Below are 211471 nucleotides of genomic sequence, written 5' to 3' on the forward strand. Positions count from 1 at the left end.
AACGTTCTGGGCTCGCTGACGAACTACCTGCTGGGCTATTGGGCGAGCACCGCCCTGGTAAAGAAGTGGTTGCGAATGTCGGAAGCAGAGTTCATTAAAGCCGAGCAACGCTTTGCTAAGTACGGTATGTTTTCGCTATGCTTTGCCTGGGTGCCGGTTATTGGTGACCCTTTAACGGTCATCGCGGGTGTGCTGCGGCTTCGCCTACACTGGTTTCTGCTGTTGGTTACTGCAGGCAAATTGATGCGCTATGTTGCTGTGAGTTATGTGGTGCTTAACGCTCATTGATTGAATCAAAGGTTCTGGTTTTTTGATAAACAGGGCGGTTAATTGAAACTCAATCTAACATCAGCAATGGTGATAAAAAGTTTATTTTCAGCATTCTGAAACGCCTGAAAGCCATAGCGTTCATAGAAGTGCTTTGCGCCGTCTTTTGCGTCAACAATAATAACGGGAAATGCCACGCTGTTACTGGCTGCTAATAGTCTTTGGAGTGCATCCATGAGTAACCATTCACCAAAGCTGTTCCCTTTGTATCTGCTGTCTACAGCTAAGCGAGCAATGAGGCCACCAGCGGTTGATGATTGATGTTTTTTCTGGAGTTTATCGGGTAGCGCTTTTAGGTCGATGGGTGTCATTGTGAGCGTATAAAAGCCGATAATTTTCGAGCAATCGTTCTCATCCTCCAAAACAAAAGTTCTGGTGTTGTCTTTCTTCGCCTGCTGACTGGCTATCGCTTTAAGGTAATTGTTGAGGGCTTCAACGCCACAGTTAAATTGGCTTCTATCGTGTTTAGTTTTATCCAGCAGCTCTGTTTTCATTGATGTGCATGGCTCTGGTAGCGTTTAGCCGCTGCTTTGAGTTTTGCATTGGGTGTAGGCGGCTTGTCGAGCGCTTCCATTAACAGTATGGCGTCGGCTTGACTAAGTTTAAGAGTTTCTTCACGTTCAATCACTTGCTTCGCCTTTTCAATTGCGGCGCTGAGTACAAACGAATTAATACTCGATACTCCGCTAATGGCAGCCGCTTTAGCCAGTAAATCTTGTGTGTCGGCATCTACCCTGGCGGTGATGCGGGGTAAGGTTGTTGCCATTATGCGCTCTCCTAATGTGTCAAAATGTCACACGGGTAGTATGGTCAAAAAATGTGCAGTAAGCAATATTGGTGCTGCTACAGAAAGGGCTTTTACACAGTCCCTAATAGAATAGAGGGCGCCAAGTTTGTGAGCCGGGTGAAAAGGGATGGATTGTGAGCGATGCCTAAAAGCGCTATTAATAATTTTTGTACAGTGTTTAATGGGTTTGCTCAAATGTCTTTTAGACTTTTGGCTGCCTATGTTAAATATTTACTATCGTTTAAGTCGTTTAAGTCGTTTAAGGATAAACAGTGAACATACCAATGTGGATATTTTTGTACGCAGCCACAACGCTCTGGTGGAAGTGGATTATTAGCTGGGGCGGTGCCAAGTGGCTAGAGGGTTGGAAATCCTTTTTTCTGGTTGAATGGTTCGCATGGGGCTGGCGTGCGGAGCAAATTCGTTTTCATGCGGTTGTTATTTGGGTACTTTCTACCCTCTGGTTTCTGGTTGGGCTATTTATTCCGGATGTTCGGGGCATTGGGTTGCTGCTGTAATGTCGTTTAATAAACAGCCAGCGTTTAAGGGGCTTAATCACGTTAAGCAAATTTATGCGCTATGTTGCTGTGAGTTATGTGGTACTTAATGCTCATTGATTGAGCAGGCCTGTGCGCCACCTGTAATTGAAAGAGGGAATATCGATGACGGATTACTTTGGTTCCTGTTTATGCGGTACCGCGAAATTTCAGATAACCGGCGAGTTCGAAAGCTTTTACCTGTGTCATTGCAAACATTGCCAAAAAGATACTGGCTCGGCGCATGCGGCCAATCTGTTTTCTGTGTCGGCGCAGCTCACCTGGCTTTCCGGTGCCGATGCGGTGACCAGCTTTACGCTGCCCGGTACCCGGCACAGTAAGAGCTTTTGTCAGTGGTGTGGTTCTGCACTGCCAAATACTCAGGCAAAGGGGCTGCTCGTTGTGCCGGCTGGCTGCCTGGATACGCAAGTTTCGATGGCTCCGGTGGCACACCTCTTTACCGCCAGTAAAGCGGACTGGGATGAAGGCTTGCATCAGCTGCCATCCTATAAGTGCTTGCCGGAATAGAGTTCTTGCCCGAGCACTGCGCGCAGCGTCATTTGTGTTTCACTCAAGTATTACAAGGGGTATGTTTTGTTCCTGACCGGATTCCATCATGTGGCCATTATCTGTTCCGATTACGGCCGCTCTAAGGCGTTCTATACCGAAATTCTCGGTTTACCGATTGTTGCTGAAACTTATCGGCAGCAGCGGGGCTCTTACAAGCTCGATCTGGCGCTGCCGAATGGCGGTCAAATAGAGCTGTTTTCGTTCCCCTGCCCGCCACCCAGGGTGAGTAACCCTGAAGCTCAGGGGCTGCGCCATCTGGCTTTTTCAGTGGGTTCGCTCGATGAGATGGTGGCCTATTTACAGGCCGCAGGTGTAACGGTAGAAGCCATTCGCACAGACGAATTAACCGGCAAGAGGTTTACCTTTTTTCAAGACCCGGATGGCTTGCCGCTGGAGCTTTACGAGTCATAAACCCGGTGAGTCATGAATCCGGTTAGTAAAGTACCGGTTAAACAATACCGCTCGCGGCGTTGAGTCGTTTTCAGTTTTTCACAGGAGGTTACTTTGAAACATACCGTCATTTTGTTCGATATTAATGAAACGGTTTTAAACCTTTCGGCCTTATGGCCAAAGTTCGAGTCGGCCTTCGGGAGCCAAAGCTTTACCGATACCTGGTTTGCGATGTTACTTCACAGCTCTACGGTTTCTATGATCACCGGGGTGAAAACCGATTTTGCAACGCTTTCCAAAATTGCACTGGAAACATTGGCAGCAAAGCAGGGCGTTCCGTTATCCGCAGAAACCAGCGCCGATATTCTTGGTGGCTTTGCTAACCTCCCTGCGCACGCAGATATCAAACCGGCGCTGGCAAAGCTACGCTCAGCGGGCTTTCAAACCGTTGCCTTTTCTAATTCATCGCTGGGTTTAGTTTCAAAGCAGATCAGCAATGCCGGCCTGAATGATTATTTCGATGAAGTCATTTCTGTGGAAGAGGCCGAAACCTTTAAACCAAACCCGCAAGCCTACAACTATGTCGCTGAAAAACTCGGCCGAGATGTCACTCAGCTGCGGCTGGTCGCTACCCATGATTGGGATACGCATGGTGCAATGTCTGCCGGGTTGAAAGCGGCTTATATTAATCGCGCCGGTGCTCTATATAACCCGCTCTACAAACAAACGGATATCTCGGAGGCAACCATGATGGATGTAGCCGAGCAGATTATTGCCACCGATTTATAGGTACACTAACCACATTAATCCCCCATGGCGCGACACCTAGGGTCCGTCGTTAGGTGGTATCACAACCCTGTTGAGAATGCAGGCAGCCTAAGCAACGCACCTGACTTAGCCTTTTTTCTGCTGATTAATAAACCCCGGAGTGAACAGCATTGCACACCACCAAATTACATAAACAAAACCTGATCGGCAGCCTTTGGATGATCGCAGCCATGGGTGGCTTCGCCCTCGAAGATTCCTTCGTGAAGGTGACCACTAAAACGCTGCCCATTGGCGAGGTGCTGGTGCTTTTCGGTTTGGGTGGTGCGCTCATTTATGCGGCGATTCTGCTGCTGCATCGCAGGCCGCTTTATATTCCCGATGTTCTCTCCAGGCCGATGCTGCTGCGCATGGGCTTTGAAGTTACCGGCCGCCTGTTTTACGTGCTGGCCATTGCGCTCATCCCGTTATCGGTTACCACGGTCATTTTGCAGGCCACCCCTTTGGTGGTGGTGGCCGGCGCGGTTGTGGTGTTTGGTGAACGGGTGGGCTGGCGCAGGTGGGTCGCTATTGTGGTCGGGCTGATTGGCGTGATGGTTATCCTGCAGCCGGGCGCTGAAGGCTTTAGCTGGCTGTCTCTGTTCGCCATTGTGGGCATGCTCGGCTTTGCCGGTCGTGATCTTGCGAGCAGGGTCGCACCAGCAACTGTGGGCACATACCTGTTGGGGTTTTATGGCTTCCTGTCGATTGTGGTTGCCGGCCTTATCCATTCTGTCTGGGCTGCCACGCCACCTGTTCTACCAAATGCGGAGGCATCGCTGGCGCTGCTTTGTGGCATCCTGTTCGGTGTGCTGGCGTATTCATGTTTGATGAAGGCGATGAAAACCGGAGAGGTCTCTGCGGTTACTCCGTTCCGCTATGTTCGCTTGCTGTTTGGCATGGCGCTCGGCGTACTGGTATTTGGCGAGGCTATTAGCCTGAATATGCTAGTTGGCTCGGCACTGATATTAACCTCCGGGCTTTTTATTATGTGGCGCAAAGGCAACACTGTTACCGCAAGGTGATTATGGCAAAGCACCTGTGAACAGGCCGCCACAGGCTGTTCTGAGTCGCGTATCCTGAATCCGGCGACTATGCTTTAGAGGGCTTTGATTAAGCGCCGTAAACGCTTGTTGTGTTCGTTGTTTAAGAACCCCGTGGGCTGTCGCACTTCAATGCGATGAACATCTTTAATGTAACGAGTGAGCTTAATGACTCATGACGATAAAAACAGACCGTCACCGCCCTGAAGACCCCCGTGCCTTTGAAGAAATGCTGCTTCGTTCTGAAGCGAAATTCTCGACCCTGTTCAACGCGTCTCCGTTGGGTATGACGGTTGTTGATGCTGAAACAGGGCGATTCCTTAACGTGAATAAAGCGGTATTAAACGCAACGGGTTATACCGAGGATGAATTCCTCAGTTTTAGCTACTGGGATATCACGCCGGAAAAATACAGGGATCAGGAGCTTCAACAACTGATCGACCTTAAAGAGAAAGGCAGGTTTAGCCCTAACCGGAAAGAATATATCTGTAAGGATGGCTCACTGTTCCCTATCTCTATCAGCGGGGTGGCACTGGTCGATACCGACGGAAAAGAGATTGTGTTAGGTCTCATTGAAGATATCAGCGAACGCCTGGCCCACGAAAAAGAATTAGAGCGGCTGGCCCTGTACGACACCCTCACCAACCTGCCAAACCGCCGGCTAATTACGGAACGTATTGGTCAGGCCATTGCTAAATCTCAGCGAGACAGGAGCATTTTTGCCATTTTCGTTTTGGATCTGGATAACTTTAAGCCGGTTAACGATAACCTGGGGCATTATGGTGGTGACGAGCTGTTAAAGGAAACCGCGCTGCGCATTAAAAGCCTGCTTCGTCGCGGTACGGATAGTGTCTCCCGGCACGGTGGCGATGAATTTTTACTGTTACTTACCGATATAAAAACGCAGGACGAGGCAAGACGCATTGCAAAAAGTATCTGCAAGGCACTCGCTAAACCCTTCCAGATAGAAGATGAGGTGGTGACGGTTTCTGCCAGTATCGGCATTGCTGTTTATCCGGATCACGGCACCGACCAAATCACGCTGTTCAGAAATGCAGATAAAGCTCTGAGTCGGGTAAAAGAAGAACACGGCAATGGTTGCAAAGTTTTTGGCTCTTATTACTGAGCGATCTTAACGGCTGATGGTCTCCGCGAAGGCCAGGCCGTCAGTCACGTGTGCTTGAAGCTGGCCATCGATTCTTGCTGGCATCAGAGCATCAGTCTTAATACAAAACCATCCGCCAGCAGCGCCACAAACAAATACAGCAGGTATTTGATCGAAAACTTAAAGGTGCCCCAGGCGGCGGTTTTATCTTCGGTGTACTTCAGCCGGTAGCTCCAATGCAAAAACTGCACGCCCAGCACAAAGGCGGCGATGCCATACAGATAGCCGGCTTCACCCAGACATACCGGCAGCAGCGAGACCGGCAACAGCAGCCAGCAATACAGCCACACCAGGTGGCGGGTGAGTTCGGTGCCGTGGGTGACCGGCATCATCGGCACCTTGGCGCGGGCGTAATCGTCTTTGCGGTGGATGGCCAGCGCCCAGAAGTGCGGTGGCGTCCAGGTGTAGATGATCAGCACCAGCAACAGTGGCATACCGCCGATGTAGCCGGTTACGGCTGTCCAGCCGAGCAGCGGCGGCATCGCCCCGGCCAGGCCACCAATCACGATGTTCTGCGGCGTAGATCGCTTCAGATAGGCGGTATAAACCAGCGCATAACCGACCATCGAGGCCAGCGTTAGCAGGGCGGTGAGGGTGTTTGTCCACAGCATGAGAATGACGAAGCCAAGCACGGTCAGTGCGCTGGCAAAGCTGAGCCCCAGTTGTGTGCTGACCCGGCCGGCAGCAACCGGGCGCTGATGGGTGCGCGCCATCTTCTGGTCGATCTGTTCATCCACAACATGATTAAAGGCGGCACCGGCGGCGGCCAGCAGCGCAATACCGAGCGTGCCGGCGATGGCTTCTAGCCAGGGAAAATCGCCCAGCGGTGCCAGCGCCATGCCCACCCAGGCGGTGATCAGCATCAGCAGTACCACCTTGGGCTTGGTCATGTCGTATAAATCGTTGGCAAGTAGCTTCCAGTGGCGTGCTGAGGCTGAAGCACTGATGGAATTATTCATAATGAAGCTCCCGTGAATGCAGCCGCAGGGTGAGTGCGACCAGTGCAAATAGCAGAACCGCACCACCAAGGTTGTGCAGTACGGCAATCAATATGGGAAGGCTGAGCAAAACATTGCTGATGCCCAGCGAAACCTGCAGCGCCAGTAGCGCGGCAATTAACAGCGCCCAGTGTCTTAAACCGCTGCGCAGCAACAGCACTGCCAGTGTTAGCACCACAACGGTTACCGTGATCGCGCCAATGCGATGTGCCATGTGGATGGCGGTGCGCTCCGGTGCGTTCATCAGCCCGCCGAGGTAGTTCGGCCCAACCGGCTGAGCCAGGTTAAAGCCCTGTTTAAAGTCGGTTTCCGGCCACCAGGCGGTTTGGCATTTGGGAAAGTCCGGGCAGGCCAGCGCCGCGTAGTTCGCGCTTGTCCAACCGCCCAGCAATATCTGAATAACCACACAGGCCACCGCCACCGGTGCCAGCCTTCGACACTGCGTTATGGCTTCGCCCATGTTTGGCCTGCGCAGGCGAATGCCGGAAAGCTTCAGGGTGAGCAAACCCAGCAGAATAAAGGTGCTGAAGCCGCCAGCGAGGTGTGCGGTGACCACCTGCGGCAACAGCTTCAGGGTGACGGTGAGCGCGCCAAAGATGCCCTGCACAATCACCAGCGCCAATATAAAAACGCTGAGCTTAACCGGCGTGCGCGCATCGCTGCGGTTCTTCAGGGCAATAACGGTCAGCGCAATTGCCAGCAGGCCAAGCGTGCTGGCGGCGTAGCGGTGTACCATTTCCGGCCAGGTTTTATCGTGATTGACCGGTATGTGCGGGTAGGCGGTGTTGGCGGCGTGTATTTCTTCGGCGGTTTGCGGTGCCCACAGGTGACCGTAGCAGGTTGGCCAATCCGGGCAGCCAAGCCCGGCATCCACCAGACGGGTGTAAGCGCCCAGCGTGACTACGACAACGGCCAGCAGGGTGGCGATAAGCGCGAGTTTAAAACCGGTAAGAGGCTGGTTCATAGGCGGTTACCCAATGGTTGAAAGCTTGAGCAGTTTTTTAAGGTCGCTCATCTGCGCGCGGTAGTCGTGGTCCGGCAGAAAATACATCACCAGGTTACCGAACGGGTCGATAACAAAAACCGGGTGACGGTTTAAATCTTCCGCCGGAACCTGGTCTGTCAGCGCGGCAGAAAGTACCGGCTGGTTGCGCTGAATGATGTTTAAGTTCGGCAGTTCACCGGTGTCTACTTCTGTTTGGCTGGTCGTTATCAGCACACGGTCAATGCGCGGTGCCAGCTTGCCCATGGCCTTGTGAATTTGCCGTTGCTCAATTAACCGGTCGTAGCAGTTCTGTTCACAGCGCGGTGAAAACTGCACCAGCTGCCATTGCCGGTTTTCGGAAATCGTTACTTCGGGCAGGGTCAAATCGGTCGCCGAAAGCACCGGCTGCAGCAGCGTGCCGTGGTTGCTCTGCTCGTTTGGCCGGTAAGCGCCGGAGGCATACAGCCAGGTTGCCGAGGCCATAACCAACAGTGGTGTAAACAGCACGACAAACAGCGGCCATTTTCTGAAAAGTGAGTTCGGGGCCTGGTTAGTCTGAATCATGTCCGCTCCTTTTGCTGAACTTCACGCCGGCAAAAATAAACATGGCGGCGAGCGCAGCGGCCATGGCAAACCATTGAATGGCGTACGCTAAATGTTTTTCCGGGGTGATGGTGCTTGGCTGCCAAATGTTTATTGCAGACGGCAGGTTGTTCAGCTGCACGAAGGCCACGACAGGCTCGCCGGTAAATGGCTGCAGCCAATCGCTGGAAAGTGCCTGCACGATCCAGATATTGCTTTGGCTGCTGTGCAGGCTGTTGGCCTGTTCACTGAACAACGGGTTTTGCGGCGGCGTGCGCAGGGTGGCCGGTTGATTGTTCAGCGCCAGCTTACAATTCACCTGCGGTAACTGGCTTCGGTCGGCAAAGCCCGCCACCCAGCCCAGTGAGCCGGCAACAACACCGCGCCCGGTGTTGAACAGGCACCAGTGTTCGTAACCAACCTGGCCGTTGTGGGTTTTGTTATCGAGCAAAAAAACGGTTTCTGACATGGGCTGCGCACTCAGCAGCGTATTTTTATAAAGGCTTTGCTCGTTAAAAATCATTTCGTTGAATGAAACCGGCGCGCGGTTTAACTCTGCAAACCACTGGGCTTTTTGTTCCGCCCTGCTAAGCTGCCAGAAACCCAGCACAATAAACAACGGCAGAAAGAAGCCGGTAAAAAGTGATAACCACAGGCCGGGCGCAAAGCGTTTTTGCTCGGGTCTTGAAGGGTGCCTGAAAATGTTAAAACTGATACTCGCCATATTGATGTTGCTCATGCTTGTTTCGTTAGCCGCGGCGCTGGTGAATCTGTTTCGCCGTGGCGATGAAAAAACGGATCGAACCTTTCACTGGTTGGTGGTTCGCATTGCATTGGCCATTGCCATCGCGGTTGTTATTGCCATTGGTTTGTATAGCGGGCAGCTGGGTAATTCCGCACCGTGGCGTTACTGATTTCAAAGCAGATACACAAACACGAACAGACAAATCCAAACCACATCGACAAAGTGCCAGTACCAGGCCGATGCCTCGAAGCCAAAATGATCGTGCTCGGTAAAATGCCCCTGCTGACAGCGCAGCAGTTGAACAATCAGCATCAACGTGCCAATGGTGACGTGCGCGCCGTGAAAGCCGGTGAGCATGAAAAAGGTGGAGCCGTAAATGCCGCTGGCCAGGGTGAGCCCTAAGTGGTTGTAGGCCTCGTAGTATTCGGTGATCTGCAACATTAAAAATACGATGCCCAGTGCAACGGTGAGCAGCATCCAGCGTACCAGCTGTGGCCGTTCGTTCAGCCGCAGGGAGAAATGCGCCATGGTCAGGGTAAAGCTGGAGGCAATGAGTATCAGCGTGTTTAATGCCGGCAAGCCCATGCCATGAATGACGCCCTGCGGCGGTGTAAATTGACTGTTATCGGGGTTGGAGAGCATGGGCCAGCTGTACTTAAAACCTTCGTACAGCATGTTGGTGGCACCCTTGGCTCCTTCGCCGCCAATCCACGGCCCGGCAAAGGTGCGCACATAAAACAGCGCGCCAAAGAAGGCGGCAAAAAACATCACCTCAGAAAAAATAAACCAGCCCATTCCCCAAACGTAAGAGCGGTTCAGTTGCGGCCCGGCAAGCCCGGCCTGATTCTCTTTAATGATGTGGGCAAACCAGACGTACAGTACCCAGGCCAGCATTAAAAAACCGGCCAGCAGAATCCATTCGCCAATGGAATTTTTATTCTGGCTCATATCCACAAACAGGCGTGCGCTGCCAAACACCAGCACAAACATGGCGAAGGCAGTTAGGATGGGCAGGCGGCTTTTCGCCGGCACAAAGTAATGTTCGTGCGGGTGTGTGTGATGCTCTTGCGTGGCCGACATACCAACCTCCGGGCAATCTATAAGTTGTGAAGTGCAAGCCTGTTGAAGGACGCGGCAGTGGCGCCTGCACTATCAGTAATATCAAACAGGGTGTAAGTAAGGCTGAGTGTTTTTACCCAGGCGGGTAAGTCCGGGTCGATCTGAAACACCAGCCCCATGCGTACCGATTCGCCCGCCGCCAGCGGCTGGCTGTTAAAGCAAAAGCACTCGGTTTTTATAAAATAATTGGTCGCTTCAAAGGGCGATAAACTCGGTACCGCCTGCGCCACCATATCGTTGGTGGTATTGTTTTTGGCGTAGAAATAAACCTGTTTTACCTCGCCGGGTTTTACCGTCAGCTGGCTTTGTTCCGGCTGAAACTGCCACGGCATGGTGGCGTTGTTCATGGCTAAAAACTGCACCTTCACCGCGCGGTTTTCATCGATGGCCAGGTTTTTGGTTTCGCTGGCTTCAAACTGGCTGCCGGTAATGCCGGTCCATTCGCAGATCAGGTAGTACATGGGCCGCAGCACAAAAAATACAAACAGCAGCATAAAAACCACGGTGCCGATGCCATACAGCACCACGTTTCTGTTTTTCTGTCGGGTTTGTTCTGCGCTCATGCTACGGCACCTATTTCACATCCGGTGGTGTTTCAAAGGTGTGGTGCGGCGCCGGTGATGGCACGGTCCACTCTAAACCTTCGGCACCTTCCCACGGTTTGGCTTCGGCTTTTTTGCCGGCCACTATGGTGTGAATAATGATGAACAAAAACAGCAACTGGCTGCTGCCAAAGAAGAACGCACCGATGCTGGAGACCATATTGAAATCGGCAAACTGCACGGCGTAATCGGGTATGCGCCTGGGCATACCGGCCAGGCCGATAAAGTGCTGCGGAAAGAAGGTCACGTTCACGCCAATAAAGCTGAGCCAGAAGTGCGTTTTGCCGAGCGTTTCGTTGTACATGCGGCCACACCATTTCGGTAGCCAGTAGTAGGTGGCGGCAATAATCGAGAACACCGCGCCGGGCACCAGCACATAATGGAAGTGCGCGACCACAAAGTAGGTATCGTGATACTGAAAATCGGCCGGAGCCACCGCCAGCATCAGGCCGGAAAACCCGCCAATGGTAAACAGCACAACAAAGGCAATGGCGAACAGCATTGGCGTTTCAAAGGTCATAGAGCCATGAAACATCGTTGCCACCCAGTTAAATACCTTCACACCGGTGGGGACGGCAATGAGCATGGTCGAGGCCATAAAGAACAGCTCACCGGCAAAGGGAATGCCGACGGTAAACATATGGTGCGCCCAAACAATAAAGCTGAGCACGGCAATGGAGGCGGTGGCCCACACCATAGAGTGGTAGCCGAATAATTTTTTACGCGCAAAGGCGGGGATGATCGCCGAAACCACACCAAAGGCCGGCAGGATCATGATGTACACCTCGGGGTGGCCGAAGAACCAGAACAGGTGCTGGAACAGCAGTGGCGAGCCGCCGCCGGCGGCACTGAAGAACGAGGTGCCGAAGTGAATGTCCATCAGCATCATGGTGACCACACCGGCCAGCACCGGCATGACCGCGATCAGCAGGAAGGCGGTGATCAGCCAGGTCCAGACAAACAGCGGCATCTTCATCCAGGTCATACCCGGAGCGCGCATGTTCAGAATGGTGGCGATCACGTTGATGGCGCCCATGATCGAACTCGCCCCCATGATGTGTACGGCGAAGATGAAGAAGGTAACGCTCGGTGGCGCATAAGTGGTGGAAAGCGGGGCGTAGAAGGTCCAGCCGAAGTCGGGCGCGCCGCCTTCCATAAACAGCGTGCTAACCAGCATGGCGAAGGCAAAGGGCAGAATCCAGAAGCTCAGGTTGTTCATGCGTGGCAGCGCCATATCCGGTGCGCCGATCATCAGCGGGATCATCCAGTTGGCCAAACCGACGAACGCCGGCATGACCGCGCCGAAGACCATAATCAGGCCGTGCATGGTGGTCATCTGGTTGAAGAATTCCGGCTGTACCAGTTGCAAGCCGGGCTGAAACAGCTCGGCCCGTATCACCATGGCAAACAGCCCGCCCAGGAAGAACATGCTCAGGCTGAACCACAAATAGAGTGTGCCGATGTCTTTGTGGTTGGTCGAAAACAGCCAGCGCGATAAACCTTTAGCGGGGCCGTGATCGGAATGATCGTGGTCGAGAGTCGTCATGCATTCGCTCCTATTGGCTGCTGCCAAAGTTGCTGACATCCTGCGGGGTTACCATGTCGCCGGTGTTGTTGCCCCAGGCGTTACGTTCGTAAGTGATAATGGCGGCAATCTCGGCAGCAGAGAGCTGCGCGCCAAAAGCGGCCATGGCCGGGTTAACCCGCGAGCCGTTGATGACGATATCCAGGTGTGCCTCCACCGGGCCGAGTGCAATGGCGCTGTTCTTCAGCGCCGGGAAGGCCGGTGGCAGGCCCTCGCCGTTGGCCTGGTGGCAGGCCGCGCAATAGGTGTTGTAGGCGCGCTCGCCGGTTTCCATCAGCTCGCCCATGGTCCAGGTTTTAACGTTCAGCGAGGCCTTCTGGCGGGCTTCGTCCTGCTTGCCCAGCATCCATTGGTCAAATTCGGTCTGGCTTACCGCCTGCACCACAACCGGCATAAAGCCATGGCCTTTGCCACACAGCTCGGTGCACTGGCCACGGTAGGTGCCGGGCTTTTCGATCAGCGTCCAGGCTTCGTTGACGATGCCGGGAATGGCATCTTTCTTAACGCTCAGCTGCGGCACCCACCAACTGTGAATGACATCCGCCGAGGTTAAAATGAAGCGCACCTTACTGCCTACGGGCAGCACCAGCGGCTCGTCCACTTCCAATAAATAGTGTTCGCCCTTGGCTTCGGTATTGTTGATCTGGCTTTCCGGTGTGATCAAATTAGAAAAGAAACTGACCGGGAACTGAGTGCCTTGCGCTGAGTCTTCTTTGGCGGCGTCGTCCATTAAATAGCTGTAGCGCCACTTCCACTGATAACCGACGATCTCTACCGTCAGCGCTGAGTCATCGTAGTCGTACATTTTTTCCAGCGTGAAAAAGGCACGGTAGCCCAGTGCAAAAACAATGAGGGCCGGAATCGCCGTCCACAGAATTTCAACCTTTAAACTTTCGTGAAAGTTTTTAGCGACCGCACCTTTCGATTTTCGGTGTTTGATAATGGCGTAAAACATTAAACCGAAAACAATAATGGCGATGACCACGCAAACCCAGAAGACCAGCATGTGCAACGAGTATACTTCTTCGCTGATGCGGGTAACGCCTTCAGGCATATTGACGCGGAATTCGGCAAACAGATTGGGTGCACATAAATAAGTTGCGAGCACTGCTAAAGCACTTTTTTGCATCCTGGCTGACATTAAAGTACCTCTGCCATTTTTTATTTTTATAGCAGGATCAAAAGACCAAGTGAGCCCTGGCTCGCTTTTGCTCCTGATGCTTGCGATTAATGTTTAGCAGTAAAAAAATGAAACTACAAACACTGTAAAACAGGTAAAATTTATATATACGAAGGTGAAAAAATAAAACCTCATAAAAACAATAAGATGCAGTAAGAAAGGTTTTTCTAACAAAATTTCAACGCGCGTTGGAAATCATTAGTCAGCATTTTAAAAATTTATTCAGAATAATTATTTATAAAATTTAATTGATGCTGCGGTGATTAGGGTTTGTTAACTATCAATGCATATAAAGTTTTTTTTAATAACTGAATGCTATTTTTGCCGAGTTTTGGTTATTTAATTTTTATTTCTTTTCTTCGGTTAACCTGCTGAAAAATAAATAAATTGTGCGGTCTTGTTTGTTACTGATTTTATTTTCAACCGCTGCACGAGGTTAAATAAGCATTAAAACTACCCAAAAGCGTTGGCTTGCGGCGTTTTAAAATACGCGCCTATACTGCTGAAAAATAATTAATGCGGGCAATTTATGCGCGGTAAAAAACAGTTTTCTGGTGCTTCCTGGCCATTAGTGAAAATGGAAAAACGGAGAGAGCGAAATGATACTGAACCATGTAGTTGGCATTTTTACCCACCCGGATGATGAATGGGATTCAATACGAAAAGAACCTAACACACTGGGTAAGCACTTCCTTCCTCACACCCTGTTGCTGGCGTTAATTCCTGCCGTATGCGGCTTTCTGGGCTCTACTCAGATTGGCTGGAGTATTGGCAGTGGTGAGGCGGTTTATAAGCTAACCACCGAAAGCGCGCTGTACCTTTGCATCCTGTTTTACGGTGCGATGATTGTCGGCGTTGTGGTGCTGGGAAAGTTTATTGATTTTCTGAGCATTACCTACCAGGAAGCCGACCACACTCCGCGCGGGATCGCGCTGGCCACCTATACCACAACGCCCTTATTTATTAGCGGCGTGTTTGCGCTGTACCCGGTGCTTTGGGTGGATATTATCGTTGGCCTGGTCGCGTGCGCCTATGCGGTTTACCTGCTGTATGAAGGTGTGCCTATTCTGATGAGCATCCCCAAAGAGAAGGGCTTTGTTTTTGCCAGTGCTATCGTCACCGTTGGTTTGGTGATGTTCGTTTCACTGTTGGCGATTACCGTCATTCTGTGGACGATTGGTGCAGGCCCAGTTTATGTTACTGGCTAGTGATACCAACGCTCCTGTGGGTTAGTCGTGAGCCAATCTGTGTGCTGGGGGCGCGAGCGTCGTCAGCCTTGTTTCTGTGCTTTCCCGGCTTATTTCTTCTTAATCACCTTGTATGGGCAATTTGCCCGATTTATTAGATGCCGCTTGGGTAGGCCCGCCAGCGGCTTTAGCTCGTTGGCGTTTAGCTGAGTTTGAAGGCGCCATGAGTCAGTCTAATTTTGCCATGTGCGACATATTCGTCATTAGCGTAATTTCGCAGCATATTTTTAACACTTTTTTGCTGTTTTTTAGGGTATCGGACGGGGTTTGAAGTCTTTTATTCATATTGCTGTGTTACCATATTTGCCATCCAGTTGATTGATCTGGAGCAGTTTTGCACGAACTTGGTACATTGCTGATGGCCAATGCGCAAAGCTGAAGCAGTAAGGATTGGCTACTCATAGCAAAGGCATTGAATTTAAATGCTTTTTAAAAAGTGGATTAATTTTTGCTGAGCAATCTATGCAGTGAATCTGCTTAAAAAAACCAAGATGAAAATTGAGCTCCCACTGAAGAGGTGCAACTTTATGAACTTTAACTTAAAAGTCTAAAGCACCATTGCCACTTTAGGTATTGGTTCGCTTTAGAAACCAACCTGAGGACTTTGATATGAAAAATATTAAGAAAATGGCAAAAAAACAAAAAAACGAAAACAAGCCTGAGAATAAGCCGATCATCATGCAGCCAATCACTTGGTCTGTAATCGGTATTATCAAGTAATATCTTTTCTAAGAATACTTACAGATCGGCTGAGACATCAGCCGATCTATGTCATATTTTTTAGCATCTAGCATCTAGCATCTAGCATCTCACATCTCACATCTCACATCTCACATCTAACATCTCACATCTCACATCTCACATCTCACATCTCACGTCTCTCCCCCCAACGCTTCCCCAATCTATCCAGCGATAAACTGCCTGCTCCGCGTGCAACGATCATCAGCAGGGTAACTGCCCACCAGGATGCCGGGTTCACCCAGTGATCCCAGCTTGGGAATACGGCAAACTGAATAAAGAGTGTCATGGCCAGCAGCCCAAGTGCGGCATAACGGCTGAACAGGCCAGCAATGAGCAGGAGTGGCAGAACAACTTCCATGATTCCGGCGGCCAGTGCCATTAACTCGACCAGGCGGATCATCAGGTCGCTGTCGTAATCCAGTGTTTCCGGGTTACAGAGCAGCAGCGCGCCTTCGCGAACCGGGTCGGGGCAGAAAAATTCGTAGAGGAATAAATCGTAGCTGGTGCTATCAAACTTTCCAAAGCTCTGCCATTTTGCTAAGCCGGATGTCAGAAAAACATGAGCAACGGTTAGCCGCATCAGCAGCAGTGCTATCGGTTCCAGATAGCGGTTCAGTAAACCGGCAACTGAGTTATGTGCGCGGGTGATTGTTGTTAGCAGCGCCATGGTCGGCTCTCCGTTCAGTGAGTTTGGCTGAGTAGGCCGTTCTGCAGGCAGGCCGCAAAGCAGGCTTCAACATCGAAGTCGGGGAAGCGCGTTGTGGTGGTTGCAATCACCTCTCCGAGGGTTTTTTGTTTCTGTACCTGGCTGAAAAAACAATAGTCCGCCGGGTTGAGTTCCCGTACCTGTACCCGGCCGGCTGCGCGCCAGATTAATAGCTGGGTCTGCTGCGGCAGGTTCGTTGCTTCATGGTTTTGGCCTGGGTGCTGGCTGCTGTACCAGAAGTTAAAGGCCTGTGGTTCCATGCTGTGCATGAATACATTGGCGGCGAGTTTAACGCGGATGTTTTCGATATCCTGGCCCTGCGCTGCGTGGTGCTGAATCTGTTCGACACTCAGGCGGTGATCGTCGTCGGCGCCGTTCAGGCAACTCAGCCAGGTTCGGTCGAGCAGGGCGATATCAACATAGGCCTGTGGCAGGTCTTCATTTTGTTCGGCGAAGAACGCTTTTATGGTTTCAATGAAGCTGTCGCCGTAGCCGACCAGTGTGCCCTGTTGTGGCGGATGTAAATCAACATGGCGCTGCGCTAAAAAATTAAAGCGTGGCTCACCAAATAAAATTTTTGTGACCGGGTAATTAGCGGCTAATGCGGCTACGCAGGCTTTATAGAAGCCGTTGCGATAAACGGCGAGAATATTGGCATTGTAATCGCCGTCGATATAATTCTGTAATTGTTGAGGCTTGCCGGTGCGCAGGTATTCAGCAAAATCGCTTTGAAAACTCATCACGCGATCCTTCTATTCAGCTGTTCCGGTTGCGTGGCCTGCAGCAGTTGGTGCGCCCGGTTTCGTTCCTGAAGCAGTTCAATCAGGGGCGGAATGTTGCCATCGCGCTCGAGTAAAACCGGTGTCTGACCAAAGCGATTGAGGGTGGCTTCCAGCAGGTTCCAGACATCATTGGAGACTTTTTCATCGTGGCTGTCGATCAGTAATTGTTTACCGAGTGACGGGTCGAGGCTGAAGCCGGCAATGTGAATTTCACCGATTAAATCTTTTGGAATTCGGTTGATATAATCGATGGCATCAATGCCACAATTCTGGCTGGTTAAATAAAGATTGTTTACATCTAACAAAATTTCGGCGCCGGTTTTTAGTGCGGCTTCAACCAAAAATTCCGGCTCATCCATATCGCTTTTAAATTCCAGATAGTTGGTTGGGTTTTCGATTAAAATCGTTCGGCCAATGCCGCTCTGGTAGGCATCGATGCCGTTAATAAGCTGCGTTAAGTATTGCTGGGTTCTTGGCAGTGGTAACAGATCGGCGAAATAATGATTACCTGCCTGCGACCATACTGCATGCTCTGAAACAAGGGTGGGTTCAAATCTTTTTACCAAGTCGCGAACCTGTTTCAGGTGCTCTTTGTTCGGCAATGCTTCACCACCAAGCGATGCACCGACGCCGTGAAAAGTAATGGGCGCAAGCTCGCGAAATGCTTGTAAATAATCGAGCCGCGGCCCACCGCTGACAAAATAATTTTCTGTATGTACTTCAAACCATAAGCCTTCGGGCTGAGTATTTTCAGCATACAGTCGGAGCACATCTTCATAGTGTCCGGATTTCAAGCCAATGCCACCGGTCATGTCGGCAGCAACAAACTGGGGGTGGGCCGTGCTGTGCATATTAGCCTTCCATTGTTGTTAACGAGCCGTTGCCGTGCGGTGTTACGATAAATTCGCAAGAGCCTTTCGGTGCGTAAGTCCAGGCATTTTTCTGGAAGTCGGATGTTGAGGTGCCCTGACAGCTGGTGCCTGCACCGGCTTTACAATCGTTCTCTCCGGCCAGTGCGATGCCGTAACATTTATCTTTGCGGCCACGCAAGGTATCGCCGGCAAACCAACTTTCTAACGCTGCTTTTGTTTCGGCCGGTGCCATTTCAGAAACCGACAACTGACTGTTCGGCTTTGCCACGGAAGTTGTTGCAATGGCTGCCAGTGCGGCACCGGCTAAAAGAGATTTAGTTATTTTTGATTGGGTAGACATATGAACTTTTCCTTCCAGTCTTTAAAGTTATGTTGTGTTGCAAGTTTAAGACTGGAAGGATTTTGAAAAGTTCAGCGGGCGTGTTTTTAATTTTTTCAGCGCTGTTCGAAGACTAACTCGGCGAAGGTTGCCAGAACACCCGCGGCCGTGGGTGTCGGTTGAATGTTTTCCAGCAGTTGGTGGGTATTCAAACCGGATTGCTCCAGAGTTTCTTTCAGGTTCTGAACGTTCATGCGCATAATGTCGTCATTGAACTCCGGGTGAAACTGCACGCCCCAGGCGCAACGGCCAATACGAAACGAATGGTTGGCCTCAAAGCTGTTTTCAGCCAGGCGAACAGCATTGGGCGGCAGCCTCTGCACGCTCTGATAATGAATTGCGTGCGCGCTGAATGTTTGCGGCAGACGGGCGAGCAGTTTGTCACTTTCGGCCAGTTTGGTTTTGTTGATTTGCACAGTGCCAATCTCGACACCGTTGGGGTGAAAGCCCACGTCACCACCGGTTGCCTTGGCAATCAGCTGATGGCCGTAGCAAATACCCAGCAGTGGAATTTCCCGGCTAATGGCTTGGCGTACCCAGTCTTCCAGTTGCAGGCTCCAGTCGAGGTTTTCGGTAACCATATGATACGAACCGCTAATAACTGCGCCGGCGCATTCGCTCAGTTCGGGCAGGGCGTCGCCCATCAGTACATTGCGGATTTCTACCTGTTCACTGTTCAGACCCTGGTAAATCCACTGGTCCATATCGCCATGCTTTTCAGTGATGTTTGGCCGTGCGGCGCCGGTTTTAAGAATAAAGATTTTTGACATTTCAGGTGCGTCCCCAAAGGTGTTTCACATCATCGGTGTTGGGTATCTGTTATGGCTGCGAGCATAAGCGCTATCCCTGAAGCTGTCTGCGTTTTCAATGTAAAGGCTCTGCTGTTAAGCACTCAAAACATTGAGTAACATGTCCAGCCAACGAATTACGAGGTGGAAGTATGTCGAAGTTAATATTGGTTGCTATAGTAGTTGTTGTTGCCCTGTTTCTGGTGAAGCGGGGTGGCGGCAGTGGCAAGGCAATGCAGGTTAATCTGGAAGAAGGTGCTAAGTATCTGGAGCAGAACAAGCAGGTGGTCGGGGTCACTACAACGGCGTCCGGCCTGCAGTATGAAGTTCTGAAACAGGGAAACAGCGAGGTTCATCCCAGTGCGGATGATACGGTCACCGTTCATTACGAGGGCCAACTGATTGATGGAACTGTGTTTGATTCTTCAGTTGCGCGTGGTGAGCCGATTAGCTTCTCTTTAAAACAGGTTATTCCAGGCTGGACCGAAGGTTTACAGCTCATGGTTGTCGGTGAAAAGGCTCGCTTTGTGATCCCTAACGAACTGGCTTATGGCCGCCGTTCTGCCGGGAAAATCCCACCGGGTGCGGTCTTAGTGTTTGAAGTTGAGCTTCTGGGCATAGACAGCCAGTAGTCGGCGGCCTCAGTCTTTAGCAGTAACGCGGCATAAAACCGCTGTATTGTAATGTCAGTATTTTGTAATATAAGAATGCTTTAAAGGTGAGATCAGTTTTTCTTATACCCAGTCGGGTAAGCATTTAAGTCAAATGATCACTGTAAATTCAAAAACGCAAGGAATGAAAAATGGAAGCTGGTTTTTTTGAAGGTTTAGTGGATGTTGCAGTCTCCTGGTTGCAGGCAAACATCGTTTCTTTTGTGATGGCTATTGTCATATTTATTGTTGGTCGCTGGATCGCCAACGCATTAGCCAAACTTGTTAATAAAATGCTGATTAAAGCCAAGGTTGATGAAATTTTGGCGAACTTCCTGACGGGTATCGTGAAGGCAATTCTGATCATCTTCGTGATCATTGCGGCGTTAAGCCAGTTGGGTATCGATACTACCTCGCTCAGTGTTGTTATTGGTGCTGCCGGTTTAGCCATCGGTATGGCGTTGAAAGACTCGCTGAATAACTTCGCTTCTGGTGTGATGCTGATCTTGTTCCGTCCGTTCAAGGCTGGCGATTTTGTTGAAGCAGGCGGCGTTGCCGGTATTGTTGAGACCATTACTGTGTTCTCAACCACTATGCGCACCGGTGACAACAAAGAAGTGATCGTTCCTAACGGCGGCATTTACGGTGGCACCATCACTAACTACTCAGCGCGTGATACCCGCCGCATTGATATGGTGTTCGGTATTGGCTACGACAGCGACCTGCTGAAAGCGAAATCTATTCTGATGGAAATGGTTGCGGCCGATGAGCGTATTCTGAAAGACCCGGCACCGGTTGTTGCGGTAAGCGAATTGGCCGACAGCTCGGTGAACTTTGTTGTTCGCCCTTGGGTGAAGTCTGGCGATTACTGGGCAGTGCTGTGGGATATGCAGGAAAAAGTGAAACTGCGCTTCGACAAAGAAGGTATTTCTATTCCGTTCCCACAAATGGATGTGCATGTTAATCAGGTTAAATAACACCTGTAATCAGTGAGCTAACTGAGTGTATTTAAGAACGGCGATGGGGTGACCTTTCGCCGTTTTTTTGTTCTGGTTTCTTTGGATATACACGTAAAGCAGACCAGGGGTTCGCAAAATCCGGGACGCAGTGAACCCATCCGTGGGGCTCAATTGAAACATCCATGTTTCAAATGCCCGTATTTTGCGAACCCCTGATCTGCCTTACTCCTTCCGAGGGGGGCAAAGTAGCTTGCAAGAACCAAAAACATCAACCAAACTGCTCACGTTTCCAGCCGATAACTAAGAGGATCTTTCATGATTGTATTCACTCAACTGGCGCCGGCTGGCCGTGTTTAGCAATTTTGGTTTTAATGACTAACTCAACGCTTTAATTCCTCAAATTCGCCGCACACGCCGCCCGGCTTACCTGCCATAAGGTAATTTCCGGGTCATGTTATTACGTCTGTTAATCACATAACCCTCTGTCATTTTTTGAATGAAGGGTTTCTACCATTGAATAATTTTACTTTTACTCTGGCCGAACTTGGCTGGCGCCCGGTATGGCTGCAACAACTCAGCTTTGAAGAGCTGGAACAATGCTTTCCGGCTCGCGTAAGCGCGGTTTACCGCGACCGTATCCATGTGCTCAGTGAACAGGGCGAGCTGGATATACCGGTCACCGGTATTCTGGACGCCGACGAACCGGAACAGCGGGCCACCGTGGGCGATTGGCTGCTGCTGGCGATGGAAACGCACAGGCCGGTAAAGCTGTTGGCGCGGCAAAACCTGCTGCAGCGCATCGCCGCCGGAACCGAGCCGAAAGCGCAGTTGATTGCGGCCAATATCGATACGCTGTTTCTGGTGTCGTCCTGCAATCAGGATTTCAACCTGTCCCGGTTGGAGCGCTACCTGAGCCTGGCTATGTCGGCGCATATCCCGGCGGTGATTGTACTGACGAAGGCAGACCTTGCTGAGGATGCCGAAGGCTATCGCGAGCAGGCACAGTCTATTCATTCCAACGTGCCGGTGGTGGTGCTTAATGCGCTGGATGCAAAGGCTGCAGATCAGCTCGGCAGCTGGCTTGGTAAGGGCCAAACCATTGCGTTTGTCGGTTCTTCCGGGGTAGGTAAGTCCACACTCACTAACGCGTTGTTGGGTACAGCGGCGCAGCACACGCAGGATATTCGTGAAGATGACGCCAAGGGCCGTCACACCACAACCGGGCGGCAGATGTTTGCACTGCCCGGCGGTGGCTGGGTGCTCGATACCCCCGGCATGCGCGAACTGAGGCTGGGAGAAGACGCCGAAGGCATTGCCGAGCTGTTCGACGATATTGAGCAGCTGATGGGGCAGTGCCGGTTCAGCAATTGTCATCATCAGGGAGACAAGGGCTGCGCGATTGAGGCCGCCATTGCCAGTGGCGAGCTCGACCTGCGCCGCTGGCAAAACTACAGCAAGCTTTCGGCTGAGGCCGCACTGGCCAGCAAAAGCCGGGAAGAGCGTAAAAAGGCCAAGCAGCAGTGGGGTAAGGAGGTCAGCAAGTTTGCCCGTCAGCACAAGAAGATGAAGGACGATTGGCGCTGACACAGCCTTTGCCAGCGTAAAACAGCCATGATTCACATGGAAGTGCTATTTGCGGTCTGTTTTAATTTAGGGGTGCCCTTAAGGCCTAAACAGGCTGTGCCTGATAAAACCAAATGGAGAGTTCAGTATGAATATTAATCTGTCTCAGCTCGATAAAGCCCGAACCTACAAGCTGTTTACCCACGCCATTGTGCCGCGCCCGATCGCCTGGGTGCTGACTGAAAATGAAAACGGCAGCTATAACGTGGCGCCTTTTTCCTACTTTAATGTAGTGTGCTCGGAGCCGCCGCTGATGATGTTTTCGGCGGGGAAAAAACGCGATGGCTCGAAGAAGGATACCTGGGCAAATATTGAACGCACCGGTCAGTGCGTGATTCATATCGTGGGTGATGTGCTGGCCGGGCCATTGAATGAATCGGCACGCACACTGGCTGCGGGTGAGTCGGAAGTGGAGCACATCGATCAGGATCTGATCACCGATGCCGGCTTCGAACTTCCGCGCCTGGATGCCGCCCCGATCGCCTTCGACTGCAAACTCTACGATATCCATGAGTTGGGTGACGGCCCGCAGGCCATTATTTATTGTCAGGCGACAGCGGCCTATCTGGACGACGCTATTTTGGATGCGGATACAAAGCTGGTCGACCCATTGAAGCTTCGCCCATTGGCGCGTCTGGGGGGCGAAAGCTATGCCCGGCAGGGTGAAGTCTTTGATCTGAAAAGGCCTTCCTGATGGCGGTCGTTATTCGTGAAATGACGATCGAAGACTATGACGATGTCATTGCGCTGTGGTCAGAAACCGAAAACATGAGCCTGCGCGATGCCGACTCCAAACAGAGCATCGGCCACTATCTGGAGCGTAATCCGGGCCTGAGTTTTGTGGTTCAGGACGGTGAAGGCCGCCGTATAGTCGGCGCTGTTCTGGCCGGCACCGACGGCCGCCGGGGTTACCTTCAGCATTTGTCGGTGAGTACTGACTATCGCGGTCACGGCCTTGGTAAGCAGTTGGTGAATGCCGCTGTTCAGGCTCTGAACGCCTTGGGCATTGCCAAGACTCATCTGTTTGTCTTGAACGAAAACAGCAACGCGCAGCAGTTTTATCAGGCCAACGGCTGGTTTGCGCGCGATGAAGTGCGTATGTTTTCATTCAACTCTTCCACTAACAAAGACGTATAAGAAAGCCACGACATGACGAAACAAAAAGCCGTATTTTTTGAAAAGGACAGCCTGCATCCAAGCGATCTCGATTTCTCTTATATTGAGCAGGTGGCGGACTGGCAGTTTTACAACTCGGTCAGCGCCGATGACGTGATTGAGTGCATTAAAGATGCGAGCGTTGTCTCTGCCAACAAGCTACAGATGACGCGCGAGGTCATTGAAAGCTCGCCCAAGCTGAAGCAGATCGTGGTGGCTGCAACCGGGGTGAACAATGTCGATCTGGACGCCTGCCGCGAACACGGCATCGCCGTATACAACTGCCAGAGTTACGGCAACGATTCTGTTGTACAACACGCCTTCGCCATGATGTTTGCGCTGGCGAACAAGCTGGCTGCGAACAACGTTGCTGCCCACGAAAGCTGGCAAAGCTCGAAACAGTTCTGTGTGCTTTCGCACCTGCCAATGGAGCTGGCCGGCAAGACCTTTGGCATTGTCGGCTACGGCGCCTTGGGGCAAAAGGCCGAGCAGATCGCTCAGGCTTTGGGTATGAACGTGCTGGTAGCTGCGCGCAAAGGTCAGCCGGCAGCGGGCAACCGGGTCGCGTTTGAGCAGGTACTGGAACAGGCCGATGTGATCAGCCTGCATTGCCCGCTGAATGCCGAAACGGAAAACCTCTTCACCCTGAGTGAACTGAGCAGGATGAAGCCGACAGCCTTGCTGATCAGCACCGCGCGCGGCGGCATTATCAATGAGGCCGATCTGGTCAGCGCGCTGGAACAGGGGCTGATTGCCGGTGCCGGGCTCGATGTGCTGACTGAAGAACCGCCGAAAAACGGCAATGTGCTGCTCGATTATGCCGGCCATAATCTAATTGTTACGCCACACATTGCCTGGGCCAGTCAGGAAGCGCGGCAAACGCTGCTGAATCAGGTGGCCGACAATGTTACTGCGTTTGCCGAAGGCCGTGATTTGCGGCGGATTTGCTGAGCCGGATAAGGCTGGGCTGAGCCACTGCCGATTTTATGCGGGCGAGACGCCCGCGTTCCCAGTGCCACCCGGACCGCGGCCGTCTCGCCCGCACTTCAATTCGGTTACTTCAAACGCATGGTTTGCGCGTTCTACGTAAATGACTATGATGCTTTTAGAACAGGTCCGCATTAAGCGTTATATCTGACGAGTACACATTATTGCCGCAGGTCGAAGAGGGTTTGCTTATGAGTTCGGTAACGAAAAGAATTGGTGTTCTGACTGCAGGCGGTGATGCGCCGGGGCTTAACGCTGCGTTAAGAGGGCTGGCCAAGGCGGCTCAGGATAACTACGGCATCGAAATTGTCGGCTTCTACGATGGCTACAAAGGCCTGGTGGAAAACAACGCCCGGCTGATGGACCGCTCCGATTTTTCCGGCATTCTGCATGAGGGTGGTTCGTTTCTGCGCAACTCCCGAGAGCGTCCGTTCAAAGACGAAGAGAAAGTCAAAAAGATGGTCGAAAACTACCACGCCTGGAACCTCGATTGCCTGGTGGTGCTCGGCGGTGGCGGCACCAATAAGCGCGGCTACTGGCTTACCGAATACGGCCTGAACGTGATTGGCCTGCCGAAAACCATCGACAACGACATTTACGGCACCGATATCACCTTTGGTTTCCACTCTGCACTGGAGTTCTGCACCGATGCTGTGGACCGCATTCACACCACGGCCGCCTCGCACCAGCGTGTGATTCTGGCCGAGATTATGGGTAACTCCGCCGGCTGGCTGGCGCTGTATGCCGGAATTGCCGGCGGTGCCGATGCCATCATCCTGCCGGAAATTCCGTACGATATTCACAAGCTGAAAGATCATGTGGATAAACGCATGAAGGGCTCCGATTCCAAATTCTGCGTCATCGTCGTCGCCGAAGGGGCCCGCACCATGGAAGAAGCCGACCTGACCAAAAAACAATTCAAGAAAAAGCGCGCCAAAGAAGGCATCAGCGCCGCACACCGGGTGTCTGAGCAACTGAATGCCATTTCTGACTATGAATCCCGCGTCTCCGTACTCGGTTATTTGCAGCGTGGTGGCAGCCCAACCGGCTACGACCGCGTGCTGGCCACTCAGTTTGGCGTGAAAGCCGCCGAGTTGCTCTACAAAGGTGAATACAACCAGCTGGTGGCGGCGCATGGCCTGGATGTTATCGCCGTGCCGCTGGCCGATGTTGCCGGTAAGACCAAGTTTGTACCGAAGGATCATCTGGCCGTGGTTTCGGCCAAACAGACCGGTATTTGCTTTGCGGACTAACGCAAAATTTGCGCTATTGGAGTGCGCGGCAGGTTGCTTGCTGTGCTTCAATGGTGCTTAAATTTAACCGTCGTTGAATTTTTCTGCTTGGTCAGGTTTTAAAATTGACGGCGTTAAAACAACCGCTTAGCGATTTTTTGCATTGACTGGCACACTGGTTGCTAAATGCTGATTGTCGCTCGAGAGTAATCTCCGCAGCCGCTCAGGTTGCGATGACCACAATTTATTAAATAGACATCTAGGGTTCCGGCTGCAGGTTTGCAGTGACTGGTCCGAGAGTTGTCAACCTCACTTCGAGGTCACACGGAGGGATAAAAGCCCGGGAGACTAGACCATGTTGGTCAGATCTCTCGCGCTGAAGACCGAATGTGAACTCAAACCCAAAAGGTGAGGTTAACCATGAAAAAACTGCTACGCCCTCTTAGTAAGAAAATCATCACCGGCACACTGGCTGCCGTTACGACCTTCGGCGCATCTTTTCCTGCTGCTGCTCAAGACCACTTTCAACTGGCCTGGACCATCTACGTTGGCTGGATGCCCTGGGATTACGCAGCCGCTGAAGGCATTGTGGATAAGTGGGCCGATAAATACGACATCAGCATCGATGTGGTGCAGATCAACGATTACGTTGAATCGATTAACCAGTACACCGCCGGCCAGTTTGACGCCACCGTGATGACCAATATGGATGCTCTGACCATTCCTGCTGCCAGCGGTGTGGATTCTACTGCGTTGATTGTCGGTGACTTCTCCAACGGTAACGACGGCATTGTGCTCAAGGGCAATAAAACCCTGAGCGATATTAAAGGCCAGCAGGTCAACCTGGTGGAGCTGAGTGTTTCTCACTACCTCCTGGCACGCGGGCTGGAATCGGTTGGTATGGCCGAGCGCGATGTCAAAGTCGTGAATACTTCCGATGCCGATCTGGTCGCGGCGTTCAGCAGTAAAGATGTCACCGCAGTCACCACCTGGAACCCGTTGCTGAGTGAAATTACCGCGATGCCAAATACCAGCAAGGTCTTTGACTCTTCGCAAATCCCGGGTGAAATCATCGACCTTTTGGTGGTGAATACCGACACGCTGGCTGAAAACCCGGCGCTGGGTAAAGCACTGACCGGCGCCTGGTATGAAATTATGGCCATCATGTCTGCCGGTGATGCCGCCGCGGATGCTGCGAAAACCTTTATGGCGGAGGCTTCGGGTACCGACCTGGCCGGTTATAACGCCCAGCTGGCGTCCACGAAGATGTTCTTCAGCGCAGCCGATGCCGTTGCCTTCACCAACAGTGACAGCCTGAAAAGCACCATGCAGAAAGTCGCTGAATTCTCTTTCGATCACGGCATTCTCGGTGACGGTGCACCGGACGCTGGCTTTATCGGCATTGAAACGCCCGCTGGTGTTTATGGTGACAGCGGCAATATTCAGCTGCGATTTAATCCTGAGTACATGGAAATGGCTGCTAAAGGCGAGCTGTAAGCCTCAGTCTGACGTATTCAATTAAACTGCATCTGGAGACACTATGACTCGGATTATTAATGCGCAGCCAAACCGCTACGGAAGGCTGTTACTGGGGCTGCTGCCGTTTATCATCCTGCTGGTAATATACATAGCTGCCTCTGATGCACGCCTGGCAGAAAACCCGAGTGACAAGCTGTTGCCGTCACTCAGCTCCTTTGCCGATGCCATCACCCGCATGGCGTTTGAGCCAAGCAAGCGCACCGGTGAGTACCTGTTCTGGGCCGATACGCTGGCAAGTGCGGTGCGCCTGGCGATGGGGGTCGGCATCAGCGCATTGCTGGGGCTGGTCATTGGTATCGCCAATGGCATGGTGCCTTATGTCCGTTCGCCTTTGTCGCCGCTGGTGACTGCTATTTCACTGATCCCGCCGATGGCGATTCTGCCCATCCTGTTCATTGTGTTTGGTTTGGGCGAGGTCTCCAAAGTTGTACTGATCGTCATCGGTATTTCTCCGGTGATTATCCGTGACATGCAATTACGCACCGACGCCTTACCCGCCGAGCAGCTGATTAAAGCCCAAACACTGGGGGGAAACAGCTGGCAGATTATTTTGCGGGTTGTGTTACCGCAAATACTGCCGCGGCTGATTGAGGCGGTGCGGCTCACACTGGGCAGTGCCTGGTTGTTCCTGATCGCTGCCGAGGCCATTGCGGCCACCGAAGGTCTGGGTTACCGGATCTTTCTGGTGCGCCGCTACCTGTCTATGGATGTCATTCTGCCCTATGTGGCGTGGATTACGCTGCTGGCGTTCATGATGGATTATGCCTTGAAGCGCCTGTCGCTGTGGGCATTCCCGTGGTACCAGAAAGCCCAGGGAGGCCGCAATGACTGAGCACCAGCCCATTATCGAAATCAAAAATCTGTGGAAAGAATACGGTGCCAATGTGGTGCTGGAAAAACTAAACCTCAGGGTCATGGCCGGTGAGTTTGTCAGCATTGTCGGTGCCTCCGGCTGCGGAAAAACCACCTTTCTGAACCTGCTGCTGGGCACCGAACAGGCCAGTCGCGGCGATATTCTGCTGGACGGTCAGCCGTTCGACCCGGAGCCGAGCGTAGAGCGTGGCATCGTGTTTCAGAAGTATTCGGTGTTTCCGCATCTGACGGCGATACAGAACGTCATGCTCGGTGAAGAGTTTGGCCACAGTGGCTTGGGCAGTCTGCTGACCGGGCGACTGACCGGTTCAGCAAAGCGGGATGCCCGCGACCGGGCCATGGCCATGCTGGAAAAGGTCGGCTTGGTTCAGGCCGCGAACCGCTATCCCAGTGAACTCTCCGGCGGTATGCAGCAGCGTTTGGCCATTGCTCAGGCACTGCTGAAACAGCCGCGTATTCTGTTGCTCGATGAGCCTTTCGGCGCGCTCGACCCGGGCATCCGCAAAGATATGCACAGCCTGATCCGTGAGCTGTGGCAAGAGCAGCAGTTGACGGTGTTTATGATCACGCACGATCTGAGCGAAGGCTTTGAGCTGGGTTCGCGGTTGTGGGTGTTTGACAAACCGCGCATCGACCCACAAGCCCCTGAGCGCTTTGGTGCTCAGGTCACTTTTGATATTCCCTTAAACAAGCCGGGAGAAAAACAGCGGCAGTTCGATCTGGTGCGCCAGTCGGCGACGCTGGCTTCCGGTGCTTCTTCGGAGGTTCAACCATGAGTTCAGAAATTTATACCGAACAATTCCCCGGGGCCAGTCACTGGTCACTGGTGGTCGGCGCAGGCCAAACGTTGCGCTTCACCGATGTAGAGGGCGGCGCCAACCTCAGCCTGCTGTTCTACAATCCGCGCAACCTGCTGGAGCGCTATAACGCGCCCGATACTCTGAAGTGTCAGCACACCTTTAAGCTTTCAACCGGCAACTGCCTGTATTCGGATATGGGCCGCATTTTCTGTTCTATTACCCGTGACGATACCGGCTGGATCGACACCGTTGGCGGTCTGGCTAATAAGGCGAAGGTCGCCGCCAAATGGGGCGAGCGTGACTACCAGAGCGCGCACAACCAGTGGAAACAAAACGGCCACGACAGCCTGCTGGTGGAAGTGGCGAAGTATGGTTTAGGTAAGCGTGATCTGGCGGCTAACTTGAATCTGTTCAGCAAGGTTGCGACCGATGACGAGGGCAATCTTGTTTTCGCCGAAGGGCATTCCAAAGCCGGCGACAGCATCGAATTGCGCTTCGAAATGGAAACGCTGGTAGTGCTGACAACCTGTCCGCACCCGATGAATCCGGCCACTGAGTATCCGTTCCGGCCGGTGGCTATGGCGTTACTTAATGCCGACCCGGTCAGCGCCGATGATGCCTGCCTGAACCACCGCCCGGAAAACGGCCGTGGTTTTGAAAATAACCGTCGCTACAACGCGGCCGTTCAGCACAGCCACTGCTAAGGAGCCGAGAATGATTCAGGAAAGTTCACTTAACCCGCAAAATGCCGTCATGCGTGATGTTGTTCCAGCCGGTGACTACTACATGAAGGTGGTCAAGGCCGGGCAAACGCTGCGCATTCTGGATATGGAAGGCAACCAGGCTGCAGACACCCTTTTTTACAACGCCAATGACCCGGCCGAAAGCTACAGCGCGATCGATACCATTCGCGAGCAGGGCAACGTGTACCTGACCGCGGGCAGCCAAATTTTATCGAATGAAGGCAACCTGATGCTGACCATCGTGGCCGATACCTGTGGCCGTCACGATACGCTCGGCGGCGCCTGCGCAACGGAAAGCAACACTGTGCGTTATGCCATCGACAAAAAACACATGCACGCCTGCCGTGACAGCTGGCTGCTGGCCATTGCCGAGAACGAGCAGTTTGGTATGACCAAGCGCGACATCGTGCATAACATCAATTTCTTTATGAATGTACCGATCACCCCCGAAGGCGGATTGACCTTTGAAGACGGCATCAGCGCACCGGGTAAGTATGTTGAGCTGAAGGCCGAAATGGATGTCATCGTGCTGTTGTCCAACTGTCCGCAGCTGAACAATCCCTGCAATGCTTACAACCCGACACCGGTTGAAATGATCGTCTGGGATTAGTTGTTTAACAGATTCTGAGTTGGGTAGGGGACGACCCCTTAAACACCCAAACATTCCGCTGGGACGACCCGGCTATTCAGGTAACCAATTCATGTTTGCAAAAGTTCTGATTGCCAATCGTGGTGCGATTGCGCGCCGGGTGATCCGCACCCTGCGGCAAATGAATGTCAAAAGTGTCGCTGTTTACAGCGAAGCTGATGCCGACAGCCTGCATGTCATCGAGGCGGACGAAGCCTATTCGCTGGGCGAAGGTGCGGCCGCACAAACCTATCTTGATCAGCAGAAATTAATCGATATTGCCGTACGCTGCGGCGCGCAGGCGATTCACCCGGGTTACGGTTTTCTCAGTGAAAACCCCGGCTTTGTGCAGCTCTGCGAAGAAAACAGCATCTCCTTTATTGGCCCAACACCGGATCAGATGAATGATTTTGGTCTTAAGCATCGCGCCCGCGAGCTGGCCGAAAAAGCACAGGTCCCGCTGTTGCCGGGCTCCGCATTACTGACCGATTTAGCGCAGGCGCAACTCGAGGCGACACGCATTGGCTATCCGGTGATGCTGAAGAGCACCGCCGGTGGTGGCGGTATTGGGATGCAGCGTTGCAACAGCGAGGCTGAACTGAACGATGCGTTCGATTCCGTCCGTCGGCTGAGTGAAAACAACTTCAGCAATGGCGGCATCTTTCTGGAAAAATTCATCGAGCAGGCGCGCCATATTGAGGTGCAGATTTTCGGCGATGGCAACGGCCAGGTCTTAACCCTGGGTGAGCGTGACTGTTCCGCTCAGCGACGCAACCAGAAGGTGATTGAAGAAACCCCGGCGCCGAACCTGAGCGATGAAACCCGCGCCGCGCTTGCCGATACCGCCCGTCGTCTGGGTGCCAGCGTAGAATACCGAAATGCCGGCACCGTTGAGTTTGTGTTAGACCAGCAAACCGAGCAATTTTATTTTCTGGAGGTGAACACCCGCCTGCAGGTAGAGCATGGTGTAACCGAGGAAATCTTCGGTGTTGATTTGGTTCAGTGGATGCTTGAACTGGCCGCCGGCGACCTGCCGCCACTGGATCAGCTGGCTGCCCGTCTGCAGCCAAAGGGCCACGCCATTCAGGTGCGTCTGTACGCCGAAGATGCCAATAAAAACTTCCAGCCCTGTGCTGGTTTGCTCAGTCACGTCAGCTGGCCGCAAATGGCGGGCTTGCGTATAGAGCACTGGATTGAAGCCGGGGTAGAAGTGTCACCGTTTTTTGACCCGATGCTGGCAAAGGTGATCTTTTATGCCGAATCGCGCGAGGCGGCGCTGGCCGGGTTATCCGCAGCGCTGACGCAATCGGAGGTCTATGGCATTGAACACAACCTGGGCTACCTGCATCAGCTGCTGAACAGCGAAATTGTGCGCAGCGGCAAGGTGCTGACCCGCAGTTTGAACGACTTTGTTTATCAGCCCGCTACCTTCGATGTGATTGCCAGTGGCACACAAACCACGCTTCAGGATTACCCCGGCCGCAGCGGCTACTGGGATATCGGCGTGCCGCCCTCCGGGCCAATGGATTCGCTGAGCTTCCGCCTGCTCAACCAGCTGCTGGGTAACGGCGAGCGTGCAGCCGGTTTGGAAATGGTGATCAGCGGACCAACACTGAAATTCAACCGCGCTACCGAGATTGCCTTTGGTGGTGCCGCGATAGACGCCACGCTCGACGGCAACGCCGTCGCCCCGTGGACCGTGCTGACCATTGCGCCCGGCCAGACCTTGAAGCTGGGCCGCATCAGTGGTGCCGGTGCCCGTTGTTATCTGGCCGTTGCCGGTGGCGTTCAGTGTCCGGATTATCTGGGCAGTAAATCAACCTTCACCCTGGGGCAGTTTGGCGGTCATGCCGGCCGAGCGTTGCGTGCGGGTGATGTTTTGCATCTGAATGCCAGCGCAGCGCTGTCCGGGCACGGCGGTACGGCTTTGGAAAGCCCGCCGGCGATGCAATCCGACTGGCGTATCCGGGTCATTTACGGCCCGCATGGCGCACCGGATTTCTTCACCGACGCCGATATCGAAGCCTTCTTCGATGCCGAATGGCAGGTGCACTTTAATTCCAGTCGTACCGGTGTGCGGCTGATTGGTCCAAAACCGGAATGGGCCCGCAGCGATGGCGGTGAAGCCGGACTGCACCCGTCGAACATTCACGACAACGCCTACGCCGTGGGGACCATCGATTTCACCGGTGACATGCCGGTCATTCTGGGGCCGGACGGCCCAAGCCTGGGAGGCTTTGTTTGCCCGGCGACCATCATCAAGGCCGATCTGTGGAAGATGGGCCAGCTCAAGGCCGGCGACAAGGTACGCTTCGTGCCGGTGGCGCTGGCCGATGCTGAACAGGCCGAGCGTGAGCAATTAGCGCAAATCTCTGCATTAAACATTTCCGAAATGCCGATTCAGCCGGCGGCGATTACCACACCGGTACTGAAAACCCTGCCAGCCGAGCGTTATGGCGAAGAAGTGGTGTACCGGCCGAGTGGTGAAGATTTTCTGCTGGTCGAATATGGCCCGCAGCTGCTGGATATTAAGCTGCGCTTCCGCGTACATGCCCTGATGCTGCATCTGCAGGAGCTGAATTTGGCGGGTGTGCAGGAACTGACGCCGGGCATTCGCTCGCTGCAGATTCACTACAACAACCTGCAGTTACCGCAGGCGAAACTGCTCGACATTCTCGAACAGGCAGAAGCCGCACTGGGCGATATTGAGCAGCTCAGCGTGCCGGCGCGGGTGGTTCATCTGCCGCTCTCCTGGGATGACGAAGCGACCCGCCTGGCGATTAAAAAGTACGACGAAGTGGTGCGCAAAGACGCGCCCTGGTGCCCGGACAACATTGAATTTATTCGTCGTATCAATGGCCTGAATTCCGTTGACGAGGTGAAGCAGATTGTTTTCGACGCCAGCTATCTGGTGATGGGGCTGGGCGATGTTTATTTGGGTGCGCCGGTGGCCACACCGATGAATCCGTGTCATCGACTGGTGACCACCAAATACAACCCGGCACGCACCTGGACACCGGAAAACGCCGTCGGCATCGGCGGGGCTTATCTCTGCGTGTATGGCATGGAAGGGCCGGGCGGCTATCAGTTTGTCGGTCGTACGCTGCAAATGTGGAACCGCTACCGTCGCACCGAAGCCTTTACCAAACCCTGGTTGCTGCGCTTCTTTGACCAGATTCGTTTTTATGAAGTGAGTGCCGACGAGCTGCTGGAGATCCGTCAGCAGCATCCGCGTGGTCAGTACCCGGTGCGTGTTGAGCAAACTGAGTTTTCCTTTGCGGAGTATCAGGCGCAACTGGAAGCACAAAAGGATGCGATCACCACCTTTAAAACCTGCCAGCAGCAGGCCTTTGAACAAGAACGCCAGCGCTGGGCCGAGAGCGGTCAGGCCAACTTTAAGGCCGACGCCCTGACCATTACCGAAGAAGCCGGCGAGCAACTGGGTGAAAGTGAAGTGGCGGTTGAAAGCCATGTCGCCGGCAACATCTGGCAGGTGCTGGTGAAACCCGGCCAGCAGGTGAAGGCCGGAGAAGTGGTGATGATTCTGGAAGCCATGAAGATGGAGCTGGAAGTCACCGCCACCGAGAGCGGTACGATAACCGCCATCAGTCAGCAGGCCGGTGCGCAGGTGCATGCCGGTCAGCGCCTGATGGTCATTAACACGACGATGCAACAAGCGAAGGAGGTCAGTGCATGAGCACAGCCGTAACCGTTGCAGCAACGATTGCTGCATACCGAAGTGGGCAACTGACGCCTGCACAACACCTGAAAGCCAAACTGGCCGCCGCGCGTGCAGACAGCACCAACAGCTGGATTGCGCTGATCAGCGATAGCCAGCTGGAGAGCTATCTCGCTGCGCTGGCAGATCATTCTGCGGAATCCCTGCCGCTTTATGGCGTGCCGTTTGCCATTAAAGATAATGTCGATCTGGCTGGCTTACCGACCACCGCCGGTTGTAAAGACTATGCCTACCAGCCGGAAAGCACCGCCTTTGCTGTCGAAAAACTGATTCAGGCAGGCGCGGTGCCGCTGGGCAAAACCAACCTCGATCAATTCGCGACCGGTTTGGTGGGTACGCGCAGCCCATGGGGGGCTACTCACAACAGCTTTAACCCAGAGTACATTTCCGGTGGCTCCAGCGCCGGTAGCGCAGTCACGGTGGCAACCGGGCAGGTGTGTTTCTCGCTGGGTACCGATACAGCCGGTTCCGGCCGGGTGCCTGCTGCCTTCAATAATATTCTCGGCTTAAAGGCCAGCAAGGGTCGCATCAGCTGCAGTGGCGTGGTTCCGGCCTGTAAAAGCCTGGATTGCCTGACGTTGTTTGCACACACCGCCGAAGATTTAAGCCTGCTGCTGGCCGTAGCCGGTGAATACGATGTCAACGACTGTTACGCAAGGCCGGCAATGCCTGCGCCGACAGCGTTGAGCTCGCTTGCCGGTGCCAAAATTGGTGTGCCGCAGGCAAAGCAACTGGCGTTTTTTGGTAACCACAGCAACGAGCAATTGTTTGGCAAGGCTCTGCAGAGCCTGAAGGTGCTGGGAGCCGAGCTGGTTGAGATCGATTTTCAGCCGTTTTTGGATGCCGCCAAACTGCTCTATGAAGGCCCCTGGGTTGCCGAGCGTTATGCCGCCATTCAGGAATTTTTTGAGCAAGATGCCAGTCGATGCCTGCCGGTGATTCAAACCATTATTGGGGGCGCGCAGGGAAAAACCGCCGTCGATGCCTTTAACGCAGCTTATAAACTGCAGCAATACAAGGTAATTTGTGACCAGCTGTTAAGCCAGGTGGATGTTATGGTGACCCCAACTGCCGGCTCGATATACACCATCGACGCTGTCAACGCCGACCCGATTACCCTGAACTCGGAAAACGGCTACTACACCAACTTTATGAACCTGCTCGATTACGCCGCCGTTGCCGTGCCGGCGGGCTTTAACGACAGTAAATTGCCGTTCGGTATCACCCTGTTTGGCCCGGCCGGTTGCGATGACGCGCTGTTAAAGCTGGCCGGCCAATGGCAGCAGAGCCAGCAGTTACCGTTGGGTGCGACCGGTGAAGCGTTGCCGGCTGCGGCAGCGATAGCCGACGGTGCGGCGCTGGTCGAAGTGGCTGTTTGTGGCGCTCATCTGCAGGGCTTACCGCTCAATTCTCAGTTGCTGGAGCGTGGTGCAAAACTGAAGCAAGCCACCACAACCTCCGCTAATTATCGGCTGTTTGCGCTGGCGGGGGGCCCGCCGTTTCGCCCCGGTTTAATTCGTGATGAAACTGCTGGCCGGGCGATTGAGGTTGAGGTCTGGCAACTGCCGGTGGCGAGTCTGGGCAGCTTTTTAGCGGGTATTCCGCAGCCGTTAGGGTTGGGCAAGCTTGAGCTTGAGAGTGGAGCCTGGGTGACCGGTTTTATCTGTGAAGGCTATGCCATTGCGGATGCCCGTGAAATCACTGAATTTGGCGGTTGGCGGGGGTATCTGGCCAGCCAGTAGCCGCGCAAAAAAAAGGCCGCATCAAGCGGCCTGTCAAAGTTATCGCACTTCTTTAAATGGCTGCGCGGGCACCCCGAATGCATAGGGTGCTCGTGCGCAGCGGTTATTTCCCCCCAAGGAAATTCTGTTCAGGCGCTGGGTTCAGCCCCCGGTAAACCTAAGATAAATTTTCTGACCTCTACCAACACATCGATGACCGAGTAAACCAGCATAATGAATGCGGAAACCGGCATGCAGGAGTAGAGAATCCACTGCTTAATCTGGAACACGGTGGTGACCTGATGCGTTCTCAGGGTCAGCTTCAGCGCAAACCAGAAGAAGATCGCCATGAAGGTGGCGGAAATCATCAGGATCAAAATGCGGTACAGGTGCTTAAGGCGGTCGTGCTTTAAGCGTGGGCTGATCCAGTCACCGACAGAAAAATGCAGCTTGGCGCACCACAGGGCCGCTGCGCCGTAGAAAACCAGCGCCGCAAAGGTGAGCTCGACCACTTCGTCGAACCAGTGAAACGAATTGATGGTCACAAAGCTGTTGATAAAGCCTGCAGCGCCCGCCAGTCCCTTCGCTTCGAGAAAGCTCACCAGATCATTAATCAGCCGCAGGCTGACATTGGCGACCAGCAACAGCCCTAAAATGCTGAACATGGTCATGGAAATAAAACGCAGAATGCGTTGCACCCAGCCGTCTATTTTTTTCGCTAAGGCAATCATTACATCGGTCCCATCAGCAGGTTAGGCAGGAACAGGGCAATGCCCGGTACAAAGGCGATCAGCAGTGTAATCAGGAAGATCATCAGCAGGTACGGCCACACCCTTCGTGCCAGCGCCGGCATGCCGACCTTGGCGAAGCTGTCCACCGCGAACAGGCACATCCCCACCGGTGGCGTCAGGTTGCCGATCATGATCAGCAGCGTCATCACCACGCCGAAGTTAACCAGATCGATCTGGAACATCGTGGCGATCGGCATAAACAGCGGCAGGGTGATCAGGAAGATGGCGTTGCCCTCCAGAAACAGCCCCATGGTGAGCACGATGCCAATGATGATCCACATGACAATGGATTGCGTTGCGCCAAAGCTGACCAGTGTGGAGATCACCGCATCGGGAATTTTCTGATGAATGATCAGCCAGCCAAAGAAGTTGGCGGCGGCAATAATGAACAGCAGGCTGACCGATTGGGAAATGGATTTATAAACGATATCCGGGATGGCTTTCAGCTTTAAATCTTTGTAATAGAAGCCGAGCAGCGCGGCGTACACACACACCACCACTGAAGCTTCGGTCGGCGTGAAGAAGCCGGTCATGATGCCGCCGACAATAATCACCGGTGCCATCAGTGGCCAGAACGCGCCGTTGAAGGCCGAAAAGCGTTCACGAATAGTGGCCTTGTGTTCATCACGCGGGTAGTTGCGTCGTTTTGCCAGAATGCCGAGCGCCACCATCATGCCGATGCTCATTAAAATGCCGGGAATAAAGCCGGCCAGGAATAATCGCGCGACCGAAACGCTGGTGATCGAGCCATACAAAACAAACGGAATGCTCGGCGGAATCACCGGGCCAATCACCGAAGAGGCGGCGACCAGTGTGGCCGAATCGGCAGGGTCATAACCCTGATCAACCATGGCCTTGTGTTCAATCTGGCCAAGACCGGCAGCATCGGCCACGGCCGAGCCGGACATGCCGGAAAAGATCACACTGGCAACAATATTCACCTGGCCGATGCCACCGGAAATGTGCCCGACCATGGCGCGGGCAAAGCGGAAGATACGGTCAGTAATACCGCCGGTGTTCATCAGGTTGCCGGCGAGAATGAAAAACGGGATGGCCAGCAGCGTAAAGCCGGTGGTGCCGTAGTACATGCGGTGCGGCAGCATGGCTAGCAGGCGCGCATCGCCCAAGCCGATAAAAAAGATGACCGAGGTTAAGCCAATGGCGACCACCACCGGAACGTTAATCAGCAGAAAAAAGATAAGAACGCCGAAAATATAAAGGGTCAACATCCTGAACGTACCTTTAAATTTATGAAGCGGGTTCCGCCGATACTCGGGCGAAACCCATGGGCTTTAATTAACCGGTATTACTTCACCGATTGGGTCATTTCCATCCACTTATCGAAGTTAGCTGCCCCCACTTTCTTTTTGATCTGATCGTAGGCCGGGCCCATCATGGCCTGGAACGGGGCTAAATCGGGTTCATCTATCTGAATGCCGTTGGCGCGCATATCGGCAATCTGCTTCTGCTCTTCGGCGCGCAGTAATTCGCGCATCAGCAGACGTGCGGCATCGGACTCCTCCTGAACAATGACCTGTTGAGCCGGCGTCAGGCGGTTCCATGCATCCGCGGAAACCACATGCACCATAGAACTGTACAGGTAGTTGATGATGGAAATGTACTTCTGGCTTTCATACAGCTTCAGGTTGTAGATCACGCCGATCGGGTTTTCCTGACCGTCGACCACGCCCTGACGCATAGCCATGACCAGTTCGCTGAAGGAGATGGTTTGCACGTTTGCACCAATCGCCTGCATCGCTGCCTGATAGGTCATCGCTGGCGGCGTGCGGATTTTCAGGCCCTTAACGTCATCCGGCGATAGGATCGGCTTAACGGAGTTGGTGAGTTGGCGGAAGCCCCAATCCCAGCTGGAAAGGTAAACCAAACCAATCTTTTCCAGCTCGGGTGCGGCCCAGGCTTTAAACGGGCCATCGAGCACACGGTCGGCGTGTGCGGCGTTTTCCAGTGAGAACGGAATGGAGACGGTATCGAACAACGGCACATGTTTCGCCAGCTGATCCTGACCGGACAGGCTCATATCAATAACACCAAAGATAACCTGCTCCAGTACTTCTGGCGGGCTGCCCAAGGCGTTGTTCGGGTACAGTTCTACCTTCACATCACCGTTGGTGCGGGCTTCAACGTTTTTGGCGAACTGCATGGCGGCAATGTGGGAAGGGTGTTCTTCTGACCCGAAGTGACCCAGCTTCAATTCAACAGCCGAGAAGGCTGAAGATGCCCAGGCAAAACAGAGTGCAGAGACCAGCCCCTTCTTAAGCTTTGCGTGCATAGTTAACTCCTTAGTGATTGTTTTTGTTGTTGTCTAAGCTGCGGATACCCGGTTGCTGGGGGTATCCGCATCCGCATTTATTAACTCAAGGAAATCAATAAAGGCGTTCTGTGCAGCAGGCCACAGGCGATAGAGCCGATGTGCCACGGGCTACGCTGCGAATTCAATGTTGTGTTAACTAACAGATAACCTGACCACTTTTTTATTGTTGTTCAGTAGGCCAATGCACCGCGACTGGCAATATTGGTTGACCAATATGGTGCGTAAATAAGTTTTAGTGACTATATCAGAGTTAAATTGGTTGTCCAATATTAATGTTTGCCGCTATTCAGCGTCCGTTGATGGCCGGATAGCGCGTTTACCTTTGTTCTAATTACCGGGAAACTGTGCCCTTGTTTGAACCAAATGGCGCTGTTGCTGTCAGTGTTTGATTGGCCCCCAAATACCTCTGATTAACGAGACCATTCTTTGACTAAACATTCTCTTAGTTCTGCGACACTGCTGTTCGCCGCTGTCGCCCTGATTTTCTTTGCCGCCAACTCGGTGCTGGCCCGTATGGCTCTGATACCGCAGGCTGCGCAGATGGACGCTGGCAGTTTTGTGTTACTGCGCCTGTTCAGTGCCGTGGTTATGCTCTGGTTGTTGCTGGCACTGAGCCACCGCACCGCGCGCCCGGCATCGGCAAGAGGCAGCTGGCGCTCTGCCGCCTGGCTGTTCCTGTATGCGCTCAGCTTTGCTTATGCCTACCGCTCTGTGGATGCTGGCTCCGGTGCCTTGGTGCTGTTCGGCAGTGTGCAGCTGGTGATGTTCTTTATCGCCCGGCTCAAAGGTGCTCATACCAGCCTGCTGGCGGTGACTGGCGTGGTTATCGCAATGGCGGGTCTGGGCTATCTGATGTGGCCGTTGATCAGCACTCCGTCGCTGATTGGTGTGCTGTTGATGGCCGTCAGTGGTGCGGCCTGGGCGTTTTATACGATCGCCGGTCAGGGCTCACAAGACCCGCTGCAGGATACCGCCTACAACTTTTTGCGAACGCTGCCCTTTTGCCTTGCTCTGTTGCTGGTGTTGCTGGCCTTTGGCGCTGTTTGGAGCAGCTGGCAGGGTGTGCTACTGGCGGTGCTTTCCGGGGCTCTGGCCTCTGGTATCGGCTATGCCGTTTGGTACAGCGCGCTGCGCGGGCTGAGCGGTATTCAGGCCGGCAGCCTACAGTTGTTGGTGCCGGCCATTGCCTCGGCCGGTGGTATTCCGTTTGCCGGCGATCTGTTCAGTTGGCGGTTGGTCATCTCCACCCTGATTACGCTGGCCGGCATCTTTCTGGTGATGCGTAATTCACAACGTTAATTTAGCGGATGGCAAATCCTGTTCTCCGTGAAAACGGGCGACGGGGAATAAGAGGCCTACCGCAGGGCGTCGAAGCTGCCTTTGTGGCGAAATCGGCGCTATTTACAGCGCGGAAGGTTGCCTGCCGCAGAAATACCGTCATTCTTATCGCTGTTGCCGCCGGCGCTAAGCCGTTGATCTGAAAGGCATCTTCTGCCAGGAAAATTCAGCGCGCCGCTGAACATTGAAATTTGCGATCGGGTAGACCGTAAAAACCGTGATTCACTGGCGTTTCCCGCTATTATTGCTCAGGTATTAATCAACTCTGCGGGCTGTTATTGCGTAGCGCCGCAGAGCGCTTCACGAAAAAGGATGACAAATGAATTTTCTGAACCTGAGTGATTTCACAGCCGCGCAACTGCAGGAAGTCTTTGCCCTGGCTGAACAGAATGCAGCGAATCCAAAGCCGCTGGCCGGTAAAACCGCCGTTCTGTTCTTTCCTGAATCCAGCATTCGCACCCGTATCACCTTTGAGAAGGCGGTGGTTGAGCTGGGCGGCCAGCCGATACTGTTCCCGCCGGAATCACTGGATAAACCGGAAGCCCTGCACGATGTTGCCGGCTACATACAAAACTGGGCAAGCCTGGTGATCGTTCGTCACAACAGCCATTCGCGCATCAGCCAGCTGGCGGCCCATTCTTCAATTCCGGTCATTAATGCGATGAGTTCGCACAACCACCCCTGTGAAATAGTTTCCGACCTGTTCGCGATAAGAAAACTGAACCCGGGTTTCGACAAGCTGCGTTACACCTTTGTGGGTGCCTGCGGCAACATTCTGCAAAGCTGGCTGAATGCCGCCACGGTGTTTGGTTTCCCGTTGACTCACGTTGCCCCGGCCAGTGAGAAGCTCGACACCGAAGCGGCCAATTACCACTTTACCGAACAGCTGGAGCCGGCGCTTGCCAATACCGATGTGTTGCTTACCGACCCGCTGCCTGCGCGCCTGAAGGGCGATCTTTACTACAGTCGCTACCAGATCACCCAGCGGCGTATAGAGATGCTGCCGGCCAATGCACTGTTTAACCCGTGCCCGCCGTTCTACCGTGGTGAAGAGGTATCGGAAGAGGCGATTAAATCGCCGGTGTTTGTCGGTTACAACTTCAAAGCCAGCCTGCTGCCGGTGCAAAAAGCCGTTATCCAGTATTGCCTGGAACATTACTGAAAGCTGATCTGGCACTGGAAATTCCAGAAAAATCAGACTTATCTAAATATTACAATAACAATACGGCTTTGAAAGATTAGCCGGTAAGTCGTGAAACAGGAGCGTGCGATGTGGCTTGTCGTGGTGGTTATCATCATGTTTGTTGTGCTGGATATCTTCATCATTTTCTACCTCGGCTTACGCCGCTGGCAGAAAGAAATTTCTGTGCTGACCGGCCAGCTTTACCGGGCCAGAAAAGAATTTAAATCCGGAAAGTATTCACAGGCAGATATCGAAGGCCTGCCAGAACCCGTACAGCGTTATTTCAAAGCTGTTCTCAAAGACGGCCAGCCGCTGATCTCCTTTGCTGAAATTGAGCATACCGGCATGTTTAACATGAGCGAGTTTGAAGAAGCCTGGAAGCCGTTTAAATCGAACCAGAAGGTGACCGTTGATCGGCCCGGTTTTATCTGGAACGCCAGGGTGCAGATGGTGCCGTGGGTGAATGTGCATATCTACGATGCTTACATCGCCGGTGTTGGCTATCTGACAGCCGAGTTGATTGGCTTGTTTAACATGATGACACAGCCTCATACCGCTCAGCTCGATGAAGGTGAGCTGGTGCGCTATCTGGCCGAGGCGGTCTGGTACCCGACAGCATTATTGCCCAGTCAGGGCGTCGATTGGCTGCCAGTGGATGAAAACAGCGCTCGCGCTATGCTCAGCGATGGTGACGTCACCATTAATTTGATTTTTACGTTCGATGAGCATGGGCTGGTCGAAACCGTTTATTCGGACGGCCGCTACAAAGATGTGATGGGTAAGATGATACTGACCCCCTGGGAAGCGAAGGTGTGGCAATATGAAGAACTCGATAATATAAAAGTACCGGTTTATGGCGAGGTTGCCTGGGCGAAACCTCACGGCCGTAAAGAGTATTTTCATGGCCGCCTGAAGCGAATCCGCTATGAATTCTGAAGAGGCGTTTTACCCATGGATAGAGTTCAGATCGTAGAGTTCCCGGAAACCAAAATAGCCGTTATTGAGCATCGTGGCTCACCGGCGCTGGAGCATCAGTCGGTGTTAAAGCTGGTGCAGTGGCGCAAGGCCAACCAGATGCCGCCTTCTGCTGTTCACCGCAGCTACGGCATTCACTATAACGACCCCTTCCATGTTGCGCCTCAGGCTTACCGCGTAGACCTCGCGGTTTCGGTGCAGCAGGATGTGCCGGAAAATGATTTTGGCGTGATCAATAAGGTGATACCGGCGCTGCGCTGTGCCATGGCGCGGCACCTGGGTTCGCGCACCAATGTATCAACCGCTAAGTTCTTGATGGAAAAATGGTTGCCGCAAAGCGGTGAAACGCTGGCGGATTTCCCGGTGTTTTTTCACTATGTGAATGTCGGCCCCGATATCAAAGAAGACGACATGATCACCGATGTCTACCTGCCAATTCAGCCTTAGTGACCGAATTTTCCGCATGAACCACTCGCTTTGCAAACACATGCCGGCGGGTTTGACCCGGCCGGCATTTTTTGTGGGCGCTACTTACGTGCGTAGTGGGTCGATTTAACTCTGTTACCGTTTTTATCCTTCACGATTGAAACCCAGTTGGCAGCGAAGCTTTCGCCATCAAACTGAATGTTGCCCTCGCGTGAATAAATAAAGGTTTCAGTGAAATCTTTCGAGCAGATTTCGGCGCCAATGCAGCCGTCGATATCAATCGCGTTGACGCTGATATCGGCCGTGGCTGTGCTACCGATGGCATCCTTCGGTTGCAACACGTTCAGGAAGCAGATGTTCTGCGCTGGCGTCGCGTTTTCAACCAACAGGGTTTTCAGGCTGATGCGACGAATATCATCTGGCCGTTGCGGTGTCATGATCTCTTCCACCAGTGTTTCTTCAATCTTCGAGCTTCGCGCCGCCGGCGATACCGGGAAGATATTCAATGCACCGTTACCGTTGACGATTTCAAACTGGTTCTCACTCACTTCGTTGGCGAATTTTTCTGAATGAATGCGCCAGGTGTAGGTGTGCTCCAGCGTACTTTCCAGCTCATCGAGCACGATAAAGTAACCGCATTCGCTGCTGATGATATGACGGGCAGCACGGTTGAGCTGCATTTCCGGATAGTACATCTTGCTGGCTTCACCCACGGCGTAGGTGTAGCCGCCGTCATTGACGTAGGCTTCAATCTCGGCTGTGGCTTCTTCCGGCACATCCCGCCAGACATTGAAAATACCCTTGCAGTTCAGGTCGAACAGTTCCGGGTCCGCCAGGCTGTGGGTCTCCCAGATTTTTTCACCGACACAACCGGTACCGTCGACGGTAACCACGTTGTGAATCTCGGCTTTGGAGGTTCGGTTGTAGCCTTCATCAATGGCCAGATAAGCGCCATTGTGCACCAGGACAAAGCTGTTGAAGTCGACATGGTAGTGGGTCAGGCTGCGGGTGAACCAGCCGTTCTTTTTATCCAGCGCCCAGCTGTGCTGCCACTGCTTATGGCCGCCCGGCGGGCTGGTTTTAAACGACAGGTGCGTAGCGCCGGTATCCCAGCCGGAACGCATGACCACCAGGCCTAAGTCTTCAAAGTAGGCGTTGAGTGGCAGAGCTTCCGGAGATTTCTGTTCAACCGCCGGGTTGTACCAGATCAGCTCCAGGAAGGCCTCGGGCAGAATGCCGGGGAAAATCTTGCTCTGATACTGCTCGCGGAATAGAAACTCGGTACGTACCTTTTCGGCCAGCCACTGGGCGCAGCCATCGTTGTATTCCGTGGCGATCTTGTAATAGGCGGCAATGGAATGCGAGCTGCGCTTATCGTGAGCGTCGGCGAAGTTGATGTTTTCTTCCCAGTTGGGCGCGCACTGGTACAGGCGGTAGGCGAAGGTGTTCTTTAAAAACGGCGATTCAAAGTGATTGCTGCCGCCGTCTTTGCGGATTAAATCGGCCGCCGTCAGGAACGAGTTCATGGCGTAGCGCCAGTACACGGTGCCTTCGTAGTTGGAGCCGTCTTCGGGCATGTAATCAAACACTTTATCGAAGTTGTCTTTGATTTCGGCAATCCAGGTTTCTGCACCCGGGTATTCGCTGCGGATGGCGCAGGCGGTCGTGAGCAGGCCGGCGTAGTTGATCCAGTTGTGGTTCTGCCAGTAGTTGGTTGACCAGCAGTGGCCCAGGTTTTCCTGGCCGTAGTTGAAAATTTTGTTGCCCTGCAGCGCCAGTTTATCCAAAAACAGTTTGCGTTCTTCTTCGCTCAGGAAGTCTTTGATCCAGTCGTATGAAAGCCCTAAACCGTACAGTAGCCACGAGGCACTGAGGTCAACATCGACCAGAAAGCCATAGCCCCAAACGTCGTAACCGACCGCGGTGAAGATCCAGCGTTTGGCTTCTTCCAGGTAGTGCGGTTGCTCGGTGAGCAGGTAAGCCAGGCTTAAATTGGCCGCCGCCATGCCCATGTAGGTAATGCTGGTAGGCGGGTGCTCTTTGGAAAGTTTTTCGCCTTCGTACAGCCGGCATTGTTCAATCAGCCGGATGAAGTGTTCTTTGCGCGTTGTTGTCAGTTCTGCTTTTAATGCTTCGAGTTGATCATCGATAAGCAAGTAATTCATTGTGAACTCCCACGAGGAATCGCCTGTAGGACGGAGTCAGGTGATTTCGTTGCTTGAATGTAAACAGGCAAACAATTGCCATCGGTTGAAGCGGGCTGTGCCGGCTTCTGTCGAGCTGAGAGTAAAGCGAGTTCTGGAATCCATTCCTAAAGCCGGGTGCATTATTTTTAGTTATGTCTGGTGACCGGCTTGGTTTTTATGGCGCCTAATTCTGGAGGAATTTGAACGCTTGTCAAATGCCACAGGCCGGCGAAGCTGCTTTTAGCGGCCTGCCTGCTGCGGAAACAAAAACTGAATAACCCGTTCGGCGACTTCACCGGCATCGTTCAGCGGCCATTGTTCGCGCGGGCAGCGTTGCAGCGGTTCATCACAGGCGACGGCGATGATGTTTTCATCCGTTTCACACAACAGCGGCTTGCCGGTGGCGGGGCGATGGATTTCCAGTTTAGGTATTGCGCTGTGACGGTAGCCTTCTACCAGAACGCAATCGAGGTTGGCCCAGTCGAGCAGGCGCAGCTGGGCGCTGAGATTGTCGCTGTCTGGCTGCGGTAAGAACAACGCCACCTGATTGGGCGAGGCCAGCAGCATCTGGCTGGCGCCGCTTTCGCGCAGGCGATGACTGTCCTTTCCGGGCTTATCGAGTTCCATGGTGTGGTGGCTGTGTTTAACCACGGCGACCCGAATGCCGCGCTCGGTCAACAGCGGTATCAGCTTGCACAGCAGGGTGGTTTTGCCGCTGCCGCTAAAGCCGGCCATGCCCAGTATCGGGGCTGGCCAGGGTTGAGGGTTCTGGTCATTCATCGTGTTAACAGGCCCTGGGGTGTGCCGCCGGGGGCGTGCGGTTTGTTTCAGTGTTCTTTTTTGTCCTGGAGGTTTTTCCGCGCCTGTGCCCAGGGGTCGAAGCTGTCTTCGCTGCTGCTTGACTCACGCGCGGGCTTGCGTGCCGGGCGCTCTCGGGTATTGGCGGAGTGGCTCGGGCGGTCATTGCCGCGTCGGTGCGCGGGTTTGTTGTGCGGGCGATCCGCGGCCTGCTTGCGCTTGCGTTCGTTGGCTTCTTTCAGCTCTTCCAGTGTGAAGGTAACCGGTTCACGCGGCTTCTGATGCTCCGGGATAATTCGGTCACGCGGTGGCAGGGCATATTGGGTGTTATCCGGACGCGGCAGGTTTTTGAACTTGTACAGGTAAAAAGCTTCGATCTTCTCGCGCGCCCACTCGGTCTTTTTCAGGAACTTCATGCTGCCCTTAATGGAAGGGTTCAGCTGAAAGCATTTGAAGTTCAGTGCTTCGCCCAGAATTTCGTAGCCGTAAAAGTCGACCAGCTCGGTGATCAGGGTTTCCAGCTTAAGGCCGTGGAGTGGGTTGTTTTCGTACTGTTCTGTCATGGGGGGTCACTGGTGGTATTTTGTGGCAAGCATTCTAGCAGGTTGTTGATAAACTATCTGCGTTATCATAGCGCCATCTAACGCATGAAGGATGAAGTATGAACCCCTATCAACCGATGATGGATCTGGCGCTGCTGCTTGGCCAGCAGGCCGGGCAGGAGATTTCCGGTTTACGTTCGAAACTGAAGATCGATTTCAAGCATGACGATACCGAGCTGGTCACCCAGGCGGATGTCGCCGCCGATAAGCTCATCAGCAGCGGTATTCAGAAGGCGTTTCCGCAGCACGATATTCTCTCCGAAGAGCTGGCTCCCGAGGCCAGTACCGATTGCGAGCACCTGTGGATCATCGATCCGATCGATGGCACGGTCAACTACGCACACGGTCATGCTCAGGTTGCGGTGTCGATTGCCTATTTCTACAAAGGCGACTGCAAGGTGGCGGTGGTGCATAACCCCTTCGCGCAGGAAACCTTTACCGCCATGGCCGGCCGCGGTGCTTTTCTGAACGGCGACAAGATTGGCGTTTCCGGTAAGCAGGTGCTGAGACGGGCACTGGTCGCCACCGGTTTTCCGTATCAAAAAGAAACCATTGATCAGCTGATGAAACGCGCCACCGCGGTGCTGAAGAACTGCGCGGATATCCGCCGCATTGGCTCTGCCGCGCTGGATATCTGCTGGGTGGCCTGTGGCCGGTTGGATGCCTATTACGAAAGCGTACAGCCGTGGGATGCTGCCGCCGCCAGTTTGATTGCCCGCGAAGCCGGTGCCAGCTTCGGGCATCTTTACCCGGTACCGCCTGCGGAAAACCCGCAGATATACAGTGCCGATATTGTCGTGGCCACGCCTGCGGTATTCGATGGTTTAAAGGCGCTGCTGCTGGCTGCTGACAATTCCTAACAGAAGCGAGGCCGGGGCGAACTATAATTACTGGTAACCTGTTTGACCGGAGTCCACCCTATGAAAGGCTTTATCGCGACAGCGGCTTGTATCGTCGCCCTGAGCGCCTGTAATACCGATGATTCGTCACAGACTGAAACCGGCTATCTGTCACTGCAGATGACCGATGGCGCGGTCACCAATGCCGTTGCCGTTTACCTCACGGCCTCGGCCATTACCCTGAAAGGGCCCGACGGTCAGCTGACCTACACCTTTACCGACGAGTTTGGTGAACCCATGCCAAAGCAGATCGACCTGCTGACGCTGACTGGAGACAGTGCCGAAGCCTTTATTGAAGACTGGGAGGTGACCGCCGGTGAGTACCAGTGGCTGCGTCTGCATTCGGTGACCGAGGGTACTATGGATACCTATGTTGAACTGGACGATGGTTCGGTGCATGAGCTGACCATTCCTTCGGGCGATTTAAAGCTGGTCTCCGGCTTTACCGTGCCGGCTAATGGCAGTGCTGACTTCACCGTAGATATCGACCTCAACAAGGCGCTGGTGCACAGTGCATCCGGCTATAAGCTGAAGCCTGCCATGCGGCTGGTGGATAACGCGGAAGCAGGTCACATCGCCGGTAGCGTGGATGGCAACATCTATAGCGCCAATGAATGCACGCAGATTGCGGTCTATGCCTTTGCCGGCAGCGACACCGAAGCGGATGATATCTTTGCTGAAGAAACCGACCCGGAACTGATCGCCTGGGCGGTTAATGAAACCGGTGACTACGACTACCAGCTGGGGTTCCTGAGTGCCGGTGCTTACACCCTGCATTTGGCCTGCGACCCGGAGGATGACCCGGAAGCCGATGATGAGCTGAACTTTATTGAAGGGCAGTCGGCAAATGTGACGGTGATTAACGGCGAAACGGTGTTGGCCGATTTTAATCTCTAAGCCAGTGAAGTGAAAAAGGGCGCCTGAGTTCTGCTCAGACGCCCTTTTTTTGTTGCGCGTAAGCGATCAGGCAGCGCTGACTTCCTGCTGCGCCGGAGTCGCTTCAGCGTTGCGGGCGCTCAGCGACGGGGCAGTTTTGGCATGCGTCAGGTACAGCGGCAGGGTCGTTAAGAACAGGCCGCCGACGATGTTGCCAAGAATGGTTGGGATCAGGTTGTAGTTCAGCCAGGTTGCAATACCGAAGTCTGCGCCCAGCATGATGCCCAGCGGGAACAGGAACATGTTGACCACGGTGTGCTCAAACACCAGCGCAAAGAAGATAAATATTGGCAGCCACATGGCCAGAATTTTACCGGCGACGGTGCGTGCGGTCATGTTGCCGACTACGCCCAGGCACACCATCAGGTTACAGAAGACGGCACGCACAAAGCAGGTCATCCAGCCATCAAAGCCCATGGCTTCAAAGCCGGCTGAGCGGCCGGTGGAAACGGCAATGATTTTTGCTGCCACGGCGTTTGGCTCGATGGTGAAGTTGTTGCTCAGCGATAGTGCCACCAGGAAGGCGACAACCAGTGAGCCGATCAGGTTACCCAAACCGACCAAGCCCCAGCAGCGCAGAACGCGGCCCCAGGTAACACCCGGACGGTTTTCAAATTTGGCCAGTGGTGCCATGCCAAACACACCGGTCACCAGGTCGTAGCCCATCAGGCTTAAAATACAAAAGCCCACCGGGAACACCAGCGCGCCGACGACGCCCATGCCGGTTTGCACGATGGTGGTGATGGCAACCACCACCGCGAGTGAAAGAATAACGCCCGCCATGGTGCCGCGCAGCAGCAAATCGCGGCTGCTGGTATTCACCTTGGTTTCGCCCACATCAATCATGGTTTGTACAAACTCAGCTGGTTTTGGATCCGACATTGTTATGTCCTCATTTCAAAGTTAAAAAGTTTTTAAGCGTAAAGGGATACTGCAGCAGCCCCGTTCAGGGCTGCCGAAAATTTTTATAATTAGTTTTGGGATTTGCGTCGTGCTGTTAGGCCTGAAGCTCTACCTGTCCATCACTGACGCGCGCTGCATAGGCGCGAACAGAAAAGGCTTCGTCTTCCATACAGCGACCATCGCGCAGGTTAAAGCGCTGCTTCTTCAGCGGGCTGGCCACCCAAAGTTCATCCTTGTGCTCGGCAATCAGGCCGCGCGAGAGCACGTTGGATTTGGCAAAAGGGTCGCAGTTGCTGATGGCAAACACTTCAGCGTTGGCACGCGGGCGGAACACCGCCACCTGTTCACCGTTGAGCAGCGCACAAACGCCGGTACCGGGAACGATGTCTTCCAGGGCACAGATTTTTATCCAGGTGCTCATACGGTTTCCTCCGCGGTGGTACAGATGATGTCGCCGGCCAGCTCCGGGTATTTTTCAGAAAACGTTGCCGGGCGAACCTGATCGCGTTCGGTTACGAACACCACATTGCTGTCGCGCTCATCGGAGTTGATGAAGTGTTTGAAGCGTTTCAGCTGGGCTTCATCGTTGAGGGTTTCCTGCCATTCACAGCGGTAAGCATCGATCAGCTTTTGCACATCGGCTTCCAGTTGATCGTTGATGCCCAGTTTATCGTTGACCACAACCTCGCGCAGGTAATCGATACCGCCTTCCAGGTTTTCCAGCCACACCGAGGTGCGCTGAAGTTTATCGGCGGTACGGATGTAGAACATCATGAACCGGTCGATGTATTTAATCAGAGTGTCGTAATCCAGATCGGATGCCAGCAGATCGGCATGGCGCGGCTTCATGCCGCCGTTACCGCAGACATACATGTTCCAGCCGGCGTCGGTGGCGATGATGCCCAGGTCTTTGCCCTGCGCTTCGGCGCATTCACGGGTACAACCGGAAACCCCGAACTTCATCTTGTGGGGTGTACGAATGCCTTTGTAGCGGTTTTCAATATCCACGCCCAGGCCGACACTGTCTTGCACGCCATAACGGCACCAGGTTTTACCGACACAGGTTTTCGCCATGCGCAGCGCTTTGGCATAAGCCTGACCGGTTTCGAAGCCGGCGGAGATCAGCTTGCGCCAGATGTCCGGTAAATCGTCTTTTTGTGCGCCAAACAGGCCAATGCGCTGTGCGCCGGTGACCTTGGTATAGAGGCCATACTCTTCAGCCACGCCCGCCAATGCGGCCAGTGCCTGAGGTGTGACTTCACCGCCGGCCATACGCGGAATCACCGAGTAGGTACCGTCCTTCTGCATATTGCCGAGGAAGTTATCGTTGGTGTCGTGCAGGCTGACCAGTGAAGGTTTCAGAATGTGATCCCCCCAGCACGAAGCCAGAATAGAGCCGACTGCCGGCTTACAGACTTCACAGCCGTAACCCTTGCCGTATTTTTCGATCAGCGCGTCAAAACTCTGAATGCCTTCAATGCGGATCAGGTGGAACAGCTCCTGACGCGAATACTCGAAGTGTTCGCACAGGTGGTTGTTCACTTCCACCCCGGCCTTGGCCAGTTCGGCTTTCAGAACATCGGTCACCAGCGGGATGCAACCACCGCAACCGGTACCGGCGTTGGTCGCTGCTTTGACATCGGCAAGGGTGTGATTGCCAGCGGCCACGGCCTGAGCAATCTTGCCTTTGGTGACATCGAAGCAGGAACAGATGACGGCACTTTCCGGCAGCGCATCGGCACCGAGCGCCGGTTTTTCAGCACCGGCATGTGCGGGCAGAATTAGTGTGTCGGGTTTTTCCGGCAGATCGATGTCGTTCAGTTTTAATTGCAGCAGGTTGCCGTAGTCAGAGGTGTCGCCCACCAGGACCGCGCCCAATAATTTTTTTCCGTCTTTGGAGACGATTAAGCGCTTGTAAACCTCTTCGTCTTCGTTCAGATAAACGTAGCTCTTACAGTCGGGTGTGCGGCCATTGGCATCGCCGATGCTGCCCACATTAACACCCAGCAGTTTCAGCTTGGCGCTCATGTCTGCGCCTTCAAAGTGTTTTGTTTCACCCAGTAAATGACCGACGGCGATCTGGGCCATCTTGTAACCCGGTGCGACCAGTCCGAAGAAGCTTTGATTCCACGAAGCACACTCACCAATGGCGTAAATATTTTCATCGGACGTTTGGCAGTGATCGTTAATGGCAATGCCACCGCGAGGGGCAATGGCAAGCTCTGCCTGTTTCGCCAGTTTGTCCTGAGGCCGAATGCCGGTGGAGAAAACAATGAAATCAACTTCCAGGTCGGTGTCGTCTGCAAACTTCATGGTGTTACGGGCGTGGGTGCCCTGCGCTAAAATTTCCAGTGTGTTTTTGCTGGTGTGAACCTGAACACCCATACGCTCAATTTTTTTGCGCAGTTGCTGGCCGCCCTGCTGATCGAGCTGCTCTGCCATCAGTACCGGTGCAAATTCAACCACATGGGTTTCAACGCCGAGCGCTTTCAGTGCGCCGGCCGCTTCCAGACCCAACAGGCCGCCACCAACCACCGCACCGCGCTGACTGTTTTTAGCGGTTGCTTCAATGGCTTTTAAATCTTCGATGGTGCGGTACACGAAGCAATCGGAATTTTCATTGCCTTTAATCGGCGGTACCCACGGGTAAGAGCCAGTCGCCAAAATCAGCTTATCGTAAGCTACTTCGCGACCACTGCTGGAATAAACAATTTTGTTCTGACGATTGATGTTAATCGCACGCTCACCAATCAACACCTTAATGTTGTGCTTCTGATAGAAGCCTTCTTTAACCAGCGATAATTCATCCGCGGTGTGATGCGAAAAGTAAGAGGACAGGTGCACACGGTCGTACGCAACACGAGGTTCTTCGCAGAAGACAGTGACGTCTGTTTCCTGCGGGTTGGATCGTTCCACCAACTCCTCGATAAAGCGATGCCCGACCATGCCATTACCAATAATGACAAGTCTGCTTTTGCGGTTCATTCTTTTAATTTTCCGGTAGTTTTAAGTCGAGTTTGAGCGGTATGTTATTTATACAAAGGCAGGTTTTTCTGATGGAAATCAATTGATTTACAGAGATTTCTGTCAATACCTCTTCAGAGGTATTCTAAGAAATTCTCTGGTTTTTCGATGTGTGAACAGTGAAAGGTGCGTGCTTTGTGGGCGGCAGAAGAGTTTCAGAAAACCCTTTAAAAGTAGGGGTTATTTTACGGAGTCGTGATTAAAAAAGTAGTATTTATTAGCTTTGTTTTTTTGCCGAAGAATTTCAGCGGGCCGTGCAGGTGCCCGTTTTTTTACCGGCACCTGAACGGTTATGGGTTCATCAATCGTAGTAGCTGTCTACCAGATTAGTGTACATGGTGTAACCGGCCATACCGACTTCGTTATCAACCGTTTCAACCAGCATGCGTCCACGCACCCAAACCGGTTCGTCGATGCTTTTCAGTTTTATGCCCTGCGTTTCAACGTACACCATCTGGTTGGGTGACGGCGGCGGTGTATGAATACAGGCACCGAAGTAAGGCACCAGAAAGAAGCTGGTGACCTTATCGCCATCCATTTCCAGCGGCACGATAAAGCCCGGCAGTTTGGCGTAAACACCTTCCAGAGTATCAACCATGGGCGCGCGACGGTTAATGTCCATCAGGTCGGCATACAGGCGCTGAGTTTCCGGATCGTCATCGGTCATGTTTTCGATGTTGTAAGACGAAAAGTCGAGCTCGTTGTACATGGTATTGGGGTCGAAATCGAGCGGCATCAGGTCATCCCAGGTGAGTTCCTGATAATTGGGTTCTGCCGCGACCACTGTGTTGACCGAGAGGCAGACAAAAGCGGCCAATAAATAATTCAGTAAAGCAATTTTTCGCATCGTGGTTCCTTATCTGCGGATAATTAAGCCATCCGCCAGAGATCGTTTATAGGCGGCAATACCCGGTATTAAACCTAATAAAAAGGTTGCCAGCAAAAAGCCCCCAAGCGTCAGGGATAATGCCAGTGACGGTACGGAAAGGCTCAGGTTAATGCCAAACTGCTCTTGCACGATGGGCGCCAGCGCCAGTATCGAGAGCGCATGCAGCAGGTAACCGGCAATCACCGATACCACACCATAAAAGCCGGATTCCATCACCAACAGCGCCGCCACCTTGGAAGAGCTCAGGCCAATGGCCCGTAAGACCGCCATTTCGCGTTGACGTTCATTCAGGCTGGTGAGGATTACGGTGGTCATACCGAGCAGCGCCGTAATGGCCACAATCACCGAAACTGCGATCAGTGCGTTTTCTGCCAGACCGATCAGCTGCCACAGGCCCGCCAGTGCCGTGCCGGGGATAATAGCAGTGAGCGGCTCGGCCCGATAATTATTTACCAAGCGCTGGAATGTGAAAATCTGCATGCGTGATTTCAGGCCGATCATCGCGGCGGTGATGCTGTCCGGTTGCAGATCCATGGTCAGTGCCTGCTCGGCACTGATTTTCACGCCCGGCAGTTTCACACCGTTGATCCAGTCGACATGAATGGCGGTGATGGCTTCCAGTGAGACAAACAGGCTTTTATCAATTGGGGTGCCGGTGGCTTTTAAGATGCCGGTCACGGTAAAGGGCTTATCGCCGTGTTCGGTAAAGGAGGTTTTACCCACGCCGTGCGCCACCACAATTTCATCGCCAACCTTGTAGCCCAGGCTTTTTGCCACCTCGGCACCGAGGACTACATCAAAAACGCCATCGAAGGCTTCGCCATCGGCAAAGGCCAGGTTCTGTTTTTTGCCGTAACGGTAGTGCGTAAACATCGTGGTATCGGTACCGACCACGCGGTAACCGCGGTGCGAGTCACCGAGCGAAATGGGAATGGCCCAGTCGATTTCTTTTTGGGCAATCAGTTCCTGATAACTTTGCCAGCTGATGTTGTTGGTGGCGTTACCGAGGTGAAATACAGAATAGAGCAGCAGGTTCAGGCTGCCGGTGCGCGCGCCGATAATCAGATCGGTACCGGAAACGGTATTGGCAAAGCTGGCGCGGGTATCCAGCCGCAGCCGGTCGACGGTCAGCAGCAGGACGTTACTCATTACCAGCATGGCGAGCGTCATCAGTACCGTGGCCTTGCGGTTGGCCAGGCTCTTCAGGGTCAGGCGGAATAAAATCATTGTTCGGCCTCCTGTAAACGCGATGGCAGGGTCATGCTTTGCCCGAAGAATTCCGCCAGTGTGCGGTCGTGGCTGACGAAGACCAGCGTGGAATTAATTTCGCTGCACTTTTGCTTCAGTGTTTCCATGAAGTTTTGAATGTTGTCGTGATCCAGCGCCGAGGTCGGTTCATCGGCGATGATGATAGACGGGTTGCCGATCAGCGCGCGCGCCGCGGCCACACGTTGTTGCTGACCCACAGAAAGCCGCATGACCGAGGTATGAAACAGCGCTTTGGGGATGTTCAGGCTGGTCAGACCGTAGTGGGCGGCTTCCTCAACCGAGCCGTACTGCTCAATCGCGTTGCGCTCACGTTGCTTCGAGGCATGGCAGGGCAGGGTGACGTTTTCCATCACCGTCAGGTAGGGCAGCAGATTAAACTGTTGGAAGATGTAACCGATGTTATCGGCACGGAACTTATCTCGCTGGGCGTGGCTCATGGTGGCGAAGTTCTGGCCCAGCACTTCCAGCTTACCGCTCTGAATGCTCAGCACGCCGGCCAGAATGTTCAGCAGCGTGCTTTTGCCGCTGCCGCTGGCGCCGTGAATAAAGAAGGTATCGCCTGCGTTAATGTTCAGTTCTTTGATATCCAGTGTGGCATGGCTTTGGCCGGGCCAGGTGTGGATCAGAGATTCAATGCTGATTGCTGTCATGAGTTGCCTGATCTTGGTTTTGCGTTGAGTTCAGTCAGTTAGTCGTAAGGCGCTGCTCTGCCCGGATGAGAAAAGCAGGCCTTTGACGAAGGCGTTGTGCCGACGCTTAGAACTTCACCTTCGTTTGCTTAGGGTTAGCCTCGGCCATTCCGCTGCTATCGCCGACGAGGTATTCCACATCAATATCGGCAAAGTTAGGGAAGGCTTCAAACAGCTTTACATCGACATCCTTCAGCTTGGCGACGTTATCACAGTGGAACGCCCAGTGAACATGAATCTCGGAGTGAACAGAGCCCTCGTGATCATGATCATGATCGTCATGATCCTCGTGGTCTGCATGGGCTTCGTGGTCACCATGTTCTTCGTGCTCATGCCCGTGCTCTTCATCGTGAAAATGCGCGCGCACATAATCCATAATTTCAGATTCAATCTCCACCGCTTCAAGTTCGCACTTGGCGCTTTTGCTCAGCTGAACCAGTTTCAGGCCTTCTTCAGAGAGCTCGTGGCGGGCATGGTGCGCAACTTCGAGCTGCTCATCGGTAGAAGGCATGTGCTCAAAGCCAATGACGTTATAGGCCGGCGTTTCCAGAATTACTTCAACGTGTTCGCCTTCCTGGGCAATCAATAGCTTGGCAGCGCCGTGCTCGTGTGCGCCGTGCTGGCGTTCGGTTTCTGCCTGTGCTGCGGTGCATAGAGTGAGCGCGATGGCGGCTGTCAGAGAGAGTTTTTTCATTTCTAAATACCTGATTCAAAGTCTAATAATTGGATGTTCGTTAGGTTAATAAATGGGTTGTCGACGGAGGTATCAGAATGGCAGGCGGGGCACGGGCGTAAATCCGCGAGGCATAAACAAAGATAAACTCAGGGTCTGCCAGGCTGTAATTCTCTTCCGCGCGATAGGCCCTGACCGGCAGTGGATCGCTGGCCTGAGTCAGTGCGGTAAAAGCCTGTGCCGAGCAAATTGAACAGTACCGGTAGTGTGTATCTTCATCAACGCTCTCCATGTTGAGTTCGCTGATGTGAAGGTGTGCGTGATCTTCAAGGCTGTGGGCTTCTGCCTCAGGCAGGTGCTCAAGTTTATGCACCAGCAGAAAGCTGGCGCTGTAAACGAGCAGCGCGCACAGGGCAGCAATGTAGGAACGGTGAAAGCGCACAATAAAGGGACCGGGCAGTAAGTCGTACGGAATGATACATTGTATCATTGGGCGGTCAAGGCGCCTTTAGGCCCAGTGCAACGAATTTACAACCTGCCTGCTCGTGGCGTTCCGGGCGGCGAGCCAAGACTGCCCTTATCGGCTGTGACAGCGATCATCGCAGAGCAAACGCTTCACCGGCACACGGTTCGGGTTTTAACGTAAGCTGTTTGCCATTTAAAGCGCTGCAGGAAATGAATTTTTTTACTCGACTGATTAACAATTGATGCATTTAAAAAGACCGATTTAATTGATCAAATATGGCGCGCCGATTTTATTTTTTTGTATTTTTTGGTGCGTTATTTTTCACTAAAGCCGGCGCCTGAAATTGCTCAGTGACGCTAAAGGCCGGATACAAAAAGGAATTCACTTTTTTGGCACTGCCGTTGCTATATTGTTTTCGGAACTGCAGCCGGGCAAACGCAAAAAACGATCTGACCGGCTGCCGCAGTTTTTCAAACCGGCCGCTAACGAAGGCGGCAAATAATCTGAATACCCCTCAAAACTAAAGTCTGTTGAACAACGCCGTTCATTGTTCAGGAGCACCCTAACTTTTTCAAAACCCGAGCTGAGACTGCCTACCAATGCCTGATATTGGTGGGTCGTTTTGTGCTGATTAAAAGGAAATGAATATGGCTTATTTAGAACCGAAAGAATTTGTCACCAAGATGGTGGATGCCGGTGAACAGAAAATTTTCATGTCCACCAAAGATACCTTCATTCGTGCGTTTATGGCCGGTGCCATTCTCGCCCTGGCGGCGTTTTTCGCCATTACCGTGATTACCAATACCGGCAATGCACTGTTGGGTGCGGTGCTGTTCCCGGTCGGCTTTATTATGCTGTACCTGATGAAGTTTGATCTGCTGACCGGTGTGTTTACGTTGGTGCCACTGGCGGTGATTGATAAGCGACCGGGCTGCGATATGAGCTCATTGCTACGCAACTGGGGCCTGGTGTTTTTGGGTAACTTTGCCGGTGCGCTGATGGTAGCGTTTTTTGCTTCGTTTATTCTGACTTACGGCTACAACACCGATGGCGGTGCCGTTGCGGCCAAGGTGAGCACCATTGGTGAATCGCGTACGCTGGGTTACAAAGAACACGGCTTAGCCGGTTGGTTCACGATTTTTATTCGCGGTATGTTGTGTAACTGGATGGTATCGATGGGTGTGGTGGGTGCGATGATTTCAACATCGGCCGGCAGCAAAATGGCGGCGATGTGGATGCCGATCATGCTGTTCTTCTACATGGCATTTGAGCACTCAATTGTGAACATGTTCCTGTTCCCGTTCTCTATGATTATGGGTGGTGACTTCACCGTTGGCGATTACTTCCTGTGGAACGAAATTCCAACGGCGCTGGGTAACCTGTTTGGTGGTTTCCTGTTGGTGGGAATGCCGCTGTACCTGACGCATGTGCGCACCAGTAAAGCGCGCAAAGCCGGCAAAAAGGCTGCTAAACCCGTAGCCGCGTTGTAATCAACAGCAATCTTCTGGAGTTGGGCCGGGCTGTTTCTTGCAAGCAGCCTGGCTCTTTTTTGTTTTGGATGTACAAAACATGGCGAGAAAACTGAGTATCAGCACGGGCGCTTACAGTGACAAGGGCCGCAAAAAAATCAATCAGGATTTTAACGCCTTGCGGCAACCGAAAGAGCCACTGCGAACTGAAAAAGGCTTCGCTGTCGCGCTGGCCGATGGCATCAGTACCAGCTCGGTCAGTGATCAGGCCAGTAAGGCGGCAGTGAATGGTTTTCTGGAAGATTACTTTTCCACACCGGAAACCTGGAGCGTTAAGAAGTCCGCTCAGTGTGTGTTATCCGCCATTAATTCCTGGCTGTATTCTCAGAATCAGCGTACGCCGTATCGCTACAATCCGGATACCGGCTATGTCTGTACGTTTTCTGCTTTGGTGGTGAAATCTTCGACCGCCTATATTTTTCATACCGGCGACAATCGCATCTATCGGCTCAACAATAACCGCCTGGAAGCCTTAACACGCGAACATCGGGTCGCGGCACCGGAAGGCAAGCACTACCTGAAACATGCACTGGGCATCGACGCGCGGTTGTCGTTCGATTACCAAAGCCTGAAGCTGGAAGCAGGCGACACCTTTTTACTGGTGACCGACGGCATCTTTGAATCGGTTACCGATGAGGCCATGGCCGGAATTTGCCGTGAGTACGCCGAAGATCTCAATGTTGCGGCACAACAGATCGCCGAGCAGGCTTACCTGAACGGCAGCGAAGATAACCTGACGGTGCAGATTGTCCGTATCGACGATCTGCCACTGAAAAGCGCCGGTGAAACGCTGCAGGCTTATGCCCGTTTGCCTTTCGTACCGGCACTGCAGCCGGGCAGTTGTGTTGACGGTTTGCGGATGATTCGGCCGTTGCATGTCAGCGGGCGCAGCCATGTGTACCTGGCCAAAGATGAAGCACGCGATCAGCCATTGGTGTTTAAAATTCCCGCTTCGGAAATCCACGAAAGTGACGCCGCCTTAGAGCGCTTTTTACTGGAAGAGTGGATTGCCAAGAAGATAAACAACACCCATGTGTTGCGCCCTTACCTGAGCCACCGTAAGCGCCATTACTTTTATTCATTGAGCGAGTATGTTGAAGGGCAAACGCTGGCCGAGTGGATGCAGGACAATCCGAAACCGAGCCTGGCACAGGTGCGAAATATTATCGAGCAGATTGCCAAAGGCCTGCAGGCGTTTCACCGGCTGGAGATGATTCATCAGGATCTGCGCCCGGAAAACATCCTCATCGATAACGAGGGCACCGTTAAGATCATCGACTTCGGCTCAACCTGGGTTGCCGGGCTGGAAGAGTTGTCTCTGCCGGTCAGTCGCGAAGAGGTTTTGGGCACGGTACAGTACGCGGCACCGGAATACTTTCTTGGCGAGTATGGCACCGCTCAATCGGATATGTTTTCGCTGGCGGTGATGACCTATCAGATGCTGGCCGGCCGGCTGCCCTATGGCAATGCCGTGGCTAAATCCAAAACCCGCGCGGCGCAGCGCAAACTGAAGTACAAAAGCGTTTTGCATGAACACAGCGACATTCCGGTCTGGGTTGATTTGACACTGCGCAAAGCGCTGCAACCCGACCCGTTCAAGCGCTATGATGAAATCACCGAATTTATCGCTGATCTGCGCAAACCCAATCCGAAATTTATTCATGAAACCCGGCCGCCGTTATTGGAGCGCAACCCGGTGTTGTTCTGGCAGCTGGTTTCCGGCACCTTGCTGATGGCCGTGGTGTATTTGGCCGGTTTGCAGTTGAGCGCTTAACTCAGCAGGTAAATTAAGCGCTGCCAAAGCGAGTGGCGTTTTACTTACAAACTTCCAGCCGAACCTCGGATTGATTTAATACTTCCTGAATATCCTGCGGCGGCTTTTCATCGGTAAATAAGGTCGTGGCCTCACTGATGTGGCAAAGCTCGATGGAGCCCTTGGGTGTGTACTTAGTGGAATCGAGCGCAACAAAAACGTTACGGGCCGATTTCATTGCAGCGCGGGCAATCGCCGATTCATTTAAATCGTATTCCAGCAACGTGCCATCGGCATCAATCGAGCCGGCGCTGGTAATTAAATAATCGAAGCGGAAGTTATTCACAAAATCGACGGCATCGGTGCCAATAATGCCGCCATTGTTGGCGCGTATTTTCCCGCTTGGAATGAGCACATCGAACGTCTTATTACCGTGCAGCACATTGGCCACTCTCAGTGAGTTGGTAATGACCTGCAGGTTGTTGCGCTTGAGCAGGTGAGTGGCAATGATCTCGGTCGTCGTGCCAATGGTCAGAAATACCGTGGAGCTATCGGGTATTAAATCGGCAATACGTTCAGCAATGGCGTTCTTCTCATCGGTTTCTGAAACCTTGCGGATTTCATAGTCGAGGTTCACCGTGCTCGACGGTGAGCTGGCACCGCCGTGGTGGCGAACAATCAAACGTTCATCGCTCAGTTTTTTAATATCCCGGCGGATGGTTTGGGTAGAAACGTCCAGCGACTCAGCAAGGTCTTCAACAGTGCAGTAACCCTGATCGATGACCTGCTTCAGTAGTTTCTCCTGACGAGGATTTGGCATAACGACTCTTTGGTTCATATGTTATTTTGATAACTCGGCGTTAACGGTTGCTCTAACTGGAATGCCGTCGCGCCCACCCGGTTTGGTGCACTTAATGGCGGCTACGGTATTAGAGAATTGAATGGATTCGCGGGTTTGCATCTTTTCTGCAATGGCGACGGTCAGTGCTCCGTGAAACACATCGCCTGCGCCGGTGGTGTCGACAACGTCAACCTTCATGCCGGCCTGATGCTGCAGTTTTTCGCCTTCCAACCAGTAACAGCCTTCGGAGCCAACGGTAACATATACGCGCCCTTCTGTCCTTTGCTGAGCCAGTCGTAAACCCGCTTCAGGGTCGGTTGTGCCGGTAAATTTAGCAAGCCCCGGTTCTGAAAAAGCGACGTGGTCGGCCAGTGCAACCAGCGATTCAATTGAGTCGGGCGAAAGGTCGGCATCGAGTACCGAGGGGATGCCCAGTTCTTTGGCTTTTTCCAGCGCGTAGCGGGCGCCTTCCGGCCAGCGAACATCACACAGAATGGCAGCGTAGCCCGAGAAATCGATGTTGTGCAGCGGCGATGGATCGCGGCTCAGGGATTTGTCCTGGTAGTTGATGATCATACGCTCGCCTTCATCATCCACGATGACGGCAGAAAACGCTGAGCTCGCTCCGGCAATTTCAATGCATTGATCGACACCGACGCCAAAGCCCGCCAGTTCGGTCAGCAGGCTATCGGCGACCGAGTCGTTACCCACGCGGCCAATGAAATCGACTGCATGGCCCAATCGGGCAATGGCTGCAGCGGCGGTGGCGGCTGGGCCTCCGCCCACTTCAAAATAATCGGTCGCAACGTATTTGCCGCCACGGGTGGGCAGGCTGGTAACGCGTTGAATTCTGTCGAGTACGGTGATTCCGAGGCAGGCGATAGTCATATTATTGTTCTCATTGGTTTATGCGTGGTGGTTATGTTCACAAATTTACTGTTCATTTTATAGATCTAACTCAATTTTTTGTATTTTATTGTTCATTATTTGTGTTATAAATACGCAAAACAACATGAAATGGACAAAAAACAACAAAAAGCACCATTCATTTCATCGTCAACATAAGCTTTAGCGTTAGTGCGCAGCCAGTTTGCGCCCAATTATCAGAGAAAAGGAAAAGACTATGTCATCTGTCGGTTTTATCGGTTTGGGGCAAATGGGTAGCCCAATGGCGGCCAACCTGATTAAAGGTGGTCACTCCGTTAAGGTATTCGATATCAATAAAGAGGCTGTGCAAGCATTGGTGAGTGCCGGTGCAAGCGCAGCTGCTACACCGGCAGAAGCTGCATCTGACAGCGAGTTCATTGTCACCATGCTGCCTAACGGCGCACTGGTCCGCAGTGTGATTTTTGGTGATCAGGGTGTTACCTCAAGCATGAGCCCGTCATCGCTGCTGATCGATATGTCGACCATCCACCCCTTCGAAACCGATGCACTGGTGAAAGATATGACGGCCGCCGGTTTTGACATGATGGAAGCGCCGGTTGGCCGTACCTCAGTTCATGCCATTAAAGGCGAGCTGTTGATTCTGGCCGGCGGTACCAAAGAACAGATTGCCCGCGCGCAGCCGCTGTTTGAATGCATGGGTTCAGAAACAGTGGATGCCGGCGGTGCCGGTATGGGCATCCGCGTGAAGATTATTAACAACTACATGAGCATTGCGCTGAATGCGCTGTCTGCCGAGGCCGCAACGCTTTCTGAAGCCATTGGTCTGGATTTCGATACCGCGCTGAAGGTCATGAGCGGCACGCCGGCCGGCAACGGTCATTTCAAAACCACCTGGCCGGGCAAAGTGCTGGCGGGTGATTTGTCACCGGCGTTCATGCTCGATCTGGCGCACAAAGATTTGGGTATTGCGCTCGACCTGGCCAATCAGGTGAACGTGCCAATGCCTTGTGGTGCTGCATCACGCGAGCTGTACAGCATTGCCCGCGCAGCCGGCCGAGGCCGTCAGGATTGGACTGCCGTGTTTGAACAGCTGCGGGTCACCTCCGGGCTGGAAGCAAAGATCAAGTAACGCTATTGGTGCATTAAAACAGGAAGCAGCAACGTGGAAATAACAGTAGAACCCTGGGGTGAAGTGGAAGGGCAGGAAATGCCGGTTCATTTACTGACACTGCGTAACCAGAACGGTATGCAGGTGTCGGTCACCAACTATGGCTGCATTGTCGCTTCCCTCTGTACGCCGGATAAACACGGCGAGCTGGCCGATGTGGTACTGGGCTACGAAAGCCTGGCGCAATACCTGGCCGGCCATCCGTTTTTTGGTGCCATTGCCGGGCGCTACGCCAACCGCATTGCTCAGGGTCAATACCTGCTGGATGGTGAAAGCTTTCAGCTGGAAACCAACGAACTTCCAACCGGCCAGCACTTACACGGCGGCACCAAGGGCTTCGATAAATACGTTTGGGCGTACAGTATTGAACGCAGCAGCGACGCGATTTTTGTGCACTTCAGCCGGGTTTCGCCGGATGGTGAATCGGGCTATGGCGGCACGCTGCAGGTGGTGCATTCAATCGGCCTGGATGAGCACAATCAGCTGCATTTCAATTTTAAAGCGACCACCGATAAGCCCACCGTAGTCAACCTGGTGAATCATGGCTACTACAACCTGGCGGGTCACAACAGCGGTTCAATTGAAGGCCATGAGCTGAAGATTTATGCCGATCTTTATACCCCGGTGGCGGATAACATGATCCCGACCGGTGAGTTGTTGGCCGTGAAAAACAGTGGTCTCGATTTCACCACCGCTCAGCGGATCGGCGATAACAGAGCCCTGCTTAACGAGGCGGGCTACGACCACAACTACGTGCTGCATCAGCGCGATAAAGAGGGTGAGTACGCTCTGGCGGCAGAATTGTACGACCCGGTTTCCGGCCGTGAAATGACCGTGCTGACAACACAACCGGGCGTTCAGTTTTACAGCGGCTTTAAGCTTTCGAACAAAAACTGGGTCGGCAAGGGCGGCTACAAATACGAGTCCTGCTCTGGGCTGTGCCTGGAAACACAGCACTTTCCAGACAGCCCAAACAAGGCTCATTTCCCTTCAACCCGGCTGAACCCGGGTGAAGTCTTTGAACAAAAAACCATTCATCGCTTCCGTACCCGATGAATAAAGAACCGAGCCGCTGGCCAATCGTCAGCGGCTGTGTACCGATTACCAAGAACGTTCATTTTTAATTTTTATGCAGGCAACGCATACAACAAAAAGAGGAAGAGCTGGCATGAAGTGGATAAATACCCGGTCGCACACCAATTGGCTGGAAACAGAAACCGATCGCATTTTTGAATTTGGCCGCAATGCGGTTGTGCCGAATGGCTTTGGCTGGATTGGCAACAACGGCAAGGTTCGTGAAGAGATGGGCACGCGGCTGTGGATAACCGCACGCATGCTGCATTGCTATGCCCTGGCCTCACTGATGGGCCGCCCCGGCGCTTACGATCTTGTCGAGCACGGCATCACCGCACTGGAAGGTCCGTTGAAAGATAAAACCTACGGCGGCTGGTATGCCACGGTCGATAACGAAGGCGATGGTATTGTTGATGCTTCCAAGCAGGGTTATCAGCACTGCTTCGTATTGCTGGCCGCAGCCAGTGCCGTGACCACCGGTCACCCGCGTGCACAGGCACTGCTCGATGAGGCCATCAAGGTTTATGAGCAGCACTTCTGGTGTGAAGACACGCAGATGTGTTTTGAATCGTGGGATGAAAAATTCACCAAAACCGAAGACTACCGTGGCGGCAACGCGGCGATGCATTCGGTTGAAGCCTTCCTGATTGTTTATGACGTCACCAAAGATAAAAAATGGCTCGACCGTGCCCTGCACATCACCGAATTCATGATTCATAAAACAGCCAAGGGCCTGAGCTATCGCGTCAACGAGCACTTCGATGCCGACTGGAACCCGCTGCCGGATTACAACAAAGAATCGCCGGCCAGCCACTTCCGTGCCTATGGCGGTACGCCGGGTCACTGGATTGAGTGGGGCCGTTTAATCTGCCATTTACGCGCCACGCTGTTGGATATTGGTGCGCAAACCCCCGACTGGCTGTTGGAAGATGCCATTGGCCTGTTCGATGCCACGGTACGCGATGCCTGGTATGTCGATGGTGCGCCGGGCTTTGTTTATTCGGTCGACTGGGATGGCAAGCCAGTGGTGCGTGAACGTATCCGCTGGGCACCGGTGGAAGCCATTGGCACCGCCTATGCGCTGTACAGCGTTACCGGTGACAAAAAGTACGAAGACTATTACCGCACCTGGTGGGATTACTGCCGTACCTATCTCATCGATTACGAAGGCTGCTCATGGTGGCAGGAGCTGGATGTCAACAATCAGGCCGGCACCAGCGTGGTGTGGGATGGCAAACAGGATATTTATCACCTGATGCACTGCCTGGTGATTCCAAGGCTGCCACTGACGCCGGGCTTGGCCCCTGCGGTTGCGGCGGGCCTGCTGGATCAGAACCTGGATTAAGTTTTTTAGCAAAAAATGCACTGGTGCATGGGGCGGCAGTGCTTATGGAATGATCATTTTTGTCCGTTTTTGGCATTTTATGTTCAGGTGTATCTATGAACGATGCGCCGCGGTAACCAATGATCGCAAGAGTTTAACTTTTTAGAGGAAAATCAGATGCCTTACGTATCCGGTAAAACAATGATTGAGGATGCCTGGAAGAACGGTTACGCCATTGGCGCGTTCACGGCCCACAACCTGGAGACCATCAAAGCAGTATTACTGGCGGCCGAGGAAGAGCAGGCCCCGATTATGATTCAGATTGGCCAGAAGGCGATTAACGAGATGGGCATGCAGCCACTGCGTGAAGCGGTCGATTCTCTGATCGCGCATCACCAGATCAGTGTACCCATTTGTATACACCTGGATCACAGCCGTAAGTTTGAGCAGTGCATGGAGGCGGCCACCCGCAACTTCCAGTCGCTGATGTTTGATGGCTCGGCGCTGCCAATTGAAGACAACATTCGCATCACCCGCGCTGTAGTCGAGGTGGCAAACGCACTGGGGCTGGGCGCCGAAGGCGAGATCGGCAAGATCGGCGGCACCGAAGACGACATTACCGTCGATGAAAAAGACGCCATGATCACCACCGTAGCGGAAGCGCTGGATTTCTCAGAAGCGACCGGGGTCGACTATCTGGCGGTATCGATCGGCACCGCGCACGGTGTATACAAAACCACGCCAGAGCTGAAGTTCGACCGCCTGAGTGAAATCCGCGAAGCCGTGAAAAAGCCGATTGTTCTGCACGGTGGTTCCGGTGTGCCGGATGACCAGATTGTGGAAGCGATCAAGCGTGGCGTAGCCAAGATCAACGTTGATACGGAGCTGCGTAAGAGCTTCCTGGAAGCCGTTCAGGCGCACTGGGCAGAGCAGCCGGAAGACTGGATTCTGGCTGATGTCATGAACGATGGTATCGCGGCTATGAAGGCCACCGTGCAGCAAAAAATCCGCCTGTTTGGTGCCGCTGGCAAGGCGTAAACCAGGGCAGACACTTGGGGTAAATTTCCGGGTGTATTTTTTTGTAAGATAGTGGACATAAATTGACATTTCTGGGATAAAAGTGAGCAATGTCAATTTTTGAATAACATCGCTCTGTAGGATGTATTCACAAATTAGAAGCCTGCATCAGATACACGCAGGCTCAGTAATACAAATACAAGAACAAATTGCTGAACTAACAGGACTACAACAGACAGCTCGACCACCCGCGATTCAGCGCTTGATCAAGCTGGCAACGGCAAACCAAAGGTTTGCAAAAAGGCATGTTACATATCTGAAAACCAGGGTGTATACAGGCTGTATAAATCGCTCCAGAGAAACCGAAAGTACAGACACAGGGTTCCCTTCGGTGCGGTGGTCCTAAACCTTCAGAGAAGTAACATCAGTTCAGTGACAACACTGAACGGTGACCAGTAAAGCTCGCTTAATCAGGGCTTTAGATAACAAAAATAATGGTGACTCTATGTTGAAAGGTACTGAAAAGGCGTTTAACAAGGTGAACGCACCCATCGCTAATTTTTCAGCGAAATTTTCCGGCATTCTCTTATTGGTAATGACGGTGCTCGTATTGCTTCAGGTCGGTTGTCGTTACATCTTGAACACACCGTTGAGCTGGACCGATGAAACCTCACGCTTTCTGATGATCTACATGACTTATCTGTGCCTGCCGATTGTTTATCTGCGTGATCAGAATATTGCGATGACGTTCATCACCGACAAGCTGAAAAACACGCGTATCTATCATCTGTTTATGATACTGGCGCACGTCTCGGCGCTGGCGCTGTTTGTCATTTGGATCTACTTTGGCTGGGCCTTCTTCAAGACCGGCAGCGTTATGGCCGACAGCCTGCCTATCCCGATGTACACCATCTACATCGTTCCACCTGTGATGCTGGCGCTTTCATGCCTGACTGCGATCGAAAAACTGATCGGCTCAGTTCACGACCTTATTCACTTTGCATCAGAACCTTCGTTGTCTGTCGCTCTTGAACAGGATGCTACCGCATGATTTCTCCTATCTTTCTCGGGTATTTTTTAATCTTCCTACTCATTGGGGTTCCGGTGCTGTTTGCGCTGGGGCTGTCACCGATCATTACCTTCTTTATGGATGATCAGGCGCTGTTTATTAACATGCTGTATCAGCGTTTGTATTCCGGTTTGGATAACTTCCTGCTGCTGGCGCTGCCCTTCTTTATGCTGGCTGGCGAGTGCATGTCTTCCGGGGGTATTACCCCGCGCATTGTCGCCTTTGCACAGACCCGCGTGCAGCACATGCGCGGTGGCCTTGGCCATGTTGTGATCATCGCGGCCACCATGTTTGGTGCACTGACCGGTTCTTCGGTTGCGGCGACTTCGGCGATTGGCAATATGCTGATCCCGGAGATGAAAAAGTATAAGTACGACCCGGCCTATGCCGCAGCACTGACGGCGGCAGCCACGGTGCTCGGTACCATTATTCCGCCTTCCGGCATCATGCTGATTTATGCCTTCGTGATGAACACCTCGGTTGCGGCGATGTTTATTGCCGGCATCGTTCCGGGTTTGATCTTCTGCATGGGCCTGATGGTGGTGAACCGCTTCCAGATCCGTCACTACCCGGATATTCAGCCGTTCGAGCGAGCCTCGAAAGAAGAGCGCCGTAAGAGCCTGAAGATGGCCATCCTGCCGCTGATGACGCCGGTGATTATTCTCGGTGGTATCTATGGTGGTATTTTCACGCCAACTGAAGCTGCGGCTGTGGCGGTACTGTATGCCATTATCCTGTCTGTTTATGTTCTTAAGGTCAGCACGGTTAAACAAACCTACGCGCTGTTTGCCAAGGTTTCTGTGAATGCTGCGGCCATTCTGATTATTGTGGCGGCCGCCAGTGGCTTTGCATCGGCGATCAGCTTCTCCGGTATTTCAGATTCCATCGCGGTGTTCCTGAACGGCATTACCGACAACCCTTACATGCTGTTCTTCATTATTAACATCTTCCTGTTTGTGGTGGGCATGTTCCTGGATGCCGGCCCGGCGATCTTAATTTTTGCGCCGATCATTGCGCCCATCATGATCAACGCCGGTATCGACCCAACCCACTTTGGTGTGGTGATGGTGTGTAACCTGTCTATTGGCCTGGCAACACCGCCGATGGGCTTGGTTCTCTTTGTAGCCTCCGGTGTTTCCGGTGTGCCGCTACAGCATATTTCGAAGGCGATTATTCCGTTCCTGTTAGTGGAATTCCTGATCATCTTCTTAATATCGTTCTTCCCTCAGCTGGTTATCGGCTTGCCGCAACTGCTTGGGGTGATGTAAACAAAAAATCTTAGTACTACTCAGCCATAAAAATAAAAAGTGATATCGAGGAAAACAAAAATGAAAAAAGCACTCTTAGGTTTAGTCGCCTCCGTTGCCATGGCAACTGGCGTAGCAGCAGCCGACTACAAATTAACCGTACCGCACGTTTCCAACCTGGACAGCTATAACCACCAGTCGTTGCTGGTGTTCAAAAACTACGTTGAGTCCCGCTCGAATGGTGCGATTGAGGTGGATATCTACCCATCTGGCCAGCTGTGCTCAAACGCCAAAGAATGTCTGGCGGGTATTCAGGCGGGTATGTTCGACTACTTCCAGACCACCATTGCAGAGCTGGCTAACTACTGGCAGCCCATTGGTGCCTTTGACCTGCCATACATGCTGCCAAACGACCGCGTTGCCGAGTGTGTTTACGACAACGAAAAATTCCTCGGTGATGTTCGTGAAAACGTCCTGAAGACTGCACCAAACTCCCGTCTGATGATGGTTTCTAACTCCGGCGGCTGGCGCAACATTGCTACCACCAAGAAGCAGGTGAAGTCCCCTGACGATCTCAAGGGTTTAAAACTGCGTACCGTTCCGGCAAAAATTCAGCAGCAGCTGGTGAAAGAGCTGGGCGCTTCGCCAACGCCGATCGCATGGCCTGAGGTTTACACTGCGCTTTCAACCGGTGTAGTTGATGGCACCAAAAACGGCATCGTGGATATTGTTCAGAACCGCTTCCAGGAAAGCCTCGACTACATCATTCTGGACGGCCATGCCTACATGGGTGGCGCTTGGGTATTCAACGATAAGAAATTCAAATCCTTCCCGAATGAGCTGAAGCAGGTCATCGTCGATGCGATTGCTGCACAGAACCAGTACCTGCGTTCTTACCCTAAACACCGCGAATACACTGCGTATGAAGAGTTCAAGAAAGCGAACGGTACTATCTACAGCCCATCCGCTGCAGAAAAAGCTGCGTTCCAGACTGCCGCAGCACCGGTTCGTGATTACTTCCTGGATACTGCCGGCAAGCAGGGCGAGGAATGGCTGAACCGCTTTGAAGCTGAAATTTCTAACTGTGAAGCGCAAATTCAGGCGGACTACGACATTCAGTTCAATTAATTGCTGAACTGATTGATGGGCTGGGCAGTGAACAGCTGCTACGGCCCAACAAAATAATTTTACTCTACAGTCCGTCATTCCCGCGCAGGCGGGAATCCAAATGCATGTAGCCACGTTAGAAAATAGATTCCCGCCTCCGCGGGAATGACAAAGAGGGTGAGTTTCCACATACCTCATTCCCCCTATAGCTTTAAACAACAATAACCTCTTCGTTCAGCCGATAGATTCCGGAGCTAATAATGAACGTTACTCACAACGAAAACTCAATAACGATTTCTCATAAAGGCCGAACGGTCTTTAAACATGACAGCCAGAACCCGGCCATCTTTCTGGGTGTTGGCGATGCTGAGTACGATATGTACCGCGGTAATTTTAAGATTACCGATTATGTAACCGAGCGTCTGCCGCTGCGAAAATGCGTGGTGCAGGAACAGGCCGGAAGTTACCTGCTGACCTTTTCCCTTGATGGCGAGCCCACTTTGGAAATGAGCGTGGTTGTGACCGATAGAGGCCGCCTGAAAGCATCCTTCAAAGCTTTGGATGCGCGCTATAACCGCTTCTGGATTCGCGTCAGCGCAACGGCAGAAGAGAAGGTTTACGGCTGCGGCGAACAGCTGACCTACTTCAACCTGCGTGGCAAAAACTTCCCGCTCTGGTCATCCGAACCGGGCGTTGGTCGCAATAAAAATTCTTACGTTACCTTCCTGGCCGATACCAAAGACAAGGCCGGCGGAGACTATTACAACACCAACTATCCACAGCCGACCTTTGTTTCCGACAAAAAGTATTTCTGTCATCTGGAAACCACGGCCTATGCCGATTTCGATTTCACCAATGCCGATTTCCACGAGCTGCAGTGCTGGAACATACCGGAATACCTGTTGCTGGATGCCGAAGAGTCTTTCCCGGCCCTGGTCGAAAATATTACCGATCTGTTCGGTCGCCAGCCGGAATTGCCGGACTGGGTACTGAACGGCGTCATCCTGGGGATTCAGGGCGGTACAGAGATTACTCTGAATAAACTGCAAGCCGCCAAAGATGCCGGCGTGGAAGTGGCCGGTGCCTGGTGTCAGGACTGGCAGGGTAAAAAGGTCACCTCGTTCGGCAAGCGTTTACGCTGGAACTGGGAATGGGACAGCGAAATGTACCCAGACCTCGATAAAAAGATTTTTGAGCTGAAAGAGCAGGGCATCCGTTTTCTTGGCTACATCAACCCTTATGTGCTGGAAGATCACTCGCTGTACAAAGAGGCTGAAAGTCAGGGCTTTCTGGCGACTAAAAAAGATGGCTCTAAGTACGTCGTTGATTTTGGCGAGTTCTACTGTGGTGTGGTCGATTTCACCAACCCGGAAGCCTGCGAATGGTATAAGGGCGTAATCAAGACCAACATGATTGATTTCGGTCTGGATGGTTGGATGGGCGATTTCGGTGAATACCTGCCAACAGACTGCACACTCAGCAACGGTGTCAGCGCTGAGATTGAACACAACAAATGGCCTTACCGCTGGGCCAAGGTTCAGCACGAGGCCATTGAAGAAGCCGGCAAGACCGATGATATCCTGTTCTTCATGCGCGCTGGCGGCACCGGCATTCAGGGCTACTGCCATACCCTGTGGGGCGGCGATCAGCTGGTGGACTGGTGCATTGACGATGGTCTGGCATCGGTTATTCCGGCGGCCTTGTCATCCGGCTTGATGGGTAACGGTATTCACCACAGCGACATCGGCGGTTATACCACGCTGCATGGTTGCAAGCGCAGCAAAGAGTTGTTCCAGCGCTGGGCCGAAATGAACGCCTTTACGCCGATTATGCGCAGTCACGAAGGCAACCGCCCCGACGATAATCACCAGTACGACAGCGATGCTGAAACACTCGCGCACCTGGCGCGTATGACCAAGATCTTCAAACACCTGAAGCCTTATATCAAAGCCGCTTCGAAAGAAAACGCCGAGAAGGGGATGCCCATTCAACGGCCTCTGTTCATGCACTACGAGCAGGATAACGAAGCTTACGAGATTAAGTTCCAGTACCTGTTCGGGCGCGATCTGCTGGTGGCACCGGTTTACAACCAGGGCGAAGTGGAGAAAGAGGTTTACCTGCCGGAAGACGAGTGGGTACACGTTTGGAGTGGTGAAACCTATACCGGAGGCTGGGTAACAGTTGATGCGCCGATTGGTCGGCCGGCGGTGTTTTATCGCAAGGCATCCAAAGATGCTGAGTTGTTAAAAGGCATTGCCAGTTACTGATTCGTTACTTTAGCCATTGAACATCAAACCCCGCATCAGGTGGGGTTAGATTATCGATAAACCCCGCCACCGAAAAGGTATCGTTTAAATGGACCGCTGCAAGTATCGCCGGAATGCCGGACCACCTGATACGCTCGACGAAAACATCCATGTTTTCGACGTCCATTTAAACGATACCTTTTCATCGTCTTGAAGACAGTGGCAGCTTTGTCATCAGTCTGACCCTGCTTATTCCACCAGGGCCGCCAGCTGTTCCGGTTGGGTGATGGTATACCGGCTTCTGCCTTCGCGCGCCACATAGCCATCGCGTATCAGGTTATTCAGCAATGAAGAGGCGGTTTGCCGGCTGGTACCGATGAGCATGGAAATGTCTTCGATGCTCAGGTCGCAATGAAACTGAATGCCCTGATCCGTTTGCTGACCGTTCTCGTTTGCCTGCGCCAGAATAAAATCGATCAGCCGGTGGCGTACATCGTGGAAGATCAGCCCGTCGATAATATCCAGTGTGCTGCTGAGTACCTCGCCGAGAATGTCGGTCATCAGGAAGGAAAGCTCGGGAAACTGCAGCACCTTCTGGCCAAATTCACGCGCACTGACCAGCAGCAGCGATGAGTCTTTGGCCGCTTCGACAAACGCCCGGGTGTGGGTGGCGAAGATGTCGCCTTCCTCCAGGTAGCAAAGCGTGAACTCGCGTTCTTCGTAAGCAAGGTAAACCCGGGTGCGCCCGGTCAGCACAATGAACACCTCATTGTTCGCCGAGCCGGGCAGGCTGATCAGCTGACCTTTGGCAAAGCTCTGCTGGCGAAAGTCGTCCAGAAAGCCTTCGTACTTCGGCTGTTTCAGCTGTTCAAGAATGCCATGCTGTGACATGCCCATTTTACGCATGCAGGTCTGGGTGGGGCTGTTAGCGATTTTCTGCGGCGACATCTGTTCCGGCCTGTCAGTGGATTGCTGTTGCTTTTGCAAATAACAGTCCAGAGCACCCTGCAGAGCTAAAACCGGAAGATTTTAGCTAGTGTCATCCAGCTGACAGATTGCCCGCTTGAACCGATATATATTCGCCTTCGGGAGCCAGTCAACGAGTTTTCGCTCTTGCTCGCCACAGCGTTCAGGCCTTGGGTCTGCGCATTCGGGCGGTGCATAGCGGAACTGTCACACTTTTTAGGAGAGCACGATGACAGCTGCAAAGGTTGATCGTTACATTACGTTCTGTGGTCTTTATTGCGACGATAAGGCTGATGAACTCATTGATCGGTTGGAGACGTCGCTGAAGGATACGGAGAAATCCGGTGAACAATGGGTGGGTTATTTCAACAGAAAGCGTCAGGAACAGGCCAAAATGCAGCAGGATAACCTGCATTTTGTCGGAAGCCAGATAAACACGCTGGCTGCTTATTTTGAGCATGTCGAAGACGAACACAGCCTTGAGCTGCTCTGGGATATTGAAGAGCAGTGTTGCTAGTGCGCTGTTCTAAACCACGAAATTGGCGAGTTGCTCGGCCAGGGCCGGCCCGAGCAACCAACCGTGCCGGCTCAGACCGTTCGCGGTAATGATGTTTTCTTTCTGGGTAATTACCGGGCTGTTGTCTTCATAAATCGCCCGGCTGGCGGCGAAGGCTTCCATGATCTCGGCTTCGGCAAAGCCGGCGTGAATGGAGTTTAGGGTGCTGAGTGATTCCAGCGAGCTTTGCACCGTAACCGCCCGGGCTTTCAGGTTGTGGCTGTCGGTTGCACCGACCACATAGATGTTATCTGGCTTGGGCACCACGTAAACATGGAAGCGTGGCTGAATGATGTGGATCGGCCGGGTGAAGTTGACCTTTGGCGCTTTAACGCGAATGGCCTCGCTGCGTACCGAGCGTAAATGGTTGTTCTCCAGCTCGGCATAGGATGAACTCTTCACCGCGCCGGCACCGCGGCAATCCAGAATCCAGTCATACTGCTTTTTCAGCTCATCACCCCGGCCCTTCAGTGGCCAGTAGTCAACAATGTTGGCGTGCTTGCGTAAGGCGCGGGTCGAGGCTTCCACAAACTGGCGGTTGCAGATGTTGCTTTCGTGCTTGAGCAGCAGGGCCGTTTCAAAGCGAATCAGATCCGGTTCCAGTTCCGTCACTTCATCGTTATAGAGGGTTTCGTATTCTTCTTTATTGTTGCTGTAGGCGCGTTCCAGCTGGTGCCGGAATTCAAACAGGCAGGGCATTTCATCGGGAAAGGCTATGGCCAGTGCACCGCTCTGGCGGAAGAAAACGTCACTGTGTTTGGGGTCGAGCTGCTGCAGCAGATCGAGCAGATGCGGCCAGCGGCGTTCACTGTGAAAGGCCATGCGCCGGGCCTGATCGTCTTTATCCAGAGCATCTATCGCCGGCGCAATCATGCCGGCTGAGATAACCGCAGCGCCATGGGGCTGGTCGAATGACTTCGCTTCCAGCAAGGTTACTTCGTGGTTTCTACCGATCAGTTCCAGCGCCGTTATGCGGCCGAGAACACCGGCACCGATAATCGCGACTTTCATCAGCGGCTAACCTGTATTCGAAGACTACTGCAAAAAGTTTAGCTGCGCTTTTGGAAACTACCGGATCTGTTGTCCATACTGAGTTTACAGACTGCGTAATTTTAATATCCGGTGGCAGTGTTACGCCTGTTGGTGCGGAGCGTTGAAATTGAGGGACGCAGGAACCATCCATGGTGCTCAGCTTCGCCATCCCTGGCTCAGATGCCCTCAATTTCAACGCTCCGCACCAACAGGCTCAGTTCACCGGCAAGGAGAATTCAGGCCGCATGAAGGCGCTTGTGAAAAACCTGTTGAACAGCTTGCGAGATTTAGCGCCGATTGTGGTGGTGATCTTTTTCTTTCAGTTTTTTGTCCTGCAACAACCCATTCCCAATGTGCTCGATCTGCTGCTGGGCACGCTCTTTGTGGTGCTTGGCTTAACGCTGTTTATTCAGGGGCTGGAGTGGGGCCTGTTTCCTATCGGTGAATCTCTGGCCTACGCCTTCGCCCGTAAGGGCAGCCTGTTCTGGTTGCTGGTGTTCGCCTTCTGCTTAGGCTTCAGCACCACAGTGGCCGAGCCGGCACTGATTGCGGTGGCGGCGGAGGCCTCTCAGGTGGCGAGCCTGGGTGGCATGATCGCCGGCACCGAACAGGCCATGAGCAGTTATGCCTTTGGCCTGCGCATTACCGTGGCGTTCAGTGTCGGCCTGGCCCTGGTGATTGGCGTGATGCGAATTCTTAAAGGCTGGCCGATTCACCTGCTGATTATCGGCGGCTATGTGCTGGTGGTGCTGGTGACGTTGATCGCACCGCAAGAGATAATCGGCATTGCCTACGACAGCGGCGGTGTAACGACCTCCACCATTACCGTACCGCTGGTAACCGCGCTGGGTATTGGTCTGGCTTCGGCAATCGCCGGCCGCAACCCTATGGTCGATGGCTTTGGTTTAATTGCGTTGGCGTCGCTGACGCCGATGATCTTTGTAATGATCTACGGCATTCTGTTGAATGCCTTTGGCAGCGGGGTCGTGTAAATGGATGTCTTGATTCAGCTGGTGACCACCTTGCTTGCCACTATGCGCGATGTCATACCCATCGCGGCGATTATTTTTGGCTTTCAGATCTTTGTGATTCGCAAGCCGGTCGCCAACATTGGCCGCGTGCTGGCGGGCTTTGCCTTGGTTCTGGTGGGGTTGAGCTTCTTTTTGATGGGGCTGGAGCGCGCACTGTTTCCGCTCGGCAGGTTGATGGCTGAACAGCTGACAGCCCCCTCGTTCGTCGCCAGCTTCAGCAACCTGGGCCACTGGCAGCAGTATTTTTGGGTGTATATTTTTGCCTTCGCCATCGGCGCCAGTACCACCATTGCCGAGCCCTCGCTGATTGCTGTGGCCATTAAAGCCAATCAGGTCTCCGGTGGTGCCATTAAGGTTTGGGGCTTGCGTATTGCCGTGGCGCTCGGCGTTGCCATCGGTATTGCGCTGGGCAGCTGGCGCATTGTGATGGGCTACCCGATCCACTGGTTTATTATCGCTGGCTATTGCGTGGTGATCGTGCAGACCATGGTTGCCCCCAAGCTGATTATTCCGCTGGCCTATGACTCCGGCGGTGTGACAACCTCTACGGTAACGGTTCCGCTGGTGGCAGCGCTGGGCCTGGGGCTTGCTGAAACCATTCCCGGCCGCAGCGCGCTGATCGACGGCTTTGGGCTGATTGCCTTTGCCAGCGTGTTCCCGATTATGACCGTGATGGGCTACGCACAACTGAGCGAGTGGCGCGCCAGGCGCGGTGCTGATAAAAACAAACAGTATGAATACGAAGGACAAAAACCATGAGATTCAAATTGCTGATCGCCTTTGTTGAGGATTCCAAAACCGATGCCGTGATGAAGGCGGCACGAGAGGCTGGCGCAACCGGTTCTACCATTATCAACAATGCCCGTGGCGAGGGTGTGAAAGCCAAGAAAACCTTCCTGGGTTTGTCGCTGGAAACCCAGCGGGATGTTATTTTGTTTCTGGTCGAGCAGCACTTGGCGCGCAAAATTCTGGAAGAAATCGCCGAGGCCGGCGAGTTTGATACCAGCCCGGGCACCGGCATTGTTATTCAGCTGGATGTGGAAGATGCGCTGGGTGTATCGCACCAGATCGAAGAACTGGCCAATATCGTGGAGGAAGAGCTATGAGTCAGACCTGTCGTGATGTCATGAATCAACGCTATGAGGTGGTTGATGGGCTGATGACCGTTGCAGAGGCGCTGACGCTGATGCGCGAGAAGGGGTATCGCAAGGTGATCATTAAAAAGCGTGACCAAAACGATGAATACGGCATGGTGCAGCTTTCGGATATTGCCCACGAGGTGATCGCCAAAAACCGCGCGCCGGAGCGGGTGAACCTGTACGAGATTATGATCAAGCCGTTTATCTGCGTGCGCCCGGAAATGAACATCAAATACTGTGCGCGGCTGTTTGAACGCTACGGTCTAAACTCGGCACCGGTGGTTGAAAACGACCAGGTGATTGGCGTGGTCAGCCATAACGACATCGTGCTCAACTGGACGGAATAACGTCTGCTGCGCTGCGCGGGGGCTGTTGCGCCCGTGGCAGCGGCTACCAATCCTCGGCGCCATCCCCTATGATGCCAGCACCTTTTGTAAGTTGTCGTCAACAGACATCATGAAGTGCCAGACCCTTTCTAAAGCCCTGCTGTTCGTTACATTGCTGTTGTTATCCCTGTTGTGTGCCGCACAGGATATCGGCCGTGGTAAGGGTGTCGTTCTGATTGGTGGCGACCACAATTACCCGCCGTACGAATTTATCAACAAGCAGGGCAGGCCGGACGGCTACAACACCGAAGTCACGCTGGCCATCGCAGAGGTGATGGGCATGGAGGTGGCTATTCAGCTCGATGCCTGGGATACGGTACGCCGGCAACTTGAAGCCGGTGAGCTGGATGCGCTGCAGGGCATCATTGCCTCCCCGGAACGTGACGCCAAGCTCGATTTCTCACCGCCGCACGCTATGGTGCACCAGTCTATCTTTGGCCGCGAAAGCTCCGGCGCAATCTTCCGCATCAGTCAGCTAAACGGCAAAGAGGTGATCGTGCAGCGCGGCGGCATTATGCATGACTTTTTGCTGGAATCCGGCGTTGAAGCCAGCCTGATACTGGTGGACACGCATGTCGAAGCACTGCGCCTGCTTTCTTCCGGCAAGCACGATTACGCGCTGGTGGCGAACCTGCCCGGCCTGTATCTGGGGCGGGAGTTTTCACTGTCTAACATTGAAGTGAAGGGCAACATCATTGGTGCGCTGCCCTATGGCTATGCAGTCGCGGAAGGCCGTGCCGAGTTGCTGTCGCAGTTCAGCGAAGGGCTGGCCATTCTCATCAACACCGGCCGCCATCAGCAGATTTACGACAAGTGGTTTGGCTCGCTGGAAAACCCGAGCGTGCCGTGGAAGCGGGTTGGTTTAATGACGCTGCTGGTGTCGTTGGTGCTGCTGGTGTTGCTCGGTGGCATCGGCATCTGGAACCGGATGCTCAAGCGTGAGGTGAAACGCCGCAGCGAAGAACTGGAGGTTCAGCAGCAACAGCTGATTCAGGCCGACAAAATGAAAACCCTGGGCGTGCTGGTTTCCGGTATGGCCCACGAGATTAACAACCCGACCAGCCAGCTGCTGCTTAACCTGCCAATGCTGAAAGAAGCTTATCAGGATATAAGCCCGATCCTGGCGCAGCAGTTTGCCGAGCACGGAAATTTCGACATCGCCGGGCTGCCTTACAGTCGTTTGAGCGAAGAGCTGCCACTGATGCTCGACGATATGGCGCTGGCCGCACAACGCATAAAAACCATTGTCGACGACCTGCGCGATTTTGCCCGTCAGGAACCGGGCGCACAGGGCGAAGCCGGTTATGAGGAAGACGTCGCGCTGAACAAGGTGGTCGAAACGGCGATTCGGCTGGTGGAGAACCAGCTGCGCAGTTCAACGCGTCACTTCAACGTCGATTACGGGTACAACCTGCCTACCGTAAAGGGGCACTATCAGCGCATTGAGCAGGTGATTGTGAACCTGATCGTCAATGCCTGTCAGGCGCTGACATCGGTCGATCAGTCCATTCGCGTGCGTACCTTCCATGATCAGAGCAGCGTATTTCTGGTGGTTGAAGACGAGGGCTGCGGCATAGCCGAAGAGCACCTCTCGCTGTTGAGCGACCCGTTTTTCACCACCAAACGCGAGCAGGGAGGCACCGGCCTCGGGCTGTCGATTTCTGTGGGTATTTTAAAGGCACATGGCGGCAGCCTTAGCTTTGAATCAACACCCGGTAAGGGGGCAAAGGCAACGATGACGCTGCCAATTCAACAGGATGAACCTATCGCATGACTTACGATCGCTTTCCTCACTTTGGCGTTCTGCTGGTGGACGATGAGCCTGCGTTCATCCGAAGCCTGAGCCTGGCGCTGGAACGCCACCTGGGAGTCAATCACCTGTACCGCTGCACCGACAGCCGCGAGGCGATGGCAATGATTAGCAAGGAGCCGATCGGCCTGGTCTTGCTCGATTTAACCATGCCGCACGTTTCCGGCAAGAGTCTGCTGGAAAGCATTGTTGAGGAATATCCGGCGATTAAGGTTATCGTCATCAGCGGCATGAACCAGCTCGAAACCGCGATGGATTGCGTGCGCAAGGGCGCCTATGACTACTTTGTCAAAACCACCGAGCAGTCACGCATGTTGGACGGTATTCGCCGGGCGATCCGTATGCAGGAAGTGAACCTTGAAAACCAGGAGATGCGCCGCCGTTTCTTTTCTGACCAGCTCGACCGCCCGGAAGTCTTTGCCGAAATTATCACCCAGGATAAAGGCATGCATGCCGTGTTTCAGTACCTGGAGTCGATATCCAAGAGCAGTCAGCCGGTGTTGATCGGCGGTGAAAGCGGCACCGGTAAGGAAGCCATCGCCAAGGCGATTCACGAACTGAGCGAGCGCAGCGGGCCACTGGTTTCTATCAATGTGGCCGGGCTGGATGACAACGTCTTTGCCGATTCGCTGTTCGGGCATCACCGCGGTGCCTTTACCGGGGCCGAGAAATCCCGTGCCGGAATGGTCGAGCAGGCCGGAAGCGGTACGCTGTTTCTTGATGAGATTGGCGATTTGAGCCTGGCTTCACAGGTGAAGCTGCTGCGGCTGATTCAGGAGGGTGAGTACTTCCCGCTCGGTGCTGACCGGCCAAAGCTGTCTCGTGCGCGCATCGTCGTGGCCACACATCAGAACCTGGAGCAGCTTCAGTACGAAGGCCGGTTCCGCAAAGACCTTTACTACCGGCTGAAGACCCATCAGGTGGAACTGCCGCCCTTGCGCAACCGCAAGGGCGATATTGAATTGCTGCTGCACCACTTCCTGAATGAGGCCGCCGAAGATTTAGGCAAAGCCAAGCCGACCTTTCCCAAGGAGTTGCCCGCGTTGCTCGCCAACTATGGCTTCCCCGGCAACATTCGCGAGCTGCGCGCACTCTGCTTTGAGGCTGTCAGCCGTCATCAGTCGAAGGTGTTGTCGATGGAGGTGTTCCGTTCGGTATTTACTCAGGCCGGAGAACTCCCCGAGGAAGCGGGCACGGAGTCGCCGGCTCTGTTTGAACAGCTGGCGACCTTACCGACCATTCAGGAGGCCTCAGATTTGCTGGTTAATGAAGCGATGCGCCGGGCGGGTGGTAATCAGTCTATTGCTTCGCGTCTGCTGGGTATTTCGCAACCGGCGCTCAGTAAGCGCATCCGGAAAAGCAACGCCAGCGCCGACGACTAGCCGTTAAACCCTGATAACAAAAGTTATAGTCATTGCTTTGGTTATGTGCCTGAAAGCCTTGTGGTAGCAGTGCTTAAGCTGTTTATTCAGGGTGGCTATAACTTTGGTTATAGCCCTTCGGGCAGTCCGAACACACAGCGTACGCCCCCGAAGCCCTTTCAAATCAGGCGCTTACCGATAATCCCTCATTCTGGCCTTCAAATTGCTCTTGTAAAGCTAAGGTAAGCGCCTCTGCGAACACTGCAGCCAATGGTGCTTACTCACTGTTCAAAGGCATGCTGCTTTAGGCGGCGCACTTATAAAAAACTAAAACGCCTTTTGAAACGCTCGAATAAAGTCTTTTGCACAAAAGCCCGAATAAGGCTTTTGGCAACAGCACTTCTTGAATGCCTTCGCGTTTAGTGAATGCGCAATATCAGATTCTAATTAAACAACAGAATGCGTTGCCATGTTGTGGCGCGGTTTTAAAACAGGATAGGTGGGAAATTCTAATGGCAGATGAAATGACCATGCAGAAAGAGTCTAACTTTTTGAGCAGGATGCCAATCTGGCAAAAAATTCTGATTGGCATGATCGCCGGTATGGTGGTGGGTGTTGTGATGGGCCCGCAGGCCGAAGTGCTGAAGCCGCTGGGTACGCTGTTCATCAACTGCATTAAGATGCTGATTGTACCGTTGGTCTTCTGCTCGCTGGTGGTGGGCGTTACCTCCATGCAGGATACCAAGAAGATGGGGCGCGTAGGCATTAAAGCGCTGGTTCTGTACCTGGGTACTACAGCCATCGCAATCAGTATTGGCCTGGGTATGGCCACAATCTTCAAGCCGGGTGTGGGCATCGATATGGTTGCTGCAGCAACCGCAACTGGCGCGAAAGAAGCCCCAACGCTGGTGCAAACACTGCTGAACATGATCCCTAACAACCCGATTCAGGCGCTGGCCGCCGGTAACATTCTGCAGATTATTGTGTTTGCCATTGGTCTGGGTGTGTCATTGAATCTGGTGGGTGAAAAATCCAAGCCTGCCGTCGCGTTGTTTGAAAGCCTGGCGGAGGCCATGTACAAGCTGACCGAGCTGGTCATGAAGCTCGCGCCGATCGGTGTATTCGGCCTGATGGCCTGGGTTGCCGGCAAGTACGGTATCGAAATTCTGATGCCGCTGATGAAGGTTATCGCAGTGGTTTACATCGGCTGCATCATTCAGGTGGTGGTTTTCTATTCCGGCCTGATCAAGGTTGTGGGTCGTTTGAGCCCGGTACAATACCTGAAAGGCCTGGTGAACCCAGCGATCGTGGCCTTCACCACGACCAGCAGCTCCGGTACATTGCCGGCCACGATGCGTTCTGCGCGTGAAGATCTGGGCGTTTCTAAAGGCATTTCCAGCTTTGTTCTGCCATTGGGCGCAACGATCAACATGGATGGCACAGCGCTGTACCAGGGCGTTTGTGCACTGTTCATTGCTCAGGCCTTTGGTGTTGACCTGGCGTTTTCCGACTACCTGCTGATCATCATGACCTCCACTCTGGCGTCTATCGGCACCGCCGGTGTACCGGGTGCCGGCCTAATTATGCTGTCACTGGTATTAACCACCGTTGGCCTGCCAATGGAAGGCCTGGCCATTGTTGCCGGTATTGACCGTATTCTGGATATGGCGCGCACCAGCGTTAACGTATGTGGCGACATGATGGTGTCGGTACTGGTCGCTAAGAGCGAAAAAGAGCTGGATGAATCGGTATACAACAGCGAAGAAAAAGCAACGACTGAAAGCGTTACGGCCTAATTAAGCGATCCTCAAAGATTCTATAAGTTGGCTCTTATAGTTCAGGAGCAGTCCGGCACTGGCCGGCTCGCTCCTTTTTTTATGACGGTATCTTTTGTTCCGCTACCGACATTTGCAGGTTTTCGGGCGGCATTGGCGGGTTGATGAACTGATCTGCACCGGGGTATACGTTCACAGACAGGCTGCGTAAATCACCATCAAAATCTTCGTCTGCATCGTCAATCAGCTCTACATACATTGAGTCATCGATATCTTCGGTCAGGTGCAGATCGGCAATGGCCACATCGGCAAAGATATCCACAGAGAGTATGGCTCTGTTGTTTTCAGATACCGAAGCGGAGTCGCCACCCGTATCGACAGAGTCATCGGTAAAGTTGTTCGTAATAGTGACCCCTATGTCGCCATTCCAGCGGCTTTCGATTGCATAGCCCTGATTGCTATTGTTAACGATGGTGTTGTGGGCGACGAGGGTGCCAGGCGATGACCAGACGATAATAGCCGCGTCTGATCCGGCCGTGCGTGAGGCAGAAAACAGCCCGGGACGGTAATAAATCATGTTATTGGCGATGATGCCGCCTTCGGCTTCGTTGATTTGATCTCCGTTATCATCTAAACCGCGATTAAAAATGCCATAAGCGATAGCGCGATCGACATCGACAAAGCGGTTGTTTTTCACAACCATGTCGGTAGAGCCATTCCAGATATGAACGGCGGCATTCCACAGATGATCGGCTTCATCGGGGGTATGGAAGTTGTTGAAGAAGTTATTACGAATAGTCCAGGCGTCACCGCCATGTACATCAATGCCGTTGGTGTAGCCGGTACCACCGGAATGGCTTTCATCCATGGGCGGCATATCGGTATAGGTAAAATAGCTGTACTCAATTAGCCCATTGCTGTTGCCGTTGCCATAAGTACTGCCATTAATGCTGGTCGGGTTCGACTTAATAAACTGCTCACCGGCATCGACTAAGCCAAGGTTATAGAGATGGGCATTATGGGCACCGTGATTGAGAATGATCGATGACGAGTAGGTATCTTTGATGGTCAGATTTTTTACTGTCAGTCCTTCTGCATTGGTCCAAATACCGTACGGAACACCGCCATCATTGCTGTTTTCCATACCATTGCCGACCAGCATAACCGCATCACAAGTGGACGAATTACCAATGATCGACACATTGCTTTCGCTGATCCATAGCGTTGACTGCAGATCATAGGTGCCCGGCTCGATTAAAATACTCTGGTTGTCGGTCAGACTGTTCACGGCATCGTGCAGCTGTGAAACGTTTGAAACATAGTAGTCTGCCTCAGATGGGGTAATCAGGCTGATAGGTGCCTCTAAGCAGGCTGCCGCAGTCAGCCCGCTGAAAGCTGCTAATGACATGGAAATAAATAATGTTGGGGTCTTAATCATTGCTGGTTGGCACTCTACTGCTGTATATACTGGGATTGTGCAGAAATTACACAGAGGGTTTGTCGATGTTCATCACAGAACAACGTGGTCGAACAGGCTGGAGAAAAACCTGTCGCTAAATTTGTGACAGCCCATGGCTGTACTCTCATATTAGTAAAGCCTGACCCGCATCAAGCACCGGGATGTTCAGAAGCGCAAACTCGAACTAGTCTGAAAGACATACGCATAACAACAATAAAGAGGAAGCGCCGGCCTATGGTAACTTCCAGGCATTCGTCACTCTCTTTTCCTGCTGCGCATCGCTGCCGGCATAAGAAGCACTCTTGGCCCTGACTTTATTCTCCTAATTGAACACGCTTCCCATAAAAATAATTAGGAGAACACACTATGCCTGTGAGAAATATTCGCAACATAGCCTTTGCCGGGCAGGCCGGAGCCGGTAAAACCACGCTCGTCGAACGCTTACTTTTCCAGACCAACACCATTCAGCAAATGGGTGAAATCGAACGCGGCAGCACGGTCTGCGATTACGACACCCAGTCCAAACAGCGGCAGCATTCACTCAACCCCACGCCCGTTACCTTCAAATACAACCAGCACCGCGTCAACATTCTGGATGCCCCCGGCATGCCCGATTTTATCGGCCGTTCAATCAGTATTCTGCCCGCGGTGGAGTCGGTTGCGCTGGTGATCGACGGCGTCGATGGCCCCGGTATGGTCACTGAACGGATGTTCGAGATTGCCGGTGAGCGTGAGAAATGCCGGCTGATCATCATTAACAAGATTGATGCAAACGATGAAGACTTAGCCACCTTGCTGGCTGAGTTACAGGCGCAGTTTGGTGCAGAATTGCTGCCGATTAACCTGCCCGATAAAGGCGGGCATGATGTGGTCGATTGCTTTTTTACCCCGGACTATGATGCCGAAACCCTGTTCAGCTCGGTGCAGGATGCACACGATGCGCTGGTTGATCAGGTTGTGGAGGTCGATGAAGAGTTGATGGAGCTCTATCTCGAGCAAGGTCAGGAGCTTTCCCCGCAACAGCTGCACGACCCCTTTGAAAAGGCATTGCGCAGTGCGCATCTGGTGCCGGTTTGTTTTGTCTCCGCCAGAACCGGCGCGGGCGTGGATCAGCTGCTGAAAATTTTAACCGAACTGATGCCAACGCCTTTGGAAGGCAACCCGCCGCTCTTTATGAATCATGATCAGCCGGTGGATGTGCAGCCAGCCGAAGACGGCCATGTGATCGCGCATGTGTTTAAGGTTGAAGTGGATCCGTTCATGGGTCGCCTGGCGATGCTGCGCGTGCATCAGGGCTGCATCACCCCGGAAAGCCAGCTGTTTGTCGGTGAGAGCAAAAAGCCGTTTAAGGTTGGTCACCTGTTCAAGCTGCAGGGTAATGAGCGTATCGAGATAGAGCGCGCCGTCGCCGGTGACATCTGTGCCATTGGTAAGGTGGATGAGCTGGTGTTCGATGCTGTCGTGCATGACTCACACGATGAAGATAACTTCCATTTGAAGTCGCTGGATTTGCCTCCGCCGATGTTCAGTATGGCGGTGCGACCCACCCGGCGCGGCGACGAGCAAAAGCTTTCAGAAACGCTGACCAAAATTACCGCCGAAGACCCCAGCCTGACGGTTTCCCACCGCGCCAACCTGAACGAAACCCTGCTCACCGGTGTGGGCGAGCTGCATATTCAGGTGGCGATTGACCGCATGGCAGAGCAGTTCAAGCTGGAGGTCGATGTTTCTGAACCTTCCATCGATTACCGCGAAACCATCACCAAACCGGCTGAAGGCCATTACCGCCATAAGAAGCAAACCGGTGGCGCCGGTCAGTTCGGCGAGGTGTATTTACGCATTCGGCCATTGGCGCGGGGTGAAGGCTTCCGCTTTATCGACAAGGTGGTCGGTGGTGCCATTCCCGGCAGCTTTATTCCTGCCGTTGAAAAGGGCGTTCGCCAGATTATGGCTGAAGGCGCTATCGCCGGTTACGCCATGCAGGATATCGAGGTGGAGGTGTACGACGGCAAGCACCACTCGGTCGATTCTAAAGAAATTGCCTTTGTTTCTGCCGGCCGAAAAGCCTTTTTAGAGGCGGTGAAACAGGCTGCGCCGATTATTCTGGAGCCGGTGGTGGATGTGGCTGTCTCCTTCCCGAGTGAGGCGATGGGCGATATTTCCGGTGACATGGTTTCGCATCGGGGCATTATCTGTGACACGCGCATGGAGGGTAAAAATAAAACCCTGCTGAAGTGCAAGGCACCGCTTTCCGAGATGGGTGACTATTCGCAGCGGTTGAAATCGATCGCCAGTGGCGAAGGCAGCTTTACCATGGGGCTTTCGCATTTCGACAGTGTGCCACGGGAAACACAGCAGCAGCTGTGCAAGGGTTATGAGGTAAAGGAACTGGCCTAGTCAGTACAGACCCCGCATAAAAGCACTGTTTCAGAAACAGTGCTTGTTCAATAGCCTGTCGGGCTGAAGGCACCCGGAGCCGGCGCCTTCAGCTTGAAGGTTACAACGCTTTTTTACAGAAGTAGAAGTCTGTGCACTCGTATTCCGAGCTGTTCATGCGTTCTTCGGCTTCTGCCGCAGTTTTTGCAGGTGGAACGATGACCTTGTCACCCGGCTGCCAGCTTTCCGGAGTGGCTACGCCATTAGCATCGCTGGTTTGCAGTGCGTCCAGCAGGCGAACAAATTCAGGGATAGATCGGCCATTGCTCATTGGGTAGTAAACCATTGCCCGCAGAACGCCTTCCGGATCGATAATAAAGGTTGCTCGTACGGCTGAGGTATCGCCCGCTTCTGGGTGGATCATTCCGTACGCCTTGGCGACATCCATTTTCAGGTCAGCGATAATCGGGAATGGAATCTCTACACCAAATTTTTCTTTAATGTTACGCATCCAGGCGATGTGTGAGTGTGTGCTGTCGATGGAAAGACCCAGCAGCTCGCAGTTACGCTTGCTGAATTCCGGTGCCGCCTGGGCGAATGCCATGAATTCTGTGGTGCAAACTGGGGTGAAGTCGGCCGGGTGAGAAAACAGAATCAACCACTTACCTTTGTAGTCATCCAGGCTTCGGTTTCCATCAGTTGTTGGTGCGTTAAACGCTGGTGCTTTTTCGTTGATACGTGGCATGGCGAAGTTGCTTGAAGTTTCCATAGTGTATTCCTCGGTATGTCTGGTTTGAGTGTTGTCTTGCTTACGGAATAAACTATAGGTGTATTTTATCTACTCGTATAATTGAATAAACAGATTGACCTGATCTGTTTATTAGGATGTTCTAATTTATGTGCGAAGAGTCCTTAGCGCTGACGATAGTCCCCCGGAGTACAGCCAAACACGGCCTTGAATGCGGCTATAAAACTACTGGCGTTTTTGTAGCCAGATTCAACGGCAATCTTGCTGATGGCTTCGCCCTTGGTGATGCTCTCCAGCGAGCCCATCAGCCGTAAGCGGCTGCGCCATTGGCGGTAGGTCATGCCGATTTCTGCTTTGAACAGCCGCTCGATGGTTCGAACGCTGGCACCCACGCGTGCGGATAGGGCTTTCAATGGTTGATCCAGATTTGGGTTGCTGACTATCAGGGTGATTAAGCGCTTTAGTCTGGGGTCTTCACCGGCAGGTATATAGAGTTTAAAGGCTTCGAGGGATGAGATTTCATCAATGGCGACTAAGCCCAAACGCGCGCTTCTGCCCTTGCCCAGTTCGCTGGCGTTTTCCGTGAGCCTGAGCACCAGCTGTTGCATCAGGGGTGTCATTTTCAGCATGGTGATGGCGGTTTCGTCTGGTCTCACGTCAAATGACGGGTCGATGTAGAGGTTGCGCATCTGAGCGTCTGTTTCACTGGCAACCTGGTGGAAAACGTCGCCTGGAATCCACACCGAGTGAGAGGAAGGGACTACCCAGACAGCATCATCACTGGTGACCTTTAACACGCCACTGGCCGCCCACAGAAGCTGACCGCGCGGGTGAGCATGAGGCTCTACACCTGTTTCGGCCTGCATACTGCGGCTATGGGTGAGCACCGGTTGTGTTGGGTCGAGCTTGTGGGCGAATTCGCGAGGCAGGGTGTTTGTCGTTTCAGGACTATCGTTTGGCATATTTCGCTCTTAATGCGACAGGTGCAGTTCGCTATCTTACGTCCCTAAAATTGCACACTGCAATCCATTTATAACGTTTGGATACGAATCATGATGTCTAAGTTACCTATTAAACCAGCTATCGTACTGGCTTCGATATTAGCCGCCCTGCTGCTGGTTGTTTTCCCTGTCGACGGGCAGCCGGCTAACTTTTCTTACAGTGCCGCCGTGGTATTAATTACTTTGGTGGGCTGGAGCACCGGTTTTCTGCCTCCCTTCTTAATGGCGCTGATCTTTTTCGCGTTGGTGATGATTTTTGATCTGGTTGATCCTGCTCTCCTGTTTTCCGGGTTTGGCTCCACGGCGGTCTGGCTGATTATCTCCGGTTTTGTGATCGGTGCCGCTATTACCACCACGGGGTTGGGGAAGAAGCTGGCGTCATTTATTGCCCCGCATCTGACCGGTAGCTATTTTCGTCTGATTTTCGGCTTGGTATTTAGCTCTGTACTGCTGGGTTTTGTGATGCCGTCGTCGGTAGGCCGAGCCGTGGTGCTCATCCCTATCGGTATGGCGCTGGCCGATCAGGTGGGTTTTGCTAAAGGCAGCAATGGCCGCATTGGTATTGCTACCTCTCTGGCGTTGGCCTGCAATATGCCCAGCTTTGCCGTTTTACCGGCGAATATTCCCAATATGATTCTGGCAGGTGCCAGTGAAACGTTATTTGATGTTACCTTCAGCTATACCGAGTATCTGTTGCTGCACTTCCCTGTGTTAGGCATTTTGAAATCTCTGTTAATTGTTGCACTAACGCTGAAAATCTTCCCGGATGAAACGGGTTCAGCGCCCGGCCCCGAGCAGGCTGAAGCGGAAGAGCAGGAGATAGATATGTCCGGCAAGCAGATGCAGGTTGCTGTTATTCTCGCAATTACGCTACTGCTTTGGGTGACCGATACCATTCATGGCGTCAACCCAGCCTGGGTGGGGTTGGCCGCTGCAATTATCCTGTTGCTGCCGAAGTGGGGCGTGGTTGCACCCAAGAATTTCAATAGCTCTGTAGATTTCGGAACCGTGGTGTTTGTTTCATCCGCGCTTGGCCTTGGGGCGCTGGTAAACGAGTCCGGCATTGGCAGCCGTATGGGTGAATTGTTTACGCTGATGATACCGACCGGCTCCGATAATGACTTCTTCAGTTTTATGGTGTTGTCTTTGATTTCTACGGTCACCGGTTTAATTGCCACGATTCCGGGCGTGCCTACGGTATTAACACCCATGGCAGCAGAGCTTTCTGCCGTCACCGGCTTTTCGCTGCCAGCGGTACTGATGACGCAGGTGATCGGCTTTTCGACCGTTGTTTTCCCGTATCAGGTTGCACCGCTGATTATTGCTATGCAGCTTTCTAATGAGCCACTTGCAAAGCTGGTGAAGCTGACACTGCCGCTGACGGCGCTCACCTTTCTGGCGTTGATGCCGCTCGATTACCTTTGGTGGGTGCGGCTCGGCTGGATCGGGTAAGCCGGCTTGCCTAACGCTCAGCCACGTTGCAGGGCGCTGAAATGAAAAAAGCACTGAAGGCTCGCGCCAACAGTGCTTTTTGTTTTCTGAGCAAACCTTGGCTAGATGCAAGGCAGTGATGGAGATAGCCCCCTAACGAATTAGGGGTTATCACTTTCTAAGGGTTGAAGGTAAAGGAGGTTTTCAGTGCTTTGTCGCTGAGAAACAAAGTAAGATAATGGGTTAAGTCTTCTGGTGATACGGTTGTATGTTCAGGTAGCGGCTTTAAAACATCGTCCAGTGGCAGTTCAAGAGTATTGGCGGCCGCTATACGCTTAGAGACAAGCTGAAAGTCTCTTCGATTATGGACAGATAGTTTGTGAATGGACTTCATCCATGCATTCTTATCGCTGTTTTTGGGCGGCGTTGAGGCTAATCGAGAGAGCAACATTCTAATGGATTCTTTGACTTGTCCGATGTTTTCCGGGTCTACCTGGGTGTTGATGATTAGGTATATAAAGGGTTCAAATTTATCCGTTGTTGGAATGCTCGCTGCAATTGAATACACCAAGCCCTGGTCTTCTCTGATGGTTCTGAACAGCTCCGATTCCAGCCAATACTCAAGAAGTGGGCTCCACTCTTTGGGCTGCCCTGCAAACTCTGCTTTTGGCAGCTTAAAGCGCAGAGTTACATCGGATGTTATAGCGCCTGAGCCGTAGCCGATGTAATCACCTTCGGTAGCTGGCCCATAAGTTTCCCTGGGTTTTGATTTCTTGCGTGACTGGCTGGGTATAGTGGCAATATACTTTTTAGCGAAGTGTTCAACAGTGCGGGGATGAAGGTCGCCAACGATGGCGAGTGTGTAGTTTTGATTGCCCATAAGGTGCTGCTGATACACTCTTTCGATATCTTCAAAGCGAATAGCTTCAACTTCCTGCTGTGTTAGGGTACGGGTTTCGATTTCATTGTTGTACAGCGTTGAGTCCACCAGCCTCAGCCACTCTATGTACGGCGATGTATGAATTTTATCAAGCTGGTTGAGTGAAGACACACGAACCTTATGAAAGGCGCTTTCATCTAAGCGTTCATCGGTAAGAAACAGATGCAGCACATTGAGCCAGGTCGAAAAATCCTTAGATTTTGAAAGCCCATTGACAACGAAAAAAGAATAGTAGCTGCTGAACTCAAAGCTCAGTCCGTTGTTTACCAACCAGGAGTTCAGTTGAGTTTTTGTCAGGTTTCTTAGACCGGACTCTCCGGCAACATCCAGCATTATTCGTGCGGCGGGTACATCGGATGGATCAACAGCGTTTAAGCCATTACTGCTGATCAGTGAATAGGCGATATCACTGTTATCCTGTTTAAACAGAACCCGGAATCCGTTGGCAAATTGCCATTCGTAAATAGAGTTTAAGTGTTTTATTTGAGACTCTATTTTGGCTTCTGCCGTCGTTTTTACATCGAGGTTAAGCTCGGTGTAGTCTGCAGCGGCAAATGATTTTTCACTAGCAGCTTGTGGTGCATCGGCTAACCAGGTATTAAGTTCGTCATCCGTAGGTCGCCTGCCATCATCATTGTTGCTGATTATATAAAGCTTCTGATGGCTTTCCATAAGTTGTGTGATTTCTTCGTTTATGTTTTGCACGGTCAATCGCATCAGGTAGCCCTTTAATATATCGATATATTCGATTTGGCTAATTGCTGGCCAATCAGTGACGACCTGCAATTCAAGTGCATTGGCTATGCTATGAACATCATCGCCATACTGAGCTTCTTCACTGATTCTGTTGGCTTGCCAATGCGAAAGCTCGCTCTTTTGGATACCGCCTTCACTCAGGTTGTGCAGGTGGGATTTGACTATTCTGGTTGCTTGTTCGAAATCGTTATTACTGAGGTACAGGTTAAGACGAATCATTTGCTGATTGGCGTTAGGTTGGTGCCATTCCCAATCAATGCTAGAGATCAATGCATCATTTCGCGCATCTGCCTCAATGCGTTGAACGAGAATATCGAAAGCTGCCTGAACCTTTTGTAGTTCAATGACATCGGTTTTGGTTTTAACTGGTTTAATATCTGCAACGAAGGCATAAGTTAAAACGCTTTCAGTAGAGAAACGATCAAATTCTGAAAGTACGATTTTTGTTGTGGTTTGATCGGTTGTATCGGAGCGTGTTGGTGCAATGAAAGTGGCCGATTTGTTTGCTTTAAAGTATTGGTTGAATTTAGCTTTAACGAAATCATCATTAAAATCGCCAGTCACTATGACTGATGTGTTTAATGGGTTGTACCAAGTCTGGTAGAACTTTTTTAAGCCTGCAGGCGTTGCTTGCCGAACACTTTCTAAGGTGCCGATTGGGTACCGTTTAATTTGCTCTGAATTTTGATAGTAGGTGTCGTTCAGCTTTTGGTAGATACTGTTTTTTCCGGAGTCTCTGTACATGAACTCTGCGGTGATTACCTTTTTTTCCTGGTCCACCTCGTCAGCATTAAATTCGATGCTTTGATACCACTGAGATAAAATTTCAATCGCGGATTCCAGCTGTTGACGGTCATCTGTTTTTAATTCAATGGTGAATTCCGTGTAATCGTAATAGGTATGGGCGTTGGAATGATTACCGATTACCAGACCAAGAGACTCGAGCTTCTTTTGAAGGGTAGATGTTGGATAAGACTCGGTACCGTTGAAAGCCATGTGCTCTACAAAGTGTGCGTAACCTAATTGGTCGTCGCTTTCCTGTAGACTGCCAGCATTAACAATGAGCTTAAGGATAACCTGGTCATTTGCATAAATGTCGTCCGAAGGCCACAGGATTAACGTCGGCTTACCTTCAAAACTGTAGGTATCTGCGTGATCATAAAAATAAAATGCATGGCCGTAGAGCGAGAGGGTACAGGCAAATACTATGAATATCTTTTTTATCATCACCTAATCAAAGTCCTTTTGTTGATATTTCTCAGGGTTTGATTATGCCAAATTCAATTCAACAATGTTCAGCCGGTGTGTATTTTGTTCTCTAGGCAGAAGTCTGCTGTTTTACTACAGCCCTAAAAAAGCACTGAAGGCTTGCGCCATCAGTGCTTTTTCTTTTTCTAATGCAAACAGGGGTTTGCAATAGCAGGCAGGGATTAGATACCCAGAGCCTGACCACCACCGATCTGAATAGTTTCAGCAGTGATGAAGGAAGCGTCTTTGCTCACCAGGAAGGAAATCACAGAAGCAACTTCTTCTGGCTGACCTAAACGACCCAGCATGATGCTGTTAGCCCAAGAAGCGAATACTTCAGGCTTGGTTTCTTTGATCTGAGCGTGGAACGGAGTATCGATTGTGCCCGGAGAAACAGCGTTAGCACGGATGCCAGCAGGTGCCAGTTCTTTTGCCAGAGCACGGGTAAAGGTGTGAACCGCAGCTTTAGAAGTACCGTAGATGCCAGCACCTGGGCCACCAGCGTTCCAGCCAGCGTTAGATGTGAAGTTGATGATAGAAGCGTTATCAGACTTCTTCAGGTAAGGGATGGCAGCGCGGGATACATAGAAAGCGCTGTCCAGGTTCAGAGCCATAACCTTACGGAAAAAGTCAGTCTCCATACCTTCGATTGGGCTACGACCGCCCAGGCCACCAGCGTTGTTTACTACAACGTCGATTTTGCCGTATTTTTCGCCCACAGAAGATACTGCTTTGTTTACAGACTCTTCGTCCATCACGTTACAGTTCAGGTATTCTGCTTCGATACCGGCTGCAGTCAGCTCTGCCAGACGCTCAGCGCCCGCTTCATCATTGATATCGCTCAGTACAACAGTGTAGCCGTCTTGACCTAAACGCTTAGCAACCTGGAAGCCGATACCACCAGTTGCGCCAGTAACAAATGCAACTTGCTTAGACATTTTAATTTTCTCCGTGAATTTAACATTTACCTAAAAGGGGACATAAAAGTGATCAGGAACGGGACAGGAAAAATGAACACCAACAGCTCGGTCGGGTGATATTTCTATCGCCTCAGCCTAATGCCACCGGATTGTTATTTTTTGATATCCAGTACTTCTCACGCATCAGCCCTAAACACTTAGTCTTATTGTATTACTATATCGCAAATATTTGAAATGTTGTTTCCGGAAAATTGCCTCCAGTGCATGCCTGTTGACCTGAAAGGGCGATTCAGACTGATCTGGCTCATTTAAAATAATTCAGTTTTCTCAAGCCTGGCCGATATTCGCTACATCAGTACCCAATTTTCATGGGTATTCAGTTACAAATGTTAACGGAAGTGGCTTGGCCGGGCGATAACCTCCATCGCCCCAGGTAGCGCTCCGCTTGGTTTTCACTTCACTAAAGGCTCTATTATGTTTTTAAACTTGCCGGCTGTTCGCAACACATATCTCGTTAGTTCTCTACTGTTACTGGGGCTTTTTCTAGTGTTTCTGGCAACAGGGCGCACTGCGGGCTCGCTCTACTTGTGGCTCGCGCTGCTGGTTGTCGTGGTCGGTGTTGGTTTTGTGTTGGGTTCAATAAACAACAAAATCAAACAATTTGAGGCAAAGCTGATGCCTTACGTTGCCGACTCTCAGCTCAGCGGAATAGCCAACGTTGAAGCGGGTGTGCGAGCGATACTGGAACGTAACGCCGCCCAGGCTGGTGAGTTGAGTAGTTTGGAGGCTGAGTTGAGTCGTTACCAACAGGAGTTGCATCAGTTAAACGAGTCGAATGCACGCCATGAGCAGCAACAGGAGGCGGAGTTAATCGCGCTGAAAAGCGGGGTCGAGCTTATGCAGGGTGTGAATGCGCAGCTTGCCGGGCACGTCCAGCAAACCGCAGAAAATGCAGAGTCGGTACGCAAGAAAGCATTGGAAACGTTTGAATATCTTAACGGTACCGCCAAAGCCACCCAAGAGGACGCCGAGTTCATTCGAAATTTCAAAGGCGAAGTTGAACAGCTGGGTAAGGGGGTGCTGGTTATCAGCGATCTGGCGCAGGAGATTAACGATATTTCCGCTCAGACTAATCTGCTGGCTCTGAATGCGGCGATTGAAGCCGCGCGTGCTGGTGAGCAGGGGCGGGGCTTTGCTGTTGTTGCGGATGAAGTGCGTAATCTGGCGACCCGGGCGCAGGATGCGGCCAACAAAATTGAGCAAAGCATCGAGTCGGTCTCGGCCGAAGCAGAAGCCGCTGTGAAATCGGTTGATCGAATTAGCACCAATGTCGACCTGGCCGTTGGCTATACGACGGCACAAATTGAATTCGTCCAGGGCATCAACCAGCAGCTGGATTTATTAACTGAGCAGTTTGCGCATTGTGATGAACTGATTGCCGAGCAAGGCAATGGGGTTGGCCTATCGTGAATGCAGAGCATTGTGCAGTTGCGGCAAGCAGGCGGGTAAGTTGTATCGCCAGTCAGATAGACCTGTAAAGAAATCCGACACTTGTGATGTGTTTTTCTTATGTTTGTGACGCAAATCACAATAAGTGCCTTGAAAGACATAGTCTTGCCGGGATGAGCTGGATTGTAAAAAAATCTGACAGTGGTCTAAATGAGCCGTATTGCTTGGCCTGCACCAGGAAGAATAAGAACCCTGCGGAAACCCTGCAGGATTCTTACTGAGTGCCGCTACGAAGCCTCAGGCTGCGCTGGAGCTTTTTACCTTACGACGAGAAGCGACGATACCGCCTAAACCAAGGGCCAGCAGTGCCAGTGTTGCGGGCTCCGGAACCGTGAATTCAATAGCGTTGATGTAGGCACCATCAGCATCATTCCAGCCGGTGACTGCCACGGCCCAGTATTCATAAGTGGCGCTGATCAGTGTGCTTAACGAACCATCTGTTTCGGCGGCATACTGGTGCAGACCGTTACGGGTGGCATCAAATACTGAAGTATAGGTATAGCCATCGGTGCTGTAGAAGATGTTGTACAGAGTGGTGTTGTTAGAGGTGCCATCACTCACTTCGGTAAACCAGACTGTGTCGAGTGTTACATCGGTACTGAAGTCAAAGAACAGGATTTCGTCACCGCCGGAGCAGCTGCGCAGGTTCTGGTCTATTGCGTTTGAATCGCTGTTACAGCCATTTGTTGTGGTCAGGGTCGACGTAGCGCCCAAGCCTAAAATGCCTTGGTATACGTTAGAAGCGTCGTTTGTCGTCACCGAGCCCAGGTCAAAGTCAACGCTTGCAACGTTTTCTGCTCTGTACGAAACGCCAGAGCTTACAGTAACCGAAACACCTGAATCTGCTGTAAAGGTCAGCTCATCGGCAACGGTTTCGCTGCTGCTGTTAAATGTCAGGACCGTTGCATAAGACGATGCTGAAAACAAAGCCGCAGAGGTAAGTAATAATGTTTTTTTGAGATTCATGACTCTCTCCATGAAGGTAATATACAGCTCCTTTGAGCCAGAATATAAATTAGCATGATTTATGCCAGGTTTCTACAGCGCACTGTATTCGGGGCTTGCATGCGCATTGGCCCGGTAAATTGTTATGCTATGTAAAAAATTGCGTCACTGGTCAAACTGAACACCATTCGTTTCAGGCGCTCGACTTGAACTGCTTTGGTTCAAAACTTCAGTGGTTCCATCACACCCTCAAACCTGCGAATTAAAGACTCGGCAGAGCCTTTGCCTTCTACCCGCTCAACGACGGTAATTTTCTTTTTCTGATCACTGCGCGCCACAATGGCAAAGAAGTGACGTCGGGCGCCCTGGGCGTTCTGCCACATCATGGCGGGCTTGAGAGTGAAGTCGCTGAATTCTTTAAAAGAAATATGGCTGTTCTTCTTGTACAGGCCAAGAAATGATGTCTGCCGGTATATGCCATCCTCCCGAACCATTGTTCGGATCGATGTCAGCAGTGTGTACAGCGATGCCAGGCAGAAAATGCTGCCGATGGGCACAAATATCAACGTGAAGATAAAAGGTGCGCCGGCAATCGAAACACCAATGCCTGAGCCGAGAAAAATAGCACCGAAAAGAAAACTGAAAGACCGGTCTTTAAAGTAAGAAAACCGGGGAACATAGAATTCAATTTCATGGCTGCGGTCTTCCATATCCAACGCGTCGATACGGCTGTTATTTAAGGACGGCATCAACGGGTTTTCGGTAGCCAGATAGCGTTGCGCTGGCTGAGGGTTCTGTACTTGCTGTACCGGAACATTGAAGGAACGCTTTAGCAGCGTTCCGGCGATATCTGCTTCCAGGTCTAAACGCCAGAAGTGATAATTATGCGAGGCTTCTTCGGTTTCTGGCAGCTTATTCGGGATATTAAACGCGAAACGCAGACGCGTTCCTCCCTGCGAGTTTAGCTCCGGGTAGGCAACGCCTTCCTCCACCCATTTGATGGTTTCGCTGGTACTGCTGTTTTTCCCTGAGCCGGTTCTGCGCCGGTTAACGCAGCAGAGAGTCACCCGATAGTGCTGGTTGCTTCTGTGAGGCGTATTGATGTCGATGGTCGCGTTCAGGTGGCCGCCAATACCTGCCGGAGATGGGCTCAGTATCAGTGGGCTGCGACCAAAACGCAGTAGCTGATTCGCCTCTTTAACGGTTGATACGATCATAAACAGCGTCGCAAACGGGAATATCAGTACCAGTAGAATGGCTTTATTACCGCTCTGTAGCTCTCGCGGTATAACCATCGAAACTGCAATGCTGACCGCGGTAAAAACCAGCGCCATCACCAGCATGATCCAGAATTTCGCTCGTGCACCGGAGTAGATAGCATCGGAATGCTGGTGTTGTTTGACCGGCTTGCCTTTGTGTTTGGATTTAACGCGGGCCGACGGGCTCTTAATGAAGGCGGCAAGCATCATACCGGCCCCGAAGCCACCAAAGACCACGACGAAGATCATCTTGAATGCAAACAAGCCCCAGCGCATCTGCGGGAACAGCATCGCCCGTTCCGGGTTGGACGGATTGACATAGGCCATCACCGGCTGCTGACTGGCGTAAAGCCTTTCCAGCTTGTGGCCGGTACTCAGCTGCCAGTTGCCGACATTATCGGCGGAAGTTGCAATACCAACCCGCTCACTGACATAACTGACGCCGCCTACCTGATAGCGGTAACGCGCCTCGGCCAGGTAACTGGTGCTGTCGTCACCATAGTGCGTGGCCAGATTAGCGTACTCCAGTTGTGCCGGTACCTGTTGCCAGTGGGGTACGGTGGCGGCGAGATAGAGTGATGGGATGATGCTGAGCACCAGAAAGCCAACGCCGACGGAAAAGAACGGCAGTGAAAACAGCAGTAGGAACAGGTTAGGTTTCTGAAATTTCATATGCCGGCTCAGCCTCGGTTATTCGCCCAGTTTTGCCATCAATGCTGCCATCTGTTCTTCCAGTTTGGCGACCCGGGATTCCAGTTCTGAGGTGTTGGCGGTTGCCGGTGCAGGCCGGGCTTGCGCCAGTGCTGACAGGTCGGGCTCACCACAGAGCAGGTGCATGTAGCGGTCTTCGCGCTGCCCGGCCTGTGCCGGAATGGTCATCAGCAGTGGCTTAAGCTTAGCCAGATGCCGTTCGATCAGGTCTTTAATGTCACCAGCACTGGCAAAATCGACCATGCGCTTGCTGCGGCTGAACAGCTCATTCACTGTTTGGGGGCCGCGCAGCAGGAGCAGGCAGAATACAGACTGGTCGGCTTTATCAAAGTGCAGTTTTCGGTTCAGGCGCTGGTCGTATTTATCGGCTCTGGAGCCATAGTCGATTTCAACCAGACCGCGCTCCTGTAATTCGTTCAGGCAACGCTGCACCTCGCCACTTTGCAGGTTCATAACCGGCTCGCGGCTGGTTTTTTGGTTACAGGCGGTCACCAGACTGTTCAGTGTTAACGGGTAAACATCCGGTGTGGTCAGTTGTTTTTCCATCAGGCAGCCAAGAACCCGTGCTTCAGTTTCGGATAGCAGGGCCGTGTCTATTTGGTTTTCATCTGTCATGTTTACACCCATTCATGTGTTGTTTGCCTGGATCGTGCAGGGATAAGATTGCAGTTTTTATCTTTGCTGTTTGCTTTTGGAGCATTCTGTTTTTAATAGTGCCCGTTAACACGAATAACAAAAAGGTTAATCTTATGGATCAAGCTACGAAACCGGAAATAAAGCTCGGCACTGGCATGCCGGCTAAGGATGCACTGGGTTATATCGACGCCAGGGTTGCTCAGGCCCTCACACAGCATGCAATCAGCTGGGATCAGCAGGTTAAGTTTATTGAAATTCTCGATGGCGACGCTCAGGGAGATAATGGCAAGGCCATTGAGATTGCCCGTGAGGTTGGGCTGCTCAATGACCAGGAAGCCGAAACCCTGGCGTTTCTGTTGTCAAAAACACCACAGCTGAGCGTCGACGAAGCCCGTGCACTGGCAACGCAACTGCACGAAAAGGTGGGTTACTCGCCGGCCGAAGGCGGCTACCCGATTGTCAGCTGCGGCACCAAAAAGTTTTACCACGATAGCGGTGAGTTTGAGCCGGGCAATCCGCCGAAACCGGATGAAGATTTTGGCCGCCAGAGCGCCTACTACAACCAGACTGATCTGGTTAATCAGCCAAGCTATCGCTTCTTCGATGACGATAAGATGATTGTTGAAGATCAGGTCACTGGTCTGATGTGGACCAGCAGTCCGTTTTTGTTTGGCAAAGAAAAGAAAACCTTTAAAGAAGCGATGGAAGGCCTTGATGAGTTCAACGCCCGTAAGTTGGGTGGCTTTAATGATTGGCGTATACCGACCATTAAAGAGCTGTACTCACTGGCTGATTTTTCCGGCTCGTTCGGCTTTGAATTTGATACCTCAGAACCCTTTTTCGATACCGACTTCTTTGAAATGCCAGATTCGCCGGAAGTGCTGAACCCAGGCGATCGCTTCCTCGATACCCAAACCGTCACCAGCACCATCTATCGCAGCCAAACGCTGGGTTCCACGACGACCATGTTCGGTTACAACTTCCGCGATGGTTTCCTGAAGGGTTACCCATCGGTGAAAACCTTTACTGTGTTCTATGTGCGCGGTAATACACACTACGGCCAGAATATGTTCGTCGATAACGGCGATGGTACGGTTTCTGATTTGGCCACCGGCTTGATGTGGATGAAATACGACAGCGGCACCTTCCGTACCGGGCCAACCGGCGATGGCCGTATGGACTGGCGCTCGGCGATGAACTACTGCGAAAACCTGCACTTCGCCGGCCATGACGACTGGCGACTGCCCGATGCCAAACAGCTGCACAGCATTCTCGATTACGAGCGTTGCCCGGATGTCACTAACTCTCCGGCTATCGACCCGCTGTTTGAATGCACGCCGATTGTGAATATGGCCGGTATCCAGGACTGGAGCGACTACTGGACATCAACACCGTTCTGCGAGCGCAATGAAAGTATCGATATGAGCTTTGGCCGTGCCATGGGCGCGCTGGGTAACCGGTCGATGGATGTTCACGGTGCCGGTGCGCAGCGTGGCGATACCCGCAGTGCTGGCAATGGCGAAGTGTTCTACCCGTGGAATGGTGGCAAACACCCGCAGGGTGACGAAACCTATGCCCGCAACATGGTGCGGGCGGTGCGGGTGATTAAATAGGCCAGCATGGCCTGGGTCAGAAGGTGCTCAGGCCGCTCCATTCCTGAAAACGGTAGATGGCATAACGCAGCTTTGAGGTGTCTTCAAACTCGGCAAAAGGCAGGGAGTGAGCCAGTACCTCGGCAAAGTAACTGCGCACCTCCGTGGAGAAGTTGGAGCCGATGGGCGCGGTTATGCGCAGGTTGGCTTCCAGGTTGTAGTTGCTCAGGTTACGGCGGGTGTAGTTGCCCGAACCTAGAATGACGGTGTCGTGATGGGCCGCCTGCTTGAGGAATATCTTGCTGTGAAATTGCTCGCCATTGGTTTTATACCAGCGTACATCAATACCGTTCTGGTGGCTTTCCAGCGCCACCTGTCGATTGGGAATACCGTTTTTCTCATAACCGAAGGCATCCTTGTTGGCATCCAAAATCAGGGTGATCTTAACCCCGCGACTCTTCGAGGCAAGCAAGGCCTCGAGTATTTTCCGGTGAGAAAAGTAGAACATGCCAATGCTGATTTCATCGTGACTACCGGCCAGCTGAATCTCTTCAATAATGGCGCTCTCGATGGCTTGTTCGGTCAGGTAGACCAGCTCTATATCGCCCTCGCTTGCGGTGGCCACGGGCCGCAACGGAATATCGGCATCTGAAAACCGGGCAATGCTCTGTTCTGATCGAAGCAGTTCGCTGACCAGCAGACTGGATTGAACCCTCACCCCGACATTGGAATGCAGGCTGCTGCCAGTGTGAGGGTTGGCGGAGATAACCATGCTCTCACTCTCATTCACAATGAGCTTGCGGTGATTGGCTTTGAAGTTGGTCAGTGTCAGCAAGGAACGCAGTGCAATCTTGCCTTCACCGAGAAAGTTGGGGATGACCCCACCGGGTGCACTCGGCAGACCAAAGGGCTGAACAAAAATACGGTAAAAAGCGCTGAGCAGGGGGTTTGAATCGCGCAGTTTTCTGGTGTCGGTAAAGATGATGTTGACGCCGGCTTCTGCCAGTTCGTCAATTAATGCATTGGCCGAAGAGCCGTAAAAGGTGTTGAAGTAGTCGGTAATGAAGTAGATGGGCACATCCGGTTGCTGCTGGCGCTTCTGCAGCAGTTTATTTTTGAAGTTAAGCCCGAGCGGAATGGGGTTGTCGGGGTTGCTCCGGTGATTGAACAGAAACATATCGATGACCAGGAATTCATTCGCCCGGTCGATCAGGCCATAAACGTTTTCGAAAATTTCCTGGTCGATGATGCGTTCAGTGCCGGTGTTTTTGGTCAGATCGTAGAGAAAATCGATGTCGGCATCGCTGACGTAAATCGGCTTTGATTGGGTATTCGTACCATCCGGCATCGCCTGGAATTGACCGTATAAAAACGAGGCCGTGATTAAAAGCAGGGCCAGGAAGAGAGCGATCGCTTGCGCACGCATTGGAAAAGCCGCCGTAACTGAAAAGTCAGAGAATTATTGACCATTGGCAGCGGTTCATCAAATAACCGGTTCGCAAATTAAAAAAGCCGGCAAGAGCCGGCTTTAGGTTTGTGTAACGTTCGTTATACCCGGAATCTTATTCCTGGTATTGACCGTGCGAGGTTTCCAGCTTGTAGAAGGTTACCTGAGCGTAGTCATCCGGGTCACCAGAGTTGTTCTGGTTGTAAACACCGGCTTTGAAGTACATGTACTGGCCGCCTGCGTCGTAGCCGCTTTCAGACATATCGACAACCTGAGTCACGTCTGGCTTGCCATCTCGCATAATGGTGACAGTCATTTCATTGCCAACCACCTCAATGCGGTAGCTGAATACTTCACCCAGGGCGATGCCATCTTCCGGCTCTTGTGGGTTACCGTTGTATTCACCGATCAGGTCGAACTTGATATCACTGCCTTCATTGCGGTTTTCATGCATGAAGTACACGAAGCCTTTTTCATGATTTGGCAGCTTACGGTAGTACAGGCGAATTGGCTCGTCGTCATTGGCGTGAATCTGACCAATAATGAAGCGGCCAACCTGCTCAGGCGCACCGGTTGTTGTGGTGTGATCAATCTTCAGTGTTGCTTCCAATACGCCATCAACACCGCCAGCTGCTTTTTGGTCTTCAACAGGTGCACTGCTGAATACCCAGTTGTTTTTGGTGACGCCTTGCAGACCAATGCTTTCATCACCGCGGCGCAGCATTTCACGCAGCTCGGTACGAACATACTTGGTGTTTTTAGAGGTACGAACACCCTTGATGTAGCTCTTAATAGTTAAGCCACCGTCGTCTGCAGTGTGGAAGAACTCTGGGTGCTCCCAACCTGAGATCAGGTACTGTGGCTGTACATCGTCCGGCTTACCATTGGCATCGTGGTCGGTGCCAACAGACAGGTACCACTCGCTCAGATCAAAGTTTTTGCCAGGAGGCAGGTTTGCCTGAGGGTTCTTAGGTGGGTAAGTTTTCGGGAATGGCACTGGCCACCAGACACCCCACTTATTGGAGCAGTTAAATACGGCTGGGTTACATTCTGTCGGAACGACTTCACCGAAGTCACCCGGGCGTTTCACATGCTCAACTGAGATTTTTGAGTAGGTTACGTCAAAGGCACCACCGGATTCCGGATGAATCTGTGGATACAAACCGGCTTTGAAGTAGAAGGTCTCTTTCTTCCAGGCGTGATCCAGTTCCTGGCCAAACTTCAGCAGCTTGGTAACGCCACCGGCAGAAAGCTCAATACCTTCGCCAGTCATCTTGATGATATAAACCCAAGGCTTGCTCGGGTCGGCAATTTTACCCAGGCTGACGGAGAACGCGCTCTTTTTAGTACTCTTGTTCAGGATAACGCGGATGGGTTTGTCTGCGCCTTCCCACAGCAGCTTAGCGGTTGCCGCATCGATGTCATGGGCGTGAATCTGACCCAGAACAACCTTCGGACGATCCGGAGATACACCATCTTTCTTCTTAGGTTCAGCCGGGAATTCATTGATTTGCAGGGTCGCGCCTAAGGTGTGCGTGCCGCCATCGTAAGCCCAGTTGGCCAGGCTGGTGTCGCCGCAAGGCTCCCAGCTATGAAGTTCACGCAGCTCGGTGCGGATGTATGTGGTGTTTGGCGTGGTTGCGCCGCCTTCCAGAGGTACACGGAAGTGCCAGCCGTTTTTATCTGCATTGAAGTATTCGTTGCTGGTCTTCTCGCCGAAGGTAGAGCCGTCAACGGAGCAGCCGTTTGGCAGAATTTCTGCTGCAGTCTCCAGGTTGCCTTCTTCATTTGGCTGACCGAAGAAAGCGCCGTAGGTCGTCGGCAAGGTGATTTTCCAGTCGCTCAGCTTGCTTGCCGGGCCGGAATTTGCGGCCAGAACTTTCTCTGCTTCAATTTTAGCGATGATTTCAGCGGTGATGATCTCGTTGCTTGGGCAGTCGTTAACCGAGCAATTCACAGCTTTAAATTCCGTCACGCTGTTCCAGGCACTGCCGGAGTTGCCGTGGCCAACGATGCGCATAAACTTAGCATCAACCGGGGCATCGAAATCGAAGCGCTCAAACTTCAGGGTGTAGCCGGAAGAAACAGCGTGATCCAGAACTCGGGTCCAGTTCTCACCGTCGGTGCTGGCTTCAATGCTGAAGGTTGAGGTGCGTTCGTCGCCCTTATGGAAGCTCATGCGAACGGCATCGAAGCTGTAAGGCTTGTCGTATTCAAACAGCGCCCATTGGCCGTCACCATTGGAAGACCAACGGGTGGCGTGGTCGCCATCAAGCATGTTTTCTGGCCCGTTACCATCATGTTCGCTGCTGGAGACGGCAACCGGTTCGGCTGCTTCTGTTTTACCCATGCCGGCATGAACAATGTCTGTATCTGCGCATTTCTCTACAGCACAATTCACTGCCTGGAATTCAGTCACACTGTTCCAGCCGCTCTTGGAGTTGCCGAAGCCGGTGTAGCGGATGAATTTTGCTTCAACCGGAGCCGCCAGCTGATAGCGTTCGAAATCCAGCGTTGAACCGGAGCTAGTCTGTTTGTCCAGAACCTTGGTCCACTTTTTACCGTCGACGCTGACTTCCAGCTCGAATGAACTAGTGCGTTCGTTACCTTTACTGAATGCGACACGAACCGCATCGATGGTTTGAGCTTTATCTAGCTCAAATAACGCCCATTGGCCTTCACCGTTTGCTGACCAGCGCGTAGAAAGATCGCCGTCTAACATAAATTCGGGTGCGTTACCGTCATGTTCACTGGCTGTAACTGAAACCGGTGTGGCGGCCATGACCGTACTGAAGGCGGATAATGCGGAAATTGCCGCAGCGGCTGTCAGCCGACTTGAGAGCAGATTTTTCATATTTTACCCATTGTTTTGTTTTTGTGTATTGGGGTGCTTTTGCAGATACAGTGCACAACTTGACGGCAAACGATCTGCAATTAGCCAATTTTGAGGTGAGTGCGACCCCTAAGAGCATATAGTAATACAATATTACTTTGGGTTGTAAGCCGAAATGTTCTTTTTTGATATTGATTCACAATTGAAGGGCCTAACAGCGGTGAAAAGTCAAAAAGTTGATGTAACACCGCTATGGCAGGCTAGGAATTGGCAGAAATGGCATCGCTAGCTAAATTTATTTGTAATACAATATCGTTTTCGGTTTGAGTGTTTAGTCTGCCAAACCCCAAAACACAACAAGATAAAACGAGGCGTAAGTCCATGTCCTATGATCAAAAAGTAGAAGCGATTCGTAATAAACTGGCCGAAATCAAAATTGTACCGGTTCTGGCAGTTTCCGATGCCAAATTAGCCCCAATGCTGGGTAAAACCCTGTCTGAAAACGGTTTGCCATGTGCCGAAGTTACCTTCCGTACTGCGGCGGCAGTAGAAGTCATGAAAGAGATCCGCAAAGCCTGCCCGGAAATGGTTTTGGGCGCGGGTACAGTTCTGAGCACCGAACAGGTTGATATGGCAATTGAAGCCGGCTGTGACTTCGCTGTAAGCCCTGGCTTCAACCCGGAAGTTGTTAAGTACGCCATGTCCAAAGGCCTGCCGTTCATCCCGGGTGTGAATAACCCAAGCCACGTTGAGCAGGCGATGAGCATTGGTCTGAAGGTTCTGAAATTCTTCCCGGCCGGCCCTTCCGGCGGTGTTGGTATGCTGAAAGCATTGAACGCGGTTTACCCGGTCGACTTCATGCCAACGGGCGGTGTGAACGTTGATAACGCGATGGATTACCTGGGCCTGCCAAAAGTATTCTGCTGTGGCGGTACCTGGATGGTTCCTGCTGACCTGGTAGACGGTGAGAAGTGGGATGAGATTGCCAAGCTGACCAAAGATGCTGCGGCACTGATTCAGTAATCCCGCTTTTATAGATTATTAAAAAGGGCGGTTATCCGCTCTTTTTTATGCCTGCCTGTTTTTCAATCCGTCACTTATTTGTGCTTTTTACGTAAAGTGACCGGTTTTTTCTGCTGCAAAGCGCCCGTCCCACTCATGCAACGCACTGATCTTTGAACTCCAAATTTTTCCAAACGCATAACTGACGCGGGTTGCAGCCCGATTCTTCAGCAGACTTTGCTGTTCCTACTATTTATATGTGCTGATTCTCGCTCATGGGAAGGAGGATTCCCATGTGTGCTGTTCTGAAAAATTTATTAGTCGCTAGAGTAACTTTCAACAAAAACAACAACTGCCAACCTCCTTAGAGCGAGACCCCGCATGTTAAAGAAAGAAATTATCGCGCCGGATCAGGCTGCTTCCATGCTTAAAGATGGCATGACAGTTCTAGTCGGTGGCTTCATGGTTATTGGTACACCGGAAAAGTTAGTCGATGCTGTCGTCGCATCTGGTGTGAAAGATTTAACGATTGTCTGCAACGATGCAGGCCTGCCAGGTAAAGGGGTCGGCAAACTGATTGAAAACGGTCAGGTTAAAAAGCTTATCGCTTCCCACATTGGTTTGAACCGTACTGCTGGCGACAAAATGAACGCCGGTGAAATGGAAATAGACCTGGTGCCGCAGGGCACACTGGCCGAGCAGATTCGTGCCGGTGGCGCTGGTCTTGGCGGTGTATTGACCCGCACCGGTGTCGGTACGCTGGTGGCCGAAGGTAAGCAGGTTGTGACCATTGATGGCGAAGACTTTCTGCTGGAAAAACCCATTAAAGCCGACGTTGCGTTAATCAAGTCCTCCGTTAGTGATGTGTACGGCAACACCAAGTTCAATAAAACTACGGCGAACTTCAACCCTGCTATGGCCACAGCTGCCGAGCTGGTTCTGGTACAGGCGGATGAAATTGTTGAGCCCGGCGTGCACGACGTAAACAGTTTCTCCGTTCCTTCTGTTCTTGTTGATTACCTGGTGGAGTAAAAGCGATGTCAGTTAAAAACCTTATAGCAAAACGCGTCGCTGAAGAATTGAATAAAGGCGATCTTGTCAACCTGGGCATTGGTATGCCGACTTCTGTAGCCGACTTTGTACCGGCTGAAAAGCATGTGGTGTTCCAGTCTGAAAATGGCATGGTCGGTCTGGATGCAACCCCGGAAGAAGGCAAGGAAGATTGGGATTTAACCAATGCCGGCGGCACACCGGTCACCGCTGTTGAGGGTGCTGCCTACTTTGATTCCACGCTGTCCTTCAGTCTGATCCGTGGCGGTCACGTCGATGCCACCGTGCTGGGCGCGATGGAAGTCGACCGTGAAGGCAACCTGGCCAACTACATGATCCCGAAAAAAATGGTTGCCGGTATGGGCGGTGCGATGGATCTGGTGAGTGGTGCCAAGCGCGTCATCATCATGATGACCCACTGCAATAAAAACGGTGAGCCGAAAATTCTTGATGCCTGCACTCTGCCACTCACCGCACTTAAGTGTGTTGATCTGATCGTCACCGAGCTTGCGGTTATTGAACCCACTGAAGAAGGCCTGGTGTTGCGTGAAGTTGCGTTCAATACCAGCGTTGAAGAAGTTTTGAAAAAAACCGGAACTGAATTGATCGTTCCTGAAAATGTAAAAGTGTTTGGAGAATAACAATATGAAACTTGTAGAAACTCAAGACGTAAACGCATACGAACCACCCGCTCACTTTGGTGTCTCCTGCGTAAAAATTCAGGGCGAAGAAACCGGTCTGACCAAATTCTGGCAAGGGCTGTCAACCTTCGAAGCTGACGGCGGTGCAGACTGGCAATACGGCGCTGGTACCTTTGGTGCCGAAACCGAAAAAACCTATTTTGTGGTTGAAGGCGAAATCACCGTTGAAAACGAAGCCGGTGAACAATTTGTGGCAGGCCCGCAAGCCTCTATTTCTATGCTGCCAAATGAAAAGCGCAAGATGTGGGTCAGTGGCGGCAGTAAAGCCGTTGTCTTGGTCACTATTACTGCGCCAAACGCTTAATAAAACAAAAACTAATTTTAAAAGATAAAAGGTGAATCATCATGGCAATGACTAAATCCTGGAGCAATGACTTCGCGAAAAACATTTTTGACCTGAAAGATAAGGTGGCAGTAATCACCGGTGGTAATGGCACATTGGGTGCGGCATACGCACAGGCGTTTGCACTGCACGGTGCTAAAGTTGTGGTAACAGCTCGTCGTATGGAAACCCTGGAAGAAACCGTTGCCTCTGTTAAAGAAGTGGGTGGCGAATGTACGGCAATTACCGGCGATGTCACCAGCCCGGAAGCTCAGCAGGCGATTGTTGATAAGGTTCATGAAATGTATGGCCGTATCGATATTCTGGTGAACAATGCGGGTATGGCGTTCCGCGCCCCGGCTGAAGAAATGCCAGCTGATAAGTTTGAACAGGTTCTGTCCGTAAACGTTACCGGCACCCTGGTGCCTTGCCAAGTGTTTGGCCGTTACTTCATGAATCAGGGCCACGGTAAGATTGTTAACACCTCTTCAGTTCGTGGCTTCTGTGGCCACCCGGATGGCTACACGGCTTACTCTGCTTCTAAAGCGGCTGTTGACTCCCTAACTAAGCAAATGGCTACCGAGTGGGCAATTAAAGGCGTTAAGCAAGGCTTTAGCATTAACATCAACGCCATTGCTCCGACTCTGATTAAGTCGCCTCTGACTCAGGAAATCTGTGAAGACCCTGCGCGTATTGCTCCATTCCTGGCGCGTCTGCCAATGGGCCGTGTTGCTGAAACTCACGACATGATTGGTCTGACTCTGTTCTTGTCATCACCGGGTTCCGACTTTATTAACGGCCAGATTATCTATGTAGACGGCGGTTGTACTGCGGGCTAAGCCGGCAGTTTTTATCACGAGTGAAGGAATTTGTATGAAGAGTTCTGATATTAAAAACATCACCATCGTCGGCGGCTCCGGCATGATGGGTGTTGGCATCGCGCAGATTTTTGCATCCGGTGGTCGCAACGTGACCATCAAGACGCGCAGCGTTGCCAAGTGTACTGCGGTTGAAGACATGTCTGGTCAGTTGGATATGTTCATCCGCGAAGGCCTGATTGATCCTGCAAAGAAAGATGAAATTCTGGATCGCATCAGCATCACCGCAGATGCCATCGAAGCTTATGAAAACGCCGACATGATTTTTGAATCTGTACCGGAAGTCATGGACATTAAACATTCGACGTTCAAGGAAATGGAAAAACACGCGCGTCCGGATTGCATCTTCGCTTCCGGAACATCCGTGAAATCCATTACTGAAATTGCTGAGGTTTGTGAGAAGAAAGACCGTGTTATCGGTATGCACTTCTGGAACCCGGCGGTATTGATCCCATTGGTTGAAGTGATCCGTACAGAAGACTCTGCCGATGACGTCATCACCGCGGCGATGGACTTGCTGACTGAATGTGGTAAGGCACCAGCCGAATGTAAGAAAGACGTACCGGGCTTTCTGGCAAACCGTCTGCAACATGCGCTGTGGCGTGAAGCGTTCTATATGCTTGATCAGGGTATCGCCGATGCGAAAACCATTGATGAGTGCATTAAAAATTCATTCGGTTTCCGCGTTCCGCAACTGGCGCCGTTTGAAAATGCCGACATGGTTTCAACCGAGCTCAGCCTGAACATTCACAACTACATGTTCCAGTATCTGTATTCCGGAACCGAGCCAAGCAGCACACTGAAAAACCTGGTAGCAGATGGCAAGTCCGGCTTCAAAACGGGCGAAGGTTTCCAGAAATGGACCGAGGCAGAAGCGAAGAAATCGAAAGACGATCTGTTCAAGTATCTGATTGACCAAACTAAATACCGAAAACAGGCGCAAGCCTAAAGTTTGCGATGCGCCTCTGGGCGGGCGGCCGATTGGCGCATCTATTTTATTACATATTGCTGCTAGCAATTCTCAGGAGAATAAAAATGACGAAATATGTAAACCCTTTTGAAGGCAAAGTAATTGTTGACCTTTCTCACCCGGTTGGCTCTCAGTCGCCACAGTGGCCTTATTTTCCACAGCCAGAAATTACCCGTGCACACGGCCTGGCAAAATCGGGTGTATTGACTCAGTTCTTCAAGATGCCTATGCACTGCGGTACTCACGCTGACTCGCCACGTCACGTTATTGAAACTGAATTCGATGGTCGTCGCGCGCGTTACACGCACGAAATGGATCTGAACGCCTACTGCGGCCCAGCCGTCTGTTTAGACCTTTCTCACCTGGAACAGTGGACGCTGATCAAGGCGGATCACATGGACGAAGCGCTGGCGAAAACCGGTGTCAGCCATGCAGAACTGAAAGACATGATCGTGATTATCTACACCGGTATGAGCGAAATCTGGGACGACAGCAAGCAGTACTACCACTATGCAACCGGTGTGGGCGCGTCTGTTGGTCACTGGTGCATGAAGCACGACATCAAAGCATTAGGTGTTGATCAGCAAGCTCTGGATCACCCGCTGCACACCTCTATCGGCGAGAAGCTTGCCGGTAAATTATCCATGGGTCTGGAAGGCTATTCCGGTCTGCCACTGCGCCATGAGTACATTGAAAAATTCGGCATTGAAGAGTTCGCTCACTTTGACCGTGAACTGTACAAAGAAATTCATGGTGAAGACGCCTATCAGGAGCTTTACGGCCTGGTGGAAGAAAAAGGTATGTGTAATGGCGTTTGGGAGCCTTGCCACAAGTTACTGCTGGGTAACGGTAAAGTTGGATGGGAAAACGTGGGTGGCAACGTGGCTAAGATTGCCGGCAAGCGTTGCACCATCGTTGGCGCACCTCTGAACCTGTATTGCGGTGATGGTTCTATGACCCGTCTGATGGCGATTATCGACAAAGACGATGTTAACGACGTACCGGATCGCGTTTACCCGTACGGCGACCATTAATAGGCCGTTCGATGAGGCAGCCCGACTGCCTCATTGACCCGGAGCAGGCTGCGGTTTTTGTCTTCTCCTTTTCTTTTAAATTTTTTATGCGATGAGGTAATAAATGAAAGACATAGTCATTGTCAGCGCAAAACGTACGGCTGTTGGTTCCTTCCTCGGCGCTTTTAATAACGTTTCTGCGGTTGAATTGGGTGTGACTGCTGTGACGGCGGCATTAGAAGCTGCCGGTGTGAAGCCTGATCAGGTCGACACACTGGTTTTCGGTAACGTACTCAATGCAGGCTTAGGCCAGAACCCGGCCCGACAGGTCGCGATTAACGCCGGTATTCCGGAAGATCGCACAGCCAACGTCGTCTCTATGGTGTGTGGCTCCGGGCTGAAAGCGGTTATGGATGCAGCCAACCAGATTCGTTGTGGTGAGGCAGAAATTGCTGTCGCTGGCGGTACAGAGTCTATGTCTCAGTCTGGTCACATTGTGACCGGCATGCGTGACGGCACGAAGATGGGCGACGGCAAAATGGTCGACACCATGCTGCGCGATGGTCTGAGCGATGCCTTTGGTGGCTATCACATGGGTATCACGGCTGAAAACCTTGCAGAGAAATTCGGCTTCACTCGCGAAGATCAGGATACCTTTGCGGTGCAGTCACAAAACCGAGCCGAAGCTGCGATTACCTCCGGACGTTTTAAAGATGAAATCGCGCCACACACCATCACTACCCGTCGCGGTGATGTCGTTGTTGATACCGACGAATTTCCTAAGTTTGGCGCAACGATGGAAACCGTCTCCAAGCCACGCCCTGCATTCAAGAAGGACGGCACCGTTACCGCGGCTAATGCCTCCGGTATTAACGATGGTGCAGCAGCGGTTGTGCTGATGACTAAAGAAAAGGCTCAGGAACTTGGCCTGACGCCAATGGCAACGATTAAGGCGCAGGCAACTGCGGGCTGCGCACCAGAAATCATGGGTTATGCACCGGTTCCTGCTACCGAACTGGCGCTGAAGCGAGCTGAGCTGACGGTGAGCGACTTGGACTTGATTGAAGCAAACGAAGCCTTTGCATCTCAGGCCCTGTCTGTTTGCAAGGACTTGGGTCTGGACCCTGAAAAAACCAACGTCAACGGTGGCGCGATTGCCATTGGTCACCCGATTGGCTGTTCAGGTGCCCGTGTGCTGGTCACCCTGGTGCATGAAATGCAAAAACGTGAATCCAAATATGGTCTGGCAACACTGTGTATCGGTGGCGGTCAGGCGGCAGCGGTCATCGTTGAACGCGGCTAAACCCATTACGAAATAATAAATATTAATTGAAGAGGTAATACATATGTCTCTGGAAAACAAAAGAATTCTGACCGTTGCCTGTACCGGTGCCTGGCCTAAAAAAGAACAGTTCCCGGATGTGCCGGTAACACCACGCGAAGAAGCCGATGAAATTATTGCCTGTCATGCTGCGGGTGCATCGATTGCTCACATTCATGTGCGTGACGACAACCAGAACGCAACAATGGATCTGGCTAAGTTCGTTGAAACGGTGGGTTATATTCGTGAAGCCAAGTGCGACATCGTGATCAATCTGACCACCTCTGGTGGTTTGGGTATTGCCGATGAAATTCGTATGGCCCCATTCCAGGAGCTGCGCCCTGAAATCGCTACCTTCGATGCTGGTACGATGAACTGGGCACACACCACCGTATTTGAAAACACGCCGACGTTCCTGGCGAAACTGGCGAAAGAAATGCCGCTGGCGGGTGTGACTCCGGAAATCGAAATTTTTGATATCGGTATGATCCACAACGTACTGTTCTATAAAAAGTCGATCGAAAAAGCCAACGCCAAAGCCCGTGAAGCCGGTGAGCCAGAGGTTCATAACCCGTTCACTCGTCCACACTTCCAGTTCGTACTGGGTGCGCCGGGTGGTTCACCCGCCGATGTCCACATTCTGATGCAGATGCTGGACGAAGTTCGTCGCTACTGGGGTGATAACTTCACTTGGGGTGGCCTGGGTATTGGACGTGGTCACTTGCCAATCATCAATGCCTGTATCGCGCTGGGTGGTCACATCCGTGTGGGTATGGAAGACAACGTATACTACCGCCGCGGTCAGCTGGCCAAGTCTAACGTTGAATTCGTTGACCGTACCCGAGATATGCTGGCTTGTAACGATCTGGAAATTGCGACACCGGATGAAGCGCGTCAGATTTTGAATCTGAACAAGCAAAACTTCCCAAGCTGGAAGACATACGAATAAGCCCACAAGAGGCCTGATCGAAAGTTGATCATAAACGAAGGGAGCCGTTGCTCCCTTTTTTATTGGGTGCTTTCTTTTTTATTGATTGTAATTGTTGTATCTGATCACTGAGTTGTTGATTCATGTTCTGGATTTGCATCCGCTTATTCATTAACTTCGTCGTAGTTTTCGGGCTGTTGTTTGGTTTTTAGTCAGTTTTTGCAGCCCGTCCGTTCTGTATATAAAAAAAATAAAATCCCATACCCGAAAGTTACGGGAAGAGAAGGTACGTAATGATCGAAAAACGCCTTGAATCAAAAGAAATTCACACCAACATTGGCTCGATGGACCCGCAGCAGCTGGTCAAAATGCTCTTCTTTATTGAGCTGATTAATGCCGGGTCAATTACTAAAGCCGCTGAAAAAATGGGGGTCTCCACTAGTACCGGGTCGCGCTGGCTGCAGGATCTGGAGTCTGAACTCGGTATGCCGTTGTATCAGCGCAACAACCCCAACCAGCGCTCAACTGAGGCAGGGGAGTACCTGTACGATAAATTCTCTGAAATCAGCAAAGACATATACCTGTTAAAGAATGAGCTGACTCAATTTTCAACAGAGGTTCGCGGCAATATCCGCATCTGTTGCTCACCGATCTATGCAGAAAAAGTATTGCTGCCCATCGTGGGCGAGTTTTTAGCGGAGCACCCGCTGGTGAACGTGCAAATGACGGTCACCCCACGAGGCATGGATTACCTGAAGGATCACGACTTTGTTATCTTTGCCCTGGCAGGCAAGTCGTCAACCCGGGATTCAGACTTGCAGCTGGTGCGTCGTAACCTGCTGCATGAAAAGTTTGTTACAGTGGCCTCCCCCACTTACCTGAACAAAAATGGTGAACCGAAAACGCTGGAAGAACTCAGTGAGCATCGCTGCCTTTATTCCAAGGCACTGCTGAATGAGAATGAATGGATCTTCAAGAAAGACGGCAAGGTATACCCGTTCAGAATCAGCAAGGCCATTGAGCTGTCAGACGCCAAGATGATGGCCGCAGCCGCGGTAAATTCCATTGCCGTTGCTTATCTGCCGGAGTTCCTGGTATCCCGCCACATTGAGTGCGGACGGCTGGTCCCAATCATGACGGATTATGAAACCGACGACTGGTACCTGAATATTTACTACCAACCGAAGCGCTTTATGGTGCAGTGCATCAACGTCTTTAAAGAGTTTTTCCTTTCCCGGCACCGTGAGAAGGTGAATATCTTCAAGAATGAGGGTTGAAGCCTTATTCTGTCTGTAATCTAAGCCGATTTTTATCGGCTTTTTTTATTAAAAATCACTCTTTTATTCTCTAGTTCAAAAATCCGAAATATCTATTGCAGTTGCGCAACGCAGCGTTGCAGGGGTGAGACGTAATTTGCTATCCCCTCAGTTAAGCTAATCGGGCTTTATAAACGAATGCCTACATAAAAATAACACCGCATTCAAAATCAATAGCAATAAAAATAAAAAGAGGATTGTCTATGAATACAGTACTGGTGTTAGTGCTGATTTATAACGCCGTAGTTATTGGCGGTATAGGTTGGTATCTAAGTCATCGCGATAAAATGCTGGGCAATGTCACCGACATGGCAACGGGCGGGCGTGATGCTTCAATTGCTATGTTTTCCGTAACACTGGCCATTACCTACCTGGGTTCTGCTCACGTGTACGGGCTAATGGAAATGTCTTTCGGCATGGGTGCCGTAGCCTTATGGTTCTGCTTTGCCCATACCATCCTGATGTGTGTTATTTGCCTGGGCACCGGTCAGTGGGTACGCAAACTGGGCTGTGCCACCATTCCTCAATTGCAGGGTGATATGTACGGCAAACAAATGCGTAACCTGACGGCTTGTGTTAGCGGCATGGTGGTCTTTGGTCTGGTATCCCTGGAAACTCAGGCGCTGGGTATTGCCTTGTCTGCCACCAGTGGCTGGTCTCTACCAGTCTCGGTCATCGTTGGCGCAATCATTGGCCTGGCCTATGTCACCATGGGCGGCATCAAGCAAACCATGTGGGTGAACCTGGTGAATGCTGTTGTCATGTATGGCTCTATCATCATCGCCGGTATTTACCTGGCATTCGTGCTGCCGGAAGGCTGGGACGGTGTTAAGAACTTCTATATCGAAAATGATATGGAATTCAAACTCAGTTTGTTCGGTACCCCTGATCTGCTGTTCGGCTTTGGTATTGCGACAATCTTTGCCGTGGTGTTCTCTCAATCTGTGAACCAACAGGGTATGGCGGCGGCAATGTCTGCCCGCGATGAAAAAACCATTCGCCGTTCCATCTGGATTGCAGCACCCATCAATGGACTGTTTGGTGTGTTTCCGGTTCTGGTGGGACTGGCTGCGGCAACAATTCCGGAGTTTGCTGAGCTGGGGCCGAAACTGGCGGGGGCCACACTGGTGGTTAAACTGCTGCCAACCTGGCTGGTGGTTATGCTGCAGGCGGGCTTCTTAGGCGCATTGCTCTCAACTTATGCCATGACTGTTCTGGCGCCGGCGACAATCTTCACCAAAGACATTATTCAGGCGAATCGTAAAGGCGAAATGACTGCCTTGCAGGAAAAGAAAACTATCCAGTTCATGATCATCACCTTCGGTGTCATTGGTGCTGTGCTGACCTTCTTTAACCAGCCAGCCATTGTTCCGGCTATTAATTGGCTGTTTGCCTGGTTGGCGCCATTGTTCTTTATCACCATTGCCGGCCTGTTCTGGAAGCGCAGTGCCAGTGCCGCCATCACTGTTCTGTTGACGGCCTGGGCGTGTAACCTGGCCTGGACTATCAGACCTGTGAAAGAACTTATCGTGGAGGCTATCCCGGCTACTGCGCCACTGATGAATGCGCACATTACTGCGATAGTGGCACTGACATTCACCGTTGTATTGTTTGCGTTAGCGAAAGATTCCAAACCAGCACGCCTGGGTCGTCAGTACAAACTGGCTCAACAAGCGGCATAAGGAGAACAGGATATGAACTTTGCGACAGAATTATTTCTACAGGCGTTTGGCCTGATCTTCTCCGTCGTCATCATTGCGGAAATCGTTGTAAAGGTATTGGGTACCGTTAGCCATGAGGAGGAAAACTAATGGATCAGACAGATATTTGGATGATGGGCGTTATCGCCTCCGGCTTTATTCTCTACTTCTTCACGCTCTATTTCAGCAAGCAGGAATAAACTTCTTATAGAGCCCTGCGTGAAATAAAAAAGCCTCCCGATGTGGAGGCTTTTTTTGGGTTTGTAATTTGGTCTTGCTGCTGGTGTAGATTTTTATGATTCTTTTTGACAGGTTATTAGTCGGTCAGACGGTGCTTATGAGTATGCATCAATGACAGGCAGGCGTTGTAGGCTCGTTCAGATTCACCGGCCATAATCGCTTCATACATATCACGGTGTTCACCAATGCAAACGCCACCTTCTTTGGAGGAGAACAGGAAGAACCATTTGAAAATTGTTGCCAGAACATTTCCGAATGGCACAAAGAAACTGTTTCCGGTAGAGATAAATATCATGCGATGGAACTGGGCATCGGCTTCAATCCAGTCGGCCTGGTCGAAGTTATCAGCAACATGAACCATACGCTGGAAAACCGTTGTCATGGCAATACGCTGTTCTTTCGTTGCATTTTGAGCCGCTAGAGCACAGGCACGCGGTTCAATCGCCCGGCGCAGCTCCAGAAACTGGTGATAGATATCTTCAGTGGTTTCTACATCGACCATCCATTCAAGAAGCTGGACGTCGAGAAAGTTCCACTTGGTCTTGTCGCAGACCCGGGTACCTACCTTGGGCTTGGATTCAACCATACCCTTGGAATAAAGCATTTTGATTGCTTCACGAAAAGCTGTACGGCTGACGCCCATTTTGGCGCATAAAACGGGTTCACTGGGCAGCGTTTCGCCTTCTTTGATCGCGCCAGAGAGTATTTTTACCGCCAATTCGCGGGCTACCTGTGCATTAAGGTGCTTTTTCTCTTCCCCGATATTGGTGAATTGAGTGGTCATCAGTTTTTCCTTCTATTTGTACACCCAATTGTACAGGGGGCGAACTTGTTACGGAATTTGTTTTTCTTATGTAATTTGACCTAACGACAGTGGAACGTTGATTAGGCTGTAGCCCGAGGTGCTGTACACGCCCCTTGCGAAGTTGTTGCCGGTAATGATTATTTTTGTAACCGGTTTTTGGTTTGAGCTAGCTCAAACCAACAGGCGCACCTGAGTGCGCCTGGTTTCATTGCTTAATCAGGCTTTTAAGGCCTCATTAATAGCGTTTTCCAAATCTTTAATAGGTTGCTTGTCAATAACACCACCTAAGTGCTGAATGACCGTACCGGCCACCAGGTGACCAATTGCAGCGCTCTGGTTCGGCTTGGCCGTTTCAGTCAGTGCTCCGGCCAGGAAGCCGGCGCTGAATGAATCGCCCGCTGCGGTGGTATCAACAACCTTCTCTTTGGCAACCTTCTGTGCTGCAACTTCACCGGTAAAGGCATCGCTTTCGATCAAACATGGCTCAGAGCCGCGTTTGATGACGATTTCTTTAATGCCGCACTCTTTACAGCGGGCCTTGGTTTGTTCGGTAGAGGTGTCGCCCCACAGATCCTGTTCATCGTCATAGGTCAGAATTGCGGAATCGGTGATCGACAATACTTTTTTGTACCACTCCTGAGCTTCTGCCTTGCTCTGCCACAGACGCGGACGGAAGTTGTTGTCGAAGCATACCTTGCTGCCCTGTGCGCGGGCGTCGCTGAGCAATTTGACCAGCTTGGCACGGTCTTCTGCCGGCAGAATCGCCAGCGAGATGCCGGAAAGGTAGATGACATCGTACTCCGCTAATGAAGTCAGAGCCGGCTGTGTGGAATCGGCCAGCAGCTTCTTCGCTGCGGCTTCACTGCGCCAGTACAAGAACGAGCGCTCACCGTGCTCATCGACATTAATGTAATACATGCCCGGCAGCTCACCCTCAAGGCGGCGTACCGCATCGCAGTGAATTCCTTCGGCCTGCCACTGCTGAACCATCTCTTCACTGAAGTCATCGGTACCCAGAGCGGTTACATAGTGAACTTCAGTGTTATGGATATGCTCTAAACGCGCCAAATACACAGCGGTATTTAACGTATCGCCAGCAAAGCTTTTCTGGATCTGCTTGTTTGCATCCAGCTGAAGCTGGATCATGCATTCGCCAATCAGTGCAATTTTTTTCTTACTCGATGCATTCATTATTCTGGTTGCCTTATTTATCGCTTACAGTCACGTTAACAGGGCCAGTCCAGCTAAACTGCTGTTCGCCCACTGTGATTTGGTGAGTCTCTTCTTTGTTGCTGCCTTTCCAGCAGGCAACCAGATAGTCACCGTTAGCACTGTCAGTAATCTTGACGATGCTTGCATTTTCGCAATTGTGCACAACGCGCACCTCAGTGACGGTGCCGCGCGCATTTTCAGAAATTTCTAATGATTCTACAAAGGTACCATGCTGTTCATAGACCGTCGCGAACAGGTGGTTTTTGCCATAATCACGCACAATCAGCGCTGGTTCATTGCGCAGGTTGAAGTCGTGGTCATTAGCTCCGGTTCGGCAGAAGTGGACCTTGGCCTTTTCTGACGCCGCAGTCACCATGGTGTAGTAGCTGTTGCCCATGAGCCAGCTGAACAGCAGCGAGCTGCTTTCTGCCAGATCATCAGATTCTGCCAGATTCCACAGGTGTTGATAACCGGCGCTGTCACCCATTGGTTTCAGCTCGGCATGAGCGCTGTAGTCGAAGTTGGTACGCACCACCTGGCCGTCATAGTGTACCGGCATGTCATATTGATGCGCCTCTTCGCTGGCCAGATCAAACAGATCGACCAGCAGCGGTGTGCCTTCTTTACGATTGAGCATAAATACGGTGCGGGTCATATCGACACCGTCGTAATAGCCCTTAACTGAAGCCGACATTACCTGACCAAAGCTGGCGTCGGTATCAAACGCCTGCAACTCACCCCATTTTTTCTCGGCCGTTTTGGTATCGGCGTTGTTTTGGGTTTTACCATCCACCGTGACGGTGTTGTGGGCAACGGTTTGTTTACAGTAGCTTTTGTTTTCCGGGATGTAGCGACCGCCAAATTTCGGTTCAACATTCACCCAGCGGCCGTAGCCGTAATCTTTCAGAACTTCCTGGCCGCGGTTGAACCAGCTGACGTGCAAGCCGTCGAAGTGGCCGTGATCCAATGCCGAATGGAATTCCGAATCGCTGCCATGCTGGCCATACCACATCAGTGCCATGTGAACGTCTTGCTGCTCATCGGTATGACGAAGAATACTGACGCCACCGCGGTCGCCATCCGGACCGTCGGTAATCACCATGCTGCCCCAGTTAAGCGGCAGCGAATCGCGGTTTGAAGCTGCTTTGCTCAGCGCAATAGAGCTTTCACCAATCCAGGTTTCGTTCTGGATTTGCGCCATGGCAATAAGGTTGTCACTTGCGCCGTAGTGCTTGAAGCAAAGGCTCGCGGCAATGATTAATCCTTCATCATCAATACCGATGGTTTTGGAGGAATCGTTAATTGCCGGGAAGGTGCCATCCGGGAATACCGTCTTCATCAGAGCTTCAGCAGTGCGTTGGATAACACCGCCTTCGAAGTTGAAGATGTCCAACTCTGGCAGCTTACGGTTAATGGCTTCTGCTAAAATCAGGATAGGTCGGATTGCGAAGCGGTGATAGTAGGGGCCTTCCATGTAATAGCCATCTGGCGAGAACAGCTCGCGCAGCTGAGCCAGGAAGCCGCCGGTTTTACCATCGCCTTTCAAGCCATAAATAGCCTTGTTGGCAATCTCGATGTCATCAATGGCCAGGCCACAAACGCCAACGCCGGCAACGGCCCAGACCCCGTGGTTATGGATGATGTCGAAATCATGGCCATAGGTTTCCGTAAACAGCGTTACCATTTCACGGAACAGACGCGTCTCAATGTAGTCGCGTTGTTCGCTTGTGAGTTCAGATTTGATGCAGGCATATGCCATTGAGGCATACATCAGCCACATGTTTTCATTCAGCGTCTGGTGGAAAATACGACCCGGCGGGTTGGTATCTTTACTGACGTTTTGTTCCAGCTCCGGGTAAACCTTGGCATAGCCCATGAGCATATCGGTAATGAACGTCAGGTATTTTTTATCTCGGGTGATTAGCCATAAGTTACCGGCAGAATTCATATTAATATAGTTCTGCTTGTGGCGGTTATGCTCATAACCGCCGCCTTCTCCGTGGCCTGGAATCTCGATTGGATTACTGATGTAGGCGTCCGTCTTAGCAATTGCTCTATTGATGCTCTTGCTTAAAAGGTCGGTTTCAGCATTTTCGGTCTCTAAATGAGTCTGAATCAGCTTGGCTTCTTCAGGCGTCATCAACAGGAAATCTTGGCTCACGTTCAATTAACCTTCTGTTGTGAGGATGGTGGTCATATAACCGGTCCACTGGTAGGTGGTCTCAGCTACTTTTACTTCATGACTGGAGTTTTCATCTTTACCGGCGTCGTTGGAAACACAAACAACCACCTTCTTATTCACACCCTGAGCGGTGTATTTGATCTCAACCACGGAAGCATCATCGCTATGTGACAGAACAGCGATGGACTTCACCTGGCCGTAAGCTCCATTGCATCGCTCGGAACCTTCATCAAAGAAACCGTGCGTTTCAAACACTGAGGCAAACAGGTGATCACTGCCGAACTGGCGCAGAATGAAGCAATCTTCTGAACGCAGGTTCATCGACGGGTCATTGGCACCGGTCTGGGCAAAGATAATCTGGCCGTCTTTACCGCTGGTGATCCAGCTGTGGAAGCGTTGATCCTGCAACCAGGTAACGATAGCGTTGTCTTCTGTTTTACCCCGGGCTTTTTCAAACAGGTGTTGATAGCCATTGGCTTTACCGAGAACATGGCGTTCGTACACCTTGCTCTGATACTCAAAATTGGTGTTGGTAACCTGGCCTTTATAATGTACGGCGTAATCGTACTGATGCTCTTTATCGCCATCGATCTTGAACAGATCGACAATCAGCGGCTGATCAAAATCTTCCAGTTCCAGCATGAAGACTGAGCGCTGCATTTCAACTTCGTCATAGTGTTCATTGGCGAAGGCGCTCATTGCCTGAACATTGCCGTCTTTCAGGAAGAAGTGCGGCTTGCCAAAGCGGGTATCGGCCAGTTTGTGGTCGAAGTGGTTCTGGCATTGTTCGTCAACCGTCACCAGGTTGTGAGCGATGGTCTGACGTGCCCAGGTTTTGTTCTCATCCAGGTAGCGACCGCCAAACTTGGTTTCAACATTTACCCAGCGGCCGTAACCGTATTCGCGCAGGTATTCGTGGCCGTCACCGAACAGGGTGATGCTCAATGCATCAAAGTGTCCATGACCCATACCATGCTGGCCATAAGCCATAATTGCCTGAGAGACCGGTTTATCCGGATTGGCTGAGCGCAGGAAGCCCTGAGCACCGCGTTCACCGTGGTCACCTTCAAACAATTCGACGCTCGGCCAGCGCACTTCGGCCTTGCCTTCAAAGGCATCGACAGCTTTGCAGAGTTCCAGGCTGCAGGGCGTCAGCCATACCGTGCCTTGCTTTTTAGCGGTGGCCGCAAAGCTTTCTTCCTTGCCGTAACGCGCGAAGTAGATGGAGATAGCCGCTTTGGCACCTTCGTCATCAATATTCATGGTGCGTGAAGCATCGTTCAGGGCAGGGAAGGTACCATCCGGGTTGGATGTATAAATAAGTGCCTTGATGGTTTTGCCAATAACCTGGTCTTTGTAGTTGTAAATGTCGTATTCCGGGTAGTGTTCGTGAATGGCTTCTGCAAAGAAGCAAACCGGACGAATGGCAAACCGGTGGTAATAAGGCCCTTCAATATAGTAGCCAGATGCAGAGAACAGCTTAGCCAGCTGTGCCAGGAAGCCGCCTTTTTCACCGTCGCCGGCCATACCGAATATAGATTTACGCACAGATTCAGTATCGCCAACGGTGATCGCGCAGATACCCACAGCGGCAACAGCCCAGATACCATGGTTATGAATCCGATCAAAGTCATGACCGTACAGCACGGTGAACATCTCGATCATCGGCTTGAACAGTCTGTTCTCGATCGCATCGATATCTTCAGCTGACAGTGTCGACTTAATGGCGCTGTAAGACATGGCGGCATAACAGAGCCACATCTGTTCGTTCAGAATTTGGTGAAACAGGCGTCCGGGCGGGTTGGTGTTCTTCTGCTCATGAAATGGCATGTTCAGATAGCGTTCAGCATACGTCAGTAACAATGACCGTATGGTATCGCGGTATTCAGAGCTGCCGTTAAACAGATACAGTTTGGCGCAGGCATCCATAAGTTCGTAATTCGACTTATGCTTGTTGTGTTCATAACTACCGGCTTCCCCCTGACCAGGAACATCCAGCGGGGTTTTAAGCAACGTATCTGTTTCTGCTTTTAACAGTTGCAGGCTATGAGCAAAGATTCCGCTGCCATTTAAGGAGTTTGAGTAATCTACAATCTCGTTAATGGAAGCTTGATTAAAGGTTGCAAAGGTTGTTTTTTCAGTAAGGGTCATATCTAAACCGTTGTTGTAGTTATAGTTGTATATAATAATACAAAAGGACAAAAAAAAGCCACGGCTAATTGCTTTTGCTGACGAAAGTCAAGGTTTTATTCGGTCTGCAATAAATAAATTACTAGGCAAAACAGGGCTTTAACGCCGGCTTGGTTAAATTGCGGAAAAAAATGCTGTACCAATCGAAACTGCAGTTGTATATTGTAAGACAAATAAAAACAGATTTGCTCGGGTGTCTGACTCTCTCACTCGGTGCAAAACTAAAAGATGCTAAACAAGCTTTAAGAGTCCGCAGTGTAGTCCTGTAATCGGGATTATGCTGAAAAGATTACTAACCACAGATATCGAACGACTCTTAATTGTTTGCACAAACGCTTTAGTGGTAATGAGTGTGTGTATGCGCACTCCGTACAATTAAAACAAAAACCAGGTTAAGTCGAATGTCTTCGGCATCGGCTTTGAAACTCCTTACATTAAGAACAAGATAGGTTGCTATGAATAATTCCGTCCAACAACCCAATGTAGCTCTAAAAAGCATTGTTAAGCGCTATGGCGATGTCGAAGTTGTAAGAGGTATTGATCTTGAAATTGCTGACAAAGAATTTGTTGTTCTTGTTGGTCCTTCAGGTTGCGGTAAATCTACAACGTTACGCATGATCGCCGGTCTGGAAGAAATTTCCGACGGTGAGCTGTACATTGAAGATCGCAAGGTAAACTTAGTTGCGCCAAAAGACCGTGATGTTGCAATGGTGTTCCAGAACTATGCTCTGTACCCGCACCTGAACGTTGCCGGTAACATCGCTTTTGGTCTGAACATCCGTAAAGTGCCGAAAGACGAAATCAATCGTCTGGTTACCGAAGTTGCTGAAATCCTGGGTCTGACTCCATACCTGGAACGCCGTCCGGCAGACCTTTCAGGTGGTCAGCGTCAACGTGTTGCGATGGGTCGTGCAATTGTTCGTCACCCTAAAGTCTTTTTGTTCGATGAGCCTCTTTCTAACCTGGATGCGAAATTGCGTACGCAAATGCGTGCTGAAATTAAGCGTCTGCACAAGCGTCTGGGCGTAACCAGCGTATATGTAACGCACGATCAGGTTGAAGCAATGACTCTGGCAGACCGCATCGTTGTAATGGCAGACGGCCGCATCGAGCAGGTTGGTACGCCAATGGAATTGTTCAACAACCCGGTAAATACCTTTGTTGCAAGCTTCATGGGTTCTCCTCCGATGAACCAGCTGGACGCCGTTGTTGAGTCAAATGCAGAAGGTTCTTTTGCTATGTTTGGCGGTCAAAAAATTGCACTGCCTGAGCTGGAAGAGCTGCAGGGCGCAGATGGCCGTAAAGTTGTTGTTGGTGTTCGTCCGGAGCACGTATTCATTGAGCCAACTGAAGACAGCAGCCCAATTAAAGTTGAGCTGGATCTGATCGAAACATTAGGTTCTGAAGCTCTGCTGCACACACATGTTGGCGACACGCCTTTCGTTGTAAAAGCAGAGACTCATGGCGATATCGATCACCTGAGCTCAATCGACACCATTTATATACCAACGCGCCGCGTCAAGGTATTCGATGGCGAAACTCAGATGGCATACGGCTTTGTTAAGGCGGAGGGCTAATTAATGGCTGACATTGGAAATGTCGGCTCGCCGACAGAGAATACAATGCCTAATGTGCAGGTTAGCGGTAAGCCAACGTTCTCTGAACGTATGCAACTGCTGATGTACCGTGTTCGTCAGGATTGGCAGATCTATGTACTGCTGGCACCGGCAATCATCTGGTTCCTGATTTTCCTGTATAAGCCAATGTATGGCTTGCAGATTGCATTTAAAGACTATTCGGTATTCCTGGGGATTACTGGTTCTGACTGGGTCGGTTTAGAACACTTCCAGACGTTGTTTGGCAGTGATCAATTCCTGCGGGCAGTGAGAAACACCATTCAGATCAGTGCGTGGAGCTTGCTGTTTGGTTTCCCTGCGCCGATTATTCTGGCCCTGATGTTTAATGAAATTCTTAAAGAAACCTTTAAGAAAACGGCACAGACCATTGTGTATCTGCCGCACTTCATTTCTTCAGTAATTATCGCCGGTATCATTATTACAGCGTTCTCACCAAGCGCAGGTGTTGTGAATACCTTCCTGAGCTGGATCGGTATCGATCCTGTTTACTTCCTCACCAAGCCTGAGTGGTTCCGTCCAATCTTTATTGGTACCGGTATTTGGCAGGAAGCGGGTTTCCAGTCGATTGTATTCCTGGCATCTATCGCAGGTGTGAACCCTTCATTGTATGAAAGTGCGGTTGTCGATGGCGCTTCACGCTGGCAGATGATGTGGAAGATTACCCTTCCATCGATTCTTCCAACGATCATCATCATGTTGATTATCCGTATCGGTAACATCATGGAAGTGAGCTTTGAAATGATCATCCTGCTGTATCAGCCTGCAACCTATGAAACGGCGGATGTTGTGAACACCTTCATCTATCGTCAGGGTATTCAGGGTGGTCAGTACGACTTAGCCGCCGCTGCAGGTTTGTTTAACGCTGTAGTCGCCTTCACTCTGGTGATGACCGCGAACACGATTTCTAAGCGTTTCTCGCGCACATCGCTTTGGTAGGAGTTTGACCATGTCTAAAATGAATATGAATCTTTATTCTCGTGGCGATAAAACGTTTGTGATGGTGAATATGGTGCTGATCGGTTTGTTTACGATCGCAGCACTGTACCCATTCATCTACGTAGCAGCGCTCTCTTTCAGCTCGGGCTTTGCAGCTACCGCAGGTACGGTAGTGCTGACACCGGTTGACGCAACGATAGCCGCTTACGAACGGGTACTGACTGCGCCTGAATTCTGGCACAGCTATATGAACACCATGTTCTATACCATTGCTGGTACGCTGATGAGCCTGTTGATCGTAATCCCAGGTGCTTACGCGCTGTCTCGTCCTCAGTTGGTGGGTCGTCGTTTCTGGAACCTGATGGTTGCGTTCACCATGTGGTTCCACGCCGGTATGATCCCGTTCTGGTTGAACATGCGTGACTTAGGCCTGTTGGATAGCTACTTCGGTATTATCATTGGCTTTGCGGTAAACGCCTTTAACATCATTCTGCTGAGAAACTTTTTCGAAAGTATTCCAAGTTCTTTTGCCGAAGCGGCCCGTATGGACGGTGCTAACGAATTCCAGATTTTATGGAAAGTATTTGTACCGCTGTCCAAGCCTGCTATCGCAACAATTACGCTGTTCTGTATTGTTGCTCGCTGGAACGGATTCTTCTGGGCAATGATCCTGTTAACTGATGACAGCAAAATCCCGCTGCAGGTATACCTGCGACACACCATTGCAGAATTGTCTGACGATGAAGAGTTTGCGGCCACCCTGTTATCAGCAGCCTATTCCGTCGAAACAGTAACCGCAGCGATTATCGTTTGCTCGATTATCCCTGTACTGTTGGTTTACCCTTGGGTTCAGAAATACTTCAATAAAGGTATTCTGCTCGGTGGGGTGAAGGAATAATAAAAACAAAGAAAGTGAAAGTGCACGAAAACAAAAAAAACCTGAGGAGGTTATAAGAATGCATAAACTGAAACTGACTGCTCTGGCTGTTGCCACTTCGGTCCTGGCAACGACTGCTCCTGCAGTACTTGCCGCTGACGATCTGAAGATTACAGATAAGCCGCTTGAGCTGACAATTCATATGCACCACAAACGTTACACCAGCTACGATGAAAACTGGCCGGTAGAGAAGGCTGCATGTGAGTGGACGAACGTTTGCTTGAAAAACGCAACAATCGGCAGTAACACAACCAACAGTGAAGAAGCCATGAACTTGCTGCTGGCTTCCGGCAAACTGCCTGACATCGTGGGTTCAGGACGTATCAAAGACGTTGCGAACCAATACGGCCCTCAAGGCGCTTTCCAGCCTCTGGAAGAGTTGATTGAGAAGCATGCACCGAACCTGCAGGCTTTCTTTGAACAAAACCCGGCTATTAAATCGTCTCTGAAAGCGGCTGACGGCCACATCTACTACCTGCCATATGCGCCAGACGGCAAGTATGGTCGTGCTTTCTTCATCCGTTACGACTGGCTGGACAAGTTAGGCCTGGAAGTGCCGGATACCGTAGAAGAGTACGAAAACGTTCTGCGTGCATTCAAAACTCAGGATCCTAACGGCAACGGCATTGCGGACGAAGTTCCTTACTTTGCCCGTCAGTGGGAAGAGCTGATTCGTCTGGTTACTCTGTGGGATGGTCGTTCCTCTGGTTCTGATACATACCACGACTACTATGTCGATAACGGTCAGATCAAACACCCATACGCGGAAGTTGGCTACCGTGAAGGTATGAAGAACCTGGCTCGCTGGTATAAAGAAGGTCTGATTGACGCGGAAATCTTTACCCGTGGCTCCAGCTCCCGTGAATACCTGCTGTCTGAAAACTTAGGTGGTGCAACGCACGACTGGTTTGCTTCTACTGCCGGCTATAACGATTCTCTGGCAGAAAAAGTACCAGGCTTCGCGTTCAAAGCCATGGTTCCACCAGCGTCAGTATCTGGCGTACAGATGGAAGAGCACCGTCGTATTCCTGTTAAGCCAGATGGCTGGGCAATGGGTGGCACTAACAAACACCCTGTTGAAACCATCAAGTACATGGACTTCTGGTTCGGTGAAGAAGGTCGTCGTCTGTCTAACTTCGGTATCGAAGGTGAGCAGTACACAATGGTTGACGGCAAGCCACAATTCACTGAAGAATTCCTGGCCAGCGGTAACGTGAACTCTCAGTTGTACCTGATTGGTGCTCAATTGCAGGCTCGTGGTTACTGGATGGATTACAACTATGAAATTCAGTGGTCTAACAAGTACGCACTTGAAGGTATCGATCTGTACGAGAGCGGCGACTACCTGGTGGATCAATTCCTGGGTGTAGCTTTCAACGAGAAAGAGCAAAAAGTATATGACCGTTACGCTGCTCAGCTGCGTACCTACATGCTGGAGCGTCAACAAGCATGGATCCTGGGTACCGGTGATGTAGAAGCTGACTGGGACGACTACATGAAGACTCTGAACAAAATGGGTCTGAGTAAAGTTCTGGACGTAATGCAATCTGCATACGACCGTCAGTACGGCTCTTAATTATCAGTTAGCGATTTTTAACAGCTAACATACAAGAGACGCCAATGTGCTACCCCTTTGCACATTGAGCGTCTTTTTCTGGTTTTTATCTTATTAAATGATCATTTCAAAAGAACATCTGACGCAGAATGCGTCTCTGGCTTGGCCATTGGTTTTGAATGCAATTTTAATGCAGTCCATGGTTCTGGTTGATTTACTTCTTGTTTCTCCCCTTGGGGAAATACCTATTGCTGCCCTGGGGATCGCCTCAGCGTTGGTCGCTCTGATTGTTGGTATTCAGAATTCCATCGGTAACGGCACTCAGATGATTATCGCCCGTGCAACAGGCGCCGGTGAGACCGCCAAAATATCTACCGATCTGATAGCGGGCTTTATCGTGAATATGGGCTTCTCGCTATCGGCCTTTATCATGTTGCTGCTTGCCAATCATTCGCTGCTGGAGCTGGTGTCCGATAGTCTGGCCGTGACTCAGGATGCTGAAAAATACATTTCGGTGGCCATGTATACCGTTGTGGTGTCATCGGTCACTCAGGTATTGATCGTTTATTTCAATGCCAGTCGCAAAACCCGTATTCCAATGTATGGCTTTTTAATTGAGATTCCATGCAACGCCGCCATCAGCTGGGTGCTGATTCACGGTATGTTTGGCGTGCCGGCACTGGGCTTGTTGGGCGCCGCACTGGGCAGTCTGATAGCGGTCGGTATTCGGCTCTGTTACCTGGTCATCAGAATCCGTAACGAGCAGAGCCTGAATTTTAAATTTGGTCTTGAAAACCTGACCGGTAAAACCCTGAAAGGGCACCTTGCGGAAGTGTCTCCCATCGGTGCTAACTTCGTAATTCTTTCCGGTGGCATGACGCTGTACCAGATGCTGTTTGCGCAGCTGAGCGTATATGACTATGCCGCCATTACCCTGGTCTTTCCGTGGATGCGTATTGGTGCGCAGATAATTACCTCTTGGGCGCACGCCTCGGCAATTACCGTCAGCCAGTACCTGGGGCAAAAAAATTACGCTGATATTCCCGAGTTTGTGCGTCAGGTGACTAATCTTGCACAGATCATTGCTGTGATACTTGCCGTTGGCTTCTTCCTGTTTAGTTTCGTTATTCCAAAAATCTATCCGGGTATGGAACCGGAAACCCTGCATGCTTTGGTATTGATTGCGCCGGTCTATATTGCCATGCCACTGGTGCGAACCTACAACACCCTGTGTGGTAATACGCTGCGTGCCATGGGGCTGGCGTTTAAGGTGCTGCGGGTTCATGTCATCACCCAATGGGCCATTGCCTTACCGCTTTGCGCGGCGGCTATCTTCTTTGGTTTGCCGGTTTATATCGTCTTCGGTATCACCATTCTGGAGGAGTGCCTGAAAGTTCTGGCGTTTCGTAAGTTACAAAATGAACAACTGAGTACCTATCTTCCGGCCTGAGCATACTCAGACCGGTTATTGCCCATCAGGTAGTGGGCTTTATTCATCCTGCCCATAAACCACCGGAAACCGGAACTTCCATTGTGCCCAAAGGCGGTCATCAGTCACGAGAGCTGCCATCAGATGGGCAACGCTGATTCGGCTGACCTTGCCGGCATTGAAAATCGCATCGCGGATGGGGGAGGGCTCCAGCACATAGTGGCTGACCTGGTTTTCATCAACCAGAGCGTCTGGCCGCACCGCCAGCCATTGCAGGTAAGTGTCGCCCGTGCCTACGCTTTGTTCAAGATAGGCAGATGCCTGTTCATTATCAGCGTGTGGTGGCAACAAATAACGCAGCAGAAAAATAACCAGAGCATTGGCCATACTGACACGCTCGTTCAAGCCCTTGTTACGAACACCGCTGCTGTTCATTAGAATCAACTTCATCGGCGTTGAAGGTTGAATGATTCTTACGGCGTGATGGATCGTTTTTATTGCATCCGTTACCAGTCTTCTCGGTTTGCCATATATCCCCCTGAAGCTCAGGTTATGCCCCAAGCAACAAACTACAGAGTTACAGCCCTCCAGAAGCACTACCATCTGCTCTTCACTGACCTCAGAAACATTAGCCAAGATAACATCCACGTCAGGGTTTTGAGTGATGTCATCAGGTAGATCACTGCCCTGCCGGGCGATCATTCGAACCTTTTGCTGTTTGAGCAGCAGTTGTTTAACCACCTGAGAGCCGGTCGCTCCAGTTGCACCAAGTACCAGAGTTGTCATGTCTATGCCTCCTGTAAGCCGATGGGCCAACTATACGTATGCCTATCTGTTGCGTATATTGGTTAAAAAGGCATCAAAGGTATGCAAAAACGTATGGCAAGGGGTTCAATCAACTTTGACTGGAACCGGACGCGCGCCTTCCTGGTCACTGCGGAAGAGGGCTCGCTTTCTGCCGCCGCAAAGGTACTGGGGATGACACAGCCGACTCTCAGCCGGCAGGTAGCCGCGTTAGAAGCTGAGCTGGGTGTGACGCTGTTTGAGCGTGGCGGCCAGAAGCTGGTGCTGACAGAGAGTGGTTTGGAGCTGCTGCAGCATGCCCGCACGATGGCGGAGTCGGCAGAAAGGTTTTCGCTTTCTGCGGCTGGGCAATCACACAAACTGGAGGGGTTGGTCACACTCTCGGTTGGCCAGTTGGATGCCGAATACCGGATTCCGGAAATTATTGCGCAGCTGCGCCGCGAGCAGCCGGGTATTCAGCTGGAAATCGTCGTTACCAACCAGACCAGTAATTTAACCCGGCGTGAGGCGGATATAGCAATCCGTAATTTCAGACCGACGCAGCCGGAGCTGATCGCGAAAAAGCTGTGTACCGAAAAAATCTGGTTGTATGGCCATAAATCCTACGTTGACCAGTTGAGTGATGACAAAGCAATACAGATATTCGCCTTTGATCACAGCAATGCGATTACTGAGCTGCTGTCTGCAAAGAACTGGCCGCTGGCTAAGCAGAATTTTCAATTGATTACCGCCTATCAACCCATGCAGGTGCAGCTTTGCCGGCTGGGCCTGGGGCTGATGTTTTTCCCTGAAAGCCTGGCGGGCGTCGACGAGGAGTTCGTTCGTGTGAATCCGCAAGACGGGCCAATCATGGAGGTGCCGCTGTGGCTGGTGTGCCATCAGGAATTAAGAACCAGCCTGCGCGTTCGCAAGATTTTCGACTTTATCGCGCAGGCACTCTCCACCGTCTAAAAGGGGGCTAATTTTCAGTGAAGACGATGTCGCCGTAGTAGGCAGTCGCCGAGCCACCGCTGTTATCGGTATCGGTCATGATGACAGTGGCATCAATATAACGATATTTTTTCAGGTTGGCTTTGTCGCTGCCGCGATCACCGAACTGGGCGATCAGGTCTTCATAGACATTCCGTTTTTCGTTGTACCATTGACCGGTTTCTGCTTCGGAGCCGCGCAATGCGACCATACGCACAGCATCGCCGGTGTAGGCGTTATCCCATTCGGTTCCTTGTTGCTGTGTGCTCGACCAGACGTACGTCAGCGCCTTGGTATTCCAGAACACCAGTCCACCGTCCAGAACCACATAAACCCGGGCAACATAGTCGTCGCCTTCTTTGCTCTGCTCATCAATATCAGCAAGCTTGCTTTCAATCAGCCACTGCCAGTTGATGTAGGGTGTTTTTTGCAGGTCGATTTTTTCTTCAAAGATGATGCCTGATGCACTGGACTCGGCCTCGGCCTTCAGCAGAGTTGTTCCATCCTGCTCAGTAAGGCTGTATTGCGTTTCGCCCACAAAGGCTTTGGTTTTCCAGTCAGCCGGGTTGGCATTGGCAAAATCGGTGAGGTTCTCAGCCGCAAACGTCAGGCTGCAGGTCAGGGTGGTTGCGGTAAGGAAAAGCGTGAATCGCTTCATAGTGACTCCGGAAAATACAAATCTGCATTTAAGAGTCTGGAGTCTGACAGAAAGTTCCGCGCTGGTAGCGCATGACTGCGTAAAGGGAAGTGAGCCTGCCGACGATAACGGCAGGCTGCAGGCCGGATTAGCTAAAGGCTTTTTCCAGCGGCGGAATGATCTGCTTCTTGCGGCTCAGTACACCGTCGAGCCAGGCTTTGCCATCGTTAAAGTCGGCACCGAAGGCGCGCTTAGCCAGCGTATCGTCATCAGAAACAACGATCACTTCTGAGCCTTCCTTCATGATGTCGGTCAACACCAGCATAATGGTGTGACGCTCACCTTCGGCTTTCAGCGTAACCAATTCGGCTTCCAACTCAGCTTTGATGGCTTCAAAAACGGAGTTATCAATCGCTTCCAACTGGCCAACACCGACCTTGTTGCCCGCCATGGAAAAATCTTTGAAGTCACGCAGTACCAGGTCACGCGCCGGTGTGCCTTCAACGGCCGATTTCACCTTGAACATCTCAATGGCCAGGGCTTTGTAGTCGTCAACGCCGGCGATTTGTGCCAGCTCTTCAACAACCTTTTTGTCGATGTCCGTGCAGGTCGGTGATTTGAAGATGACTGTATCGCTCAGAATGGCACACAGCATGATGCCAGCCACATCTTTAGCAATGCTCACGCCGTGGTAGTCGTACATTTCCTTGATGATGGTGTTGCTGCAGCCTACCGGGCGGATCCAGCACTCCAGCGGCGCAGACGTGGTAATGTCGCCCAGCTTGTGATGGTCGACAATGCCCAGAACGGTCGCTTCCGCCAGGTCATCCGGTGCCTGCGCGCGGTCGGAATAATCAACGATATAAACGCTTTCGCCGGCGACACTGGTCTTCAGTTCTGGCGTTGGCATGTTGAAGCGATCCAGCACGAACTGGGTTTCCGGGGTGATCTCGCCCTGACGCACAGGAACAACGTCTTCGCCCAGCTGCTTTTTCAGCTCTGCCAGGGCAATGGCAGAAACAATGGAATCGGTATCCGGCGTTTTGTGGCCAACCGCGTAAAAAGGCATATTTGTAGTCTCCATAATTTTTAGCGGCGCCATTCTACCGTGCTTTTGGCTGCCATTAAACGCACACCGAAACATAACAAATCAGCCATAGACACAGGCGCAGCCAGCCTTTAGCATTCGGCAGCATCTTTTCCAGCACCGCTGGCAACACATTCACCTCAAAATATGGATTCCCACCTTGCTGACCACCGCAAACATCACCATGCAGTTTGGCGCTAAGCCGCTATTTGAAAACATCTCCGTAAAGTTTGGCGAAGGCAACCGCTACGGCCTGATCGGCGCCAACGGCTGCGGTAAATCCACGCTGATGAAGATTCTCGGCAGCGACCTGGAGCCTTCGCTCGGCAATGTTTCCAAAGATCCGAACGAACGCATCGGTAAGCTGAAACAGGATCAGTTCGCTTACGAACAGTTCAGCGTGATTGATACCGTCATCATGGGCCACAACGAGCTGTGGCAGGTAAAGTCTGAAAAAGACGCCATCTACGCGAAGACTGAAATGACTGAAGAAGACGGTCTGCGCGCGGCCGAACTGGAAGGCGAGTTCGCAGAGATGGACGGTTACTCAGCGGAAGCCCGTGCCGGTGAATTGCTGTTGGGTGTGGGTATTCCCATTGAACAGCACTATGGCCCGATGAGCGAGGTCGCACCGGGCTGGAAGCTTCGGGTATTGCTGGCGCAGGTGCTGTTTTCTGACCCGGATATCATGCTGCTCGACGAACCGACCAACAACCTGGATATCAACACTATTCGCTGGTTGGAAGGCGTACTGAACGACCGCCAGTGCACCATGATCATCATCTCGCACGACCGTCACTTCCTGAACAGTGTCTGTACCCACATGGCCGATCTGGACTACGGCGAGCTGCGCATCTATCCGGGCTCTTATGATGAATACATGACGGCCTCGACTCAGGCACGTGAGCGCCTGCTGGCCGATAACGCCAAGAAGAAAGCGCAGATTGCTGAGCTGAAAACCTTTGTCAGCCGCTTCTCGGCTAACGCGTCCAAATCCAAACAGGCCACCTCCCGCGCCAAGCAGATCGATAAGATCGAGCTGGCGGAAGTGAAGCCTTCCAGCCGTCAGAATCCGTTTATCCGTTTCGAGCAGGAGCAAAAGCTGCACCGCATGGCACTGGAAGCGGAAGGGCTGAAGAAAAGCTACGACGAAATTTTGTTCCAGAACCTCGACCTGAAAATCGAAGTGGGTGAGCGCATCGCCATTATTGGTGCCAACGGTATTGGTAAATCGACCCTGATGAAGTGCCTGGTGGGCGATACCGAGCTGGATTCCGGCACCATCAAGTGGTCGGAAAACTCTAACATTGCCTATTACGCACAGGATCACGCTGCCGACTTCCAGAGCGAAAAAACGCTGCTGGAATGGATGAGTGAATGCGGTAAAGAGGGCGACGACGAGCAGGTTATTCGCGGTACCTTAGGGCGCCTGCTGTTCTCGCAGAACGAAATCCATAAGGCGGTATCGGTCATTTCCGGTGGTGAGCAGGGCCGAATGATCTTTGGCCGCATGATGCTGCAACGCCCGAACATTATGTTGCTCGATGAGCCGACCAACCACCTGGATATGGAATCGATTGAATCGCTTAACCTGGCGCTGGAAAACTACCCCGGCACGCTGATCTTTGTCAGCCACGACCGTGAGTTTGTCTCCAGCCTGGCAACGCGCATTCTGGAGATTACCCCGAACGGCATTGTCGACTTCCACGGTACTTACGATGACTACCTGGTGAGTCAGTCGATTGTGGGGTAATTGTTAGATGCTAGTAGTTAGTTGCTAGATGCTAGATGCTAGATGGCTGGTGGAGTGATAAGTAAGGCGTAAAATGTGAGACGTGAGACGTGAGACGTGAGACGTGAGACGTGAGACGTGAGACGTGAGATGTGAGATGTGAGATGTGAGATGTATCAGAGCTGCCAGCGGGGCTTTCTGCGCAGGTGCCGAGGGGTGTCTGAGGCCGCAGGCCGAGTTCCCGAACACCTAAGCAGGAAGTACCGGGTGGTGGCGTAGCAGAGGGGCAGATTCGAGAATCGAGATACTAGCATCTCGCATCTCGCATCTAGCATCTAGCATCTAGCATTTAGCAGCCGGTGGTCTGGTATTAGGGTGGGGTGTCGGGGCTGAGCTGAGTTTCAGCCCCTGGTGGGCGATTAGCCGTAGATGCAGTAGTAGGCGGTATTTACCGGTACCTTCACCTGAAACTTGCTGTTGCCGGCAACATTAAACGACTGGCCATTGCGGTAGGTGCTCCACTCGCTCTCGCCGGGCAGTTGAATTTGCAGCTCACCGGCGATCACGGTCATCAGCTCGGGTAGTTCGGTGCCAAACTCGTACTCACCAGCGGCCATGACACCGACGGTGGCAGGCTTTTCGTGGCCATCAACGGCCAGTGACTGCACCTTACCTTCAAAATACTCGTTGTGTTTAATCATCTTGATCTCTCATAAAAAGGCCCGGTCTTGGCCGGGCCGCATCAGGGCCGCTAACTATACATGGCCTCAATTTCTTGGGCAAAGCGTTGTGCAATCACGTTTCGGCGCAGCTTCATGGTTGGCGTGATTTCGCCCTGTTCAATGGAAAACTCCTGCGGCAGCAGGGTGAACTTTTTCACCTGCTCAAACATCGCCAGCTCGCCTTGTACCTCCTGCAGGCAATGCTCCACGTATTCAAGAACCTTCGAGTTACGAATCAGTTCCAGCCGGTTTTCGTAACTCAGGTTGATGCTCTGGGCATAGTCTTCGAGTGCTTCCCAGGCCGGAACGATCAGCGCAGAAACAAACTTGCGCGCATCGGCAATCACCGCCACCTGCTCAAACAGCGCTTCACGTGCCAGTATGCCTTCCACCTGCTGCGGTGCGATGTACTTTCCGTTGGCTGTTTTCATCAGGTCTTTAATGCGCTCCTGGAAGATCAGGTTGCCCTGTGCATCCTTGTTGCCGGCGTCGCCGGTGCGCAGCCAGCCATCGACCAGTAGTTCGCTGGTCGCCGCCTCATCCAGATAATAACCGTGGGTCATGCCCGGGCTTTTGACCAGTATTTCTTGGGTTTTCGGGTCTATGCGGGTTTCTACATTAGGCAATTGCTGGCCCATACTGCCCGGCAGGTAGCCGACATCCGGCATCAGGCTGACTGTGCCAAAGGTTTCGGTCAGGCCGTAACCAACCTTGACGTTAATGCCCAGCCCGGCAAAGAAGCTGTGAATGCCGGCATCCAGCGAGCCACCACCGCAAGGCATAAAGCGAACCTCACCGCCGAGCGCGTTGCGAATCTTGCTGCCCACCAGCTTTGTGGCCAGTGCCTGCATACGGCGCTGATACCCGTTCAGCTCTTTACCGGCCAGCTGCTGTGCCGTATTGCGCTGCACGCGCACATCCGCCCAGTTCACCATGAAGTGCGCGAGAAACCCCTTCTTTTTGGCTTTGCTGAAGATACCGCTGTGAATTTTTTCCAGCATGCGCGGCACTGCGCAGACGACATGAGGTTTCACCTCCGGCAGCAGCGAGGCCATCTGTTTTACATCATCCACATAGTGGTTGTGGCCACCGGCATAGAGTGCAATCAGGCTCCAACCGCGTTCAAAGATATGGCTCAGCGGCAGTGCCGCCAGCGAACGGTCACCGCGGCTGAAATCCAGTGCCTGCAGGTGCGACTGAACCGTTGCCATCAGGTTGCCGTGTGTGAGCATGACGCCCTTGGGGGTACCGGTAGTGCCGCTGGTGTAGACGATAGTCAGTAAATCAGACTCGGTGGCCAGGTAGGGCTCCGGCGCGGGCAGATTGGTGCCGACCCAGTGCTGCAGATGGTTGTCAGGCAGACTGCTCAGTGAATGCTGACCAATCAATACCGTGCCGGTTAAATCGGGTAATTCGTCGGTGACGCTGGCCAGGGTATGGCTCTGTTCTTCGCCACAAAACGCCAGCCGTACTTTGGCATGCTGCAGAATGTATTGGATCTGCCCCGGACTGGCTGTGGCATAAAGCGGAACAGTTACAACACCCAGGTACATCGCCGCGAGGTCGACCAGAGTCCAGTCCACGCAGTTGTTGGCAAAAATAGCGATGCGCTCACCTCTGCTGATGCCCAGGCTGTTGAGCCTGGCCGCGATTTGCGTGACCTGCTGCCAGGCCTCGGTCCAACTCAGATGATGCCAATGGCCCTGCTGTTTTTCTGAAAGGGCAAGGGCAGAGGGGTAGGTCGCTGCATGGTGCTGCATTTGCGAGATATAAGGCATGGAGTCTCCAGACAGGCTTTATTCGAGTTATTAATATACAACTGTATATCATTGCCGATATCTGAACTATGGCTGCAAAACAAATGCTGTTGTGCCATCTGCTCACGGTAATGGTGCCTTGCAACCGTTCTTTGAAAAGGGTGCAATGAGCGTTTGATTAATTAGAGTAGTTCAACCGATGAGCTTCGATGCCATTTTTATTGATGCCGACAATACCCTGTTTGATTTCGACCGCACGCAGAGCAAGGCCATTGCCGATAGCCTGGCCCGTTTCAGCCTGCCTGCGCACAGCGAAGCGATTGCTCACTACAACCGGATTAACCGTGATTGCTGGAACCAGCACAATGAGGGCTTGATTCATAACAGCGAGATTAATCATTTGCGCTGGAGCCGGTGGACAGAGCATATGGGTTTAATTGAGCAGGTCTGCCCGGTGCAGCTGGCCGACCACTACGAGGCCAGCCTGGCGCAGCATTGCGAAAAGGAAGCCGGTGCCGATGAGCTGATGGATTATCTGCTGGGCAAGTACCCGGTTCACATCATCACCAACGGCTTTCCCGCGGTACAGGCACACCGCTGGCGTTTAGCCGGCTGGGAAGAAAGGCTACAGGGGATCACGGTAAGTTCTGTGGTTGGTGTGAAAAAGCCGGAGCCAGAGATCTACCATATCGCCATGCGTCATGTGGGGGTGAACGATGCCAGCCGCTGCCTGATGATAGGCGACGATATTAAATCGGATGTGCAAGGGCCGCAGCAGGTCGGTATGAAAGGATGTTGGTATCAGCGCAACGACGCTGTGAATGAAACGGATATAGAGCCAGATTTCAGTGTGCGCCATCTGGTCGACGTTCTGAGTATTGCTTAAAAAAAGAGGGCACGAAGCCCTCTTATTTAACTAAGTCGTGCTCTTAGTTGCTCTGACCGCCAGGGCCGCCCTGGCCGCCACCCGGAGGCGGGCCCATCGCATCCATCAGATCTTGTTCACTGATGCCCAGAGCTGCTGCTGCAGTGGCAAAATCCGGGCGCTCACCCTGTACAGGCTCGCCTAAAGCATCAATCAAATCTTGCTCGGCAATGCCCAGGGTTTCTGCAACTTCAGCGAAGTTAGGGCCTCGAGGCGGGCCTTGATCTGAACTGGCTGCAATAGCGGTTCCGATTGAAAGTGCCATAGCCACAGCGGCTGCACATGCGGTTATTTTCTTCATCGTTCTATCCTGTGGTTTGGTTTCCGATGCGCTGAGTATGGCTATTTCAAAGCGATTTCCAATTGGCGCCGGGCAAAACCACCGGCTTCTCCACAATTCGTCAGCGGCTAGCTGACAAAGCCACAATTTATCCGGAGATCACCGAAAATAATTGCACAATTAATGCAGTTCGTAATTTCAGAATGGCAGAAACAAAACAACCAGCACGAGGCAGGTTGTTAGGCTGTGATGGGGTAAGGCTTAGCTTTTTCGGTATTTACGCGCGCCTACCAGGCCAGCAATGCCCATACCGAACAGCAGCAGGCTGGATGGTTCAGGGATGGGAACCTTAAACTCCGTGACATGGCTAATTTCCAGGTCATTCAGATTGAACTCAGACAGGCCCGATAAGCTGGTATCAATAACGCCCCACGAGGTTGAGTCGTTGTTCAGTAGCAGTGCCCACCAGGTGCTGTTCTTAATAACGTAATAGCCAGCGCCGGTTGTTAGCTCAAAGGCCCAGATATTTGATTCACCGTCAACCAGCGTCGCTCCAACCTTTTCATTTTTTGAGGCGTCCTCAGACGTGAAGCTGGTGGGCAAAATAGAATTGACCCAGTTAGCTTCCGTTGTTTCATTAGAACCGTTACCAAAATCTTTCATGTCCGATTTGGAAATTACTGCTAGCAGGGAATCGAGTGAGCCGACATCGGTCGTGCCGCTGCTGTCGGAGATAAAATAACCAAAAGCAGGCGAAACCGTCAGCAGTAGAACAGGGATAAGTTTGAGTAAATTCACAGCATCAATTCCTTGAATGAATTTTCAGTTATGTAGCACGAACTGAGCCAAATGGTGCAACCCCGCTGGATATGGGGATCCGCATCACACTTTGTCTTTCGGGTTGTAAGAAAAACCGACATTTTTTGTCCAAACTGAACAATGTTTGCGATGCGGTTCACAAAAAATCGGCCGCGGTGGCGGAGTCTCCTGTGTTTTTATTCAGATGTAAAGGATTTCGACAGCGCGTCGGCTTTTTCTGTCCCTCATGCCAGCAGCTGCTCCACTAATGTTCTCGGTACTTTAGGCCGCCCTTTGTTGGTCATGCCGGTGCCATAAACCACCGCCTGTACGCAAACGGCACTATCGCTTTTACGCACGATGGTTTGATCAAACTTGAAACGTACCCGGTCGTGCATCGAGAAGTTCACGCCCACATAAAATTCATCGCCACTGGTGAGCGACCTTTTGTAGTCCACTTCGGCGCGAATGACCACCAGGTTTAAACCCTCATCGGCCAGTGCTGCGAAATCGACCTTCTTGCTGAGCAAAAACTCGTGCCGGGCATGTTCCAGATAGTTCTGGTACACAGCATTGTTGACGATGCGTTGCAGGTCGCATTCGTAGTCGCGAACCTTGAAGTGTTCGGTAAACTGAAATTCCTGGGTCATTTTGTGTTCCTTGCAGCTAAACGTTCGGCTATTTGTTCGGAAAGCCCGGCCCAGCGTTCAACCCGCTGGCTGACGCCCTGTTGCCAAACGGTAGCCGCGCCGACAACCGTGACTGTCAGTTTGGCGCGGGTCAGGCCGGTATAGATCAGCTCGCGGTTAAGCAGGGACGATTTTTCGCCCGGTAAAACCACCACCACATGATCAAACTCGGAGCCCTGGGTTTTGTGAATGGTCATGGCATAAACCGTTTCAAAGGCCGGCAGGCGTCCGGGTGTCACCGCGCGATAGCCGTTTTCGGCCTCAAACCAGACCATCAGGTGGCCTTCATCGTTGGGCCAGAGCAGGCCGATGTCGCCATTATACAGTTTCAGGCCGTAATGGTTCTGCGTCACCATAACCGGCTGACCTTTAAAGAACGGCGTGCGCTCTGTATTGACCAGCCGGGTGATGCGTTCGTTCAGTTCCTTGACCCCGCGCTCGCCTTCACGGGTGGCACACAGCAAGCGGAACTGCTGCAGTTTGGCATAGGCCTCGTTAACGCTGCCTTGCTGGGCGATCGGCTGAATATGCTGGCGCAGCCAGTCATTCAGCTGGGCATCAAACTGGTCGTCCGGGACCCAGCGGAGGTCGTTGAATTGTGCGAAAACCTCGGTACTGGCCGCGCAGTTTCCTGCCAACACGGCTCTGGCCAATGCGCCGACACCGCTGTGCTCAGAAAAACGCCGGCTGTGCACCAGTGCAGTGACGCGGTCGAGTGTGGCTTGGCCTTCGGCCGCTGCCGGCAGGTTGATACCCAGCTGCTTCAGTGCAGCGCATCGCTTGGCGCTGTACTGCTGGCGCTGGCCGCTGGTGATATCGGCCAGAACACTGCCTGCAGCGACCGAGGGCAGCTGGTCAGCATCGCCGAGCAGAATGACTCTGGTTTCTGGCTTCAGCGCGCGGATGAAGCGGGTCATCAGAGGCAAGTCGACCATGGAAACCTCATCCACCAGCACCACATCGGCATCAATCGGGTTTTCGCGGTTATGGCGGAAGTGAATGCTGTTGGGAATCACGCCCAGCAGGCGGTGCAGCGTCGCGGCCTCATCCGGGATGCTTTGCGCGGTAATCATATCCAGATTCATGTTGGCTTTGGCCTGACGAATCGATTCGGCCAGCCGTTGCGCTGCCTTACCGGTGGGGGCCGCCAGCCTGATCTTCAGCGTTGTCTCGCTGAGCATGGCCAGCAGCGCCAAAATACGCGTCACCGTATAGGTTTTACCGGTTCCCGGGCCGCCGATGATGGTGGTAAAGCTGGAGAGCAGCGCATTGGCTGCCGCCACCTGCTGCCAGTTGGTCTGGCCCGGTTCGGTGCTGAAAAATTCGCCCAGCAGCTGCCTGGCCAGCTTGAGCGTTTCGCTGGTCAGCGCGGGTTGCCGGTTCTCATGGCTGGCAATAAAGCTAGCCAGCTCCGTTTCAAACTGAAAATAGCGGCGCAGGTACAGGCGCCCCTGATAGAACACGACCGGTGCATTGTGTTCAGGCCGTATCGGCAATTGCTCTAAATGAGCCTGCCATTGCGCCGCAGGTGGAAAACTTTCAAAGCCGTACTCGGCCATCGTGCGGTAGGGGCTTTCCTGCAGGCAGCTGTGCAGGGCCAGGCAGCTGTGCCCCTGTTGCAACGCAAAGCTCATGGCCATGATGCTCTGGCGTAGCAAGGCATCGTCAATTTTCAGCAGCTGGCACACCTCTTGGGCAAGCTGCCGGTCCACGGCCTGGAACGGAGAGGGTAACAGTTCACTCATGGGCGGCTCCGCGCTGGTTTAGGGGTTGCGGTTCAGAGAAAATGGCATCGAGCGCGTCCAGCTCGCTCTGGCTCACCCCGGTAAAGTAAATGCCGTTGCTGTTGTCTGTGTTCATGCCGCGCAGGTACAGGTAATAAACCCCACCAAAGTGTTGCTCCGGGTTGTAGCCGGGCAGCCGGGTCTTCAGGTAGCGGTGCAGTGCCAGCGAGTAAATCAGGTACTGCACATCGTAGCTGGAATGAAACACGCTCAGGGTAACCGCCGCCGGGTGGTAGTCATCCAGCCTTGTGCCCAGGAAGGTCGATTTGTAATCGGCGACATAAAAGCGACCGTCGTGCTCAAATATCAGGTCGATAAAGCCATGCATCATGCCCTTCAGGCGGTTACGCTCTGGCAGGTAGTAGTCCGCATTGCGGTGCTTGCGGATAAAGGCCGCCAGCGCATCGGCCTGCTGGCCCTGCATGGGGAAGTAAAACTCGGCCTCGCGCAGCGTTTTTTCCATGGGCAGATCGGCCAGTTTGCCACCCCGGGGTAGCGGGGCATTGAGAATTTCGTTTAGCCACTGGCTGAATTCTGCCGCTGCGAAGCTCTCAGTCAGGCTCGGGTAACGGGTTTGGCTGTTTTCGTAAGCCTTGGCGAAATCCGGTGACTGGAAATCGAGCACTTCAAAGGCATCGTGCAGCAGGTTGCCGGCCTCGGCACCCTTAGCCAGGCGGAAGCGCAGTTGATCGGATTCAGCCGGCAGTTCGCTGGGCTGATCTTCGTCGCGGTCCGGTTGGCTGTGGCTGCTCAGGCTTTGGTTACTGTGGGAGATATGCCGCGTTAAGGCCGAAAACGAACTCAGCCACCAGTCGCGTTCAATACGGCCGGTAAACTCGGCGATGTGCGGCTGCTGGCGAGACTCCGTTGGTTGCCAGCTGGCGTCTTGCAGCGCATCGGTATTCACCTGCAGCAGGCCGGTGTTTTCTATTTCGGCAAAACTCCCGGTGCTGAACTTATCCAGTTTCAGGGTGCGTGCCAGGGCTGAATTCTTAAAGCTGCCAAAGGGGGCCGCACAAATATAGAGCCGCAATTTGGCGCGCGTAGCCGCTACATAAAACAGCCGGATGCGCTCGGCTTCGTCTTCTTCATTGGCCAGGCGCAGAATATCGCTGTTGTGCAGGTAGGACTGGTGCGCGCTGAAATCCTGGCGGCTGTGGTAGCGCAGCACCGCCGGTGTTTTGGTCGAGCTGCCGTGATAGGCCACAAACGGCAGGAACACCACCGGGTATTCCAGGCCTTTAGAGCCGTGCATGGTGATAATCTTGATCAGCTCGTCGTCGCTTTCCAGGCGCAGGGTGTTTTCTTCCGGCGTGCCATGCTGCTCATCCATAGCCAGCGCGAACCAATGCAGCAGGGCATCGGCCTTGCGCAGCCGGGTACTTTCTTTTTGCAGCAGCTCGGCCAGGTGCAGCATGTTTGTGAGCTGGCGATTGGCATCGGCCGCCGAAGGTTTAAAGTGCAGCTGCAGAATATCCAGCAGCATGCTCATCAGGCCATTGCGCTGCCACTGGTTGCGCCAGTCTTCAAACTGACTTTGCCAGTGTACCCAGCGGAATTCATCGTGCTGCAGTTCATCCAGCTCGGTAACTGAGAGCTGCAGCCAGTTGCTGGCCAGTGCGGCGATGAACAAGCGGTCGTTTTCATACTTCCAGATGCCGCTGAGTAACTGATACAGCTGCCGGGCTTCATCGCTGTGAAACACATTGGCGCGAGCGCTTAAGAATACCGAGCTTAAACCGGCGGCGGTTAAGGCGTTCTGCAGCAGGGTGGCCTCGGTATGGCTGCGTACCAGCAGCGCGATATCACCCGGTTTAACAGCTTGCCCATTGGCGGTTACTGCGCTGATCAGCTGAATAATTTCATTGCTGCACCAGCGCGCGATCTGTTCACAGAAGGCTTTATTCAAGCCCCGGCTGGGCACTTCCGTTGGGCTCAGTGCCACCCATTGCACGGCAGCGCGCTGGCTATCGTCGCTGAAGCTGATGGCTTCTTTTGCTGCCTGTACGGCCTGGTAGCCAATGCCGAAACCAAAGGTTTCAGCGGCATTCTTACCGATAAAAATCTGGTTGTAGCCATCAACGACGCCCTGCGCAGACCGGTAGTTGGTGTTCATCCACCAGTGGTAGTGCGCCTGTTCTTTGGCTTTCAGGTAGGCGAACACATCGCCGCCACGGAACGAGTAAATCGCCTGCTTCGGGTCGCCAATCAGGCACATGAAGGCACTTGGTGCGTTGCCGTAAATTCTGTTAAGAATGGCGTACTGATCCGGGTCGGTATCCTGAAACTCATCTACCAGTACCGCCGGGTAGGTTTCCAGTAATGCCTTGCCCAGCGCATCGCCATTGGCGGCCTGCAGGCTTTGGCTGAGCTGAATAATCAGGTCGTTAAAATCGAGCCGCTCTAAGCGGTCCTTTTCATTGCTGACACGCTGGCGGATAAACTCCACACCATCGAGCGCAAAGTTAATCAGTTCCGCTTTGCGGTTGCTTTGCAGCGCCGGCAACAGCGCGGCGGTGTGGGCAAGCTCGGCCTGTTTTTTCTTGCCGTCGAAGCAGCGCTTCACCACATCGCTGAGCAGGTGTTGCAGCGGCTCGGTGCTGTGCTGTTGGTAGGCGGCATCCAGCCAGGCTAAGTCTTCATGGTTTTTATCAAGCCGGTCCTGTTTCAGCTTGGCCTCGATATTCAGCTTTACGAAGGCTTCGCGCTCGCCCTCCCAGTGCGCCAGAAAATCCTGCCACAGCGGGCTGATGTCGGCTGTTTGTGGCCGTTGCACATCATCGCTGGTGGTCAGCGCCAGCTTCCAGTGGCTGACAAAGCCTTCCGGTGTGGGCCACTGGTTATAGAGTTCTGCGAAGGCGTCGTTGTCTATGTTATTGCGGTACCAATCCTGTGCGGCCTGAATAATCAGCTCGCTGGAATCGCCTTCCAACTGCAGGTTAAAGCTGACGCCGCTTAAGAAGGCCTGTTCGCCCAGCGCCCGTTTGCAGAAGCCGTGAATGGTAAAGATGCTGGCTTCGTCCAGGTGTAGGATGGCCTGCTTCAGCAGCAGGTCGGCCTCGGCACTGGGCAGCTCTTTACGCAGTTCCATAACGACAGGCTCGGTGCTGGTCTGCCATTCGGCTCTGATTTCGCGCAGGAATTCACTCAGCCGGTTGCGCAGCTCCGCCGTGGCGGCATTGGTAAAGGTCATCACCAGGATCTGATGCACCGAGTGCTTCTGTTGCAGCAACAGGCGCAGATAGATGCGCAGAATACTGTAGGTTTTGCCGGTGCCGGCGCTGGCCTCAATCAGGTGCGTGCCGTGCAGCGGAATTTGGGTCAGGGTTAATTCCTGCATTTAGGCGTCCTCGCTGATGGCGCTAAGCGTGATGGCTTCGGGCAGCTCGCTGTACAGTGCGCGCACCTGCGCGAAGATGGCCTCATAATCTTGCTCGACTGCGAAAAAGTGCCGGTTGTACGGGTCATCCAACAGGCCCTGTTTAAAGTTGTAGCTGTCGCCCAGCCACAGCAGGCTCCAGTCTTTCAGGGTTTCTTTCTCGTTCAGCAGGCTCAGTGCAATCTGGCTGTGTACGATCAGCGGCTGGTTCAGGCCGGCGATAAGGGTTTGATAAAACTGCTCAAGCTTTTTACCAGCCTCTTTTACCGGCTGGGCGGTGAGCTGATCAATACTGTTGTCTTTGCCGCGATACAGGCCGATGGTGGTCGTCGGCTGACTGACGTTGGCAAACAGGTGGTGCAGCCATAACGTCGCCAAGTCGCTGCCTTTCGGGTTGGCCATGCGCCAGAACAGAAGGCCGTTGTCGCATTCCGGCAATGAAGTACTGAGCTTGAACCGGTTGAATTCCAGCGTCTGGCTTCTTATTTCAAGACGGTTACCACCGTGCGCGGCGACCTGCTTGCTGAACGCCTGCGCCTGCTGTTGCCAGTCGTCGAGTTGTTCATCAACAAAGCTGAATACCGGCAGTTCGCTACCGGCTTTCATTTTCAGCGCCAGGTCTGGTGAGCATTTCTGGTTCAGCGCCAGGTTGATTTCGTTTTCCTGAAGGCGGTAGCGGTCGAGATGGCTGAGTGCGAACGGTTCGGCATCGTCCAGCTCGACAGCATCGCTTTGCTGCAGGAATAAACCCAGGCGTTGCTGGGCGAAATATTTCGCCGGGTGGGTGAAAAACTGAACCCATTCGTGCAGCTGCCAATCGGTTTTCACATCGCTTAGCGCCGGTAATGAGGTTTGCTCAGCTTGGGCAGCTTCGGCGTTGAGCAGCTTTAACCACTGTCGGTTGAATGATGGCTGCTCGGGCGCATAGTTTTTCAGGCTGAACGGCTGCAGCGGAATGGTTTTCACATCGCGTTGAGCCGAAAAGTTAAAGCTGCCTTTGAGGTAGTCGAATAATTCTTCCAGTACCAGCGAAGGCGGGCGCTGTTCGTTGTTGCGCACATCAAAGCCCTGATAGCTTAAATACAGTGCCTGCCGGGCAGAGAGGATAGCCTCCAGAAACAGGTAGCGGTCATCGCCGCGCCGGGAGCGGTCGCCCAGCCGGGGCGTATCGTGCGCCATCAGGTCGAAGCCCAGTGGCGGCCGGGTGCGCGGGAATTCACCATCGTTCAGGCCGAGCAGCGCAACCACCTTAAACGGGATGGAGCGCATCGGCACCAGCGAGCACACGGTGATCTGGCCGGTCATAAACTGGCTGCCGGTTTGCTCTGGGCTGGCAAAGGCGTTTTCCAGTACCGTGCGGATTACCGCCAGCGGGATTGGTTCGTCGGCCATGCCACCGCGGTTGGCAAACTCGGTGAAGTCGTTGATGGCGTTCAGAATATGCTGGTTGCTGCGTTCAAATTCACTCTCGCCGGAAATCAGCGCCAGCTTGATGTTTTCGGTCAGGTACTTCTGCCAGCCGGAAGGCGTGCGTGCTTTATTGAGCGTTGAACGAGCGTCTTCCAGTTGTTCCAGAATGTTGATCAGCTTGCCCAGCAGAAGGGCATTAGCGCCTTCCACATCGGGCAGCAGCAGCTGATCGCCAAGCAGTGACTCTTCATCGCTGTAGGCAAAGCCCAACAGCAATCGCTTTAAACCCTGACGCCAGGTGAAGTGCTCGGTCACCGGCCCGTTTACCCATTGGGTTTTATGGCGGGCATTCAGGCCCCAGTGAATGTGTGCACTGGCAAGCCACTGCTCGATCAGTACCAGATCGCTGTCGGCCAGCTCAAACTTGTGGCCAATGGCCGGTACCCGCAGCCAGCTGAGTATTTGGTTTACCTCGAAGCGGGCATCGGGCAGGTTGAGCAGTTCCAGAAAGGCAGCCACCGTCGGGTCGGCATCTTTCAGGTTACGGTCGGCCACCGAGCAGGGCAGCGGCGGGCTGGTGGCTTCAATATCGGCAAAGCTCTGAGAAAACACGGCGTGAATAAAGGGCGCGTAGTTTTCGATGTTCGGGCACATTACCACCACATCTTTCGGCGTCAGGCTGGCATCGTTGTTGAACTGGTGCAACAGCCAGTCGTGCAATGCCTGCACCTCGCGAAAGGCACTGTGAGCTTTGGCGATGCTGATACTGTCGTCGAGTGTCCGCTCGCTGTGCTCACTGCGCGCATCGTTCAGGGTGAGTACATCGTGCTGCAACAGTGCCAATGCAGATTGCTGTTCATTGGCGGAAAACACCGGGGTGTCGAAGTGTGCCGTTTCAGAAAGCAGGCGCACAAAGGCCTGGCCTTGTTGCCCTAAGCTCGCCAGCAGCGGGTTGCCGGTTTCGGTATGCAGTTCCAGGTCGTTTTCATCGCTAAAGCTGGACGCACGCTGCTGAATCTTCTTCGCTTCCAGGCGCATGGCCTGTTTTTCTGACTTGATGTCATCCCAGTATTCGGCGCTGGGGTTCAGGTAAAACAGGTGCACATCCACATCGCACTGTTCGCTGAGTTGCTGCAAAAAGTTCAGCCACACCGGCGCCATGGTATTGATGCCAAACAGGTAAAAGGTATCGGGCAGCGGCTCTGCCGGGCACGATAGCTTATCCATTGCCATGCGGATTAAACGCAGCGGGTGTTTGTCGTCCTGTTGGGTCAGCAGGCGCCACAGTTCGGCCTGCCAGCCTTCCTGTTGTTGCAGCGCTTCGCTGCCCGCCAGTTCGCTGGCTTCCCAGGCGTCGATCCAGTCCGGGCGAAACATCAGGTATTGCTCGTACAGGTCGGCCAGTTGTTCGGCCAGTTGAAACCGGCGGCTGTGTTGCAGGTAGCTCGGCTGCTGTTGCCAGTAAAGCGTGGGCTCGGCCATCAGTGGCTGTTCAGTCACTTCGCTGCAGCCCAGTAAATTGAATATGCGCCAGGCGAGAATCTCCCGGCTGTAGGCGGAGCGTTCGGGTACCTGTTCACTGCCAATGACATGGCGGATTAAATCCCAGAAATAACGCACCGGCAGCGGGTAATTGATGTTCATGCAAACCTGGCGTTCGGGCAGGTTGGCAATGGCCATGCTCAGCCAGTGCTGCATGCCGGGGTGCTGAACCAAAATATTCTCTGCGCTGAACGGGCCGGAAGAAGAGGCCTTGGAAATTTCGTTAAAGGCGAAGACCAGGTTTTCCATACGATTGGAAGGGTAGCTATAAAACATGGCCGCTCCGGTTCAAAAATGTATCGGGTTAATTCTAATGGTCAGCATTAGGCGGGTTTTAAATTTGAGTATTAAAGTGTATCACGATTTAAAAAATCTCAGCTGAATCGCCAGTCGCTTCAGTTTGTGAGCGAGTAAGAAAATATTGCATAAAATGAAAAATAATCTTGCGCTGCTGTTGAATTGTCATAATGACATGGTAGTCTAAAGCCCGTTAGCTCGGTGCTAACAAACGAACTGCGATCTTTCGCGCTAATCAGGAGAACTCACATGATCTGCACAGCACCTAAACATGCTCAGACTTGTTTTACCCGCATGGGTAATGGTTCTCGCACGTATGCGAAAAATAATCGTCTGGAAATATCGCGTTTCGTTTAATGTCACTTACCGAACCGCGAGCTTTATAAGCGGTTCGGCAGCAGTAACATCCTTCCATTTTTAAAGCTCCCGGTTCATTAAATTCTTAATGGAGTTTGTTATGAACCTGGTAAATACCTTTGCACGTATTAAAAAACTTTTTGCTAAATCTAAGCGCCCAAACATTACTGTGATTCAGGGGAATGAGCACCTGGCGCGTGATATTGGCCTGTACAACATTAACAGCGACAGGCGCGTGGATGTAAAACAACCCAGCGCGAAGGATGTGATTGTTTTGCAGGGCTTCACGCGTGCCCCGTAGGGTGAAGTCAGGGTTTAAAAGGTTTTAACCCTGACGGAAATAAAGTTATTAAGGAATAAAGCAAACTGTTTTTCAGGTAATTGATTTGCCGATGAACAAAGCGCTAACGTCGCGAATGGCCGACACCCTTTGAAGAGCACTTGCCTTTGCAAGCGCTCTTTTTTGTATGGCTGTTTATTGGGAAATTGTGCGGTTGTTTAACGGCTGTACCGGGCGATTGTTCGGCAAGTGAACAACTTCACCAAAGGCGTGAATGATTTCATCGTTGGTATAGTTTGCTTCTTTTAATACGATCCACTGAACGTTTTCTGAGCAGGGGGGCGTCGTTAACGAGCCGGTAAACTGGTAGCTCACTAAACTTTCTGGCAGCAAACTGTTGGCATCAATTGGGTTTTCGTAACTTTGCTTTTCATAGGTTTTTGGCAGTTGCGTTTGCCAGACACTTGCAAGCCCTTCTCTCGGCTCACCGTTGTCGTACATCACAGCAACAACGGCGTAGTTTCCATCTGCATCCTGATGAACAAAGTGTGCCTCCAGCGGGAATTGCTTTCCGTTGATGGTGTTTTCACTCGGGGAATGAAAGTGGAACTGTTTTAGCTCGTACTGGTGATCACCCACGGTCAGCGTACTGCCCGGCGCATAATTTACCTGTAAGGCGTGGCCGTTGTTGATCATTTCATAACCGCCGGCTTTGTAGTCGAACGTCAGTGGTGATTGGGTGGTACTTACTGCACTGGAAATATCGACCGGTGACTGCAGCTTGCCCATAGCGCACATGGCAAAGCTTTCATTTAAAGAGCCCCAGTGTGCCGGGCCTTCTTCTCCTTCGTAACCCCAGTGGGCAGATTGCGCGAAGCTGTAGCCGGTGCATAAAAGTGACGCAGTCACCGCGGCAGCACAGAGTGTTTTAGTTTTCATGATCGTTTCCTTTCAGTTTCTTTAGAGGTATAAAAAAGACCCGAATGATTCATGAAAGCCGCGTAATTAAACAGCGGTCAAAATTTAAAATTGATGCTCACAATGTAAAGCTTGTGAAGCCGTGTGATGGACTCGTATGTTTCCGTTACTGCTCACTGCCGGTTGGCAGTGATCCGGTTTTTTCAAAACGGTCGATGCACTTTTTGCAGATGCACTGGCTGTTCAACCCGCGTTTTTTAGCCAGTGCGATTAATGCTTCCGGTACCTTGGTTTGCATGCACCAGCAGGAAGTGTCTGCGCTGCACTGGTTGCTGCCCAAACAGATTGGGCATTGGTTGCTTAACGGTTGTTTCATTAAAAGCCCTTGTTGCCGGCGGTGAGGGCGAAGACGAGCTCACCGTTTATTACTTGCAGGTTTTCCGGTGCAAAGGTGACGCGGTTGGTATCGAATGTCCAGTTTCCCTTTGCCCAGCGGGAGTGATCGAATGAATCGAAATCGTCACGCCATTGAAGCGCAAAACCGGCGTCTTTTGAATAGCTGTAGTATTCCATCCAGTCAATCGCCTGATAAAGCGGCAGGTGCGAGAGGTCAATTTCACCAACCCATTCCGGCACGTCTGAAATCCAGATATTCGAGCGATAGGTTTGAGGCGTATCGCGCAGGTCAATCACTTGTTGTGAGTTTGCAGCCAGCTCCGTTCTGACGGCAACGCCATCGACCTTCCAGATGACGGCATCCGGCGTCCATTCCAGGGTGTAGGTGTGGTAGTCGCCGATGTTTTCAACCTCTGCCTCGTGCTCGGTGGTTACCCGGCTGCTCAGGTCGCCGGTGATGATATTGGTCTGCAGCAGGTCAGGGCGAATGCCAATGGTCTCGAAATCAATCTCACGCCAGGGAATGCCCTTACCCTGCCAGGATTGGTTATCGTAGGTGAAAAACGAGGAAACCACGCCAGGCTCCGATTGCATCTTCATGCGGAAGACGAACTTGCCGTAGAGTACGGTATCCAGGCTATAAAGTTCCGCACCGTACAGCGATGGGTCGCTATCGGCAGCCTGGGCAGGCAGTGAACAGAACAGTGCGCCGGTGGCAATGGCCAGTGTACTGATAAGAGGAAGGGGGCGTTGCATGGCGTGATCCTTATTATTGTTGTTTGAGAGTTAATATCGTCAGTTTAGATCACTTAGGCTCAGTGTAGTAGTGGTTTGATGTTCCAGTATGGATTAATTGTCTGTTTGTGTCGTAGGCTTCAGCGATTCTTTGATGGTGGGCCGGAAAGCTCCGCTTTAACGAGTTTAACGTTCGTGTGCGTTTTTAGATCGCCGGTGCCAGCCGTGCCACAAGTTCATCTATTCGTAGGATGAGGCCCGTTTGTTCCTTATTTCTTTCACAATTTACTGGTTTGCTTCGGCATTATTGCAATGCTGATTTTTCTTTACCCTTTGGAGAGTCCCTGAAATGAGTCGCTTTAAAAAACTTTCTATCCCAACCATGGTGCTGCACTGGAGTGTGGCGCTGCTGATGATTACGGCAACGACGGTCGGCATCATTATGGAACAGATGGAACGCTCGCCCGAACAGCGCGAAATTATGAACATTCATAAAAGTATTGGCTTGCTGATTCTGGTGCTGGCGCTTGCCAGGATTATCTGGCGGGTAAAGGAAGGCAAGTTGCCGTCGCTGGGTGCTATGCCGCGTTGGCAGGAGATCTCTGCCGCCTCCGTGCATGGTCTGCTGTTGTTGTTGACTGTGGTGATGCCAATTTCGGGCATCATGATGAGTGTGTCGCATGGCCGCGCAATCAGCTTCTTTGGCGTGCCGGTCATCCCGTCGTCTAATCTGGATGTTGCCTGGCTGGACCAGCTGGCACACGTGATTCACGGTGGCGGTAAATGGGCCATCATCATTATCGTCTCGGTACATGTGGTAGCGGCCATAAAGCATCAGTTCATCGATAAAGACGGAACCCTTTCACGCATGCTTGGCGCCGGCGAAAAGTAAATGGCGGGTGGCTGTCTGTAAATAAGAGCGGGGAGTTATACGCCGCAGATTGTCGGTATACCCCGTCGACGAAAAGGTAGCTCCTAAATAGACCGCTGCAAGTATCGTCCTGATACGCTCGACGAAAACATCCATGTTTTCGACGTCTATTTAGGAGCTACCTTTTCATCGCCTTGAAGGCAGTGGTGACTTTGTCAGCAGTCTGCGGCGAGTTATTCGCCGTTTTTTATGCCTGAAGGAATCCGCTATTGGTAGGTTTTGCCCTGGTGGCGCAGCCATCCACCTGGGTGTTTTCCCGCCGGGTCGTGATGGGTCCAGTGGATAACGCCGCCCTGCGGGTTCCATTCGTATTCACCGTAAAACTCAACGCTGTCGCCAACCGCAAGATCGCTGACTCTTGGCGCCAGGTCAATATTGTGCGCAACAAGCAGGGTTTGCCCGTGTGACAGCTCAAGAATAAAACGCTGATGCCGGCTGCCTTGCAGATCATCCGCCAGTACCCGGGTGACAATGCCCAGCCCCTGAACCTGCAAGTCACTGGTTTTATTCTCGTACGCATCCAGAAGGACCGCATCGCTGGAGCTTGCCTGCCGGAAGTTAAATTCACCGGCACTGACAAGGCTGAAGCTGCACAGTGTGATAGCGATGGAAATAAGAAGTCTGTTCATAAATTAATCCATATCCCGGATATAGCATCAATTCATAGCCTGTAGATAAAGTTACAGGCGAAAAAAAAGCAAGCTAGAAGCTTGCTTTTTTCTGTCGGCTATCGAAATTAGATAGCAACGATGTTCTCAGCCTGAGGACCTTTCTGACCCTGAGTCACTGTGAACTGAACTTTTTGGCCTTCAGCCAGAGTTTTGAAGCCAGAACCTGAAATCGCGCTGAAGTGAGCGAAAACGTCAGGACCAGATTCTTGCTCGATAAAACCGAAGCCTTTAGTTTCGTTGAACCATTTTACTGTGCCAGTAGTTGTATTAGACATTTTATATATCCCATAGAAATTAAATCGTGCGCCTTTACCAATTATTTGGCAGGCATTAAAAGCGAAAAACAAACGAAAATTTAAAAACTACAGGACGGAGTACTTCAAGCAACTACGAAATGGAGGTTGTAAAATTGATGCTTACTTTTTAGCTTGGTCGCGCAGCGTACAGACCGATCTGACGTAAGTCAAACGATATTTGTTGCTTTGCTATTTACGAAGAGTGTTCGAAACGTTTACTCATTGATACATAAGAACCGGGCCTGATCTGCAGCCTTTTATTCATGGGTCTTCGGCCGAAGTCCTCTTGTTCCTCCGGCGCTGCGAAATTTTTTGTTACCCGGGCGAACATTTCCGGCGTATCGGTGGTGCTTCGCTCCGGTTGTGCTTTACGACGTTTTTCAATCTACTGTTTTGCCTATCAGGCTATCGCCCTGAACTATTTGCTTCGTTGATACGTAAGGCTATCCAGGGAAGGAGTAACCTTAATGAATATTCTGATAATTGGCGGCTCGGGCGGGATTGGCTCTGCTGTGGTTGAGCGGCTGCTGGAGGAGAAGCCGGGCGCAACCCTCTATGCCACTTACCGGTCTAAAAGACCTGCGCTGCAACATGATCGGTTGCGTTGGTTTCAGCTGGATGCATCCGATGAACGGTCGGTGGCGCAACTGGCAGCAGTGCTGCCTGCATTAGATATGCTGATCAATGCCATTGGTTTTTTGCATTCGCCTGAGCACAAGCCAGAAAAATCGATTACTGAGTTTGACCCTGATTTTTTCCAGCAGAATATTCAGGCCAATACGCTGCCATCTCTGTTGCTGGCGAAGCATTTCAGCCGACACTTAAAAGCGAAATCGACGAGCTATTTTGTCTCGTTCTCGGCACGCATTGGCAGTATTGAAGATAACCGCATCGGTGGCTGGGTGAGTTACCGGGCCTCGAAAGCCGCGCTGAATATGGCTTTGAAAACCATTAGCATTGAATGGCAACGCAAGCTGCCCAACTGCTGTGTGGTTGCTTTTCATCCTGGGACGACGGATACCGGGTTATCCAAACCTTTTCAGCGCAATGTGCCGCAAGGTCAGCTATTTACGGCCGATTATGTGGCGCAGTGTTTGTTGAGTTTGCTGAGCCGGCTAAGTGCCCAAGACAGCGGCAGGTTGTTCAGCTACAGCGGCGAGGAAATTGATTGGTGAACTGGCAGTGGCGCATCCGCCACTGGCCAGAGCAGGCTTTATGACGCAGCTTAAAGTTACAACTGAAACGGGTAAATGCTGCCCACGCCGGTCAGCTGCGTCAGTTCATCCAATGCGGTGCGGCTTTCTGTCAGCAGTTTCGGGTCGGCCAGGTCTGCCTGAATGAGCCGGTCGCGGTAGTGTTTATCGACCCATTGGTTCAGGTTGGCATAAAGTTCATCGGTGAGCAGTACGCCCTGATGCATGGCGGCCAGTTCGGTTTCATTAATGGCGACCCGCAGGCGCAGGCAGGCAGGGCCACCACCGTTGTTCATCGACTGCTTCAGGTCGAATACCTTGACTTCGTTGATCGGGTTGCTGCTGTTGGCCAGGAGTGAATCCAGATAGCGGGAGACAGATTCCGTCTCGCGGCATTCGCCGGGCACCACCAGCGTCATGCTGCCATCTTTGTTGCTCAGCAGCTGGCTGTTGAACAGGTACGAGCGTACGGCGTCGAGCACGCTGACCTCACGGGTTGGCACGCAAACAGCAATCAGGTTGCTGCCAACCAGCTTGTCGTCGATTTCTTTCAGTACCTGTTCAGTATTCAGGAACGCTTCCTGATGATAGAAAAGCACGTTGCCGTTGCCGACGGCGATCACATCGTTATGGAACACACCGGCATCGATGACCGCAGGGTTCTGCTGAGCGAACACGACGTTGCGGTTGCCCAGGCCGTGCAGGCGGGCGATAGCTTCGCTGGCTTCCAGCGTCTGCCGGGCCGGGTATTTCTGTGGCGCAGGCAGGCTGTTGTTGAATGAGGCCTGGCCATAAACGAACAGCTCAACACCACTCTGGCCATAGCCGGTGCAGAAGCGAGTATGGTTGGCGGCGCCTTCGTCACCAAAGCTGGCAATGGCGGGCAGCGCCGCGTGATGGGCAAAGTAGTGCTCGTTGGCGAAGATGCTCTTCAACATGCGGGTGGTGGTTTCGTGCTCGATGGAGCGGTGAAACTTGGCGTTCAGATTGGCGGCAGTGAAGTGCAGGCGTTTATCCATTGTATCGGCACTGGGTGATACGGTGGCGGCGTTGGCTGTCCACATGCAACTGGCGGAGCAAACCGCGCTGAGCAACACCGGGTTCTGCTTTTGCACCTTTTCCAGAATTTGCGCATCGCTGCCGCTAAAGCCGAGTGCTTTGAGTGCCCAGATGGCCGGGCGCTCATGCGGCAACAGAATGCCTTGTTTGAAGCCAGCATCGGCCAAGGCTTTCATTTTTTTCAGCCCCTGCCTGGCGGCTTCTTTCGGGTTGGATGCGTCGGCGGTGTGCGAGGTTGAGGCGATGTTGCCGTAGGAAAGGCCGGCGTAGTTATGGGTGGGGCCGACGAGGCCATCCAGATTCAGTTCATATGCTTTCATGTCGTTCAGCTCCAGCTTTCCAGCTCAATAATCGTGCTCTTGAAATTAGGGACGCGTAAACCCATCCGTGGGGCTCAACTTCGGCTTCCTGCCTCAGATGCCCTAATCTCAAGAGCACGATCATTGAGCTTAGTCCGTGGCAAATTGTGTTCTGGCGGCTGCCTTAAAGTTTCATCCCGTTAGGCAAATTAGCGGGCGCGGTTAGCTCCGGGCTTTCCATAGAGGCCACCGGGTAGGCGCAGTAGTCTGCAGCGTAGTAAGCGCTGGCGCGATGGTTACCGGAAGCGCCAATACCGCCGAACGGTGCCGTTGAGGCGGCGCCGGTAATGGGTTTGTTCCAGTTGACGATGCCGGCGCGAATCTCTTCAAAGAATGCCTCGTAACGCTCGCGCGAGTTGGAAAGCAAACCGGCAGACAGGCCGTAACGGGTGTCGTTGGCAATCTGAAGCGCTTGCTCAAAACTGCTGTAGCGATACACCGAAAGCAACGGGCCGAAGTATTCGGTATCCGGTACGTCGGTAGCGTCGGTCAGGTCGATGATACCCGGCGACAGCAGCGCGGTATTTTCTTCCAGTTGAGTCATTTCCAGCAGCGATACGCCGCCTTTATCGATCAGGTTCTGTTGCGCTGCCAGCAGGCCTTCGGCCGCCTTAACGGAAATGACCGAGCCCATGTAGGGCTGCTGCTCGTCGTCGTAGCGGCCAACCGTTAAGTTGAGTGCAGCATCGACCAGCTTTTCCAAAAACTCATCACCAGCGCTGTTATCCGGCACCAGCAACCGGCGTGCGCAGGTACAGCGCTGACCGGCAGAAATAAAGGCCGAGAACAATACATGGTGCAACGCGGCTTTTTCGTCAATGTCATCATCGAGAATCATCGGGTTATTGCCGCCCATTTCCAGGGCCAGAATCTTACCGGTATCGCCGCTGAATTCGCGGTGCAGCAGCTCGCCGGTGGTGGACGAGCCGGTAAAGAACAGGCCGTCGATATGACCCTGATTGGCCAGGGCTGCGCCGGTTTCAATCGCCCCCTGAACCAGATTGAGAACACCTTCCGGTATGCCGGCCTGTTGCCACAGTTTGACCGTTTCTTCCGCCATTTTTGGCGTTTGCTCGCTCGGTTTGAATACCACGCAGTTGCCTGCTATCAGGGCCGGAACGATATGGCCATTGGGCAGGTGACCGGGGAAGTTGTAAGGGCCGAATACGGCCACCACGCCATGCGGGCGGTGACGCAGAACCGCTTTGCCATCGGGCAGGTCACTTTCTTTGGTGCCGGTGCGCTCGTTGTAGGCGCGAACAGAAATATCGACCTTATTGATCATGGCGGTAATTTCAGTGCGCGATTCCCACAAGGGCTTTCCGGTTTCGCTGCCAATAACGGCGGCCAGGTGCTCCTGGTTTTCTTTCAGCAATTCGCCAAACTTCCGGCAAATGTTAATGCGCGTTTCAACGGGCGTTTTGCGCCAGCCTTTGAAGGCGCTGCGTGCTGCCTGAACCGCCAGGTTGACATTGGCCGGTGTGGCGGTGCTGCCTTGCCAGACAACCTGCTGTGTAACCGGGTTGGTGGATGTTAAATCCTTGCCATTGCCGGCTATCCATTGGCCGCCGATAAACAGTGATGGGTGAGACATAGTGACCTCCTAAGGGCGCAATGAAACGGCGCGAACCGTATCGCCTTCGTTCAGTTGTAGTTGTTCTGTTTGTTCCGGCGTCAGCACAATGCTGTTGCCGTTCAGAGCGGATTTGTTGGCTAGCAGTACACGGAAATCGTCAAACTTTCGATTGCTGACCAGCAATAAACCGTACTTGTCGGTTAAATCTGTCGCGGGTGCCTCTTCGCTGCGGGTCACGTTGTAGATTTCGCTTTCGCGTACCGCGCGAATATTTTTAACCTTTACCGAAACGGTCGGGCCACCATCGAAAATGTCGATGTAGTTGTTCGGTTCAAAGCCTTCAGACTTGAGCATGGCCAGTGCTGGTTCGGTTTGCGGGTGAACCTTGCCAATGGAGGCTTGAGCCGCCGGTGACAGCATGGGCACGTAGATCGGGAATTTCGGCATCAGTTCGGCGATGAAGACCTTGTTGCCGAGGCCGGTCAGATAGTCGGCATCGGAAAACTCCATGTGGAAGAAGTGTTTGCCGAGGCTGTCCCAGAATGGGGAACGGCCGTTGTCGTCGCTGTAGCCGCGCATTTCAGCGATGATCTGTTCGTTGAACAGTTCCTGAAATTCCGCCAGAAACATATAGCGACTGCGGCTGAGCAGTTGGCCGTTCTGGTCTTTACGGTAGTCGGGCATGAGGAACAGGGTGGCAATTTCTGAGCAGCCGGTAAGGTCGTTACTCAGATAAAGTGTTTCGGTAATTTTGTGTACGCTGATTTCACGCGAGGAGTGAACAGTTTTACCGACATGGTAGTTGTACCAGATGTCTTCGTGGCCAATACTGGCTTCCAGTGCGCAGATGCCAGCGATTTTTTGGCTGGCCGGTTCAACCAGGGCAAACAGGTAAATGCGTTCGCTTTCGGGAATGCTTTTGTTGAACGATGCGACGGCCTGGCTGAGCTTGGCTTCCATTTTCTGTTTGCTGTCGGGCAGCGATGTCACACCGACGCCGGAGTTTTTTGCCAGCTGGTACAGACTGTCTAGGTCTTCTTTTTGGATGGGCCGAATGTACACGGTGCAATCCTCTTCACTTCTTTAGTAAGCCACGATCGGTGGCTGGCTTGTAGCCGCGTTTTTTGCGGCTGACACTTTTTGTTTCGCTCTTTGGTGGCTCACCCGGAGCCGACGGTAATGCCTGCCCAATAGGTTCGAGAACTCGGCTTTCGGCCTCAGACACCCTCACCGATTGTTCAGACATTCCCCTCGTCTCTTGAGACTGAGCAATGCTTCACTTTTGGGTTTGCCAAGCTGGTGGCTCACCCGGAGCCGACGGTAATTCCTGCTCAATAGGTTCGAGAACTCGGCCTTCGGCCTCAAACACCCTCACCGATTGCTCAGACATTCCCCTCGTCTCTTGAGACTGAGCAATGCTTCACTGTTGGGTTTGCCAATCTGGTGGCTCACCCGGAGCCGACGGTAATGCCTGCCCAATAGGTTCGAGAACTCGGCTTTCGGCCTCAGACACCCTCACCGATTGTTCAGACATTCCCCTCGTCTCTTGAGACTGAGCAATGCTTCACTTTTGGGTTTGCCAAGCTGGTGGCTCACCCGGAGCCGACGGTAATTCCTGCTCAATAGGTTCGAGAACTCGGCCTTCGGCCTCAAACACCCTCACCGATTGCTCAGACATTCCCCTCGTCTCTTGAGACTGAGCAATGCTTCACTGTTGGGTTTGCCAATCTGGTGGCTCACCCGGAGCCGACGGTAATTCCTGCTCAATAGGTTCGAGAACTCGGCCTTCGGCCTCAAACACCCTCACCGATTGTTCAGAAATTCCCCTCGTCTCCTTCAATTCATTTGTCGATTACTCACGTCTTTTATCTTTTCTAATCGCATGAAGCCGGTTCTTCCCAGCAGACCAAGGGGACTTCTTCAGAATGTGAGAGGGTGTTTGAGGCCAAAGGCCGAGTTCTCGAACACATTCTGAAGAAGTACCGTTGGGCTGCCCAACTACATCAGTACCCAACTACATCAGTACCCAACTACATCAGTACCTAACTACATCAGTACCTAACTACATCAGTACCCAACTACTCAAAAAAAATCACAACAATGAGAAAGCTATCGAATCCCCTTTCTCAACGTTTAAGGCCTCTGCCACATCCGGCGGTATCCGTACCGAGTCACCAATGCCTTCGACCAGAGTACCCACCACGCAGCGGAAGTCTTCGTGCGAGCGGTTGCTGATCAGGTAGCGCATTCCGTTACTGATTTCAGCCGGATAAGCCTTTTTGTAACGGATGTTGCGGTAGGTTTGGGTATATTGAATTTCGCCTTTCAATACCGGGCCACCATCGAACGGGTCGATAAACTTGGATTGATAAAAGCCTTCTTTATAAAGCAGCTGGCAAATTCGGTTGGCCGCTTCATGGTTGCGGCCAATGTTTTCAGCAGCCTCGGCTGGCAGCAGCGGAACATAAACCGGGTGCTGCGGAATCAACTCAGACATAAAGGTTTTAGACTTCATCGAGCAGTAGTAATCGACGGTTGGAAAATCGAGATCAAAAAACTTACGGCCAACGGCATCCCAGAACGGGCAGTTGCCCTTGTCATCAAAAATGCCCTGAATTTCGACAATGATTTCCTGATGGAATTTATCCGGCTGAGTGGCCATAAACATCAGCCGCGCACGCGAAAGTAAATCGAAGTATTCGGTATCGTGCAGTGATGGGCTGATGGAAAAAGAACGCAGCAGGGTTTTCCCGGTCAGCTCATGCGATAAAAACAGTACCGAAACCTTGGAGCTGATGTTCAGGTGGTGCGAGGCGTGAACAATTTTATCAAGCCGGTAGTTAAAGAACGGGTAGCCGTTGCCGGCTTCCGAATCAATACCGGAGGTGCCATACAGCTCGCCAGTGCCGGTGTTTTCCATAACGAACAGATAAGACGAGGGCTTTTCTGAATCGCTGGCGTTATCAAACGAGTCTTTCGATTCAGCAATGCGTTCGCTCAACTGGTCGCGGTCTTTCGGCAGGGTGGTTACCCGGGCTTCCGTTTCGTCGAGCAGCCGTTCAATGCCGGTCAGGTCTGAAAATATGGCAGGGCGGATTAGATACATGGGAATTCCTGAAAATTTATGCGGACAAACGGCGTTATGAACCGGGTGTTACGCCAGCACCTTTGGGGCACTGGCATAGCACCGGTTATGCAAATCAGGCGTTAGCCGGCCACGACCTTAGCAATGGCTTCATCCAACAGGGCAAGGCCCGCATCGATGTCGGCATCCGGAATGATCAGCGACGGTGCAAAGCGGAGGACGTTCGGGCCGGCCACCAGTGTCAGCAGGCCGTTTTCCAGCGCTGCCGCCAGAATATCCTTGGCGCGGCCATGCCACTCTTCAACCAGTTCAATACCGATCAGCAAGCCAAGGCCGCGTACTTCTTTAAAGATGCCGTACTTGGCGTTGATTGCATCCAGACCGGCGCGGAATTTTTCACCCTTGGCGCGCGCACCTTCAAGTACGCCCGGTTTGGTGATTTCATTCAGTACCGCCAGGCCCACTGCACAGGCCAGCGGGTTGCCGCCGTAGGTTGAACCGTGGGTGCCGAAGGAAAGGCTCGGTGCAACGGCATCGGTACAGAGCATGGCACCGATCGGGAAGCCGCCGCCCAATGCTTTGGCGGTGGTCAGTACATCCGGTGTAACACCATAGTATTCGTGCGCATACATATAGCCGGTTCGACCAACGCCGGTTTGCACTTCATCGAAAATCAACAGCGCGTCGTTTTCGTCACACAGCTTGCGTGCACCTTCCAGGAAGGCTTTTTCAGCTGGGGTTACGCCGCCTTCGCCCTGAATCGGTTCAACAATCACCGCTGCGGTGTTGGCGGAGATCTGCGCTTTCAGTGCTTCCAAATCGTTATAAGGCACATGGCTGATGCCACCCGGAGTTGGCTCGAAGCCTTCTTTGTATTTGGCCTGGCCACCCGCAGACACGGTAAACAGGGTACGGCCGTGGAACGAACCGTAGGTGGAAATAATTTCGTGTTTCTGCTCGCCGGCTTTGAGGAAGGCGTGACGACGTGCCAGCTTCAGCGCAGCTTCATTGGCTTCAGCACCGGAGTTACAGAAGAACACCTTATCGGCAAAGGTCACCTCGGTGAGCTTTTTCGCCAGTGCCAGCGCAGGCTCGTTGGTCATTACGTTCGACAGGTGCCAGAGTTTTTCACCCTGTTCCTTTAATGCACCAACCAGCGCCGGGTGAGCATGACCCAGTGCGGTCACGGCAATGCCGGCCGCGAAATCGATGTATTCGCGGCCATCCTGATCCCAAACCCGTGAGCCTTCGCCTTTAACCGGAATGATTTTACCGGGTGCATAGTTAGGCACCATTACTTCATCAAATTGATCACGGGTAAGTTCTGACATTACTTTTCTCTCTATGGTTGGTTGAGGAAATCTTCTTCATGACAAAAAAGATTCTAAAAAAAATAAAAAAATTCGGCTTACGTTATAGCGACAAAAGTTTATAGCAGATTGCCAATTTGGAAAGCCAGTGGCGTGAAACGTTAAATCGTGTAATTACCGGAGCTTTGCAATCCTCCCTGTTCAAAGGGGGTTAGAAAAACGGCGTCAATATTATGCTGCGGTTTCTTCCATACAGCGACAAGTCTTTAACTAAGGCGCTGATTTGGCGGGTTGAAGTCATTTTGATCAGTTGGCTCGGCAGCCGGCAAGCTCAGCATTGACGCACCTTTGCAGCGGAAAATCTCTGCTATATTCAAAAAAATCAAGTAACCGGCGCGAGTGCCGAAAAAGTAACTGCAACCTTAAAAGATGAGTTTCAGCCGCAGCGGAAGGGCTGGTGCAGTGAAAGTTTTCTGAGTCACACGGATGTTGATCTTCAGAAGCTATTGAATTTCAGGTATCTGAGTTTTGAAGCTAAACAAGAAAAATAAAATCCAGTTTAGTGTCGCTGCAAAGCTGGTGATCGGTTTTGCGACAGTTCTGCTATTGCTCGCCTTTATTGCATTTCAATCCATCGGTAATTACCGGCAAACGCAGCGTACGCTTGATCATCTGGTGTCGATTTCAGAGCAGATGCTGCAGGAAACCACCGTGGTGCAGACGACCCTGCTGAATCTGGTTTCTGACTTCAAACGCGTGGCCGAGCAGAATGATACCGATGCGGTAAACCGCATTATCGAAACCGTTTTTGTGCAGAAGTCTCAGGTGATTGATGCCATTGATGCGGTGGCAGCTTACATCGATGACAACCCTTATGTGCAGTTTACAACCAGTGCCGAAGTTCGTCAGATGAACGAGCAGGTTGAGCAGGTCTGGAAGCAAATGGAGGCCTCCGCACAACTGAAGCTGCAGCAGTTTCAGGTGGATGATGAGGTTCGGGCACTCGGCCAGGCAATGAAAGAAACCGAGCAAACACTGAAGCCCTATTTCGAGGATCTGTTTTGGGAGGCCTACGACGATCAGCAACTGATTGTACTGTACGAGTTTTACTCATCCTTTCTTATCGGTTTGAACGTTGCCAAAGACGTTGAGATCGCATCCGATTTAACCTCGATAAACAGCTCAACATTGGCCTATCAGGATTGGCAGTCTTCACACCTGGAATACTTTCTATCGATGACGTCGTTGGTGGCCCAGAACGAAGCCTTTCAGGAGGCGTCTGTGCTGCTCGATCAAATGACCCGGAAAATGGATGCGCTGGTGCAGGGTGCCGATGGCGCTGAAGGCTTGCTTTCGCGCCGTGCGCAATCGGTTGGCCTGGCATTGCAGGCGGCGGAAAACATTAAGCAGGTCGACTCGGCCATTGAAAGCACGCTTGATGCGGTGGCCGATTTAAACGACAGCGCCACCGTCTTTTCTCAGGAAATTGCCGCCGATATGCAGCGCAGCGTTGACCGGGCGGTAGCCCTGCTCATCGTCACCTCGCTGCTGGCTGCAGCCGCGGCGGTGGTTATTTCGCTGCTGGTGCTGCGTTCTATTCGCAACCCGATGAAGTTGGTGATCGATGCCCTGCGGCACCTGTCTGCCGGTGACCTGACCTTCCGCATCAACCGCCACAGCAGCGATGAGTTTGGTGAGCTTTCACGCGCAACCGAGCAGGTGAACAACAGGCTGACCGATATGATCGGCAACATCGTCAGTCGCTCCAACCGGCTGAACGACATCAGTCACAGCACCATGACCCGCACAGAATCTGCGCTGCAGCGTGTCGCCAGCCAGGCCGAAGAGTTGGGCTCAATTGCCACGTCCATGCAGGAGATGACCTACACCGTTTCGGAGGTCGCAAATTCGGCCGGCGGCACCCGCGAGGAGGTTAACCGAGTGAATGATCTGTCGGCCAGTGCCGATCAGGATATGCAGGTCAGCAAGCAGGGCATCTCAGAGTTACGCGGCCATCTTGAATCGGCCGTTTCCGAGATCGGTGAAATGAACGGCGCAGTGGAAAACATTGAAAAGATTCTGGTGGTTATCCGCAGCATTGCCGACCAGACCAACCTATTGGCACTGAACGCTGCCATTGAAGCCGCCCGCGCCGGTGAGCATGGCCGTGGCTTTGCTGTGGTGGCCGATGAGGTGCGTAGCCTGGCCAACCGCACACAGGATTCTACCAGTGAGATCAACGGCATTATCGAAGGCCTGAACGTCGCGGTGACTAAAGCGGTTTCGGTGATTGAACAGGGCTCGCAAATGGCCAACGAGAGTGACGAGCGGTTCGATTCGCTGACCCACACCCTAACCGAACTGAACAGCTCCATTGAAAAACTGGGGTCTTCCAGTGATCACATCGCCTCTATTGCCAGCGATCAAAGCGCGACGGCGGACGCGATCAACAAGCAGCTGGTTGCGATATCCGATTCTGCCGAAGGCACCCGCGAAGAAGTGAATGAAGTCGCCGGAAGTATCGCTGAGGTTGGCAATGTATCCGACAGCCTCAGAGACATGATTTCCGTTTTCAAACTCGAAAACGACAGTAAAACAACAACAAACTAACCGCAGTAGACAACTGTAACAGGAAAATCTGAGAGGTTTTTATGAAAGCAATATTCAAACGTAATCTGGCAATTGCCGGCTCTGTTTTGATGGCACTGCCAGCCTTAACGTTTGCCGAAACCCTGACCATCGGTACGGTAAGTAACGGCGATATGTTGCGTATGCAAAAGCTATCCGGTGCCTTTGAAGCGGCGTACCCGGACATCACCCTGGAATGGCAGGTGCTCGATGAAAACACCCTGCGCCAGAACATTACCCGCGATATTGCCGCCGGTGGCGGTGAATACGATGTCATTACCATCGGTATGTATGAGGCCCCCATTTGGGGTGGCAACGATTGGCTGGTGCCGATGGAAGGCTTACCGGGCGACTACGATGTGGACGATATTTTTGATTCCGTGAAGGGCGGTCTTTCCGCCAACGGCAAGCTGTACGCACTGCCGTTTTATGCCGAAAGCTCGATGACCATGTACCGCAAAGACCTGTTTGAAAAGGTGGGCATGCCCATGCCCGCTAACCCAACCTGGCAGTTCATGTACGAAGCCGCCTCGAAGATTCACGACCCGGCCAACGAGGTTTACGGTGCCTGTCTGCGCGGCAAGGCGGGCTGGGGTGAGAACGTGGCTTTCATTACCACCATGGCCAACTCTTTTGGTGCGCAGTGGTTCGATATGAACTGGGAACCGCAGTTCGATTCGCCGGAATGGGATAACGCCTTAAGCTTCTATCTCGACCTGATGAGCAACTATGGCCCACCGCAAGCCTATAACAACGGCTTCAGCGAGAACCTGGCGCTGATGAATGCCGGTAAGTGCGGCTTCTGGGTAGACGCGACCGTTGCCGGCAGCTTTGTTACCGACCCGGGCCAAAGCAGCGTTGCTGATCACATGGCGTTTGCTCCGGCACCTTATGCCACCACGCAGAAAGGCTCCGGTTGGCTGTGGGCCTGGGCACTGGCGGTGCCGGTCAGTTCTGATTCAGTGGATGCCGCGAAAACCTTTATCACCTGGGCCACATCCAAGGAGTATTCCGATTTAGTCGCGCAGGAATATGGCATTGCCAACATTCCGCCGGGTACCCGTAAATCGACTTACGCCAATGCCGAATACATGGCTGCAGCGAGCTTTGCGCAAACAACGCTGGATCAGATGGCGAAGGCCAATCCTGAAGATTCGACACTGAACCCAAACCCCTATACCGGCGTTCAGTTTGTGACGATTCCGAAATTCCAGTCGTTCGCCAACAAGGTGGGGCAGCAGTTCTCCGGTGCGCTTTCCGGTAAAACCACCAAAGATAAAGCTCTGGAGCTTTCCCAGAAACTGGTACGCCGTGAAATGGTCCGTGATGGCTACATCAAATAGTTAGTGCGTTGCTGCCAGCGAAAGGAGCGCCTGTCGCTCCTTTTTTTATGCCCGGAGAACAGCCTGTGCAGCGGAAGGGTGTCATCCGGGTGAGCTGAACTACACTGAAGCAATCCTTTGGCGGGCATTGTCTGATGGAAGCAGTGAACACGATCAAGAGGCTGATTTACCGTTGCCTGATTATGGCAATGGCGAGTGCTGCTTTGCTGGCAAGCGCCAATGAGGATGTATTCCGCATGCACAGCGGGCACGACCCCGACAGCCCCAGCGCGGTGTGGATGGAGCTGTTCTACGCCGAGGTATTCCGGCGGCTGGATATGCCTCATGAAGTTCTCTTCCTGCCCAATAAGCGCGGAGCCATGATGACCGAAACCGGTGAGATAGACGGCCAGGTCAACCGCGTTTACGCTTACCAGAGCAGGTATCCGCAGCAGCGTCGCGTGAATGAACCCATCAGCCGTCTGAGTATTATTGCCTGGGTCCGGGCCGAAAGCGGGCTGGCGTTCGACAGTTGGCAAAGCTTTAAGGACAGCGGTCTGCGCATCGACTATGTGCGTGGTGTGGTGCTGGCTGAAATTAAATTAATTCCCCTGATTGAAGCCGAGCGTCTGAGCACTTCATCGTTTTCCGTCGATGGTCTTACCCGCCTGAAATATGATCTGAGTGACGTCTTTGTGCACAGCAACTTTGGTGTTTACCCGTTTTTAAACGATGAAGACTTCGCCGGCTATATCCGTTCGGGCGGTGTGATTTCGTCTGAATTTATGTACCCCTATGTGCATGCCAAGCACGCCTACCTGATACCGGAAATGGAGCGGGTCATTCGAGAGGTGAAAGCGGAAGGGCTGTTGCTGCGGTTTTGCTTTGAAGCCTATGGTGATCTTAACGTCGACTTCTGCAGAGAGCTGCAACCGGATTGATGACCCGGGCAGCCGGTTGAATTAATTTACCGGCTTTATCAGGCGGCCGATCGTCGGTATGGTCTTACCAAAAATAATCTTAATCAGAACCAGAAACAGCTCGCCGGTGGCGATCGAGTCTGCCAATGCGTTGTGTGCCAGATAGGGCGGCAGGTTGTGACGTTCACGCACCGCAGAAAGCCGGTAGTCGCCGGTTTGGGTATCGTTTTGATTGCGCATCAGAGACTTTTCCATAGCCAGCGTATCGAGCCAGATGAGCGGCAGGGGCTCAATGCCGTAGCGCTGCTGCAGGTAGTTGTCGATAAACTCTTTTTCGACCATGGTGCCGTGGGCGATGAGGACTTTTCCCTTCATGGCCCGGAACAGGTTATCCATCGCCTCGTCGAGTGACAGGCCTTCGGTCAGCATTTCCGGAACAATGTGGTTGATCACCGCCGACTCGGCTTTGATGTCGGTATCGGATTTCACATAGGTGTGCGATGAGCTTTGAATGTCCACCCGGAACTGCTGAATCTGCAGGAAACCGATGCTCAGAATGCGGTCCTGCTCCGGGTTTAGGCCGGTGGTTTCCAGATCGAACACGAGAAACTCCAGATCGTACAGCTTGGTTTCCGGGTGCGGGTAGGGCTCCGAGATTAGCTCACGAACCGCATCGGGCAAGTTGCTTTCAGCGAGACGGGTCTGCCGGGCGCGTTCCAGTTGCGCCAGCGGATGAAAATAGTTGATCAGCTTTTTCAATGCGGCTAAACCTCACTGAAGCGCAGCTTGGCCGCGTCCTGCAGGTTGGCAATAATCCGGAACGCATCCTTCAGGTGCTGGCGTTCAAAACTGCCGAAGGAATCCGGGGAAATATGGTTGTTCGGCTCAATGCCTTTCTTCAGTGCCTCCTGCTGGTGGCGGAAACGCAGCTGACAAATAAAGCGATAGGCCCCGATGATATTTTTCAGCGCGTCTTCACTGAGCACCGCGCGCTGGTTGGCATAACGGAAGCGCTCTTCGGTATTGGTAGAGGTGCAGCCGACAGACAGGCCATAAATACGGGCCAGATCCACCACCAGAGTAATGGCGTACCTCTTGATGTTCAGGGTGTTGCTGTTGACGCCGCTTTTTTCCAGCACCAGGCTGTTAAAAATGCCCAGTGGCGGGTGCACTGAGGTTGCATCCTTGATCAGCGAGGTCAGGAAGCCGGGGTGCTGGCGGATCAGCTTATACAGGTGGTTTTGCAGCTGCTCCGAGAAACTGGCCTCGCCGTAAATGCTGCGTACCTCAAGAAACACACTGGTGTTGAGCAGGGTGTTGTGATCCGGCGATTTTACCCACTGGCTGTAGTAGTTCTTCCAGATGCCCAGGGTTTGGCACCATTTTCTGTTCGAGGCCATGAAGTTGCCCGGGCACAGCGTAAAGCCGCACTTGGCGAGCGATTCGCAAACAAAGGTCGACATCAGCTCAAAGTACTGGCGGTCTTCGGCGCTTGCCGAGTTATCCATGATGATGGCGCTGTCCTGATCGGAGCCAATGTGAATTTCGTTGCGGGCGTGCGAGCCGGCAACCACCCAGGCGAACTTACAGGGCGGCTCGCCAAAGGTTTCAATGGCCATCTGAATCAGCCGGCGGTTGTAGGCATCGTAGATCATTGCCATCACCTGACCGACTATCTCTGAGCGGACCTTACCATCGACCAGCGCCTCGAAAATGGCCTGACGCTCTGGCGTCAGTGCGGCCAGTTGTTCCACGGTGTTAGCACGCTTGATGGTATCGATCAGGAAGATAGCCTGAACGCGGTTCTTCTGCACCATGTGCGAGGTGGTCAGCAAACCATGCACCTTATTTCCGCTGACAACCGGCAGGCTGCGCACGTTGTTCTGCATCATCAGCGAGGCAGCCTTCAGTACCAGGTCATCCGGGCCAACAGTGAGCGGTGATTTGGTCATTACGTGGCTGATCGGACGATTGATGCTGACGCCATCGGCGATCACGCGCTTGGTCATATCGCGGTCGGTAATCAGGCCAACAATCACGCCCTTGTCTTTCACCACCGCAGTGGAGGAGCGCACCACGTTACGCATTTCGTGAGCGACCTGCTGAATGGTCATATCGGCGGTGACAATGGCCGGAGCGCCGGTGGCGACCTCAGAAACCTTTTTAACAAACAGGCCCTTTTCGTTATCGGACCAGACCACATTCAGCGCCGACTGCAGCCGGATTTGCGCCTGCGACGCAAAGTGTTCGGCATACTGTGGGTGGTCTTCAAGCAGCTTCTGTAGCTGTTCATGCGGTACCAGATACAGCAGGGTCGATTCTGTGGCGACCGCGGTATAGCCATCTTCAGCGTTAGACTGCGGCTCAATAAAGGTAAAGCCGAACAGATCTTCCGGCCCCAGGCGGGCGCGCAGAATGCCGTTGGGCTTGCGCTGCTCCATGACCCCGGTACGGATGATGTACAGGTACTTTTTATCGCTGTCGGTTTGCGGCTCAATCTTCTCGCCCCGCGCCAGATAGGTAATGCTGATAGAACCGGCGATTTGCCGTTTTAAATCGGAAGGTAGTTTGTCGAACGGGTCTATCTGAGAAATAAATTCCAGAATATTGGGCAGCAAAGATTGAATCATAGGGGCACCAGGGGGCTTATCGCCGAGCAAATCTTTAGAGGGTTTAATTGTAATACAATATTGTTTTTGTGTTTAGCGTTTGTGAGAGCTGTCACAGAGTTGTCTAAATGACAGGGTTGTTATGCTGCCAATGTGAAGCAGGCTATTTATTCCGGGGTGCAGAATTTTTCATAATCCCGAGCTCAATAAAAGGATTATTGAATAGGGATAAAGATGAACGATCGTGACCAGCTGTTGCGCGAGCAATTCAGCGAAACCGGTGCTGCCGGTTCCACCATAGACCCGTCGGCCAACTCCGCTCAGCGGCCAGCCATTCAGGCAGATAAAAATGCCGCCAAAAAACTCCCGAATGCAATTAAAGAGCAACTGAGGAGCCACATCTCGGATTGGTCGCTGCTCAATGCTGAAGTGGCCTCCGGTTATCGTTCCGGTGAGGGAATTCAGTTCTTTGAGCAAACCAGCCGAGGCTACCGCAAGGTGAATGGCTACTGCCGGGGCTCGGTTTGCCTGGTGAGCGATGGCTGGCTGAAGCGGGTGAATAATCCTCAGGTATCCGGCTCTTCAGCGGCCGTTTCGTCTTATTCCAATACCGCAGTAGCCTCCGCAGACGAGCCGGAGGTTGTCGAAGACAGCTACAGCACCACCGAAACCAATCATCAGATCGAGTTTTATATTGCCAACCCCGATGGCGACCCAATGCCGGACGCCCGCTATTCCATCGTCATTAATGGCCAAACCTACAGCGGCGCGCTGGATGAAAACGGTGAAGGCATCTCCGAGTACCTGCCCGAGGGCGAAGCGGAAATTACTATTGAGCCGAATTTGGCCAACCTCGATGCGCTTCGCAGCAGTATTCAGCAGCAGTTTGATGGTCTGGTGAATGACGCGCAGGAACGTCAGGCCATGCTGGACGACCTGCTGTTTCAGGACGGTTTCGTAAACGGAACGCTCATCATCGGCTGCATCTGGGCCAAAGCCGTGTGGAACAGAGGCAGTGAACTGACCAGCGATACCTGGCAAATGATCAAGGGCACGCCCAGCGCGGTCAGTGAGGCATCGGCGGCGATCTGGCAGGCCATGAAAGATAAAGATGAAGATGGCGTCATCGATGGTTATGCCTACCTGGTGAATGCTGCCGGCGAGTTGAAATCGGATGTGGAGCGTTTAGCTTCGGTCTCATTAGCGCTGATGAAAGATGAAGCATTCTGGGACATGCTGATGGATTTCTGCAGCCGCTATTACGATGCCATGAGCGCGGAAGATAAAGCCAAAATGTTCGGCGGCGCTTCTTTTGATTTGGCCGCCTGCTTCATCGGTGCTGCTGCTCTGGCAAAGGTGGCCACGGCCGCCAAAACCATTAAAACCAGTACGGGCGTTGCCACCGTTTTAGCCGGCAGCCGTTTTTATGCGCCGGCGGTGAAAGCCATTAAGCGCATTGCACATATTTACGACCTGGCAGAAAACCCGCTGAAGAAAAAGCTGAAGGTTTCTAAAAGCAAACACAAAACCCGCTTTAGCCAAAGCAAAAGTAAAGAAACGTTGCCCGATAAAAAGGTTGTTGCAGAAGAGAATCCCGCCCGAACCGATACCGGCGATGCCAGCGAACGCTGCGCCTCTACAGAGTGTTTATCGGATCCAATCAGCATGGTGACCGGTGAAGAACTGTACGAGGTGGTCGATTTTTCTATACCCGGCCCGGTGCCGGTTAGCTGGAAGCGTACCTACCGCAGCACAGCCACGGCAACGCGATCAGACATAGGCTATGGCTGGAGTCACCCATGGGCGATGCATCTGGATATTGAGCCCGATACCGTCTGGCTGCGCACCGAAGAAGGCTTGCGGGTGCCGTTTTCCATGCCGGATCACGGTGCCACGCACCGCCACCCCATTGGCAGCACGCTGACTCGGTTTCACGATAGCTTCACGTTGATTCACAACGGCCAGCACTGCGTGTTTGAGCCGCATCCCTTTGTGCCCAGCCGTTTGCGTCTGGTGCAAATTGGTAACGAACAGCAAAGCCAGTTCTGGAAGCTCTCCTACAGTGATGCCAATAACCAAAGCCGGTTAGTGCAGGCGACCAGCAGCTGGGGTGAAGAGCTCAACCTGCAATGGAATGACCATGGCATTCAACGCATTTATCGTGAGCAGGAAGAAGGTTCAACACTACTGGTGCGTTATCTGGTTGATGATCAGGGCGACCTGATTGCCGCCCGGCAGGCGCAGCGCCCCACCGAGCAGTACCGCTACAACAACCATTTGTTTGTGCTGCGGCAAACCGGCACCGGCATTCGCTTTGTATTTGAATGGGATCAGCTGACACCCAAGGCACGCTGCACCCGCCAGGCTTCCAGCGATGGCCATTACGATTATCAATTCGATTGGGATTACAAAGGCGAAACCCCGGCCGACAGCCGTGTGCGTTTCTGGAATAAAGGCGTCGACAGTAACGGCATAGTGGAACTGTTCGGCTACGACGATAACGCCATGCTGCTGTGTCATATGAAGGGCGATGGCGGTACCGAGTATTTCTATTACGACGGTCACCAGCAGCTGATCAAACACATTAATGCAGAAGGCCAAAGCCAGCACTACAGCTACGACCACTTCCAGCGCCTTCAGCAACTGACCGATGTGACCGGGCAGAAAACACATTTTCAATACCTGGGCCGCACACAACTTCCGGTAAAAATTACCAACAGCCTTGGCCAGAAACTGGCGTTTGAATACGACCATCAGGATCGGCTCGTTCAAAAAACCTTTGCCGATGGTAAAAGTGAACAGTACCGCTATGACGATGGCAAACTAAGCAAAAAGATCGACCCATTCGGTCGCGTACACCACTACCAATGGCACCCGCACTGGGGCACATTGGAAACCTACAGCCTGTTGGAAAGTACGGCGCCGGGTGCAGCCACGCTGCAGCAGGTGAACTTCCTGTACGATGATCAGGGGCGACTCGCCAGCCAAACAGACTCGCTTGGTAACGAGCAGCACTTCGTGTACGACGAGCAGGGCCAGTTGATTACCCGCAGCAATCAGCATGGCCAGGCGGAACACTTCAGCTACGATAAGCACGGCCGGGTAATTGCCCAAACCGACAGCATTGGCCGTACCACCCAATTCCAATACGGCCGCTTCGCTCAGCTGGAAGCTAAAACATTACCCGATGGCAGCACTATTCAGTTTGAGTACGACCGCGAGCGCAACCTGGTCGGCATCATCAACCCGAACGGGGCCAAACACCGCTTCTCTTACGATGCCTGTGAGCGCATTCAAAGCGAGACCACCGTCGATGGCCGCACCACACAGTATCAGTACAACAAACTGGGTCATTTAACCGGATTAACCGATGGCAGTATTGAAGCCAGTTTCCAGCGCGATGCCTTAGGCAAACTGCTGAGCGAGCACTATCGCGATGCCAACCGCCCGGAAGCCGAGGTTTACAACCAGTTTAAATACGATGACTTTGGCCAATTGGTGCAAGCCAGCAATGCACCGGCCGACATTGCGTTTAAATACAACGAACAGGGCCAGCTGATTGAAGAATGCAGCACCCATACCTTCAAAGGCGCCTACGGCAAGCTGGATGCGCACCGCCATGAAAGCCACTTCCACTATAACGCTCAGGGTTTACTGGAAGGCCTGGAACATAAAGCCTTTAAGCCGGAAACGCCGGATATGCAGTTCGGTTTTATTCACCGCAACACCTGGGCTATGCGTCGCAGCAGCTGGAATGAACGCTACGACTGGCACAAGAATGGCGCACTGGCGGCCTTACACATCGGCAGTGAATTTGGTGACGAGCAAACCCTGCTCACCCAACAAATTAACGACCGCGGCCAACTGAGCGAACGCACGCAAGGCCAGCATACTATCCGTTATGGCTACGATGCAGAGCAACGCCTGCAACAGGTACAGCGCCTAAACCAGGCTGCCCGCAATGGCGAAGCCATCGTGCAGGAGCGAAGCTATCAATACGACGCCGCCGGTCGAATCAGCACGCTGGTGGAAAACAACCAAAGCCAACAGTTTTTCTACAACGAACAAGATCACCTGACGGGTATTAACGAGCAAAATCTCAGCACCGACCCGGCCGGAAACCGCCTGCCCGATGGCATTGAAAAACTGCTGGATAACCGATTACCTTTCTGGTGCGACCGCCATTACGAATACGATGCCTGGGGCAACATCGTCAAAATAAAACGCGGCCAAAACCAACGTTTGGTTCAGGAGCTGACCTACAACGCCAAGCACCAGCTGGTGAAATTGATCGAAACTAAAAACGGCGAGCACAAGCACACCCTCACGTTCAGTTACGACGCCCTCGGCCGACGCATCCGCAAAGAAGTGTTCGACCAAAATGAACACGGCCAAACCAATGAAAACTACCGCTACGCCGAAAGCTACATCTGGCGTGGCAACCAGCAAATACAAACGCGCTACTACGATAAAAGCAAACGCTGCAAGACCGACCAGGCCGTGATCTACCAGCCCGGCAGCCACACACCACTGGCCATTCTCGACAGTGAAGCCGGGTTATTGGACATCGACACCGACCACCTTGGCACCCCCAAAGCGTTGTACGAACACCACAGCGGCGAACAGCTTTGGCGTGCTGACCACGACACCTACGGCGCACTGAAAAACGAGCAAAGCAGCAATGAAAAATACAACCTAAAGCTACGCTTTCAGGGGCAGTATGAAGATGCTGAAACCGGGCTTTACTACAACTTCAACCGTTACTACGATCCGCATGCGGGGCGATATATTAATCATGACCCGATAGGGTTGATGGGTGGTTTGAACCAGTATCAGTATTGCCCTAATCCGGTGGGGTGGGTTGATCCGCTGGGGTTGGCTTGTAAGGAAGGTATTCATACAAGGGGATATCAGCCTGCTTCAGGCGAACGCAGCCTAACTAAAGAGGAGTATAAAAATCTCATATCTGGGACAAGGGGCCAAGGCGCGGCTCTTCAATCACAGTTATTATCTCGTTTGAGTTCAACAGACTATGTATATCGCGCCACAACCAAGCGGACATTAGAGTATTATCGAAGTGCAGGCAGAATAAATAGAGATGCATACATGACTTTTGATGATGTCGGATTAGACCCTGCTGTCACGATGGATAAAAGTCAGGTATTTGAAGAGTGGGGTAAACACGAAGTATTGCTTAAAATTCCTACAAGTGAGGTCACAGGAGCTAAAGTACCTCGACCATTTGGAAACTCACTGGAAGTAGGGTGGGAACCAACAACTGAGGCTTATCCTGCAGCTGGTAGTGGAGGCAACTCACAATTCCTTGCACAAACGACATCTTGGGATGAATCTTGGGTTATCCCTATGAAGTAATATTGGAAATAGTATGATTAATAGTTTAACGGAAGCGCTATCAAAATTTCGATCAGAAGTGATATCTACAGAAGATACAGTACTTTGGGTAAAGGCAAATTCATCATCTACTGCTCAAATTTCTAGAACAAGCTATTTGAAATTAAAAAGGGGCAACCCATTACCGGCATGTGTCGAGGCTCTACCTGCCTGTAATAAATGCAGTGGTATCTTTGTATTTGGAGAATTTACTAGCTACTCAGCGTTTGAAATGTTTGACGACCAGCTCAAACAGTCTTTAAGCAAAAATGAAATTCGTAACATATCGGAACCCCAATGGCAGACGCTACTTCCTGAAGTTTTGGGAGGTGCGATTTTTTATGAGTGTTGTTCATGTGGGGCTATTTGGTTACTTGTTCTACCAGAGCGTGCCCAACGGGGAAGCTGGACGCGTATAGCGTGAAGTTAAAGAAATTAGATTAATAGTGATCATAGGAAGCATATTTCGGTCTATGCAAGTACATTGCTTCTGGAGTTGGTAGAAAAAACCTTTGGATAAATAATTGAGTAGAATAAAAAAAGTACATTGAATTTGAACCAAACCGAAGCACAGCCTACCCACGAGGCAAGAACGTTTACTACGAGTGCCTTTTATGCAATAGGGCAGTTTGCTCTAATCCTGAACTCTGTGCTGAGTGCTTATGTTGAAATATCTTTGTTGATTCTGCTGGAGGGCGACTTTGCATAAGCGATTATGAGCAGTTCAAAATCTTCAAGTTGTGATCACTATAAGGGTTGGATCAATACCCGACCGAAAACCGCCTGTCCGATGGCATCGAAAAACTGTTGGATAACCGATTACTCTTCTGGGGCGACCGTGACTATGAATACGATTCCTGGGGCAACATCGTCAAAATAAAACGCTGCCAAAATCAACGTTTGGTTCAGGAGCTGACCTACAACGCCAAGCATAAGTACACCCTCATGTTCAGTTACGATGCCCTGGGGCGACGCATCCGCAAAGAAGTGTTCGACTAAAATGAACGCGGCCAAAGCAAAGAAAATTTCCGCTAGGCAGAAACCGGACCTAAGTTTCACTCTGTCGAAATCAGATTACGCAGTTCTTGAAGGTATTTAATGCCTTCTTCTTCCCAATTATTCGAAATTCCAGTATCTAATATTGAAAGGATTCGTTCACGGCTTAATACGTTCTCTGTAAATAGCGTATTGAAGTAGACTGCACGGTGCTGAGGCTGCAGGCTGACGAGCCAGCCAAAGTACTTCCGTTGACTAAGGCACTCATATAGTTCCTGCTCTAAAAATGGATCTGCGTTAAGTGCATTTAACCCTTCGTTAGTAGTATCTTTATGATCATTGTCAGGATCCGGTTCACATTTACAAAGAAGGTATTCGGCAATTGTTTCTTGGTACCCTTTTCCTTGATGTATTGAAATGTATCCTGCACGTTGCCATTCCAGTGCAAAGAAAATATCTTTTGGTGTCCTAGACTTTGGGCCCCACCATATGTCGATAAGAGTATCTACTTCTGCTGATGGGCGAGAGTTAAAGCCTATCCAAAGGTCTTGTGGCATCAAATCTGCGAAAGTAAACGATGTATCCAAATGTTCGAAAGCGCTATGGCTGAACCTTTTTATTTCTTCCACATCCTGAAGTACATACTCAAGAATTGTGCAAATCCTATTATGCTCTAGCCACCTAGCACTATCTTTGCTTTTTAATTTACGTACCTGATTGGTTAGAGCACTTAAGGCTCGAGCATGGGCCTCAGGGCGCTCCTCATTAGGTATCGATATAGCCCAATCAAAGAACTCCGCACTATCAGTCACCGGAATGTCAGTGTTCTCTTGAGTCGCACTGCCAAACGCCAACGCTCTCATGAGAAATCCACTAGCTTCATTATGATCGTCAGTTTCCAACCCAATGACAGAAAGCTCTGCTTGGTATTGCTGAACAACTTCAAAGGGAGTGTTGCTCACAATGTCACAGAAACTATCGCAGCAATAAAAGTCCTCTCGTTTGTATTGCTTGAAGGCAGCTACGTCTAGAATAGTGGAAAGGGCAGTATCTAAATTCAAATCGTAATTATCCATAAGCCACCTTGTCGACATATTTGAGGGTACCATATCTCGATGACCAAAAAATGCTACCTATTGCATCATGGAGTCATAAGCTGACGTTTGTTGATGAATCGTTTCTGTCCAAAAACGATTTACGTCATTCAGAAATTGTTTATTTAACGGGTTGTAGCTTCCGGCTTACTTTAACTGTATTTCTATCGATGTTCATTTGCATTTTCACCAGCGCCATTCGCAACCCTTTCCGGTTTTAACTTTCACGTTAGGCCGGTTTCGTTTGCATTTCAGTACAGCGCCTCCAGCCGCAGCGTTTATGGTAAAGCAACCGGCTTAATCTCTGCATTTTTAGGTTTTCAACCTCCCTCATTCACACAGCATTCATCTTTCAGGAACTCAATGAGCTGATTCAATCCGCTGTATTGGGCAATGCAAAACAGAGTTCTGCCTTCCCTTCGTTGTACCACCAAGCCAACCTGCACCAGCCGGCTTATATGGTGCGTGAGCGTCGAGCCGGGAATATCCAGCTCAGCCTGAATTGACCCCACGGGAACACCCGCGCTCCCGGCTTTCACCAAAAGCCGAAACACCTGTAAGCGTGTGGTATGGCCGAGTTCGGCTAAACATTTTGCGGCCTGATCTATTTCCATTGGACGTTACTCTTAGTATTTATATTTCGATAATACTAGAAATATGTTGACAGGCCAAAAGTGATCGATAAATATATTTCGAATATTCTAGAAATATAGATATTTAGGTCGAGGTCTTTATGTGGGAATTTCTGACTGCATTGCCGGGCAACCCCCAGCTGCCAACCATGCTGCGCGAAAGTTTGCTCATGTTTTTAAAGCTATTTACCGAGCTTTCGGTGTTGTTCCTAATCATCAGCTTTGGCGTCGCGCTGCTCAACCAGCGTTTGCCAGCAGAGCGCATTCAACAGCTTTTAGGTGATAAAAAAGGTCGTGGGTATATAACCGCAGCCGCGCTGGGTGCCATCACGCCTTTCTGCAGTTGTTCGACTATTCCGATGTTAATCGGGTTACTAAAAGCACGCGCCGGGTTTGGCCCAACGATGACATTCCTGTTTACCTCGCCATTGTTGAACCCAATTGTGATCGCCCTGTTCATTCCGATACTTGGCCTTGAAGTCACACTCTGGTACGCCACACTGGCGTTAAGCATTTCAATTATTGCCGGTGTGTTGCTGCAGCATTTTAGGTTCGATCGCTTTATCCGCCCGGAAATGATTACGGAGCGGGCGCAAACGGCTCAGTCTGAAATTTCAGCCTGTTCAGCACCCAAGGTTAACGAGACCAGCTGTTGTGATAGCTTAAATGCGCAAGACGCGTGCTGCCGCCCAGCAGTGACCGACTGCTGTGAAAAAGGCGCGGCCGATAGCAAGGCAACAGAAGCGCAGGCCTGCTGCGCAACAACAGCCGGTTGCTGCACTGAGCCAAGAAGCGAACGCAAAGCTCAGTGGGAAGCGGCCGCTGATGAAAGCTGGGCGTTGTTTAAGTCGATGTTCCCGTACATGCTCATTGCTATGGTTATTGGCTCGCTGGTTCATGGTTTTATACCCGCAGACTTCTTTGCTCAGATCGCCGGGGCCGATAACCCGGCAGCCATTCCTGCCGCAGCCTTAATTGGCATTCCACTGTATGTGCGGGTAACGGCGTTACTGCCTCTGGCCGGATCATTTGTTGCTAAAGGGGTTAGTATGGGTGCGATCATCGCGCTGGTCGTTGGTAGCGGTGGCGCTAGTCTGCCCGAGCTCATTTTGCTAAAACGATTATTCTATTGGCCGCTGCTATTGGCATTTCTGGGCGTGACATTTTTCATGGCAGTGATTGGCGGCTATGGCATTAATCTATTAAACCTTTAAAGATGTGTGAATAAACTCAGGCGGTAGTGCAATGCCTCTGCAGCAATGAAGCGCTGTTCACGCTACATCGGTTTGCTGTTGGTGCATCGGATAGAAGCAGGGTGAGTCTTTGCTCTCGTGCGGTGGTCCGCATTGATTATATTTGATGAATTCGGTTGGCCGATTAAACTTAGTAGCTAAATCCTCTCCCTGAATTGAAACACCTGACGATGGGTTAGAAACTGAATCTGCGAAAGGTATGCCGCCATGTATAAACAGCTTAGTGAGGAAAAACGCTTTCAGATTTGGGCGCTTCGTAAAGAGGGCAAGTCTCAGATAGAGATCGCTAAGGCTTTAAAGGTGCACCGTTCAACAGTGAGCAGAGAGCTTACACGCAATACCGGCCCGTACGGCTACGACCCTAAAATCGCTCAGCGCATGGCAATCTACCGTAAAAAGTTTCACCAGCAGATCGTTGGCAGGCAATACGAAGATTTAGTGAAAGAGCTGGTTCAAATTGGCTGGAGTGCTGACCAGTGCTCTGAATTTATTCAGCACTACCACCCTGAATTGACACCTGAGCAGATCAAACAACTGATCAGTGACTGCCAGAGTACTGTAATCGGCTGACTGTTTGATTTGTATCAAATGTTGCACTTGCCTGAAATTCAGCAGAATCCGCTCATTTTAGTTTGTTGCACTTGCCTGCCTCAACCATCATATTCACAGATTCCAGATGTGTTTTTTGTTGCACTTGCCTTTGCCACCCGGCGTTAAATTGTTGTTGCACTTGCCATGCTTTATTGACCTTTTAAATATAAAAATACTTATAAATCAATAGGTTAGGTCATCTTTAAGAATTTGACTTGAATCAGTTTTTTTCGCTTAACCCGTTCTATATTGAGATTGTCGCCGGCACAAAAATAAATTGAGGAGCGAGGCATGAAAAAGTTTAACCACATTGGTATTCCAACAGATGTTGAGCATAAAGGTGAGTCGTTTAATTCAGCGATTGGGCTTTACTGCACAGACTTTAATGAGAGTGATAACCGTATTGAATGGCTAAGGTTTTTAAGCGATAGCCCAATGCCGGATGAGCTGAAAACAACCGCGCACGTTGCCTACGAGGTGGACGACCTGGCGGAAGCAATGAAGGGTAAAAAGGTGTTGCTTGAGCCTTTTGATGCCAGCGAAACATTGAAAATAGCTTTCATTATGGAAGACGAAGCTCCCGTGGAATTGATGCAATACAGCTAGCAGCAGCGCGGCCTGGCATTTCCAGAACTGAATTTTCTAAACGTCAATAACAACAAGAAGAGAATACGACCATGAAAAAATTTATTAACCTAAGCGAAAACATTACAACTGAACTACTTCAGGGTTTGGCGATGACCTTCCCTGAAAAAGTACAGGTTCTTTCTGAGAAGATAGTTGCACGCAAAACGCCGAAAGATCCGAACAAGGTCGCTATTGTGACTTTGGGCGGCGCAGGCCATGAGCCCGCGCTTAGCGGCTTTGTGGGCGAAGGCATGCTCGATTATTCCGTGGTTGGCGACATATTTGCCGCGCCCGGTGCGCCCAAGGTTTTTGAGGCATTGAAGATGGCAAACTGCTCAGCCGGTGTTTTATTCATTGTGCTAAATCACGAAGGCGATGTGCTGTCTGCCAACATGGCCATGGAAATGGCGAAGCGCGAGGGCATCAACGTAAAAATGCTGCTCACACATGAAGACATCAGCGCTGGCCTGGATCAGGACATTAAAGACCGTCGCGGTTTGGTGGGTTGCGTTCCGGTATACAAAATTGCCGGTGCCGCCGCTGAAGCCGGTCTGCCTCTCGACGAAGTCTTTCGTATTGCCGAGGGCTTTAATAAAAACCTGGCAACGCTTGCGGTTGCAATGAGTAACGCAACACATCCGCAGTCTGGTATGGCGATTGGTGATCTGGCCGATGATGAAATGGAAATCGGCATGGGTCAGCATGGCGAGGGCGGCGGTGGCCGAATGAAGGTTCAGCCGGCGGATGACACTGCCTATATCATGCTCGATCAACTCTGCGAGGCCATTAACGTTCAGACGAACGATGAACTGATGCTGCTTATCAACGGGACCGGTGCCACCACGCTAATGGAACTGTTCCTGGTTGCGCGTGCCTGTCACTTGTCTCTTTCCGATAAAGGCGCGGCGGTTGCCCGTTCTAAGGTAGGCGAAATGCTGACCGTACAGGAAATGGCGGGCTTCCAGATGTGTATGGGGAAATTCGACAGTGAATCCTTGAGTTATTGGGATAAGCCCTGTGACACACCTTACTGGACGCAGCTGTAGCCGGTAGAGCCATTACCGGCGACTGCCGGTAATTACATTTAATTCAAAGCGGTAGCCCAGCTTTATATACGCCGATGGCCTGAATTTCGGTGTAGGGCACCGCTTTGCCGGAAAACAGGTGAAAACCATGAATACACTGAATCATTCAAAACTAAACGGAATGTTTTTGGCAGCCTCCGCCAGCATTCAGCAGCAGGTGCCTTACCTGAACGAGTTGGATGGCAAAACCGGTGACGGCGATCACGGTACAACCATGCATCGTGTCTGCCAGAGCATTGATAGCTCTTTAACCAACTCTGAACGGCCGGTTGGTCAGCAGCTCGATGACCTGGGCTGGGACATCATGAGCCAGGACGGTGGTTCTGCCGGGATGCTAATCGGTAAGTTTCTGATGGGTATTGGTGCCGGTATCGCAGCAGAAGAAGTAAACACCGAACAACTGGCAGCGGCCTTTCGCAGCGGCCTGGATCAAATGGTCGCATCCAGCGGTGCAAAGCCGGGCGATAAAACCATGCTCGACGCGCTGATCCCGGCAATAGAAGCCTTAGAACAACAGGCAAGACAGGGGGCAAGTATCGAGCAGATGTTTGAACAGGCGGTAAAGGCTGCAGATGAGGGGTTTCAGGCCACCAAGGCCATGGTTCCCGCGCGTGGCAGAGCAAAGAACATGGGTGAAAGGGCCGTTGGTTATTTAGACCCCGGCGCAGCCAGCATGTCCATTATGTTCGAATCCTTTAACCAATACATCGCGGCAGCTTAAGGAGGCTCACATGGCAGATGCAGATGGAATGAAACAGGCAAAAGACTATGGTCTGGACACACCGCAAATGAGTCAGGGCTTTCATGTCAAAGGTATGGGCCACGCCGATTGGGGGATGAAGAACAGGCTCAGCCGAATTTTTAACCCGGCGACCTCTAAAACGGTCATGCTCGCGTTTGACCACGGCTACATCATGGGCGCTGCTGCCGGCCTGGAACGCTTAGATTTAACCATCGATCCACTGGCACCGTACGCCGATGCCCTGATGGCGACCCGTGGTGCTCTGCGCAGCTGTATTAATCCGGCCCATAACAAGCCGGTAATATTGCGGGCCAGCGCTGGCAGCACTGTTTTAAAAGACGATATGAGCCATGAAGTGTTGGGTGTAGAAATCGATGATGCCGTTCGAATGAATGCCTCCTGCCTGGCAGTACAGGTGTTTATTGGTGCGAGTGGCGAATGCTCTAGTTTAAAAAACCTGGTGAATGCGATCGATTCCGGGGCCCGTTACAGCATTCCGACTATGGGTGTCACCGCGGTGGGTAAAGAAATGGAACGCACCAACCGTTACTTCATGCTGGCCTGCAGAGTGCTGGCAGAACTGGGTGCCCATATTGTGAAAACTTACTACTGCGAAGATTTTGAAAAAATCGCCGCTGCCTGCCCGGTACCGATTGTAGTTGCCGGGGGCAAAAAGCTGCCCGAGTTGAATGCCCTGAAACTTGCGCACAGCGCTATTCAACAGGGTGCGGCAGGTGTTGATATGGGCCGCAATGTTTTTCAGTCTGATTGTCCGGTTGGCATGATCAAGGCGATTAACGCAGTCGTCCATAACGGCTTTACACCCGAGCAAGCTCTGGACCTTTATGAAACAGAAAAAGCATCACTGCTTAAGGAAGGTAAAAGATGAAATTTCAACAGTTTATTGTTATTCCAATTATCGTCGCTTTTCTTGCCTTTACTATCCAAATTCTGGATCAGCTACTGGCGCCATTTATGCCTGTTGCTAATGCCGGGTTTGGTTGGATCGCCTTTATCAGCTGGGCGATGTATTTTATGGCTGGCTGCAATCTGCAGGGCGGTTACAAAACCCTATTGGGTTACGTCGCTGGCATCTTTGCATCCATCGCGATCATGAAGGGGGGTGTCGCTCTTGTTCCATCGCTCGGTTTTTATGCATTTCCCGTCGCGGTCTTTATTGTCGTAATACCGTGCATCAGCTTAGAACGAATTCCGCCATTTGATTTCGTACCCGCATTGTTCGTAGGTGCGGGAATTTTCTTTGGCCTGATGTCTTATGTTGCTGGCGCAACGTTCATTACGGCAACTGTTGTAGAACTGATCTATTGCGTTATCGGTCTAGCCTATGGCTGGGCAACGGTATTCTTACGCGGTAAATATGAGGCTTATGTGGCAGCATCAACAGCGAGTTCCGAACTGCAGGAAGACGCAGCTCTGCAGGAGCGTCACAGTTAAACCTTTTACAGTTAAACTTTTGCTAACAACACCGGCAGCCTGCCGGTGTTTTTGTATTTTCGTTGTTAATTTTTTTGCTGCTTAGAACCTGTCGCTAGTTGGCGACAGGCTTAATGCCACGCCGCATCAGTGGTTTTCGGTTGCGGGTGCTTTGGCTGTCTGCGGTTGGCGACAGATTCGTTGCCATTACCGGCTGGTTGAATCTATAAATATTTCTAACTCATTGAATTTAAAGGATTTTATTCTTTTGGCCTGTATCTTGATATGTCATCTGTATCGCGGCTTAAGACGCGTAATTAATGATTAACCTATTAAAAAGTTTAAAAGGAAAAGTCCCATGAAAAAAAATATTCTGCTTGCTGCCATGGTTTCAGTTGCTGCGTTTGTTTCTGCTAATGATCTGGTTGTTGCAGCTGACGAGGTTACTTTTCAGGCGATCGATTTAGATGTGAACGGTGAAATTTCTCTGGCTGAAGCATCTGCTAATGAAGCACTGATTGAAGCATTTGCCGAGCTGGATGCAGACCAGAGCGGTACTCTGACAGAAGAAGAGTTCAGCCTGTTCACTTTGGCGTCTGAATAGTTCTCAAAATGATCGGATAGTTTTTATCCGCATAGTACATCAAATGTGAAGTCGCAAACTTTTTAGTGTCGACTTCACATTTTTGTGATTTAGTCGTGGTAATTCAGAGATGCAACTTACAAGATAAGGCTGATTCTTTTCATTTTTATGTGTTTACAGAGTATCAGCCATTTTATGAACTTGCCGCTGCGTCATATTTCTTTAAGAAACCTGGTGTTGATTGGATTTCTTATATCGCTGGTTCCATTGGGCGTGTTTTTCTGGCAAAGCCAGAAGGCTCAGGAGCGGCTGACCTCGTCGTGGCAACAGTTAACAGATAATTCAATTCATCTGGTTCGTATGGCCGTTGAACTGGATAGTCTCGTGGTTGAAATAGAAAGATCAACCAAGCAATTTTTTATTTTACAGACACCCGATATTTCGACGCTGGCAAAAAATAATATTGATCAATATGAACAGGTTATTTCGGAGTTCTGTTCTTTTAGCGAGTTCGGTGTGGATGAAAATTGCGACACTCTGTCGCTTTCGGTTGCCGAACTTGCAGGAAACTATGCAAGCATCAGTCAAAATCAGCTGAATACTTTATTAACCGATATAAAAAAGAATCAGCAAAACCTGCTGGCACAAATGTGGGCCTCGATAGAACTGGCAAAGGCCCGACAGGTTGAGTTTGTCCGCATTAAGCGTGAGCAAATAGCCGTTGCTTTGGCTGGCGTATCTTTTTTGACCTTTGTGCTGCTAACCATTTTAACCGGGCAGGTTGCAGGGCCGGTGAATACCCTGAAAGACAAGATCAGTCGGCTGGGTAAAAGTGAGAGGCCGGTTTATTTTTTACAGGAGCAAGCCGTCTTTGCTGGCCCAAAGGAACTGCAGGAAATCAACACCAAGCTGGATCGCCTGGCGATGCGGCTGGCGAAATTTGAAGAGTTGCGGCAGTCCTTTTTACGTCATGCCTCGCATGAACTGAAAACGCCGTTGTCCGGCATTATTGAAGGTTGCTCAATACTGCGCGATAAAATTTCCGGGCCGCTGACAGATACTCAGGCAGAGGTTGTCAACATCCTGGAAAATTGCTCCCGGCGGTTAACGCATTTGACAGAGCAGTTGCTGGATTACAACTACTTGCTGCGCCATTCGAAGCCGGAAATTAAAAGTGTCGATGGTTGCACGCTGTTGCATAAAACCATTGAAGGTCACCGGCAGTTGTTTTCGCGTCGTGGCCAAACCATTGCGACAGACTGCAACATTAAAAGTTTAAACACCGATGTGAAATTGTTTACGCGCATACTCGATAACCTGTTGAGCAATGCGCAGGTTTACGGTCATCAAAATGGCAAGGTGTTGGTGCGGCTAATCGCCGATGAAACAGACCGCATTGTGATGACCGTTTGCAATACCGGGCCAGGTGTGCCGGAGGATCAAAAAAATAGTTTGCTGGAGCCCTTCGCACGAAGCGAAGTTCCCCGAAACGATTCACTGCCAGGGACTGGGCTGGGTCTTTCGATTGTGCGCGACTGTGTGTTGCTGCTGGCCGGTGAAATGAAATTTGTCGATGTCGCCGGCTTTGATTTTTCAATCATGGTTTTATTACCCCGGCACTATAAAAAGGAATGGGTGTGAAGTTTATAGGTGGTTTAGTGGTTACGGTTCTGGCTTGCTCATGCACAGTGAAGCCGATGCGAGAGGATGATGCACAGGCTCTTCCGGTCTGCTCACCAGAGGTCATTGCTGAGGCTGTTGAACAACCGATTGCCTGCCCGGAGTTTCCTTTTGATATGAGCGGCTCTGCCTGTGATGTTGCCGGCTGGCAGTCATTTGTTTATAGCCAGTTGATCAGTGGCAGTGCCGGGACGGATGTCAGCCAAAACAAGACTGCGGCGGACAGGGTTAAACACTTGATTGTACTCAGCCAGCCATACCAACCGCTGGCGGTGAGAGCGCAGGCAACAGAGCAGTTGATGGAAGAATCCTTTGAGCACTTGAATGCCTTTGGTGATTTTCTCTATGTGCTGGCCAACTATTACACGCAGCTGAACAACCTGGAACAACAGTCTGTACAGCAGCAGTCTGCGTTGAAGCATGCCAGAGCCCGAAGCGATGAGCTGGAAAAGCAGCTTGCAGACACCAAGGCCAAGATTGAAGCGATTATGGAAATAGAACAAGACTTGAGCACAGAGCAAGAAACCCTAGGGGTGCAATAAATTGACAGACAACCACAGTAACAAACAAAGCGAAGCCAAGCCCGCGGCATCCATACTGCTGGTAGATGATGACGCTGGGCTGTTGAAGCTGTTGAGCATTCGGCTTCGAAGCGAAGGCTACCGGGTTTCTACGGCAACGAGTGTGAAGGAGGCGATCAGGTTGCTTGCAGATCATCACTTCTCTGTGGTGCTGAGCGATTTGCGGATGCCCGGTCAGGATGGTTTGTTTCTGCTGGAGTACGTTGCTGCTAATCATCCCTCTCTACCGGTCATTCTAATTACCGCTCATGGCTCGATTGATGATGCAGTGATCGCTACGGAAAAGGGTGCACTGGGCTTTATAACCAAGCCTATTGATCATGCGAAGCTCAAAGAAGCATTAACCAATGCCATTTCACAGGCATCGGTTAGCGCTTCGGATGATTGGGATAAAGATATTATTTATCGCAGCGACAGCATGCACCGGTTAATGAACCAGGCGGCGCTGATCGCGAGTCGGGATGTCAGCGTGTTAATTTCCGGTGCCAGCGGTACGGGTAAAGAGCTGCTAGCAAAAGCCGTGCATGCGGCCAGCCCGAGAAGCGGTAGACCCTTTATAGCGATTAACTGCGGTGCGTTACCAGAGCACCTTCTGGAATCTGAATTATTTGGTCACAAAAAGGGCGCGTTCTCCGGTGCCGTAAGTGACCACATCGGCCTGTTTCGTGCTGCCGAAGGCGGCACACTGTTTCTCGATGAGATTGGCGATATGCCAGTGGCCCTGCAGGTAAAGCTGCTTAGGGTTCTGCAGGAAAAGGCACTCAGGCCGGTTGGCAGTACCCAGACCATTCCAGTGGATGTTCGGGTGATTTCTGCCACCCATAAAGATTTAAAAGCCGCGATGGACGCTGGCGAATTTCGTGAAGACCTTTACTACCGGGTATGCGTAGTCAACTTGCGCCTGCCCGGTCTTAACGAGCGCCAGGAAGATATACCGGTACTGGCCAGGCATCTGTTAGCGGTCAGCGCAGAAAAGCACAAGGTGCAGGTCTCCCGGTTTTCAGATGAGGCCATGCTCAAGCTTTGTCAGGCGCACTGGCCGGGCAACATTCGTCAGCTGGTCAATGTGGTAGAGCAGTGCGTGGCGTTAACGGCGTCACCGGTAATCAACCTGTCGCTGGTGAACCAGGCGTTGATTAACAACAGTGATTACTTTTTGACGCTCAATGAAGCCAAGGAAATATTTGAACGCAGCTACATCAGCCGGGTACTAAAAATGACCGATGGCGTTGTATCGCGGGCGGCTGAGCTGGCAGGAAGAAACCGGACCGATTTCTATAAGTTGATCAAAAAACACGATTTATGTGTTGATGATTTCAAGCAGGGCGAGCCACTGGAACGCACTGTCGATTAAGTATTAGCCTGCCGGAAGGCGGGGTGTTTTTGTTAATGGAGAATAGCAATGAAGCCCGTGTATTATCAGAAAACCAAGATCAAGGTAGAAACCATTAAGCCCGTTGAAGAATGCAAAGAAAAAATAGAAGAGGCCTGGTTTGAAATAATTTCAGGCAAGCGCCGGCTTGATATCAAGAAGAAACGGCTGGCGGTCTAATTCCCGGTTATTGCCGTTGGTTTGTTTTTTTTGCCGAAATTAGCGCAGGCTGGTTCGCCTGCCTAACGTTTCGCCTGATTACATTTCTGGAAGCCCCCTTGCCAAATTTGGGACGCTGTTATTGTGTAAATTCTTTAGCCTCAGAGCTATAGTGGAAACGGCTTACAACAATAAAAAGGCGAAGGGAATCTTGAAGGCAGATAACTTATATTCCGTTTTATCCCGAACCAGCCTGAGTGTTGGCTAGATCAGCAGTGCACTGGGTATCCAGATGAATGTATCGGATCTACTGGTTGGGGTAAGCCTGTCTCAGGCGGTGTTTGTCATTTTGCTCACCTTTTCTAAGGCGAAGAGGCGGGTTGATGATGTCATTATTTTAGTTTGGATTCTGTTTCTGATTTTGCCGATGCTGGCAAAGCTGTTCTCGTCCGATCTGGTTAACCTGCCGATCCCGTTTCTTCGTGCTGACCTGCCTTATCCGCTGCTGCATGGACCTATGCTGTGGCTCTATACCTGTAGCCTTACCGGTAAAAAGATTCACATGAATCTGGATACCTTCCGCCATGCCATGCCTTTTGTTTTCGGCTCGACCCTGACAATTGTAACGGCTAAGGCCGGTTCTGCCGCCCTGAATACCACACCTGCTGTTTCACCTGATCAGTTGGTGGGCGCCTTAATACTGGTATCTTTGCTGATTTATTCGGCGCGGGTGCTTTGGCACCTTCGGGAGTATGAGTCGAGCGGTCAGCTCAACGACCTTTCGGCCAGAATTACCCTGAAGTGGCTAACCTGGCTCACGCTTGCGGTTATTATATTACCCGCCGTTCAGAATATTCTTGGCTTATCCATTTGGCTGCCTTCCTATGGCTTTGCCTTTGCGGCTTTTATTTTCATTTTGGAGTTTCTCAGCATTCGTAAAACGATCCGGGAACGGTATGTTGCTGAGCCTCCGCCCTGTATCAGCGAGGTCGCTAAAAACCCGACGCCGGAGCAAACCCCGCTGCACTGTTTGCCCGAAACCCGAGGGCCCGAACCGGACGCTGCGGAAGACGCCTGCAAGAAAGAGAAGTATGCCCGTTCAGGTTTGACCAATGAGAAGTGTTGCGAGTACTTAGACCGGCTCAGCGCTTTTATGGAGCGTGAAAAACCCTATCTGGACGCGAACATCACCATTGAGGCTATGGCGCATCAGCTGGGCATTTCCCGAAATCATCTCACGCAAATTCTGAATGAAAAGCTGGAGACTAACTTCTATTCGTATATCAATGAGTACCGGATCGATACCTTTAAGCAGTTGGTCTCTGACCCGGTTAATCAGAAGACAACGTTAATCTCACTGGCTTACGATTCCGGATTTAATACTAAATCCACCTTTAATACGGCCTTTAAAAAAATTGAAGGCGTTACCCCATCGCAGTATCGAAAATCGATCAATCTGCAGAGTTGTGCTGCCTAAGCATCTCGCCCTTTGGCTCTTTGCCGCGCCTTAATTTAATTCCCCCGGCTGAATGCTCATTCCTGGCCAGCGTCGCGCATGAAAATAGCGACCGAACGCCATCCATACGCCACGGGCTGCTGCCTGGAAAAACCATTCAGGGTGTTGTGATCACTCGCTCTGGCTGAATAGCGCATGCGGCTTTTTCAGCCTGCCCGAAATCCCCAGTATACCGGCTCATTGGATGAAAATAGTGTGAACAGAGCCTGGTCAGAAACCGGGTAGTTTCAGAGTAAAAAAACTCAGGAAAAAAGGTTTGAACCTAGAGGCTTAGACGAATAAGGCATCTGCACTACCTATATTTAGTTGCACAGGGAAACTATTTGGAACTGGCCACGGTCAGCCCGAATGGCTCTCTATAAAAAGATAAAAATAAGAATGAAAGTAGCTGCAGCAGAATGTGAGCCGGGCTACTTAAAAGTGGATGACCGTAACACTCGAACCGCTACTGCAGAAACCGTAGTCATCATCCATCTCACCATCTTATTCATTCATTTTCAAAGTAAGACATATGGGGTTATATGAAATGAGAAGTGTGAAACTAAAAACTAAAACAAAGTTCCTTCCATTAATGGTGGCAGTACCAACGCTGCTGAGTATGGCAGTTCATGCCGCAACAGACTCACCAGCTGATGCTCATGTGAACGGTTTTGAGATGTCGAACGTCTTTAACGTGACAACTGTTGCACGGGATGATGACGGCTCAGATCAGCAATACACCACCCAGGTTCTGGAATCGCGCGGGGTCTATACCTTTAAAGACCGTTACTCGGTTAACTACTGGGTGAAAATTGCCGAGGGTGTCTGGGGTCAGGATTTCGGGGTCACCAATATGAGTGGCGCGAATGAATTCATCGAAGTGAATATTGAAACGCTATATGGCCAGTACCGGGGCGATGCAGTAACGCTATCGGCGGGCATGCTGCCAATAGTGGTTGGCAATGCTTACACCATTCAGGTCGATGGCTTGACTGGCACCTCTGGTGAATGGCAGGTCAATGACAAGTTCTCGCTGATGGCGTTTGGTGGCATCGTTAGTGAAAATGATTCAACCGATGATACCGGCCTGGAATGGGAAGATTCGCGCGGTACTGTGGATGGTGACGGTGGCAATGGCGATGAATACATGTTGGGTGTACAGCTCAACACCAGCTTTCAGCAGGGTGATATCGCTGTTTATTACGCCACTGATTACAGTGATGAATATACCGATTCTGATGACATAACCTACGATGAATGGAACCTTCAGGCGCTGGGTGTTGCCGGGCATTACAATAAAGGCAAGGTCAGCTTTGAAGGTGAAATGATGACCTTCTTCGGTGAAGCTTCGGAAGATACCGATTACACCGGCTTACAGGGTTACCTGACTGCAAGTTACCCAATGGATAAAAGCTCTGTTCAGGGCAGCCTGTACTTTGCTTTGGGTGCTGATGACGACGAAACTCAGGCAACCAGCATCAACAAGTTCGGCATGGTGCAACCCATGCAGCAGGGCTTGGGGCAAACCTTTGATCACAGCGATACCGACCTGAAAGTTTTGGCACCACCACTCAGTGTGTTTGATCCGTTCGGTAATGCCGGTGTGATCGGTGCCGCGGTTAACGGCTCTTACAGTGTTGCCAAGCCGGTGACGCTATCGGCCGGCCTGCTGTTCCTGACGCCGGAAGGTGATTCCGATTACGATTCACTGTCGATCGTAAACACCGGTATTCACTATGAAGTGAACGACATGGTTAAGTTGGGTGCGGCTGCAAGCTATAAAGCCTATGCCGGTGACGACGACCGTGAGCTGCTCTCTGCCGGAGCCGCAGTGAACTTTTATTTCTGATGAATCGAAAGTGCTAAGCAGGTGTTAACAAGCTAAGTTAAACACCCCTCGACTGCCTTTGTTGTTGGTGACAAAGGCGGTCTTTTTTGTGTTTAGAGCATTGCTGTCCGGTTAGCCTTCCGGGCGCAGCAATACAGCTTTTACTGCTGTATCACTGTAATCATTGCCACCCAGTTTCCCCAGAACGTTGATCTTGGATGGGTTAATTTTACTGCCCTCTGAAACCGCGTCGTCAACAAAAACACCCAGAACATCAAGCATAATCAGCATACCGCCGCCTGGCGTCGGGGTAACGTTCAGCACTTCCCGTAACTTACATTCATAGCGAATTTTGCTTCCGGCAATGCTCGGTGGCGCCACCAGTTCACTGGCAACCGTTGTTATCTGCAGTGCGTCGATCTCGCTGGTGTCTGCAGGGAAGGCCTTGCAACTGTCGTTCATCTGATCTGCAAAATCATCGGTAACGATATGAACCACCGCCTCGCCGGTATCCATCAGGTTCTGCAGTGTGTCTTTAACCGGTTTGTCTCTGGCAGGAACAGCCGTAACAGTTAACACCGGAGGGTTCACACTGGCCACGCTGAAAAACGAATAGGGTGCCAGATTGGATGTGCCATCCTTGCTGAGAGTACTCACCCAAGCAATCGGGCGTGGCACAATGCCGTTGGTCAGCAGTTGATAAATATTAGGTGTTTCAATGTTGTCGGTTTTTATAAACATGGTGACTCCCTGGTGACTATTTGGAAATTAATTCAACTTCTGCCGGGCTGTAGAGTTGTTTGGCCAGACTGCGCAAGGCAACCCGTAAACCCTCTTCAAGGTTTGGATGGTAAAAGGGCAGGCGCAAAATATCTGCGACTTCAGTCTGTAACTGCATCACCCAGGCAAGCTGATGCACCAGGTGTTCGCCGCGTGGTGCAATCATTTCACCACCGAGCAGTTTTTTGGTGGTTTTATCCGCATACAAACGCACCAGTCCTTCGGTTTCCTGCATCACTTTTGGTCGGCCTGTCTCATTGAAATCGAACTCGCCAACCGCGGTATTGCTTTGCTCCAGCTCAGAAAAACGCGCACCAAAGCAGGCGATATTCGGGTGGGTGAACGCCATGGCCAGCGGCGTGCGGGCAGCATAGTGGCCGACAGGTTTCTCGCTGAGCGTGGCCAGAGCATTCGTAATGGCTATCCGGCCTTCGTCGGCTGCTTCATGTAAAATAGCTTTGCTGCCGGTGGCATCGCCGGCGATGTAAATGTCGGTACCCGCTATTTGCATCGTTTCCGGATTCATTGGCGGCATGCCGCGCTCATCCAGTGCGACCCCGATGTTTTCCAGACCGATGTTGTCTAAGTTCGGGCGACGGCCCATGGCAACCAAGACAAGATCGACCTCGTAGGATTGACCCCCGGCACTGACACGAATGATATCGTCTAGCTTTTCCAGCTGAGCCGCAACGCCCAGATGCACTTGCATATCGTGGCGCATCAACTGCAGGGCTTTCTCTTTGATGCTCGGGTCGCTGATACCGGCGATGGTATCCGCCATTTCAATACCGGTTACATCCAGGCCCAGGCGGGCCATAGCTTGGCCGAGTTCCAGACCAATGACACCCAGGCCAATCACAGCGACGCGCTTGGGCAGGGATTCCAGCTCAAAGAAATTATCGCTGGTCACGACCTGCGGGCCGAGCTGCGCCCACTGTGTCGGCATTATCGGTCGGGAGCCAGTTGCCAGAATGATGCGCTCTGCTTCTATCTGCTCGCTAGTGCCGTCAGGCAAGCTTACCTCAAGTTGATTCTTGCTTAGGAAGACGGCCTTACCGTTCAGGTTTTTTCCCGCGGGCAGGCTGTCTGTGAATTTAACAGTATTGCCAACGAAGGCGTCGCGCAGTTTGCGCACCCGCTGCATGGCTGTGGCGGTATCGACGCTGGCATTCTCGACACCGCGAATGCCTTCAACGGAGAGCTTCTTAAGCCGGTCAAAATCGTCTGCAATCTGGATAAGCACTTTCGATGGCATGCAACCTACCTTGGCGCAGGTTGTGCCATACCAGCCTTCATTGATGATGACAAAATCTTCGGTTTGTTTTCGAACAACGCCAAGAGCCGTTAAGCCGGCGGTTCCGGCGCCGATAATGGCAACTTTAACTTTTCTCATGTTTCGATCCTGAATTGAATTTTCTTTATATTAGTGTTTTCTAATCTAAATTCAACCCATGTTCTGCTGATAGTGCTCATCTGACGAAAAGCTTACCAATAGACGGTATTCAGCATTATTTAATTGAACGGGTGAAAATACGGCGGGCTGCCGCAATACCGTCGGTGACGGAAATATCCGAGGGCATGGGGTACGAATCGGTGCAGGATTTTTCCAGAGTCTTTAAGAAGAGAGCAGGCATGACGCCATCAGAGTTTCGTCAGATTCTGCATTGAGATGGAAGGGCAATGGCGATCATTGCCCGTGAGCACAGTTTTCTATTCAACCACTTCCATAGAGTTGCCAACCTCTGCCAGATTACCCTTGCTTTCCAGCCACTGTTTACGGTCGCCACTGCGTTTTTTCGCCAGCAGCATATCCATGATTTCCATGGTCTGGTCATTGTCTTCAATGGTCAGCTGAACCAGACGGCGGGTGTTCGGGTCCATGGTGGTTTCGCGCAATTGCATCGGGTTCATTTCACCCAAACCCTTAAAGCGGGTGACCTGCACCTTGCCACGTTTCTTCTCGGCCTTGATGCGGTTGAGAATGCCTTCGCGCTCGTCGTCATCCAGTGCGTAGTAAATCTCTTTGCCGATGTCGATCCGGTACAGCGGTGGCATGGCGACAAAAACGTGGCCTTCCTTCACCAGGGTTTTAAAGTGCATAACGAACAGCGCGCACAGCAGGGTAGCAATGTGCAGACCGTCGGAATCGGCATCCGCCAGAATACATACCTTGCCGTAGCGCAGGCCTTCGGTGTTGTCGCTGTCGGGGTCGACACCCAGGGCAACGGCGATATCGTGAACTTCCTGACTGGCCAGAATTTCTGTGCTGTCGACTTCCCAGGTGTTTAGAATTTTACCGCGCAGCGGCATGATCGCCTGGAAGGTACGGTCGCGTGCCTGTTTAGCGGAGCCGCCGGCCGAATCACCCTCAACCAGAAACAGCTCGCCCTTCATAGCGTCATTGCCGGAGCAATCGGCCAGCTTACCGGGCAGGGCCGGGCCGGAGGTCACTTTTTTGCGGGCGACCTTTTTGGCTTTGCGCATCCGCGCATTGGCGTTGGATATCGCCAAATCAGCCAGTTGTTCAGCAACATCGGTATGCTGGTTCAGCCACAGGGCAAAGGCATCTTTAACAACGCCAGAGATAAACGCAGAGGCCTGACGCGAAGACAGGCGCTCTTTGGTCTGGCCGGCAAACTGGGGGTCCTGCATTTTAAAGGAGAGTACGTAGGAGCACTTATCCCAAACGTCTTCCGGCCCTAGTTTCACACCGCGCGGCAGCAGGTTGCGGTATTCACAGAATTCACGCATGGCTTCCAGCAGCCCTTGGCGCAAACCGTTTACATGGGTGCCGCCCTGTGCCGTTGGAATCAGGTTGACATAGCTTTCGTAAAGACCTTCGCCACCCTCGGGCAGCCATTGCACGGCCCAGTCGACGGCTTCGTCTTCGCTGGAAAAGGCCCCGGTGAAAGGTTCTTCCGGCAGGGTTTCATATAACTTGGTGTGGCTGGTCAGGTAGTCCTTCAGGCCATCTTCATAGAACCAGGTATCGGATTCGTCTTTTTCTTCATTCAGGAAGTTGATGCGCAAGCCGGGGCACAATACCGCTTTTGCACGCAGTACATGGCGCAGGCGGCTGACCAGAAACTTGCCGGTGTCAAAATAGGATTCATCCGGCATAAAGCGCACGGTGGTGCCGGTTTCGCGTTTCTTACAGGTGCCGACGACTTCCATATCCATGGCCTTATCGCCGTTTTTAAAGCCCATTCGGTGAATCTGCCCATCACGCTTCACGGAAACTTCAAGCACCTTGGAAAGGGCATTAACTACAGAAACACCGACGCCGTGCAAACCACCTGAAAACTGGTAGTTTTTACCGGAGAACTTACCGCCGGAATGCAGTCGGGTCAGAATAAGCTCAACACCGGGAATACCGTGTTCCGGGTGAATATCCACTGGCATACCGCGGCCGTTATCGGTCACGCTCAGCGAGCCATCTTTAAACAGAACCACATCAATGGTATCGGCAAAACCGCCGAGCGCTTCATCGACAGAGTTATCGATGACTTCCTGCGCTAAGTGGTTGGGTCGGGTGGTATCGGTATACATACCGGGCCGTTTGCGAACCGGTTCTAATCCACTCAGTACTTCAATGGCTTCGGCGGAATAGGAATTGTTGGTCATCGGCACAGTAACCTCGTAAAACCCGAATAAAAAGAAGAACTTAGGATAACAGAAAAAAAGCAGGATGCGATGATTGCCAGTGCAGGCAGGCTACAGAGCGGTCAGTAGCCTTTCTGGCTGAAGTCGATTTCGAATTCCGGGCCTTTTACCCGTTCAACAAAGGTTTCAATGTCGCCATTCGGCAGCAGCGTAAGGGTTCGATAACCCGGGCCAAGCGTATCAATACCGAAATCTTCACTTTTGGGTAGAAACTGAACACAGGTAGATGGCGTGGAGATATAACGCATACCATTGATCACACGATCGCTGTCCTGGTGAACATGGCCAAACAGGGTAGCGCGAACGTTTTCGTACTTGCTCAGTACCTTGTGCAGTGCTTCAGGGTTGCGAATGCCGATGCTGTCGATCCATTTGCATTCCATATCAAGCGGGTGATGGTGGAATGTTAACAGCACGTGGCGATCTTTATGCTGCTCCAGAGTGTTCTCGAGCAGCTCTAGTTGGTCTGGTGCCAGCTCACCGTAGACCTTTTTCGGCACGATGGAATCGAGCAGTACGATCACCCAGTCGCCCAGTTCAACAACCGGGTCGCTGTGGTCCAGGCCGATACAGGCTTCCGCCATGTTTTCACGGCTATCGTGGTTGCCGGGAATCCAACGCATCGGGGCTTTCAGCGGTTTAATATGGCTCAGAAAGTTCTTGTAAGCCTGAACACTGCTGTCTTGCGCGATATCGCCGGTGGCGAGAATCATATCGATCTTCGGAACAGTTTGCGCAATGCGCTCAACAATCAGCTTGAGGCTGTTCTCCGTATTCATACCCAGCAAGGTTCCATCCGGGGATGCATGCAGATGAGGATCGGTGATTTGGACAAGCGTAAAAGTCTGTGCCATTAATACGATCTTTCCATAGCGGTCGTAGTTTATGTCTTTATACAAAAGAGTGTAGCGGATGTCACTTAAGTTGGGTCAATCTAATCACTATTCATGAACTGATCGACAAAAAATGAGAAGGGTTCTCTTTAATCTTCGGTACTGTCTGTCGCGCCGGGTTTCCAGACCGATTTAACGGCACCATGGCTTAACAGGTGGCTGAGCCACTCCGCCAGGTAGTGATTGGCCTGCTCTTTTTCATCGATCTGATACATCTGATCGTTGGGGTAGCGGTACACACCGCTGAGTTGGCTGCCCTGTTTCAACGTGACGACCTCGGCCATACGCGCATCGGAATAAACCCGAACGGTGAGTTCCACCACATTCAAGGGCGCGGGCACCGTGCTGAAGGTTTTGGTGAGCTGCAGGGTGGTGGTGTACTTGAAGCGTTCGATGACTTCAATATCAACGTCAATCTCATTGCCTTGTGGGTCGTGCCAGCTGAACTCGAAGGTGTCAGCCTTGCTGTTGCCCAGCAAGCGTTCCAGACGTACAAAGTTGGCTTCACACAGCTGCCCGTGCTTGGCGATATCCGGCACATAGCGTTTCATAACGACCGGCTTCCTGTAGCCATAACTTACGCCCATTGTGCTCTCAACCGGCTTTCATGCAACTGGAACCACTGCAGTGCGATGATGCTGGCGGCGTTGATAATCTGGCCGTCTTCCAGCCATTGATAGGCCTCGGTAATAGAGGGGGTATGGACGCGAATGTCTTCACCTTCTTCGTCCAGGCCATGAACACCGCTGGCGGTGCTGCTGTCGACTTCGCCAACATAAAGGAACACGCGCTCATTGGTGCCGCCCGGCGAGGGCAGGTATTTGCAGATGAACTCCAGACGGCCCACATCAACGCCGGCTTCTTCAACCGCTTCACGGCGGGCGACTTCATCTGGTTTTTCGTCTTTGTCGATCAGTCCGGCAACCATTTCAATCAACCAGGGGTTGCTTTCGCGCAAAGCGCCAACACGAAATTGCTCAATAAAAACGAACTTGTCGGCCTTTACATCAACCAGCAGCAGGCAAACGGCATCGTGTCTGTCCATCAGCTCACGCTCAATGGTCAGATGAGAGCCATCGTACCGCTGGTGTGAAACCGTCAGGTGCTTCATGCTGTAAAAACCACTATAAAGAGGCTTATCCTGGTCAATTTGGAATTGAAAGGAGTCTGTATCACGTTTCATAATGATGAGGCCTTTTTCGAGGAAATGACTTTTGGCGCAGTTTATTTGCGTTTAATAGCTGAAATAATTATCAGCTGGTCAGATTTTACTCTACACGGGTGTTCACGCGCAGGGCATAATGAATCCTGTTCCCTATTCAATGCAAGTTTCGAGACGGACCCATGCAAAAAAAATTATTTATTTCTGGTTTAACATTGGCGTTGGCGGCCGTTCAGGTAGATGCCTCTCAATCACTGCTCGAAACTTATGAGCAGGCAATAAAGAACGACACAACGCTGAAAATCGCACAGTATCAGGTTGATTCCGCTCAGCAAGATGTCACGACTGGATTTTCAAAAGTACTGCCTACCGTGACCGCAAGTTCCTCTTACGGTGTATACAGCGAAAGCACTTCCGATGGCAGTGAGTCGCTGGGTCTGGATTTCGACGCTCAGAATTTTGGTGCCACGCTGACCGTTAGCCAGAACATTTTCGCGCTGGCGGCGTTCACCGGTTATGAAGCCGTTAAGGTAAACGCCTCTATTGTGGATATTGAAGCCGCTTATGCCGAGCAGGATCTGATGGTTCGTGTGGCTGAAGCCTACATTAATGGTCTGCGAGCAAAAGATGCGCTGCAAGTCGCTAAAGCACAATTGGAAGCCGTTGAGCGTCAGTATGAGCAAACGCAGCAGCGTTATGATGTTGGTCTGGTTGCTATTACCGATGTTTTAGATGCCACTGCGACACTGGATGAAACCAAGGTGGCTCTGATCCGGGCGGAATCCAGTTACGATATTGCACTGCAGAATATATCGATCATCACCGGTCAGGCGCCGGACGACATTCTGAGCATCAGTGAAGACATTCCGGTCTCGATTCCCGAGGACGATGGCCAGCAATTGTGGATTGACCATGCGGTGTCAAAGCACCCGGATATTCTGGTGGCCGAGAAAAACATCGAAGTCGGTGAGTTAACGCTGAAGGGCACCCGGGAAAATTTGACCTATCCGACTGTCACTGGCTCCGCTTATGTGGATTACGATGATTATTTCACCGGTACAGATAACGATGATGAGCAGAACTGGACAGTTGGCGTATCACTTTCCGCCAGTTTTGATCTCTATACCGGCGGCGGTAACAGCGCAGAGCTGGCGAAATTGGGGATCTCCAATAACATTCTGGAGCAGCAGCTGGAACTGCTGAAGCGCAGCAAAGCGGTCACCGTTGCTAACCTGTACCGAACCGTTCAGGCCGATGCGCAGAACGTAGATGCTCAAAAGCAGGCGCTGAAATCCCGTGAATCTGCATTGCAGGCAACGGAAGTGGGTTATGACGTAGGTACGCGCAATATTGTTGAAGTGCTGAATTCTCAGCTGGCGCTGTATTCCGCGCAGAACGATCTGAACAATGCCCGTTACGACTACTTGGTTGATTTGCTTAATCTGAAAATGGAAGCCGGCCAGCTTTCACTGGCCGACTTGCAAAGCATTGAAGACTATATGCTGGCGGAATAATCGCCGCGCTCTTACCTGTCGGGCTTTAGCCCGACAGGTAAGCCTCAAATAATGAACAGTGCCACGCGGTGTTGGCCTGAAGACCAACCTACAACAGCGGCTCATCTGTAGGTCGGGCTTTAGCCCGATAAGTAAGTCTCAAATCAAAAAACAGTACCACGCCGTGTTGGCCTGAAGACCAACCTACAACAGTGGCTCGTCTGTAGGTCGGGCTTTAGCCCGACAAGTAAGCCTCAAATGATGAACGGAGCCATGCTGTGTTGGCCTGAAGACCAACCTACAACAGCGGCTCATCCGTAGGTCGGGCGAAACGCCCGCCTTCCCTAACATCTGTTAAATAAAGCTGATTGACTCAATCCCTTGCCGGTACTTGCGGTATTCCTCAACCGCCTGCTCCGGGCTGATGGGCACAAAGCGCACGCTGGAGCCGGCGGCTAATTGTGCCAGCTTGTCTAAATCCGGCGAAATCACCGCACCCAGTTTAGGGTAACCGCCAATGGTTTGCCGGTCGTTCATCAACACAATCGGCTGGCCATTACCCGGCAGCTGAATGGTGCCTTTACTGATGCCTTCGGAATAAATCTTTTCAATGCCGGAGTCAATCTTGTCGCCTTCCAGCTGATAACCCATGCGGTCGTTGCGCGCTGAAATCTGGTATTCGCAGTTCAGGAAGCGCTGTTGCTGCTCTTTAGCCACTGAAGCCCACTGATACCCGGCAACAAAACGCAACTGAATACTCTTACGCAGGCTTGGCTGATCAAGGTAGTTCAGTTTATTGCGGACCTGAGCGGTTGAACCGGCCTCAAGCTCGTCACCTTTTTTTAATGGCTCGCCCAGGCTTTCGCGCATCACTGTGGCGCTGCTGTTAAACCATTGCGGGCTGTTAAAGCCACCGGATACGGCCAGATAGCTGCGTACGCCCAAACCGGAGAAGCCCAGTTTGACTTCATCGCCGGCCGCCAGTTGCTGGGTTTGCCAGATCGATCTTGGCTTGCCGTTGATCATCAGCGGCACAAAGGCGCCTGCAATCGCGATAGTGGCCGGTTTTTTTGCCTTCAGGGTCAGGCCACCAAAGGTGATCTCCAGAGCGCTGGCGTTTTCATCATTGCCAACCAGACGGTTAGCGATAGCGAAGGAGCGGAAATCCATCGGGCCGCCTTCGGTCAGGCCGATATCGTGGTAGCCCACGCGGCCAGCATCCTGAACGGTGGTGAAAGGGCCCGGAGAAACAACCGTAAACGTATTCATAGCGTGCCTCCCAGGGTCAGGAACTCTTCTTTGGTGATCGGTAAAAACTGTACGCTGTCACCCACCTTGAACGGCATAACCGGGTCTTTTTCCGGGTTGAACAGTTCGCTCGGGCAACGGCCAATGATGTTCCAGCCGCCCGGTGAGGTTGCCGGATAGATTGCGGTCTGGCGATCTGCGATACCCACAGAGCCTTTCTCTACCTTCGGGCGAGGGGATTCAAGACGCGGCATAGCGATCTGCTCCGGCACTTCGCCCAGGTAAGCAAAGCCCGGCGCAAAGCCAATGGCGTACACCTGATAAATGTTCATGCAATGCTGCTGAATAACCTGTTCAATGGAGCTGTTGTGATGGCTGGCAATACGTTCCAGGTCGTAACCGACCTCCAGATCATAAAAAACAGGCAGGCGCACCAGTTCACTTTGCGCGCGCGGTGTGGTTGGCGGCAGCTGCTCGATGTGCTTTATCAGGCAGTCGGAAACGTCGGTGTGGGTGGTCAGCAGTGGGTTAAAGATAACCAGCAATGATTGGTATGAAGGCACCAGGTCGAGAAGCTTTTCGCCCAGCTCAGCTCGAACAGCATTGCCTATTGCCTTAAGTTGGGCGGTGGTTTTTTCACCGACCGTTTCGTTGTGGTACAGAATGACGGATCGCTCCGACGCTACTTCAATTCTCATAATGACTCATCAGATTCTTTATTTCTTTAATATGGGCGACAGACTCGGCGTTATCTCCGTGCACACACAGTGAGTCGACCGGGAAGCTCAGTGCCTTGCCGCTCACGGCATACACCACACCCTGCTCACAAAGTGCCTTCACCCGCTCCAGCATTTCAGCACCGTTCAGCATGGCGCCTGCCTGGCTGCGGGGCACGAGTGTACCTGTTTCGGTATAGCCACGGTCGGCGAATGCCTCGAAAAGCAGAGGCAGGTCAAATTTACGCGCCTGCTCTGCATATTGGCTGTGGCTCTCATTGGCTTGCAGCATCAATGCCAATGGCAGTGGGTAGTCGGCGATGGCCTTCATGATGGTGGTGCGAATGTCATCGTTTTTCATCATGTCGTTGTAAAGCGCACCGTGCGGCTTAACGTAGCTGATGGTCATGCCCTGTACACTGGCCATACCGGCCACAGCGGATATCTGATAGTGCAGACTCTGGTAGAGCTCGTTTTCAGACAGGGCCATAGAGCGACGGCCAAATCCGTTTAAGTCGGGGTATCCGGGGTGGGCGCCAACCTCTACCTGATTGAGTTTGGCCAGCCCAAGAGTCTTTGCCATCACCACCGGGTCGCCGGCATGAAAGCCGCAGGCTACATTAGCCTGATCGATGAGCGGCATGACTTCGGTTTCTCCTTCGATCGTCCAGGAGCCGAAGCTTTCGCCTAGGTCACAATTAAGTTTCATGTTTAATCCAAAAAAGTCAGTAAGCGGTTTTGTGTTTTGTTGCGGCACAATTAACTGTGGGCTTTCGGCGGTGAGATCAGCTCTTCTATCAGCCCTTCGCGAATGGCTTTGGTTGAAATACGCATCTGTTGAATTCCAAACCGGTGGAAGATTCGGTGCGTAATTACATAGCCGGCAGCGAAGACGGTAATTCTGCGCGGGTTTAGCTCTAACAACTGTGACAGCTGGTGCTGGCTGTCTGCCTGAGTCAGTACCGGCAGCAGGCGATCCAGCTGATCCCGTTTTATCAGCCCGGCTTCGGCGATGTCAAGGTTGTGCATGGCCCAGTTTACGGCCTTGATGGTGCCGGAAGAGCCAATGGCATCTTCCCAGCTCAGGCCGGCAAAGCGGTCGGCGATGTTATCGAGCTGTTGATCAACGTAATCCATGCAATTCTGTAATTGCTGCTCGGTTAGCGTATCGGAATCTAAAAACTGAGCGGTGAGGGTGACGCAACCCAGCTCCAGACTGGCCAGGGCAAGGGGTTCGCGGCCTTTGCCGACGATTATCTCGGTACTGCCGCCGCCGATATCAAGCACAAACCGTGAGTGATCAGGTTGGTTCTGGGAGACGCCCAGATAGATGTAGCGGGCTTCGTCATCGCCGCTGATCACACGGATCGGGTGTCCAAGCGTGTTTTCTGCCTGACGCATGAAGTTTTGATCGCTGGTGAGATTACGGAACGCGCTGGTGCCGACAGCGGTAACGGCGATATTCGGATAGTTCTTTAAATAGTCTTTGAAATGGGCCAGGCAGCGGATCGCCCGGTTTTTGGTTTCGGCGTTTATACGGCCGTTATCAACGCCGGCAGCTAAGCGCACTAATTCCCGCCGGCAGTCTACCGAAGTCAGTTTTTTGTTCTCGTGCTTCATGATCACGAGATGAAAGCTGTTAGAGCCTAAATCAATGGCAGCTACGAATTCTGGGCCTGGCATGGTTCAGTGTTCTTTTCTTTAGACGGGAATATAACTTTTATTGTAAAGCAAAGCCAAATAAACCCGCCCGGATCGCTCACTGCAGCCCATTTCTTGCCGGTGAACGGGCGATTGTTCTCGTATAAAGGTGGGAGTCGGTGCAACGCCGGTTTAGTGGAATTGTTTTTTACGCCTATGCTAATTTGCTGTGCACTTATAACTCACCAAGGAAAGTGATCATGACGGTCTGTCTGGTTGCCAGTGAACAGGATCTGCCTGAGGTTCAGAAGGACATTCTGCCCAGGCTCAATTACAGCGTTTGTCTGCTCCGCTGGCCGGAGGATGCCGAATGCATAACCGATTTTACCGATCTGCTGATCTTCCTGAGCGATGAACACCTGCGTCAGCTGCTCGACCGTGCCGCCGGCACCGAACTTACATTGCACCCGTTACCGCACGACGATGCCGTCAACAGCCGGCGTGGCTTCTGTTTGGATAAGTCTTTGGCGAAAAGTGAGCTGGATTTGGCTCAACGTCAGACGCAATCGCTGGATCTGCTGCGCTGCGATAATCAGATTGTGCTTAATAAGGTGGTCGTGGGCCGGGCATTTAACTTCCAGCCGGGCGGTCATAGCCGCAATGCCTGGCAGCGGGCAAAAACGGCCGGACATCAGCTGTTCCGTATTCACCAGTATGTTCCCAAGGCCATCTCTCTGAAGACCGGCAAAGAGAGCTCACTGAAAACTGCGGCGGTCGGCGTCATGTGTTCGCCGCATGTGTTGCAATCTAACCTGTCGCGCAAGCTGCTGCCGGAAAACTATGTCAATGACGGCATGTTTTATTCGTTGGTTGTGGCGCCGAAGAGCCTTACCCAGATGTTGCGCTTTTTTGTGATGTCATTGTTTGAACGCAACCTGCCGCAGCCGGGCTTCCTGGGTATTCTCAGGTCGCAATCGCTGGTTCTGGAAAGTCCGGAAGAAATAGACTGCCGGGCGGATGAACGTGAGTTTAAAGCCAGAAGCCTGTCGCTGTGGGTTGATGAGGGCGCGATAAAACTGGGGTTGGAGCCCGATTCACAGCTGCTTCAGGGCAGCAGCCGCCACAAAGAGGTTCGCCGTCTGAAAGCGCTGAACTCCTCCGCGGAATATATCACGGGTATCGCCAACAAACCGTTGCCGCTGATAACCCACGCCGCCACTGAAGACTTTAAAGAGCTCTACCTGCAAATGCGGGAGGCCGCGCAGCTGTCTTCGACCTTTTTGACGCTGATGGTGCTTTCTACCTTGCTGGCGGGCTTTGGTCTATACGCCGATTCGGCACCGGTCATTATCGGTGCCATGATACTGGCCCCGCTGATGTCACCCATTGTTTCGTTGTCGATGGCGATTACCCGCCAGGATGAGGGCCTGTTGCTGACAAGTGGCAAGACGCTTGCACTGGGTACGGCGCTGGCAGTGCTTTGTGCCATGCTGCTTTCCTTTATGCTGCCGCTCGAGGTGGTCACCTCTGAAATAGGCGCGCGCCTGCGACCCACACTGCTCGATTTGGGCATTGCGGTGATTTCCGGTACGGCCAGTGCATTCGCTTATGCACGTTCGCAGGCCGCAAAGGGCTTGGCCGGTGTGGCCATTGCCGTTGCACTGGTGCCGCCACTGGCGGTTACGGGCATCGGATTAGGCTGGCTGAGCTGGAGTGTTGCCAGCGGAGCGCTGCTGCTATTTATAACTAACCTGGCGGGCATTGTCTTTTCTGCCGCGGCGACCTTCCTAATGCTGGGATTCGCGCCCTTTAATACCGCGAGGCGCGGGTTGATCCTGTCTTTGCTGCTGGTGGCGCTGGTGAGTGTGCCACTGGCGTTCAGCTTTAATCAGCTGCGTAAAGAGGCAACCATCGTCTCGGCGCTGGATCTGTTCTCTTTTGAAGGCGTAACGCTTGGCCAGATAAAGGTACTGAGCGTCAGTGAGCCGGTTCAGTTGAGTATGGAAATGGTGATCTCTGAAAACCCGGCTGAGGTCGATTTGCCGGAAGTGAAGCGGGCTATTGAAGCGCGGGTCGGCGAGCCGGTGGTCATGGATGTGATCTGGGTAATCCGATATTAGCGCGCCATTATTTATGATCGCTTAGGTTGATCATTTTGTGGTTTATTGTTCTGTTTTTTAGATGCTGCAAAAAATGAAAAGTAGTTTGGCAGAAAAATCACCTACTACTTTATGCCCCATATTTGGAGTTTGTGATTAATATCAACCTGAAAACGGACTTTTTTGGTGCGTGCCGGAAACGCCGGTGCTGTGCGGATTTCAGCCAAGGGCTTGAAAAAAATCTGACCTAATTGTCAGACAATATAGGTGGAATTGTTGAATTTGGAAAAGTAAATTACTGAGTTTCAGGCAATACAAAGATTGCCTCACGCTGATGAATCATTAGTATGCGAGTTTCGAGAATTTACCTCGCATTTTCATTTTTGCGACTTCTCATTAATTTATCCAGATGTTGAGACTGAAAAACGTCCACGCTAGAGGATACATTTCTGGCGGATATGGGTATGAGAAAAATGAACTGGAAGAGTCTATGAATAAGATGCACCCTGGTCTGTATCGACCCGATTTTGAACACGATGCCTGTGGTATTGGCTTTGTTGCAAACCTCAAAGGCCGCAAGTCCCACGACATTATTGAAAACGCATTAACGATGCTCTCTGCTATGGAGCACCGTGGCGGTACAGGCGTGGACGTCAACAGCGGCGACGGCGCTGGCGTGTTGATTCAAATTCCTCACGAACTGTTCGAGGAAGAAACCGCCAAAGAAGGCATAACGCTGCCCGCAAACGGTGAATACGGCGTTGGTATGGTGTTTTTCCCTGCCGACGAAAGTAAGCGCCTGGAATGCCGCGAGATACTGGAGCGCAACATGACCCGTCTGGGTCTGCGTCTGCTGGGTTACCGCAAAGTGCCGGTGGATAACAGCATGATCGGTCAGGCGGCCAAAGATCAGGAACCTTGCATCGAGCAGGTCTTCATTCAGAACTACAACTGTAAGACTCAGCAGCAGTTTGAGCGCAAACTGTACGTGCTGCGTAACTACACCCGTCACCTGGTTGCCGAAACGGTTAACAACATTGGTGAAGATTTCTACATTGCGTCGATGTCATCGCGCACTCTGGTTTATAAAGGCCAGCTGACCACAGCACAGGTGCGTCAGTACTATCTGGACCTTCAGGACGACCGTTGCGTCTCCGCACTGGCGATGTTCCACTCGCGCTTTGCCACCAATACCTTCCCGCATTGGCGTCGTGCCCAGCCATTCCGCTATCTGTCGCACAACGGTGAGATTAACACCGTTAAAGGCAACATTAACTGGCTGGAAGCCCGTCAGGCACTGTTCGAGTCTATCCGCTTCACTAAAGAAGAGATGGATATGCTCATGCCGATTTTCGACCGCAGCATGTCCGATTCGGCCAACCTCGATATGATGGTTGAGCTGCTGGTTCTGGCTGGCCGTCCGCTGGCACAGGCCATGATGATGGTTGTACCGGAAGCCTGGCAGACACAGGAAAACATGGATCCGGTTAAGCGCGCCTTCTATGAGTACTACGCTTGCATCATGGAACCCTGGGATGGCCCGGCGTCTATTTCCTTTACCGATGGCAACATCATTGGCGCAACGCTCGACCGTAACGGCCTGCGCCCGTCGCGTTACCTGGTCACTGACGATGGCATGGTGGTCATGGGTTCTGAAACCGGTGCTCTGGTGGTTGATCAATCTACAGTGGTTGAAAAAGGCCGCCTGCAGCCGGGTAAAATCTTTATCTGCGACCTGAACGAAGGCCGCATTATTTCAGACGATGAAGTGAAGTCTGATGTCTGCTCGCGTCAGGACTACGTTGAATGGGTTAAGCAGGAAAAGATCGTCCTCGATGATCTGCCTACCCCAGAGGTGAAGGTTGAACATCCGCTGGTGGATAACCTGAAGAAGCGTCAGCGCGCCTTCGGTTACACCGCAGAAGATTTGAACCTGATTCTGGCCGATATGGTGGGTACTAAGAAGGAACCATTGGGTTCTATGGGCACCGATACACCATTCGCGGTGCTGTCTGATCGCCCTCAGCACCTGTCCCATTACTTCAAGCAGCTGTTTGCTCAGGTCACCAACCCGCCGATCGACCCGATTCGAGAAGAGATGGTAATGTCGCTGCGCACCTACATTGGTGGCGACCTGAACCTGCTGGAAGAAACGGCCAAGCACTGCCATAAACTGGAAATCAAACAGCCGATTCTGAATAACGTTCAGCTGATGAAGCTGCGCTATATCGACCATGCGCACTTCCAGACACGAACCATTCCAACCACCTTCCGTGCCACTGGTAACCCGGGTGAGCTGGAGCGTGCGCTGGAACGAATCTGCCGTTATGCGGTGGATGCTGTCAGTGATGGCTTCCAGATCATTATCCTTTCAGACCGTGATATCGACACCGACCACGTGGCTATTCCGTCTGTGTTGGCAACCGCTGCCGTGCACCACCATCTGATCAAAGCCGGTCTGCGTGCAGACTGCGATATCGTTGGTGAATTCGGTGACGTGCGCGAAACCCACCACTTTGCAACGGTTCTGGGCTTTGGTGCCTCGGCAGTGAACCCGTTCATTGCCATTGAAACCCTGCTGGAGCTGCGCAATGAAGGCGTGATCGATTCCAATCTGACCGATGCCGAAGTATTCAACAGCTACGCCAAGGCGGTGAATTCCGGCCTGTTGAAGATTTTCTCCAAGATGGGTATTTCCACGCTGCAGTCATACCAGGGTGCGCAAATCTTTGAAGCACTGGGTATTAACCAGGCGGTTGTGGATAAATACTTCTGCGGTACCGTTAGCCGTATTGAAGGTATCGGGCTGGATGAAATTGCACTGGAATCTCTGACCAAGCACCGTGAGGGCTATCCGGTTGATGACCGTATCTTCATGGAGCCGGCGCTGGAATCCGGCGGTGAGTACGCCTGGCGTAACGATGGCGAACGCCATCTGTTTAACCCGACGACAATCCGTTTGCTGCAGCATTCAACGGAACAGAACGATCCGGAGCAGTTTAAAGAGTACTGCCGTAACGTCGATGATCAGTCAAAAGATATGTACACGCTGCGCGGCCTGCTGAAGTTCAATGCCGACCGTCCATCTGTGCCATTGGAAGAAGTTGAACCGGTTGAGTCTATCTTCAAGCGTTTCGCGACCGGTGCGATGTCGTTCGGTTCTATTTCATGGGAAGCGCACACCACGCTGGCGATTGCCATGAACCGCATTGGCGGTAAGTCGAACTCCGGTGAGGGCGGCGAAGACCCTATTCGCTTCACACCGCTGGAAAACGGCGACAACATGGTGTCCAAAATCAAGCAGGTGGCTTCCGGTCGTTTCGGTGTGACCTCGCACTACCTGACCAACGCTGCGGAACTGCAAATCAAGATGGCCCAGGGCGCTAAGCCGGGCGAAGGTGGTCAGCTGCCGGGTCACAAGGTTGATGGCTGGATCGGTCGTACCCGTGGTTCTACGCCGGGTGTGGGCCTGATTTCACCGCCGCCGCATCACGATATTTATTCCATCGAAGATTTGGCTCAGCTGATCTACGACCTGAAAAACGCCAACCGCGATGCACGCATCAACGTTAAGCTGGTCTCTGAAGCGGGCGTAGGCACTATTGCCTCGGGTGTCTGTAAAGCCTATGCCGATGTTGTGCTGATTGCCGGCCATGACGGCGGTACCGGTGCATCACCGATCAGCTCTATCAAACACGCTGGTTTGCCTTGGGAGCTGGGTCTGGCGGAAACGCACCAGACTCTGGTTCAGAACGGTCTGCGCTCGCGTATTGTTGTTCAGGCAGATGGCCAGATGAAAACTCCGCGCGACCTCGCTATCGCAACCCTGTTGGGTGCCGAAGAGTGGGGCGTGGCAACCGCTGCGCTGGTGGTTGAAGGCTGTATCATGATGCGTAAGTGTCACATGAACACCTGCCCGGCCGGTATTGCCACTCAGGACAAGCGCCTGCGTGACCGTTACAAGGGTAAGGTTGAAAACGTGGTGACCTTCTTCACCATGATGGCTGAAGGCCTGCGTGAAATCATGGCCGAGCTGGGCTTCCGTACCATCAACGAAATGGTAGGTCAGGCTCAGTGCTTAGAGCCGCGTACCGATGTTGATCACTGGAAATTCAAGACGATTGATTTGTCTCCGGTTCTGTACAAAGCAACGCCTATGTTTGAAACCGATACGCTGTATCAGAGCATCGAACAGAAGCACCTTATACATGACATTATCGACCGCAAGATGATCGTCGATGCCGCGGCAGCGCTGGAAAGCGGTACTCAGGTGAACCTGGCGTACGATATTCATAACGTCGATCGCTCAGTGGGCGCCATGCTATCTAACGAGGTTTCCAAGCGTTACCACGCCGATGGCCTGCCGGAAGACACCATTAAGGTGAAATTCAAGGGTTCCGCCGGTCAAAGTCTGGGTGCCTTTATGGCCAAGGGCGTGTCCTTCGAGCTGGAAGGCGATGCCAATGACTACTTCGGCAAGGGCTTGTCCGGCGGCAAGATGGTGGTTTATCCGGATGCCAAAGCACCGTTTGAGCCGAGCAAAAACATCATCATCGGTAACGTTGCCTTCTTTGGTGGCACCGATGGCCGTGCCTTTATCCGCGGTCGTGCCGGTGAGCGCTTCTGTGTACGTAACTCTGGCGTAACGGCTGTTGTCGAGGGCGTAGGTGATCACGGTTGTGAATACATGACCGGTGGCTGTGCTGTCATCCTTGGCGAAACCGGCCGTAACTTTGCTGCAGGTATGTCGGGCGGTGTTGCTTTTGTCTACGACAAGAACAAAGACTTCGCCAGCAAGTGCAACATGGAAATGGTCGAGATCGAAGGGCTGGAACCTGAAGATCAGGCGCGTCTGAAAGCCTTGATTGAAGAGCACGCGAAGGTCACCGGCTCTGATATTGCCGAAGCCATGCTGGCCGACTGGGAGGCTGCGCTTACCCAGTTCGTTAAGGTAATGCCGGTTGACTACAAACACATTCAACAGTTGATGCAAATTGCCCGCGAGAGCGGCAAGTATGAAACTGAAGAAGAAATTTCATCCGCTGCGTTCGAAATGCATATCGAAGCGCTGAAAAAGCCAAAAGCGGCTAAAACCACGGCTTAAGGGGGAGAACAATGGGAAATCCTACGGGTTTTATTGACGTTGCGCGTAAGCTGCCTGAAGACCGTGACGCTAAAGACAGATTAATTGACTGGAAAGAAGTGCACGAGCACATGCCTGAAGCGGAAATTCGCGATCAGGCCTCGCGCTGCATGGATTGTGGTGTACCGTTCTGTATGTCAGGTATGTCTCAGTACGCGCCAGCAGTAGCCGGCTGCCCTGTGAATAACCTGATTCCGGAATGGAACGACCTAATCTACCGCGGCCGCTGGAAAGAAGCGCTGCTGCGTTTGCACAAAACCAATAACTTCCCGGAATTTACCGGGCGGGTTTGTCCGGCGCCGTGTGAAGGTTCCTGTGTACTGGGTATTAATGCTGACCCGGTCACCATTAAGCTGCACGAAGTGTCGATTATTGAAAAAGGCTTCGAGGAAGGCTGGGTTGTCGCCAACCCGCCGAAGGCTCGCACCGGTAAAACGGTTGCCGTGGTAGGCTCTGGCCCCGCTGGCCTTGCCGCTGCCGCTCAGCTGAATTCGGCCGGTCACACCGTTACTGTGTATGAGCGTGCTGACCGCATCGGTGGCCTGTTGATGTACGGCATTCCGAACATGAAGCTGCAAAAGGAAATTGTCGAGCGCCGTATCGACATCATGCGTGAAGAAGGTGTTAAGTTCGTCACCAATACAGAGATCGGCAAGGACCTTTCCGTGAATCGACTGAACGACGACTTTGATGCCGTTGTTCTGGCCACCGGTGCAACCGTACCGCGTGACCTGCCGGTCGAAGGCCGCAACGCCAAAGGCGTTTACTTCGCGATGGAGTTTTTAACTAAAAACACCAAGAGCCTGCTCGATTCTGAACACAAAGACGGTGCATTCATCAACGCCGAAGGCAAAAATGTTGTCGTCATCGGTGGTGGTGATACCGGTACCGACTGTGTGGGCACATCGCTGCGTCATGGCTGTGAGTCTGTTGTTCAGCTCGAGATCATGCCGAAGCCGCCGGAAACCCGCCAGGAAAGCAATCCATGGCCGCAGTGGCCTAAGCGCTTGCTGGTCGATTACGGTCAGGAAGAGTCTATTGCGGTACAGAGCAAAGACCCGCGTGACTACCTGGTAATGACCAAGAAGATCGAGCAGGATGAAAAAGGCAACGTTAAAGCGGTGCATACCGTAAACATTGAATGGAAGAAAAACCCGGAAGGTCAGATGATTCCTCAGGAAATCGCTGGCAGCGAAAAGGTTTACCCGGCCGATATCGTATTGCTGGCCATGGGCTTCTTAGGGCCTGAAGGCAAAATCCTGGATGATTTGGGTGTTGAAAAAGACATGCGTTCTAACGCGAAAGCGGAGTACGGTGAGTTCAATACCAGCGTTGAGGGTGTGTTTGCCTGTGGTGATGCTCGTCGTGGTCAGAGCTTGATTGTTTGGGCAATCAACGAAGGGCGTGGCGCTGCACAGCAGGTCGATCAATACCTGATGGGTCAAACTTTCCTGCCTAAGTAACCGCGCAGGTCAGTTTCAGCCAATAAAAAACCGCGACCTGGATCGCGGTTTTTTTATGCCCGTTCAATAAGCAAGAGGCTTAGTCGGCCAGGTCTGCAAACAGCGCCGTCGAAAGGTAGCGTTCACCGAAGGAAGGAATGATGACAACAATCAGCTTGCCTTCGTTCTCGTCGCGCTTGGCTACTTCCAACGCGCTCCAGATGGCCGCGCCAGAGGAAATTCCCACCAGTAGGCCTTCTTCGGTTGCGGCAGCGCGAGCGGTTTTAAAGGCGTCTCCGTTTTCGACCTGGATGATTTCATCCAATAAATCGGTTTCCAGCACCTTCGGTACGAAGCCTGCGCCAATGCCCTGAATAGGGTGTGGGCCTTTCGCACCGCCGGAAAGCACAGGTGATGCCGCAGGCTCAACGGCAATCGCTTTAAAGCCCGGCTTGCGCTCTTTCAGTACCTTGGCAATACCGGTAACGGTACCGCCGGTGCCCACGCCAGAGATCAGAATATCCGCCTGGCCATCGGTATCGGCCCAGATCTCTTCCGCTGTCGTTTTTGAATGAATCGCCGGATTGGCTGCATTCTCAAACTGTTGTGGTAAAAAGTATTTGGCCGGGTCGCTTTCCGCCAGCTCTTTCGCCTTGGCGATCGCACCGCCCATGCCTTCCGGGCCCGGGGTTAAGATCAGCTCGGCACCATAAGCGCGTAACAGCTGACGACGCTCTTTAGACATCGTTTCCGGCATGGTTAAAACGCACTTGTAACCCTTCGCAGCAGCCACCATCGCCAGCGCGATGCCGGTGTTGCCGGAGGTCGGCTCAACGATGGTCATGCCCGGCTTCAGCGCACCCGATTCAATCGCCGCTTCAATCATGGCATTACCGATTCGGTCTTTAACAGATTTGCCCGGGTTAAAGAACTCCAGCTTGGCAACAACGGTGGCTTTGCAGCCTTTCGTCAAATTATTCAGCTTAACCAGTGGGGTGTTACCAATAAGGTCGGTAACGGAATTTGCGATGCGCATTTAAACCTCCTGTTCGTCAGATATAGAACCAGTCTAATGGGTTTCGGGCGTTGTTCTAAATAACAATAAATCCTAGATTGCTATAAATTAGTTATTTGATATTGGTTGCTAATAATCGGGCACCTGATTATTCGGTTGCCTAAATCCAACTAACCGCCTCCTATACATAATCAGTTAAGTTCCCTCAGTTTCAGGATGGCAGTCGTGATTGTTTTTACGTGCTTTTCCCTCCTCAATTTTGTGAGCTGGTTCAAAAAGAAAACACGAGGTAGTGCAAAAAAGTAGGAAAAATAGCTTTGTCCGTTTTTTGTCGGCGCAGAGTCATAAAAATGTCTTTAATATATTGAGAACTATAAAGAATATAGCTAGGTTGTAGAAATTATCGTGGGTAATTAGCGTTGGCCAGACCGGCGGTAGAATAAGCTTGGTGGCTAATGTTTGTTTAATTAATTGGTAAGGAGCATTTTGTGAACCCAAAATCTAAATGGTTAATTGCACTAATGACTATGCTGGCGCTGACTGCCTGCGGAAACGTGGATGATGAGGATGATGACGATTCTTCGGATGATACAGATACGACTGAAGAAACCACAGATGACGATTCTGATGACAGCACCACTACAACAACTGGAAATTTGCCTGACTACGATAGTTTTTCATTATCTGTAGATGCAGCAGTAGTTGACGAAGCACTTAATACTGATGGAATTACAGCAACTTTTACTGTTCAGGTTGCAGATCGCTTTAATGAGGCTGTTGATGACGATACGGTTGTTTATTTTTGGGCCGAGAATGGATATCTTCAGGAAAATACGTGCTCAACTTCAAGTGGCTCATGTTCTGTTACCTGGGTTTCTGGCGGTACCCGTCCTGAAGATGGCTTGGCTACCGTTCTAGCTTATACTGTTGGAGAAGACTCTTTCTATGACAGTGGTACAGTTAATGGAATATACAATGTGGCTGGAGATGTTGTTGATGATGGGCAAGATGGCTTAGCTTTGAACGAGGCTATAATGTCAGCACCAGAAGCATATAAAGACTATAACTTTGACGGTTATGACAACTCTAGTTTCACCGATTCAGCGACTGGTTTGACGTTCTCTGAAGATGCGTTTTTTGACTACAATGATAATGGTGAGTACGAAGCATCGTCGAGCCTGTACCGTGGAGAAAACTGTAGTGCTGCAGCTTCTACTGCAGGGCACTGTACAGAAACATCGATATATATTTGGGATCATACGCAGATAGTTTGGGGTCCAACATATGGCTCACCAAATACGGCGGTATCGGCTGACTATACAACTGACTTTGATGCAGTGACTGACGTCACAGATTGGAATGTCGGTGACACTATCTATGTTCTGGTGTCTGATTACAATGGGAATACGCCTGTAGCCGGTACTAGCATTGCGGTTTCAGGGGATGACGATGACGATGAAGATTTCACAGTCAGCTATAGCAGTGAATCAGTACCCACTTTAGGTGTCGCTTATAACTTACCTTACGTATTTTCTTTAACGCTTACAGATGCGTTTGAAACCGGGGGGACTGCTGAAATAACAGTGACTTACCTTGGTTCCGATTATAGCCTATACGTAGATTATTAAAGATAAATTGTTTTTCAATAGATAAGCCCCCTAACCGGGACCCTGTAATTAATTCTGTGTAACTGCAAGGTTTATAAATAATCTTCCAAGCGCTCTTCAAATTCAATCATGAACCGGTTGAGCGCTGCCTTCC

184 protein-coding genes and 1 riboswitch are annotated in these 211471 nt (G+C 52.0%); of the genes, 99 read left to right on the plus strand and 85 right to left on the minus strand.

Translation table 11 applies throughout. From position 1 onward, the window contains the following. Positions 1–288: YqaA family protein (locus BCF53_RS09215; protein ID WP_132701441.1), on the plus strand; the 288-nt coding region annotated here is incomplete at its 5' end. A gap of 38 nt (positions 289–326) precedes the next feature. Here BCF53_RS09215 and BCF53_RS09220 read toward each other — a convergent pair. Together BCF53_RS09220 and BCF53_RS09225 are read right to left on the minus strand one after the other, a co-directional pair. Beyond that, on the minus strand, positions 327–821 hold the full coding sequence (locus BCF53_RS09220; RefSeq protein WP_132701442.1) for a GNAT family N-acetyltransferase: 495 nt from the start codon (positions 819–821) through the stop codon (positions 327–329). Next, positions 818–1093 (minus strand): type II toxin-antitoxin system TacA family antitoxin, encoded by a 276-nt coding sequence (locus tag BCF53_RS09225; RefSeq protein ID WP_132701443.1) that lies wholly within the window; start codon positions 1091–1093, stop codon positions 818–820. Before BCF53_RS09225 ends, BCF53_RS09220 begins: the two co-directional genes overlap by 4 nt. 293 nt (positions 1094–1386) lie before the next feature. On the opposite strand from BCF53_RS09225, the gene BCF53_RS09230 reads away from it, so the two are divergent. From BCF53_RS09230 to BCF53_RS09255, 6 genes are all read left to right on the plus strand, one after another. Beyond that, entirely contained in the window at positions 1387–1632 is a 246-nt protein-coding gene (locus tag BCF53_RS09230; protein ID WP_207902690.1) for a hypothetical protein, read from the plus strand. Between the two features lie 144 nt (positions 1633–1776). Beyond that, the gene (locus BCF53_RS09235; RefSeq protein WP_132701444.1) at positions 1777–2178 is read left to right on the plus strand and encodes a GFA family protein; all 402 of its coding nucleotides are present in this window, start codon (positions 1777–1779) and stop codon (positions 2176–2178) included. Positions 2179–2244: 66 nt separating this feature from the next. Further along, positions 2245–2631, plus strand: coding sequence for an SMU1112c/YaeR family gloxylase I-like metalloprotein (gene gloA2 / locus BCF53_RS09240; RefSeq protein WP_132701445.1), 387 nt, complete (start codon positions 2245–2247; stop codon positions 2629–2631). 93 nt (positions 2632–2724) lie between these two features. Continuing rightward, the gene (locus BCF53_RS09245) at positions 2725–3399 is read left to right on the plus strand and encodes a haloacid dehalogenase type II (RefSeq protein ID WP_132701446.1); all 675 of its coding nucleotides are present in this window, start codon (positions 2725–2727) and stop codon (positions 3397–3399) included. A gap of 149 nt (positions 3400–3548) precedes the next feature. Beyond that, on the plus strand, positions 3549–4439 hold the full coding sequence (locus BCF53_RS09250) for a DMT family transporter (RefSeq protein ID WP_243645807.1): 891 nt from the start codon (positions 3549–3551) through the stop codon (positions 4437–4439). Between the two features lie 193 nt (positions 4440–4632). Beyond that, positions 4633–5583, plus strand: a complete 951-nt coding sequence (locus BCF53_RS09255) for a sensor domain-containing diguanylate cyclase (protein ID WP_132701447.1) — start codon at positions 4633–4635, stop codon at positions 5581–5583. Positions 5584–5666: 83 nt separating this feature from the next. Here the strand turns inward: BCF53_RS09255 and cyoE are convergent, their stop codons facing one another. Genes cyoE through BCF53_RS09275 form a run of 4 tightly spaced genes read right to left on the minus strand, consistent with a single transcriptional unit; the run spans position 5667 to position 8926 of the window. Next, positions 5667–6581: a heme o synthase gene (gene cyoE, locus BCF53_RS09260; protein WP_132701448.1), complete on the minus strand. Its 915-nt coding sequence runs from the start codon at positions 6579–6581 to the stop codon at positions 5667–5669. Then, positions 6574–7584 (minus strand): COX15/CtaA family protein, encoded by a 1011-nt coding sequence (locus BCF53_RS09265; protein ID WP_132701449.1) that lies wholly within the window; start codon positions 7582–7584, stop codon positions 6574–6576. Before BCF53_RS09265 ends, cyoE begins: the two co-directional genes overlap by 8 nt. Positions 7585–7590: 6 nt before the next feature. Further along, positions 7591–8169 carry a hypothetical protein gene (locus tag BCF53_RS09270; protein WP_132701450.1) on the minus strand — a complete coding sequence of 193 codons (579 nt, stop codon included), beginning with the start codon at positions 8167–8169 and terminating at the stop codon, positions 7591–7593. Further along, positions 8156–8926, minus strand: a complete 771-nt coding sequence (locus BCF53_RS09275; protein WP_132701451.1) for an SURF1 family protein — start codon at positions 8924–8926, stop codon at positions 8156–8158. The genes BCF53_RS09270 and BCF53_RS09275 overlap by 14 nt, the downstream gene beginning before the upstream one ends. On the opposite strand from BCF53_RS09275, the gene BCF53_RS09280 reads away from it, so the two are divergent. Next, entirely contained in the window at positions 8925–9101 is a 177-nt protein-coding gene (locus tag BCF53_RS09280) for a DUF2909 family protein (protein WP_165901868.1), read from the plus strand. The genes BCF53_RS09275 and BCF53_RS09280 overlap by 2 nt on opposite strands. 2 nt (positions 9102–9103) lie before the next feature. On the opposite strand, the gene BCF53_RS09285 is transcribed toward BCF53_RS09280, so the two are convergent. The 4 genes from BCF53_RS09285 to coxB are packed head-to-tail and all read right to left on the minus strand — an operon-like array spanning position 9104 to position 13346. Further along, positions 9104–10012, minus strand: a complete 909-nt coding sequence (locus BCF53_RS09285) for a cytochrome c oxidase subunit 3 (protein ID WP_132701453.1) — start codon at positions 10010–10012, stop codon at positions 9104–9106. Positions 10013–10029: 17 nt separating this feature from the next. Next, complete coding sequence (locus BCF53_RS09290) at positions 10030–10614, minus strand: cytochrome c oxidase assembly protein (RefSeq protein ID WP_132701454.1); 585 nt, start codon at positions 10612–10614, stop codon at positions 10030–10032. Positions 10615–10624: 10 nt separating this feature from the next. Then, positions 10625–12199, minus strand: coding sequence for a cytochrome c oxidase subunit I (gene ctaD / locus BCF53_RS09295; protein WP_132701455.1), 1575 nt, complete (start codon positions 12197–12199; stop codon positions 10625–10627). 10 nt (positions 12200–12209) lie between these two features. After that, positions 12210–13346, minus strand: coding sequence for a cytochrome c oxidase subunit II (gene coxB, locus BCF53_RS09300; RefSeq protein ID WP_341539412.1), 1137 nt, complete (start codon positions 13344–13346; stop codon positions 12210–12212). A 671-nt stretch (positions 13347–14017) separates the two neighbouring features. On the opposite strand from coxB, the gene BCF53_RS09305 reads away from it, so the two are divergent. Continuing rightward, positions 14018–14626, plus strand: a complete 609-nt coding sequence (locus BCF53_RS09305; protein WP_132701457.1) for a Yip1 family protein — start codon at positions 14018–14020, stop codon at positions 14624–14626. Positions 14627–15530: 904 nt separating this feature from the next. Here the strand turns inward: BCF53_RS09305 and BCF53_RS09310 are convergent. The 5 genes from BCF53_RS09310 to BCF53_RS09330 all read right to left on the minus strand — a co-directional run bounded on the left by BCF53_RS09310 (position 15531) and on the right by BCF53_RS09330 (position 18915). Continuing rightward, entirely contained in the window at positions 15531–16073 is a 543-nt protein-coding gene (locus tag BCF53_RS09310) for a DoxX family protein (protein WP_132701458.1), read from the minus strand. Positions 16074–16087: 14 nt separating this feature from the next. After that, positions 16088–16852 carry an HvfC/BufC N-terminal domain-containing protein gene (locus tag BCF53_RS09315; RefSeq protein ID WP_132701459.1) on the minus strand — a complete coding sequence of 255 codons (765 nt, stop codon included), beginning with the start codon at positions 16850–16852 and terminating at the stop codon, positions 16088–16090. Next, entirely contained in the window at positions 16852–17745 is an 894-nt protein-coding gene (gene bufB, locus BCF53_RS09320) for an MNIO family bufferin maturase (protein ID WP_132701460.1), read from the minus strand. The genes BCF53_RS09315 and bufB overlap by 1 nt, the downstream gene beginning before the upstream one ends. Position 17746: 1 nt before the next feature. Further along, entirely contained in the window at positions 17747–18106 is a 360-nt protein-coding gene (locus tag BCF53_RS09325; protein WP_132701461.1) for a BufA1 family periplasmic bufferin-type metallophore, read from the minus strand. Between the two features lie 95 nt (positions 18107–18201). After that, positions 18202–18915, minus strand: a complete 714-nt coding sequence (locus BCF53_RS09330; RefSeq protein ID WP_132701462.1) for a glutamine amidotransferase — start codon at positions 18913–18915, stop codon at positions 18202–18204. A gap of 170 nt (positions 18916–19085) precedes the next feature. On the opposite strand from BCF53_RS09330, the gene bamJ reads away from it, so the two are divergent. The 14 genes from bamJ (at position 19086) to atzF (ending at position 35603) form a co-directional block, all read left to right on the plus strand. Further along, entirely contained in the window at positions 19086–19565 is a 480-nt protein-coding gene (bamJ, locus tag BCF53_RS09335) for a BamJ family beta-barrel-assembly machinery protein (protein WP_132701463.1), read from the plus strand. A 170-nt stretch (positions 19566–19735) separates the two neighbouring features. Beyond that, positions 19736–20560 (plus strand): mechanosensitive ion channel family protein, encoded by an 825-nt coding sequence (locus BCF53_RS09340; protein WP_132701464.1) that lies wholly within the window; start codon positions 19736–19738, stop codon positions 20558–20560. Between the two features lie 495 nt (positions 20561–21055). After that, the gene (rsgA, locus tag BCF53_RS09345; RefSeq protein ID WP_132701465.1) at positions 21056–22126 is read left to right on the plus strand and encodes a ribosome small subunit-dependent GTPase A; all 1071 of its coding nucleotides are present in this window, start codon (positions 21056–21058) and stop codon (positions 22124–22126) included. A gap of 127 nt (positions 22127–22253) precedes the next feature. Beyond that, positions 22254–22859: a flavin reductase family protein gene (locus tag BCF53_RS09350; RefSeq protein WP_132701466.1), complete on the plus strand. Its 606-nt coding sequence runs from the start codon at positions 22254–22256 to the stop codon at positions 22857–22859. Next, positions 22859–23302 (plus strand): GNAT family N-acetyltransferase, encoded by a 444-nt coding sequence (locus tag BCF53_RS09355; RefSeq protein WP_132701467.1) that lies wholly within the window; start codon positions 22859–22861, stop codon positions 23300–23302. Before BCF53_RS09350 ends, BCF53_RS09355 begins: the two co-directional genes overlap by 1 nt. A gap of 12 nt (positions 23303–23314) precedes the next feature. Then, positions 23315–24271, plus strand: a complete 957-nt coding sequence (locus tag BCF53_RS09360; RefSeq protein ID WP_132701468.1) for a D-2-hydroxyacid dehydrogenase — start codon at positions 23315–23317, stop codon at positions 24269–24271. 227 nt (positions 24272–24498) lie between these two features. Next, the gene (locus BCF53_RS09365) at positions 24499–25560 is read left to right on the plus strand and encodes a 6-phosphofructokinase (RefSeq protein ID WP_132701469.1); all 1062 of its coding nucleotides are present in this window, start codon (positions 24499–24501) and stop codon (positions 25558–25560) included. A 227-nt stretch (positions 25561–25787) separates the two neighbouring features. Then, a riboswitch (guanidine-I (ykkC/yxkD leader) is annotated at positions 25788–25888 on the plus strand. Positions 25889–25959: 71 nt separating this feature from the next. Beyond that, positions 25960–27036: a putative urea ABC transporter substrate-binding protein gene (locus tag BCF53_RS09370; protein WP_132701470.1), complete on the plus strand. Its 1077-nt coding sequence runs from the start codon at positions 25960–25962 to the stop codon at positions 27034–27036. Positions 27037–27079: 43 nt separating this feature from the next. Further along, on the plus strand, positions 27080–27910 hold the full coding sequence (locus BCF53_RS09375; RefSeq protein WP_132701471.1) for an ABC transporter permease: 831 nt from the start codon (positions 27080–27082) through the stop codon (positions 27908–27910). Then, positions 27903–28727: an ABC transporter ATP-binding protein gene (locus tag BCF53_RS09380; protein ID WP_132701472.1), complete on the plus strand. Its 825-nt coding sequence runs from the start codon at positions 27903–27905 to the stop codon at positions 28725–28727. The genes BCF53_RS09375 and BCF53_RS09380 overlap by 8 nt, the downstream gene beginning before the upstream one ends. After that, entirely contained in the window at positions 28724–29455 is a 732-nt protein-coding gene (locus BCF53_RS09385) for an urea amidolyase associated protein UAAP1 (RefSeq protein ID WP_132701473.1), read from the plus strand. The genes BCF53_RS09380 and BCF53_RS09385 overlap by 4 nt, the downstream gene beginning before the upstream one ends. A 10-nt stretch (positions 29456–29465) precedes the next feature. Continuing rightward, on the plus strand, positions 29466–30104 hold the full coding sequence (locus BCF53_RS09390) for an urea amidolyase associated protein UAAP2 (RefSeq protein WP_132701474.1): 639 nt from the start codon (positions 29466–29468) through the stop codon (positions 30102–30104). 91 nt (positions 30105–30195) lie between these two features. Next, entirely contained in the window at positions 30196–33819 is a 3624-nt protein-coding gene (uca, locus tag BCF53_RS09395; RefSeq protein ID WP_132701475.1) for an urea carboxylase, read from the plus strand. Beyond that, complete coding sequence (atzF, locus tag BCF53_RS09400) at positions 33816–35603, plus strand: allophanate hydrolase (RefSeq protein ID WP_132701476.1); 1788 nt, start codon at positions 33816–33818, stop codon at positions 35601–35603. The genes uca and atzF overlap by 4 nt, the downstream gene beginning before the upstream one ends. 128 nt (positions 35604–35731) lie before the next feature. Here atzF and BCF53_RS09405 read toward each other — a convergent pair whose 3' ends face one another. From BCF53_RS09405 to BCF53_RS09415, 3 genes are all read right to left on the minus strand, one after another. Further along, a complete protein-coding gene (locus BCF53_RS09405) occupies positions 35732–36313 on the minus strand; it encodes a TRAP transporter small permease (protein WP_132701477.1) in 582 nt (193 codons plus the stop codon). Then, positions 36313–37602, minus strand: coding sequence for a TRAP transporter large permease (locus BCF53_RS09410; RefSeq protein ID WP_132701478.1), 1290 nt, complete (start codon positions 37600–37602; stop codon positions 36313–36315). The genes BCF53_RS09405 and BCF53_RS09410 overlap by 1 nt, the downstream gene beginning before the upstream one ends. Before the next feature lie 77 nt (positions 37603–37679). Next, positions 37680–38663 (minus strand): TRAP transporter substrate-binding protein, encoded by a 984-nt coding sequence (locus BCF53_RS09415; RefSeq protein WP_132701479.1) that lies wholly within the window; start codon positions 38661–38663, stop codon positions 37680–37682. Between the two features lie 468 nt (positions 38664–39131). On the opposite strand from BCF53_RS09415, the gene BCF53_RS09420 reads away from it, so the two are divergent. From BCF53_RS09420 to BCF53_RS09435, 4 genes are all read left to right on the plus strand, one after another. Continuing rightward, positions 39132–40004, plus strand: coding sequence for a DMT family transporter (locus BCF53_RS09420; RefSeq protein WP_207902691.1), 873 nt, complete (start codon positions 39132–39134; stop codon positions 40002–40004). A 358-nt stretch (positions 40005–40362) separates the two neighbouring features. Next, positions 40363–41205, plus strand: a complete 843-nt coding sequence (locus tag BCF53_RS09425) for an ornithine carbamoyltransferase (RefSeq protein WP_132701480.1) — start codon at positions 40363–40365, stop codon at positions 41203–41205. A gap of 108 nt (positions 41206–41313) precedes the next feature. After that, positions 41314–42162, plus strand: a complete 849-nt coding sequence (locus tag BCF53_RS09430) for a DUF6920 family protein (protein ID WP_132701481.1) — start codon at positions 41314–41316, stop codon at positions 42160–42162. A gap of 15 nt (positions 42163–42177) precedes the next feature. Continuing rightward, positions 42178–42648 carry an AraC family transcriptional regulator gene (locus BCF53_RS09435; protein ID WP_132701482.1) on the plus strand — a complete coding sequence of 157 codons (471 nt, stop codon included), beginning with the start codon at positions 42178–42180 and terminating at the stop codon, positions 42646–42648. Between the two features lie 80 nt (positions 42649–42728). On the opposite strand, the gene BCF53_RS09440 is transcribed toward BCF53_RS09435, so the two are convergent. From BCF53_RS09440 to BCF53_RS09450, 3 genes are all read right to left on the minus strand, one after another. Further along, the gene (locus tag BCF53_RS09440; protein WP_132701483.1) at positions 42729–44792 is read right to left on the minus strand and encodes a DUF4962 domain-containing protein; all 2064 of its coding nucleotides are present in this window, start codon (positions 44790–44792) and stop codon (positions 42729–42731) included. A 261-nt stretch (positions 44793–45053) separates the two neighbouring features. Beyond that, positions 45054–45593 (minus strand): molybdopterin-guanine dinucleotide biosynthesis protein B, encoded by a 540-nt coding sequence (gene mobB / locus BCF53_RS09445; RefSeq protein WP_132701484.1) that lies wholly within the window; start codon positions 45591–45593, stop codon positions 45054–45056. 47 nt (positions 45594–45640) lie between these two features. Next, entirely contained in the window at positions 45641–46174 is a 534-nt protein-coding gene (locus BCF53_RS09450; RefSeq protein ID WP_132701485.1) for a VF530 family protein, read from the minus strand. A gap of 98 nt (positions 46175–46272) precedes the next feature. Between BCF53_RS09450 and BCF53_RS09455 the strand changes: the two genes are divergently transcribed. Beyond that, positions 46273–47073, plus strand: a complete 801-nt coding sequence (locus tag BCF53_RS09455; protein WP_132701486.1) for an inositol monophosphatase family protein — start codon at positions 46273–46275, stop codon at positions 47071–47073. A gap of 60 nt (positions 47074–47133) precedes the next feature. After that, positions 47134–48009, plus strand: a complete 876-nt coding sequence (locus BCF53_RS09460) for a DUF4382 domain-containing protein (RefSeq protein WP_132701487.1) — start codon at positions 47134–47136, stop codon at positions 48007–48009. 66 nt (positions 48010–48075) lie between these two features. Here the strand turns inward: BCF53_RS09460 and BCF53_RS09465 are convergent, their stop codons facing one another. From BCF53_RS09465 to BCF53_RS09500, 8 genes are all read right to left on the minus strand, one after another. Continuing rightward, positions 48076–48930 (minus strand): formate/nitrite transporter family protein, encoded by an 855-nt coding sequence (locus tag BCF53_RS09465; protein WP_132701488.1) that lies wholly within the window; start codon positions 48928–48930, stop codon positions 48076–48078. A 115-nt stretch (positions 48931–49045) separates the two neighbouring features. Beyond that, a complete protein-coding gene (nirD, locus tag BCF53_RS09470) occupies positions 49046–49372 on the minus strand; it encodes a nitrite reductase small subunit NirD (RefSeq protein ID WP_132701489.1) in 327 nt (108 codons plus the stop codon). Then, complete coding sequence (nirB, locus tag BCF53_RS09475) at positions 49369–51936, minus strand: nitrite reductase large subunit NirB (RefSeq protein WP_132701490.1); 2568 nt, start codon at positions 51934–51936, stop codon at positions 49369–49371. The genes nirD and nirB overlap by 4 nt, the downstream gene beginning before the upstream one ends. A gap of 340 nt (positions 51937–52276) precedes the next feature. Continuing rightward, entirely contained in the window at positions 52277–52822 is a 546-nt protein-coding gene (locus tag BCF53_RS09480; RefSeq protein ID WP_132701491.1) for a DUF3299 domain-containing protein, read from the minus strand. Between the two features lie 9 nt (positions 52823–52831). Continuing rightward, the gene (locus BCF53_RS09485; protein ID WP_132701492.1) at positions 52832–54091 is read right to left on the minus strand and encodes an ABC transporter permease; all 1260 of its coding nucleotides are present in this window, start codon (positions 54089–54091) and stop codon (positions 52832–52834) included. Next, positions 54088–54783, minus strand: coding sequence for an ABC transporter ATP-binding protein (locus tag BCF53_RS09490; protein WP_132701493.1), 696 nt, complete (start codon positions 54781–54783; stop codon positions 54088–54090). Before BCF53_RS09490 ends, BCF53_RS09485 begins: the two co-directional genes overlap by 4 nt. Positions 54784–54889: 106 nt before the next feature. Next, positions 54890–55516, minus strand: a complete 627-nt coding sequence (locus BCF53_RS09495) for a ZrgA family zinc uptake protein (RefSeq protein WP_132701494.1) — start codon at positions 55514–55516, stop codon at positions 54890–54892. 40 nt (positions 55517–55556) lie between these two features. Continuing rightward, positions 55557–55985 (minus strand): hypothetical protein, encoded by a 429-nt coding sequence (locus BCF53_RS09500; protein WP_132701495.1) that lies wholly within the window; start codon positions 55983–55985, stop codon positions 55557–55559. A gap of 623 nt (positions 55986–56608) precedes the next feature. Here BCF53_RS09500 and BCF53_RS09505 point away from each other — a divergent pair. After that, entirely contained in the window at positions 56609–57451 is an 843-nt protein-coding gene (locus tag BCF53_RS09505) for a formate/nitrite transporter family protein (protein ID WP_132701496.1), read from the plus strand. Positions 57452–57530: 79 nt separating this feature from the next. Continuing rightward, positions 57531–59264, plus strand: a complete 1734-nt coding sequence (locus tag BCF53_RS09510; RefSeq protein ID WP_132701497.1) for a bifunctional protein-serine/threonine kinase/phosphatase — start codon at positions 57531–57533, stop codon at positions 59262–59264. Between the two features lie 40 nt (positions 59265–59304). Here BCF53_RS09510 and BCF53_RS09515 read toward each other — a convergent pair whose 3' ends face one another. Next, positions 59305–60063, minus strand: a complete 759-nt coding sequence (locus BCF53_RS09515; protein WP_207902692.1) for a DeoR/GlpR family DNA-binding transcription regulator — start codon at positions 60061–60063, stop codon at positions 59305–59307. 21 nt (positions 60064–60084) lie between these two features. Further along, positions 60085–60972: a PfkB family carbohydrate kinase gene (locus tag BCF53_RS09520; protein WP_132701499.1), complete on the minus strand. Its 888-nt coding sequence runs from the start codon at positions 60970–60972 to the stop codon at positions 60085–60087. 235 nt (positions 60973–61207) lie between these two features. On the opposite strand from BCF53_RS09520, the gene yihU reads away from it, so the two are divergent. From yihU to BCF53_RS09560, 8 genes are all read left to right on the plus strand, one after another. Then, a complete protein-coding gene (gene yihU / locus BCF53_RS09525; RefSeq protein WP_132701500.1) occupies positions 61208–62101 on the plus strand; it encodes a sulfolactaldehyde 3-reductase in 894 nt (297 codons plus the stop codon). Positions 62102–62134: 33 nt separating this feature from the next. Beyond that, a complete protein-coding gene (locus BCF53_RS09530; protein ID WP_132701501.1) occupies positions 62135–63196 on the plus strand; it encodes an aldose epimerase family protein in 1062 nt (353 codons plus the stop codon). A 112-nt stretch (positions 63197–63308) separates the two neighbouring features. Next, on the plus strand, positions 63309–64559 hold the full coding sequence (locus BCF53_RS09535; protein WP_132701502.1) for an AGE family epimerase/isomerase: 1251 nt from the start codon (positions 63309–63311) through the stop codon (positions 64557–64559). 156 nt (positions 64560–64715) lie between these two features. After that, the gene (locus BCF53_RS09540) at positions 64716–65576 is read left to right on the plus strand and encodes a class II fructose-bisphosphate aldolase (protein ID WP_132701503.1); all 861 of its coding nucleotides are present in this window, start codon (positions 64716–64718) and stop codon (positions 65574–65576) included. 484 nt (positions 65577–66060) lie between these two features. Further along, on the plus strand, positions 66061–66606 hold the full coding sequence (locus BCF53_RS09545; RefSeq protein WP_132701504.1) for a TRAP transporter small permease: 546 nt from the start codon (positions 66061–66063) through the stop codon (positions 66604–66606). After that, positions 66603–67892 (plus strand): TRAP transporter large permease, encoded by a 1290-nt coding sequence (locus tag BCF53_RS09550; protein ID WP_132701505.1) that lies wholly within the window; start codon positions 66603–66605, stop codon positions 67890–67892. The genes BCF53_RS09545 and BCF53_RS09550 overlap by 4 nt, the downstream gene beginning before the upstream one ends. A 60-nt stretch (positions 67893–67952) precedes the next feature. Further along, entirely contained in the window at positions 67953–68999 is a 1047-nt protein-coding gene (locus BCF53_RS09555) for a TRAP transporter substrate-binding protein (RefSeq protein WP_132701506.1), read from the plus strand. Between the two features lie 239 nt (positions 69000–69238). Then, positions 69239–71245 (plus strand): alpha-glucosidase, encoded by a 2007-nt coding sequence (locus BCF53_RS09560; protein WP_132701507.1) that lies wholly within the window; start codon positions 69239–69241, stop codon positions 71243–71245. A 4-nt stretch (positions 71246–71249) separates the two neighbouring features. Here BCF53_RS09560 and BCF53_RS19200 read toward each other — a convergent pair whose 3' ends face one another. Beyond that, positions 71250–71411: a hypothetical protein gene (locus tag BCF53_RS19200; protein WP_165901869.1), complete on the minus strand. Its 162-nt coding sequence runs from the start codon at positions 71409–71411 to the stop codon at positions 71250–71252. 62 nt (positions 71412–71473) lie between these two features. Beyond that, positions 71474–72172 carry a Crp/Fnr family transcriptional regulator gene (locus BCF53_RS09565; protein ID WP_207902693.1) on the minus strand — a complete coding sequence of 233 codons (699 nt, stop codon included), beginning with the start codon at positions 72170–72172 and terminating at the stop codon, positions 71474–71476. Positions 72173–72419: 247 nt separating this feature from the next. On the opposite strand from BCF53_RS09565, the gene cowN reads away from it, so the two are divergent. Continuing rightward, a complete protein-coding gene (gene cowN / locus BCF53_RS09570; RefSeq protein WP_132701508.1) occupies positions 72420–72707 on the plus strand; it encodes a N(2)-fixation sustaining protein CowN in 288 nt (95 codons plus the stop codon). Between the two features lie 9 nt (positions 72708–72716). Here cowN and BCF53_RS09575 read toward each other — a convergent pair whose 3' ends face one another. Beyond that, entirely contained in the window at positions 72717–73757 is a 1041-nt protein-coding gene (locus tag BCF53_RS09575; RefSeq protein WP_132701509.1) for an FAD-dependent oxidoreductase, read from the minus strand. Positions 73758–74023: 266 nt separating this feature from the next. Here BCF53_RS09575 and BCF53_RS09580 point away from each other — a divergent pair, with 266 nt between their 5' ends. The 7 genes from BCF53_RS09580 (at position 74024) to BCF53_RS09610 (ending at position 81301) form a co-directional block, all read left to right on the plus strand. After that, on the plus strand, positions 74024–74770 hold the full coding sequence (locus BCF53_RS09580; RefSeq protein ID WP_132701614.1) for a DUF1538 domain-containing protein: 747 nt from the start codon (positions 74024–74026) through the stop codon (positions 74768–74770). Then, on the plus strand, positions 74771–75568 hold the full coding sequence (locus BCF53_RS09585) for a DUF1538 domain-containing protein (RefSeq protein WP_132701510.1): 798 nt from the start codon (positions 74771–74773) through the stop codon (positions 75566–75568). Next, entirely contained in the window at positions 75565–75915 is a 351-nt protein-coding gene (locus BCF53_RS09590; RefSeq protein WP_132701511.1) for a P-II family nitrogen regulator, read from the plus strand. Before BCF53_RS09585 ends, BCF53_RS09590 begins: the two co-directional genes overlap by 4 nt. Further along, positions 75912–76295, plus strand: coding sequence for a CBS domain-containing protein (locus BCF53_RS09595; RefSeq protein WP_132701512.1), 384 nt, complete (start codon positions 75912–75914; stop codon positions 76293–76295). Before BCF53_RS09590 ends, BCF53_RS09595 begins: the two co-directional genes overlap by 4 nt. A gap of 109 nt (positions 76296–76404) precedes the next feature. Continuing rightward, a complete protein-coding gene (locus BCF53_RS09600) occupies positions 76405–78108 on the plus strand; it encodes a transporter substrate-binding domain-containing protein (RefSeq protein WP_132701513.1) in 1704 nt (567 codons plus the stop codon). After that, positions 78105–79526, plus strand: coding sequence for a sigma-54-dependent transcriptional regulator (locus BCF53_RS09605; RefSeq protein WP_132701514.1), 1422 nt, complete (start codon positions 78105–78107; stop codon positions 79524–79526). Before BCF53_RS09600 ends, BCF53_RS09605 begins: the two co-directional genes overlap by 4 nt. A 491-nt stretch (positions 79527–80017) precedes the next feature. Then, positions 80018–81301 carry a dicarboxylate/amino acid:cation symporter gene (locus BCF53_RS09610; RefSeq protein ID WP_132701515.1) on the plus strand — a complete coding sequence of 428 codons (1284 nt, stop codon included), beginning with the start codon at positions 80018–80020 and terminating at the stop codon, positions 81299–81301. A 79-nt stretch (positions 81302–81380) separates the two neighbouring features. On the opposite strand, the gene BCF53_RS09615 is transcribed toward BCF53_RS09610, so the two are convergent. After that, positions 81381–82718, minus strand: a complete 1338-nt coding sequence (locus BCF53_RS09615) for a right-handed parallel beta-helix repeat-containing protein (RefSeq protein ID WP_132701516.1) — start codon at positions 82716–82718, stop codon at positions 81381–81383. A 387-nt stretch (positions 82719–83105) separates the two neighbouring features. Between BCF53_RS09615 and fusA the strand changes: the two genes are divergently transcribed. Next, positions 83106–85136 (plus strand): elongation factor G, encoded by a 2031-nt coding sequence (gene fusA / locus BCF53_RS09620; RefSeq protein WP_132701517.1) that lies wholly within the window; start codon positions 83106–83108, stop codon positions 85134–85136. Between the two features lie 100 nt (positions 85137–85236). On the opposite strand, the gene BCF53_RS09625 is transcribed toward fusA, so the two are convergent. Together BCF53_RS09625 and BCF53_RS09630 are read right to left on the minus strand one after the other, a co-directional pair. After that, positions 85237–85884, minus strand: a complete 648-nt coding sequence (locus BCF53_RS09625) for a peroxiredoxin (RefSeq protein WP_132701518.1) — start codon at positions 85882–85884, stop codon at positions 85237–85239. A gap of 143 nt (positions 85885–86027) precedes the next feature. Beyond that, positions 86028–86825, minus strand: a complete 798-nt coding sequence (locus BCF53_RS09630) for an AraC family transcriptional regulator (RefSeq protein ID WP_132701519.1) — start codon at positions 86823–86825, stop codon at positions 86028–86030. A gap of 90 nt (positions 86826–86915) precedes the next feature. On the opposite strand from BCF53_RS09630, the gene BCF53_RS09635 reads away from it, so the two are divergent. Next, on the plus strand, positions 86916–88316 hold the full coding sequence (locus BCF53_RS09635) for an SLC13 family permease (RefSeq protein WP_132701520.1): 1401 nt from the start codon (positions 86916–86918) through the stop codon (positions 88314–88316). A gap of 157 nt (positions 88317–88473) precedes the next feature. Here the strand turns inward: BCF53_RS09635 and BCF53_RS09640 are convergent, their stop codons facing one another. Further along, positions 88474–91218, minus strand: a complete 2745-nt coding sequence (locus tag BCF53_RS09640) for a M16 family metallopeptidase (RefSeq protein WP_243645811.1) — start codon at positions 91216–91218, stop codon at positions 88474–88476. A 203-nt stretch (positions 91219–91421) separates the two neighbouring features. Then, positions 91422–92177, minus strand: a complete 756-nt coding sequence (locus BCF53_RS09645; protein ID WP_132701522.1) for an SDR family NAD(P)-dependent oxidoreductase — start codon at positions 92175–92177, stop codon at positions 91422–91424. A 528-nt stretch (positions 92178–92705) separates the two neighbouring features. Between BCF53_RS09645 and BCF53_RS09650 the strand changes: the two genes are divergently transcribed. Next, entirely contained in the window at positions 92706–93629 is a 924-nt protein-coding gene (locus BCF53_RS09650) for a methyl-accepting chemotaxis protein (RefSeq protein WP_207902694.1), read from the plus strand. 276 nt (positions 93630–93905) lie between these two features. Here the strand turns inward: BCF53_RS09650 and BCF53_RS09655 are convergent, their stop codons facing one another. The 3 genes from BCF53_RS09655 to BCF53_RS09665 all read right to left on the minus strand — a co-directional run bounded on the left by BCF53_RS09655 (position 93906) and on the right by BCF53_RS09665 (position 97198). Then, positions 93906–94634 (minus strand): PEP-CTERM sorting domain-containing protein, encoded by a 729-nt coding sequence (locus BCF53_RS09655; protein WP_165901870.1) that lies wholly within the window; start codon positions 94632–94634, stop codon positions 93906–93908. A gap of 200 nt (positions 94635–94834) precedes the next feature. Further along, a complete protein-coding gene (locus BCF53_RS09660) occupies positions 94835–96544 on the minus strand; it encodes a DUF3592 domain-containing protein (protein WP_132701525.1) in 1710 nt (569 codons plus the stop codon). 18 nt (positions 96545–96562) lie between these two features. Further along, on the minus strand, positions 96563–97198 hold the full coding sequence (locus BCF53_RS09665; RefSeq protein ID WP_132701526.1) for a YceH family protein: 636 nt from the start codon (positions 97196–97198) through the stop codon (positions 96563–96565). 134 nt (positions 97199–97332) lie between these two features. Here BCF53_RS09665 and BCF53_RS09670 point away from each other — a divergent pair, with 134 nt between their 5' ends. Next, entirely contained in the window at positions 97333–98832 is a 1500-nt protein-coding gene (locus BCF53_RS09670) for an Lcl C-terminal domain-containing protein (protein WP_165901871.1), read from the plus strand. Positions 98833–98848: 16 nt separating this feature from the next. Here BCF53_RS09670 and BCF53_RS09675 read toward each other — a convergent pair whose 3' ends face one another. Both BCF53_RS09675 and BCF53_RS09680 read right to left on the minus strand, forming a co-directional pair. Further along, positions 98849–100237, minus strand: coding sequence for a phospholipase D-like domain-containing protein (locus BCF53_RS09675; RefSeq protein WP_132701528.1), 1389 nt, complete (start codon positions 100235–100237; stop codon positions 98849–98851). Positions 100238–100373: 136 nt separating this feature from the next. Further along, on the minus strand, positions 100374–103112 hold the full coding sequence (locus BCF53_RS09680; RefSeq protein ID WP_132701529.1) for a polysaccharide lyase family 7 protein: 2739 nt from the start codon (positions 103110–103112) through the stop codon (positions 100374–100376). 360 nt (positions 103113–103472) lie between these two features. Between BCF53_RS09680 and BCF53_RS09685 the strand changes: the two genes are divergently transcribed. The 11 genes from BCF53_RS09685 (at position 103473) to BCF53_RS09735 (ending at position 114274) form a co-directional block, all read left to right on the plus strand. After that, positions 103473–104114: a bifunctional 4-hydroxy-2-oxoglutarate aldolase/2-dehydro-3-deoxy-phosphogluconate aldolase gene (locus tag BCF53_RS09685; RefSeq protein ID WP_132701530.1), complete on the plus strand. Its 642-nt coding sequence runs from the start codon at positions 103473–103475 to the stop codon at positions 104112–104114. Positions 104115–104474: 360 nt separating this feature from the next. Further along, entirely contained in the window at positions 104475–105125 is a 651-nt protein-coding gene (locus tag BCF53_RS09690) for a CoA transferase subunit A (protein WP_132701531.1), read from the plus strand. A 5-nt stretch (positions 105126–105130) separates the two neighbouring features. Next, a complete protein-coding gene (locus tag BCF53_RS09695; RefSeq protein WP_132701532.1) occupies positions 105131–105784 on the plus strand; it encodes a 3-oxoacid CoA-transferase subunit B in 654 nt (217 codons plus the stop codon). 4 nt (positions 105785–105788) lie between these two features. Further along, a complete protein-coding gene (locus BCF53_RS09700) occupies positions 105789–106148 on the plus strand; it encodes a cupin domain-containing protein (RefSeq protein ID WP_132701533.1) in 360 nt (119 codons plus the stop codon). A 41-nt stretch (positions 106149–106189) separates the two neighbouring features. After that, a complete protein-coding gene (locus tag BCF53_RS09705) occupies positions 106190–107005 on the plus strand; it encodes an SDR family NAD(P)-dependent oxidoreductase (protein ID WP_132701534.1) in 816 nt (271 codons plus the stop codon). Between the two features lie 34 nt (positions 107006–107039). Next, the gene (locus BCF53_RS09710; protein ID WP_132701535.1) at positions 107040–107993 is read left to right on the plus strand and encodes a 3-hydroxyacyl-CoA dehydrogenase family protein; all 954 of its coding nucleotides are present in this window, start codon (positions 107040–107042) and stop codon (positions 107991–107993) included. 86 nt (positions 107994–108079) lie between these two features. Continuing rightward, positions 108080–109048 carry a cyclase family protein gene (locus BCF53_RS09715; RefSeq protein ID WP_132701536.1) on the plus strand — a complete coding sequence of 323 codons (969 nt, stop codon included), beginning with the start codon at positions 108080–108082 and terminating at the stop codon, positions 109046–109048. Between the two features lie 103 nt (positions 109049–109151). After that, complete coding sequence (locus BCF53_RS09720; RefSeq protein ID WP_132701537.1) at positions 109152–110330, plus strand: acetyl-CoA C-acetyltransferase; 1179 nt, start codon at positions 109152–109154, stop codon at positions 110328–110330. Positions 110331–110373: 43 nt separating this feature from the next. Further along, a complete protein-coding gene (locus BCF53_RS09725) occupies positions 110374–111297 on the plus strand; it encodes a beta-keto acid cleavage family enzyme (RefSeq protein WP_132701538.1) in 924 nt (307 codons plus the stop codon). 272 nt (positions 111298–111569) lie between these two features. Then, positions 111570–112553: a LysR family transcriptional regulator gene (locus BCF53_RS09730; protein WP_132701539.1), complete on the plus strand. Its 984-nt coding sequence runs from the start codon at positions 111570–111572 to the stop codon at positions 112551–112553. 242 nt (positions 112554–112795) lie between these two features. Continuing rightward, on the plus strand, positions 112796–114274 hold the full coding sequence (locus tag BCF53_RS09735; protein WP_132701540.1) for a sodium:solute symporter family protein: 1479 nt from the start codon (positions 112796–112798) through the stop codon (positions 114272–114274). Between the two features lie 334 nt (positions 114275–114608). Here the strand turns inward: BCF53_RS09735 and BCF53_RS09740 are convergent, their stop codons facing one another. The 4 genes from BCF53_RS09740 to BCF53_RS09755 all read right to left on the minus strand — a co-directional run bounded on the left by BCF53_RS09740 (position 114609) and on the right by BCF53_RS09755 (position 120882). Further along, complete coding sequence (locus BCF53_RS09740; protein ID WP_132701541.1) at positions 114609–115316, minus strand: FadR/GntR family transcriptional regulator; 708 nt, start codon at positions 115314–115316, stop codon at positions 114609–114611. A 237-nt stretch (positions 115317–115553) separates the two neighbouring features. Further along, complete coding sequence (gene kdgK, locus BCF53_RS09745; RefSeq protein WP_132701542.1) at positions 115554–116528, minus strand: 2-dehydro-3-deoxygluconokinase; 975 nt, start codon at positions 116526–116528, stop codon at positions 115554–115556. A 13-nt stretch (positions 116529–116541) separates the two neighbouring features. After that, the gene (locus BCF53_RS09750) at positions 116542–118710 is read right to left on the minus strand and encodes a heparinase II/III domain-containing protein (protein ID WP_207902695.1); all 2169 of its coding nucleotides are present in this window, start codon (positions 118708–118710) and stop codon (positions 116542–116544) included. Between the two features lie 6 nt (positions 118711–118716). Further along, positions 118717–120882, minus strand: a complete 2166-nt coding sequence (locus tag BCF53_RS09755; RefSeq protein WP_132701543.1) for a heparinase II/III domain-containing protein — start codon at positions 120880–120882, stop codon at positions 118717–118719. 494 nt (positions 120883–121376) lie between these two features. On the opposite strand from BCF53_RS09755, the gene BCF53_RS09760 reads away from it, so the two are divergent. The 5 genes from BCF53_RS09760 to BCF53_RS09780 all read left to right on the plus strand — a co-directional run bounded on the left by BCF53_RS09760 (position 121377) and on the right by BCF53_RS09780 (position 127436). Beyond that, positions 121377–122498, plus strand: a complete 1122-nt coding sequence (locus BCF53_RS09760; RefSeq protein ID WP_132701544.1) for an ABC transporter ATP-binding protein — start codon at positions 121377–121379, stop codon at positions 122496–122498. Positions 122499–122501: 3 nt separating this feature from the next. Then, positions 122502–123494, plus strand: a complete 993-nt coding sequence (locus tag BCF53_RS09765) for an ABC transporter permease (protein ID WP_207902696.1) — start codon at positions 122502–122504, stop codon at positions 123492–123494. Between the two features lie 10 nt (positions 123495–123504). Then, entirely contained in the window at positions 123505–124392 is an 888-nt protein-coding gene (locus BCF53_RS09770; protein ID WP_207902697.1) for a carbohydrate ABC transporter permease, read from the plus strand. Between the two features lie 58 nt (positions 124393–124450). After that, positions 124451–126007 (plus strand): type 2 periplasmic-binding domain-containing protein, encoded by a 1557-nt coding sequence (locus tag BCF53_RS09775; RefSeq protein ID WP_132701545.1) that lies wholly within the window; start codon positions 124451–124453, stop codon positions 126005–126007. A gap of 97 nt (positions 126008–126104) precedes the next feature. Continuing rightward, the gene (locus BCF53_RS09780) at positions 126105–127436 is read left to right on the plus strand and encodes an MATE family efflux transporter (RefSeq protein ID WP_132701546.1); all 1332 of its coding nucleotides are present in this window, start codon (positions 126105–126107) and stop codon (positions 127434–127436) included. A 39-nt stretch (positions 127437–127475) separates the two neighbouring features. Here BCF53_RS09780 and BCF53_RS09785 read toward each other — a convergent pair whose 3' ends face one another. Beyond that, on the minus strand, positions 127476–128201 hold the full coding sequence (locus BCF53_RS09785) for an SDR family oxidoreductase (RefSeq protein ID WP_132701547.1): 726 nt from the start codon (positions 128199–128201) through the stop codon (positions 127476–127478). 81 nt (positions 128202–128282) lie between these two features. Here BCF53_RS09785 and BCF53_RS09790 point away from each other — a divergent pair, with 81 nt between their 5' ends. Further along, positions 128283–129170, plus strand: a complete 888-nt coding sequence (locus BCF53_RS09790) for a LysR family transcriptional regulator (protein WP_243645808.1) — start codon at positions 128283–128285, stop codon at positions 129168–129170. A gap of 7 nt (positions 129171–129177) precedes the next feature. On the opposite strand, the gene BCF53_RS09795 is transcribed toward BCF53_RS09790, so the two are convergent. Together BCF53_RS09795 and BCF53_RS09800 are read right to left on the minus strand one after the other, a co-directional pair. Then, complete coding sequence (locus BCF53_RS09795; protein ID WP_132701548.1) at positions 129178–129846, minus strand: DUF3047 domain-containing protein; 669 nt, start codon at positions 129844–129846, stop codon at positions 129178–129180. Between the two features lie 127 nt (positions 129847–129973). Then, the gene (locus BCF53_RS09800; protein ID WP_132701549.1) at positions 129974–130894 is read right to left on the minus strand and encodes a manganese-dependent inorganic pyrophosphatase; all 921 of its coding nucleotides are present in this window, start codon (positions 130892–130894) and stop codon (positions 129974–129976) included. A 178-nt stretch (positions 130895–131072) separates the two neighbouring features. Between BCF53_RS09800 and BCF53_RS09805 the strand changes: the two genes are divergently transcribed. Next, a complete protein-coding gene (locus BCF53_RS09805) occupies positions 131073–132665 on the plus strand; it encodes an ABC-F family ATPase (RefSeq protein ID WP_132701550.1) in 1593 nt (530 codons plus the stop codon). 398 nt (positions 132666–133063) lie between these two features. On the opposite strand, the gene ppnP is transcribed toward BCF53_RS09805, so the two are convergent. Next, a complete protein-coding gene (ppnP, locus tag BCF53_RS09810; protein ID WP_132701551.1) occupies positions 133064–133345 on the minus strand; it encodes a pyrimidine/purine nucleoside phosphorylase in 282 nt (93 codons plus the stop codon). Positions 133346–133395: 50 nt separating this feature from the next. After that, a complete protein-coding gene (locus tag BCF53_RS09815) occupies positions 133396–135144 on the minus strand; it encodes an AMP-dependent synthetase/ligase (RefSeq protein WP_132701552.1) in 1749 nt (582 codons plus the stop codon). Between the two features lie 178 nt (positions 135145–135322). Here BCF53_RS09815 and BCF53_RS09820 point away from each other — a divergent pair, with 178 nt between their 5' ends. Beyond that, on the plus strand, positions 135323–136009 hold the full coding sequence (locus tag BCF53_RS09820; RefSeq protein ID WP_132701553.1) for an HAD family hydrolase: 687 nt from the start codon (positions 135323–135325) through the stop codon (positions 136007–136009). Between the two features lie 43 nt (positions 136010–136052). Here the strand turns inward: BCF53_RS09820 and BCF53_RS09825 are convergent, their stop codons facing one another. From BCF53_RS09825 to recC, 6 genes are all read right to left on the minus strand, one after another. Continuing rightward, positions 136053–136349, minus strand: a complete 297-nt coding sequence (locus BCF53_RS09825; RefSeq protein ID WP_132701554.1) for a hypothetical protein — start codon at positions 136347–136349, stop codon at positions 136053–136055. A 240-nt stretch (positions 136350–136589) separates the two neighbouring features. After that, positions 136590–137126: a PEP-CTERM sorting domain-containing protein gene (locus BCF53_RS09830; RefSeq protein ID WP_132701555.1), complete on the minus strand. Its 537-nt coding sequence runs from the start codon at positions 137124–137126 to the stop codon at positions 136590–136592. 245 nt (positions 137127–137371) lie between these two features. After that, a complete protein-coding gene (locus tag BCF53_RS09835; RefSeq protein WP_132701556.1) occupies positions 137372–137776 on the minus strand; it encodes an acyl-CoA thioesterase in 405 nt (134 codons plus the stop codon). Then, entirely contained in the window at positions 137773–139560 is a 1788-nt protein-coding gene (gene recD, locus BCF53_RS09840; RefSeq protein ID WP_132701557.1) for an exodeoxyribonuclease V subunit alpha, read from the minus strand. Before recD ends, BCF53_RS09835 begins: the two co-directional genes overlap by 4 nt. Then, a complete protein-coding gene (gene recB, locus BCF53_RS09845) occupies positions 139553–142939 on the minus strand; it encodes an exodeoxyribonuclease V subunit beta (RefSeq protein WP_132701558.1) in 3387 nt (1128 codons plus the stop codon). Before recB ends, recD begins: the two co-directional genes overlap by 8 nt. Beyond that, a complete protein-coding gene (recC, locus tag BCF53_RS09850; RefSeq protein ID WP_132701559.1) occupies positions 142940–146206 on the minus strand; it encodes an exodeoxyribonuclease V subunit gamma in 3267 nt (1088 codons plus the stop codon). A gap of 478 nt (positions 146207–146684) precedes the next feature. Here recC and BCF53_RS09855 point away from each other — a divergent pair, with 478 nt between their 5' ends. After that, positions 146685–146885, plus strand: a complete 201-nt coding sequence (locus tag BCF53_RS09855; RefSeq protein WP_132701560.1) for a hypothetical protein — start codon at positions 146685–146687, stop codon at positions 146883–146885. 174 nt (positions 146886–147059) lie between these two features. On the opposite strand, the gene BCF53_RS09860 is transcribed toward BCF53_RS09855, so the two are convergent. From BCF53_RS09860 to BCF53_RS09870, 3 genes are all read right to left on the minus strand, one after another. After that, entirely contained in the window at positions 147060–147803 is a 744-nt protein-coding gene (locus tag BCF53_RS09860) for a carbonic anhydrase (protein WP_132701561.1), read from the minus strand. Between the two features lie 145 nt (positions 147804–147948). Beyond that, positions 147949–148158 (minus strand): cysteine-rich CWC family protein, encoded by a 210-nt coding sequence (locus tag BCF53_RS09865; RefSeq protein ID WP_132701562.1) that lies wholly within the window; start codon positions 148156–148158, stop codon positions 147949–147951. Further along, positions 148158–148934, minus strand: a complete 777-nt coding sequence (locus BCF53_RS09870) for a glycoside hydrolase family 16 protein (protein WP_132701563.1) — start codon at positions 148932–148934, stop codon at positions 148158–148160. The genes BCF53_RS09865 and BCF53_RS09870 overlap by 1 nt, the downstream gene beginning before the upstream one ends. Positions 148935–149262: 328 nt before the next feature. Here BCF53_RS09870 and BCF53_RS09875 point away from each other — a divergent pair, with 328 nt between their 5' ends. Then, a complete protein-coding gene (locus BCF53_RS09875; RefSeq protein WP_132701564.1) occupies positions 149263–149805 on the plus strand; it encodes a cytochrome b in 543 nt (180 codons plus the stop codon). Between the two features lie 245 nt (positions 149806–150050). Here the strand turns inward: BCF53_RS09875 and BCF53_RS09885 are convergent, their stop codons facing one another. Together BCF53_RS09885 and BCF53_RS09890 are read right to left on the minus strand one after the other, a co-directional pair. Next, positions 150051–150473 (minus strand): DUF3465 domain-containing protein, encoded by a 423-nt coding sequence (locus BCF53_RS09885; protein ID WP_132701565.1) that lies wholly within the window; start codon positions 150471–150473, stop codon positions 150051–150053. Between the two features lie 107 nt (positions 150474–150580). Then, positions 150581–150790 (minus strand): cold-shock protein, encoded by a 210-nt coding sequence (locus BCF53_RS09890; protein ID WP_132701566.1) that lies wholly within the window; start codon positions 150788–150790, stop codon positions 150581–150583. Positions 150791–151278: 488 nt separating this feature from the next. Between BCF53_RS09890 and BCF53_RS09895 the strand changes: the two genes are divergently transcribed. Next, the gene (locus tag BCF53_RS09895; RefSeq protein WP_132701567.1) at positions 151279–151986 is read left to right on the plus strand and encodes an SDR family oxidoreductase; all 708 of its coding nucleotides are present in this window, start codon (positions 151279–151281) and stop codon (positions 151984–151986) included. A gap of 56 nt (positions 151987–152042) precedes the next feature. On the opposite strand, the gene astB is transcribed toward BCF53_RS09895, so the two are convergent. From astB to BCF53_RS09920, 6 genes are all read right to left on the minus strand, one after another. After that, positions 152043–153383: an N-succinylarginine dihydrolase gene (gene astB, locus BCF53_RS09900; protein ID WP_132701568.1), complete on the minus strand. Its 1341-nt coding sequence runs from the start codon at positions 153381–153383 to the stop codon at positions 152043–152045. Between the two features lie 163 nt (positions 153384–153546). Next, the gene (gene astD, locus BCF53_RS09905; RefSeq protein ID WP_132701569.1) at positions 153547–155016 is read right to left on the minus strand and encodes a succinylglutamate-semialdehyde dehydrogenase; all 1470 of its coding nucleotides are present in this window, start codon (positions 155014–155016) and stop codon (positions 153547–153549) included. Positions 155017–155025: 9 nt separating this feature from the next. Next, positions 155026–156060, minus strand: a complete 1035-nt coding sequence (gene astA, locus BCF53_RS09910; protein WP_132701570.1) for an arginine N-succinyltransferase — start codon at positions 156058–156060, stop codon at positions 155026–155028. Between the two features lie 13 nt (positions 156061–156073). Further along, positions 156074–156244 (minus strand): hypothetical protein, encoded by a 171-nt coding sequence (locus BCF53_RS19205; protein WP_165901873.1) that lies wholly within the window; start codon positions 156242–156244, stop codon positions 156074–156076. A gap of 846 nt (positions 156245–157090) precedes the next feature. Further along, the gene (locus BCF53_RS09915; RefSeq protein ID WP_132701571.1) at positions 157091–158104 is read right to left on the minus strand and encodes an arginine N-succinyltransferase; all 1014 of its coding nucleotides are present in this window, start codon (positions 158102–158104) and stop codon (positions 157091–157093) included. Positions 158105–158205: 101 nt separating this feature from the next. Next, positions 158206–159414, minus strand: a complete 1209-nt coding sequence (locus BCF53_RS09920) for an aspartate aminotransferase family protein (protein ID WP_132701572.1) — start codon at positions 159412–159414, stop codon at positions 158206–158208. Between the two features lie 507 nt (positions 159415–159921). Between BCF53_RS09920 and BCF53_RS09925 the strand changes: the two genes are divergently transcribed. From BCF53_RS09925 to BCF53_RS09935, 3 genes are all read left to right on the plus strand, one after another. Continuing rightward, positions 159922–162003, plus strand: coding sequence for a methyl-accepting chemotaxis protein (locus BCF53_RS09925; protein ID WP_132701573.1), 2082 nt, complete (start codon positions 159922–159924; stop codon positions 162001–162003). A 41-nt stretch (positions 162004–162044) separates the two neighbouring features. Further along, positions 162045–163364: an ABC transporter substrate-binding protein gene (locus BCF53_RS09930; protein WP_132701574.1), complete on the plus strand. Its 1320-nt coding sequence runs from the start codon at positions 162045–162047 to the stop codon at positions 163362–163364. 134 nt (positions 163365–163498) lie between these two features. Then, positions 163499–164284, plus strand: coding sequence for a hypothetical protein (locus tag BCF53_RS09935; RefSeq protein ID WP_132701575.1), 786 nt, complete (start codon positions 163499–163501; stop codon positions 164282–164284). A 21-nt stretch (positions 164285–164305) separates the two neighbouring features. Here BCF53_RS09935 and BCF53_RS09940 read toward each other — a convergent pair whose 3' ends face one another. Further along, entirely contained in the window at positions 164306–165022 is a 717-nt protein-coding gene (locus BCF53_RS09940; RefSeq protein WP_207902698.1) for a 3'-5' exonuclease, read from the minus strand. A 5-nt stretch (positions 165023–165027) separates the two neighbouring features. Beyond that, positions 165028–166893, minus strand: coding sequence for a putative nucleotidyltransferase substrate binding domain-containing protein (locus BCF53_RS09945; protein WP_132701576.1), 1866 nt, complete (start codon positions 166891–166893; stop codon positions 165028–165030). Positions 166894–167106: 213 nt separating this feature from the next. Between BCF53_RS09945 and BCF53_RS09950 the strand changes: the two genes are divergently transcribed. The 3 genes from BCF53_RS09950 (at position 167107) to BCF53_RS09960 (ending at position 173262) form a co-directional block, all read left to right on the plus strand. Further along, complete coding sequence (locus tag BCF53_RS09950; protein WP_132701577.1) at positions 167107–172245, plus strand: RHS repeat-associated core domain-containing protein; 5139 nt, start codon at positions 167107–167109, stop codon at positions 172243–172245. 13 nt (positions 172246–172258) lie between these two features. Beyond that, a complete protein-coding gene (locus BCF53_RS09955; protein ID WP_132701578.1) occupies positions 172259–172687 on the plus strand; it encodes a hypothetical protein in 429 nt (142 codons plus the stop codon). Positions 172688–173019: 332 nt separating this feature from the next. Then, positions 173020–173262, plus strand: a complete 243-nt coding sequence (locus BCF53_RS09960) for a hypothetical protein (RefSeq protein ID WP_132701579.1) — start codon at positions 173020–173022, stop codon at positions 173260–173262. 56 nt (positions 173263–173318) lie between these two features. On the opposite strand, the gene BCF53_RS09965 is transcribed toward BCF53_RS09960, so the two are convergent. Both BCF53_RS09965 and BCF53_RS09970 read right to left on the minus strand, forming a co-directional pair. Next, positions 173319–174335, minus strand: a complete 1017-nt coding sequence (locus BCF53_RS09965; RefSeq protein WP_132701580.1) for a hypothetical protein — start codon at positions 174333–174335, stop codon at positions 173319–173321. A 338-nt stretch (positions 174336–174673) separates the two neighbouring features. Further along, a complete protein-coding gene (locus BCF53_RS09970) occupies positions 174674–174967 on the minus strand; it encodes an ArsR/SmtB family transcription factor (protein ID WP_132701581.1) in 294 nt (97 codons plus the stop codon). A gap of 119 nt (positions 174968–175086) precedes the next feature. On the opposite strand from BCF53_RS09970, the gene BCF53_RS09975 reads away from it, so the two are divergent. The 14 genes from BCF53_RS09975 (at position 175087) to BCF53_RS10035 (ending at position 188436) form a co-directional block, all read left to right on the plus strand. Further along, positions 175087–176199, plus strand: coding sequence for a permease (locus BCF53_RS09975; RefSeq protein WP_132701582.1), 1113 nt, complete (start codon positions 175087–175089; stop codon positions 176197–176199). A gap of 246 nt (positions 176200–176445) precedes the next feature. After that, positions 176446–176808 carry a helix-turn-helix domain-containing protein gene (locus tag BCF53_RS09980; protein WP_132701583.1) on the plus strand — a complete coding sequence of 121 codons (363 nt, stop codon included), beginning with the start codon at positions 176446–176448 and terminating at the stop codon, positions 176806–176808. 312 nt (positions 176809–177120) lie between these two features. Beyond that, a complete protein-coding gene (locus tag BCF53_RS09985; RefSeq protein ID WP_132701584.1) occupies positions 177121–177435 on the plus strand; it encodes a hypothetical protein in 315 nt (104 codons plus the stop codon). A 71-nt stretch (positions 177436–177506) separates the two neighbouring features. Next, on the plus strand, positions 177507–178502 hold the full coding sequence (locus tag BCF53_RS09990) for a dihydroxyacetone kinase subunit DhaK (RefSeq protein ID WP_132701585.1): 996 nt from the start codon (positions 177507–177509) through the stop codon (positions 178500–178502). 127 nt (positions 178503–178629) lie between these two features. Then, on the plus strand, positions 178630–179262 hold the full coding sequence (gene dhaL / locus BCF53_RS09995; RefSeq protein ID WP_132701586.1) for a dihydroxyacetone kinase subunit DhaL: 633 nt from the start codon (positions 178630–178632) through the stop codon (positions 179260–179262). A 10-nt stretch (positions 179263–179272) separates the two neighbouring features. Next, positions 179273–180172 carry a 3-hydroxy-5-phosphonooxypentane-2,4-dione thiolase gene (lsrF, locus tag BCF53_RS10000; RefSeq protein WP_132701587.1) on the plus strand — a complete coding sequence of 300 codons (900 nt, stop codon included), beginning with the start codon at positions 179273–179275 and terminating at the stop codon, positions 180170–180172. Then, the gene (locus BCF53_RS10005) at positions 180169–180738 is read left to right on the plus strand and encodes a DUF1097 domain-containing protein (RefSeq protein WP_132701588.1); all 570 of its coding nucleotides are present in this window, start codon (positions 180169–180171) and stop codon (positions 180736–180738) included. Before lsrF ends, BCF53_RS10005 begins: the two co-directional genes overlap by 4 nt. 337 nt (positions 180739–181075) lie before the next feature. Then, positions 181076–181321: an EF-hand domain-containing protein gene (locus BCF53_RS10010; RefSeq protein ID WP_207902699.1), complete on the plus strand. Its 246-nt coding sequence runs from the start codon at positions 181076–181078 to the stop codon at positions 181319–181321. A 174-nt stretch (positions 181322–181495) separates the two neighbouring features. Further along, entirely contained in the window at positions 181496–182941 is a 1446-nt protein-coding gene (locus BCF53_RS10015; protein ID WP_165901874.1) for a sensor histidine kinase, read from the plus strand. Next, the gene (locus BCF53_RS10020; protein WP_132701590.1) at positions 182938–183522 is read left to right on the plus strand and encodes a hypothetical protein; all 585 of its coding nucleotides are present in this window, start codon (positions 182938–182940) and stop codon (positions 183520–183522) included. The genes BCF53_RS10015 and BCF53_RS10020 overlap by 4 nt, the downstream gene beginning before the upstream one ends. A gap of 1 nt (position 183523) precedes the next feature. Beyond that, entirely contained in the window at positions 183524–184915 is a 1392-nt protein-coding gene (locus tag BCF53_RS10025; RefSeq protein WP_132701591.1) for a sigma 54-interacting transcriptional regulator, read from the plus strand. A 48-nt stretch (positions 184916–184963) separates the two neighbouring features. After that, the gene (locus BCF53_RS19210; RefSeq protein WP_165901875.1) at positions 184964–185113 is read left to right on the plus strand and encodes a hypothetical protein; all 150 of its coding nucleotides are present in this window, start codon (positions 184964–184966) and stop codon (positions 185111–185113) included. A 271-nt stretch (positions 185114–185384) separates the two neighbouring features. Next, positions 185385–186569, plus strand: coding sequence for a helix-turn-helix domain-containing protein (locus BCF53_RS10030; RefSeq protein WP_132701592.1), 1185 nt, complete (start codon positions 185385–185387; stop codon positions 186567–186569). A 637-nt stretch (positions 186570–187206) separates the two neighbouring features. Beyond that, positions 187207–188436 (plus strand): hypothetical protein, encoded by a 1230-nt coding sequence (locus BCF53_RS10035; RefSeq protein ID WP_132701593.1) that lies wholly within the window; start codon positions 187207–187209, stop codon positions 188434–188436. Between the two features lie 111 nt (positions 188437–188547). Here the strand turns inward: BCF53_RS10035 and BCF53_RS10040 are convergent, their stop codons facing one another. Continuing rightward, the gene (locus BCF53_RS10040; protein WP_132701594.1) at positions 188548–189156 is read right to left on the minus strand and encodes a flavin reductase family protein; all 609 of its coding nucleotides are present in this window, start codon (positions 189154–189156) and stop codon (positions 188548–188550) included. A 16-nt stretch (positions 189157–189172) separates the two neighbouring features. Continuing rightward, complete coding sequence (locus BCF53_RS10045) at positions 189173–190588, minus strand: dihydrolipoyl dehydrogenase (RefSeq protein ID WP_132701595.1); 1416 nt, start codon at positions 190586–190588, stop codon at positions 189173–189175. Between the two features lie 164 nt (positions 190589–190752). On the opposite strand from BCF53_RS10045, the gene BCF53_RS19610 reads away from it, so the two are divergent. Further along, positions 190753–190863, plus strand: a complete 111-nt coding sequence (locus BCF53_RS19610; RefSeq protein WP_424511404.1) for a helix-turn-helix domain-containing protein — start codon at positions 190753–190755, stop codon at positions 190861–190863. A gap of 42 nt (positions 190864–190905) precedes the next feature. Here BCF53_RS19610 and parE read toward each other — a convergent pair whose 3' ends face one another. The 4 genes from parE to BCF53_RS10070 all read right to left on the minus strand — a co-directional run bounded on the left by parE (position 190906) and on the right by BCF53_RS10070 (position 194934). Next, the gene (gene parE / locus BCF53_RS10055) at positions 190906–192819 is read right to left on the minus strand and encodes a DNA topoisomerase IV subunit B (RefSeq protein WP_132701596.1); all 1914 of its coding nucleotides are present in this window, start codon (positions 192817–192819) and stop codon (positions 190906–190908) included. A gap of 101 nt (positions 192820–192920) precedes the next feature. Then, positions 192921–193712 carry a 3',5'-cyclic-AMP phosphodiesterase gene (cpdA, locus tag BCF53_RS10060; RefSeq protein ID WP_132701597.1) on the minus strand — a complete coding sequence of 264 codons (792 nt, stop codon included), beginning with the start codon at positions 193710–193712 and terminating at the stop codon, positions 192921–192923. 128 nt (positions 193713–193840) lie between these two features. Further along, entirely contained in the window at positions 193841–194302 is a 462-nt protein-coding gene (locus BCF53_RS10065; protein WP_243645809.1) for a DUF1249 domain-containing protein, read from the minus strand. Between the two features lie 26 nt (positions 194303–194328). Beyond that, complete coding sequence (locus BCF53_RS10070; protein WP_132701599.1) at positions 194329–194934, minus strand: NUDIX domain-containing protein; 606 nt, start codon at positions 194932–194934, stop codon at positions 194329–194331. 161 nt (positions 194935–195095) lie between these two features. Here BCF53_RS10070 and BCF53_RS10075 point away from each other — a divergent pair, with 161 nt between their 5' ends. Then, positions 195096–196427: a TolC family outer membrane protein gene (locus BCF53_RS10075; RefSeq protein WP_132701600.1), complete on the plus strand. Its 1332-nt coding sequence runs from the start codon at positions 195096–195098 to the stop codon at positions 196425–196427. A 333-nt stretch (positions 196428–196760) separates the two neighbouring features. Here BCF53_RS10075 and BCF53_RS10080 read toward each other — a convergent pair whose 3' ends face one another. The 4 genes from BCF53_RS10080 to BCF53_RS10095 are packed head-to-tail and all read right to left on the minus strand — an operon-like array spanning position 196761 to position 200053. Further along, positions 196761–197675, minus strand: a complete 915-nt coding sequence (locus BCF53_RS10080) for a 5-oxoprolinase subunit C family protein (protein WP_132701601.1) — start codon at positions 197673–197675, stop codon at positions 196761–196763. After that, positions 197672–198352 (minus strand): 5-oxoprolinase subunit PxpB, encoded by a 681-nt coding sequence (gene pxpB, locus BCF53_RS10085; protein WP_132701602.1) that lies wholly within the window; start codon positions 198350–198352, stop codon positions 197672–197674. Before pxpB ends, BCF53_RS10080 begins: the two co-directional genes overlap by 4 nt. Beyond that, entirely contained in the window at positions 198342–199079 is a 738-nt protein-coding gene (locus BCF53_RS10090) for a 5-oxoprolinase subunit PxpA (RefSeq protein WP_132701603.1), read from the minus strand. The genes pxpB and BCF53_RS10090 overlap by 11 nt, the downstream gene beginning before the upstream one ends. 50 nt (positions 199080–199129) lie before the next feature. Next, a complete protein-coding gene (locus BCF53_RS10095; RefSeq protein WP_132701604.1) occupies positions 199130–200053 on the minus strand; it encodes a Ppx/GppA phosphatase family protein in 924 nt (307 codons plus the stop codon). Between the two features lie 218 nt (positions 200054–200271). Between BCF53_RS10095 and BCF53_RS10100 the strand changes: the two genes are divergently transcribed. From BCF53_RS10100 to BCF53_RS10110, 3 genes are all read left to right on the plus strand, one after another. Then, positions 200272–202131, plus strand: coding sequence for a TIGR00341 family protein (locus BCF53_RS10100; RefSeq protein ID WP_132701605.1), 1860 nt, complete (start codon positions 200272–200274; stop codon positions 202129–202131). A gap of 469 nt (positions 202132–202600) precedes the next feature. Next, entirely contained in the window at positions 202601–207214 is a 4614-nt protein-coding gene (gltB, locus tag BCF53_RS10105) for a glutamate synthase large subunit (protein WP_132701606.1), read from the plus strand. A gap of 11 nt (positions 207215–207225) precedes the next feature. Next, positions 207226–208716 (plus strand): glutamate synthase subunit beta, encoded by a 1491-nt coding sequence (locus BCF53_RS10110; RefSeq protein WP_132701607.1) that lies wholly within the window; start codon positions 207226–207228, stop codon positions 208714–208716. 79 nt (positions 208717–208795) lie between these two features. Here the strand turns inward: BCF53_RS10110 and cysK are convergent, their stop codons facing one another. Next, complete coding sequence (cysK, locus tag BCF53_RS10115) at positions 208796–209731, minus strand: cysteine synthase A (protein WP_132701608.1); 936 nt, start codon at positions 209729–209731, stop codon at positions 208796–208798. A gap of 467 nt (positions 209732–210198) precedes the next feature. Here cysK and BCF53_RS10120 point away from each other — a divergent pair, with 467 nt between their 5' ends. Beyond that, entirely contained in the window at positions 210199–211338 is a 1140-nt protein-coding gene (locus tag BCF53_RS10120) for a hypothetical protein (protein WP_132701609.1), read from the plus strand. Positions 211339–211471: the final 133 nt, after the last annotated feature.

Origin of the sequence: Reinekea marinisedimentorum, from assembly GCF_004341165.1 — a bacterium.
Classification (GTDB): domain Bacteria; phylum Pseudomonadota; class Gammaproteobacteria; order Pseudomonadales; family Natronospirillaceae; genus Reinekea; species Reinekea marinisedimentorum.

What these genes read in the sequence shown, in the direction of transcription:
- BCF53_RS09545 (WP_132701504.1), top strand. Translation starts at nt 66,061, where the DNA reads ATGTTGAAAGGTACTGAAAAGGCGTTTAACAAGGTGAACGCACCCATC.
- BCF53_RS09675 (WP_132701528.1), bottom strand. Translation starts at nt 100,237, where the DNA reads ATGCGTGCGCAAGCGATCGCTCTCTTCCTGGCCCTGCTTTTAATCACG.
- BCF53_RS09450 (WP_132701485.1), bottom strand. Translation starts at nt 46,174, where the DNA reads ATGACAGAACAGTACGAAAACAACCCACTCCACGGCCTTAAGCTGGAA.
- BCF53_RS09625 (WP_132701518.1), bottom strand. Translation starts at nt 85,884, where the DNA reads ATGGAAACTTCAAGCAACTTCGCCATGCCACGTATCAACGAAAAAGCA.
- BCF53_RS10100 (WP_132701605.1), top strand. Translation starts at nt 200,272, where the DNA reads ATGACGGTCTGTCTGGTTGCCAGTGAACAGGATCTGCCTGAGGTTCAG.
- BCF53_RS09720 (WP_132701537.1), top strand. Translation starts at nt 109,152, where the DNA reads ATGAAAGACATAGTCATTGTCAGCGCAAAACGTACGGCTGTTGGTTCC.
- BCF53_RS09330 (WP_132701462.1), bottom strand. Translation starts at nt 18,915, where the DNA reads ATGTCAAAAATCTTTATTCTTAAAACCGGCGCCGCACGGCCAAACATC.
- BCF53_RS09985 (WP_132701584.1), top strand. Translation starts at nt 177,121, where the DNA reads ATGAAAAAGTTTAACCACATTGGTATTCCAACAGATGTTGAGCATAAA.
- BCF53_RS09360 (WP_132701468.1), top strand. Translation starts at nt 23,315, where the DNA reads ATGACGAAACAAAAAGCCGTATTTTTTGAAAAGGACAGCCTGCATCCA.
- BCF53_RS09875 (WP_132701564.1), top strand. Translation starts at nt 149,263, where the DNA reads ATGAGTCGCTTTAAAAAACTTTCTATCCCAACCATGGTGCTGCACTGG.
- uca (WP_132701475.1), top strand. Translation starts at nt 30,196, where the DNA reads ATGTTTGCAAAAGTTCTGATTGCCAATCGTGGTGCGATTGCGCGCCGG.
- BCF53_RS09540 (WP_132701503.1), top strand. Translation starts at nt 64,716, where the DNA reads ATGCCTTACGTATCCGGTAAAACAATGATTGAGGATGCCTGGAAGAAC.
- BCF53_RS10040 (WP_132701594.1), bottom strand. Translation starts at nt 189,156, where the DNA reads ATGTTTATAAAAACCGACAACATTGAAACACCTAATATTTATCAACTG.
- BCF53_RS09290 (WP_132701454.1), bottom strand. Translation starts at nt 10,614, where the DNA reads ATGAGCGCAGAACAAACCCGACAGAAAAACAGAAACGTGGTGCTGTAT.
- BCF53_RS09390 (WP_132701474.1), top strand. Translation starts at nt 29,466, where the DNA reads ATGATTCAGGAAAGTTCACTTAACCCGCAAAATGCCGTCATGCGTGAT.
- BCF53_RS09645 (WP_132701522.1), bottom strand. Translation starts at nt 92,177, where the DNA reads ATGTCTAAGCAAGTTGCATTTGTTACTGGCGCAACTGGTGGTATCGGC.
- pxpB (WP_132701602.1), bottom strand. Translation starts at nt 198,352, where the DNA reads ATGAGAATTGAAGTAGCGTCGGAGCGATCCGTCATTCTGTACCACAAC.
- BCF53_RS10030 (WP_132701592.1), top strand. Translation starts at nt 185,385, where the DNA reads ATGAATGTATCGGATCTACTGGTTGGGGTAAGCCTGTCTCAGGCGGTG.
- cysK (WP_132701608.1), bottom strand. Translation starts at nt 209,731, where the DNA reads ATGCGCATCGCAAATTCCGTTACCGACCTTATTGGTAACACCCCACTG.
- BCF53_RS09950 (WP_132701577.1), top strand. Translation starts at nt 167,107, where the DNA reads ATGAACGATCGTGACCAGCTGTTGCGCGAGCAATTCAGCGAAACCGGT.
- bufB (WP_132701460.1), bottom strand. Translation starts at nt 17,745, where the DNA reads ATGCACAGCACGGCCCACCCCCAGTTTGTTGCTGCCGACATGACCGGT.
- BCF53_RS10095 (WP_132701604.1), bottom strand. Translation starts at nt 200,053, where the DNA reads ATGCCAGGCCCAGAATTCGTAGCTGCCATTGATTTAGGCTCTAACAGC.
- BCF53_RS09285 (WP_132701453.1), bottom strand. Translation starts at nt 10,012, where the DNA reads ATGTCGGCCACGCAAGAGCATCACACACACCCGCACGAACATTACTTT.
- BCF53_RS09945 (WP_132701576.1), bottom strand. Translation starts at nt 166,893, where the DNA reads ATGATTCAATCTTTGCTGCCCAATATTCTGGAATTTATTTCTCAGATA.
- BCF53_RS09275 (WP_132701451.1), bottom strand. Translation starts at nt 8,926, where the DNA reads ATGAGCAACATCAATATGGCGAGTATCAGTTTTAACATTTTCAGGCAC.
- BCF53_RS09955 (WP_132701578.1), top strand. Translation starts at nt 172,259, where the DNA reads ATGATTAATAGTTTAACGGAAGCGCTATCAAAATTTCGATCAGAAGTG.
- BCF53_RS09980 (WP_132701583.1), top strand. Translation starts at nt 176,446, where the DNA reads ATGTATAAACAGCTTAGTGAGGAAAAACGCTTTCAGATTTGGGCGCTT.
- BCF53_RS09965 (WP_132701580.1), bottom strand. Translation starts at nt 174,335, where the DNA reads ATGGATAATTACGATTTGAATTTAGATACTGCCCTTTCCACTATTCTA.
- BCF53_RS09660 (WP_132701525.1), bottom strand. Translation starts at nt 96,544, where the DNA reads ATGAAATTTCAGAAACCTAACCTGTTCCTACTGCTGTTTTCACTGCCG.
- BCF53_RS09705 (WP_132701534.1), top strand. Translation starts at nt 106,190, where the DNA reads ATGGCAATGACTAAATCCTGGAGCAATGACTTCGCGAAAAACATTTTT.
- BCF53_RS09600 (WP_132701513.1), top strand. Translation starts at nt 76,405, where the DNA reads ATGAAGTGCCAGACCCTTTCTAAAGCCCTGCTGTTCGTTACATTGCTG.
- BCF53_RS09970 (WP_132701581.1), bottom strand. Translation starts at nt 174,967, where the DNA reads ATGGAAATAGATCAGGCCGCAAAATGTTTAGCCGAACTCGGCCATACC.
- BCF53_RS09640 (WP_243645811.1), bottom strand. Translation starts at nt 91,218, where the DNA reads ATGATAAAAAAGATATTCATAGTATTTGCCTGTACCCTCTCGCTCTAC.
- BCF53_RS09790 (WP_243645808.1), top strand. Translation starts at nt 128,283, where the DNA reads ATGCAAAAACGTATGGCAAGGGGTTCAATCAACTTTGACTGGAACCGG.
- BCF53_RS09655 (WP_165901870.1), bottom strand. Translation starts at nt 94,634, where the DNA reads ATGAATCTCAAAAAAACATTATTACTTACCTCTGCGGCTTTGTTTTCA.
- ctaD (WP_132701455.1), bottom strand. Translation starts at nt 12,199, where the DNA reads ATGACGACTCTCGACCACGATCATTCCGATCACGGCCCCGCTAAAGGT.
- recD (WP_132701557.1), bottom strand. Translation starts at nt 139,560, where the DNA reads ATGAGTGAACTGTTACCCTCTCCGTTCCAGGCCGTGGACCGGCAGCTT.
- BCF53_RS09700 (WP_132701533.1), top strand. Translation starts at nt 105,789, where the DNA reads ATGAAACTTGTAGAAACTCAAGACGTAAACGCATACGAACCACCCGCT.
- BCF53_RS09890 (WP_132701566.1), bottom strand. Translation starts at nt 150,790, where the DNA reads ATGTCTAATACAACTACTGGCACAGTAAAATGGTTCAACGAAACTAAA.
- BCF53_RS09510 (WP_132701497.1), top strand. Translation starts at nt 57,531, where the DNA reads ATGGCGAGAAAACTGAGTATCAGCACGGGCGCTTACAGTGACAAGGGC.
- BCF53_RS09440 (WP_132701483.1), bottom strand. Translation starts at nt 44,792, where the DNA reads ATGAATTACTTGCTTATCGATGATCAACTCGAAGCATTAAAAGCAGAA.
- BCF53_RS09585 (WP_132701510.1), top strand. Translation starts at nt 74,771, where the DNA reads ATGGATGTCTTGATTCAGCTGGTGACCACCTTGCTTGCCACTATGCGC.
- BCF53_RS09990 (WP_132701585.1), top strand. Translation starts at nt 177,507, where the DNA reads ATGAAAAAATTTATTAACCTAAGCGAAAACATTACAACTGAACTACTT.
- BCF53_RS09340 (WP_132701464.1), top strand. Translation starts at nt 19,736, where the DNA reads ATGGAAGCTGGTTTTTTTGAAGGTTTAGTGGATGTTGCAGTCTCCTGG.
- gltB (WP_132701606.1), top strand. Translation starts at nt 202,601, where the DNA reads ATGAATAAGATGCACCCTGGTCTGTATCGACCCGATTTTGAACACGAT.
- BCF53_RS19210 (WP_165901875.1), top strand. Translation starts at nt 184,964, where the DNA reads ATGAAGCCCGTGTATTATCAGAAAACCAAGATCAAGGTAGAAACCATT.
- nirB (WP_132701490.1), bottom strand. Translation starts at nt 51,936, where the DNA reads ATGAACCGCAAAAGCAGACTTGTCATTATTGGTAATGGCATGGTCGGG.
- mobB (WP_132701484.1), bottom strand. Translation starts at nt 45,593, where the DNA reads ATGAATGACCAGAACCCTCAACCCTGGCCAGCCCCGATACTGGGCATG.
- BCF53_RS09815 (WP_132701552.1), bottom strand. Translation starts at nt 135,144, where the DNA reads ATGCCTTATATCTCGCAAATGCAGCACCATGCAGCGACCTACCCCTCT.
- cowN (WP_132701508.1), top strand. Translation starts at nt 72,420, where the DNA reads ATGACAGCTGCAAAGGTTGATCGTTACATTACGTTCTGTGGTCTTTAT.
- atzF (WP_132701476.1), top strand. Translation starts at nt 33,816, where the DNA reads ATGAGCACAGCCGTAACCGTTGCAGCAACGATTGCTGCATACCGAAGT.
- BCF53_RS10035 (WP_132701593.1), top strand. Translation starts at nt 187,207, where the DNA reads ATGGCAGTTCATGCCGCAACAGACTCACCAGCTGATGCTCATGTGAAC.
- BCF53_RS09495 (WP_132701494.1), bottom strand. Translation starts at nt 55,516, where the DNA reads ATGAAAAAACTCTCTCTGACAGCCGCCATCGCGCTCACTCTATGCACC.
- BCF53_RS09865 (WP_132701562.1), bottom strand. Translation starts at nt 148,158, where the DNA reads ATGAAACAACCGTTAAGCAACCAATGCCCAATCTGTTTGGGCAGCAAC.
- BCF53_RS09670 (WP_165901871.1), top strand. Translation starts at nt 97,333, where the DNA reads ATGGATCAAGCTACGAAACCGGAAATAAAGCTCGGCACTGGCATGCCG.
- BCF53_RS09435 (WP_132701482.1), top strand. Translation starts at nt 42,178, where the DNA reads ATGGATAGAGTTCAGATCGTAGAGTTCCCGGAAACCAAAATAGCCGTT.
- BCF53_RS09580 (WP_132701614.1), top strand. Translation starts at nt 74,024, where the DNA reads ATGAAGGCGCTTGTGAAAAACCTGTTGAACAGCTTGCGAGATTTAGCG.
- BCF53_RS09870 (WP_132701563.1), bottom strand. Translation starts at nt 148,934, where the DNA reads ATGCAACGCCCCCTTCCTCTTATCAGTACACTGGCCATTGCCACCGGC.
- BCF53_RS09430 (WP_132701481.1), top strand. Translation starts at nt 41,314, where the DNA reads ATGTGGCTTGTCGTGGTGGTTATCATCATGTTTGTTGTGCTGGATATC.
- BCF53_RS09820 (WP_132701553.1), top strand. Translation starts at nt 135,323, where the DNA reads ATGAGCTTCGATGCCATTTTTATTGATGCCGACAATACCCTGTTTGAT.
- BCF53_RS09740 (WP_132701541.1), bottom strand. Translation starts at nt 115,316, where the DNA reads ATGACCACTCAATTCACCAATATCGGGGAAGAGAAAAAGCACCTTAAT.
- BCF53_RS09490 (WP_132701493.1), bottom strand. Translation starts at nt 54,783, where the DNA reads ATGACAGCAATCAGCATTGAATCTCTGATCCACACCTGGCCCGGCCAA.
- yihU (WP_132701500.1), top strand. Translation starts at nt 61,208, where the DNA reads ATGTCATCTGTCGGTTTTATCGGTTTGGGGCAAATGGGTAGCCCAATG.
- BCF53_RS09315 (WP_132701459.1), bottom strand. Translation starts at nt 16,852, where the DNA reads ATGAGTTTTCAAAGCGATTTTGCTGAATACCTGCGCACCGGCAAGCCT.
- BCF53_RS09350 (WP_132701466.1), top strand. Translation starts at nt 22,254, where the DNA reads ATGAATATTAATCTGTCTCAGCTCGATAAAGCCCGAACCTACAAGCTG.
- BCF53_RS09610 (WP_132701515.1), top strand. Translation starts at nt 80,018, where the DNA reads ATGGCAGATGAAATGACCATGCAGAAAGAGTCTAACTTTTTGAGCAGG.
- BCF53_RS09635 (WP_132701520.1), top strand. Translation starts at nt 86,916, where the DNA reads ATGATGTCTAAGTTACCTATTAAACCAGCTATCGTACTGGCTTCGATA.
- BCF53_RS09755 (WP_132701543.1), bottom strand. Translation starts at nt 120,882, where the DNA reads ATGACCCTTACTGAAAAAACAACCTTTGCAACCTTTAATCAAGCTTCC.
- BCF53_RS10110 (WP_132701607.1), top strand. Translation starts at nt 207,226, where the DNA reads ATGGGAAATCCTACGGGTTTTATTGACGTTGCGCGTAAGCTGCCTGAA.
- BCF53_RS09685 (WP_132701530.1), top strand. Translation starts at nt 103,473, where the DNA reads ATGTCCTATGATCAAAAAGTAGAAGCGATTCGTAATAAACTGGCCGAA.
- BCF53_RS09895 (WP_132701567.1), top strand. Translation starts at nt 151,279, where the DNA reads ATGAATATTCTGATAATTGGCGGCTCGGGCGGGATTGGCTCTGCTGTG.
- BCF53_RS09680 (WP_132701529.1), bottom strand. Translation starts at nt 103,112, where the DNA reads ATGAAAAATCTGCTCTCAAGTCGGCTGACAGCCGCTGCGGCAATTTCC.
- BCF53_RS09505 (WP_132701496.1), top strand. Translation starts at nt 56,609, where the DNA reads ATGGCTTATTTAGAACCGAAAGAATTTGTCACCAAGATGGTGGATGCC.
- BCF53_RS09365 (WP_132701469.1), top strand. Translation starts at nt 24,499, where the DNA reads ATGAGTTCGGTAACGAAAAGAATTGGTGTTCTGACTGCAGGCGGTGAT.
- parE (WP_132701596.1), bottom strand. Translation starts at nt 192,819, where the DNA reads ATGACCAACAATTCCTATTCCGCCGAAGCCATTGAAGTACTGAGTGGA.
- BCF53_RS09555 (WP_132701506.1), top strand. Translation starts at nt 67,953, where the DNA reads ATGAAAAAAGCACTCTTAGGTTTAGTCGCCTCCGTTGCCATGGCAACT.
- BCF53_RS09220 (WP_132701442.1), bottom strand. Translation starts at nt 821, where the DNA reads ATGAAAACAGAGCTGCTGGATAAAACTAAACACGATAGAAGCCAATTT.
- recC (WP_132701559.1), bottom strand. Translation starts at nt 146,206, where the DNA reads ATGTTTTATAGCTACCCTTCCAATCGTATGGAAAACCTGGTCTTCGCC.
- BCF53_RS09305 (WP_132701457.1), top strand. Translation starts at nt 14,018, where the DNA reads ATGATACTGAACCATGTAGTTGGCATTTTTACCCACCCGGATGATGAA.
- BCF53_RS09825 (WP_132701554.1), bottom strand. Translation starts at nt 136,349, where the DNA reads ATGAAGAAAATAACCGCATGTGCAGCCGCTGTGGCTATGGCACTTTCA.
- BCF53_RS09695 (WP_132701532.1), top strand. Translation starts at nt 105,131, where the DNA reads ATGTCAGTTAAAAACCTTATAGCAAAACGCGTCGCTGAAGAATTGAAT.
- BCF53_RS09375 (WP_132701471.1), top strand. Translation starts at nt 27,080, where the DNA reads ATGACTCGGATTATTAATGCGCAGCCAAACCGCTACGGAAGGCTGTTA.
- BCF53_RS09385 (WP_132701473.1), top strand. Translation starts at nt 28,724, where the DNA reads ATGAGTTCAGAAATTTATACCGAACAATTCCCCGGGGCCAGTCACTGG.
- BCF53_RS09425 (WP_132701480.1), top strand. Translation starts at nt 40,363, where the DNA reads ATGAATTTTCTGAACCTGAGTGATTTCACAGCCGCGCAACTGCAGGAA.
- BCF53_RS09795 (WP_132701548.1), bottom strand. Translation starts at nt 129,846, where the DNA reads ATGAAGCGATTCACGCTTTTCCTTACCGCAACCACCCTGACCTGCAGC.
- dhaL (WP_132701586.1), top strand. Translation starts at nt 178,630, where the DNA reads ATGAATACACTGAATCATTCAAAACTAAACGGAATGTTTTTGGCAGCC.
- BCF53_RS09760 (WP_132701544.1), top strand. Translation starts at nt 121,377, where the DNA reads ATGAATAATTCCGTCCAACAACCCAATGTAGCTCTAAAAAGCATTGTT.
- BCF53_RS09735 (WP_132701540.1), top strand. Translation starts at nt 112,796, where the DNA reads ATGAATACAGTACTGGTGTTAGTGCTGATTTATAACGCCGTAGTTATT.
- BCF53_RS09930 (WP_132701574.1), top strand. Translation starts at nt 162,045, where the DNA reads ATGAAAGCAATATTCAAACGTAATCTGGCAATTGCCGGCTCTGTTTTG.
- BCF53_RS09465 (WP_132701488.1), bottom strand. Translation starts at nt 48,930, where the DNA reads ATGTCGGATCCAAAACCAGCTGAGTTTGTACAAACCATGATTGATGTG.
- BCF53_RS19205 (WP_165901873.1), bottom strand. Translation starts at nt 156,244, where the DNA reads ATGTCTGAACAATCGGTGAGGGTGTCTGAGGCCGAAAGCCGAGTTCTC.
- BCF53_RS09665 (WP_132701526.1), bottom strand. Translation starts at nt 97,198, where the DNA reads ATGACAGATGAAAACCAAATAGACACGGCCCTGCTATCCGAAACTGAA.
- BCF53_RS09500 (WP_132701495.1), bottom strand. Translation starts at nt 55,985, where the DNA reads ATGATACAATGTATCATTCCGTACGACTTACTGCCCGGTCCCTTTATT.
- BCF53_RS09715 (WP_132701536.1), top strand. Translation starts at nt 108,080, where the DNA reads ATGACGAAATATGTAAACCCTTTTGAAGGCAAAGTAATTGTTGACCTT.
- BCF53_RS09780 (WP_132701546.1), top strand. Translation starts at nt 126,105, where the DNA reads ATGATCATTTCAAAAGAACATCTGACGCAGAATGCGTCTCTGGCTTGG.
- BCF53_RS09485 (WP_132701492.1), bottom strand. Translation starts at nt 54,091, where the DNA reads ATGATTTTATTCCGCCTGACCCTGAAGAGCCTGGCCAACCGCAAGGCC.
- BCF53_RS09835 (WP_132701556.1), bottom strand. Translation starts at nt 137,776, where the DNA reads ATGACCCAGGAATTTCAGTTTACCGAACACTTCAAGGTTCGCGACTAC.
- BCF53_RS09595 (WP_132701512.1), top strand. Translation starts at nt 75,912, where the DNA reads ATGAGTCAGACCTGTCGTGATGTCATGAATCAACGCTATGAGGTGGTT.
- BCF53_RS09380 (WP_132701472.1), top strand. Translation starts at nt 27,903, where the DNA reads ATGACTGAGCACCAGCCCATTATCGAAATCAAAAATCTGTGGAAAGAA.
- BCF53_RS09730 (WP_132701539.1), top strand. Translation starts at nt 111,570, where the DNA reads ATGATCGAAAAACGCCTTGAATCAAAAGAAATTCACACCAACATTGGC.
- BCF53_RS09265 (WP_132701449.1), bottom strand. Translation starts at nt 7,584, where the DNA reads ATGAACCAGCCTCTTACCGGTTTTAAACTCGCGCTTATCGCCACCCTG.
- BCF53_RS09460 (WP_132701487.1), top strand. Translation starts at nt 47,134, where the DNA reads ATGAAAGGCTTTATCGCGACAGCGGCTTGTATCGTCGCCCTGAGCGCC.
- BCF53_RS09630 (WP_132701519.1), bottom strand. Translation starts at nt 86,825, where the DNA reads ATGCCAAACGATAGTCCTGAAACGACAAACACCCTGCCTCGCGAATTC.
- BCF53_RS10090 (WP_132701603.1), bottom strand. Translation starts at nt 199,079, where the DNA reads ATGAAACTTAATTGTGACCTAGGCGAAAGCTTCGGCTCCTGGACGATC.
- BCF53_RS09615 (WP_132701516.1), bottom strand. Translation starts at nt 82,718, where the DNA reads ATGATTAAGACCCCAACATTATTTATTTCCATGTCATTAGCAGCTTTC.
- BCF53_RS09935 (WP_132701575.1), top strand. Translation starts at nt 163,499, where the DNA reads ATGGAAGCAGTGAACACGATCAAGAGGCTGATTTACCGTTGCCTGATT.
- BCF53_RS09225 (WP_132701443.1), bottom strand. Translation starts at nt 1,093, where the DNA reads ATGGCAACAACCTTACCCCGCATCACCGCCAGGGTAGATGCCGACACA.
- BCF53_RS10075 (WP_132701600.1), top strand. Translation starts at nt 195,096, where the DNA reads ATGCAAAAAAAATTATTTATTTCTGGTTTAACATTGGCGTTGGCGGCC.
- cpdA (WP_132701597.1), bottom strand. Translation starts at nt 193,712, where the DNA reads ATGGCACAGACTTTTACGCTTGTCCAAATCACCGATCCTCATCTGCAT.
- ppnP (WP_132701551.1), bottom strand. Translation starts at nt 133,345, where the DNA reads ATGATTAAACACAACGAGTATTTTGAAGGTAAGGTGCAGTCACTGGCC.
- BCF53_RS09915 (WP_132701571.1), bottom strand. Translation starts at nt 158,104, where the DNA reads ATGTATCTAATCCGCCCTGCCATATTTTCAGACCTGACCGGCATTGAA.
- BCF53_RS09860 (WP_132701561.1), bottom strand. Translation starts at nt 147,803, where the DNA reads ATGAAAACTAAAACACTCTGTGCTGCCGCGGTGACTGCGTCACTTTTA.
- BCF53_RS10015 (WP_165901874.1), top strand. Translation starts at nt 181,496, where the DNA reads ATGAACTTGCCGCTGCGTCATATTTCTTTAAGAAACCTGGTGTTGATT.
- BCF53_RS09710 (WP_132701535.1), top strand. Translation starts at nt 107,040, where the DNA reads ATGAAGAGTTCTGATATTAAAAACATCACCATCGTCGGCGGCTCCGGC.
- BCF53_RS09575 (WP_132701509.1), bottom strand. Translation starts at nt 73,757, where the DNA reads ATGAAAGTCGCGATTATCGGTGCCGGTGTTCTCGGCCGCATAACGGCG.
- lsrF (WP_132701587.1), top strand. Translation starts at nt 179,273, where the DNA reads ATGGCAGATGCAGATGGAATGAAACAGGCAAAAGACTATGGTCTGGAC.
- BCF53_RS09280 (WP_165901868.1), top strand. Translation starts at nt 8,925, where the DNA reads ATGCTTGTTTCGTTAGCCGCGGCGCTGGTGAATCTGTTTCGCCGTGGC.
- BCF53_RS09725 (WP_132701538.1), top strand. Translation starts at nt 110,374, where the DNA reads ATGTCTCTGGAAAACAAAAGAATTCTGACCGTTGCCTGTACCGGTGCC.
- BCF53_RS09590 (WP_132701511.1), top strand. Translation starts at nt 75,565, where the DNA reads ATGAGATTCAAATTGCTGATCGCCTTTGTTGAGGATTCCAAAACCGAT.
- BCF53_RS09560 (WP_132701507.1), top strand. Translation starts at nt 69,239, where the DNA reads ATGAACGTTACTCACAACGAAAACTCAATAACGATTTCTCATAAAGGC.
- BCF53_RS09855 (WP_132701560.1), top strand. Translation starts at nt 146,685, where the DNA reads ATGAACCTGGTAAATACCTTTGCACGTATTAAAAAACTTTTTGCTAAA.
- BCF53_RS09535 (WP_132701502.1), top strand. Translation starts at nt 63,309, where the DNA reads ATGAAGTGGATAAATACCCGGTCGCACACCAATTGGCTGGAAACAGAA.
- BCF53_RS09975 (WP_132701582.1), top strand. Translation starts at nt 175,087, where the DNA reads ATGTGGGAATTTCTGACTGCATTGCCGGGCAACCCCCAGCTGCCAACC.
- BCF53_RS10010 (WP_207902699.1), top strand. Translation starts at nt 181,076, where the DNA reads ATGAAAAAAAATATTCTGCTTGCTGCCATGGTTTCAGTTGCTGCGTTT.
- BCF53_RS09355 (WP_132701467.1), top strand. Translation starts at nt 22,859, where the DNA reads ATGGCGGTCGTTATTCGTGAAATGACGATCGAAGACTATGACGATGTC.
- kdgK (WP_132701542.1), bottom strand. Translation starts at nt 116,528, where the DNA reads ATGAATGCATCGAGTAAGAAAAAAATTGCACTGATTGGCGAATGCATG.
- BCF53_RS10045 (WP_132701595.1), bottom strand. Translation starts at nt 190,588, where the DNA reads ATGAGAAAAGTTAAAGTTGCCATTATCGGCGCCGGAACCGCCGGCTTA.
- BCF53_RS09410 (WP_132701478.1), bottom strand. Translation starts at nt 37,602, where the DNA reads ATGTTGACCCTTTATATTTTCGGCGTTCTTATCTTTTTTCTGCTGATT.
- BCF53_RS09270 (WP_132701450.1), bottom strand. Translation starts at nt 8,169, where the DNA reads ATGATTCAGACTAACCAGGCCCCGAACTCACTTTTCAGAAAATGGCCG.
- astD (WP_132701569.1), bottom strand. Translation starts at nt 155,016, where the DNA reads ATGTCTCACCCATCACTGTTTATCGGCGGCCAATGGATAGCCGGCAAT.
- BCF53_RS09520 (WP_132701499.1), bottom strand. Translation starts at nt 60,972, where the DNA reads ATGACTATCGCCTGCCTCGGAATCACCGTACTCGACAGAATTCAACGC.
- BCF53_RS09565 (WP_207902693.1), bottom strand. Translation starts at nt 72,172, where the DNA reads ATGTCGCCGCAGAAAATCGCTAACAGCCCCACCCAGACCTGCATGCGT.
- BCF53_RS09605 (WP_132701514.1), top strand. Translation starts at nt 78,105, where the DNA reads ATGACTTACGATCGCTTTCCTCACTTTGGCGTTCTGCTGGTGGACGAT.
- BCF53_RS19200 (WP_165901869.1), bottom strand. Translation starts at nt 71,411, where the DNA reads ATGGACGTCGAAAACATGGATGTTTTCGTCGAGCGTATCAGGTGGTCC.
- BCF53_RS09405 (WP_132701477.1), bottom strand. Translation starts at nt 36,313, where the DNA reads ATGATTGCCTTAGCGAAAAAAATAGACGGCTGGGTGCAACGCATTCTG.
- BCF53_RS09690 (WP_132701531.1), top strand. Translation starts at nt 104,475, where the DNA reads ATGTTAAAGAAAGAAATTATCGCGCCGGATCAGGCTGCTTCCATGCTT.
- BCF53_RS09370 (WP_132701470.1), top strand. Translation starts at nt 25,960, where the DNA reads ATGAAAAAACTGCTACGCCCTCTTAGTAAGAAAATCATCACCGGCACA.
- cyoE (WP_132701448.1), bottom strand. Translation starts at nt 6,581, where the DNA reads ATGAATAATTCCATCAGTGCTTCAGCCTCAGCACGCCACTGGAAGCTA.
- BCF53_RS09255 (WP_132701447.1), top strand. Translation starts at nt 4,633, where the DNA reads ATGACGATAAAAACAGACCGTCACCGCCCTGAAGACCCCCGTGCCTTT.
- BCF53_RS09770 (WP_207902697.1), top strand. Translation starts at nt 123,505, where the DNA reads ATGTCTAAAATGAATATGAATCTTTATTCTCGTGGCGATAAAACGTTT.
- BCF53_RS10065 (WP_243645809.1), bottom strand. Translation starts at nt 194,302, where the DNA reads ATGAAACGCTATGTGCCGGATATCGCCAAGCACGGGCAGCTGTGTGAA.
- BCF53_RS09325 (WP_132701461.1), bottom strand. Translation starts at nt 18,106, where the DNA reads ATGTCTACCCAATCAAAAATAACTAAATCTCTTTTAGCCGGTGCCGCA.
- BCF53_RS10005 (WP_132701588.1), top strand. Translation starts at nt 180,169, where the DNA reads ATGAAATTTCAACAGTTTATTGTTATTCCAATTATCGTCGCTTTTCTT.
- bamJ (WP_132701463.1), top strand. Translation starts at nt 19,086, where the DNA reads ATGTCGAAGTTAATATTGGTTGCTATAGTAGTTGTTGTTGCCCTGTTT.
- BCF53_RS09785 (WP_132701547.1), bottom strand. Translation starts at nt 128,201, where the DNA reads ATGACAACTCTGGTACTTGGTGCAACTGGAGCGACCGGCTCTCAGGTG.
- fusA (WP_132701517.1), top strand. Translation starts at nt 83,106, where the DNA reads ATGCCTGTGAGAAATATTCGCAACATAGCCTTTGCCGGGCAGGCCGGA.
- BCF53_RS09800 (WP_132701549.1), bottom strand. Translation starts at nt 130,894, where the DNA reads ATGCCTTTTTACGCGGTTGGCCACAAAACGCCGGATACCGATTCCATT.
- BCF53_RS09920 (WP_132701572.1), bottom strand. Translation starts at nt 159,414, where the DNA reads ATGTCAGAACTTACCCGTGATCAATTTGATGAAGTAATGGTGCCTAAC.
- BCF53_RS09775 (WP_132701545.1), top strand. Translation starts at nt 124,451, where the DNA reads ATGCATAAACTGAAACTGACTGCTCTGGCTGTTGCCACTTCGGTCCTG.
- BCF53_RS09480 (WP_132701491.1), bottom strand. Translation starts at nt 52,822, where the DNA reads ATGCGAAAAATTGCTTTACTGAATTATTTATTGGCCGCTTTTGTCTGC.
- astB (WP_132701568.1), bottom strand. Translation starts at nt 153,383, where the DNA reads ATGAAAGCATATGAACTGAATCTGGATGGCCTCGTCGGCCCCACCCAT.
- BCF53_RS09235 (WP_132701444.1), top strand. Translation starts at nt 1,777, where the DNA reads ATGACGGATTACTTTGGTTCCTGTTTATGCGGTACCGCGAAATTTCAG.
- BCF53_RS09455 (WP_132701486.1), top strand. Translation starts at nt 46,273, where the DNA reads ATGAACCCCTATCAACCGATGATGGATCTGGCGCTGCTGCTTGGCCAG.
- BCF53_RS09415 (WP_132701479.1), bottom strand. Translation starts at nt 38,663, where the DNA reads ATGCACGCAAAGCTTAAGAAGGGGCTGGTCTCTGCACTCTGTTTTGCC.
- BCF53_RS09765 (WP_207902696.1), top strand. Translation starts at nt 122,502, where the DNA reads ATGGCTGACATTGGAAATGTCGGCTCGCCGACAGAGAATACAATGCCT.
- recB (WP_132701558.1), bottom strand. Translation starts at nt 142,939, where the DNA reads ATGCAGGAATTAACCCTGACCCAAATTCCGCTGCACGGCACGCACCTG.
- BCF53_RS09550 (WP_132701505.1), top strand. Translation starts at nt 66,603, where the DNA reads ATGATTTCTCCTATCTTTCTCGGGTATTTTTTAATCTTCCTACTCATT.
- BCF53_RS10080 (WP_132701601.1), bottom strand. Translation starts at nt 197,675, where the DNA reads ATGAATACGTTTACGGTTGTTTCTCCGGGCCCTTTCACCACCGTTCAG.
- nirD (WP_132701489.1), bottom strand. Translation starts at nt 49,372, where the DNA reads ATGAGCACCTGGATAAAAATCTGTGCCCTGGAAGACATCGTTCCCGGT.
- BCF53_RS09310 (WP_132701458.1), bottom strand. Translation starts at nt 16,073, where the DNA reads ATGGCGCTGCTAACAACAATCACCCGCGCACATAACTCAGTTGCCGGT.
- BCF53_RS09515 (WP_207902692.1), bottom strand. Translation starts at nt 60,063, where the DNA reads ATGCCAAATCCTCGTCAGGAGAAACTACTGAAGCAGGTCATCGATCAG.
- BCF53_RS10070 (WP_132701599.1), bottom strand. Translation starts at nt 194,934, where the DNA reads ATGAAACGTGATACAGACTCCTTTCAATTCCAAATTGACCAGGATAAG.
- BCF53_RS09885 (WP_132701565.1), bottom strand. Translation starts at nt 150,473, where the DNA reads ATGAACAGACTTCTTATTTCCATCGCTATCACACTGTGCAGCTTCAGC.